Here is a 222,330-nt window from a genome sequence, read left to right as displayed (position 1 = left end):
CGACGCCTTGTGGCTCGCCGTGCCCCTCGTCGCCGCCGTCCTGTGGGTGAGGCCGTGGCGCAGGCCGGCCCTGCTGCTCGTGCTCGCCGCGGGCGCGGCCGTCGGCAGCGCGGAATGGGTCGTGGAGGCTTACGTACGCTACGGCGGGCTCCTTCCCCGGCTCAGGCGTGCCAGCGAGATCCAGGGCCACCTCGGCTGGAACCTCGCCTTCGACGACCACGTACGGGCGCTGCAGGGGCGGACGCTGTGCCGCCCCTGCAATGTGCCCTTGCAGCATCCCATCGCCTCCGTCTGGTGGTTCGCCCTGCCCCTGCTCGCCGCGGGCGGGGTGCTGGCGGCGGCCCGCCGGCGGCTCCTGGCTCCCGTGCTGGTGGCGACCCTGGCCGGTCTGTCCCTCGCGGTGCCGTACCTGCTGCTGATCGGGTACGCGGCTCCGCGCTTCCTCCTGCCCACCTACGCACTGCTCGCGCTGCCGACGGCGCTGTGCCTGATCCGGCTGGCCACGGCCGCGCGTCGGCGCCCGGTCTTCGCGGCCGCCCTGGCGCTCGGCATGTGCGCTCACCTGACGGTCCAGTACCTCGTCCTGGACGGCGCGACGGACCGCGGCCGCGCGAACCACGCGGCGTTCGCGCGGCTGGTGGCCGACCTGCGCCGGCAGGGACTGCGCCCACCGTGCGTCGTCAGCGGGGAGGAGGCCGTCCGGATCGCGTTCCGCGCCGGGTGCTCGTCCCGTCAGGTCGGCGGCCACGACGGCAGCATCACACCCGCCGCGCTGGCAGCCTCCGCCCGCGCCCGGCCCGTGGCCATCCTCGTACGGGGGAACGCGCCGCCTCCCCCGTACGCCCGCGGCTGGCGCACCCACGTCCTCCACGGCCTGCCGGGCACGGGGAAGCTCCGGGCCTATCTCGGACCTGCCACGCGGGCGGTTCCCGTACCCGCCGAGTCCCAGCCGGCTCACCACCCGTAGGCGGGGTACCCGGGTGCCTTGCCTGCGCCGTGATCCCCCCATGCCGTCCGTCCGCGTTCTTCCCCGCCTCGTGTCGCGGAAGAGTGAATCCGCAGGCCGGGGGGCCGTGCCCGGATGCGGGTGTCGTGGCGCGGCCTCAGGATGGACGCGCAGCCAGCCTTCCCTCAGGAGCTCCCCCATGCTGGAACGCACCTCCCGTAAGGGCCGGACCAGGATCACCTTCGTCCTGCCGGCCGACACTCCTCCCGGTCCGGTCAGTGTCGTGGGCGACTTCAACGACTGGACGCCCGGCGCCCACACCCTCGTGCCCCGCGACGACGGAATGCGCGCCGTCACGGTGGCCGTGGCGCCCAAGACCGTCCAGTCCTTCCGCTACCTCGCCGCGGGCGACGTCTGGTTCGACGAAGAAGGCGCGGACGGCCACGACGGGACCAACAGCCGCCTGCACACCTGAGCACACATGCCGGCGGCACGGCGGGACCGGGCAAAGGCCAGGTCCCCTTCCTGCTGCGGACCCGATCCACCCAGCGGGGGAAAGACAAGGAGCCGTTATGCGTGTCGGTGTCGTGGGCCTGGGCTATGTCGGCCTGACGGCCGCGCTGGGCCTGGCCGAACAGGGCCATGTGGTGATCGGCGTGGACAGCGATCCGGACCGGGTCGCGCTGCTGGCCGGGGGCCGGCTCCCGTTCGAGGAGCCGGGCCTGCGGATTCCCCTGGCCGCTTCCCTCGATACGCAGAGCCTGTCCTTCACCTCCGGCCTGGGCCGGATCACGGAGCCCTTGGACGCCGTGGTGATCGCGGTCGGCTCGCCTCCCACCCCCTCCGGACGCCCGGACCTGCGCCAGGTGACCGCGGCGCTGATGAGCGTGCTCGGCCTGGATCCGCTCCCCGGCCTGATCGTGGTCAAGAGCACGATTCCGCCGGGTACCAGCGCCGCGTGGCTCGCCGGGCCCCTCGCCGATCGCCTGACCGATCGCTACGTATACAGCCCGGAGTTCCTCAACCAAGGGGCGGCCATCGACGACTGGCGCCGGCCCGCCCGGCTGGTCGCGGGGCTGTCCCGCACGGGACTGGTGGAGGAGGTCAAGGAGCTGTACCGGGGCATCGACGCCGCGCTCCTGTTCACGGACCCCACGTCCGCCGAAGTGGTCAAGTACGCGAGCAACGCGTTCCTGGCCACCAAGGTCAGCTTCGTCGGCGATCTGATCACACTGTGCGAGGGCACCGGGGCCGACATCGACGACGTGCTGACCGGCACGGGCCTCGACCCGCGCATCGGGCCGGCGTTCTTGCGCGCCGAGGGCGGATACGCGGGCTCCTGCCTGCCCAAGGACACCCTCGCCCTGCGCCACTGGTCCCGCCTCGTCAGGCGCCCGCTCCCCGTGATCGAAGCCGTCATCGCCGCCAACCAGGTCCAGCAGCTGCGCAGCGTACGGATCCTCGAGGAAACCCTCGGCCCGGCCCGGCTCCTGGCGGGCGGGGCCGTCGTCGCCGTCCTCGGCCTGCGCTACCAGCCCTGGAGCGACGACCTGCGCGATGCCCCGTGCATGAGCCTCGTCCCCGAACTGCAGACCCTCGGCGTCCGGGTGCGCGTCTTCGAACCCAGCCTCACCGCGGAGCAGGTCACCGCCCACTTCCCGGGCATCGAGGTCGCGCCGAATCTGCGGGAGGCCGTCAGCGGAGCGGAAGCCGCCATCGTGCTCACCGACTGGCCCGAGACCATCAACGCCGATTGGAACGACCTGGCCGTTCGCATGGCCGCGCCACGCGTCGTGGTCGACACCAAGAACTGCCTGCCGATGCGATCGGTCACGGCCGCGCCCCTGCTCTACCGCTCCATGGGACCGCGCCGTGCCGACACCGGCAGCGCACCGGCCTCGGCACCGGACGGGACTGCCGCGCCGCCCGAGAAGGCGGCCCACCGCCGGCCCTGACGACGCTCCGACGTGCGAACGGTCCGGAGGATGGGAAGACTGAAGGCATGGCAAACAAGGCGGCGCTGGAGGGCGGTCCGGACGATCTGCGCGAGCGGGTCGTGCCGGTCACCTCGCCCGGAGAAGACCTGAAGATTCCCCACCGCGGCGGATACGAGCACTTCAAGCCCACGTCGCGGCACCAGGAGCGCCCGGAAGGGCAGCTCCCCGTCTACGAGTGGTGGGAACGGACCGAAATCGCCGAATGACGGCCGCCCCCCGCTGACGGACCGCTCCTCGCGGTTCAGCTCCTGGAGCCGGAGCCCACGGCATTGCGCCAGACGGTCAAGTCCAGCGTCATGTACTTGCTGGGCGATCCCTCGGCCGAGAAGCCCTGGACCGTCACGAGGGCCATGTGCCCCGTACCCGTGGTGACGCAGACCTGCCGCCCCTTCGAGAGCTTGTTCACGTAGATGTTCTTGGTGAACCGGGTATCCGCGCGGCAGGCGGCGAGCGATCCCTCCTGCCCCGGCTCGAGCAGCACCATGTTTCCCTCCGCGGTCTCCGCGTCGATGTATCCGCCGGTGTCGTAGGACAACTCGTACCCGCCGTCCTCGCCCTGCTGGGGCCGCACGTCGTCGTCCCCGAGGGTCAGGTGATAGCCGGCCGTGAGGTTGATGCCCTTGAAGTCGGTGGGCTTCGGGTCGGCCTTGGCGTCCGGCTTGGGGGCGCCCTCCGCTCCCCCGGCGTCCTTCTGCTTCTCCTGGGAGGAGCCGCCGCCGGTCTGCGTCTGCCCGCCCTTGTCCTTGAGCAGCAAGTACGCCGTACCGGCACCCGAGACGCCGAAGACCAGCGCGGCGGCGACGGCGATGGCCATGCCCCGGTTGCCCGAACCCCTCGGGGGCCGGGCAACCGGGGGCCCGGCGTGTCCGGGGTACGTCTGCCCGTGCGCCGGCCAGTGCGTCTGCCCGTGCGTCTGCATGTGGCTCGGGAACTGGGTCGGGGCGTAGTGGTGGGCGTGCGCCGGTGGTGGCGTGGGCACGGGCGTGTGGTACTGCCCGTGGGGCTGAGCGGCCTGAGGCGGCTGCGGCGTCCGGGGCGTCGTGAGCGGCCCGTAGCCCGGGGGCGGTGTGGCCGGGGCGACCGGAGTGGTGGGCGAGTAGGCGGCGGACGGCGCGGAGGTCGGCGGCGGCGGTGTCTGGGCCGGGGCGGGGGCAGCCGCGCGTACCGTGATGTCGGCGGCGACCGCTCCCGGCAGCCAGTCCTCGGGACGCCGCAGCACCGTATCCGCGTTCGCGGACTGGCAGAGCTGGATGATCTCGGTGATCGACGGCCTCGCCTCGGGGTCCTTGGCGAGGCAGCGGGTGACCAGCGGCAGCAGCCGCTCCGGGACCCCGGTGAGGTCGGGCTCCTCGTGGACGATCCGGTAGAGCACTCCGTGCGAGGTCCCCTCGCCGAACGCCGGGGTTCCCGTCGCCGCGTACGCCGCGACCTGCCCGAGCGCGAAGATGTCGGTGGCCGGGGTCACCCGGCGCCCGGCGGCCTGCTCCGGAGCCATGAACGAAGGAGTGCCGATGGTGACGCCGCTGCCCGTGAGCGAGGTCGCGTCGGCGGCGTAGGCGATACCGAAGTCGATGACGCGGGGGCCGTCCGCGGCGAGCAGCACATTGGACGGCTTGAGGTCGCGGTGCACGATGCCCGCGCCGTGGATGACGTGCAAGGCCTCCGCCATGCCGGCGATGAGCAGCAGAACGGCATCGACGGGCAGCGCGCCGTGCGCGACGACCGCGTCGGCGAGCGAGGGGCCGGGTACGTACGCGGTGGCCAGCCAGGGCTGGGCGCCGTCGGTGTCGGCGTCGATCACGGGGGCGGTGAACAGGCCCTGCACGCGCTGGGCGGACTTCACTTCCTGGGCGAAGCGGCGACGGAACTCGGGGTCCTCACCGAATTCGGGGCGGATCACCTTGATGGCCACGGGCCGCCCGCCGGGCGTGTACGACAGGTACACCTTGCCCATGCCGCCCGCGCCCAGCTTGGCGGCCAGCCGGTATCCGGCGATGGTGGTCGGGTCGTCTCCCGCCAGCGGCTGGAAGACCTGCGGATGACCGTCCCGGTCCGACTGCTGACCACTCATCAACTCACGTCTCCCCCGCAGAACCCCGATGTCGAACGGCACCTTATCCAAGGACGGACCGCCCGCGCCCGTTCCGTCGACTGCTCCACACGTGTGACCCCTCCAGGGGCGAGCTCGACGCCGCCCCTCTCAAACCTCCAGCACCCCGGTTTCCACCTGTTGGGCTACCTCCGTTGGCCTCTTCGGGGCCGGGGCACTCTCATGGAGTACGGGACCGGTCCCCACCCCGCCGCACAGCCAGAAAGGCCCGCCCATGTACGAGATGCGCGCCGAGTCCACCGGCGACCGATGCGAACTGGTCTGGCACGTCATAGCCAAGGACCGGTCCGCGGGCACCCTGTGCGGGTGCCACCTGGAACCTCCTCGGCCCACCGAACCGCTTCCCGAGAGCGCCTCGGATCGATACTGCGCCCCCTGCATGGCCGCAGTCAGCACCGCTGGGGAGAGCCGCACGTAGGCAGCGGCAGACGGCGGCTGCGCGGCAGCCGCCGTCGGGGGCTCGGAGCGGCGAACGGCGGCACGTGTGATGCGCCGGACTCCGGGGCGTGTTCGGATCGTCGGCATGGACCGTGCCGACGAAAGCCCCCGCAACGCGGGGAAGGCCGGGGATGAGCGCCGTGCCGCCCGACAGACCGTCGCGCGCCATGCCCGCGGCGCTGCCGAACTCGCAGTCTTCCTCGACATGCTCGATCTGGAGCCCGATGTCGATCACCTCTACCGGGGTGTGGACGCTGACCTGCGCGGCTTCAACGACGCGTGAGGGGGTGCGGCGACGATGAGTGACCGGCGGCGGGCAGGCGGCCGGCAGCCCCGCTTCACCGCGGCGGCGCAGCGCCCGTTCGTCGGCTGAGGTGCTGGTCGAGGAAGGTGTGGATCAGGGCCTGGTTGAAGGCGGTCTGTTCGTTGTCGGTGGCGCCGGCGTGTCCGCCCCCGGTGTGTTCGTGGAAGAGGACCCGGTGGCCGAGTTCGCGCATCCGGGCGGCCATCTTGCGGGCGTGGCCGGGATGGACGCGGTCGTCACGGGTCGAGGTCATCAGCAGCAACGGCGGATAGACCTCCTCCGCGGACAGGCGGTGGTACGGCGAGTACCGCTCCAGGTGGATCCGGTCCGCGGGCTGGTCGGGGTCGCCGTACTCCGCGATCCAGGACGCCCCGGCCAGCAGCCGGTGGAAGCGCAGCATGTCCAGCAGCGGCACTTCCGCGACGACGGCGCCGAACAGCTCCGGATAGCGGGTGAGCATGGCGCCCATGAGCAGGCCGCCGTTGCTGCCGCCGGCGATACCCAGCTGGTCGGGGGTGGTGAGGCCCCGGGCCGTCAGGTCGGCCGCGACCGCGGCGAAGTCCTCGAACGCGCGGACCCGGTCGGCGCCCAGCGCGGCCTGGTGCCAGAGCGGCCCGTACTCTCCGCCGCCACGGATGTTCGCGACCACGTACGTTCCGCCTCGTGCCAGCCAGGCCTTGCCGCGGACACCGCTGTAGTACGGGGTCATGGAGACCTCGAAGCCGCCGTACCCGTACAACAGCGTCGGGCCCGGGCCACCGGGTGCGGCGCTCCGGTCCGGGCCGACGACGAAGTACGGGACGCGCGTGCCGTCCGGCGAGACGGCGAAGAACTGGCGCGTCGCCAGACCGGCGGACTCGAAGTGGGCGGGGGCCGACTTCAGGATCTCGCTGCCGGACCCGATCTCGCCCCGGTAGAGCGTGGAGGGCTGCAAGAAGGACTCCACGTCCAGGAAGTACTCGTCGCTCACGTCCGGGTCGGTGTCGGTGATGGTCGCGCAGGACAGCGCCGGCACCTCGGCCAGCGGCTCGCGCCTCCACCCCGCGGGGCCGGGGGTGAGCACCTCCATGCGCGTGGACACGTCCGCGAAGGTTTCGAGGATCAGATGGTGCCGCGTCCAGGAGTGCCCCGACAGCGCGGTGCGCTCGTCCGGAAGGAACAACACGTCCGGGCTGCGGTCGCCCGCCATGAAACCGTCGAAGTCGAAGGCGAGCAGCGATCCGGCCGGCTGGTTCAGCCACGGCGTCCTGGGGGTGACCAGCAGCCACTGCCGGTGCACGTACGCGCGGGCGTCGTCCGGCACGTCCACCTTCACCGGGGTGTCGTCTGCGGAGAGGAGGAAGAGCTCGCTGGAGAAGAAGTCGGGGTACCGGGAGACGAAGCTCCGCTCGAAGCCCGGCGTGGCGTCGTGCCAACCTGAGGCGGACACGTCCCCTGCGGCCCCCTCGAAGACCAGTTCCGCGTCGCCCAGCGGGGTGCCCCGGCGCCAGCGGCGCACGGTTCGCGGATAGCCGGACTCGGTGAGGGTGCCGGGCCCGAGGTCGGTACCGAGGAAGACGTGGTCGTCGTCGATCCACCCGATGCTCGTCTTCGCCTCCGCCACGCGGAAGCCGTCCTCGACGAACGCCAGGGTGCCGAGGTCGAACTCGCGGACCACGACCGCGTCCGAGCCGTCCCGCGACAGGCTCACCAGCGCCCGGCCGTAGTCCGGATACCGCACTCGGGCCCCGGCCCACACCCAGGCCTCTCCCTCCTCGGCCGCGAGGGCGTCGATGTCGAGGAGGACCTCCCACTCGGGCTCGTCCTTGCGGTATTGCGCCAGCCCTGTACGACGCCACACCCCCTTCGGGTGCTCCGCGTCCCGCCAGAAGTTGTAGAGCAGGGCCCCGCGGCGGGTCGTGTACGGGATACGCGCGGCATCGTCCAGGACCTCACGCAGCTCCGCCTGCAAGGCAGAGAAGCCCGGGCCCCGCGTCAGCAGGTCCCGGGTCTCCGCCGTGCGGTCCGCCGCCCAGGCGAGAGCGCGCGCGCCCTCGACGTCTTCCAGCCACAGGAAAGGATCAACAGTCACCCGCTGATTCTCGCCTGTCGAGCGAGGCCGGGGAGCCGGTTCGCTCCGAGTCAGGGGTGCGGGGCGCCGGATTGCCGACGACAGCGGCGTGGCGAGCGGGGAAAGGCTTGGGGGCGGCGGTGGGGGGGGGGAGGCGGCGGCGGGGGGCGGCGCCGACGGCCGCCTCCGAGACGAGGAAGGCGTTGCGGTAGCCGTCGGTGAGGGCTTCGACGGATGAGAACGCGCAGGTCGGCGGCCAGACCACCCATAAGGAGCAGTGCGCCGATGGAAAGGCCGTAGGCGTTGACCACCCGGGCCATGCCGGTGTCGGAGAGGCTGATGCCGTACGGCCGCCGTCAACCCTGACGATCGTCGTACTACCGGCCTGCCGTTCGGCCCGGGCGGACCGGCCGCGGCGTTCCTACCGTCGATGCCATGGACGTGAACGAGCGATACGGATACGGACGGGGCCGGCGGCTGTCGCTGGCGGGCGCGTCGGCGGGAGCGGGCGCCGGAGCCGTCGTCTGGCTGACGCCGGGCGGCGGGCCGGGCCATGTCGGTCCGGTGCACGTGACGACGGAGAGCGTCTCGGTGTCGGTGTACCGGGCACTGACCACGGCGGTGACCGACGGGCCCTCATGGACGCGGGCCGCTCTGGAAGCCGCGAGCGAGGGCACTCTGCTCGCCCTCGGCCTGCTGCTGCTCTGGGTGGGGTGGACCGCTCTGCGACGGCGCGACCGGCGGAGCGTGGCCGGGGTGGCGCTCGTGGGCGTGGCGACCGTGGTCGCCTATGCCCTCAGCGAGGCGTTGAAACTCCTCATAGACGAGGAACGGCCGTGCCGGTCCGTGCCCGGCGCTCCAGCCCTCGCGGCGTGTCCCGAACCGGGCGACTGGTCCTTCCCCAGCAACCACGCCACCCTGGCCGTCGCGCTGGCGGTCGGCGTGACCCTGCTGTGGCCCCGGCTCGCTGCCCTGGCGCTGCCCTTGGCCACGGCCGGCGCGCTGCTGCGGGTGCTGCTGGGGGTGCACTACCCGCACGACGTCCTCGCGGGCGCGGCGCTCGGCGCGTCCGTCGTGGCGGCCCTGTGGCTGGCGGCCCTGCCGGCCGCCGTACGCGCCGGGTCAGCGCTGACCGGCCGCGGGCGGCGGCGCCGGGACCACGCCCGCCTCGTGGGCGACCACCGCCGCCGCGGCCCAGCTGGCCACGCCCGGGCGGGACAGGATCGAGCTGACGTGGGCCTTCACCGTCCCCTCCGCCAGATGCAGCCCGCGCGCGATGCGGCCGTTGGACAGCCCGCCGCCCAGGAAGGCGAGTACCTCCCGTTCGCCGTCGGTCAGGGCGTCGACGCGGACGCGGGCGGCGGCGCGGCGTCCGGCCTGCGCTCCCGCGCCCCCGGTGGCGAGGCGGGCGACGACGCGGGCGGCGACCTACGGTGACAGGTGGGCGGCGCCGTCCGCCCCGGCCCGGACCCCGGCGATCAGTTCCTCCGGCTCGCCCGACTTGATGGGGCAGCCGGTCGCGCCTTCGCTCAGGGCCCGCTGGATGTACTCGTCCTCGCCGAAGGCCGTCTCCCGCGGGCGCCTCCTCCGTGATCAGACGGCCGTGAGGCTCGCCGCGCCGAAGGAGACGTTGAAGCGGTCGCACCAGATGCTGAGGCTGCTGAAGTCGGTCGGCTTCACGTCGGCCGGGATCTCGTAATTCTGGTCGCCCTTGTTGCCCTTGAGCTTGCCCAGGCTCACGTACTTGCCGTCGTCGAAGACCCCCCAGCCGGCCTCGCCCTCCTTCACCGGAGCGTCGGTCAGCCAGACCCGCAGGTCGGGACCGTTGCTGGTGTCGAGATTCTCCAGGCGCAGGATGTGGGCCCCGTCGGGGAGCCGGATGAGCTTCACCTCGCCCGTGGTGGTGTGCTCGTGGCTGATCAGCGTGCCCCGGGCGATCGTCTGCGGGCCGGCCGGCGGGGTCGCGGCGCTCGGAGGGGCCGGTGACCGGCCGGGCGCGGAAGAGGCCGTCGGCGGGGTCGCGGCCGGGGACTCGGCGGCCAGACCCTCATGGACGGTCTGGTCCTGCCAGATCTTCCAGGGCTGGAACCAGTACAGCCCGGCGCCCAACACCACAACGGCGGCGACCAGCGCACTGATCACGAGCCGGCCACGCCGCTTCGTCTCTTTCACAGCAGATGCCTCCCAGAACGGTTCGTTACCCGCATTCAACGTGGTCCTGGCGGGGAGCGCCATGCTGCCGGGATGACGAAAGCCTTGCGGCAGGCCGTCATCGCCCGCCCGGCGATGCGGGTCGGCACGGGCCCCGGGACGCGCATCCGCCCGGCGGCCGTCAGCCCAGGGGTCTGTCCGGTGAACAGACCCCTGGGCGAGGCGTGGACGCGCATACTCGGAACATGGCTGACACCACCAGCGTCGAGGTCGACACCGACGTCCACGACCGGCTCACCGCCCTCGCCACGGCCCGCGGGCTGAGCCTGCCCGAGTATCTGGCCGTGCTCGCCGCCGCCCAGGAGAATGAGGCCGGGCTGGCCGCCGCCGCCCGCGCGTTCGACCGGGCGGTCAACCGGCCCGGTTTCCGCGAGGGGTTCGTGCGCGATTTCGGTACCGGACGCGCCGGATCCGACGCCGCCTGAGGGGCCTGGGGCTCCGCACCGGCCGGACTTCTGGACGTCCCGGTGGCCCGACGCCGTCACCGCGGCCGGACCACCCGGGTGGGCGTCTTCCACGAGGGGTGGCGAGGGTCGCCGCCGAAGTGCCGTAGGGTGAGGTCTACCGACGCGGGGTGGAGCAGCTCGGTAGCTCGCTGGGCTCATAACCCAGAGGTCGCAGGTTCAAATCCTGTCCCCGCTACTACATGGAAGGGCCCGGATCCTGCTGGATCCGGGCCCTTCTGTCATGGCCCCGCTTCGGGCCGTGTGGCCGGGGCGGTCCGGGCCGTGGCCGGGCACGCGGTACGGACTTTGAGCGCCTTTTCTCCGGCTCCGGCGACTACTCGTCCCCGGTGAGGTCCACCCACGCCGTGACCGTCTCCCCGTCCGGGACGAGGTCCGTACCCAGACCTGCCAGCAGGCGGTGAACAGCCGCGTTGTCCGGCTTCGTACTCACGAACAGCGCCTCCCGTCCGTCGGCGCGCGCCCGGTCCATGAGCAGTCTGAGCACCACGCCTCCCACGCCGCCGCCCCGGTGGGAGCGGCCGATCCAGACCCCGGCCTCGACGGCCCGCTTCGCTCCTTCGACGGGGCACAGGCGGGCTGCCCCGACCACCGTTTCGCCCACGACGATGGCGAAGGTGGCCTCGACGGGCTCGGCCGCCAGCGATCTGGACCGGTGGAATCGCAGGAAAGCGGTACGCCGTTCAGGCGTCCAGCCGGCCGGCCCCGCCACCGGTGGCATCACCTCGTCCGGATCGGCGTCCTCCACGGCCGCGCGCAGCAGCCCGGGGAGCAGCGCCTCGTCCAAGGGGTGAAGGGTGACGTCGGTGCGCATGACCGCATCCTGCCACGCGGTCGGGGGCGGTCGCACGACAGTTCTCGCCGCCCTTTCCGCCGGTCGGGCCGGGCACCCCAGGGGTGTCCCGGCCCGACCGCACGCGCAGGCCTGGGCGCGGAAACCCTCAGCGCCAGATCGCCTGGACGGAGTCGAACTGGATCCAGGTGATCGGGTTGCCCTCGTTGCCGCCGTAGACGGACAGGGCGCCGGAGAGGTTGACTTCGAAGCGGCAGGCGTTGATGCCCTGGCTGTTGTTGCGCGGAGCGGCGGCCCGGACGTACCACGTGGGCCGCATGGCGTTCGGAAGCGTGCCGATCTTGGCGTCGGCGACGATGTTGCAGCTCACGACGCCGCGCGCCTGCAGGAAGACGGTGCCGGCGATGGTGATCAGGCGAACCTGGGGGGTCGCTCCCGGCTGGGGGGTGATGCCGGGTTCAAGGAGGATGTCGGCCCACGGCTGGGCCTCGACACCGGCTGCGGCCCCTGCGGCGGCGGCCGGGGTCGCGGTGATCAGGCTGCCCGCGGTGAGGGTTGCGGGCAGGGCGAGGGCGGCGCCGAGGATGCTGCGGCGGTTGTGGGACATGGTTGGTCGTCTCCTTGACGGGGCCGGGAAGAGGGAGGGAAGCCGAGGGAGGTGGTGGGTCAGTTCCAGACCGCGCTGAAACTGTCCAACTGGGCCCAGGTGATGGCATTCGTGCTGCGGCCCCCGTAGAGCCGGAGCTGACGGCTGGTGTCCGCCTCGACGTGCGCGACGCAGTAGCCGCTGTTGTTGTTGCGCGGCACGTTGGCGCGGGCCGCCAGGCTGGGTACGAGCGCGTCGGGCAGCGTCCCGAGCACGGCGTCCGCCGTGAAGCTTCCCTTGACTCCGCCGCTGAGTTGCAGCGTCGTCGTCCCCCCGATGCTGATCAGCCGGCCCCGGGGGGCGTTGCCGTCCACGGAGACCCCGCTCGCCAACAGGATCGGCTGCCAGCCGGTGAGCATCTTGACGCCGTCGACCTCCGGCGCCGCCGACAGCGACAGGATGGTGCAGGTGCGAGGCCAGGGGTCGTCACAGGCGAACCCGAAGTGCACGTGCGGTACGCCGCCGCGCACCGATACGGCCATTCCCTCCGGCTCGCGGTATTCCAGGCCGGGCTGCGCGCTGACGAACCGCTGGTCGAGGACCAGGCCGGTGGACCAGTCGACGGCGGTCAGGTAGGTGTTGCCGGGGGCCGGGTTGCCGGGGTTGTCGGTGGCGATGGCCTGGCCGGCCAGCATGTAGAGGACGCCGCCGAGAGAGGCGTACCCCTGGAAGACGCCCTTGGGGTCGGGCTGGGAGATGCGCGCGATGGGCTCCCACACGCCGGCGGCGGCCTTCGCCAGGTCGTACGACTCGTACTTCATGCCGCCGCTCTTGAAGCGGACGATGAGCCGGTTCGTCGTGGGGTCGATGGTGCATGTGACGTTGGTCGCGCCGGCCACCGGCGTGTACGGCTTCGCGTGCAGCGGACTGCCGTAGTCGAGCACGGAGTTGTGGCGGAACGGGAAGTGGGTGACGGCTGTGCCGTAGCCGTCTTCGTCGTCGCCCGTGGGAACCGCCGCGGTCTCCGTCCAGAGGTAGGAGACACCCGCGCGGTGCTCGACGCCCATGGCGACGCCGTGGCCGAAGCCCCGCAGGTACATGAATCCGGTGATGGCGCCCGCCTGGCTGAGGCGGGTGACGACCAGATCACCGTTGTCGCCCCGCTCGGTTCCGGTCTTCGGGCCGGACTCGCCGCTGAGGGTGATGCCGCCCTGGACCACCTGGAGGACGAAGATCTCTGCGGTGACCGGGTCGATACCGAAGGACTGCATGGCGGTGGAGTTCTTGAGCGGCCGCCGGTGGAGCAACTTGCCCACCGGGCCGGCGATGTCTATCTGTCCCTCGACACTGATGCTCAACGCTGCGCCCCTGTTGGTCGACTCGTCCGTTGTCCTGACCTCGTCAGTCTGGCATGGCGATCAAGGGCGCTGCCGACTGCCGGCGAGGAGCCGAGCGGTGACGCCCGCGCACCCTGGTAGCGGGCGCCGGCGAGGATGTTCTCCCCCGGGGCGCCGGTGCCGGAGGCGTGGGCGGTGCCGTACGGGTTGCCGTTCGCCGCGTAGACGGCCGGGTCCGTGTATCCGGGCGAGACGATCAGCGAACCCCAGTGGGACAGTCTCGACGAACTCCTCGGCACGAGCGGGCTGAGCCCGCGACCGTAGCCGAGGCCGGATTCAGGGCAGCGGCACGCCGCGCGCCGTGACCCAGAGTTCGTACCACTCCTCGTGCGTGAGGTCGGGCTCGCGCACCGCCGCGTCACGGCAGGCGCGGATGCGCTCGGGGCGCGCGGTGCCGATGACCGGCGCGATGCCCGCGGGATGCCGGCTCAGCCACCACAGCAGGACCGATTCCGGCGTCGTGTCCTTCTGCCGGGCGAGCTCGGCCAGGAGTTCCGCGGTGGCCCGCTCGGCGGGCGTCCGCTGGCCGCCGGTGAAGCGGCCCTGGGCCAGCGCGCCCCAGGCCTGCAGGCGGATGCCGTGGTCGCGGCAGTGCTCCAGCGTCCCGTACGGGAATCCGTTGCGGGCGGATCCGGGCGTGTTGAGCAGTACGCCGGCCTCGACCCAGTCGCGGCTGTGCAGGCTCATCTCCAGCTGGTTCGCCACCAGCGGCACGTCGAGGCGGGCCTGGAGGTGGGCGATCTGCGCGGCCCCCATGTTCGACACCCCGAATCGCCGTACGAGGCCCTGCTGGTGCAGGGAGGTCAGCGCCGACGCGATCGAGTCCACGTCGGCCAGCGGATCGGGCCGGTGCAGGAGGAGGACGTCGATGACGTCGGTCCGCAGCCGGGTCAGGCTCTCCTCCACCCGCCGCGTGATGCTCTTCTCGCGCAGGTCGTACATCCCCGGACCGTCCTGGCCTGCGAGGCGGATTCCGCACTTCGTCTGCAGCGTGATGCGCTTGCGCAGTCCCGGTGTCCGGGCGAGGACCTCGCCGAACACGGCCTCGGCCTTCCCGTGCCGGTAGATGTCGGCGTGGTCGAAGGTGGTGATCCCGCTGTCGAGGGCCGCGCCGATCGCCGCTTCGGCGGCGTCGATGTCACCCGCCCCGTACGGCTCCGGCTCCCAGCTCCCGCCCAGCCCCATGCACCCGTACAGCACCCGGTCGCCGCTCATGCCGGCCCTCGTGTTCGTCTCCACGGGCCCACCCTAAGGGCTGTCCGTCAATCCCCGGCGGGCGCGGGTGATGTGGGCTTCGGGACGCTCGGCCGCCCGTACAATCGGCCCATGGGTCGCACACGTTCTTCGAGGGAGTGCCCGCAGCGGGCCGCCTCTGGGCTGTGCCCGGCCGCCGGGGCGCCCGAGACGCGCCGTATCGCCTTGCACGGCCACGGCTAGCGGTGTTCCGCGGCCCCACGCGGCGACCCCCGGCGGGTCGCGCGGGCCTCCCTTTCGGCTGATCTTCTCCTGCGCGCCTCGCGCGGGACCTCTCCGCCGGGCTGAGCTGCTCGTCCGGTTCTCTTCCGGCGATCGCGCACCTCCGCTCCACGTCACCACCGCAGTCTCCGGCGCGCCGCCGGCGCTGCCGCCCGGCTACGGCCGCACGACCGGGGCCGAGCCACCTCGAAGGGAACATTGTGAAGCTGAGCGACTTGCTGGCCGGGCAGGAGCACCACGTCCTCCAGGGTGACCCGGAGAAGACGTTGATCACCGCGGGAACGACCTTCGACGCCGACCGGGTGACACCCGGGTCGCTGTTCATCGCGGTGCCCGGCCATCGCGAGGGCGGGCCCGGCTCCGTATCGCCCGCGCTCGCACGCGGCGCCGCCGCCGTGCTCGTCGACGGCGGGGAGCCCGCTCTTCCGGCCTCGGTATGGCCTCCGGGTACGTGCGCCGTGCGGGTGCCCGACAGCCGGACGGCGGCCGCGGTGGTGACCTCGCGCTACTTCGGCGAGCCGGGGCGGCAGATGGACATGGTGGCGATCACCGGCACCAACGGGAAGACGTCGGTGTCGTACATGGTCGAGTCCGCCCTGCGGATCGCGGAGGGCGCGAAGGTCGGGGTGATCGGGACGGCCGGCAGCCGGATCGGCGACGAGCCGATCCCGATGCCCCGGTCGGTGCTGACCACGCCGGAGTCGCCTGACCTCCAGTACCTGCTGGGATGCATGCGCGACCGCGGGGCCACCGGTGTGGTGCTGGAGGCCACCTCGATGGGGCTGCTGACGCACCGGCTGGACCGTACGTTCATCGACGTCGGAGTCTTCACCAACCTGACCCAGGACCACCTGGATGATCACGGAACGATGGCGAACTACCGCGATGCCAAGCTGCGCCTGTTCCAGGGCCTGTGCCGGCACGCGGTGGTCAATGCCGACGACCCGGTCGGCGCCGGGATCCGGTCGATGATGCCGGGCGCGGTGACCACGTACGCCCTGGACGCGCCCGCGGACTACCGGGCCACCGACCTCGTGGTGAGCGCCTCGGGCACGCGGTTCACCCTCCACCACGACGGGCGCACGTACCCGGCGTCGATCCCCGTCCCCGGCAGGTACTCGGTGGCCAACGCGCTGGCCACCGTGGCCGCCTGCCACGTCCTGGGCCACGACCTGGGCCCGCTGGTGGCCGCGCTCGCTTCGATGCCTCCCGTACCGGGCCGCTTCGAGCGCCTCGAAACCCCGGGCGGCACGTCCGTGATCGTGGACTACGCCCACTCCCCCGACTCCCTGAGCAAGGTACTGACCACCATCCGCGGTTTCGCCCGCGGCCGGGTCATCACCGTCTTCGGTTGCGGTGGCGATCGGGACACCACCAAGCGGGCCGACATGGGAAGGATCGCGGGGACCCACTCCGACCTGTGCGTTCTCACCTCGGACAACCCCCGCCACGAGGACCCGGAGGCGATCTTGGACGAGATCGCCCCCGGCCTCACCGAGACCGGCACGCCGTTCGAGCGGTTCGCGGACCGCCGTGAGGCCATCGCCTTCGCCCTGTCCGCGGCGGGCCCGCAGGACACCGTCCTCATCGCCGGCAAGGGCAGCGAGCCGCATCAGATCGTCGGCGAAGAGCTGCTGCCCTTCAGTGACATGGCCACCGTGCGCGAGCTCTCCCGGGCATGACCGCGCCTGCGCGGCGGCCCCCGATGTACGGCCTGACCGGCCAATACCTGATGATGTCGGGATGCAGAGACAGAAGCAGACCAGGACGCGGCCGCTTCGCCGCCGGCTCGGCCGCACGGCGGCGATCCTGAGTCTGCTCATGTCCGCGGCGTGCACGTCGGCGGACCCGGCCCCGTTCCCCTTTCCGGGCCCGGTCCCCGCCGACGGCGAGTCGGCCCAGCTCCCCGTCGCCACCTGGAACATGTGCGGCGTGCGGCAGTGGAGCTGCGAGGAGACCGGCAGCCCGAAGGACAAGTTCCAGCAGCTGCGTGCCCTGGTCGACGGATCCGGCGTGCGCGTCGTGCTGCTCCAGGAGGTGTGCTCGGACGATCTGCTGGCCGCGGCCCTGCGCCTCGGCTCGGAGTGGCACAGTGCGTTCGAGCCGTACGTCGAGGTGAACGCGGAGGGCCACCGTACGCCCGTCGACTGCACCGGGCAGGGCGAGGGCCGGGCCGGCTACGGCCTGCTGGCCGCTTCACCGCTCACCGATGTGGAACCGGTGCAGACCCAACAGCCCACGGTCGGGCTGCACCGCGGGATCCTGTGCGCCTCGGTCCCGGTGCAGGGCATACGGGTGTGCAACGCCCATATCGCCATGCCCGACAGTGATGTGGCCCACCCCGATTGGGAGCTCCGGGACGACCAGCTCCGCTCGCTCGTCGCGGCTGTGGCCGACGACGGCCTCACGGTGATCGGCGGCGACTTCAACGCGGCGCCGCCGGGCAGCCGGGACTCGGCCGCCTGGATATGGCCGCCCGAGATGTACAGCGCGTACCGGGAGTGCGACCAGAAGGGCGACTCCCGGGCGGGACGCCCCACGTACAAGACCGGAACGAAGATCGACTACCTGTTCACGAACCTGCCCCGCACCGCCTGCGAGGTGGTGGACACGAAGGATTCCGACCACCGGCCCCTGGTGATGCGGGTGAGCCGTCCCACGGCCGGGGTCAGTACCGCGCGGTGAAGTGACCCTGCGTGGGCGCACCGTATCCGTTCACCATGGTGAAGGGGAGGGTGGTCCAGGGAGACGCGTTGCCCGCCGCTCCGACCGCGATCGCTTCGACGAAGTGCGCGCCTTCGTTCCAGGCCCAGCCCGGCTCCCACACCCAGCTGCCGTCGCTCATCACACCGCAGGTCCCCAGGCCCACACCGCCCTCCTGGAAGTCCACTCGCACAGCACCGGGGGCGTATCCCATGAAGCTGACGAGCGGGCCCGGCACCTGCTGATGGGCGGCCGGTGCCGTCACCGTGAGCACGAGGGGCTGGGCCGGGATCGGCACCGACATCGGTACGGGCGTGGGCGTCGGGCCCGTCACGGCCACAGGTTCGGCCTCCGGGTCGAGCGCCGTGAAGCTGACTTCGGTGCGCTCGGACTGGTAGTTGTTCGCATCCGCCGCGAAGAGCCGCACGACATGGCGCCCCTTGCCCCACGGCTTGACCCGCTCCCAGGTCCAACTGCCGTCGGCGGCGACGGGCGCGGCTCCCTGGTGCTTGCCGTCCTCCCAGAAACTGACGCGTACCGCACCCGGAGCACTCCCGGCGAAGCGGATGGAGTCGGCGGGCAGGCGCTCGTCCGTCGTCGGCATCGAGACGACCGGTCGGGGGAACGAGTCGCCCCTCACCTGGGAGGTCTCCGCGAGGTACCCGTCGATGGCGGACGTGTCGCGGTCCGGCTGCTCGTAGCCGTTGCGGACCATGCCGATCCGGGGAGTGATCCCGTCCACGAGGAGGTTCAGCAACCCCATGAGCGTGGGCAGGTTACGCAGTGTCACTTTACCGTGACCGCTGATGAGGGGGGAGTCGTTGTAGACGAAATTGAAGTTCTCGTACCCGTCGAAAAGCCGCAGAAAGGGCTCGACCTGCCGTGCGTACTGCTCGTCTTGGGGGGAGCTGATCACATAAACGTTGGCCGAGCGGTTCGCCCCGCTGCGCACCATCTCGGGCAGGATCGAGTCGAGAACGCGCACATTCTCCTCCGTCACCTCCCCCATCATCAGGCGGGCGGCCCCCGGCATGTCTTGTCTGACATACGTCCCGATCAGAAACTGGGGCACGCTGGCCACGATGTTCCTGAAGCCGTACTTCAGACCGAAGTGGAGAGCCGCGCTGCCGCCCTTGGAGCTGCCGAACATGGTGCATTCGCCCGGTGTCAGGGACAGTGCGTTCATGACCCGGGAGATGAGTCCGGCAACCGACCTCTCCAGAGAGAAGTCCATTCCCTTGCTCAGGTAATAGCTGTTCTCGCCGTCGAAGAGGTCGCGGACCCACAGGATGTTCGAACGGAGGTTGTCGAGGACGCCGTTCGACCAGCCGTACTCACCCGGCGCGTTCAAGTTCGCGAACACGACGACGAGATGCCGGTTCCCGTTCTTGGCGTGGGAGAACCGGTACTCGATGGGCACCGGCCCTGAAGAATCCACGCCCGTGAAGATGCGGCGCGCGTTCTGGGCTGCCTTAGACATGTTCGGAATCCAATCCCCGCACCCGCTGCCGCGGCATCTGATTGAGGTTGTCCTGAGGCCAGGAAGCGGCCTGACCCACCACGTCGTAACCGGTCACACCCTTCGCGGGCGCCTGCGCCTGCGAAGGTTCCAGATCGCCGCCGGCGATCAGGATGCGGTCGGTCAGCCGGGCCGAGGCGTAGCCGTCGTCAAGGTCGCAGAACTCCTGCTGGAACCAGCGGTAGCGGGCTGTGTAGTCGTGCTGGATGCGGTCGATGTTCCGGATGGCCCCGATCAGTTCCGGCGAGCTGAACAGCAGCGGGCCGGGCGCGGACCGCTCGAAGTCGAAGTAGAAGCCGCGCAGGGTGTCCCGGTAGTGATCGAGGTCGTAGGTGAAGAAGAGGATCGGCCGCCCGGTGTTGACGAAGTCGAACATCAGGGAGGAGTAGTCCGTGATCATCACATCGGTGATGAGGGAGAGGTCCGCCATGTCCGGGTAGTCGGACACGTCGAAGACGAACCCGTCACCGGCGCCGGGCACCGGGTCCACCACGTTGGGGTGGCGGCGCACGAGCAGGACGTGGTCGTGCTGGAGCTGCGCCCGGGCTTCCTCCAGGTCGATCCGGAAGTCGAGCTTGTACTTGCCGGGCGCGTAGAACTGGTCGTCTCGCCAGGTCGGCGCGTACATGATGACCTTCTTGCCCGGCGGGAGCCCGATGCGGCGCCGTACTTCCGCCGCCCGTTGTCCGGAGTCGGGTCGGCGCAGGATGTCGTTGCGCGGGTAGCCGCTCTCGACCATCTCGCCGGGGAACTGGAAGGCCCGCTTCAGGATGGGGGTGCTGAAGCTGTTCGGTGACACCAGCATGTCCCAGTTCTGCACCTCCTTCTCCACCCTCTCCAGGTACCGCTTGTCCGCGAAGTGCACGGCTTCGATGTCGTGTCCGATGCGCTTGAGCGGGGTGCCGTGCCAGGTCTGCACGACGATCTGTCCGTCGCGCTTCTGGAACCAGTCCGGCAGGTGGTTGTTGGCGATGACGTAGCGCGCCCGCCCCATGGCCTCGTACCAGTCGGGCGACCACATGCGCACCGGCCGGGCGGTGGGGGGAACGGCGACCTGGTCGTCCCGCACGACCCACAGGTGCTCGACGGCGACGCCTCTGCGGACCATCTCCTCGTGCAGCGCCCGGGGGCTGTCGGAGTACTGGGTCCCCTTGAAGGCGTCGAACAGCACGGCCTGCGTGACGGGCTTGCGACGGGCGTTCGGGTACGTCTTGGTCCGCATCAGCTTCTGCCGGTACGGGCCGCGCGCCTCGTCCGGCATCGCCGAGTGGACGAGCAGCGAGAGGCGGTCGTAGGCCTCCGCCTGGAGTTCGTAGCGCCGCTCGCGCACGCTCACGTCGCTGGGGAAGGAAGGAATCAGCTCCTGGGTCATCTTGACCATGAGGTCCTTCGAACGGTCCTCCGCGGCGACGGTGGACACGTCCTCGCGGCGCAGGAAGAAGTCCCAGCGGCCGGAGGCCAGCGGGATGTCTCCGGCCAGAGTGCGCATGGCCGCGGGAGAGACGACGAAACGGAACTCCCGGCCGTACCAGGTGATGGGGACGGCGCGCTCGGCGCCATGGGCGCGGGACCGTACGACGATGTGCGCCGCGGCGAACTGGGGCGCGCTGAGGGTGTCCTCGGCGGCGTAGCTGACCGCGACTTCCAGGGATCCGTCCTCCCGCCAGGTGGCCGACGTGGCCAGGGGCAGGGTGTCGCGCTCGAAGAGCACGACGTAGCCGGAGCCGTTGCGGTGTACGAAGACCTCGCGGTCGCCCGTGTCGGTTTGCAGGTGCGCCGGAAGGCGGTAGTGGCCGTCGGTGGCGTCCTCCGCCATGACCGGGTAGATGGGTGCCTTGCGGCCCTCGACGTGGAAGGTGGTCTTCCAGCCGTTGCTGCCGGTGTTCCAGGTCTGCGGAATCCCGTCGTCGGAGCTGCCGCGGTGCCCCGGGACGAGGGCCTTGACCGGGACGCGGGTGACGAAGGTGCACCAGCCCTCGCCGCCGGGTCTGAAGTTGACCCAGGAGTCGTGCTGTCCGGCGCCGCCCATGCTGGTCACCCGGAACTTGCCCCATTCGGGAACCTTGGGGCCCAGGTAGACGCCGCACAGTTCGAGGTGGTCTCCGACGATGCGGTGGCGGGTGATGCGGCACCGGACCCGTTCCACACGGAGTTTGAGCTTGCCCTGGATGAAGAGGGGAACCACGCGGGTGTTCTTGTCCACGTACTGGTAGGGCGGGTTGGCCGCCGTGCCGGCGCCGCCCCGGGCTATGCCCTTGTAGCGGAACAGCCCGCGGCTCAGCACGCCGGCCGCCACGTCCCAGGTTCCCTCGACCCACTCGCCCTTCCGCTTGAGCCGGCTGGTGTCGAGGCGGACCTGGAATCCCGACCAGTCGTAGCAGTAGCGGTTCTGCTGGGAGTGTTCGGTGGCCTGCGGGTAATAGGTGGTCTTCGCCTTGGCGACCACCACCCGGCCCTGCTTCTTGTTCCGGAGCGCGATCGCCTTCATCGACATGTGCCGTTTGTGCACATTGATGAAGCGGATGTACGCGGACCCCTCGAGGGTCAGGTGCTCGGCATCTTCCCAGTGCGCGCGGGTCAGCGACCCGTGCAGCGAGAGTTCCTTGTCCAGGCGGTAGGCACTCTTGTCCAGGCCTATCGAACGGTCCCCGAGGTAGGGGTAGTTGAGGTAACGGTGCAGGCGCCGCTGAACGGGCATCGGCCCGCCCTTGCGCTCGAACTCGACGACGTCGAGAAGCTCTTTCAGCCTGCCCTCGCGCACCAGCAGCCACTTGACGCGGGCGTCGGCCGGCAGTTCGTCGATGATGTCCTCATCGGCCTCGTCCAGGAACTCGTTCGCCCACCGCATGAAGGCGTCCCGGTACTCCTCGTCGGCGTCCGGCAGCACCTTCAGGTGCAGCATCAGGTCCGACTTCAGGCAGGCGAGATCGTACTTCCGCTTGTGTTCGCTGTACGACCGCGCGCGGTGCCCGGCGAGGAACCGGCTGACCGACTGGACGGCGGCGACGCGGTCCTGGAGATTGCTGAACTCGGTGTGCCTCTGGGTGATCGAGGGAGCCGCGCCGCCCTCGCGCCGGCGCCAGAAGTAGACGACGTCGGTGAGGATGTCGACCTTGGCGGCACGGAAGTGGGCGAACATGTTGACCCAGGAGTCCTCATACATGACTCCCTCGGGGAACGCGATGTAGTGGTAGTCCCAGAAGGACCGCCGGAACACCTTGTTCCACACGGTGCGGTCATAAATGAGGGCGGGCAGCTTGGTGATGTGCGTGCCGCGCCTGCTGCGCTGCATGGGCGCCCGGTGCAGCGGAGACTGCCACTTCTTGGTGGAGTTCATCATCTGCACGTTGCCGGAGACGAAGTCCGAGCCGGACGCTTCGAGCGTCTGCACGAGCAACTCGTAGGCGTACTCGGGGATGACGTCGTCACCGTCGACGAACGCGAGGAACTCGGCCTCGGAGTGGGCGGCGCGAATGCCGACATTCCGGGCGTGACCCGGACCCATTGACTCTTGACGGATGAGCCGGAACCGGGGGTCCCGGCGGGAGATTTCTGCGGCGATGGCGGTCGAGGAGTCGGTCGAGCCGTCGTCGACCATGATCACCTCAAGGTCCCGGAACGTCTGCCTCGCTATCGACTCCAGGCACTCCCGGAGGTATATCTCGACGTCCTGGAAGGGCACGACGACGCTCAGGCGGGGCATACCTGCCACTCGGAAAACTCCTCGATAGTCACTAGTTCCGGCCTGCGGGGACCCCCCGCAGCACACCGCCGGACCCGTCCTACGCCCCGGTCACCCGCCACTCTGCGCGAAGTCAACGCGCCCCACCGACCTTCAATCCGCACACTTATGCGATCCTCACAAAGATCTGGGCAGCGTAAGCCAACTGGTTGACGGCGAGCAAGTATTCGCAGGCCTGCCACACACCCAAAAGTTCGCATGTGTGAACGATCGCTTTCGTTGCGGCGTGACGAAAACGCCAACTCCCCACCATTTCGGGGCGCGGAAGAAGAGAACCGGCCGCCTCGTCCCGGTAGACGGACACGCTCGGTGAGGAAGGTCACCCCACGCGGCGCCAGGCGTCGAATCCGAGGCCCGCCTGGCCCGTCTGGCCCACATCCGCGAGGTCTTGCCGGGCGATCCTCAGCCCGCCGTCCTCGCCGATCATCGCGATCGTGATCGAGCCGCGGCCGTCGAGGGCGATGGCCGGCAGCCCGGCGCACCGCTCTCCCACGGGAGCCCACCAGGCCCCGTACTGCTCGCCGTGCGTGGGGTAGGCCGCGATTTCCGGGTACCCCTCCGCGCCGCGCTGCAACAGTACGGTGCAGTCATAACCGTTGACGTGTGCCCGGGTGACACCCACCGGGCCGACGCCGCCCGCGCCGCCCAACGGCATGAGCCCGCCCGTCACGCCGCCCGCGCCGCGTTGGGGGCGGTAGGCGATGACACTGCCGTCTGCCGGGTGCCGCCAGAAATGGGTGCCGATGCCCAAGGCCGTCTCGTACGTGCTGTATGTCCCCTCGACGGCTTCGGCCTCGGTGCGGCCCAGCCATCGGAACACACGCCCAGGACCGTCCTGGCCCCAGTACGAGGCCCCGCCCCGGAAAGGTGCCAGGAATTCGGCTCGGCCCTGGGACGTCACGAGCGGCACGACCGCGCCGCGGACCCACTTGCCCTGATAGTCCGTCCAACTGCCCCAGGTGCCGTCCGCGCCCTGTGTCCGGCCGCGCACACCGACGCCGAAGCGGGTGACGAGGACATGGAGCGAACCAGATCCGTCGGGCAGTACGACCGGATCTCCCTGGTCGGGCGCGGGCCCCTCGGCCGGGGGAAAGGGATTGCCCACCGTGCGCCAGTCGCCGAGCGGCCGGCCCGTCTGGTACTGAGCGGTGATGACGAACTCAAGACCGCCCGGGGCATCGTCCCGGTAACGCGTGCCGGCGAACCAGACGAACCCGTGGGAGTCCTGGGCCAGCGTGAACCGCCCGCCCCACCCTTCGACGCGGAACAGGTCCGGTCCCCGCCAGACGTCCGAGCCGGGCGCCGACTCCGTCCAGCGCACCACGCCCTCGGCGCAACTCGCATAGGCGGTCAGCCGGCCGTCGCGCCCCAGGCGGAGCCAGCCCGAGGTCTCGTAGCCGCCGTCGGCCGCGGCGGCTATCTCGGATTCCGAGACGGCGGGCGTACCGGAGGTGACGCCCCGCCCCGATTCCGCACGTCCGCGTCGCACCATGTCCTCAGCCCACTCCTGCCCGCGCTCGTCCCTCTTCTCCGACCGGCCCGGCGGGCCGGGGGACAACTTACGTCAGTGTGCGGAGCAGTCGATTCCTGGGGCAGGTGTTCCCGGTGCCCCCGGCATCCCCGGCCGCCGCGCACCTGCTCGGTATGGGCGACTTCAGTACCCTTGGTCCGGTACCTGCACCTACCTGGTCGTACCTGCCCGTATGGACCCTCCATCGCCGCCAGGCCGAGGCGCGGCCCTCCTCAGGCGGAACGCGGCAGTTCGTCGGGGGCGACGCCATGGGCGAAGGGCAGCCCGTGGGCGTACCGCTCCACCTCGTCGATCGCCCAGTGCGCCATGCGGCCCAGTTCATTGCCGAGCGAGCCGGCGATGTGCGGGGTGAGGAGCACATTGGGCAGGGTGTACAGCGGTGACCCGGCCGGTGGCTCGTCCGGGTCGGTGACGTCGAGGACGGCGTGGATGCGGCCCGCCCTCAGTTCGGCGACGAGGGCGTCGGTGTCCCCCAGGGAGCCGCGGGCGGTGTTGATGAGGGTGGCCCCGTCCGGGAGGCGGGCGAGCAGCTCCCGGTCGAACATGTGGTGCGTCTCGGGCAGCTGGGGTGCGTGGATGGACACCACATGGCTGTGCGCGACGAGTTCGGCGAGCGGGAGCGGCCGGACCCCGAGGACCGCAGCCTGCGCCGGGCTCACGTACGGGTCGTACAGGAGGACTTCGAGGTCGAAGGGCCGCAGGAGTTCGATGACGCGGCGGCCGGTCCGGGAGGCGCCGACGATGCCCACGGTGCGCCGGTAGTTGCCGTATCCGGCGAAGTGGGGCAGGAGGTCGTACGCCGCCTGCTCGCGGCGGTAGAGCCGGGAGCTCTCCAGGACCCGTTTGTTGGCGAACAGGATCGCTGCGAGGGTGAACTCGGCGACGGGCAGGGCGTTGGCGACGGCCGCCGAGGAGACGGCGATGCCCCGCTCCCAGACGGCCGGGGTGACGTGGTGCTTGACGGAGCCGGCCGCGTGGACGACGGCTTTCAGCGCGGACAGACGGCGCAGCGCGTCCTCGTCCAGCAGCGGGGAACCCCAGTGGGTGAAGAGGACTTCGGTACGGGCGAGCAGCTCGGGGTCGGCGGCCCGGTAGTCGGTGACGACGAGCCCGGTGTCCGCGTCCGCGACGCGGGGCAGGCGCTCCAGGGCGGCCGTGTCGAGCAGGGCGCGGTGGATGGCGGTGCCCATCGCGAGGAGGGTGCGCGGGGCGTGCCGTACGGGGAGGGTCATGGTCACTTCACCGCACCCGCGGTCAGGCCCGAGCGCCAGAAGCGCTGGAGGCAGAGGAAGGCCACGGCGAGCGGCAGGATGGAGATCAGCGAGCCGGTGATGAGGAGGGCGTACTGATCGGGGTACTGGCTCAAGGTGGCGTTCCAGTTGAACAGGCTGAGCCCTACGGGGTAGAGCTCGTGGTCGTTGAGCATGACCAGCGGCAGGAAGAAGTTGTTCCAGCTGCTGGTGAAGGAGAAGAGGAAGACGGTGACGAAGGCGGGCCCCAGCATCGGCAGGGCGAGGGAGCCGAAGATGCGCAGTTCGCCGGCGCCGTCCATGCGGGCGGCCTCCAGCGTCTCGCCGGGGACGTAGCCCTCGGAGAAGATCCGGGAGAGGTAGACGCCGAAGGGGCTGACGAGGCCGGGGATCAGGACGGCCCAGTAGCTGTTGACGATGCCGGTCTCGGACGCGAGCAGGTACATGGGCAGGGAGATGACGGTGGCGGGGACCAGCAGGCCGAGCAGGACGAATCCGTAGAGCTTCTCTTTGCCCCGGAAGTCGTACTTGTCGAAGGCGTAGCCGGCGGCGAGGCTCAGCAGCGTCGCGCCGAGGGCGCCGAGGACCGAGTAGACGAAGCTGTTGAGCAGCCAGCGTCCGAAGATCCCCTCGTTGTAGGCGAAGAGGTGGGTGATGTTGGTGATCAGGTTGAAGTCGCCGAGAGTGAAGCCGGGTTTGCCGAACAGGTCGGTGTTGTTCTTGGTGGCGGCGAACAGCAGCCAGGTCAGCGGCATCAGCGTGTAGAGCGCGACCAGGGCGAGGATGCCGTTGACCGCGGCTTTCGAGGCGAGGATCCCGGCGCCGGTCCGGGTCCGCGGTGGACGCGCGCCCTTGCGGTGCGAGGAGCCCCCGGGGCCGCCTCGCTCGTCGGGCGTCGTGGTCTTGTCCACGGTGAGAGTGCTCATGCTTCTTTCCACCGGTTTCCGAGCCTGGTGACGACAAAGGAGAGCAGGGCGCCGAGCAGGGCCAGGATGAGCGAGGCCGCGGCGGCGATCCCGTAGTCGTGCTTGGAGAAGGCTGCCTGGTAGATGAACATCGTCGGAGACCACTCGGGCGACAGGGCGGTGGCGTCGTAGCGGAAGGTCTCCGGCTCGGTGAACAGCTGAATGGCACCGATGCAGGTGAAGAGGGTGGTGAGGACCACCGAGGAGCGGATCATCGGCAGCTTCACGGACAGCGCGGTGCGGATGCCGCCGGCGCCGTCGACGGTCGCGGCTTCGAGCGTCTCGCGCGGGATGGCCTGCAGGGCCGCGTAGAAGATCACCATGTTGTAGCCGATCCACTGCCAGGCGGTGGCGTTGGCCATGGAGAAGAGGATCGCGTCGTTGCCGAAGAAGTCGATCTCGGCTCCGGCCCAGGCGAGGAACTGGTGGACGGGGCTGAGACCGGGGGTGTAGAGGAACACCCAGATGACGGCGGCGATCAGGCCGGGCACCGCGTGCGGCAGGAATGCGGCGAGCTGGAAGAACCGCTTGGCGCGGGCCATGGCCGAGTCGATGAGGAGGGCGAGGGCGAGAGCCCCGCCGATCATGACGGGGATGTAGACGGCGCAGTACGCCGCGATGTGCAGGAAGCCGTCCTGCAGGGCGGGGGCGCTCAGCGCCCGCACGTAGTTGTCGATGCCGCTGAAGTAGGTCCGCGTACCGCCGAAGCCGAGACCGGAGGACTGCTCGCGGTAGAGGCTCAGGTAGGCCGCGTACCCGATGGGCACGACCATCACGGCGAGGAAGAGCAGGACGAACGGGCCCGCGAGCAGGGCCGCGGCGGCGCGTTGGCCCGGTCGGCCGCGCCGGTCGGGGCGTGGGGCCTTGGCACTGCTGCGGACGATCGGTGCTGCCACCGGGGGCACCTCCGGGGCCGAAGGAGGGATGAGGGCGGGGGACGGAGTCGGGGGCGGGGGGAGGGCGTCGGGGGGAGGAAGTCGAGGGGAGGGGGCCCGGTTGATGCTCACCGGACCCCGTCCGGGTTCTACTTGACCAGCTTCAGTCCGCGGTCGTTGATCAGCTTCTCCGCCGTGGCCTGCCCGGTGTCGAAGGCGGCGGCGAAGTCGCCGTCCTTAGCCTTGGCCAGGGCGGCTACGAGATCGACCGAGGTCGCGTTGTGGACCGGGCTCCAGACCCATCCGGTGGCGATGTTGGGGACCTGCGCGGAGGCGGCGGCGTAGATGTCCTGGCCGCCGTAGAACTTGGTGTCGAAGGAGGCCTTCGCGGTCTCGCGGAGCGCCTCGTCGGCGGGCAGGGCACTGGAGGTGCCCGGGCTCAGGCGCGCCTTGACGGCGTCCGGGCTCGTGGTGGCCCACTTGATGAACTCGGCTGCCGCCTCGGCCTTCTTGCTGTCCTTGATGACGGCGAAGGAGGAGCCGCCGACCATGCCCACTTTGCCGTCACCCCAGCCGGGAAGGGCGGCGGAGGCCCACAGGCCCTCCTGCTTCGCCTGCTCGGTCTTCAGGCTGCCCGCGCTCCAGGAGGCACCGAGGCGGGTGTAGACCTTGTTCTCGGAGGCGGCCTTGGTGGACTCCGGGCTCCAGGCCTTGTGGTTGAAGACCAGGTCGTTCTTGACCAGGTCGCCCCAGTACTCCGCGACCTTCCGGGTGGGGGCGTCGTTGATGCTCACCTTCCAGGCGTCGCCCTCGGTGCCGTACCACTTGGCGCCGGCCTGCTGGGCCAGGCCCGCCCACGTCGCCGCCTCGTCGCTCCAGAAGGACGTGATGCGCGCCTCGGGGTCGGCCTTCTTGATCTCTTCGGCGGCGGTTCTGAACTCCGCCCAGGTGGTGGGCACGGCGATCTTGTGCTGCTCGAAGAGGTCCTTGCGGTAGTAGAGCATCTGCGGTGCCACGTCGAAGGGCGCCGCCCACTGCTTGCCGCCGAGGGTGACGAGCGCCTGCACCTGCTCCGGCTGCTTCTTGACGGTGGCGCCCAGCAGCTTGGAGGAGTCGGCGAGCAGGCCCTGGGTGACGAGGTCGGGGACCGCCTGGTACTCGATGTTCATGACGTCGGGAGCGTTGCCCGCCTTGACGGCGGCGGCGAGTTTGTCGTATCCGCCGGCCAGGCCCGCGGGCACCTCGGCGAACTTGACCTTGATGTTCGCGTGGGTCGCGTTGAAGGCCTCGGCCGTCTGCTTGGTGCCGGGCATCCACGACCAGTAGGTGATCTCCACCGGCCGGCCGGCGCTGCCGGCGGCCCCGGCCCTGCCCGAGTCGTCGCTGTCGCCGGCGCCGCAGGCGGTGGCCAGAAGCCCAAGGGCGGTGAGGGAGGCGGCAGCGGCTATGCGGAACGAACGTGAAGTGCGCGACATGGCACGGCTCCTACGGGACCTCGTACGGAAGGAGTGGGTGAACGAGGACCATCGTTTGTCCGAAACCGATCACAGTCAAGGGCGAACGCACATAACAATCGAAACGATCACTCTTTACGATCACAATGCCTAGGTTATGCCAACTGCACGCCCCCCCTCCACGCGCTCTCGGCGTCGACGACACCCCTCCAGCGGTACGGACACCACTCCTACGTCGGCGCCTTTCGATCGATCCGCTCAATACGATCGATCACGGCGCCGGACGCCGGGTTTCGCCGCGCATGGTCCGGGACCCGGCGGGCAGGCGCAGTCCGTCCCCTCGCAAGCCGTTGTGGAGGCAAGACCATGCGCGCATTGACCTGGCAGGGCACGCGGGACGTCCGCGTGGAAAGCGTCCCGGATCCTCGGATCGAGGACCCCACGGACATCGTCGTCAAGGTGACGTCCAGCGGAATCTGCGGCTCTGATCTGCACCTTTACATGGTCATGGGCCCCTTCCTGGATCCCGGCGACATCCTGGGCCACGAGGCCATGGGGATCGTGGAGGAGGTCGGCCCGGACGTCACCGCGCTGAAGCCCGGCGACCGGGTCGTCATCCCGTTCAACGTCTCCTGCGGGCACTGCTTCATGTGCGACCAGGGACTGCACTCCCAGTGCGAGACCACCCAGGTCCGTGAACACGGGAAGGGCGCCGCCCTCTTCGGCTACACCAAGCTGTACGGGCAGGTGCCGGGCGGGCAGGCCGAGTACCTACGGGTGCCCTTCGGCGACACCTTGCCCATCAAGGTGCCGAGCGGACCGCCGGACGAGCGCTTCGTCTACCTCTCGGACGTCCTGCCGACGGCCTGGCAGGCCGTCGAGTACGCGGGCATCCCGCCCGACGGTTCCCTCACGGTGCTGGGCCTCGGGCCGATCGGGCTGATGTCCGCGCGCATCGCGCTGCACCGGGGTGCCCGGCTGGTGATCGGAATCGACCTGGTGGCGGCTCGCCTTGAGCGGGCGGCCTCGTACGGCGTCCACACGCTGGATCTCACCGAGCGCGGCAAGGGACTGGCCGAGGCGGTCCGGGACCTGACCGACGGCCGGGGCACGGACTCCGTGATCGACGCGGTGGGCATGGAAGCCCACGGTTCGCCGCTGGCCGCGGCGACGCAGCGCATCACCGGCATGCTGCCGGATCCCCTTGCGCGGGCGCTGATGGAGCGGGCGGGAGTCGACCGGCTGCAGGCCCTGCACACCGCGATCGACCTGGTGCGGCGGGGCGGGACGGTCTCCCTGTCCGGCGTGTACGGCGGGGCGGCGGATCCGATGCCCATGCTCACGATGTTCGACAAGCAGATCCAGCTGCGGATGGGTCAGGCCAATGTCCGAGCCTGGGTGGACGACATCCTTCCGCTGCTCGACGCGTCCGATCCGCTGGGTGTGGAGGGCTTTGCCACGCACACGATGCCGCTCGAGGACGCTCCGAAGGCCTACGCCATGTTCCAGGCCAAGGAGGACGGCATGATCAAGACGCTGCTCAAGCCGTGAGCCGTAAGCCGTAGGAAGCCGGAAGGACCTGCACACCGCCCGTACGGGTCGGGCGGTGTGCAGGCGGCGTGTCAGGCGGCGTGCGTGTCAGGCGGCGAGGGGCGCGGTGTCCAGGCCCGCCCCCTCGCGCAGGCCGGCGAGGAACTCCTCGAAGGCCTCGACGGAGGTGCGGCGGGGCTCCCATCCCAGTTCCTCGCGGGCCCGGGAGCAGTCCAGCATCGGCAGGCGCAGTACGGCATCGAAGAGGTCGGGGGACGCGGGCACCACCCGGAGCCGCCAGGCGGCGGCGAGGGCCGTGCGTACCGCGGCGGTGGGCACCGGCAGGCGCCGCGCGTCGAAGATGCCGGCCAGGGCGTGCGCGTCCAGGGGCGGTTCGGCGGCCAGGTTGAAGGCGCCGCGCACGGGAAGGGCGACCGCCCGGAGGTAGGCGGCGGCCGCGTCGTCGGTGTGCAGGGCCTGGAACCGCAAGCCCTGGAGGTCGGGCACGAGGGGGATCAGCCCGGGCCGGACCAGGCGGCCGGGGACCAGCCGCCCGGCGAAGATCCGGCGCTGCTCGGAGGCGGACTCGCGCTTGAAGAGGAAGGCGGGGCGCATCCGCACCACCCGGATGCCGGGATGCGCCGGCTCGTAGGCGTCGAGAACCCGTTCGAGGTAGGCCTTCTCCCGGCAGTACGCGGCCTGCGGCCAGCCGTGAGTGGGCCAGGACTCGTCCACCGCGCGGTCCTTGGGCCCGGGTGAATACGCGCCGACGGAGGAGGCGTGGACGAGTACGGGGACGTTCGCCTCGGCCACGGCCTCGAAGACGCGGATGCTGCCGAGGACGTTCGTCCGCCAGGTCTGCGCGGGGTCATGGGTCGGCTGGAACTTCCAGGCCAGGTGGACCACGGCGTCGGCCCCGGTGAAGAGCGGCGCGAGGTCGGGCCCGCCCGGCTCGATGTCCACGGCTTCCCACCGGGTCTTCGGCGGGCGCCAGCGCGGGATCCTGCGGGCCAGCCCGAGGACGGAAACCACGGCGGGGTCCTCGGCGAAGGCCCGCACCACGCTGGTGCCGACGTTTCCGGTGGCGCCGACGATCACGACCCGGGGGCCTTCGCCGCCCGGCGCGGCGGATGAGTTCGGTGTCATGCGTCTGTGTCCCTTCCGGTCCGTGCCGCGGGGTCCGCGCTCGGCGGAGTGCCGGCGGACGGGCCGTCGGCGAACGGGCTGCGGTCGAGGTTTTCGAGCAGGTCGGCGGGGTGCCGGTACACGGCGCGGGCCCCCGCTTCTTCGAGGTCTCCCTGCGGGATGCCGCCGCAGAGCAGGCCCACGCAGGTGACCTCCGCCCGGGCGCCGGCCTTCATGTCCCACACGGAGTCGCCGACGAATACGGCGGTGTGCGGGGGCGCGTCCACGAGGTCCAGGGCATGGTGGAGCGGGTCGGGCGCCGGCTTTCCCTGGTCGACGTCGTCGGAGCTCGCGGTCGCCGCGATGGCGTCGTCGGCGCCGATCGCCTTCCTCAGGGCCTCCAGTTCCGTGCTGGCGGCGGAGGTGACGAGTACGACCCGCCACCCGCGCCGGTCCAGCTCGCGCAGCAGCTCGGCGGCGGAGCGGAAGCCGGGCAGCCGGTCGAAGTACGTGCCGTAGAGGGTGTCGTGCGCGGCGCTGAGCGTGTCGTCCTCGCCCGTGTCGCGGTCCTCGCCGAGCAGGTGCGCGATCAGGTCTTCTCCCGGGAGGCCGATCGCACGGTGGATGTCGTGCATCGGGACGTGGTGGCCGGCCTGCCGGAGCGCCTCCCACCAGCACGTGACGTGCAGGTGGTTGGTGTCGGCGAGGGTTCCGTCGACGTCGAAGAGCGCGGCGCGGTTCATGCGCGTCCTCCTCCGTTGCGTCCCCCTCGGTTGCGTCCCCCTCGGTCGCGTCCTCGCTCCGGACGCCCGGCCCCGTCGTGGTTCATGTGCCGAGCTCGCTCTTGAGCTCGGACGTGTTCCTGGACCAGCGGCCGTGCAAGTTCCGGCGCTTGGCCTCCTCGTAGCGCTGCTCGTACGTCGGCTCCTGCGGTCTGCTACCGGAACCGAGAGGCATGCTGACTCCTTGACTGGTGTGCGGGTGTCATGACGAAGCCGCTGCGCGGCCGGGTGGGGACGCGGCTCAGCGGTATCTCCAGGTCCTGTTCGGGCACGGCCATGTCGAGGTGGGCCAGCCCGGTGCTGAGCGCCGCCAGGACACTGATCGCGATGTCCTCTCCCGGACAGCGGTGGCCGCTGCGGGCGTCACCGCCGCCCTGCGGGATGAGTTCGTCGCCGTCGGGCTCGCGGCCGACGAACCGCCGGGGGTCGAAGCGCGCGGGCTGCGGCCAGAGCGCGGGGTCGCGGTGCTGCCCGTAGACGTCGAGCAGCACGAGGGTGCCCTCGGGGATCCTGTCGCCGTGGAAGTCCAGGTCGCGGGCGGCGAGGCCCCCGACGAAGGGCGCGAAGGGGTAGAAGCGGCGGACCTCGTGGGCGAAGGCCCGGGCGTAGGTGCCGTCATCGTCGCGCAGCGGTCCGCGGTGCGCGGGTTCGCGGTGGAGCGCGTGTGCGGCGAACGCGGCGAACCAGGCCAGGGCGACCGTGGGCCGGATGATGTTGAGCAGTTCGACGGCCGCGCTGCGGGAGTCGAGCAGCCTGCCGTCGCGGTCCCGGTGCCAGGCCACCGTCTCCAGCGCCGAGCGGGAGGATCCGCCGGCCGAGAAGGGGGCGTAGGCGCCGCCGGGAGGGGCGCCTTCCGCGCGTACGTCGTCCACGATGCGGGAGAGGGCCCTCTCCTGGCGCCGGCGGGCGCGGCGGGCCTTCCAGTGGCGCGGGCCGGGGGTCGCGAAGCCGTCGACCATGGCCACGCAGTCCCGGGCCGTCTGCCGGACCTCCTCGTCGGAGAGCCGGAGGCCCACCCAGTCGCAGACGGACTCGGCGAGGATCGTGCTCACCTCGTCGAAGAGCACCACCTCGTGCCCGTTCCACTCCTGGGCGGCGGCGCGCCAGGCCGTCGACACGCGGTCGACCAGCGCGGCGACGCCGTTGTCGGACATCAGGAGGGAGACGAACATGTCCTTGCGGACGCGATGCGTCTCCCCGTCCAGGGTGTGTACGGCGCCCCGTCCGAAGAGGGTGTCGAGGACCGGTCCGGGCAGCGCGCCGTGCCGCAGCACATGGCGCTCGTCGTAGAAGAACTCGACGGCCTCCGGGCCGTGCAGGAGTACGGTCCGCCTGCCCATCAGCCGGGTCCGCACCGGGCCCGGTCCCTCGCTGCGGCGGCGCAGGCCGGGGGCCCAGGCATAGCCGCGGGCGAGCAGGGAGGCGGTGGCGTCGATCACGGGAAAGGGCATGCGCGGCGCCTACCCGTTTGGGCCATCCGCACGCATGCGGGGTTTCGCCAGCGCCACAGCGGTTACTCGCTTCCCATGACCTCAAGGGGATCGGCAGAAGTGCCGCCGGAGCACGACAAGCTCTCGACGGCCGCGGGGCGCGCCGTACGGGAGCCGGAGCCGGGCGGTCCCGAGCTGGTGGAGGGCCCGGTGGAACGGGCCCGGCGGGACGGCTCGATCGCGTACTCCGACCGGCCCGTGGTCGCACTGTGCACCTGCCGGCGCAGCCGGATCTTTCCGTGGTGCGACACCAGTCACCGCACCCGTGTCCGCGGCCGGTCCGGGGACTGTCCTCCGGGGACGCCCCCGGCCGACGAGTGATGGACGAGTGATACCAGTGAGGCACTCCGTGATCAGTCAACCTGTCAATGCGTCGGGGGGTGGGGTGAATGTGCCGGAAAGCCTGAGCCCGCCGGTGGTGGCCGACGGCCAGCTGCCGAAGGACCACACCCAGGCGATCCTGGAGGCCACCAAGCGCGTGGCCGCGCTGCTGAAGCAGTCCGGGCAGCCCTTCGCCCTCGCCGGCAGCGTGGCCGCGTTCGCCCACGGCGTGCCGGCCACTTTCCAGCACGACACCGACTTCTGCGTCCGGCCGGAGGACGCGGACTCGGTGATCGCGGCCCTGGAGGCGGGCGGCATCGCGATGCGCCGGGCGCCGGAGGACTGGCTGGTCAAGGGCCGGTCCGGAGGCGAGGAGATCGACTTGATCTTCGAGCTGGCCCGGCGTCCGGTGTCGGCCGAGCTGCTGGAGCGGGCGACCGTGAAGGCCGTGGACTCGGTGTGGATGCCGGTGCTGGCGCCCACCGATCTCATGGACAGCCGTCTTGCCGCCCTCTGCGAGCACTACTGCGACTTCGGCGACCTGTTGCCCATGGCGCGGATGCTGCGCGAACAGATCGACTGGGAACGGCTGGACCGGGTGCACCGCGCGGCTCCCCTGGCGGACGCCTTCTTCTACCTCCTCGAACGGCTCCACGTCATCGAGCGCCGGGTGCGGACGGAGGAGACTTCATGACCTCCACGGAGATCATCGACTACCGCATCCAGCACCTGCGGGACCGCCTGGCCCGGGAGGACATCGCCGAGCTCGGCGTACGGATCGAGATCCGCGGCGGCCGCGCCCTGCTCTGGGGCAGCGTCTCCACCGCGGAGTGCCGGTCCGCCGTCCTGCGGCTCGCGGCGGAGGAGCTGGCGGGCGTGCCCTGGCACGACGACCTCACCGTGAACTGCCCGGACCCGCCCGCTCATCCCGAGGAGTTGTCGTGATCCGCATCGCCGCCGTCGGGGACATCCATCTCGGTCCGGGGAGCGAGGGTCTGCTGCGGCCCGCCTTCGACACCCTGGGGGATTGCTCGGACCTGCTGCTGCTGGCGGGGGACCTGACCCGGCACGGCACCCCGGAGGAGGCGCGGGTGGTGGCCGGTGAGGTGGCCGGGCTGCCCGTGCCGGTGGTCGCCGTACTCGGAAATCACGACTACCAGAGCGACCAGGAGACGGAGGTCATCCGGGAGCTGACCAAGGGGGGCGTGCACGTACTGGAGGGCGACGGGGTCGTCCTCGACATCGACGGTACGAGGGTCGGCGTCGCGGGGACCAAGGGGTTCTGCGGAGGTTTCGTCGGGCGCAGTGCCAGCGAGTTCGGCGAGCCGGAGATGAAGGCGTTCGTCCGGTACACCCGAAACTGCGCCGAGGGCCTCGGCCGGGCGCTGCGCGAGCTGCGCGAAGAAGGCTCGGATCTGCGGATCGCCCTCACCCACTTCTCGCCGGTGGCGGACACGCTGGCGGGCGAGCCCCCGGAGATCTATCCGTTCCTCGGGAGCTACCTCCTCGCGGAGGCGATGGACGAGGCGGGAGCGGATCTCGCCGTCCACGGCCACGCGCACATGGGGACGGAGCACGGGATGACGGCGGGCGGGGTGCGGGTGCGCAACGTGGCGATGCCGGTCATCGACCGGGCCTTCGCCGTCTACCACCTCTCCCCGAACGGGTCGGCGCACAGCACGCACTGATCACCGGCCGCACCCCTCAGGGCAGTTTTGATAATGGGATCCGTTTTCATATAGAGTCGGAACGACGCCTGCCGACCCTACCCAGGAGATCCCCATGGCCGTTCCCAAGCGGAAGATGTCCCGCAGCAACACCCGCCACCGCAGGGCCCAGTGGAAGGCGACCACCCCGCGGCTGGTCCCCATCACGGTCGACGGATCGGTGTACCAGGTCCCGCAGCGCCTGGTGAAGGCCTACCAGCGGGGCCTGCTCCGCCCCGAAGGCTGAGCCGGGATGAGCGATCCCACGTACGCCCGGCTGCCGGTGACCGTCCTGTCGGGCTTCCTCGGGGCGGGCAAGACCACACTGCTCAACCACATCCTCGGCAATCGCGAGGGCCTGCGGGTCGCGGTCATCGTCAACGACATGAGCGAGGTCAACATCGACGCCGCGCTCGTCCGCGGTGGCGAGGCGGCCCTGTCCCGCACCGAGGAGCGTCTCGTCGAGATGACGAACGGGTGCATCTGCTGCACCCTGCGCGACGACCTGCTGGAGGAGGTCGACCGGCTGGCCCGCGAGGGGCGCTTCGACCATCTCCTCATCGAGTCCAGCGGCATCTCGGAGCCCATGCCGGTGGCCGCCACCTTCTCCTTCCCGCGCGACGACGGCGCCACCCTCGGTGATCTGGCCCGCCTCGACACGATGGTCACCGTCGTGGACGCCGCGGGCTTCCTGCCGGAACTCGCGGGCGGCGACGAACTCGTCTCGCGCGGCCTCGACCAGTACGAGGACGACGAGCGCACCGTCAGCGACCTGCTGATGGACCAGATCGAATTCGCGGACGTCATCGTCCTCAACAAGACCGATCTGGTGGCGCCGGACGAGGTCGCGCGGCTGCGCGCCACGCTCACCCGGCTCAACCCCGAGGCCCGGATCGTACCCGCCGTCCGCGGGCGGGTGGCCCTCGACCAGGTGCTGAACACCGGGCTGTTCGACGTCGAACGGGCGCAGCAGGCCCCCGGCTGGGTCAAAGAGCTCAACGGCGACCACGTCCCCGAGACGGAGGAGTACGGCATCTCCTCGCTGGTGTTCCGCTCCGCGCGCCCCTTCCACCCCGGCCGGCTCTGGACCTTCGTCACCAAGGGCCTCGACAGCGGCACCTTCGGGCGGATCCTGCGTTCCAAGGGCTTCTTCTGGCTGGCCAGCCGCCCCCGTGTGACCGGCCTGTGGTCGCAGGCGGGCGCGGTGGCCCGGTTCGAGCCGTCCGGGGCCCGCGGTCCCGACTCCGACCAGGGCCAGGAGCTGGTCTTCATCGGCACCGGGCTGCGTGCGGACGCGCTGCGCGCCGCCCTCGACGCGTGCCTGCTCGTCCCGGGCGAGTCCGTACCCGCACACGACGAGTTCCCGGAATGGGAGACCTACGGGATCGACGACGCCTGCGCGCACGAACAGGCGGCGTGAGCGGCGATCGGCGTGACGGCGCGGACGGCGTGAGCGACGGTTTCGGCCCGGTCCCCTCGGGGGGCCGGGCCGAAACCGTCTCATGCCCCGGCCGTACGGGACAGCCCCCGCCCCGCCGCGTGCGCGGCCTGGAGCAGGCTCCTGGTGACGGGGTGCCCCGGCGCGGCGATCAACCGCTCGCAAGGCCCCTCCTCCACGACGCCTCCCGCGTCCAGCACGGCGATACGGTCGGCCAGCGCGGCCGCCGCCGCCAAGTCGTGGGTGATGAACACCAGGGCCAGTTCGGTGCGGTCCCGCAGCCCCGCGAGGAGGTCCAGGATGGCGCGCCGGGTGGCCGGGTCGAGTCCGGAGGTGATCTCGTCGCAGACGAGGACCCGCGGCCGGGCCAGCAGCGTCCGCGCCAGCGCGGCCCGCTGGAGTTCGCCGCCGGAGAGGGCGCCGGGGCGGCGCCCGGCCGTGCTCGCGCTCAGGCCCAGCGCCTCCATGGTCCGCACGGCTTCCTCGCGCGCGTCGTCGGGGCCGGCGCCACGCAGCCGGACGGCCGTGCGGGCGACCTGGTCGAGGACCGGCCGGTGTTCGGCGAAGGCCGCCTTCGGATCCTGGAACACGTACTGCACGGCGGCCAGTTGTGCGCGACTGCGCGCCCGCAGGCTGCCCGGCAGGGGGACGCCGTCCAACAGGACGCGCCCGGTGTACCGCGTGTGCAACCCCGCCAGGCACCGTCCCAGGGTGGTCTTGCCGCTGCCGGAGCGGCGACCAGCGCGAGGCACTCCCCCGCGGCGACCGAGATGGCGATGTCGCTCAGCACCTCGACGCTGCCCCGTGCCGTGCGGTGCCCTGCGGTCAGGGCCCGCGTCTCCAACCGGACGGGCCCGCGCGGGCCTGGTGCCCGCGGCGGCGGTGCCACCCGCTCGGACGCGCCGCCGAGGACCGATTCCGCCGGGCCCCGGTCCACGACGCGGCCCGCGTTCATCACGACGACCTCGTCGGCCAACTGCCGTACGACATCGGTGTCGTGACTGAGCAGGATGACGGCGATGCCCTGCCGGGCGAGGGCGGCCAACTCCGTCACGATGCCCTGCTTGGTGAGCGCGTCCTGCCCTGTCGTGGGCTCGTCGGCGACGATGGCGCGGGCGCCGAACAGCAGCGCCTGCGCCAGCACCACCCGCTGCTGCTGGCCGCCGGAGAGCTGGTGGGGGAATCTGCGAAGGACGTCCGCCGGGTCCGGGAGCTGAGCCAGGCGCAGCGCCTGGTGCATCCGCTCCCGGACGTCCCGCCGGCCGCCGCCCCCGCGTACGGCGATGTCGCGCAGCAGGGCGCCGACGCGCCGGGCGGGGTTGAGCACGGCCGCGGGGTGCTGGGGTACGTACCCGACGCCGCCCGGCGGCGTACGCACCGTGCCTTCGATGTGGCCGCCCGCCGGATATTCGCCCAGCAGCGCCAGACCCGTGGTGGTCTTGCCGCTGCCGGAGGGGCCGATGACGGCGGTGACCCGGCCCGCGTGGGCCTGGAGGCTCACGCCGTCGACGACGGCCCGCCCCCCGATCTCCACCCGCAGCCCCCGTACTTCCACGACGGCGCTCATCACACCATTCCTTTCCGGCGGCCGCGCCTTCGCAGAGCTCCGTCGTGCGGAGGTCCGTCTTGCAGCGCCGCGTCGAACAGCAGGTTGACACCCATCGACAGCGCCGCGATGAGCAGGGCGGGCACCACCACGGCCCAGGGCTGCAGGAAGAGACCCGTGCGGTTGCGGTCGACCATCACCGCCCAGTCGGCGGCGTCCGGTTGCACCCCGACACCGAGGAACGCGGCCGTGGCCACGAGGTAGAGGGCGCCCGTCAGCCGGATTCCGGCGTCCGCGGCGAGGGTGCGCCGCATGGATCGGGCGACGTAGCCGACGGCCGTGCGCCACCACGATTCGCCCTGCATCCGCAGGGCCTCGACGGCCGGCCGGGAGGAGACCTCGACCGCCGCCGCGTACACGACGCGCGCCGCGTCGGGTACGGCGGCCAGGCCGACCAGAGCCGTCAGTCCCACCGGACCGGGTGTGAACGTCGCCGCGACGAGCAGGACCAGGAGCAGCGAGGGCACGGCGATCAGCACGTCCAGCGGCCGCATCAGGCTCTCCTCCAGCCAGGTCCGGTGGGTGAGGGCGGCGGCGAGCCCGACCGGGAGGGCGACGAGGTAGGCGAGCAGGGTCGCGCCGAGTGCCACGAGCACGACCGGTCTGCCGCCGAGCAGGACCTGCCGCCAGACGTCGCGGCCGGTGAAGTCCGTCCCGAGCCAGTGGTCCTGGCCGGTGGCGAAGGAGACGGATCGCGGTCCGGGCGGCCCGGCGATCACGGGTCCGAGGAGGGCGAGCAGGAGCGGTACGGCGACGACGGCGACGCCGAGGACGTAGCGCGGAGCGGGAGGCCTCATGCCGCCACCTCCGAGCGCGGTGCGAAGCGGCGGGCGACGAGGTCGGCGGCCAGGTTGGCCAGGACGGTGACGACTCCGAAGACGACCGCCATGCCCTGGACGACCGGTACGTCCCGGGCGGCGACGGCCTCGATGAGTACGGTACCCAGGCCCGGGATGACGAACAGCGCCTCCACGACGATCACTCCGCTCAGCAGCCAGTCGCAGGTGCGGGCCAGCTGCTGGGTGGCGGGCGCCAGTGCGTTGGGCAGGGCGTGGGTCCAGCGGACGCGGGCGCCGGACAGGCCGTAGCGGCCGGCCTGGGCGACGTACGGGGAGGCCATCGCCTCGATCATGCCGGCCCGCACCAGGCGGCTCAGGGTGCACACCGGCCGGGCCGTCAGCACCAGGACGGGAAGGATCAGCACGGCGGGTTCGACGGTGGGGTCGGCGCCGACGGCGGTCGCCGGCAGCCAGCCCAGGCGCAGTGCGAACAGTGCGGCCAGCAGCACGCCGAGGGCGAATTCCGGTACGGCGTGCAGGGCCAGGGTCAGGGCGCTGACGGTCCGGTCCACGAGGCCGCCCTCGCGGCGCGCGGCGAGGACGCCGAGGCCCACGGAGAGCGGGATCAGCAGGGCGAGCGTGGCGGCCGCGAGGAGCAGGGTGGAGCCGAGGCCCCCGGTCAGATAGCCGGTCACGGGCCGTCCCGTGACCAGGGAGGTGCCGAGGTCGCCGCGCAGCATGCCGCCCACCCACTCCAGGAGCCGTTCGGCGGCGGGCCGGTCCAGCCGCATGGCTTCGCGGATCCGGGCGATGCGCTCGGGGTCGGGCTGGTCCCCGGCGAGCGCGACCGCCGCGTCGCCGGGCAGTGCCTCGGTGAGTACGAAGATCAGCAGGACGACGGCCGCCGTCTGCCCCAGGCCGAGGAGCAGGCGGCGGCCGATCCAGGGAAGGCCCCCCGTCACGCGAGCCAGATCTTGTCGAAGCGCGCCCAGTCGAGCGTGTTGGCGGGAGCCTTGGCGGACACCCCGCGCACCGTGGGTGCGGTGGCGACGATCCAGTCGGCGAAGCCCCAGATCAGGAAGCCTCCTTCGTCGTGCAGCCGGCGCTGCATCCGCTCGTAGAGGGCGGCGCGTTCCTTCTCGTCCCCGGTGGACTGGGCCTGCTGGTACAGGTCGTCGAAGTCCTTGTGCTGCCACTTGGTGGCGTTGGTGGTGGAGCCGGTGAGCAGCCGTTGGGAGACGTGGGACTCGATGGGCATGGCGCCGGAGCGGTAGGAGGCGAAGGTTCCGGAGGACAGGATGTCCTTCCAGTACGTCTCCTTGTTCCCGACCCTGACCTCGACGGTGACGCCGGCCTTGGCGGCCTGGTCCTTGAAGATTCCGGCGGCCTCGATGAAGCCGGTGGCGGCGGGCGCGGTGTCGAGGGTGACCTTGAGCCCTTCGGCGCCGGCCTCCTTCAGCAGGGCCCGGGCCCGGTCGAGGTCCTGGGTGCGCTGCGGCAGGCCGGAGGCGTAGTACTGGCAGCCCTTGCCGAAGAGGTCGTTGCCGATCTCGCCCGCTCCGGAGAGCGCGCCGTCGAGGAGTTCCTTGCGGTCGGCGATGAGGAAGAACGCCTGGCGGACCCTCTTGTCGTCGAAGGGCGGCCGGTCGGTCTTCATGACGAAGCCCTGCATGGCGCTGCCCGGCAGGCGTACGACGTCGATCCGGCCCTTGCCCTCGTGGGCGCGGGCGGTGGCCGGGTTGAGTTCGTGGGCGTATTCGACCTGGCCGCCGAGCAGGGCGCTGACGCGAGCGGATTCCTCGGTGGCGATGACGAATTCGAGCTCTTCGAGGTGGGGTGCGCCTTCCCAGTACGCGGGGTTGCGCTTGACCAGGAGGCTGCTGCCGGGCTTGAAGGAGACGAAGGTGAAGGGGCCGGATCCGACGGGCCGGTCGAAGGCAGTGGCGTCCTTGGGGACGATGTACGCGCCGAAGGCCGCGAGGGTGTTGGGGAATTCGGCGTAGGGCCGCTTGAGCCTGAACTCGACGGTGGAGGCGTCCACGGCGCGGCTCGCGGCGAGGTCGATGGGCTCCAGCGAGGCCTTGGCGCGGAAGGTGCCCTTCGGGTCGGCGATCCTGCGGTAGCTGTAGAGGACGTCCTCGGCCGTGACGGGCCGGCCGTCGTGGAAGGCGGCCTGGCGCAGGGTGATCTGCCAGGTGTCGAGGGTCGCGTTGGGCGTCCAGCGGGCGGCGAGGCGGGGTACGGGGGCGAGGTCGGCGCCGAAGTCGGCGAGCTTGTCGAAGAGGGCCTTGGCGCGGGCGGCGTCGACGAACAGGTTGGCCGCGTGCGGGTCGAGGGTTTCGCCGGCGCCGCCGCCCGCGAAGGCGGCGCGCAGGCGACCGCCGGGCTTGGGGGTGGCTGCCGCGCCGTTCTTCGCGTCGGTGGCGGGGGTTCCCGTGGTGCCGCAGCCGGCGGCGAGGGTGAGCGCGGTGGCGCTGCCGGCGATGATGAAGCCTCTCCGGGCCGGGCCCGTGTGCCGGTCGTTCATGAGGTGCTGTCTCCGTTGCTGTGAGGGGGCTTCAGGCGGGCCATGAGGTGGAGCCGGTCGGAGCTCACGGTGGGGTGCGGCGGGTCGCCTTCGCTCCAGGGCGGTTCGGTCCGGGGGCCGGGCCCGTCGTAGAGCGCCAGCACTTCGAAGCCGGCTGTGGTGAGGAAGTGCCGGAGCTCCTGGGGAAAGAGCAGGCGCCAGGCGGAGTGCTGCTCCACCGGGGGCGAGCCGTCGTCGGCGGTCCAGTGGCGGCGTCGGCGCAGGAGCTGCGCGCCGTGGTCGACGTAGAGCGTGGTGTCGGAGGTGTACGTGACCCCGCGCCAGGTGACGTGGGCGGTGCGCGGGCCGTCGAGCAGTTCGGTGTTGCCGAGGAAGAAGGCGCCGTTGCGCATTTCGGCGACGAGCAGGCCGCCCGGGGACAGGTGGGAGCGGCAGCGGGCCAGGAAGGCGGTGAGGTCGTCGTTGGTGTGGCAGTAGAGCAGGGCGCTGTCCAGGCAGACGACGGCGTCGAAGCGGGCTGCTCCGAGGTCGAAGTCGCGCATGTCCGCGCGGTGGTAGGCGGGTCCGGGGTGGTGGCCGCGGGCGTGCGCCAGCATGGCCGGGGAGGTGTCGATGCCGGTGACCTCGCGGCCCGCCCGCTGGTGCAGCCAGGCGGCGTCCCGGCCCGTGCCGCAGCCGACGTCGAGGACGCGGGGGCCCGCGCCGTGGTGGGCCAGCACGTCCTCGGCCCAGCGCGCGGCGCGGTGGTCCGGGTCGGGGAAGCGCTGTTCGTACAGTTCGGGATGGTCGGTGAGCAGGTTGCCGGTGGTCATCGGGTCTCGCTTCTCGGGCTGGTGCCGGCAGGGGAGGTCGCGGGGTCCTGGCCGGGGTCGGCGGGCAGGGCCCGTCTTCGGTGCAGCCGGGCGACGGCCGCCGCCGAGGTCAGGCCGAGGGCGACGCAGCAGGCGAAGGGCAGCCAGGCCAGGCCGGTGTGCCCGGCGGTGTCCATGGCCCAGCCGACCGCCGCGCTGCCGACGGCGGCCGCGATGCCGGACACGGCGTAGAAGAGGCCGTAGTAGGTGCCGGTCAGGCCGGCCCGGCCGAAGGCGGGTATCAGCTCCATCACGAACGGCTGCGCGATCATCACGCCGAGGTGGAGCAGGAGCGTGCCGGCCAGGACCAGGAGCAGGTGCGCCGGGTGCGGGGCCGAGATTCCGGAGACGAGCATCGGCGGGACGAAGCCCAGGCCCATGACGGCCAGGCCGGTGGCGATCCAGCGGGCGCGGCTGCCCGCTGCCTTGAGCCGGCGGGTGATGCGGAGCTGGAAGAGGAGGTTGGCGACGGTTCCGCCGAGGAACAGCAGGCCGATCGAGCCGTCCCAGCCGGAGGCCCGCACGGCCGCGTGCGGCAGCAGCAGGTACAGCTGGTTCTCCAGACCGTACATGCCGATCATGGCGAGGGAGAAGGCCACGAACCCCCGGCTGCGCACGGCCTCACGCCAGTCGGCCAGGACGCAGGTCTGCGGGGCCGGCATCTTGCGAGCGGGCAGCACCAGGAGCTGCGCGAGGGTGAGGACGGCGAAGACGGCCGCGGAGGTGACGGCGGCGGCCCGGAAGTCCACGAGGAGCAGCAGGCTTCCGAGCAGAGGGCCGAGCAGGGCCCCGGTGGTGGCGAAGACGTTGAACAGCGCGAAGGCCTCGGCCTTGCGGTCTCCGGCCTCCTGGGCGACGTACGTCCGTACGGCGGGGTTGAAGAGGGCGCCCGCCAGCCCGCTGAGTATGGACGCGGCGAGCAGCAGCGGCAGGGCGTCGCCGAGCGCGAACAGGGCGAAGCCCACCGTCCGCAGGGCGCAGCCCGCGATGATCACCCCGCGGGCGCCGAGCCGGTCGGCGGCCGAGCCGCCCAGGAGGAACAGCCCCTGCTGGCTGAGGTTGCGCACGCCCAGGACCACTCCGACGACGGCCGCGGAGAGCCCGAGGTCGTCGGACAGGTGGGTGGCGAGGTACGGGATGAGCAGGTAGAAGCCGGTGTTGACGCCGAGCTGGTTGACGAGGAGGAGCCGTACGGCGAGCGGGAAGCTCCGTACGGCGGCGAGCGTCTTCACCGTGCGGCCTCCGGGTGGGCGCGGGTGACGCCGAGTCCGGCTCGGTTCGGGGCGCGTACGGTCCCGTCGGCGCCGCCGATGCCCGTCCACGGGTCGTCGGCGAGCAGCAGGTGCCCGTCGAGGTCCACCCAGCGGGCCCGGTCGGCGAGGTGCACGGCGGGGGCGATGCCCAGGGAGCTGGCGGTGAGACAGCCGAGCATGAGCTCGGTGCCGCTGCCGCGCAGGGCTTCGTGGATGCGCAGGGCGGCCCGCACCCCGCCGCACTTGGCGAGTTTGACGTTGACGCCGTGGACCCGGCCGGCGAGCGCCACGGCGTCCTCGTACGAGACGGCGTCCTCGTCCGCGATGACGGGTAGCGGTGACTCCTTCGCCACCCGGGCGAGTGCGTCGGGGCGGCCCGGCGCGATGGGCTGTTCCACGGCGGCGACGCCGAGGGCGGCGAAGCGCGGCAGCAGGTCGAGGGCCTGGCGTTCGGTCCACGCGCCGTTCGGGTCCAGCAGCAGGCCGGCCTCGGGCGCTCCGGTGCGTACGGCTTCCACGCGGGCGAGGTCCTCCGCCGGATCGGGCGATCCCGCCTTGACCTTGAGGACGGTGAAGCCGCTCATCGCGAGGCGGGCGGCCTGCGCCGCGGCCGGTACGGGGGCGATGATGCCGATCGTACGAGCGGTCGCGGCGGCCGGAGCGGCGTGCGTGCCCAGCAGCCGGTGGGCGGGTTCGCCGGCCCGCTTGCCGACCAGGTCCAGCAGGGCGGCTTCGAGCGCGGCGAGGACTCCGGCGGGCAGCCCGTCCCATGCCTCGTCCTCGTCGCCCGTCTCAGCCCAGGCGGTCTCGGGGTCGGGGAAGCGCTCGGTTCGCGTGCGGGACGCCTCCAGGTGCTTGACGATGCCGGTGGTGGGCAGCCCGAGGTAGGCGCTGCTGACGGCTTCGCCCCAGCCGCGCAGTCCGCCGTGTTCGATCGCGACCCAGACGGCGTCGCGGCGCGACATCACCGAGCGGGAGATGCGCAGCGGTTCGGCCAGTTCCAGGTCGGCGGTGTGCCACGTGAGTTTCATACCGCGCCTCCGCGGGTCGGCGTGGGCAGCGACGGGCGGCCGGTCGCGGGCAGCGGAGCGCGGGCCGGCGCCGGCAACGGCGCGCGGGTGGGCGCCACGGGGTCGATCACGGTCCGGCAGCGGACCCAGCCGGCCGCCTCGACCGCCCGGGGGTGCGGGATCTCCAGGGGGCGGACGGCGAGCACGCCCGTGTCCAGGCCGTGGGCGTGGCAGAAGTCGTCGTCGTAGACGGTGCCGAGGTAGCGGTGGGGTCCGTCCGGGAAGACGGTCGCCACGACCGCGCCGGGCTCGACTCGGGCCGCCCAGGCGGAGACCAGGGCGACGGCTCCGGTGCTCCAGCCGCCGCTGACGAAGTTGGAGCGGGCGAGTCTGCGGCAGGCGTCGACCGCCTCGGCGGGTCCCACCCAGTGCACTTCGTCGAAGGCCTCGTGGACGACGTTGTCCGGATGGATGCTGCTGCCGAGGCCGCGCATCAGCCGGGGGCGGGCGGGTTGTCCGAAGATGGCCGAGCCGACGGAGTCGACACCGATCACCTTCAGCCGGGGCCAGCGCCGGCGCAGCGGGCCGGCCAGTCCGCCGCTGTGGCCGCCGGTGCCGACGCTGCAGACCAGGACGTCTAAGTGGTCGAGCTGGTCCGTCAGTTCGGTGGCGAGTGCGAGGTATCCGGCCGCGTTGTCGGGGTTGTTGTACTGGTCGGGCCAGTAGGCGTGCGGCATGCGGCGCAGGACCTCGCGCAGCCGGGCGATCCGGGCCGCCTGCCAGCCGCCTTCCGCCGCGGGCCGGTCGACGAGCTCCAGCTCGGCGCCGTACGCGCGCAGGAGCTGCCGCATGGACGGTTCGAGTTCGGTGTCGCCGACGAGGACGACGGGATGGCCGAGGGCCTGGCCGGCGAAGGCGAGCCCTACTCCCAGCGTGCCGGAGGTCGACTCGACCACCGGGGCGCCGGGGAGCAGTTCGCCGCGCGAGCGGGCGCCGCTCAGCATGGAGACGGCGGCGCGGGCCTTCATTCCGCCGGCGCCCAGGCATTCCAGCTTCGCCCAGAAGCCGGGCTGCCGGTGCGGGAGATCGGTGCGGATCCTGGCGAGCGGGGTGCGGCCGACCAGCGGCAGCAGATCGGGATTGGCGGCCGCGGCCGCGGGGCGGGGCAGGATCGGGGCGACGGTCACCGGGCGCCTCCGTAGCGGTGGACGACGCCCGGGCCGCCGTCGAGCCAGAAGAAGGGGTACGGCTCGGCGGACACGGCGCTGACGCCGGCTCCGAGGAAGCGCGGCAGGACGGCGCTGCCCGTCTGGGCGAACATCACCAGCGGCTTGCCGGTGGTGGCGGCGTGGTCGAGCAGTGCCTGGAAGGTGCCGTTGCCGAGCGTCATGCCCGAGGCGAGGATCGCGTCGCAGTGCTCCAGCTCCGAGGCGGCGTCCGTCAGGACGGGCTCTCCCCATTCCGTGGCGCCGCCCTTGAGGTCGCAGGGGGCGTACGGGGTCCCGCGCTCGCGCAGCTGTTCCAGCAGGGAGTTGACGACGCCGACGACGAGGACCCGGCGCAGGCCGGTCGCCGGAAGGAGGTCGGCCACGGCGCGGGCGCGGGCGCGGGAGCGGTGCAGCGAACTGCCGGCCGGGATCGCGTACGGGCGGGCCCCGTGGTCGGGGGTGTGCGGGCGGACGTGCATCAGGTAGGCGTCGAGCGCGGCGATCCGCACGGGGAGCAGCGGGTGGTCGAGCAGGTCGGCGACGGTGGCGCCCACGCACTCGTCGAGCGAGGCGGCGGGCAGGGCGCCCGGTTCCACCGCGCAGGATCCGACGGCCGCGGCCAGCCGTAGGCTGAGCACCTCGTTGCGGTAGCCGCCGGAGCGGCCTTCGTGCCGTACGGCCTGGGCGGTGGTGAAGGCGAGCGCCAGCCGCTCCCGGGCGGGGTCGGGGCCGTAGAACCCGGCGCGCACCCGGTCCAGGAGGTCGTCGACGGTCCGAACGGACGGTTCGTGGAGGGTGGGGACGGTCATGCGCCCACCGCCGCGGGCAGCTCGTAGCGGGGCCGCAGGCCGGCGATCAGCCGCTCGGCCGCCCGCCGCGCGCCGCCGCCTTCGGTGTCGGCGGTCATGACGTGGCCCAGGTACTCGTTGTTGCTGGTCGCGGGCCGTACGGTACGGCCCGGTTCGGCCAGGGTGAGCTCCATGACGCCGGGCCCGCTCCGTGCCTCGTCGGCGCCGTCGATGCCGGTCAGGGTGCCGGCGGCTTCGGGCAGCAGGAAGGCGATGGCCGCGCTGCGCACCCCGGTGGGGCGGACGGTGAGGTCCGGTGTGCGGCCGAGCGCGACGTCCACGCAGACGGCCGCGAGGTCGATGCCGGTGACGTGACGGACCAGCTCGGTGATGCGGTTGCCCGCCGGGCGGGGGTTGACCTCGATCAGGCGGGGACCGGTGGGGGTCAGCTTGATCTCGGTGTGGCAGACGACCTGGTCCAGGCCGAGGGCCTTGACGGCTCGTACGGCGCTGTCGGCGGCCTCCCGCACCCGTGCCGGCCCGATGTCCGCCGGGAACATGTGGCCGGTCTCGATGAAGGCGGGCGCCCCGCCGATGCTCTTGTCCGTGACGCCGACGACGTGCGTGGCGCCACCGAAGGAGACGGTCTCGACGCTGACCTCGGGGCCGGTGAGGAGTTCTTCGAGGAGGAAGACCGGGGTCCGGTCCTGTCCCCGGGCGTTGACCGGGAACTCGGTCAGGGCCCGGCAGGCGAGGTCCAGTTCCCGTTCGTCGTGGACCTGGCGGACCAGCATCCCCGCGCACAGGTCCACGGGCTTGACGACCAGCGGGTAGCCGATCTCCCGGGCGGCGGACAGGGCCTGTGCGGTGTCCGAGCAGACCGCGAAACGCGGCCCGTCCACCCCGGCCTCGGCCAGCACCCGGCGGGTCAGATCCTTGCGGCAGGCGCTTTCGACCGCTTCGGCGGCGGGGCCGGGCAGCCCCAGCCGCTCGGCGGTGCGCGCCACCGCGGGCAGGTAGTAGTCGCAGGAGGAGACCACCGCGTCGAAGGCGAACACGGCGTGCAGCCGTTCGGCCAACGGCAGCAGCGCGTCCATGTCGTTGGTGTCCGCGGTGATGATGTTGCGCGCCGCGAGCAGCGGGTGCGGCCCGTCGGCCGGGGCGGAGCGCAGGTAGTGGTGCAGGTCCCGGGTGAGGAAGCTGAACTCGTGTCCGCTCTCGCGGATCGCCCTGGGCAGGAGCCTGCTCATCGACCCCACCCAGCTTTCGATAACCAGCAGATGTCCCACGGGACTTCCTCTCAGACCGCCGTCACAGCTCTGGGTACGCCTGCGGTACGGGCGCCTGCCAGGAGGCGCCCCTACCGGACCGAGAGGACGCTATCTGAAATCGTTTTCATTTCCAATACGTCAATTTTCCGATACGGTGGAGCGATGAGGGATCTGAAGCCGCATCAGGCGCCGCAGCGTCGGGCGCCCCGGCACCGGGACGTAGGGACGTACGAGGTACGGCACGCCGGACCGGAGGACGTACACGGCGCGCGCAGCGTCATGCTCGACACCTTCTACCGGGAGTTCGACTACGGATACGTGCCCGAGTGGCACTCCGACGTGGTCGACATCCGCGCCACTTACCTCGACGACCCGCGCCACACCCTGGTGGTGGCGGTCGGCGAGGACGGCGAGGTGGTGGGCACGACCGCGCTGCACTCCCGCGGCCCGGCCCACCCGCCGCACCCGAGGTGGCTCGCCGAGCGCTACCCGTCCGGACGTACGGCCCAACTGCTGCGCGTGTACGTACGCCCCGCCCACCGCAGGCACGGGCTGGCCCGCGCCATGGTGAGGGCGGCCTGCGAGTTCGCGGCGGGCGTCCCCGGCTACGAGAGCATCTACCTGCACACCAATGTCGACATCCCGGGCGCCGAGGCGTTCTGGCGCAGCCTGGCCGTCGAGGTCTGCGATGCCCGTACGACCGGTGAGCACGGCGGCTTCGGGACGGTCCACTTCGAGATCCCGCTCCCGCAGCGCCCCGCGGGCGGGCACCCGGCGGACCCGGCGATGATGCGGGAGCCGGTCTCCTCGTAGCCGCCCGATCGAGCGGCGACAGGCCGGCGGCGGGCGCGGCGGCCCCGACGGGCCGGTGTCGCGAAACCTCCTTATGCTCGGAGAAGGGGCTGCTCCGACCCATGGAGGGCGGCTGTCATGACGGAGGCGAGCGACGCGGAGGCCACGGCCGACCGCGCCCTGAAGGCCAAGCACCGCGCGATGTGGGCACTGGGCGACTATCCGTCCGTGGCCTCCCACGTCATCCCGGAGCTGGGGCCCCTCCTCGTACAGGAGTGCGGCGTACAGCGCGGCGACCGGGTGCTCGACATCGGCGCCGGCGCCGGCAACGCCGCCGTTCCGGCCGCCCTGGCCGGGGCCGACGTCGTGGCGTCCGACCTCACGCCGGAGTTGCTGGAGGTCGGGCGGCAGCGGGCCGCGGTCCGCGGCGTCGAGCTGGAGTGGCGGGAGGCGGACGCCGAGGCGCTGCCCTTCGCGGACGGAGAGTTCGACGTCGTGATGTCCTGCGTCGGCATCATGTTCGCGCCGCACCATCAGGCCGCCGCCGACGAATTGCTCCGGGTCTGCCGCGCCGGCGGCACGATCGGCCTGATCAACTGGACTCCGGAGGGCTTCGTGGGCCGGATGTTCGCCACGATGAAGCCCTACGCTCCCCCACCCCCGCCCGGCGCCCTCCCGCCCCCGCTGTGGGGGGACGAGGAACACGTCCACGAGCTCCTCGGCGACGGCGTCACCGACGTGGAGGCCCGTCGCCGGACGGTCCGGGTGGACCGGTTCCAGGAGCCTTCGGCCTTCCGTGAGTTCTTCAAGGCCTGCTACGGCCCGACGATCGCCGTCTACCGCCACATCGCGGACGACCCCGACCGCGTCGCCGCCCTCGACCGCGACCTCGACGCCCTCGCCCGGGACCACACCGAGAACGGCGCCATGGAGTGGGAGTACCTGCTCCTCACGGCCCACCGACGGAGCTGAGCGCACCACGCCCCGCGACGCCGAGGCGACGGCGATGAACGGCGATGAACGGCAACCCGTGCAACCGATGCAACCCGCGGCGGGCGGGACGACTTTCGGACAGCTTTTGACCTGCGCATGACATTTCAACATCCCTGTGACACTCTCCGTGGCGCACTCCGAATCCGGACGATTCCACCGGGCGGCCCGGGTTCACACCCCCACAAGGACGTGCAAGGAGGAGCGACATGAGGTACATCCCCAGGCTCACAGGACTGGTCGCGCTGGCTGTCGCGGCGACCATCGGCGGCACTTCGGGAGCGATCGCGTCAGGACCCACGGTCGACCTGAAGGTGGACGGGGTGATCGTGGTAGCGGGCTCCACCTGCAGCTGGACCAATGCGAGCACCAGCGCCGCGCCACCGAGCGCACTCACCGTCGACCGCACCACGATCAACAAGCCCGGCGGCAATCTGACGTGCGACGGCAACATCACCGCGACTCTCAACAACAACCCGGTCTTCACCTTCGACGACGCCGGCGCCGTCGCGAAGACGGACCTCATCGACATCACCGGACAGCAGGGCTTCGTCTCCTGCCGCTACAAGGCGACGAATGTCGTGTGGGACCGGGACGGGGCGACCAGGAAGTACGTCAACCGGCCCTTCACCGCCGCCAAGACATCCGGCAGCTTCCTCTGTCCCGGCTCGGTCACCACAGCGGCCGCAGACGCCTCCATGCTGTTCCACTGATCACCGCGCCGCGATCGGGGCGGCCTCCTCCGGAGCGGTCCGGGCGGGGCCGCTCCCCGCTGCGGAACCGTCACCCGGACGCAGGTCAGCGACGGTTGGCCTGTTTGCGCCGACGTGATCGGAGCGCCTAGATTCTCGCCTCATGGCCATGTCACGCAGAACGATCATCAAGGGGATGGCCGCCGCGCCGTTCATCACCGGGGCCGGAGCCGCGCTCGCCCCCAGCACGGCCCGGGCGGCCACCATCAGCCCTGGGCAGTTCACGCTCGCCGAGCGGACCTCCAACGCGTCCGGTCAGTTCACGGATCTCATCGCGGGGCTGGCGCGCTCACTGCCCGTCACCACGACGACCGGTGTGCTGGCGACCGCCAACCGTGTCGCGACCCGCCTCTCCGCCGCGCCGGCGGGCGTGGGCGGCTTCTCGCACGGCTTCACCTGGAACTCCGGCGACCAGGACGCGGTCGAATGGATTCCGCAGGGCATCACCACCAGCGCCGACGCGCTCGGCGCCGGCCTGTGGCCCGCCGGCGGCAAGCGCGTGGTGCTGGTCTCCTGGTATTTCGAGACCGACCCCAACCAGGACGACGTACACGAGCTGGCCATCGACAAGGGCATCCGCGTCAGCTTCGTCGACTACACGTCGGCCGCCGCCCCCTTGTACCGGCACGTCCTGCTCGTGGAACCCGTCCGCACGGCCGACGGCACGTACACCTACGAGCCGATCCGCAAGCACGCCGGCGGCATCATGTGGTACGGCAACCGGCTGTACGTCGTCGACACGTACAAGGGCCTGCGGGTGTTCGACATGGACCGTCTGTTCGAGGTCAGCACCGGACTCCCGGACGTCTGCGGGCTGCACACCGACGGCAGTTACCACGCCTACGACTACCGGTTCGTCCTCCCGCAGATCGGCGCGTACGACAACACCGGCACCCTGGTCCGCTTCTCGGCGGTCGGCCTCGACCGCGCGTCGGGCCCGGACAGCCTCACGGTGAGCGAGTACGCGTCCAGCCTCACCGCCCCGGTCGTCGACTACTCCGGCACCGGATGGAACGGCAACGGCACCACGATCGACACCCCCAAGATCGTCCGGTGGCCGCTCGACTACACGACCCGCAAGCTCGCCTCCACCACGGCGACCGAAGCCGTCACGGTGAAGCAGGGCAAGATCCAGGGCGTGGTCTCGCGCAACACCAAGCACTACCTTTCGACCAGCAACGGCCCGGCCTCCAACGGCAGCCTGCGCACCGTCACTTCGGGCGCCGACACACCCACCACCGTGGTCCGTCTCGGCACGGGCTGCGAGGACCTCAGCTTCCACAGCGGCACCACCACCGACTGGGCGTACCGCGAGTCCGTGATCTGGAACCTCACCGAGTACGCGGGCCGACGCGATGTCTACGCCGTGTTCGCCGACGGCTCCTGACGGCCGGGCCGGCTCGGTGGGCCCGGACCGTCGGTGAAACGGCCCGGGTCCACGGAGTCAGCGGCGGACCAGCGGTCCGCGTTCGCGTGCGACGACCACGGCACCCACCATGGCGATGCCCGGCCGGGAGACGATGACCGCCCCCACCGGACGAACGGGGCGCCGAGCGGCCGGGCGAGCAGAGCTGCGCTCACCGCCGTGCACAGGCCGACGCACGGAACCGTTTCCGCCCGGCGCCCACCGCTGTTCAGCCTCGCTTCCGGCCGCCCGCCTCGGGGGCGATGAGGGCCGTCAGCCCCGGGTCCAGCTCCGCCCCGTCGATGAGGAGCGCCTCGACCGTGCGCGTAGCGGGGTCGATGTCGGCCTCCACTCCCTCCCCGGTGTAGCGGGGGTAGCCCGAAGCGCCCGTCTGGCCGGTCGCCTCGACCACGGCCGAGCGCAAGGGGTGGTCGGCCTTGGGGCCGCCGCTCTGGTTCTTGACGTGCTCGGGCACCAACAGGATCTCGAAACGCTGCGGCTCAGTGGTCATGCCCCGACGCTAGACACCCCGGCTCCAGCCATGCAAGAACCGTGGTGGCGTCGGCCGCGTCGCGTCGCCCGGGCATCCCTCTCGTACGCTCTACGTCGAACCAGCTGCACCAGGTGCACCAGCTGACCCATTCACCACGTGCACCCGATGGACCGGATGAAGAGGAACACCGAACACCATGAGCAGCGATTCCCCGGCCAAGATCCTCCTCGTGGCGAAGGACCGCACGCTCCGGACCTTGCTCGAGCGCCTCCTCGTGGGCAGGGGCTTCACCGTGGTCGACGGCGGGAGCGGCGTGGATGCCGTGGCCCTGCTGGACCGTGACGCCCCTGTGGCCCTGGTGGTCTGCGAGCGCACGGGCCCCGGTCTGGACGAGGTGGCGATGTTCGAGGAGATCCGCCGGCACCCCGATCACCGGCTCGTGCCGATCCTCGCGCTGCCGCCCGCGGATCCGGAGTGCACGGTCCGGGCGCTGGAGGCCGGTGTGAACGAGTGCCTCGCGAAGCCGTTCCACCCCACCGAGTTCCTCACGCGCGTCGAACGGCTCGCCCGCCCCCGTACGGGCTGACACGGCGCGCGGCGCCGCCGTCACCGGCGTCCGCCGCGTCGTTCGGCAGTGACCGGCGCCATCCGGCCGTCAGGGAGCCTGGGGGCGACCGAAGAGCAGGTCGTATCCAGGTGGCAGCTGAAGTAGGATCCGCCGCATGAGGTCGTCGTCCACGGCGTCCGCCACCACGCTGAGCACGGCGCTCACATCCCATTTGGCGGTCTGCTCCGTGGCCCCGTCGATCCAGGCGGCGGCGGCCCGGACGAATCGTTCCGGATTCAGCGGCTCCGCCGCCCTGAGCGGATTGAGCAGGATCAGCGCGAAGGTCTCGGGCAGGCGGGCCGCCGTCTCCGCGCGGTCTTCGCCCACCAGATGCGCCCCGAGCAGGCCGAGCACGACGCGGGCCGCACGGTCGGCCTCTTCACGGGTGCTGTATTCGCCGCGTTCCCGGACGTTCTCCAGGAACGCCTCCTGTCGCATGACCATCGGGTACCTCCGCCGCCTCGTACGGCCGGTCAGTCGCTGATCTGCCGGCGTCCGGCGTCGCCGCCGACGGCGATCTTGCGAGGTCGGGCGCGCTCCGCGATCGGAATGCGCAGAGTCAGAACCCCGCTCTCGTAGTCCGCCTCGATCTTCTCCGTGGCCAGGGTGTCGGCGAGCATGACCTGGCGGGAGAACACCCCGAGCGGGCGTTCGGAGAGTTCCATCTCTATGGCGTCGGACTCGGTACGGGGCCGCCGCTCCGCCTTGACCGTCAGCATGTTCCGCTCGACGTCGATGTCGATCGCGTCCGCGGACACGCCCGGCAGGTCCATGGCGATCACGTACGTGTCGCCCTCGCGGTAGGCGTCCATCGGCATCGCGGTGGGCCGCGACCAGGTGCCGTCCGTACCCATCAGCTGCTGCGCGAGCCGGTCGAGCTCGCGGAACGGGTCGGTACGCATCAGCATCACGAAACACCTCCCATGCGCTACAACGTACTTCCCTTGTACCACGTCATCCAATGGATGACAACGGACATGTCATCGACACGCTGACATGTATCGCGGACGCGCCGACCACGGGCGGCACCGCCGGTTGCACCGCCCGTTGCAGCACCAGCTCCGCCGCTAGTCACCGTTCGCGGAGAAGTGCTGGTAGTCGGGGTTGGACCAGCGACCACCCCAGTGCCATCCGACCTGACGGAAGGCCGTCGTGAGGACGTCGCCCTCGCGGATCATGCCGGGAACCGGGCGATCGCGCCGCAGATGGCGGCGACCCGCCGGAGGATGGACGGCGCCCCGTCCGTCCACGTACGGGTTCTCCACGGTGTTGATGTCGACGGCGTCCCCGTACGCGTGCCGGGACAGCAGCGCCGGCGCTCCGGTGACCCGGCGGCAGTTGTAGGCGGAGGTGTTGTCATCGGCCATCGCCCGGGCGTCGTCGCCGTCGTACTCGGCCATCACGCGCATCCGGCGGATCGGGAACTTGGCCTCGAAGGCTTTGCCGAAGACGTGCAGCAGGGGCCGGACGGCCTGCTCGTGGACGACCAGTTCTCCCCGGTGGACCTCGCCGTCGAATCCCCAGTGGTTCATCCGGATCAGTCGCAGCCGGTCCACCGGCACCGGGCAGCCGGGCCGGTGCGTCGGGCCGATCTTGTCCCGCGGCACGGCGCCGACGTGGGCCGCGAGTGCCGGGAGCGGGGGCTGCAGCCGGATTCGGGGCGCCGGCGCGGAGGTACACGAGGCTCCGGTGACGCACAGGACGACGGCCACGGCCACGGCGGTGGGGGTGAGGCGCACCGCAGTACGGTACGACCGCGGACGGGCCCGCAGCCGTTCGACACCCGGCGCTCGGCGCAGCCGACGAAGTACACGCCGCATGCACAGAGCCTCCTGCCCCATCGGGGCGGGAGGCTCTGTATCCGATCGGTGCCCACGGTGACGGCCTTCCGGCCGACGCGCGCCTGCGAAAGAGCCGGATCCGCGGATCCGGGATGGAACAAGCCGGGACCCCGTGGGCACTCGCGCAGGCGTCGGAGGCCCCGGCTCGAAGAGGGGCTGCGTCAGCTGCCGGACGAGAAGTTGCCGGACAGGACCGGGATGTTGCTGAGGATGTGCGAGAGCGGCTCGTCACCCTTGGCCTGGGTGGAGTTCTCGGTGCACTGCTGGTGCTGCGGGTTGGCCAGGACGTTGATGTCCTGGATGCCGACGTTGACCAGGGCGACGATCGACTGGACGTTGACCTTCTCCGGCAGACCGATGCAGGGCTTGTTCAGGGTGCCCTGGACGAGGCTGAGCTGGGGGCTCATGGCGCCGTTCGTCGTCTGGTTGCCGTAGACCTGCGAGGCACCGTTGCCGTTGACGGTGTTGATCCCGTTGTCGTTGCCGATGGCCATGGCCGGAGCGGCAGCAGCAGCGCCCGCGCCGAGGATCGAGGCGGTGACAGCGGCGGTGGCCATAAACTTCTTGATCATTATTGGTCCTTCTGTTCCACGAGTGCCCGATGGCGTAACGGTGTAGCGCCGTGATCAACGGCGGGGCCCAAGGCAAGTTGCGGAATGTCACCCGATCAGCGGTGCGCTGCCGTGCGCCACCGCCCCGTGGAAGGCAACGCCTACGGTGTTCCGTGGGGCGGGTGCGAGCGGCGAGGGGCTTGTGGCGAGGGGCTTGTAGGGTCGGCCGCAGGGCACGGAGAGGGGTCGCACGTGGTGGCCGCACGGTACGTCACAGAGCTGGTCGGCGCGTTGGAGCGGTACGCGGGGCGTCCCGCCCTCGGCGCCGGCCGCGTGGTCATGGGGTATTCCGAGGTGCTGGACGCCGTGTACCGCCTGGCCGGGGTGCTCGCGGATGCCGGGGTCGGGCGGGGAACCGGGCTGGCCTGTGCGGCGGGCCGCAACCGGCCCGAGGTGGTGCTGGTGCGGCTCGCCGCGCACGTCCTGGGCGCACGGCTGACCCAGGTCGTCGCCGGACCGGCCTCGTACGGGCTGGACTTCATCCTGCGGGACTGCCGGCCCGACCTGGTCCTGCACGACGTTCCGGTGCCGGACACCGGTGTTCCCCGGCTCGGCCTCGACGAGCTGGCCGCGCTGGCCGGCCGCCGGGACGGGACGGCGGTGCCCGTGCGGGCGCGGGACGAGGACGTGGCGCGGGTGACCTACACCGGCGGGACCACGGGGCGGCCCAAGGGCGTGGCCTCCACCTTCGGGGCGATGGCGGCGCGCAACGACGCTCGCGGGGCGGGGTGGGCGGAGGCGGTCTACCTGTCGGTCACCTCGCTGGCACAGCGGTCCGGCGGGCGGTGTTTGGAGCAGTTGCGGGCGGGGGGCCGAGTGGAGATCCTCGACCCGTTCAAGCCCCGCGAGTTCGCCGCCGCGTGCCGGCGGCTGGGCCGGGTGTCGACGTACCTGACGACCTCGATGGTGTACCGGCTGCTGGACGATCCCGCGACCGCCGGGGGTGTGCCCGGGCTGGAGCTGATCTCGTACGGCGACTCGCCCGTCCACGCCGAGCGGCTGCGGGAGGCCGTGACCCGCTGGGGCGGGCGCTGGCAGCAGGGGTACGGCATGAACGAGGCCGCGGTGATCTGCCGCCTCACCCCGGCCGACCACGCCGCGGCGGTGGCCGGCCGCCCGGAGCTGCTGGCGTCGGTCGGGCGGCCCGTCGCGGGGGTGGAGGTCCAGGTACGGGACGCGTACGGCGCGGCGGTACCCGCGGGCGGCACCGGGGAGGTGTGGATCCGGTCGGAAGCGATGATGGCGGGCTACTGGAACCAGCCCGCGCTGACGGCCGGGGTGCTGCGGGACGGATGGCTGCGGACGGGGGATCTCGGGCATGTCGGCGGGGACGGGTATCTCTACCTCGACGACCGGGTCAAAGACGTGGTGATGGTCGACGGCGACAACGTGTACTGCGTACCGGTCGAGGCGGCGCTCACCCGGCATCCCGCGGTGGCGCAGGCCGCGGTGATCGGCCGGCACAGCGACCTCACGGGCGAGGAGGTGTGCGCCTTCCTCGTGCCGGCGGCCGACCGCACGCCCAGCGCCGCGGTGGCCGACGAGGCCTGTGACCTGGTGGAGGAGGCGCTGGCCCCGGCCTACCGGCCCGCCGCGGTGTTCTGGGTGCGGGAGATCCCGCTGACGGGCCGGGGGAAGCCGGACAAGCGACGGATGCGGGCGGATGCGGCGGGCGCCGGCGCGGCCGCCGATGCGGAGGCGGGGCCCGGTACCGCTCTGAGGTCCGATGCCCGGACGCGGCCGGATACCGGTGACGATGCCGATGCGTAGCCGAGGGGTACCCCGCGGCCGGCGCTATGCGGCCGGTACGACCGAGGCCTTTATCGCCGCGGCCCATTCTTGAAGCAGCGCCGCGTGCCGGACGCGCTCCGCGTCGGACAGGCGGCCGGCGGCGCGGGCGAAGAGACCGCGGATGTCGGCGTTGATCTCGGACAGGGGGCGTTCACCGGTCGCGTGGTCGTGGGTCGGGCTCACGTGATCAAGAGTAGGCGCGGGGTCTGACAACCGTGTCGCATGTCCGTCATGCGGACACCCGACAGCGCCCATCGGTGTGGTCCGGTCATCCTCCGATACGGGCGGCCCGCGCCTGGAGGTAGCGGCGCTCCGGGATGCTCAGGGTCCGGCCGGCGGCCGTCGCGTAGGCGGCCCGGGCCTGCGCCAGGTCACCGGCCATCTCCAGCAGGTGCGCCCGTACGGCGTCCAGGCGGTGGTGGCCGGCGAGGCGGTCGTCCGCGTCGAGGGCGGAGAGCAGCGTGAGGGCCTGTCGCGGGCCGTGCACCATGGCCACCGCGACGGCGTGGCCCAGGCGTTCCATGGGGCCCGGAGCGAGGCGGATCAGGACCTCGTAGAGGGCGAGGATCTGCGCCCAGTCGGTGTCCTCGTCGCTCGCGGCCTCGTCGTGGACGGCGGCGATCGCCGCGCGCAGCTGGTAGGGGCCGAGCCGAGTGTGTGTGAGCGCGGCGCTCACCAGGGCGACTCCCTCCGCGATGGCCGCCCGGTCCCAGCGGGTGCGGTCCTGCTCGGCCAGGGGGATCAGACTGCCGTCAGGTCCGCTGCGGGCCGCGCGGCGGGCGTCGGTGAGCAGCATGAGGGCCAGCAGGCCGGCGACCTCGCCGTCCGCCGGGAGCAGGGCGTGGACCGCGCGGGTGAGGCGGATCGCCTCGGCGGCGAGGCCGGCGCGCTGCAGGTCCCGGCCCGAGGTGGCGGTGTAGCCCTCGTTGAAGATCAGGTAGAGGACGTGGAGCACGTCCGCGAGCCGTTCGGCGTGCTCGGGGCCGTCGGGCATGCCGAAGGGCGCCCCCGCCGCCTTGAGTCGTCGTTTCGCCCGGCTGATGCGCTGCGCCATCGTGGACTCCGGCACCAGGTGGGCGCGGGCGATCTCGGCGGTGGTCAGGCCTCCCACGGCACGCAGGGTCAGCGCGGTCCGGGCCTCCGTACCGACCTCGGCTCGGCAGCACAGGAAGAGCAGTGTGAGGGTGTCGTCCTCGGCGGGGGCGCGGCTCTCCCCCGGCGGCGGCATCACGTACGCGTCGCGCGGGGTCAGCGCGGCTGCGCTCTCCTCCCGGCGCCTGCGCGCGTCCTCGCCGCGCAGCTGATCCACGAGCCGGCGTGAGGCGACCCTGATCAGCCAGCCGCGCGGATTGCCGGGAAGGCCCTGCTCGGGCCACTGCCGCGCGGCCGCCAGCAGGGCTTCTTGTACGGCGTCCTCGGCCGCGTCGAAGTGCCCGTAACGGCGGATGAGCGCGCCGAGGACCTGCGGCGCCAGTCGGCGCAGCAGGTCCTCGCTCGCGGGGGTGGGTTCGGCCGTCACATCTCGGTCCCCGACTCGTCGCCGACGGGGTGGACGACGACCGGGTAGTTCGGCGAGCCCTCCGGAATGGGGCAGGCATAGGCGCGGGCGGCGATCTCGGCGGCCCGGGCGAAGTCGGGCACGTCGACGATCCAGTACCCGGCGAGCACCTCCTTCGTCTCCCCGTACGGGCCGTCGGACACCACCGGGCTTCCGTCGGCTCCGGCCGTCACCAGGCGGGCCTGCCTCGGTTCGGCGAGCCCCTGTCCGTCGACCAGTTCCCCCGCCTCGGCGAGGTCGTCGTTCAGCGCGCGCATGTGGTCGAACATCGCCTTGAGGTCCGCTTCGGACCAGGCCGGGCTGTCGCCGCTCGCCTTTCCGCCCATGGCGTCGTAGTCGGCTTGCTTCCCGAGAAGCATCAGCATGTACTTCATGGGGTGCCACCTCTTCTGTTCGCAGCCCCGTGGGGGCCTCTCGCATGAGACGTCGGAGCCGTCCCTCCCATTTCGACACGTCGGCCGTGGCGGCGCGAGGGCGTGGCCCTCCTGGGGAAGAGCCGATCCGTGCGGGCCCGGTGTGCGGCGGTCTTTGATAGCGTCCGGCGGGAAGTTGCTTGCTTCCCTGGGAGGGGCGATGGCGGATTCCGAGTGGCCCGAGCTGATGGGCATGGACGCGCAGGCCGCGCGCGCGAGGCTGCACCGGGCCGACCCGACGCTGGTGGTGCACGTGGTCCCCCAGGACGCGGCCGTGACGATGGACTTCAACGAGAAGCGCGTACGGCTCTTCGTGGACGCCGACAACAGGGTCACCCGGGTTCCGCGCATCGGCTGAAGGCCCGCCCGCGGGGGTGGCGGGCCGCCCATTAGGCTGACCCCATGAAGATCATCGACCTTGAGCCGGGCGACTCGCGCCTGACCGACGACCTGCTCCCCGTGCTCCGCGAGCTCCGCCCCCACCTCACCGAGGACCTGTTCCGGGCGATCCTCGCCGAGGGGCACAGCCAGGGGCTGCGCTTCACCGCCGTCTACGACACCGAGGGCGCCTGCGTGGGGGCGGCCGGCTGGCGGATCGTCGCCACGACCTTCCAGGTCCGCAAGCTCTACGTCGACGACCTGGTCACCGCCGCCACCGCCCGCTCCACCGGCGTCGGCCACGCGCTCCTGGCCCACCTGGAGCAGCACGCCAGGGCTGCGGGCTGCACCGACCTGACCCTCGACTCCGGCACCCAGCGGACCGACGCCCACCGCTTCTACTTCCGCGAGCGGATGGCCGTGACCGCCTTCAACTTCTCCAAGCCCCTCGACTGACCCGGCGGCGGTCCCACAGCCTCTCCGCCCGCCCGCCCACCCCACCCACCTGCCGTGACCGAACCGTCGCTGTTCCGAAGCCCGCTCGGCCTCGTCGCCCGCGTACGTGATTGCTAGGTTCCTGCCTCAGCCGACTTTTGGGGAACCACTCGCATGCCCACGTACACCAGACCCGGCCGGGTCCTGTCCACCGGCGTTGTAGCCACCGTCCTGCTGGCAGGCTCCGTCGGGTGCGCCGACAAGGGCAGTACGGGCCCGGTGGCAGCGTCCGTCCCGGTGACGGCCACGGCAGCCCCATCCGCATCCGAGTCCCCTTCCCCATCGGCGACCGCATCCCCTTCGCCTTCCGCCTCCGCGTCCGGGACGCCCGTCCCCCCGGGCTCCGCGCCGGCGTCGCCCGCCACCCCCAAGCCCGTAACGCCGCCGGCGGCCCCGACCCGCCTGGCGGCGGCGGTCCAGACCCACGGCGGCGGGCTGGCCCTCGTACGCGGTGGCGCCGCCCAGGAGTTCACCGTCACCCTGCGCAACGGGAACTCGGCCGAGTACCGGCACCTGCTGGTCGCCTTCCAGATGGAATCGCTCGTCGGCGAGCCCGGCGACCGGCCCGGCAACGGACCGGGCTTCCTGCTGGAGCGCTTCGACCGGGCATCGGGCACTTGGCGGTCGGCCGCACTGCGCATCGCCAACGACGTCACCCCGGCGTCCCTGCTGACGGGTGGAACTCCCCTGGGTCGGGAGGCCGTCCGCGTCGAGCGCTACCGGCTGCGCGCGACCGCGGGCGGAGCGACCGGCAGCAGCCCGCTGATGGTGTCCTTCATCGACACCGATGCCGACCGGTCCGTCGCGGCGCACGTCTCCCTCCCGCATACCACCCGCTGAAGCGGCTCCCGAGACCGAGGAGGGGCGAGCCGCCCGAGCCCGCCGTGCGCGCCATACCAGGTCATAACGGGATGCATCGGTACTGTCTAAGCCGTCCAGGGCTCCCCCTGGCGGTCGAGAAAGGTACCGGGATGGCCAAGGCCCATCTGGTCGGCAGCGGGATCGCCTCACTGTCCGCGGCGGCATTCCTGATCCGCGACGGCGGCTTCGACGGCCGCGACATCGTCATCCTGGAGGAACAGGACCGCGAGGGCGGCAGCTTGGACGCGGCGGGCTCGCCGGAGACGGGCTACACCATGCGCGGCGGCCGCATGTTCGAGATCCATTTCGACTGTACATACGACCTCCTCGGCTCGATCCCGTCCCTCGACGACCCCTCGAAGTCGGTCACCGAGGACACCTTCGCCTTCCACGAGGACTTCGCCTGGGACGACCGCGCCCGGCTCGTCGACGGCGGGGGCCAGGTCATCGACGCCCACTCGATGACCTTCTCCGAGCGGGACCGCCTCGAACTCGTCAGGTGCGTGGCGACCCCCGAGCACCAGCTCGACGGAAAGCGCATCACCGACTGCTTCAGCGAGGGGTTCTTCACCACCAACTTCTGGTGGATGTGGTGCACGACCTTCGCCTTCGAACCCTGGCACAGCGCCATCGAATTCCGGCGCTACCTCAACAGGTTCGTCCACCTCTTCAAGACCTTCGACACCATGTCGGGCATCTACCGCACCAAGTTCAACCAGTTCGACTCCATCGTGCGCCCCCTGCTGAAGTGGCTGACCGATCAGGGCGTGGAGCTGCGGCTCGGCACCCGCGTCACCGACCTGCGCCTGGCCGCGGGCGATGCCCTGACCGTCGAGGCACTCGGCTGGGAGCGCGACGGCGAGAGCGGCGAGACACCCATCGGGCCCGATGACCTGGTGATGGTGACCAACGGGTCGATGACCGCGGACTCGACACTGGGCGACACCGACACCGCGCCCGTCCTGGACACTTCGCGGACAGCGGGCGCCTGGCGGTTGTGGGAGACGCTCGCCGCCAAGCGGCCCGGCCTCCTCGGCAACCCCTCGGTCTTCTGCTCCTCCGTGGAGGACTCGACCTGGGAGTCGTTCACGGTCACGACGCAGGACCCGACCTTCTTCAAGCTGATGCAGGAGTTCAGCGGCAGCGAGGCCGGCAAGGGGGGCCTGATCACCTTCAAGGATTCCAGCTGGCTGCTGACGATCGTCCTCAACCACCAGCCGCACTTCCGCGGTCAGCCCGAGGACACCTTCGTGTGGTGGGGCTACGCACTCTTCCCGGGGCGCGACGGAGACTTCGTCAAGAAGCCCATGTCGCAATGCACCGGCCGGGAGATCCTGGACGAGGTGCTGCGGCACCTGCGCTTCGAAGAGCGCCCGCAGATCCTCGACCGGTCCATCGTCATCCCGGCCCTGATGCCCTACATCACCAGCCAGTTCCTGGTGCGTTCCCGGGGGGACCGACCGCCGGTCGTCCCCGAGCGGTCGGTCAATCTCGCCTTCATCGGCCAGTACGCCGAGCTCCCCGACGATGTGGTCTTCACCGTCGAATACTCCGTCCGCACCGCGTGGACGGCGGTGGCCACGCTCCTCGGACTCGACAGGCAGCCGCCGCCCGTCTACAAGGGGCAGCACGATCCCAAGGTGCTGATCGAGGCGTTGCAGACGCTGCACCGCCGCTGACCGCCGCTGACCGCCACGGCCGCGCGTGCGCCGGGTGGCGCACGCGGGCCCGTCCGGTACGCCCTGCCGGCCAGGTCCAGGCGGAGTATGACCGAACTGTCACAGCATCCGGCGTACGGAACGGCTGGCACGCGGCGGTCATCTAGGGGTGCGGCGAGGCCCCGGGGAGGGGCGTCGTCGCACGGTATCGGCAAGAACCGGCGGGCTGGTGGCCGGGTGTGAGCAGCAAGGCGGGGATGGGATGAGAGCGGTAAGGGTGACGGACGGGACCTCCGGCACTCCGGAGCGCGTCCGGACGGATGAGCCGGGCGCGGGGGCCCCGGCTGAGGCTGCGGCTGCGGCGTCCGCCACGGGGGAAGGGGCCGCAGCGGCGGAGGCTCCCCCAATCGAACCCGTACCCGAGCCCGAGGACTCGGACCAGCCCCGGGCCGATTCCGGGGCAGAGGCCGAGCCGGAGCGCTCCGGCGAGCCTGAGGCAGGTCCGGGGTCCGGGGCCGGGACGCCAGGTGACGGGTCCGGCTCAACGGACGCGCCCGAGGCCGAAGCCCGGCCGGAGGACGCGGACCTGCCCGAGGCAGGGGCAGAGGCCGGGGCAGGACCCGCGGACTCCGACGAGCCCGAGCCCGGGCCCGGGGCAGAACGTGCGGGCTCGGATGAGACCGGCCCGGAGGCCGGGCCGAGGGCACGGCCCGACGGCTCCGACGAACCGGGCGCGGAGCCCGGCCCGGAGGCCGGGGCCGGGGCAGAACGTGCGGACTCGGACGAGCCCGGGGCGGAGGCCGGGCCGAGGGCACGGCCCGACGGCTCCGACGAACCGGATGCGGAGCCCGGCCCGGAGGCCGGGGCCATGGGGGAAGACGCCGGCCCGGCGGACACGCCCGAGGCCGAAGCCCCGCCCGAGGACGCGAACCCGCCTCAAGGAGACGGTGAGTCGCAGGCGCGCACCGACGAGCCGGAGGCAGCGTCCGGATCCGCGGTCGCGGTCGCGACAGCGACGAGAGCCGACCGCCCCGCGAAACCGGCCGAAGTCGGGCTCGCGCTCGGGCCGGAGCCCGAGCCGGAGCCCGAGGGGTCGAACCCGCCCCCGGCGGAGGCTGGGCCTCGGGCCGGGCTGAAGACCGGGCTGAAGACCGGGCTGAAGACCGGGCACGCGGGATCCGGCGGGGAAGGCGCCGATACGGGGCCGGCCGCGCGGGTGGAGCCCTGGCCGGCCGCGGAGCGGAAGAGTCAGTTCGTACTCCCCGAGGCGTTGGACGCCCCGGCCCCGGGCGACCCGCCCGCCCCGCCCGCATCCGGGTTCGTGGAGCCGACCCTGCAGGCGCCACTGCCCCCGCTGGAGCTGCTGGCCGAGCTCACCAACACCGCTGCCCCGCCGGAGACACCGCGCCGGACCCTGGTGCGCCGGCTCAAGGTATGGGCGCCGATCCTGCTGCTGCTGGCCGGCGCCTTCACCGGCGCCCAGCTGCTGCGTCCCCTGCCCGCCCCGCACGTCGTCGCCGCCGCGCCCGTCCACACCGTCGGCGGCCAGTTCACCATCCCCTGGCCGGCCGAGGGCCAAGGGGCCGTCCGCGTCCCCGGTTCCGGTGACATCGGCACCTTCGGCGAACAGAAGCCCGTGCCCACGGCCAGCGTGGCCAAGGTGATGACGGCGTACGTGATCCTCAAGAACCACCCGCTGCGCACCACCGATCCCGGCCCGGAGATCGAGGTCGACGCGAAGACCGTGGCGGACGGTACTTCCGAGAACGAATCCCGGATCGAAGGCCTCACCGCCGGGACGAAGTTCAGCCAGCAGGACATGCTCAAGATGCTCATGATCCCGTCGGGCAACAACATCGCCCGCCTGCTGGCACGTTGGGACACCGGCACCGACTCCGAAGCGGCGTTCGTGGCCAAGATGAACGCCGCCGCCCGGGAGCTCGGGATGAAGGACACCACGTACACCGACCCCAGCGGTCTGGACGCGGGCACCGTCAGCACCGCCGTCGATCAGCTGAAACTCGCCGAGGCGGTCATGAAGGACGACGCCTTCCGCGCGATCGTCGCCCTGCCCGACGCGAGGATCAAGGGGCTGCCCCAGCCGATCTACAACAACAACGGCACCCTGCTCACAGCCCCCGGCCTGAGCATCAGGGGCATCAAGACCGGGTCGAGTTCGCCCGCCGGCGGCGCCCTGATGTGGGCGGCGTACAAGACGGTCGGCGACGAGACCCCACTGATCCTCGGCACGATGATGGACCAGCACGTGGACGGGCCCGACCCCAACGCCTCGAACAGCCTGCTCCTGGTGAAGGCGAACAGCAAGAAGGTCATCGAGGCCGTACGGCAGGCGCTGGCGTCGGTCACGGCCGTCCGCAAGGGCCAGACGGTGGGCTACGTGGACGACGGGCTCGGCGGCCGAACCGCGCTGGTGGCCACGGGGGACCTGAACGTCGTCGGCGTACCGGGCCAGGCGCTGCGGCTCTCCCTCGGCACCGGCACGAAGCCGGTGCCGCGCACCGCGAAGGCGGGGGCGGAGGTGGGCGTACTGACGGTCGGCGACGGGGACGGCGCCAAGAGCGTGCCGGTCGCGGTGCGGGGCGCTCTGGCCGAGCCCTCGCTCGGTACCCGGCTCACCCGGCTCGGCTAGACCCTGCCCGGCACGGTCCGGACGGTCCGGCAGTCCTGAACGGCCAGGACGTCCTGACTGTCCTGGACGTCCTGACTGTCCTGGACGTCCGCCGTGGGGGGGCGCACCGTATGCGCCCCCGCACGGGGTCCAGGGGGTGTCCGGCCTGCTAGAGGCCGTTGGTGAAGACGATCTGGTTGGGGGAGGACTTGCTGACGCTGTTCAGGACGTCCTTGGTCGACTTGGCAGCGATGAACTCGTAGATCTCCGCCGGGGTCGCCGTGGGGTGGTTCGCCTTGTAGAGCGCGGCGACGCCGGCCACGTGCGGGGAGGCCATGGAGGTGCCGCTCAGGGCGATGGCGCCACCGCCGAGCTTGGCCGAGTCGATGGACTGGCCGGGAGCGTAGACCGAGACGCAGTTGCCGTAGTTGGAGAAGGAGGTCTCCTCGTCCCACTTGTTGCTCGCCGCGACGGTGAGGACCCGCTGGGCGGAGGCGGGCGAGACGTTGCACGCGTCCTGGGATTCGTTGCCGGCCGCGACGACCGGGAGGACGCCGGCGTCGGAGAGGGCGGTGGCGGCATCGTTGACAGCTACGGACTTGACCCCGCCCAGGGAGCCGTTGAGGACGGCGGGCTGCTTGGCGTTCTTGGCGACCCAGTCCATGCCGGCGATGATCCCCGACCAGGTGCCCTTGCCGTCGCAGCCCAGGACGCGGACGCTGACGAGGTTGGCCTTGCGGGCGACGCCGTACGTCGCGCCGGCGACCGTGCCGGCGACGTGGGTGCCGTGGCCCTGGCAGTCCAGGCCGTTCTTACCGTCGCCGATGGCGTCGAAGCCCGGGACGGCCCGGCCGCCGAACTCGGCGTGCTTGTAGTCGATGCCGGTGTCCAGGATGTACGCGGTCACGCCCGCGCCGTTGCCCTGGGGGCTGAAGCTGTTGTCGAGCGGGAGGCTCCGCTGGTCGATCCGGTCCAGGCCCCACGTCGAGGCCGGCCCCCGGAGCGTGCTCGGGCTGGCCGGGCTCGGCAGGGCGGTGATGCTCGCGTCCTCCTCCACGGACTTCACTCCGAGGGAGTTGCGGACGGTCGTCAGCTGCGCCGGGCTGAGCGGAACGGCGAACCCGTTCATCGCCGCCTTGTAGACGAAGCTGGGCTTAAGCAGCAGCTTCTCCGCCAGCTTGGCCGCGTCCACCGTCTTGTCGAGGGTCACGATGTACTTGCCCGGCACCGCGTTCGCGGAGGTGAGCAGCGGGGCGGGCTCCGGGGACGGTTGCACCGCGGACGCCGTACCGGCGAGGGCCGGGGTCATCGCGATCAGGGCTGCGGTGGTCAGACGCACGAGCATGCGCATGGAGAGAACTCCCTCAGGTTGGGCAGTCGTCACGAGACGGCCGCTCCCCTCTCAGGTGTCGTTCCGGGGGCGGCCTCCCTCTCCATCGGACGCGCCTCGGCCGGGGCTTGAGAGGGCCTGCCTCTCTTGGCCCATCGGCCGGCACCGCCATCAGAGGGCGGGTCGGCGCCGCGTGGAGAGCCCGGTCGCGCACACTGCAGAAAGGATTTACCTCGCCCGTCGCAACGCACTCCGCGTCCCACCGCGAGCGCCTCGCCCCGCTCCTTCACCCTTCCGCACAAATCACCCGTATGGCTCTGCGCGGACGGCACCTGGTGGGAGGAACGCCACGGCCGGAGCGCGCTGACCCGCGGCCAGGGCGGCCCGCGGGCGGCGGGGACGTTTGTGCGGCGGCGGACGGGTTAGCCGCGAAGCAGGCGCGTACCGCGCCGCCGGTCCCGCTCGGGCCGGATCGGACCGGATACGAACGGATACGAACGGAGCCCGCGCGATGAAGGTCTCGGACCATGTGCTGGAACGGCTGCGGGAATGGGACGTGGAGTACGTCTTCGCCTACCCCGGAGACGGAATCAACGGCCTTCTCGCGGCCTGGGGGCGGGCGGACGACGATCCGCGGTTCATTCAGTCCCGGCACGAGGAGATGTCCGCCTTCCAGGCCGTCGGGTACGCGAAGTTCTCGGGCCGGACCGGCGTGTGCGCCGCCACCTCCGGCCCGGGCGCCATCCATCTCCTCAACGGCCTCTACGACGCCAAGCTCGACCACGTCCCGGTGGTCGCCATCGTCGGGCAGACCGACCGCAGCGCGATGGGCGGCTCCTACCAGCAGGAGGTGGACCTGCTCTCCCTCTTCAAGGACGTGGCCTCGGACTTCTGCGAGATGGTCACCGTCCCGCAGCAGCTGCCCAACGTCCTGGACCGCGCTCTGCGCGTGGCCGCGGCCCGGCGTACCGTGACGGCGGTGATCATCCCGGGGGACGTGCAGGACCTGCCGTACGAGCCGCCCTCCCACGCCTTCAAGATGGTGCCCTCCAGCCAGGGCGTGGGCCGCTTCGCGCCCGTCCCGGCCGAGGAGGAGCTGACCCGCTGCGCGGAGATCCTCAACGCCGGCGAGAAGGTCGCGATGCTGATCGGCCAGGGCGCCCGGCACGCTCGCGGCGAGGTCGAGGAGGTGGCCGAGCTGCTGGGCGCGGGCGTGGCGAAGGCGCTGCTGGGCAAGGACGTACTGCCCGACACGCTGCCCTTCGTCACCGGCTCGATCGGCCTGCTCGGCACCCGGCCGTCGTACGAGCTGATGCGGGACTGCGACACCCTCCTCGTCGTCGGCTCCAGCTTCCCTTACAGCCAGTTCCTTCCCGAGTTCGGCCAGGCCAGGGGCGTGCAGATCGACATCGAGCCCGCGTTGGTCGGACTGCGCTACCCGTTCGAGGCGAACCTCGTGGGTGACGCCGCCGAGACGCTCAAGCGCCTGATTCCGCTGCTGGAACGAAAGAGCGACCGGTCCTGGCGCGACACGATCGAGCAGGGCAACGAACGCTGGTGGGAGGTGATGGAGCGCCGGGCGGCGGTGCCCGCCGATCCGCTGAACCCCGAGTACGTCGTCCACACGCTGGACGCGCTGCTGCCCGACGACGTCATCCTGGCCGCGGACTCCGGTTCCGCCGCCAACTGGTACGCGCGTCACCTGCGGATGCGGGGCAGCATGCGCGGTTCGCTCTCCGGCACCCTGGCCACCATGGGGCCCGGGGTCCCCTACGTCATCGGCGCGAAGTTCGCCCATCCCGGCCGGCCGGCCATCGCCCTCGTCGGCGACGGTGCGATGCAGATGAACGGCATGGCGGAACTGATCACGATCGCCAAGTACTACCGGCAGTGGTCCGACCCCCGCCTGGTCGTGGCCGTGCTGAACAACCGCGACCTCAACCAGGTCACCTGGGAGATGCGCGCCATGGAGGGAGCGCCGCGGTTCGAGCAGTCGCAGGCGCTGCCCGACGTGCGCTACGCCGACTTCGCCGCCCAGCTCGGCCTGTACGGGACCCGGGTGGAGCGCCCCGAGGACGTGGAACCGGCCTGGCGCAAGGCGCTGGCCGCGGACCGCCCCTTCGTCATCGACTTCCGCACCGACCCGGCCGTGCCGCCGATTCCGCCCCACTCCACCTTCGACCAGGTCAAGGCGGCGGCCTCGGCGATGCTGCGCGGGGACAGCGACCGCGCCTCCGTGGTCCGCCAGGGGGTCAAGGCCAAAATCCAGGAATTCCTGCCCGGCAGCGGTGATGCGGCGCCGGGCGGGTAGCGGCAGCGTATGAACACCTCACGCCCTCTGGCCGTCGTCACCGGTGCCTCCAGCGGCATCGGCTTCGAGCTGGCCCGGGAGTGCGCGCGTCACGGATACGACCTGGTCGTGGTCGCCGAGGACGAGCTCCTGGACGAGGCGGCCGAGCGGTTGCGCGCCCACGGCACAGCGGTGCGGGCGGTGCGGACCGACCTGGCCACCTACGACGGCGTCGAGGCCCTCCACGGCGACCTGCGGGCTCTCGGCCGGCCGGTGAACGCCGCCGTCCTCAATGCCGGCATCGGACTGGGCGGCCCCTTCCTGGAGACCGACCTCGCCGATCAGGCGCGCGTCATCGACGTCAACATCTCCTCCACGGTGCACCTGGCCAGGCGCCTGCTGGCGGACATGGCCGCACGCGGGGAGGGCCGCCTGCTGATCACCTCGTCCGTCGCGGCGGAGATGCCGGGCCCCTACCACGCCGTCTACAACGCCTCCAAGGCCTTCCTCCAGTCCTTCGCCCGCGCGTTGGGGAGCGAGCTGAAGGGCACGGGTGTCACCGTCACCGCCCTCATGCCGGGCGCCACCGACACTCGGTTCTTCCTGCGGGCCGGCCTGCTCGACACGCGGATCGGCCGGACGAAGAAGGACGATCCCGCGCTGGTGGCCAGGCAGGGTTACGCAGCGATGATGGCCGGCCGGCCCCGGAAGGTGGCCGGCTCGCTGCGCACTCGGGCAGGAGAGCGGATCACCCGCGTGCTCCCGGAGAGCGCCCGGGCGGCCCTGCACCGCCGGTGGGCCGAGCCGCACGGCAGCCGGAGCCACTTGTAGGGCGGCGGGCGGCCGGTCGGGTGGTGGCCGTTCGTGGCCGCTGGTGGTCGGTCGTGGCCGCTGGTGGTCGGTCGTGCCGCTCGCGGCCCGTCGCGGTCACGGCCCGTCGAGCTGCCCGGGCCGCGACCGCGTGCCTGTTCAGGCGCCGGACGGGACCCGGGGCGGGCGGCCGGACCCGCGCGTGAGGCCGTATCCGAAGATGCCCGCGAGGGCGCCGAGGAGACCGCCGGCGGCGGTCCATACCCAGCGGTCGGACCACCAGCCGCCCGCCCAGCCGTCCTCCGGCTCGCGCAGGGCGGAGGTCCCGGTGCCGGGGACCAGGGCGGCGGAGAGGGCGCCGTCCACGGCGTGGGCGCCGCCGGACTCCTTCACCGCCGCCTCCACGGCCGCGCGTACGGGCAGGCCGAGGTCCTCGTCCGGCAGGTCCACGACCGTCAGGCGTACGTAGTAACTGCCGGGCAGCGGGTCGTTCGACCAGGGTTCCGCCCCGGCGCGGACCGTGCGCAGGGTGCAGGACAGTTCGACCGAGGCGGCTTCCTTGGCCGCCGCCCGGGTCTGCGTGCCGTAGGTGCACGCCTGCCGGCGGCGCAGGCCGTCGTACACGTCGAGCTGCCAGGTGGAGGCGCCGTGCCGGGTCCCGGATTCGGGCAGCGTGACCGTGGCCTTCACCGTGACGCGCTGCTGGGCGTCGACGGGGAGCACCCAGTAGAGGTAGTCGCCGGTGGATGCGCCGGCCGTGGCCCGCTGCCCCGGGCGAAATGCCGTGGCGGTGCGGAAACCGGTGCCCGCCTCGGTCGGCGCGGCTTCTGCCCGGTCGCCCTTGGCGTCCTTGTCCCCCGTGCCGGTACTAGGGCTCGGGCTTGCCGACGGGGTACCGGCAGCGGCCGTTCCCGCCGTCGTGAGCAGGGCGGTGCCGGTGAGCAGGGCGGCGGTCAGTATGCGTGCGGTACGCATCAGTTGGTCCTCCAGACGGAGATGCGCCAGCGGGAGATCCATCCCCACACCAGGCCTGCCACCAGTCCGGTGAGCACCAGCACGGCCAGGAGCCACCACCCGCGTCCGAGACCGAAGGCGGCGGCGTCGGACGCCGCGTCGGGCCCGTCCACCAGGTCGATGGTCAGCTCGACGGGCATGCCGGGGGTGGTCTTGACGGAGGCGGGCGCGGAGAAGGAGTTGCTGACCTGGATGCAGACGGTCTCCGCCGGCGGTTCGGTGTCCCCGTCTCCGTCCGTGTCGTCGGCCTCGGCCTTCGGGTAGCGCAGGCCGGTGGAGAGTACGTCGGTACGCCCGTCACCCGCCTCCGAGCCGCGTACGATCTCGCGCCCGTGGACGGTCGTCGCGCGCAGCAGGACGCCGTAGTCGTTGTTGACGGCGCGGTCGGCGGCGATGCTGACCGAGGCGCGCAGCTCCTGGCCCGGCCGGACATCGACCCGGTACCAGCGGTGCTCCCCGAAGGTCTCGCGGTCGCTGTACAGACCCGCCTTGAGCTGGGGGGCGCCTTCGCACTGCTTGGCGCCCTCGGTCGCCACGGGGGTGACGACCGGGTCGGCGGCCCGGTCGACCAACTGGCGGACCCGCCCCGAGAGTTCGGCCGTGTGCTGCACCGAGGTGTACGTACCGCCGGTGGCCTCGGCGATGCAGGTCAGCTGGGCCCGCGTCTTGGCGTCCGGGACCAGCCCGAGGGTGTCGATGACGAGGTGGATGCCCTTGGCGGCGATGTCGCGGGCCACTTCGCACGGGTCGAGCGGGGCGCAGGTGTCCTCGCCGTCCGTGATGAGTACGATCCGGCGGGTGGCGTTGCCGCCCTCCAGGTCCTGGGCCGCACCGAGCAGGGCGGGTCCGATCGGCGTCCACCCGGTGGGGGCGAGCGTCGCGACGGCGGTCTTCGCCTCGGTGCGGTCCAAGGGGCCGACCGGGTACAGCTGCTTGGTGTCCTTGCAGCCGAGCGCCTTGTCCTCGCCGGCGTAGTTCGCGCCGAGGGTGCGTATGCCGAGGCGGACGTCGTCGGGTACCGCGTCGAGTACTTCGTTGAAGGCCTGCTTCGCCGCGGCCATCCGGGACTGACCGTCGATGTCGGTCGCCCGCATGGAGCCGCTGACGTCCAGGACGAGTTCGACCTTGGGGGGTTCCTTCGCGGCCGGTTCATCGGCGGCGGCGCTCGCCGGGAAGAGCCCGACGGCCAGGGCGGCGAGCAGGCCGCACGCCCCGGCCGCCAGCCGTTTTCTAGTGATCATCGCCGGATCGTATTGAGGATCGTCCGGCAATCCAAAACGGGTCCGGGGCAAGGACTTTCAGCGGCGCCACGGCCCCTGCCCGATCAGGCGGCCCTGCGCGGGGGCAGCCTGCCGCCGGGCTTGCCCGGTGGGCCAGAATGCGGTCGGCGCCGGGTGTGGCCGCCGGAAGGCGTCCGGCTTCGACGCGCGGTGGGACTGGCCCTGATCCCTCGCGGCGACGGCGCCCCTCCCTGGTGCGATGACTACTCGATGACGAGCTCGACGGTGATGTTGCCGCGGGTCGCCTTGGAGTACGGGCAGAACTCGTGCGCCTGCTTCACGAGTAGGGCGCCCGTCTCGCCCGCCAGGGATTCCGGGAGCTCGATGCGCAGGGTGGCGGCCAGGCCGAAGCCGGCGCCGTCCTTGCCGATGGAGACCTCCGCCGTCACCGACACTTCGCTCGTGTCGACCCTCGCCTGACGGCCGACGAGGCCGAGCGCGCTGGCGAAGCACGCCGCGTACCCGGCCGCGAAGAGCTGCTCGGGGTTGGTGCCCTGACCGTTGCCGCCGAGGGCCGGGGGCATGGCCAGCGCGAGGTCGATCTGGCCGTCGGAGCTGACGGTGCGGCCCTCGCGGCCGTTGGCGGTGGCGACAGCGGTGTACAGCGCGTCCATCGGGATGTCCTCTCGCAGGGTGAACCAGTAGTGCGGCCGGTACCTGACCGCGTTCCACCAGTAGAGCACGCAATTCAGTTGTGCACAATTCAATGCCGTGCAAGTGCATCCCGGGTACACTGGCCCTCATGAGCGAGAAGCCGACCGCAACCCACCCCGACCAGGACTTCCTCCGCCTGGACGGTCAGATCTGCTTCGCGCTGAACGCCGCGAGCCGCGCCTTCGGCGGCCTCTACCGCGTCGTTCTCAAGGACCTGGGACTGACCTACCCCCAGTACCTGGTGATGCTGGTGCTGTGGGAGCACGGCGAGATGCCGGTCAAGGAGATCGGACGGCACCTGCGGCTGGACTCCGGAACGCTGTCCCCCCTGCTCAAGCGGCTCGAAGCGGCCGGCCTGGTCCGCCGCGAGCGCAGCGCCGAGGACGAGCGGTCCGTGCACGCCCACCTCACCGACGAGGGACTCGCGCTGCGCGCCCGCGCGCAGGAGGTGCCGCGGCGGATCGCGACCTCGACCGGATTCGACCTCTCCGAGATCCAGGACCTCCAGGCCCGCCTGAACCAGCTCACCACCGCCCTCGACGCCGCGGTCCCGCAGGAGCCGTAAGCCGTAGGCGGGCGCCGCCGGCGCCGGCGGGCTTCGGCGGACTCCGTGCGGGGCGCCCCTCCCCTTGTCACACTGGGACCCAGGAGGTACGCGATGGACCCGGTGGCGGCGCTTGACCGGATCGCCTTCCTGCTGGAGCGCGCGCAGGCGCCGACGTACCGGGTTCAGGCCTTCCGGACGGCGGCGGCAGCCCTCGTACGGATGGGCGAGCGCGAGATGGCCGAGCGGGCCGGGGCCGGTTCGCTGGAGGCGGTGAAGGGCATCGGCCCGACCACCGCCAAGGTCGTCGTCGAAGCGCTCGGCGGGGCGGTCCCGAGCTATCTGCGGAAGCTGGAGGACGAGGCCGCGGCGCACCCCGAGGGCCCGCCGGCCACACCCGCCGCCGCCGCGCTGCGGGCGGCCCTGCGCGGCGACTGCCATCTGCACTCGGACTGGTCGGACGGGGGCAGCCCGATCGAGGCCATGGGCCGGGCCGCGGCGGGCCTCGGCCACTCCTGGGCGGCTCTCACCGACCACTCGCCGCGTCTGACGATCGCCCGGGGCCTCTCGCCGGATCGGCTGCGCGAACAGCTGCGGGTGGTGGCGGCGCTGAACGAGACCTGGGCGCCGTTCCGGCTGCTCACCGGCATCGAGTGCGACATCCTGCTGGACGGGTCCCTCGACCAGGAGCCGGAGCTGCTGGACCGGCTCGACGTCGTCGTCGCCTCCGTCCACTCGAAGCTGCGCATGGACGCGCCGTCGATGACCCGTCGGATGCTCGCGGCCGTACGCAACCCCCTCATGGACGTCCTCGGCCACTGCACGGGGCGGCTGGTGACCGGCCGGGGCCGCCCCGAGTCGGAGTTCGACGCGGAAAAGGTCTTCGCGGCCTGCGCGGAGTCCGGTACCGCGGTGGAGATCAACAGCCGGCCGGAGCGGCTCGATCCGCCACGGAGGCTGCTGCGGCTGGCCGTGGAGACCGGGACGTTGTTCGCCATCGACACGGACGCGCACGCCCCGGGCCAGCTCGACTGGCAGATCCTCGGCTGCGAACGGGCGGTGGAGTGCGGCGTCCCGGCCGACCGCGTCGTCAACACCTGGACGGCGGACCAGCTGCTGACCTGGACCCGCACCCGGAACACTCCCTGAGGGCGGCGAGGTGCCCGTAGCTGTCGTCGTGCACCGGTCAGGGTTACCGGACGGCCGTTAGCGGCGGAGCTCCACCAGCAGCAGCACCACATCGGCTCCGGCGACCGCCATCGTGGCGAGGAACGGCACGCGGCCGCCCGGCCGGAAGGCCGCGAGCAGGATCGTCGCGGCCGTCACCGCCAGCAGCCCCCAGCCGTACGCCGTCACCCGCCCGGGCGGTCCCGTCACCAGGGCGGCGGTCGAGCCGAGGACGAGGAGGCCCGCGAGGACGCCCGCGCGCCGGACGCCGAGCCGTTGCGGCAGGCCCCTGACCCCGGTGGCGAGGTCGTCGTCGATGTCGGGCAGGACGTTGGCGAAGTGCGCGCCCGCGCCGAGGAGGGCCGCGGCGGCCGTGAGCCACGTCGGGGGCCAGGGCGCGCCCGGCAGGCCCAGGGTGACGAAGGCGGGCAGCAGGCCGAAGGCCAGGGCGTACGGGAGCCAGGAGACGGGCGTGCTCTTCAGCCGGAGGTTGTACGCCCACGCGGCCGCCACACCGGCGAGGTGCACGGCGCCGGCGAGCGGCCCGCACGCCAGCGACAGCGGGACGCAGAGCAGCAGGGCCAGGGCCGCTGCCCTGGCCACGGTGGCGGGTTGCACCGTACCGGCCACCAGGGGTTTGTCCCGGCGGCCCGTGGCCAGGTCGCGCCGGTGGTCGGCCCGGTCGTTGCACCAGCCCACCGACAGCTGCCCGGCGGCCACGGCGCCCACGGTGGCGGCGGCCCCGGGGAGACCGCGGCCCACGGCGGCCGCCAGCGCGGCGGCGAGGAGGGTGACGGCCGCCGCCGGTAGCGGGTGGCATGCCGCCAGCAGGCCGGGGAGCGTGCTGCGGCGCGCGTCGGTGGCGGTGGACGGGGCGGTGGAGGTGGAGGTGGCGGTGGACGTGGAGAGAGCGGTGGCGGGGCCGGGCGGCCGTCGGGGCTCTGTGGTTCGGGCGGGCACGGCGCCACGCTATGCGGCGCCGCGCCCGGTTCCCGTGATTCCTCACGAAGTGTCAGTTGTTTCCTATGGTGAATCAATGACACGTGTCCTGGCAGTGAGCAGCGTGTTGCCGCCGCATCGCCATCAGCAGTCCGAGATCACGGCAGCGCTCTCCCGTTTCCTGCCGCCGGGCTCCGATACCGCCCTCCTGCGCCGCGTTCACGCCTCGGTGCGCGTGGACACCCGCCATCTCACGCTCCCGCTGGCGCGGTACGGGCCGTCCAACGATTTCGGCGCGACCAACGCTCTTTTCGTGGAGACCGCCCTGGAGCTCGGCTCCGGAGCGATCGGGCTCGCCCTCGCGGAGGCCGGACTGGCTGCGCGGGAGATCGACTTCGTCATGTCGACCACGGTGACGGGTCTGGCGACGCCCTCGCTCGAAGCGCGCCTCGCCACGCGTACCGGCCTGCGCCCCGACGTGAAGCGGGTGCCGCTCTTCGGCCTCGGCTGCGCGGCCGGCGCGGCCGGCGTCGGCCATCTCCACGACTACCTGACGGGCCGGCCGGACCACGCGGCCCTCCTGCTGTCCACCGAGCTGTGCTCGCTCACCCTCCAGTCCACGGACTCCTCGATGGCGAATCTGGTGGCCGGGGCCCTCTTCGGTGACGGGGCGGGCGCCCTGCTGGCGGTCGGGAGCGGTCACCCGCTGTACCCGGCGGGCGCCGGGCCCTCGGTGGTGGCCTCGCGCAGCCGCCTCTACCCGGGCACCGAGCACCTGCTCGGCTGGGCCATCGGCCACTGGGGCTTCCGCATGGTGCTCGGCCGTGAAGTCCCCGAGCTGGTGAGGCTGCACGTGGCCGAGGAGGTCGAGACGTTCCTCGCCGCGCACGACCTCAAGACCTCGGACGTCGACGCGTGGATCTGCCATCCCGGCGGCCCGAAGATCCTGGACGTCCTGGAGGAGGCACTGGCGCTGCCCGAGGCCGCCTTCGCGGCGAGCAGGCGCTCGCTGGCGGCCGTCGGCAACCTGTCCTCGGCCTCGGTCCTGCACATCCTGAGCGGCATCCAAACGGCCGGGCCGCCACCGCCCGGCTCGGTCGGGCTGATGATCGCCTTCGGTCCGGGCTTCGCCTCCGAACTCGTCCTGCTCCGCTGGTGACCGGTGACTGGTGACCCCATGTCGATGACCTTGTACCTGCTGCTCATCGGCCTCGTCGTGGCCGAGCGTCTCGCCGAGCTGATCACGGCCCGCCGCCATACCGCGTGGAGCCTGGCGCGCGGCGGCCGCGAATACGGCCGCGGCCACTATCCGGCCATGGTGACCCTGCACGCCGCGCTGCTGGTGGGCTGCGTGGTGGAGCCGTGGGCCGCGGGCCGCCCGTTCGTCCCCGTGCTGGGCTGGCCGGCCCTCGGCCTGGCGGTGGCGGCCCAGGGGCTCCGCTGGTGGTGCATCACCACCCTCGGGCCCCGCTGGAACACGCGGGTGTTCGTCGTTCCCGGCCTGCCGCTGGTGGAGGCGGGACCGTACCGCCTGCTGCGCCACCCCAACTACGTGGCGGTCGTGGCGGAAGGAGCCGCGCTGCCGCTGGTGCACAGCGCCTGGGCGACCGCGCTCGGCTTCACCGTGCTCAACCTCGTGCTGCTGCGCGTGCGGATCCGCTGCGAGGACGCCGCCCTGACGGAGGCGGGGCGGTCTCCCGCGCCCCCGCCCCCGGCCGCCGCCGTACCGGCATCCGGCGGCGCGTCGTGATCGACCTGCTGGTCGCCGGTGGCGGACCGGCCGGGCTGGCCACCGCCATCCACGGCGCCCTCGCCGGCCTGGAGGTCGTGGTCGCGGAGCCGCGGCCCACCCCCATCGACAAGGCCTGCGGGGAAGGCCTGATGCCGGGGGCCGTACGCCGCCTCCTGGAGCTGGGTGTGCCGGTGGCCGGGCAGCCGTTCGACGGCATCCGCTACCTGGACGGCGTCAGCGGCCGGCAGGCGCAGGGGCTGTTCCGCTCCGGCCCCGGCCTCGGCACCCGCCGTACCGTCCTGCAGGCCGCGCTGGCGCAGCGCGCGGCCCAGCTGGGCGTACGGATCATCCCCCGGCGCATCGGCGAGGTACGCCAGAACGAGGACCACGTGCTCGCGGCCGGGCTCACGGCCCGGTACCTGGTGGCGGCGGACGGCCTGCACTCCCCCGTCCGGCGCGGCCTGGGTCTGTCGGCTCCGGCCCCGCCCGGCCGGCCCGCGCGCTACGGCCTGCGCCGCCACTACGCGGTGCGGCCGTGGACCAATCTGGTCGAGGTGCACTGGTCGGATCACTGCGAGGCCTATGTCACCCCGCTGGCGCCCGACCTGATCGGCGTGGCCGTCCTCACCACGGAGCACGCGCCCTTCGACGTACAGCTCGCCCGCTTCCCGCTGCTCTCGGCGCGGCTGCCCCCGGCCCCCGGTGCCGCGGTGCGCGGTGCCGGGCCGCTGCGGCAGGGGGCTCGCGTACGGGTGGCGGGCCGGGTGCTCTTCGTGGGGGACGCCGCCGGATACATCGACGCGCTGACCGGTGAGGGCCTCACCCTGGCCGTGACCGCGGCGGGCGAACTCGTCCGCTGCGTACGGGCCGGGCGGCCGCAGGCGTACGAGCGGGCCTGGCGCGAGCTGTCCCGCAGCTACCGCACGCTCACCGCGTCCTTGCTCTGGGCCCGGGGCCGGCCCCGGCTCGCACCGCGGATCGTCCCGCTGGCCGCCCGTCTCCCCCGCGTGTTCACCCGGGCGGTGAACCTGCTCGCGTAGGCGACGGTGCGTGGCGCGGCGCCCCGCGCAGCGCCCGGGGCGGCGCTTCATCCGGTCTCAGGTCCGGTCGGAGACGGTCTGCCGCGCCGGCTCGGGGCGCAGCGCCACACCGGCGAGGAGGGCGCCGATCGCGGCGCACAGCACCGCGACGACGCTCCCCCAGGGCAGGGACGCGCCCAGCGCATGGGACAGGGGGGCGAAGTGCACCGCGCCGCCGAGCAGGTGCAGGGCGACGACGCCGACCGCGGTGAGGGCGCCCGCCCGCCACACCGCCGTGATGTCCCGCACCGCCAGCAGCAGGCCGAAGCCCAGGCACAGCAAGGTGACGAGGAGTGGAAGGATGTGGCCGGGTGTCACCGACGGCAGGGTCGTCAGGTCCCTGGGCACGTGCAGAGCGGCGCCGGCCAGCAGGGAGAGTGCCACGGGCCAGCGCAGGGTCTGCCGCAACGTCCGTGGGGGTCGGGGCGCGCGGGCCGCGCGGCGTGCGCGGCGGCGGGTGGTGCGGGCGTCCGCGGCCGGGGCCTCGGCACCGGCGGCGCCTGCGTCCGGATCCTGGTCCTGCTGCTCGTGCGGGGCGTGCGGCTCCTCCGAAGACGCGGCCGGCTCGGCGGAGTCCTGCTCCTGCGACTCCTCCTCGGGCTCCTCGTTGGCGAGGATGCTCACCAGCAGGGCGACGTCCTCGATGGACCGTCCGACGGCGGCCGCACGCAGGGTGATGTCGGCTTCGACCACTTCCTGCGGGGACTCCCCCAGCAGGGCGACCAACCGCCGCACCTCGTGCACCGGCCGGGTGACGGCGGCCGTGCGCAGCGCCTCGTGTACGGGGTTGGGGTGCTGGCCGGTCTCCTTGAGGAGGGCGACCAGCGCGGTGACCTCCTCCAGCGGACGGCAGGTGGCGACCGTTTCCAGCAGGGTGTGTATGGGCTCCGCGCCCGTCTCGCCCGGAGCGGTGGTATCGGGGGGCTCGTGGCCGTCTGCGTCATCCATCGCCGCGAGCGTGGTGGGGTCGTTCATCGAAGGCTCCGTTCGCCGACGCAGGGGTCCGGACGATCGCGCGCCGGTCATCGTGCATCACGGGAAGCGCACGCTTTGTTACATCTAGTGCCACTTCTGCCCACTGCGCCATTCGGGGCGGGCAAATGGGGTGCTCCCCACCCGACACGGAACCGACGCGAACGACCCCGGCCCGCGTCCACCCGGCGGCCGGACGGCCCTTCCTCCGGGTCGACGACGAGATCACCGACGCCGACCGCGACTGGGTGGCCTCCCACCACCGCGGCCGCGCCCTGCTCCATCGCGTCGATCCGCGCCGGGGCCTCAGCGACGCGGATCTCACCGCGCTGGACAGCCTGGCCGCGGGCCGTGGGCTAACCCGCCCAGGACGCGGCCACCAGGGAACGTTCCGCCGCCGCGAGATGGGTGGCGGACGCCAACCAGGCCCGGGCGTAGCCATCGGCCGACGGGTCGGCGAGCCGGCCGAAGGCGTCACGCGGGCGGCGGTCGGCCTCGGCCGCGAGGGCCGTGGCCAGCTCCGCGGCCGTGGTGAGACCGGCTCGGCGCAGCGGGCCGTACGGCGCCGGGGCCGAGGCGCCGCGCGCGGCCTCGGCGACCGCCCGGCGGCCCCCCGCGACCCCGCTCTCGAGCAGTCGGCGTACCCGCCACAGCGGGGAGTCGGCCAGCGGATCCGGGCCGGTGAGCGCCGGCGCCTGCCGGGCGGGGGCCGAGTCCCGGGGCGGGAAGTGAGCTCCCTGGAGGCGGTCGTAGCCGAGGTCCGCGCGGTCCAGCCACTCCTCCGGCAGCCGCAGGGTGTACTCGGCGCCCGGCACCGGGCCCACGGCCAGGGGCCGCAAGGTGGCCGCCCGGTCCAGGTCCGGCCGGCCCAGGACGCGCAGCAGGAGCCCGGGGTACGAGGCGAGGCGGCGCAGGTTCTCCGTGTGCGGCAGCTCCGGGTGCGGGTGCGCGGGCACCAGCCGCAGCAGCGGCGCGTCCGGTCGCGCCTCACGGACCAGGAGCCGATCGCCGGCCGCGCCGACGACGGTGACGTCACAGCCGAGCAGCTCGGGCTCGGCCACCTGCGAGCCGGCCAGGCACCGGGCGACGGCCTCGGCCGCCGGGAGGGCGAAGAGCGCCGCGGCGGGCTGCCCGCTCCAGGGCGTTCCGCGCATGGGGGTCGCCTTGACCCCTCGTCCGGCGCCGAGCCGGCCTTCCGGGGAGACCGTGGCGCCGACGATACGCAGGCCCCCGCGGGCGAGACCCGCATGGTCGAGGGTGGCGCCGCCGAGGGCCACGGAGGCGGAGCCGGCTCCGCGGGCGCGGGCCAGACCTCCGGGGCGCACGTCGGAGACGGAGTAGCGGGAACCGTCCGCGGCGGCCAGGTGGGTGACCACTCCCCCGTACCCGGTGGCGGAGAGGACGGGCTCCCGGCACAGCCCGTACACCTGAAGGCCGCCGCCCGGCGCGTAGGCGCGACGGGCGACGCCGGTCAGCGCCGGGTCGGTGGAGCCCGAGGCCAACAGCGCGGCGGTGTAAAGGAGTTCGCGGAAGGCTCCGGCCAGGTCGGCGAGGCGCCCGGCGGGGTGCCGCTCGCGAGCCGCGCGCAGGCCCCGTACGACGCGCAGCGCGGCAGCCTCGGCCCGCGGCAGGCCTGCGAGGCGGGCGGTGTGCGCGGCCCGCAGCAACTCGGCCTGTACGACGGCTCCCGCGGCCGTCACACCGGCGGCCAGCGCTTCGGCGGCCGCCTGCCAGAGGGCGGCCGCCGCACGGAGCTGGGCGGCGGTGAGGGGCTGTGCCGGTGGGGAAGGCTCCGGTCCCGAGGGCTCCGGTCCCGACGGCGCCGGGCCCCCAAGCCTTGGTTTCGAAGGCGCCGGTCCCGACGGCGGCGGCGTCGCCGGGATCGGCGGGGTCGCAGACGTCGGCGGCTGCTCCGGTGCGGGCGGCTGCGCCGCGTCCGCGATCGGGGCCGCCCCCAGGACTGCCGTCCGGTGGAGGCAGCGCGGCGCCAACAGGCAGGTGCACACCGCCTGTTCGGGCTGCGAGAGCGTCCCCGCAGGCCCGGGGCTCAGGGTGACGAGGGCGTCCTCGCCGAAGCGGACGGTGATACTGCCGTCCGCCGCGCGGGTGGCGCCCGCGCGGCAGTTCTCGATGGCGGCGTCCAGCTTCTTGCGCAGCCGCGCGGTGAGGTTCTCGACGGCTTCGGCGAGCACCTCGGGCGCGACGGGCGGCAGGACGGAGGCGGCGGGGCTCGTGGTGCTCACGGTGGTCAACAGGGCTCCCCACGGAGGCGGTCGCCCACCCAGCGGGCGAGGGCGAGAGGGCTGAGGGCGGCCACCGGCATGCCGGCGGCGACGAGCTGCCGCGCGACGGGGACCGAGTAGCGGGGTGTGCCCGCGTCGTCGAGCGCGGCGCAGCCCAGGAGTTGGGCGCCGGAGGCGGCCAGCGCGCGGACCTCGCCGAGGAGCCCGCCGATCGGGGCGCCCTCCTCGAAGTCGCTGACCACGACGACCAGGGTGCGGCTCGGCACGGTGATCAGGGAGCGGGCGTGTGCGAGGCCTGCGGCGATGTGGGTACCGCCGCCGACGCGGACCTCCAGTAGCAGCGAGAGCGGATCATCGACCCGGTCCGTCAGGTCCACGACCTGGGTGGAGAAGGCGAGGAAGTGGGTGGACAGCGTGGGCACGCCACCGAGGACGGCCGCGGTCAGGGCCGACCAGATGACGGAGGCTTCCATCGAGCCGGAGACGTCGACCACGAGGATCAGCCGCCAGTCGGCCTCCCGGCTCGACCGCGTGCTGAAGACGGGCCGCTCCGGGACGACGACCACGCTGCCGTCGCTCCGCCGCCGTGTGGGCGCCAGGTTGGCGCGCAGGGTCCGGGCCAGGTCCAGTCTGCCGCCGGGGCGGCGGGTGGGGCGCGGGGTGGCGAGGCCGGAGAGGGCCGGACGCAGCCGGGTGGCCAGCTCCTTGGCCAGTTCGTCGACCAGTCGCCTGACGAGGGGCCGCAGGCCGGCGAGCCGGCTCTCCGGCATGCCGCCGGCCAGCGACAGCACGGAACTCAGCAGCTCCACGGAGGGCCGTACGGATGCCGGGTCCAGCTGGGCGATCACGTCGGAGCGGCCCGCTTCGGCCGCTGCGGCGAGCACCTCTTCCCGTACGTCGGTGCCGAAGAGCGATTCCAGCTCCTGCGACCACTCCCGGGCGGTGGGGAAGGAGGCTCCCCGGCCGCCGCCCTGACCGCCGCTGTCCTGACCGCCGCCGCCCTGGCGGCCGTCGATGTCGGCGGAGCCTTCGCCGCGTCCGGAGCCGTACAGCTCGTCGAGCGCCTGGGCGTAGCGGCGGGAGCCGGACGGGAGCTGATCGGTCCTGCGGCCGAGCACCAGCCGCCAGCGGTCGGCGGGCGCGATCCGGTGTTCGGCGGGGGCGGGTACGGGCGCCGCGTCGGCGGCTTGCCGCGCCACCGGGATCGTCGCCGGCCCGTCCCCGGCCGGGAGCGGCAGGGGCCGTAGGGCCGGCAGCTCCTTCAGGGCGTCGAGCCCCGCGGCGTCGGCGGCGGCCCAGAGGGCGAGCAGGGCGGGCGGTGCGTCGAGGACGAGGTCGACCCGGTCGCCGAGCCGCTCCGTGACGGTGTCCAGCAGCCGGTCGCGGGCGGCGGGAGAAAGAACGTCGAAGCCGCCGCGCAGCGCCGGGAGGCGATCCAGGAAAAGGCGGTCGGCGAGGTGCTCGACCCGGTCGAGGAGCGGGGTGAGGGCGGCCGGGGAGGACTGGAGCAGGGGTCCGGCGGCGGTGAGGAGTCCGCCGAGACGGCGGGTGAGGGCGCGCCGGCTGTCGGGAGTGCCGGCGCCGTCGATCCATCCGGCGGCGCGGTCGCCCAGACCGGCGGCCGGATCGAGGTCGAGGAGGACCCGTACGGCCAGGGCCGCGCCCTGCATCAGCGGGGAACCGGTGGCGGCCAGCCCGGCCAGGGCGTCGTCGACGCGCACGCCGAGGTGATGGGCGGCGGCCCGGTCGGTGAGCGCCACGAGGGCTCCCGCGTCGGCGGGGTCGTCGCTGCCGGCGAGGCCGGGCAGGGAGCGTACGGCCGCTTCGAGCAGGTCGCCGATGAGCGCGGCGGCGGTGGCGCGGGACGCGGGGCGGGTGCCGGGGAGGTGGCCTCGGTGCAGTGCCTCCAGGAGGTCGAGGGCGTCGAGGAGTTCGGGCAGGGTGGCGGACTGCGGCAGGGCGGTGGCCGCCTCGTGCAGGCGTACGTCGACCAGCGCGGGCAGATCGCACCGCGCGGCGGCGGCCAGCCCGGCGAGGATCTGCGCCGGGGTCGGTCCCCCGTCGGCGGCGGCCCGGCGCGCGGTGTCGCGCAGCGTTCCGGAGGCCGCCTGGGCGGCGGTGACGCCGCGCACGCCGACGAGATCGAGGCGGGCTTGGACGGAAGGCGTCCAGGACAGCCGCCACTTGGTCCCGAGGGCGGTGGCGTCGCCGGTGGCCGAGACGGCGAGGGGCTCGCCGTAGGAGGCTCCGCAGACCAGCAGGCGCTGCAGCAGCACCTCGCGGCGGCCGTCGAGGGCGGAGCGGTGGGGGTCGAGGCGGATCTCCCGGGTGGCGGGCTCCTCCGGCGACGGCAGGCGCAGTGCGGCGAGGTCGGCCTCCACGGAGGGGCCGAGTCCGGAGCGGGGCGCGCGCGGCGTGATCCGCCCACGGGCGGCGCCGACGAGCACGGCCTCCAGCGCGCGGGCGAGCGCCCGGCCCCGCCCGAGCGGTTCCCCCTGCCCGAAGACGGTGGTGACGGCCTCCAGGAGCTCCCCGCGGCCGGGCGCGGGAAGCCCGCGCAGGGCCGCCAGGTCGCAGGCGAGCCGCAGCGCCTCGGCGGCCTCGCCGGTGCCGGCGGTGTGCCCGGCGCGGCGCAGCTCCCGGCAGAGCCGGGTCAAGGCGGCCGAGGCAGCCTCCCGGACCCGGCCGGGGTCGCCGCCCGCTTGCAGGACGGCCTGCTGCCACAGGGGATCCCGGATCCCGGCGGGGTAGCCCGAACGGGAGTCGAGCAGGTCGAAGGAGTAGGGCACGAGCGAGGTTCCGGTTACCGGAGAACCGGCGCCGGCGTCTGCCGCCGCGTCCGGGCTTGCGCCCGAACCGGGGACCACCTCGCGGGCCGCGCCGCCGGCCGAACCCGAAGCTGCCCCGGAGACGGGCCCGATGCCCCCGGCCGGGACCCCTCCGACGGCCAAGCCGGAGGCTGCCGCCGGGCCCGGCCCCGAACCGGAAACGGCCTCAGCCGCAAGACCCGGGCCAGGGAGCGGAACCGGCCCACGGCCCGGGTCCGCCACAACCCCGGCGGACTCGGCGCCCCCAGCGACCACACCGGACACCGCCCCCGAGACCGGCCCTACAGCCGCACCCTCCCCAGCCGAGCCGGAAACCAGCTCCCGCCCCGGCCCCGAACCGGAAACGGCCTCAGCCGCAAGGCCCGGGCTGGGTGCGGAGACCGGTGCGGGGGCCGGGTTCGCGACGGCTGAGCCGGAGGCTGCGCGTGGAGCGGGGTCCGAACCCGGGGGCTGGAGGAGGGCAGGGGCGTGGAACGCGCCGATCACGGCGGCGACCCGGCGGCCACCCGAGGCGGCGGTGGCGATCACGCCGCGCATGTGGGCCTCGCGGGCCAGGTCAGTCTCCGGGACGGTGGCGTCCTCGCGCAGGGCCCACCCGACGCCGAGCGCCGCGCGCCGCACGGCTTCGGCCGAGCAGCCCGGCGCCAGGACCTCCACCGCGCGGTCCCACAGGTCATCGCCGTCGCGTCCCGTACCGGAGGCGGTGAGGCCGTCGGCGAAGGACGCGAAGGGCTGTCGGCCGCCGACCGCGCCGGGCTTCTGGTCCGTCGCGGGGAACACGCCCTGCGCCGAGCCCGGTTCCGGGGCGGCTTCGCCGCCCGTGCCCGTGCCCGTGCCCGAACCGCGAACCGGGGCCGCGCTCGGACCGCACGCCGGGCCCACATGCGTGACCGGTGACCGGTCCAATTCCGGGCCCACGCCCGGATCTGAGCCCGGATCTGAGCCCGGCTCCGAGCCCGGGTGCAGGTCCCGCTCCAGGTCCCCAGGCGCGTCTGCGCCCGAGGCGGCGGGGTCCCCGTCTGCGGCCGCACCGAGGCGCGGAGCCCCGGACGGTGGCGGGGACCACACCACGGCCGGGCCCATGTCCTGGGACCGGCCCGGTCCCGCATCCGCGGTTCGGGACGTGGGCGGAGGCCCGGGCTGCGCCACCGCGTCCGGGGCCGGGTCGGCAGCCCGGTCGGCGTCCGGAGGAGCGGTCCGGGCGGGGCTGGACAGGGGGAGGTCGCAGCACCGTACGGCCGCTCCGCGCGCGCGGGCCCAGCGGATCGCCGCCAGTTCCGGGGAGAAGTCCGCGAACGGGTAGAACGCCAGCCGGCCGTCCTCGCCCGTGCCCGCCAGGGCGATCGGGGCCACGGTCTCCGGATCCGCCAGGTGCTCCAGCCACGGCTGGAAGTCGGCCGGCAGCTCGACGCAGACCACCTCCGCACCCGACGCGTCCAGCAGGGCCGGAACCATGGCGGCCAAGGCCGGACTGTGGTGGCGTACCCCCACCAGGTACGGCGTACGCGACGCGGCGAGCACCTCGACCGCCGTACGCGGGTCCGTGCCAGTGCCGTCAGTGCGGTCGGTGCGCGTCACCGCAGGCTCCCGCGCAGGTCCCACAGGCGGCGCCACATCGCCGAGCCGTCCTCGGCGCGCCGGCGGACCGGGCCGTCCCAGTAGCCCAGCAGCCTCCCGTGGTCGGCCGGGTCGTCCTTGCGTACGACGCCCAGCAGGTGCCCGGGCAGCAGGTCCAGCACGTCCCCGCCGGGCAGATACGCGGCGGAGACCCCCAGCGACGCCGCCACCTGGACGGCTTCGGCGGTGGACATGACCGTACCGGGGCGTTCCACGTCCCAGCCCTCGGCGCAGCGCCCCGAGCGCAGGTCCCTGAAGACCGTGACCAGCGCGTCGAGCACGGTGTCGTCGACGCCGAAGGCGGCGCCCGCACGCTGTACGGCGGCGACGGCCTGGCGGCGGATCAGCGCGGCTTCGGCGTCCGCGTCGGCGATGGGGGCGACGGTCTCGAAGTTGAAGCGCCGTTTGAGGGCGGCGGACATCTCGGAGACTCCGCGGTCGCGCAGGTTGGCGGTGGCGATGACCGTGAAGCCGGGGGCCGCGCAGACCACGGCGTCGTCGGTGGCGGTCAGTTCGGGCACGGTGATCCGCCGGTCGGACAGGATCGACACCAGGGCGTCCTGTACCTCGGGCAGGCAGCGGGTGATCTCCTCGACGCGGACCACCCGCCCCGTCCGCATGGCGGAGAGGACCGGGGAGTCGACCAGGGCCTGCGGGGTGGGGCCCTGGGCGAGGAGCAGCGCGTAGTTCCAGCCGTACCGGAAGGCGTCCTCGGTCGTACCGGCCGTGCCCTGGACGGTGAGGGCGCTCGTGCCGCATACGGCGGCCGCGAGCAGCTCGGAGAGCATCGACTTGGCGGTGCCGGGCTCGCCGGTGAGCAGCAGGCCGCGTTCTCCGGCGAGGGTGACCACGCAGCGCTCCACCAGGGCGCGTTCGCCGACGAACTTGGGGGCGACGGCCAGTGTGGCGGGCAGTCCGGCGCGCCGCTCGGGCAGCGCGAGTTCGTCGCCGTCGCTGCCGCAGACGAAGGTGACGACGGCACGCGGGGTCAGGGCCCAGCCGGGCGGGCGGGGGCCGGTGTCCTGGGCGGCGAGGAAGGCGAGTTCGGCGGCGTACCGCTCCTCGGCGGGCACCACCTGCCGGCCGGCGGGCGCGCCGGCGGAGTCGGGCGGTGAGATGGCGGAGTCGGGCGGTGAGATGGCGGAGTCGGCGGGCGAGACGGCTTGTTCGGTGATGGTCATCGAAGGTCCTCAGGGGTCTGTACGGAAAGTCGGGGCGGGCGCCGCCGCGGCCCGGGGCGCACCGGTGAAGGCTTGGCATCGGGCAGGCCCAGGATGAGCTCAGCCCGTTCCACATGGCCCGGCCTGGGCCGGCTGGCGGCCGGTGCACCCCACGGGTCGGGCGGCAGCCGGTTCAGCGGCGGCGGGTGCGCTTCACCTTCAGTTGCTCGAAGCGCGGTGCGTCGCCCTCCCGGACCCGCTGCCACGCGCGCCGGTAGAGGTCCGCGGCCGGCTCCGCGGGCACCAGTACGCCCAGCACCGGCCCGCCGCCCGCGACCGGGCCGTACATCGGCAGCTTCCACTGCTCCACCGGGAGGTTCGGCGCGGCCGTGTCGGCCCAGCCGCCGGGCAGGAACAGTGAGCGTCCGGCGCGGGTGCGGCTGGCCGACACCACCAGGTCGGTGGCGGCCAGTTCGGCGCGGGCGGCCTTGAGGCGGGCCGGCTTCCAGCCCGTCCAGCGTGCGGTGTTGCGGTCGGTGGGGTCGGGCATGGCGAGGAGCGCGAGGTAGACGGCCGCGGCGTCCGGACCCAGCCGGTGCGCGTCCGAGACTTCCGCCACCAGTTGGGGGACCGAGCGGGTGGGGTCCTGCGGCCACCAGGTGCCGTCGGCGTCCGCGGAACCCGCCGCGGGGGCGCCCGGGTCTGCGAGCAGCGCCGCGAAGCGCGGGTCGTAAGCGCTGCGCAGCGCCGCCTCCACCACGGAGGGCTCCTGGTCGGCGCCGCGCAGCGCCGAGAGGTACGGGTCGGAGCCGGTGGAGTCCAGCAGCGCCGGGCGCAGGGCCGGCCTGGGCCGGTCGTCCTGGGTGGCCAGGACGACCGCGCCGTACCGCTCGTAGCCCTCGCCGGTCTCGGTCGGCGTGCCCGCTGCCTTGCGGAAGTCGGAGAGGCTGGTGAAGTGCCCGAGAGTGAGGAGCAGTTCGGGGGCGGCGAGCCGCTGGCGTACGGCGGTCAGCGCGGGCGGCAGGGTGGCGCGCAGGGGGTCGCCCGCGGGCAGCCGGTGGGCCAGCCAGGCGGCCATGGCGAGGGCTCCGGTCAGGACGGAAGAGGTGAAGGGCTGCGTGGCCGGTTCGCGGGGCTCCGCGTGGCCGCCCTTGACCGTCCACGCCACGTCGACGGAGAGCTCGCGCGAAGCGGCCGGGTCGAGCAGGGCGGACAGGGCGCGGTGCGCCGGCCACCCGCTGCGGACCGCGCGGGCGGCCTCGGCGGCCAGCCAGTCGGGTACGGGCGTACGCCGGCCCACGCGCAGGTTCCACACCTGCGCGGCGGCGGCCGCGTCGGGGCCTTCGCTCCACAGCCGCGCCGGGTCGGCGGGCAGCAGCGCCGCGACGACGGCCCGGCGCACCTCGGCGTCGAGGTTCTTCAGCTCGTCGCGGGCGTACGCCGCGTCGGTGGCCTTCACGCCGAGGACGGTACGCAGCTCCGCGGGCAGGAAGTTGTGCTCCCAGCTGTCGACGTGCGGCATCCCCGCGACCACCAGCCGGGCGAGCGCGCCACAGACGCCGGTGAGGCGGGCGAACTCCTCGGCGGCTTCGGGGAGGAAGGGCGCCGGGCCGTGCTCGGCCGCCGCGTCGAGGAGGGCGGTCAGCCAGCCGGGGCCGCGCTCGCGGTCGCCGAGCGGGGCGTCGCCGCGGAGGGTGTAGGGGCCGGGGACGGTGAAGCGGCCGCTGGGATCGTGGAACAGGGCTCCGAACTCGTGGCCGTCGGGGACGGATTCACTGCGCTCGGTCAGGGCGAGGACGGCTCCGCCGCCCAGCGGGAGCACGCTCCGGTGCTGGAGGCTCCGGTCGTGACCGTCGGGGGTGCGCAGGTGCCGCTGGTCCAGGTGGAGCAGCACCCGGCGCCAGCGGTCGGCGGAGCCCTCGGCACTGGACAGGCCGAGCGCGTCCACCGCGCCGAGCAGGCTGAGGAGGGCCGCCCGCTGCTGGTCGGTGGCTCCGACGGTGACGGCGCGGTAGGCGAGGGCGGCGGGCTGGTCGAGCAGCGGCGTCCAGGGCAGGCCGCTGTACGGCAGCCGGGGCACGTCGAAGTGGAGCCGTCCGGGCACTGCGTCGGCGCCGGTGTCCGCGCGGGCGGCGGCCAGTTCGCGCAGCATGCGGTGGGCGGCGTCGCTGTCGCCGCCCCAGCGGTAGTACCCGGAGCCGATGAGGCCGCTCAGCGCGTCGCCGAGCAGCCGGTCGGCCGGGCCCCGCTCGCCCTCTTCGACGGCGCCGGTGTCCGGGTGGAGCCGGGCCGCGACCGCGTCGAGGGCCTTCTGCTGGGTGAGGGTGAAGCGGAGCACCTCGACGATGCCGCCGATCAGCTCGGGGGCGGTGACCTGCGGCAGCGCCGCGCTCACCAGACCGGGCAGGTCCGTGGTCCGTTCGGCCGCGGCGGCGGCCTTGAGGAGTGCGGCGACGGTCTCCCGGTCGGCAGTGCGCAGGGCGGCCGAGCCCTCGGGGTCGCGCGGGCGCAGGGCGTACCAGTGGGAGAGCGGCGGGAGGCCCACGCTGCCGGTGGCGAAGTGGGAGTCGCGGCGGTGGTCGTTGTGCGACTGGGCGGTGATCACCCCGTCCGGGTCGGTGATGCGCAGGTCGCGCCAGTGGTGGGACAGGGCGCGCGGCCGGTCGTCGCCGCCGGGGAAGGTGAGCGCCGCGACCGGCATGTCGTGGCCTTCGGGCACGGTGACGGTGCGTCCGCCGGTGTCGGACGCGTGCCAGCCCTGGCCGGGTACGCGCACGGCACGCCAGCCGAGCAGGCCGTCGGCGGGTGCGCCGAGTACCGAGCCCGCCACCGCGGGCGTCGGGCGCAGCCAGGCGCTGTGCGCGGGCAGGGTGGCCGTTTCCGGGTGGTCGCGCAGCGCGTCGGTGAGGAAGGCGGGCCGGGAGAACCGGCCGTAGGCCGCACCGGCGGGGTCGTACTCGCGCCAGCCGGCTTCCGCCCCCTCGGTGTGCTGGTCGCGTGCCTGCCACACCCAGTACGAGGCGCCGTCGGACAGCAGCGCCCGCTCGGCCGGCAGCTTGGTGTCGCCGCGGTGCAGGACGCCGGCGCCGGTGGCGCGGCCGCCTCCCGGCAGGGGCAGGGTGATGTGCTCGGAGCGCGGCGACCAGTGGTTGCGCTCGGTGTCCAGGGTCAGGACGGTGCCGGGCGAGGTGTGCCAGTAGCCCTGCGTCTCGCCGGTGCTCCAGGAGGACCAGAAGACCAGCAGTTCACCGTCGACGTAGTGGAATCCGTGGCGGTACTCGGAGCCGGTCGGGACGCGCAGGTCGTGCGTGAGGACGGTGGAGTCGGCGTCGATGACCCGCACCTGCGTCTGGTTGGCGACGATCAGGTGGGGCCAGGCCTCCACCACGGTCAGGCCCTGTCCGTGCTGCCTGTTCTGGCCGCCTCGCCCCGGGCTCAGTTCGGCGTACGCGCTCTCCCAGGCGGGCCAGGACAGTTCTTCGAAGAGGCCGCCGCGCAGGGTACGGGCGAGGGTCTCGGCGAGGTCGGCGGCGGCCGCGGCGGCGACCTCCGCGGGGGCCAGTTCGAGGGCTTCGGCGGGCAGCCAGGTCAGCCGGCGGATGGCGTCGGGGATGCCGGGCAGACCGGCGGCGGTGGAGGTGCGGGCGACGTGGCGGATCCACTCGGCCAGCAGGGGCCGTCCGCCGGACGAGGCGGCGACGGCCTGGATGATGTCGGCGCAGCCGGCGGCGTCTCCCAGGGCGTTGAGGGCGCGGTGGAAGGCGGGGTGGAACCGCTGGTCGGCGGCGAGGGCGAGGAGGTCGCGGCGCTGGTCGGCGCGGGCCCAGTCCCGCAGGTTGAGCTGGTCGTGGCGGCGCCGCTTCGGGTGCTCGGGGTCGGCGTCGGGGTCGGCGACCGGGAGCTCCAGCGTGAGCAGCAGGTCGAGGAGGTCCGCGTCCTCCACCCCGATCCGCAGGCCCGCTTCGCGTCCGGGCCGCGCGAGTTCGGTGCGCAACCGCTCGGCGCAGCGGGCGACGAGGTCGAGCAGGGCGGGGGGTGTGGGGCGAAGGCTCCAGCCGGCATGGCGGGCGGCGTGGTAGCGCTCCAGCCAGCCGGCGGCGCCGTCGGCGCACCGCTGCTCGGCGGGCAGATCCCCGCAGACCAGCCCGGCGGTGGCGCCGGACTCCTCCAGGATGTCCAGCCACAGGTCCGTGAGCGCGCCGCTGTCGCCGCCGCCGGGCGGTGTCAGCGTGAGGAGGGTGCCGCGTACGGAGGGTACGCGGCGGGCCAGCGCGACGAGGGCGGTGCGGTGGGTCTTCCACCAGCCGGGGGCGGCGCGCAGGGTGGCGGGCAGGGGCAGCAGTTCGGCGAGGTACTCCTGCTCGGGCTCGGTACCGGTCAGGCCCGCGGCGCGGGCGAGGCGGCGCAGTTCGACGGCGGCCTGCGCGGAGGGCGGCAGCCCGCCCGCGGTGCGGCGTACGCACAGGCGGCGGAAGCGCTCATAGGCCTCGGCGGGGGTGACGCGGGCGGCCAGGTCCTTGCCGTAGCCGGTGAGCACCTTCACCGGAAGGGCGCCGGCCAGGGCGAATTCGAGGAAGACGGCGCCCCGCCGGTCTTCGTCGATGGTCAGGCCGTGCTGGGCCTCGCTGGTGCGGGCGCGGCCGAACAGCTGGGCGGCGTACGTGGTGTTCTCGACGGCGAGGAAGGTGCGGGCGGCCTGCTCGTAGAAGACGGGCAGGAAGTGCGGCACGGAGGCGGCGAGCCGCCCGGCCAGCTCGTGGCAGGCGTCGAGAGCGACCTTGGGCTTCGTCTTGGCCTGGCGGGCGATCCGGTCGAGTTCGGGGACGACGGCGAGGGCGTGGTGGCCGTCATCGGGGTGGTGGACGAGGACCCATTCGGGGAAGCCGAGCGCCTGGCGCCGGCCGAGGCCGACGACGGGCGGCTCGCCCGCGTCGAGGACGAGTCCGAGGAAGCCCGCGGCGAGGTCCTCGGCCGCGCCGAGTTCGGCGGCGGCGAGCCGGACGACGACGCGGTCGTCATCGAGGGCGGGGTGGCGGTAGGTGCGCGCCGTCAGTTCGACGGCGGTGGGGCCCGCGCCCGTGGTGCCCCGGGGCAGCACGGCGCCGGCCTTGAGCAGCGTCTCGGCCTCGTGCGGACCCGTGCCGTCCACGCCCGTGCCGCCCACGCCCGTGCCGCCCACGCCGGTACCGTCCACGCCCGTGCCGTCCACGCCCGCCAGGTTGGTGCTCATGCGTCCTTGCCCTCCTCGATCTTGCGCCCGGCGTACAGCGCCGCGGCCATCCGCATTCCCTCTGACCAGGCCACCGGCCCGACCTCTGCCAGGCGCACCGCCCGGCCGTCCTCGTCATGCCAGTTCAGGCCGCCGGTGGTCGTCTCGTCCTCGTAGTAGGGCTCGCCGATCCACACCGCCGCCTCCGTACCGCGGCCCGCGTCACGGACCTTGCAGGTGGCGTATCCGCCGGAGACCCGGTAGCCGAGGCCGGTCGCCCGGGCGGCCAGGCTGAAGCGGGTGGGGAAGACGCCGCCCGCGTAGTCGCGGACCTCGGTGGCGTCGGCCGCGAGCCCGGCCGGCTTCTGCCAGGTGGCGCGGTGGATCTGCTCGACCCGCTGCACGATGCCCAGTTCGGCCGCGAAGTCCCGTACGTCGTCCAGGTCGGGCAGCAGCACCGGATGCGGCAGGGTCACCGTGCGCGGGGAGAGCCGTACGGTCTCGCCGTCGAGGGTGACCACCTTCAGCTCACCGGAGTCGGTGGCGTCCCGCAGGAAGCCCACCTCGTCCGGGTCGTCGCCGACGACGGCCAGGTCGCGCAGGGCGCTCTGCCAGGCCTCGTCCGGCCAGACCCGGGCAAGCAGCGCGGTGGGCACCGGCAGCGAGGACACCATCCAGGTGTCCACCTGGGCGACGCAGGCCGCCGCGTGCCGGTCGAGCCATTCGGCGAGTCGGCGCAGCCGGTCCACCTCGGGGTGGTCCTTCAGCGCCTTGGGCAGGTTCTTCAACTGCCGTCCCGCCGCCCGGCCGGTGGCCTGCCGCGCCGCCACCCGCCCCTCCACCAGGGCGATTTCGTATCCCTCGCCCGCCGCCAGCCATGCCATCAGCCCGTGCCCCTCTGCCTGTCCCGTCCGCTTCCGCGCAGCTCTGACGGGGGGAGCCAGCCCCCCTGAGACGCGGTATGCCGGGAGACTAGCGAGGGCCACTGACAACGCCCGCCGGAGGGTGGGTGGTCGGTTGTATGTCCGATTCTGGGTAGTCTTCCCGGAACAGTGTGCGCGGCCGGGTTCGGGGTGGGGTCATGGAACGTCAGATACGGGTGCCCGGTGCGGTCCTGGCGGTGTCGCTGCTGCTGGCCGCGGCCGGCTGCTCCGGTCCGGGCGGCGGCCCGGGCGGAGACGCGAAGCCGCAGTCCGCCTCGCCCCGCGCTCCGTCGGCCACCACCGCGCCGGCGGGTGACGGCAAGCCCGCCGGCAGGGACGCGCTGCCGGGTATGGTCTCGGCCGCCGTGGCCCGCACGCAGCTGGCCGCGCTGAAGGTAGCGCCGGTGGGAACGATGGCCGGGTACAGCCGCGCCAAGTTCACGCACTGGGCGGAGCAGGGCGACAAGTGCGACACGCGCGAGACGGTACTGAAGCGGGACGGCGCCGGCGTCACCCGGAACTCCGAATGCCGGGCTGTCTCCGGTACCTGGAAGAGCCTGTACGACGGAGCGGTGGTCACCGACGCGGGGGAGGTGGACATCGACCACATGGTGCCTCTCGCCGAGGGCTGGCGCTCCGGCGCGGCCGGCTGGGACGCCGCCAAGCGCAAGGCCTTCGCGAATGACCTGACCCGTCCTCAGCTGCTGGCGGTCACCGCGTCCTCGAACCGCTCGAAGGGCGACCAGAGCCCCGACCTGTGGCAGCCGCCGGAGCGTTCGAGCTGGTGCCAGTACGGCCGGGCCTGGACCACCGTCAAGTCCGCTTATGAACTGACCGTCACGGAGCCGGAGAAGAAGATGCTCACGACCATGCTGGACACCTGCGCGTCATGACCGACCGGAACGACGCACAACAGCAGCGGCAACAGCGACCACGGCCGCGGCAGTGGCAGGACCAGGTGGTCGCCGGGCCGGGGGGCGCGATGACCGACGAGGTCGGCGTCATCACCGGCCCGCTCACCCTGCGCACCACCGCGATGCCCGGAGGGCGGGTCCGGTTCGACGTCCAGTACACCGACGCCGACGAGTGGTACACCCTCACCGGCAGCCCCCTCCCCGACCGCGGCGACCCCGCCGCCCTGCACGGCGCCGCCCTCGCGGCGATCCGCGCGGGCCGCGCTGCCCAGGCCCCGGGCACCGAGCCCGCCTGAGCGGGGCCCGCCAGCCGTCGCGCCGCTCAGGCCTCGTACTCGGTGAGGTCGATGCTGTGGATGTTCAGGAGGTGGCCGTACTCGGGGTGCGTGGCGTCACGCTCGTGGACCAGGCCCAGCTTGCGGATCACGTTCTCGGACTCGTCGTTGCCCGCCCGGTTGATGGCGACGACCCGGTCGAGGCCGCGGTCCTGGAGCGCGAACTCCAGGGTGGCGTGGGCGGCCTCGGAGGCGTAGCCCTGGCCCCAGTACGAGCGGCCGAGCCGCCAGGTGATCTCCACCGCCGGGAGCACCTCGGGCAGGTACTCGGGCAGGGAGAGGCCGGTGCAGCCGATCAGTTCGCCCGAGGCCAGGAGTTCGACGGCGAAGATCCCGAAGCCCTCCTCGTCCCACTCCTCCTCCCAGCGCTCGATGTCCTCGGCGGTCTCCTCCAGGTCGCGGACCGAGCCGTCGCCGATCCACCGCATCACCTCCGGGTCCCCGTTGATCTCGGACATGGGGATGAGGTCGTCGTCGTGCCAGCGGCGGAGGATGAGGCGGGGGGTCAGGATCTCGGTCATACGGCCATCCTGCCGAACACCGGTGCGCAGTGGTAATCGGGCCCGCCGTGTACGCCGCCGGACGGGCCCGGCCCGCTGCGCGCGCCCGGCTACGGGCCGAGGGGACCCGTCGGTGGACCCGTAGGAGTACGCGTACCGTCCCCCGCGCGTCGCGCCCCGCCGCCGCGGCGGCGGGGCGCTACTTCTTGTACTCGGACGGAGCGCCGACCGTGGCGCACGACGGACGGAGCGAGCGTGGAGATTTCGACCGGGGAGGTCTTCGGGGCTCCGTGCTGGGTGAGCCTCATGGCCCGTGACCTGGACATGGCGCAGCGCTTCTACGGGGAGGTCGCGGGCTGGACGTTCCGCCCGGCCCGTCTCGGCAAGGGCTTCTCGGTGGCCGAGCTCGACGGTGTGCCGGTGGCCGGCATCGGCGCGCTGGCGGGGGACCTGGCGATGCCGGTGGCGTGGACCCCGTACTTCGCCGTCGATGACGCCGATGTGGCGGCTGACCGCATCCGGGAGCGCAGCGGCACGATCGCGGTCGGTCCGGTGTCCTTCGCCTCCGGCGGCCGCGGGGCGCTCGCGGCCGATCCCGACGGTGCGGTCTTCGGCATCTGGCAGGGCGGGGTGTCGGCCGACTGGCGTGTCGGCAGGGGGCCGTCTCCGGCCTGGCTGGAGCTGCGCACCAGGAACGCCTTCGACGCGGCGATCTTCTACGGCGGCGTGCTGGAGTGGGCCACCGGCCGCCCCGGCTGCTGCGAGGTCTCGTACGAGGAGGACCAGGTCGTCCTGCGGCAGGCCGGGGAACCCGTCGCCCGTCTCAACAGCGGTCCCGTCGAGATCGCCGCCTACGCGTCGCACATCCGGCCCCGCTGGCACGTCCACTTCCGCGTGCCGCGGCTTCAGCCCGCCATCGAGGCGGCGGTCGCGCTCGGCGGGCGCACCGTATCGGACATCACGTCGAACGCCACCGAGCGGTGGGTGGCGCTGCGTGACCCGGACGGAGCCCTGTTCACCCTCACGACGTTCCTCACCACGGAGGCTCCGGAATGAAGGGGTAGTGGTCGTCTTCCCCGGGGACGGCGGGAATCACCGTGTAGCTGGCCTCGGGGATCTCGTTCCACACGTCGGGGAAGTTCCCGAGCGGTTCTGAAACCACGAGCCGCGTCGCGTCGGAGACCTCCGTGAGGAACTCCAGCTCGGGGTAGAGGTGGCGGACGGTCTTGGCCTTGCTGCTGTAGTACAGCGACCGGGACCTGCCCTGGCTGGAATAGCGGAAGGCCCAGAGGCGCTCGCCGTTGCTCACCGCCACCGTCATCTGGAGCGGGTCCGCCACGCCGTGTTCCTTGCCGATGTGCTCGACCAGGCCCGCCATGCGGGCCACCGCACCCGGCGGGTCCTGGTCGAGGCCGAAGGTGACCGCCAGGTAGAACATCACCTCGGAGTCCGTCGAACCTTCGATGCAGGAGAACAGGGCCGGGTCGACGGCCATGCAGAGGTCCCGCCGCAGCCGGTGGAAGTCCGTGATCGCCCCGTTGTGCATCCACATCCAGCGCCCGTGCCGGAACGGATGGCAGTTGGTCTGCTGGATCGCCGAGCCGGTGGAGGCCCTGACGTGCGCGAAGAACAGCGGGGAGCGGACGTGTCCGGCCAGCTCGCGCAGATTGCGGTTGCTCCACGCCGGTGCGATGTCGCGGAAGATGGCCGGGGTGCCGTCGCCGGTGCCGTCGGCGCTGTACCAGCCGATGCCGAAGCCGTCGCCGTTGGTCGATTCCACACCCATCCGCGCGTGGAGGCTCTGGTCGATGAGCGAGTGCTCCGGGCGGTAGAGCACGGCGTCGAGCAGCATCGGCGAACCCGAGTAGGCGAGCCAGCGACACATGACGGATCATCCCTTCCCAGCCTGGTCCGAGCCTAGCCCAGCAGACGCCCGGAGCCCTGTCGACGGGCCGGACTGCTGACGCGGCCACGCGGTCTACGCGGCGGTGGTGGTGATGCGCGCGCACTCCCGTACGACGGCCCCCAGGTCTCCTGTCGTGCGGTGCAGTTCCCGCTGTACGCGTGCCCCGTTGCCGTGCTCGAAGACCTCGGCGATGCCCTGCCGGGCGGCCGCCGCGTCGCGGTGGTCCTCCAGCGCTTCGCGGACGTGCTCGTACAGCGTGTTCACGACGACGCGCGCCGGCGCCTCGCGCATCGTCGCCGGGTGGATGAGCGGGCCGTCCAGACCCGAGCGGGCCGCCCGCCACGCCGCCAGGCGGAGCAGGCTCACGCTGATCCGCGCCGGCGGCTCCCCCGCCTGCCACGCGCGCGCGGCCGTTTCCACCAGGCCGCGTACGAGGGCCGCCACCAGGACGGTCGTCGACGGGTGCAGGCACACGTCCGCGACCCGGACCTCGACGGTCGGGTAGTGCGCCGACAGGCGGGCGTCGAAGTAGATCATGCCCTCGTCCCGCAGCACGCCGGTCCCGACCATGGCGGACACCTGATCGTGGTACCGGGCCGCGGAGCCGAAGATCTCCGTCGGACCGGCCGAGGGCCAGCGGTTCCACACCCGGCTGCGGTAGCTGTCGTAGCCGCTGTCCTGGCCCTGCCAGAAGGGAGAATTGCTGCTGATGGCGTTGAGCACGGGCAGCCAGGGCCGGATCCGGTCGAGGACGGCCACGCCCTCCTCGTCCGATGCGACGGACACGTGGACGTGGCAGCCGCAGGTCAGCTGTTCCTGCGCCGTCAGGCCGTATCGCTCGACCATCCACTGGTAGCGCTCGCCCGGGGTCGTCGAGGAGACCACCCGCAGGGGTGACGTGGCCAGTGCGGCCACCTTCGCGCCGGCCGGTTCGGCGTGGCGGGCGGCCACCGAACGCCATCTTCTGATCTCCTCGGCCAGCTCTTCCATGGCGATCACCGGACGGGTGGCGAACTCCACCTGCTCGCGCTTGAGCTCCTTCTCGAAGATGTGGTCCGTACCGCAGGCGGTATCGCGTGCGGCCGCGGCCAGGACGGCGGCAGCCACCGACAGCGGCTGCCCGCTCTCGGCTTCCACGAGGAGCAGTTCCTCCTCCACGCCTACGCTTCGCACGCCCCACCCTCCAGGATCGGGTCCGACGTCGTCCCACTGATGCGCGACTGCCCTCCCCTCCCGACCGCCATGCGGGGCGGGACGGGCCTCGCATGGCAGTCCGCCCCCGCATGGCAGTCCGCCCCCGCCGGGCTCCGCTCACCGGGGGCGGCCGAGCGCGGCCAGGACCCGGTCCGGCGTGAGGGGGAGCTCGCGCAGGCGGTGGCCCGTGGCGTGGGCGACGGCGTTGCCGATGGCGGCCGCCGTGCCGACGATGCCGATTTCGCCGATGCCCTTGCCGCCCGTCGGGTTGAGGTGCTTGTCGTGCTCCTCGATCCAGTGGGCCTCCACGGCGGGCACGTCGGCGTTGACCGGCACGTGGTAGGCGGCCAGATCGCTCTCGGGGAAGTCGCCGTAGGCCGGGTCGACGGTGCTGTGCTCGGTCAGGGCCATCCCCAGACCCATGATCATGCCGCCGGTGAACTGGGAGCGCGCCGTCGTCGGGTTGAGGATGCGGCCGGCGGCGAAGACCCCGAGCAGGCGCCGGACCCGTACCTCGCCGGTGGCCGTGTCGACCTCGACCTCGGCGAAGTGCGCGCCGAAGGCGTGGCGGGCGTACGGCGACTTCTGCTTGGCCGACTGGGTGGTGTCGGCGGACGCGGACAGGCCTTCGGCCGGCAGCGGCCCGTGGTGGCGGGCCAGGCGGGCGGCCAGGGCGGTGCAGGCGCCGTGGACCGCCCAGCCCCAGGAGGCGGTTCCGGAGGAGCCGCCGGCGAGGGGCGCCCGGGGCAGACCGGTGTGGCCGATGGAGGCCGTCACGGATTCGAGCGGAACGCCGAGGGTGTCGGCGGCCACCTGGGCGAGGACGGTGCGCGCGCCGGTCCCGATGTCGGTGGCATTGAGCTCGACGAGGTAGCTGCCGTCGGGCCGGGCGTGGGCCCGGGCGGTGGAGGGTGCAACGTAGACGGGGTAGGTGGCGGCGGCGACTCCGCTGCCGCCGAGGAGCGGCCCGTCGCGGCGCGGCGTACGCGCGGCGGCCCAGCCGAAGCGGCTCGCGCCCTCCCGCAGGCATTCCACGAGGTGGCGGCTGCTGAAGGGCCTGCCGCTGTCGGGTTCGGTGGTGGGCTCGTTGCGGATGCGGAGCTCGACGGGGTCGATGCCGAGGGCGTCGGCCAGTTCGTCCATGGCCGATTCGAGGGCGTACATGCCGGGGGCCTCTCCCGGGGCGCGCATCCACGAGGGGGTGGGCACGTCCAGGGCGACGACGCGATGGGTGGTGCGGCTGTCGGGGACGGCGTACATGACGCGGGCGGGCACGGCGGCCTGCTCGACGAACTCCGTGACGCGGGAGGTGTGGGTGGTGACCTCGTGCGTGAGTGCGGTGAGGGTGCCGTCGGGCCGGGCGCCCAGTCCGATCCGGTGCAGGGTGGGTGCCCGGTGCCCGACCACGGTGGGCAGGTGGCGCCGGGGCAGGGCGAGTTTGACGGGGCGTCCGGTGTGCCGGGCGGCCATGGCGGCCAGGACGACGTGCGGCCGCGGGGTGCCCTTGCAGCCGAATCCGCCGCCGACGTGTTCGGAGACGACGGTGATGCGGTCCTCGGGAAGATCGAACAGCGAGGCCAGGGCCGCGCGGACCGGTCCCGCCCCCTGGCTGGAGTCGTACACGGTCAGGTGTCCGCCGGCGGCGTCCCAGTCGGCGGTGGCGGCGTGCGGCTCCATGGGGTGGTTGTGCAGCGGCGGCACCGTGTAGGCGCAGTCGACCCGTACGGGCGCGGCGGCCAGCGCCGCGTCGGGGTCGCCCTGTTCGCGGTGGGCGGGGTAGCCGCCGTTGACCTCCTCGGGCGTGTACGCGCCGGGGTGGTCGGCGCTCAGCAGGGCATCGTGTTCCTCGGCCGCGTAGGTGACGCGGACCGCTTCGGCGGCGGCCCGTGCACCCTCCGGGGTGTCGGCGATCGCGAGCGCCACGTACCAGCCGCGGTGCGGGACCTCCGTGTCCTGGAGGGTCTGGAGCGTGGGGTCGTCGGACGGGCCCAGGCGTGGCGCGTTGTCGGGGGTCAGGACGGCGAGTACGCCGGGCAGGCGCAGGGCGGCGCCGGTGTCGACGGCGGCGACACGGCCTCGGGTGACGGCGGCGGGCACGGGCCAGGCGTAGGCGCAGCCGGGCGGGGTGTGGTCGGCGGCGTACCGCGCGGATCCCGTGACCTTGTCCAGGCCCTCCGCCCGGACGACCGGGGCACCCAGTGCGGTGTGGGGGCGCATTCCCTGCTCCTCTTCGTGTTCGGGGCCGGCTGCTACGGGGTGCGGGCGCGGCCGTCCGCACGGTGGGCGAGGCCGGTGATCGCGTCGCAGGCGAGATTGCGGGCGAGCTCGACCTTGTAGGCGTTGTCGCGCAGGGGCCGGGCCGGGGCCAGTTCCTCGTCGACGGCCCGGCGGACGGTGTCGGCGGTCGGGGCGGCGCCCGTGAGCCGCCGCTCGGCGGTGGTGGCCCGCCAGGGGCGGTGGGCGAGCCCGCCGAAGGCGATCGCGATCCGCCGGACGAGACCGCCGTCGGGGTCGAGGTCGAGGACGACGGCGACCGAGGCCAGCGCGAAGGCGTACGAGGCCCGGTCGCGGGCCTTGCGGTAGCGGGAGACGGCGCCGGGGGCCGGGGCGGGCAGGAGCACGGCCGTGATGATCTCCCCGGGCCGCAGGACGGTGTCCTGCTCGGGCCGGTCGTCGGGCAGCCGGTGGAAGGCGGTGGCCGCCACCGTACGGGTGCCCTGCTCGCCGTACAGCTCGATGTCGGCGTCGAGCGCGGCGAGTGCCACCGCCATGTCGGAGGGGTGGGTGGCGATGCAGTGTGCGGAGTGCCCGAGCACGGCGTGATCGCGGTGGACCCCTTCGAGGGCGGCGCAGCCGGAGCCCGGCTCGCGCTTGTTGCAGGGCTTGGTCACGTCCTGGAAGTACGTGCACCGGGTGCGCTGCAGCAGGTTGCCGCCGGTGGTGGCGACGTTGCGCAGCTGGCCGGACGCGCCGGCGAGCAGGGCCTGCGCGAGTACCGGGTACCGGGAGCGTACGAGGGGGTGGGCGGCGACGTCGCTGCCCCGGGCGTTGGCTCCGATGCGCAGCGCGCCCCCCGGGTGTTCCTCGATCCCGTCCAGCGGGAGCCGGGAGATGTCGACGAGGGCCGCGGGGCTCTCGACGCCGAGTTTCATCAGGTCCACGAGGTTGGTGCCGCCGCCGAGGTAGCGGGAGCCCGGGTGCGCGGCGTGGGCCTCGGCCGCTTCCCGCAGGCTGGTGGGGCATACGTAGGCGAAGGGCTTCATGCGATCACGTCCGCTACGGCTTCGACGATGGCGGGGTAGGCGCCGCAGCGGCAGAGGTTGCCGCTGAGCCGTTCCCTGATCTCCGCCGCGGTCAGGGTCACCGGGCCGGGCTCGGCGAGGTCTTCGGCGGAGGTGGCGTGCGAGGGGTGCCCGGCGGCGGCTTCGGCGAGGGCGCCGACAGCGGAGCACAGCTGGCCGGGGGTGCAGAAGCCGCACTGGAAGGCGTCCCGCTCGCGGAATGCCTGCTGGAGCGGGTGGGGGCCGCCGCCTTCCCCGGTGTCGGCGAGGCCTTCCACCGTGGTGATCTCCGCGCCGTCCTGGGCGACCGCGAGCAGCAGGCAGCTGTTGGCCCGCCGCCCGTCGACGAGCACGGTGCAGGCGCCGCACTGGCCGTGGTCGCATCCCTTCTTCGCTCCGGTCAGGTCCAGGTGCTCGCGCAGGGCGTCGAGCAGGGTGACGCGGTGGTCCAGCCCGAGGACGTGGTCCGTGCCGTTGACGCGGAGGGTGACGCGCGAGCTGTGCTCGGAGGTGGCGGGCGCGGTGGTGACCGCGGTGGCCGCGGGGGTGGGCGATGCGGTGGGCGATGCGGTGCGGGCGGTCGGGGCGCCCGGGGGCGGCGGATCGGCATCGCCGACGGGGTCTGTTCCACGCACCACGGCGATCTCCTTTCGGATTCCGGTCGAGATCTGGATGTCCCACTGACCTCGGATGTCCCATCGGATGTCCAGCCTGGTCCATCTCATGTGCCCCGGCATCCGCGCCGCCGTCCGGAGGGCCGTCATGTTTCGCGTGAGGGAGACCGGTAAGGCGCAGCGCATGGTGCGATTCGGATACACGATGATGACCGAACAGGCCGGCCCCCGCGAGCTGGTGGAGCACGTGGTCGGCGCCGAAGAGGCGGGATTCGACTTCTCCGTCACCTCCGACCACTACTTTCCGTGGCTGGCGGCCCAGGGGCACGCTCCTTACGCGTGGAGCGTCCTCGGCGCGGCCGCGCAGGCGACGTCGAGCATCCCGCTGATGACCTACGTGACGTGCCCGACGATGCGCTACCACCCGGCCGTGGTGGCGCAGAAGGCGGCGACGATGCAGCTGCTGTCCGGCGGGCGCTTCCGGCTCGGCCTGGGGTCGGGTGAGAATCTCAACGAGCACGTCGTGGGCCCCGGCTGGCCGGCCGCGCACGTCCGGCTGGAGATGCTCGAAGAGGCGGTGGAGATCATCCGCGCACTCTTCGAGGGCGGTTCGGTGAGCCGTCACGGCCCCTACTTCGACGTCGAGAACGCGCGTCTCTGGGACCTTCCCGACGAACCTCCGCCCCTCGGCATCGCCGTCTCCGGGGAACGGTCCTGCGCGCTCGCCGGCAGGCTGGCGGACTTGGTCGTCGCGATCAAGCCCGACAGGGAGCTGCTGGACGCCGTCGACCGCGCGGGCGGGCGCGGAAAGCCGCGCGTGGGCCAGCTGCCGGTCTGCTACGACACCGACCGCGATACGGCCGTCAAGCGTGCCCACGAACAGTTCCGCTGGTCGGTGGGCGGCTGGCGGGTCAATGCCGAGCTGCCCGCTCCCGGCTCCTTCGAGCAGGCGACCGAATGCGTCCGCCCGGAGGACGTCGCCGAGTCGATTCCGTGCGGGGATGACGTGGACGCCTTCGTCGAGGCCGTACGCCCTTACGTGGACGCCGGATTCACCGACGTCGCGCTCGTACAGGTGGGCGGCCAGCACCAGCGGCCGTTCCTCGACTGGGCCGCGTCGACCCTGCTGCCCGCCCTGCGCGAGATCCGCCCGGCGGACCCGACCGGGTGAACGGGGGCACGGGCGAAAGGCCCGGGCCGCGCGGGCCGAAGGTCCCGGAGTGAGCGCCGAAGGTCCTCGGCGCTCTTTCGGCATGCTTGGCCGGCGGATGACGGGGCAGATGCAGTCAGCCTGAAGCCGACGGAAGGAAGGCATCGTGCCCAGTTCCACCACAGCCGCACGCCCCGCCACCGGCCCCGCCGTCCCCCCGGGCACCGGTGCGGCCGGGCATCGGCCCGACCTGCCGCCGACCGGTGCCGAGCTGCCCCGCATCACCCGTGCGCACCAGGTGGCGCCGGCCGATGCGCGGGAGCTTTCGAAGCTGTTCTTCGCGCGCCTGCGGAGCGTGCCGGAGGGCACCGCCGAGCACCAGTACGCGCGCAATACCCTCATCGAGATGAACATGGCCCTGGTCCAGTTCGCCGCTCGGGGCTTCCGCAGCCGCACGGGAACCGGAGCCGGGGCCGGCGCGGAGATGGAAGACATCATCCAGGCGGGCACGATCGGCCTCATCAAGGCGATCGACCGCTTCGAACCCGACCGCGAGGTCGAATTCTCCACGCTCGCCCTCCCCTACATCACCGGCGAGATCAAGCGGCACTTCCGGGACACCACCTGGGCGGTACGCGTCCCCCGCCGACTGCAGGAACTCCGCCTCGACCTCGCCAAAGGCCGGGACGATCTTTCCGCGACCCTGGGCAGATCCCCCACCGTCAAGGAGATGGCCGATCACCTGGGCCTCGACGAGGAAGCGGTCGTCGAGGGGCTCGTCGCGGCCAACGGCTACTCCACCGAGCCGCTGGAAGCCCCCGCGCAGGGCGAGGAGGACTCGGCGTCGGGGCGCACGGCCCGTGCCCTGGCCGATGTCACGGGTGAGAGCGACCGGGCCATCGAGCTCTTCGAGGACATGCACGCGCTCGGCCCCCTGTTGCATCAGCTCGACGAACGGGACCGCAGGATCTTGTACCTGCGGTTCGGGCAGGAGATGACCCAGTCCGAGATCGGCGGCGAACTCGGCATCAGCCAGATGCAGGTCTCGCGCCTCCTGACGCGCATCCTGACCAGACTGCGCACGGGCATGCTCGCCGCGTAGCCGCGGCCGGTACGGCCGAGCGCTGCTTCCCGAACGGGTGAGGACCGATGACCCCTCTGATCCCCCAGGACCCGGACACGCTCAAAAAGCTCCTCGCCCGCGAGGTGAGAGCCCTGCGGGAGGCCGCGAGCCGAGAAGCGGGAGTACGGGTCGAAGAGGACCCGAAGCGGCCTGCGGCGGACGGATCGGGGCAGACCTGCCCGTGCGGCGGTGGTGAGGGGGCGGCGCATGCCTGCGGCGACGGCGGCGACGAACATGATCCGTGGGCGTGCATCTGCGCCGCCCTGCCCGCCATCCCGTTGTCGGCGGCGCTGCTCGTGCCCGTACGCGACGAGGCGGAGCGGATCGTGGACTTCGTGGTCCAGGCCGGCAACCACGTCCGCGCGGCCGAATGGCTCGACGCCCCCGATCTCCAGATCGGCCGCCGGCTGCTGGAGGTCCAGCCCGGCGCGGCGGCCGGTGGACTGATCGGCGCTCTGGACGGGGTACTGGCCGGCGGGCGCGCCCTCAAGGCGTACGCCGTGGACTACACGGAGCGGCGCAGTGACGGTCTGCACCGCACGAAGCTGCTGTACGACGCGGCCTCCTGCGGGGACAAGGTGCTGGCCACGTGGCGGCCCGCCCACAACCGCATGGAGCTGCTCTCGCTCGACGCCCAGTACATCGCGTCCATGGGCTGGGGCACCTGGGACCTGCTCTCCGGGGACATCACCTGGTCCGAGGGGCTGGCCTCGATCTTCCGCACGGAGCCGGCACGTCCCCTGTCTCTCGGGGAACTGTGCGACACCGTCCTGCTGGAGGACGTCCCCCGCTTCGGCAAGCTGCTGATGGCGCTGGTCGACGGGGAGGAGCCGCCTGGAGCCGAGATCCGCTTCAGCGTGCTCGGCGAGGTCCGCACCCTGCACCTGGTGGGGCATCCGGTCATCGCGACGGACGGCCTGCCGTGGTCGGTGCACCTCATCGCCCGGGATCTGACGCCCCAGGTGCGCAGCCGGCAGCGGCTCGCCGCGACCCGGCGCCAGCGGGAGCAGCTGCGCGAGGAGGCGGCGGCCGAGCGGCGGGTGGCTTCCGCTCTGCGGGAAGCACTCGTACCGAGCCTGTCGGCGGAACTGGCGCAGCTGGGCATGTCCGTCGCCGCCTCGTACCTGCCGGCCGACGCCGAGCCCGCGGTGGGTGGCGACTGGTACAAGTGCCGCCTGCTGCCCGACGGCCGGGTCCTGCTCGCCATCGGCGACGCGTGCGGTCACGGCCTGAGCGCGGTCGCCCGGATGGCGCAGCAGCGCCACGCCCTCGCGGGCCTCGCGCACGCGCCGGGGACCCATGCGGGACAGCTGACCACCTGGCTCAACGAGCTGCTGTGCGCCGACCCGACCGCCGAGACGGCGACCGGCATCATCGGGCACATCGACGCCCAGCGGCGCTTCCGGTGGGCGTGCGCGGGCCATCCGCCGCCGCTGCTGCTGCGCGACGGGGTGGCCATGGTGCTGGACACGGAGCACCGCGGCCCTCTGTTCGGGCTGCTGCCGGGGCACGAGTACGCGACCGCGACCGTCGACCTGCGCCCCGGCGATCTCCTGCTGCTCTACACCGACGGCATGGTCGAACGGCGCGGCGAGGACATCGCGTACGGCATCGACCTCCTGCGCAAGGTGCTGATGACCTGCGGCGGGCTCAGCGCGCAGGAGTCCCTCGACCGCATCATGGAGGCCTACACGCCCGAGGAGCACGAGGACGACACCTGCCTGGTGGCCGTGGGAGTCGGGAGCCGTCACTCCGTGTGAGGCTTCGAGATGCGCCCGCGCGGGGCTGCTGATTCTCTGGATCCGCCCGCTCTCCCCACAGACGCAAGGAGCGATCATGAGCGTTGCAGGCGACGAATCCCGCGGCCGGTCCCAGCAGATGCGTGCCAAGGCCCAGGAACTGAACGAGGCGGCCGAGCGGTCGACCGACCCGGAGGAGCGCCAGCGGCTGCACGACAAGGCCCGCCGGCTCCAGGAGCAGAGCGAGCGCGAGAAGAACCTGGACGACCGCGGTATGGACCCGATGTAACCCGGTCTCGCTCCGCGCCGTCGGCCGGTGGCCGCCGCGACCTCCGGGTCGCGGCCGGACCACCGGCCGACGGCGCGTGGCCGTTCCGCGGCGGGCTACCGGACGCGCGGGATGTGCTGGGTGACGCAGTGGACGCCGCCGCCGCCCCAGGCCAGGGTGCGCGAGGGAGCGCCGACCACCTCGTGCCCGGGGAAGAGGGAGCGGAACTGCGCGAGGGCGAGGGCGTCGGCCGGTTCGCCGGCGGTGGGTACGACGACGCTGCCGCTGGTCAGGTAGTAGTTCGTGTAGCTGAAGGTCTCCACCATCAGTCCGCTGTGGCGGAAGTGCGGCTGGTGGTGCATCTCCACCACCTGGAAGCGGCGGCCGCGGGCGTCGGTCGCGGCGTCGAGGACCGCCTTGTTGGCGGCCATCCGCGCGTGGTTGGGGTGGGTGGGGTCGGGCTGGGTGTGCAGGAGGAGCCTGGCGGGGCCGAGGTAGGCGGCGACCAGGTCGACGTGGCCGTTGGTGACGTCGTCGTTGTGGAGCCCGTACGGCAGCCAGATGACCTTGGTCGCTCCGTACGCGGCGAGCAGCGTGGCTTCGATCTGCCCGCGGGTCATGCCGGGGTTGCGGTTGGGGTGGAGCAGGCATTCCTCGGTGGTGATGAGGGTGCCCTGTCCGTCGGTGATGACGGCGCCGCCTTCCAGGACCATGTCGACCGGTGTGCGCGGGTCGCCCAAGTGCGCGCAGACGCCCACGGGAAGGAGGTCGTCCTTGTCGTAGGGGTACTTCTCGCCCCATCCGTTGAAGGCGAAGTCGAGGCCGGCCCGGTGGGTGTTCGTGGCGTCGACCGTGAAGACCGGCCCGGTGTCCCGGGTCCAGCAGTCGTTGACCGGGTAGTCGACGATCGTCACCGAACTGCCGCACTGTTCGCGTGCCTGCGCCGTCGTTCCCGGTTCGCAGACCATGATCACCGGCTCGAAGCGGGCGACGGCCTTGGCGATGCCGGCTATCTCGGCCTGGACGTCGGCGAGGAGTCCGCCCCAGCCGATCGTCCTGTCCCAGGGCCAGGCCATGACGCAGCCGGAGTGCGGCTCCCACTCGGCCGGTGCGTGGTGCGGTTCCTCGCTCGCCTGCAGTGGGTCGGAGGCGGCGGTTCGGGGGGCGCCGGTGAGTGAGGCGGCGCTCTGCGCGGCAGCGGCCCGGCCTCCGAAGAGGGGAACGGCGGCGGCGGTGAGGGCGGCGGCTCCGAAGCCGCGCCGGGTCATTCGTGGCAGGGGCATGACATGACTCCTTGGGTGAGGACGGTCCCGGGTCTTCAGCTGGGAGGGGATCAGGAACGCTCGGCGGCGAGCACGTCGGCGGGCGCGTCGGCGGACAGGTCGGCGGGCGCGTCCGTACGCCCGGCCGCGCGCTCCTCACGTGCCTGCGCGGCGCGCAGCGTGTTCTGCGGCTTCTTAACCGTCAGGTAGACCAGCCCGGCCGTGATCACCGCTCCGATCCCCAGAAGGCCGGCCCAGATCTGGTACCAGGGGGCTCCCGGCGGGGCGAGGATGGCGCGCGGCCAGCAGACGTTGACCACCTCGAAGGCGGTCCACAACACCGCCAGCACATTGAGGAAGGTGCCCTTGCGGCCCAGCCGGATGTGCCCGGACGGGACCCAGGCGCCCCGCAGGCGGGCGATCAGAGCCGCCAGGCTGACCAGGAAGAACGGCAGGAAGGTGGCCGCGGTGCCGAAGGCGATCAGGCTGCCGATGGCGGTGGCGTTCAGACCCAGCAGCAGGCCGGTGCAGCTGACGAGGGTGGAGGCGATCAGGCCGCCGATGGGCGCCTGGCGCCGGTTGACCTTGCGCACCTGCCGGGAGAAGGGGAAGACGCCGTCGCGCGCCAGCGAGTACACACCGCGGGCGGCGCCGCCCTGAGAGGCCATGGCGCAGGCGAGGAACCCGATCAGGACCACGAGCACGAAGGGCTTGTCGGACCAGGAGCCGAATGCGGTGGTGACGGCGGTGGTCACCGGGTCGAGGTCCTCACCCGCGACGACGGCCGCCGGGGAGGGGTGCGCGAGGGCGACCGCCATCGCGTTGAGGATGACCACCAGGCCGACGCTGAGCAGCGCCCACCACATGGCGCGGGGCACCTTGCGGCCGGCGTCCTTGGTCTCCTCCGCGGTCGACACGCAGGCGTCGAATCCGATGAAGCCCCAGCCGGCGACGGCGAGGACGGCCAGGAACGCCATCACGGTCGATCCCCCCGACAGCGCTTCGGCGCCGAGGGTCTCGGTGAACATCGAGAATCCGTGCTCGCGGAAGAACAGCAGGAGCGCGAAGCCGACCAGCACGGAGGCGATGGCCTCGGCGGCGATGCCCAGCGAGACGAACCAGCTCAGGATCCTGATGCCGTAGGCGTTCACCAGCATGCAGGCCAGCAGGATCCCGGCGGCCACCGCGACCATGGCGCCCGGTGTGGGCACGACCCCGACGAGCGCGAAGACCCAGGGGGCCGCGAGATACGCCACGGTGGTGTTGCCGAACATCACGGCGAACTGCCATACCCAGCCGCTCATCCAGCCGAAGGACGGGCCGAGCAGCCGGCGCCCCCACTGGTAGGGCCCGCCGGCCAGCGGCCACTGGGAAGCCAGCTCGGAGTAGACGTTGACGACCAGGCACTGACCGAGGAGCACGATCGGCAGCGCCCATACCCACGCGGGCCCGGCGATCATCGTGCCGACCATGGAGACGGCGTACAGGGCGACCACGGGCGAGACCACGGCGAAGCCCATGGCGATGTTCCCGAGGATGCCGAGGCTGCGGTTCAGCTCCTGGGTGTAGCCCAGATCGTTCAGGCGGGCGGCGTCGGTGTCCCGCGGGGTGCCCGGGTCCGGACAAGCGGAGGGAAGGTCTGGCATGTGCACCTCATACGGAGGGGGAACGGTCGGGGCGGCCGACGTGCGTTCCGGAAGCTAAATCTAACGTTGTTAGGTATCGGGATTGCGGGGACCATAACCCGCCCCGGACCTCTTGGGAAGACCTTCCGTACGGGTAACCTGACGGCGGACAACAAGGGGGAGCACACCGTGGGCCGACCGAACCAGCCGCTGCTCAGCCGCGGGATCATCGGGCGCGCGGCCCTCGAACTCCTCGACGAGGAGGGGCCCCAGGCCCTGAAGATGCGCACGCTCGCCGACCGCCTCGGGGTCAGGGGCGCATCCCTCTACCACCACGTCGCGTCCAAGGACGACGTCCTGGACGCGGTCTCGGAACTGATCAACGAAGAGATCGATCTGAGCCCGCTCGACGACCCGCGGTGGCGGGACGGGATCGCCGCGTACGCCCGCGGCTACCGCCGCGTCTACCTGCGCCATCCGAACGCGATCGCGCCCGCCGCCCGGCGCAGGGTCGAGGCGCACCGGGCCCTGCGTGGCTACGACGCGCTGCTGCGCGCCCTCATGCGGGCCGGCTGCACTCCGGCCCGGGCTGCCGAAGCCGCCGCCGCCATCGACTACCTGGTCCTCGGCTCCGCTCTGGAGACCTTCACCGCGGGATTCACCCGCTCCGCCGACGAGTACCGCCCGGCCTATCCGGCCCTCGCCGACTCACTCACCGACGCGGCCGCCACCGGAGGCGGCCTCGCCTCGCTCGACGACCGCGGTTTCGAACTGGGCCTCGGCCTCGTCCTCGACGGCCTCGCCGCACAGTCATCGGCCACAGCCGGCTGACAGGGACGGCCGAACGGGCGGCGAGGCCGTCGAGGACGCCTAGGACGCGCCCGCCACCCGTTCGCTCTTCACACCGTCGCCGCCCCTATCGGCGCACGTCCCAGACGACCGTGGACCGCAGGGTGCGGGAGATCTCCGGGTCGCGGACCGAGGGGGTCCGGTCTTCGGCCGTGACGGACAGCCTGTGGGTGCGCAGGTCGAGCATCCACAGGTCCGCCACCCGCACCTCGGTCCGGCCCTCCAGCCACCTCAGCTCCCTGCCGTCCAGGTACCACCGGACCACCGGCTGACGGCCGTCGGGGCCGTGCAGCCGGGGCACGGCGACCTTCGCGGTCCGGCCCGTCCGCAGCGTGCGGCCGGTCGGGGTGAGCGGGGTGGCGATCCGCACGTGCTGGTAGAAGCCGGCGACCATCGACTCGACACCCGGCAGGTTGAACGGCTTGCCCAGGACCCGCATCATCGAGTTGTCGGTGGGCCGGTAGAGCCCGGTGACGAAGTAGCCGCCGCCCTCGTACGCGCCGACCGCGCCGCCGTCGGGCGACTCCTCGCCCAGCCAGCGGTACCACTTGGCCCGCTGCCGGGCCATCCGGTCGGCCGTCAGCGTCGAGCTGTTGGAGTCGGCGGGCTCGCGGCCGGTGTACTTCTCGTATTCCGGGGAGCCGGTGTAGAAGTACTCGTCGGCGAGCTTGCCCAGCGAGTGCCCGGTCTCGTGGATGGCGACCTGGCCGGACTTCGGGTGTCCGGACGAGGCGGTCGATATCCCCTCGTAACCGAGGGTGGCGCTGGGCTCGTTGTAGCCCGCGCCGCCGTACTTCGTGCTGTTGGCCAGGACGATGACGAGGTCGGCCTCGGGCACCTTCGCCACATACGCGTCCACCTTGGGCTGGTCCACGCAGAGCAGCCGCTCGATGCCCTCGCACCAGAAGTACGAGCCGAGGGCGGTGTCGCGAACGGTGCCGGCGTCGGGGTCACCCGAGACGCCGGACGCGGCGGAGACGGCATCCACCGTCCAGACGTTGAAGAGGTCCTGATAGGTCGTGTACGGCTCGACCGCCGTCACTTCGGCCCACTTCTGCCGCGCGTCGGCATGGAACCGGGGCAGCTCGTCGGCCGTGTAGCCGTCGCCGATGACCACGATGTCGAGGCGGTCCGCGATGGAGCCGTTGTCGACCAGTTTGACGACTTCACCGTCGGCCGCCCGCTCGGCCTCCGTGAGCCGGGGCGCGGCCTCGGCCCGGCCGCCGGCCGGTACACGGACGTGGCCGGATCCGGCGTCGCCGCCGTGCTCCGGCCCCGGTATCTCGACCTCCACCCGGGTTTCCGCCGGCGCGTCGGTTCCGTCGGCCGTGGCCGCCGCACCGGCGGGTCCGGCCGCCAGCAGCACGGCGGTCGCACAGGCCGCCGCGACGGCCGCGCGCAAGGCTGCGCGGATGGCTGAGTCCATGAAGTCCTCCCCCGGAAAGAAAGTTAAGTGGCTTGTTAAGCGCAATGAATCGGCTGCTTAAACTAAGTGGCGCGCGGGGCGTGCGCAATGGCCTTCTCCCCCTGGATACTGGGGAGTTCGAGCAACCTGGGGGATTCCATGGACGAACCGGCCGAGATCGGCAGCCGAGTTCAGCGCATGCGGATGGAGCGCGGCCTGACCCAGAGGCAGTTGGCCGAGCCCGCATACACGTCGGCCTATGTGTCGACCCTGGAGTCGGGCAAGGTACGGCCCTCCGAGACCGCACTGCGCTTCCTCGCCGGGCGCCTCGGCACTTCCTACGAGGAGCTGGCCACCGGACGCCCCGCCCATCTGGCCACCGAGCTGCGGCTCGCCCTCACCGACGCCCAGCGGACGCTCGCGACCGGCGCGGCCGGAGCGGCCGACGAGGCCTCCGCCCGCTACCGGCACCTGCTGGGCGACGCGGAGCGCCTCGCACTCGTCCCCGAGCAGGCGGAGGCCCTGCTCGGACTCGGCGACTGCGCCCTGGAGGCGGGCGAACTACCCGAGGCCATAAGGCACTTCGAGGCGGCCGAACGCCTCCTGAGCGACGAGCCGCTCCCCCGCCGCGCCCGCCCGATCCGCGGTCGCGCCGTCGCGCACCTGCTCGCCGGAGAGCTGCGCTACGCCTGCTACCTCCTCGAATCCACCATCGACGAACTGGGCACGAGCGGGCTCGCCGACCCCGAGGCGCTGGTGCTGCTCTACGCCGCGATCATCGGTCCGTACATCGACATGGGCGCCCACGCCCGCGCCGCGCACGCCGCCGAACTCGCGCTCGCGCTGGCTCCGCAGGTCAGCGATCCGGCGCTGGTGGCGGGCATGCACCGGCAGGTCGCGCGGACGTTCCTCGCCGAGGGGCGGGTCGCCGACGCCGACGCCTCCCTGGCCAAGGCCCAGACGATCTACGGGCAGCTGCGGCTGAAGACCGACCTGGCGCACTGCCACTGGATGCGCGGCTACGTACAGGCGCAGAACGGCCGGCTGGAGTCGGCGGAGCGGGAACTGCGCACGGCGCGCGAGATGCTGTCGGCCAGGCGCGCCGCCCTGTACACCGCCCAGGTGGAGGTCGAGCTGGCCGACGTACTGCGGCGGCTCGGCCGGTACGAGGAGGCCGCCGAGCTCCTTTCGGCGCTGCTGGAACTGGAGCTGGGCGACCACCACGGAGCCGTGCACGCGGGCGGCGCGCACCGGCTGCTCGGTCTCATCGCCGAGGAGCGCGGGGAGACCGATCGCGCCGAGGAGCACTACGTACAGGCACTGGCCCTGCTGGAGCGCAGCGGGGCCTCGGGCGACCTCGCCGATCTGTGCCGGCTGCTGGGTGACCTGCTGCGGCGTACCGGCCGGACCGAGGCGGCCCTCGACGCGTACCGCACGGGGCTGGGCCACCGTGCCGCGCCCGGCACCACCACCTTGGGCCCGGCCCCCGCCGCCCCCGCGTTCCTCCTGAGGTGAGCGCTCAGTGGTTCTCGGTGGGCTGGAGGTCGCGCGGGATCAGGGTCCAGGTCGTGGCCGCGGCGATGACCGCGAGCGCTCCGGCCATGAGGAACGCCGGAGTGATCGCGGCGGTGTAGGCCTGGGAGGCGGTGTCGATCAGTGCCTGGCCGACGGCGCCGCCCAGCTGCTCGGCGATGTGGGCGGCCTCGCCGACGGAGTCGCGCACCGACGCCGTGGCGGGCCCGTCCAGGCCGAGGGCGGGAAGGTTGCCGCGGTAGAGGGCCGCCGCGGTGGAGCCGAGGACGGCGACGCCCATCGCCGAGCCGAGCTCGTAGCAGGTTTCCTCGATGGCGGCCGCGCTGGACACCTCGTCCGCGGGCGCGGCGGAGATCAAGGTGACCGAGGCCACCGTCGTCGCCAAGCCGGCGCCCAGGCCCATGACCGTCAGCGCGACGGCGAACGCGGGGTAGCCGAGACCCGCGAACTGCTGGAGGGTCCAGGGCAGGGCCATACCGGCGGCCAGGACGACCAGACCGGCGCCGAGCACATGGCGGATCGCGAAGCGCTGCATCAGGGCGGGGGCCAGCATCGATGCGCAGATCAGCGCGAGCGGCGCGGGCAGCAACCGCAGACCGGCCTCCAGCGGGGTGTAGCCCTGGCCGTACTGGAACCACTGGGTGACGAGGAACAGGATGGCGCCCATGCCCACCATCGGCAGGAAGATGGCGGTGGCCGCGACACTGAAGGCGGGCTTGGCGAACAGCCGTACCTGCAGCAGCGGGTTGTCCAGGCGCAGCTGGCGGCGTACGAAGACGGTCAGCGCGACGGCGGCGACGAGGATCAGGGCCCAGGGCAGCGGGTCGGCGACACCGCTCTTGCCGAGCTGCTTGATGCCGCCCGCGAGGGCGAGCATGCCGACGATGGACTGACCCACGCCCCACCAGTCCCATCGGCCGGTGCTGAACGGCGCGCGCGATTCGGGAAGGTAGCGCAGGCCGGCCGCGACGATGAGGGCGGCGACGGGGAGGTTGAGGAGGAAGGCGGAGTGCCAGCCGTAGTCCTGGACGAGCAGTCCGCCGACGACCGGGCCGAAGGCCATGCCGCCGCCGAAGACGGCCGCCCAGACGGCGAGGGCGAAGGCGCGCTCCTTGGCGTCGGTGAAGACGCTGCGCAGGATCGACAGGGTGGACGGCATGATGGCCGCGCCGCCGACGCCGAGAAGGGCGCGGGCCGCGATCACGTGCCAGGCCTCGGTGGAGAACACGGCGATCAGCGAGGCCAGCGAGAAGATGCCGAAACCCGCCATGAGCAGCCGCTTGCGCCCCCAGCGGTCGCCGAGCGCGCCTGCCGTGACCAGGAGGCCGGACAGGGCGAGAGCGTAGATGTCGATGATCCACAGCTGTTGGACGGCGCCCGGCTGGAGGTCGCCGACGAGCGAGGGGAAAGCCACGTTGAGAATCGTGGTGTCCATCGAGATGAGCAGCAGGCTGCCCGAGAGGATTGCCAGGACGATCCACCGGCGGGGGTCCGGCGAGGGGGTGTACATGGGGTTCCGTTCAAAGGTGTGCGCGGGGCACGGGGACATCAGGGGTGGGGGGGGGGGTGTGGAGGTGATCGCGGGAGGGCGTTAGACGGCGGGCCGGGTCCCGCTGAGGAAGGACGTCAGGACCAGGTGGCCGATCTGGCGGGGGGCGAGGTGGCCGTCGCGTACGCCCTCGGCGGCCGCGTCGAGCAGCCCCCAGAGCGAGTACCAGATCCAGTACGGCGGCAGGTCGGCGCGCAGTCGCCCGAGCCGCTGGCCGAGCGCGAGGAAGCTCAGGGCCCGCTGGTCCTGCCGCTCCAGGCCGGCCCGGAAGTCCGGGTCGGCGAGCACGGTGGCGTCCCGCGCGGTGAAGCCGTAGAGGTGGGCGGCCGGCATCAGGGCGATGACCAGCTCTTCCAGGGCGGCGTCGAAGGCGGCCCCGTCGGCGTCGTCCGCGAGGTCGGCCGGAGCCAGGCACCCGTCGACCACCTGGATCGCCCGGACGGCGACGGCCTTCAGCAGGGCTTCCCTGGTCGCGTAGCGGCGGCTGAGCGTGGCGCGGCTGGTCCCGATGCGGGACGCGATCTGCACCATCGAGGCGCTGTGGTCACCGGCGAGGACGCGCGCGGCGCTGTCCAGCAGTTCTTCTTCGTGCACCATGGTGAGCCTCCTTCGCCTCGAACGATACAAAATTGTCTCGCATGAGGCAAGAGTGCCCAGTTCTTGTGGCCCGACGGGCTGGTGCGTCAGGTGAGCGGAGGACGCAGCGGAACACGCAGGGCGGAGTCTCCCCGCCCCCAGGCGTCGAGGAGAGCGGCACCGAGCCGCTCCTCCAGCAGGGTGGTGGCGTCCGCGCCGAAGGCGATGTCGTGTTCGAGGCCGGGCTCGTCCTCCAGCAGACCCGCGACGACCTCATGGCGCACGAGCTGCTCGTGCACGGCGTCCGCCTCGACGTGCTCGGCGTAGAAGTGCTCTGCGGCAGGCCCCGCGCCGAGCCGGCGCATGGCCGCGGCCATGCGCCGGGATCCGGGCGAGGAGGTGATCTCCACGCACGCGAAGTGGCCCACGAGGGCGCCGCGCAGAGCGCGGTGCAGCCCGAACAGCGACATGAGGTTCACGACGGCGATGGCCTGGACGGGGGCGGCGTCGAGATAGTGGCCGTACGCGCAGTCCAGGCCGAGGTCGTCCATCAGGCGGGCGAAGAGTACGGCGTGCATGCGCTCGGCACGCCCGGCGCCGAACTCGTCGTACTCGATGGCGACCATGGCCGCCTTCGCCCGGCCGCGCAGGCGCGGAATGACCCACACCTGGGGATCGGCCTCCTTGAGGTGGTACAGGGAGCGCAGGGCCGCGTACTCGCGCACCTGCCACAGCTCGCCGTGCCGTTCGAGGTGGGCGGAGACGCTGCCGGTGTGATCCACCGGTTCGGCCAGCAGCTCGTCGAAGACCTCGTCCACGGAACGGTTCCGCGCGGTGTCCTCCCGCACGGCGGCCAGGAAGCGGTCTTCGAGGGCGCGGCGCAGCCGCAGCAGCTCCGGGTCCCATTCGCGGGCTTCGCTCACATCCGCGAAACCCCGGTAGTGCAGTTCGTAGAGGACGTAGAGGGCCAGCTGCAGGTCGTCTCCGTACGGGTCGGCGGCGAGGATCCGCGCGGGTGCGGGAAGTGTGCGGAGTTCGTCGCGCAGCGCCGCGAGGACCGCCTCGGAGAGTGGGCCGCGCGGCTGGGGCAGGCGCGGCGACGCGCCGGTCCGGGCGGGGCCCGTCGGCCGGTGAGCGGGTGCGAGCGACATCCAGGACCTCCATCGACGGGGCAGCCGCAGCTGATCACCCAGCGGCTACCCCGTCTCCGCCGCACCACACGTGGCTGCGGACGCCCTGCCGGGCCGGGGGATCCCGGCCCGGCAGGTCAGATCCGCTCGACACCCTCCCGTCACCAGGAGGACTTGGTGACCCCTGGGAGGAAGCCGGCGTGCGCCTGCTCGCGCATCCGGACACGGGAGAGCCCGAACTTGCGCAGGTGTCCGCGCGGGCGCCCGTCCACGCTGTCCCGGTTGCGGACGCGGGTGGCACTGGCGTCACGCGGCTGACGCCTCAACTGCGCTGCGGCGGCGGCGCGTTCGGCCTCCGTCGAGGAGGACCGCCGGATGACCTCCTTGAGTTCCGCCCGCCGGGCGGCGTACCGCGCGACGAGCGCCTTGCGCTTCTCGTTCTGTGCGATCTTGCTCCGCTTGGCCATCAGACCTTCACCCCGCGCGCCCGGATGCGAGCCACGGCGCTCTCGATGCCGATGACGTCGACGGTCTTGATCGCCTTGGCGCTCAGCGTCAGGCGGACGTGCCGCCCCTCGCTCGGCAGCCAGTACCTCTTGCGCTGGATGTTGGGGTCGAAGCGGCGCGACGTACGCCGGTGCGAGTGGGAGATGTTGTTGCCGAAGCCCGGCTGGGCGCCGGTCAGTTGGCAGTGGGCGGACACGGTGTTACCTGCCTCTCATGGGGGACCCCCATATTGGTAATGGAAATCATTCCCATATACTAGCCCCATGGCACGCAACGAAGTACGCCCGATCATCAAGCTCCGCTCCACCGCCGGCACCGGCTACACCTACGTCACCCGCAAGAACCGCCGGAACGACCCGGACCGCATGGTGCTGCGCAAGTACGACCCGGTGGTCCGCCGGCACGTCGACTTCCGCGAGGAACGCTGACTCCTCCCCTCCCCCCCCCCGCTTCTGTCCCTGCCCCCTGTCTGCCCCTGCCCCTGCCCCTGCCCCTGCCCCTGCCTGAAGGACACCGACACATGCAGCCCGGAATCCACCCCGCCTACGGCCCCGTCGTCTTCCGCGACAAGGCCGCCGACTTCGCCTTCCTCACCCGGTCGACCGCCACCAGTGACAAGACGGTCGAGTGGGAGGACGGCAACACCTACCCCGTGATCGACGTGGAGATCTCCTCGCAGAGCCACCCCTTCTACACCGGCACCGCCCGCGTCCTCGACACCGCCGGGCGCGTCGAGCGCTTCCAGCGCCGCTACGGGAGCAAGCCGTGACCCTGGCCGTCGTCATCGTCGGCGGGCTCCATTCCGACGCCCGCCGGTCCACCGTCGAAGAACTGCTCGCCACCGTGCCGGGCAGTGTCGCCCTGCACCACGACCTCTCCACCGCGGCCGAGGGCACCGTACGGCGCACCGTGCGCGATGCCTCGGGCCCCGTCGGGTCCGGCGAGGCACCGCTCGTCAACGACTGCGCCTGCTGCGCCCTGCGCGAGGACCTGGTACCGGAGCTGTGGCGGCTGGCCGCGGACGGGCTGACCCGGCTCGCCGTGGTCGAGCTGTGGGACTCCGTCGAGCCGAGGGCCATGGCCGAGGTCGTCGCCGCGCACGGCGGTGACGCACTGGACCTCACCAACGTGATCACCGCCGTCGACCCCGGCCTCGTCCTGCCCTACCTCGCCAACGGCGACGACCTCGCGGACGCCGGTCTCGCCGCGGCGGCCACGGATCAGCGGACGGTCGGGGACACCTGGGCCCGGCAGCTCGAATACGCACCCGTCCTCGCGCTCGTGGACAGCGCGGACGCGGACGACGAGGACCGTGCACTGCTCGCCCAGCTCCACCCGACCGCCCGCCGAGTGCCCCTGGACGCCGGGTCGGGTGAACTGGCCCGGCTCGCCTTCGCCGGATTCGACACCGAGGCGGCCGCCGCCGCCCAGCACCCGGCCTGCGCGCTCCTTCCCCAGGAGGCGGACGAAGCCGGGGTGGCCACCCTCGTCTGGCACCGGAACCGCCCGTTCCACCCGGAGCGGCTATACCGGGCGCTGGAGGACCTCACCTGCGCCGCGGCCCGCAGCCGCGGCCGGTTCTGGCTCGCGGACCGCCCCGACACCCTGCTGGCGTGGGACGCCGCGGGCGGCGCGCTGTGCGTGGAGGACAGCGGCCCCTGGCTGGCGTCCCTCCCGGACGCCGCCTGGGAGATGGTGCCTCCCGTGCGCCGGGCCGCGGCCGCCCTCGGCTGGCACCCGGAGCACGGTGACTGCTGCCAGCACCTGGTCTTCACCTCGCCCGGCCTCGACCGGGACGGGCTGGAGCAGCTCCTCGAGTCGTGCCTGCTGACCGACGCCGAGTTCACCGCCGGGCGCGAGGCGTGGAAGCGCCTTCCGGCCGCTTTCGACGCCCTGCTCGACCCCGTCTCGTAGCACCGCCTTCTCAGCTCCCCCGCTTCACAGCACCGTTTCACAGCACCGCTTCACAGCACCGTTTCGCAGAAACCGAGGAATCCGCATGGCTCGCCGTCAAGAGGTCCGCAAGCCCGTCAAGGCCCGTCCCAATCCCCTGGACGCCGCCAAGATCACCTACATCGACTACAAGGACACCGACCTGCTGCGGAAGTTCATCTCCGACCGCGGCAAGATCCGCAGCCGCCGCGTCACCCGGGTCACCGCCCAGCAGCAGCGGCGGCTCGCCGCAGCCGTCAAGAACGCCCGCGAGATGGCCCTGCTGCCCTACGCGGGCCGATGAGCCCGGCTCCGGCGGCCTGAGCCGTACAGGCCGCCGGAGCCCGTTCGCGCGTCCTGCCCGGTACCTACTCCCCGCGGCCCGTCACCAGGTCGCGCGCCCGGTCCACGAGACCGACGCCGGGCGCCAGCAGCCGGTTGGCCGGCGGGGTGTCGGGGGCGCCCGGGTGGGGGCGCGTCGGCGCGAACCTCTTGGCTCGCCGCACCTTGTCGCCGAGCGCGTGCAGGGCCTCCGGCGAACAGGCCTTGCGCAGCCGCGGAAAGAGGTTCTGCTCCTCGTCGCGCACATGACTGGCGATCTCGGCCTTGAGCTCGGCGATCCGGTGGTCGAAGTCCGGCCCCGCGCCGTCCACCCCCTCCAGTTCCTTCAGCATCCTCTCGACCCGGGCATGGTCGGCGAGCTCCTTGTCCGCGATGAGATCGCCGTCCGGGAAGTGCTCCCGTACCGTCGGATAGAGATGCTCCTCCTCCGCGACGGAGTGCCGGACGAGTTCGATCGTCAGCTGCTCTGCGATCTTCTGCCGTTCGAGCGCCGGGGTGGTGTGCTCGATCCTGCTGAAGAGTTCGTCCACCTCACGGTGGTCCGAGGTCAGTTCCGCGATGACGTCCTCGCCATGTCCCATGTCGTACTCCGTCTCCGTATCGGTCGGACCGCGGCCGGCAGAGCCTGCCGGCTGCTCTGCGGGTACCCGGGGAAGTGCCGCGCTAACGACGCGGCATGGGTGCCGGGAGCCCGGGTAGGCGAAGGGTCACGCACACCAGGGAGGTCAGGGAGGTCCCATGCGGGAAGAAGGCGGCAGCGGGCGGAGAGAGCGCGGCGACGGCCGGGACGAGAGCCCGCAGGAACGGGCGGACCGGCAGTGGCAGGAACTGGTCCAGGAGATACGCGTGGCGCAGACCGGCGTACAGGTCCTCTTCGGCTTCCTCCTGACCGTCGTCTTCACCCCGCATTTCCACGGCCTCTCGCAGACCGACAAGACGATCTACATCGTCACCGTCGTCCTCGGGTCCATGGCCACGGGCGCGCTGATCGGCCCCGTCGCCTTCCACCGCATCGTTTCGGGCCGCCGCATCAAGCCCCAGGCGGTCGCCTGGGCCTCGCGCCTCACCTTCACCGGCCTGCTCCTGCTGCTGGCCACCCTCACCTCCGCGCTCTTCCTGATCCTCCGGGTGGCGACCCACAACGCTTTCGCGCCCTGGCTGGTGGCGGGGGTCCTGGTGTGGTACCTGCTGTGCTGGTTCGTCCTGCCGCTGTGGGCCCGTATCCGCTACACCACCGGGGACTGACGGCGGCCCCTACCGAAAGGAGCGGAGTCATGGGTGACACGGGTGACACGGGTGACATGCGGGACAAGGCCCAACGAACGGGCAAGGGCCGCGAGGAGCAGGTGCGCGAGGCCCCCGCTCCCGATCAGCCGACGCGCGCCCGAAGCAAGGAGGAGTCGACCCGGCGGCGCGAGGACGAGCCGCCCAGGTCAGACGAGGGGCGCGCAGACGAGGGGCGCGGCCACGACGAGGAGGAGCCGCAGGGCTCGTAGACCGAGTGAGGCCCGCGGGCCGCGGGCCGGAAGACCATAGGGCCGCGGGCGCCTTAGTGGGCGCCCGCGGCCTCTTCGTCATCACCTGTACGGGCACGGGCACCCGAGCGGGTGCGGGACGGTGTCGTGGCACGCTGCGGGTGCCGGCGTACGTACTCGTGCTCCAATTCGTTCATCCGCTGCGTATGGGTGGCCAAGGCATCGTCCGACCCGTACAGCAGCGTCTCGTGGCGCGTGCGATGGATGGCCTCAAGCTCCTTGAGCAGTCGGCCCTCCTCCAGATTGCGCGCCGACGGGCCGCTGTCCTGTGCCGTCATGGCAGACGCACCTCCTTGCCCCTCAGGTGCCGGCTCACGTCTTGAGCAGACGGTCGAAGAACGAGCGGTAGTGCTGCAGAGCCAGCCGCAGGTCCTCCGTGGCGACCTCCTCGCCTCGGTCCCATGGGCCCTGCAGCTCCTTCTTGTGGTCCGAGAACGTCTTGGCGAGCGTCTGCATCACCTCCGCGACCAGCGTGTCCGCGGACCTGACCGCGTCCTGCGGGTCGTCGACGAACCTGCCTTGGATGTCACTCCACGCCCTGCGGTACTCCTCCGCATCCTTGCTGTCCAGGAGCGGCTTGTCCTGGGCATCGGACTCGGACACCGACCGCTCTTCCTCCCCGGCCGGTTCTTCGTCCCCCGCTGCCTGCTCCGCGTCCCGGTCGGTCGTGGCCTCACCCGGGAAGACGGCACTCTGCTCCGTCGTGTCCGCCGTTTCCGGCTGAGCCAGATCCTCCGTGCTCAGACCGCTCTCGCCGGGGAGGACGTCGGGGTCGCCGTGGTCCTGCATGTCATCGACCTCCTTGCTCACTCAGCAGTTCCTCGAACAGAGCCCGGTAGTGCACCATCGCCCCTCGGAGCTCCTCCGTGGTCGCCTTTCCTTCGCTGCTGCGCACATTGACGTCGTGCGCGGCTCGATAGTGCTTCAGCGTGTCGCCGTGTTCCACCGACAGGTCCCGCAGTTGCGTCTCGTAACCGTCGGTCGGGTAGCCGCGCTCTCTCATCAGCCGCGCCACCAGCTCGTCCGCCTGCGCGACGGCCCCTTCCGGACGGTCCACGAAGCGCTCCTGGACCTCGCTCCACTCGTCCGCGTACTGGCGGCGGCGCTCGGTCGGGAGCTCCTTGATCTCAAGCCCTGCGTGGCGTTCTTCACGGGCGCGCAGCTCGCGCTCGGCGGCCAGCCGGCCGCCTTCCTCATCGACCGTGCGCGTGTACTCGGATCCGAACCGGTCCTGCAGGTGCCGTCTGCGCGACAGCATCCACAGTCCGACGGCGAGGGCAATCAGTACGACCGCCGCGGGGACGATGATCGCAATGAGCGTGCCTGTTGACATGGGGGCCTCCATTTCCGGGGCCTTGTCGATTTGGTGTGCGGCTGCCCGCAGCCAAAGGGGGACAAACCCGGTCCCGGCCGAGATCCGCACGGATCCCCACGCCGCCGGGTCAGCCCGACCGGACCCAGAGCTGAACGTCCTTCTCCTGGTCTCCGGCCGCGGTCCCGCCCATGTCGATCGTGAAGGCCTCGGCCAACGCGGAGAGCACCTGATCGACCGCGCGGTAGCCGCCCTGGAGACCGACGCTCACCCGGCCGTCGAGATGCGCCGGAGCGGCCCGCACGCGGGGTTTGGCCACGTCCAGCGTCGCGGTCCACACCGTGGCGCGGCTTCCCGTGGCCGGCCGCGAATCGGTGGAGAAGGCGTGCTCCAGTACGTCCAGGACGGTGCGGCCGGCCTTCTCGGAGCAGTCGCTGACCGCGACCACCACCTCCTCAGAGGGCTGGTGCGATGCGGTGGTCATGGGGACTCCCTGTCTTTCCTGGACTCCGTGGTCTTTCCGGACGCCGTGGGCTTTCCGGACTCCGTGGACTGCCTGGGCCGGGAACTGGCTGGGCTCATGGAGCTGCCTGGGTCGGTGGGCCTCATCCGGGTGTCCTCGGGCTTCTCCGGTCTCCTCGGCTTCACTCCGCCCCGCCCTCGGGCTTCACTCCGCCTTGTCCAGGACCTCGGCGAACTCCCTGACCAGGGTCCGGCAGAACGCTTCCAGATCATCCGGCTTGCGGCTCGTGATCAGCGCGGCCGGCTGCGCGTGGCAGACCTGGACCTCCTCGTCCACCCATGTGCCGCCCGCGTTGCGGATGTCGGTCCTGAGGCTGGGCCACGAGGTCAGGGTCCGGCCGCGGACCACGTCGGCTTCCACCAGCGTCCAGGGGGCGTGACAGATCGCGGCGACGGGCTTGCCGGCCTCGAAGAAGCTCCGGACGAAGCCGACGGCCCGCTCGTTCATCCTCAGCGCGTCCGGATTGGCGACGCCGCCGGGCAGCACGAGCGCGTCGAAGGCGTCCGACGTGTCACCGGCCAGGACGTGGTCGACGGGGTAGGTGCCCGCCTTGTCGAGGTGGTTGACCGCGCGGATCCGGCCGGGCTTCGTCGAGACCAGCTGGGGGTTCCAGCCGGCGGCGAGTACGGCCTTCCAGGGCTCGGTGAGTTCGATCTCCTCGACGCCCTCGGGAGCCGTCAGAAAAGCGATGCGCACCTGGGTCACTTCCTTCAGTCGGGGGGCTCGGGTACCGCCGGCCGCTCGCTCGGGGTCGGCTGGTCCGGAGCCGGGTCGGGTTCGCGGGGTGTCTCGCCCGGGTCCAGGGGATCGGGATCCCGGGGAAGCGGGTCCGGGCGGGACGGCCTGGGGCCGGGGCCTTCCGGTTCCGGCTCGGTGGTCCGTTCGATCTCCGTGGTCCCTTGCATGCGGTTCACCTCTCACGCGGGCTTTTCGTACCACTCTCCGCCACGCCCTGCGCCTGCCCGGACCGGCGCGCCTCAAGCGGAGAGGATTCGACGCCGATGGGCGGGGTAGCCGCCTGCTGGATCCGAGGGGAGCCGTACCGTGACGCAGCTGGACACCTTCGCCGAGGTGCTCGACGGCCCGATGTACGTGGTAACGGTCGCGGCCGATGGTGAACGCGCGGGCTGCCTGGTGGCATTCGCCTCGCAGTGTTCGATCAACCCGCCGCGCTTCGTCGTGTGGCTGTCCACCGTGAACTACACCTATCGGGTCGCCCGCGGTGCGTCGTACCTCGCCGTACACGTGCTGGGTCGCGGCCAGCGAGCGCCCGCCGAGCTCTTCGGCGGTGAGACCGGCGACCGTGTGGACAAGTTCGCGCAGGTCGCCTGGCGGCCGAGCCGGGACGGCAGTCCGGTGCTGGATGAGGCCTGTGCCTGGTTCGTCGGCCGGATCGAGGGGCGCATCGAGGGGGGCGACCACGTGGGATTCCTGCTGGCCCCGGTCGAGGAGTCCCCACCGGCGGTGAGCACGCCCGCGCTGCTCCGGTACAGCGACGTGGAGGACATGCAGCCCGGCCACCCCGTCTGAGGGCGAAATGCCCGAGCAGGATGATGTGAGCCCCCAGAGCGCGGCGTACTGAGCCCACCCGTGTATAGGGCCGGCCCACCGGTCGGCGCACGGTTCCACGCCTCTCCGGGAACGGACATGTACGAGCCGGACAGCCCGCTGCCGAGAGCCCCTCGGCCCGCGCGGAGGGCGCTCTCAGGAGTGGTTCGAGTAGTACTGCTCGATCAGCCGGATGAAGGCGACGTCGTCCTGGTGCTGACCGCTTTCGAATTCCGGCGAGTCCTTGACCTCCTGGCGGGTGCAGGACAGGTGCACCGTCTCCTCACCGCTGTCGACACGGGCGATGACACCCGCCGGGATCACGACCCGCCGGCCGAAGATCCACGGGCCGGTGTCGACCACGACGTACGAGCGGCTGACGTCTTCGGAGTGCTCGTCGATCTTCCCGATCGGCCCGTCGGTCGCTTCGACCTTGTAACCCACCAGATCCGTACCGGGCGCATGCCCCGACTCGCCGCCGAATCCCCAGATGCCGGAGCCCATGACAACCTCCTCGCGGTGTCCCCCGCATGCCCCTGCCCGTCTGTGCGGCGCCTACGCGGAAACGGCGGCCCGCGCCGTGCAGCTGCGGGCTACCTCGTCGGCGAAGGCGCGGGCCGGCGGGGCGAGGGCGGTCCAGCGGCGGACCGCCCAGCCGACCGCGAGGGGCGGCAGAGCGGGGATGGGGACGAGGCGCAGCGGGCCGTCGGTGCCGGGGACCTGCCAGCCGGGCAGGGCCGGCAGGACGGCGTGGCCCACGCCCAGTTCGGCGAGCAGGAGGGCGGTGTCCCAGTCGGCCACGCTGGTGTCGGAGCGCACCCGCAGCCCGGATTCCGCGAAGGCGGCGTCGAGGTGGGCGCGGGAGGCGGAGTTCTCCGGCAGCCGGATGTGGCGGATACCGGCGAGATCGGCCGGCTCGATGCGGGTCCGGGTGGCGAGGGGGTCGTCGGCGCCGACCGCGAGCACCCAGGGCAGTTCCATGACGGGGCGCAGCTCGATGCCGCGCACCGGGGCGCCGATGGTGATCCAGGCGAGGTCGAGGTCGTCGGCGGCGAGGGCGGCGAAGCAGCTGCGGCTGGAGTTCTCGGTCTGGAACTCCAGGCTCACCCCGGGGTGGCTGCGGCGGAAGGTGACGACGGCCTCGGACATGAAGTGCCGTACGGTCGTCGCGCCCGTGGTGACGCGTACGGATCCGCCGACTCCTCGTACGAGGTCGTCCAGGCGGCGCAGGGCGCCGTCGAGGCCGGCGATGCCTTCGGCCGCGGCCGCCTGCAAGATGCGGCCGGCCTCGGTGGGGACGACCCCGCGCGCGTGGCGCTCCAGAAGGCCGGCGCCGGTCTGCTTCTCCAGTCTGCGGACGTGCTGGCTGACGGCCGACTGGGTACAGCCCAGCTCGCGGGCGACGGCGCTGAGGCTGCCGGCGCGGCAGACGGCCACGAACACGCGGAGATCGTCCAGGGTCATGGCCTCCAAGCTACCGCTTGGGTCTGGAGAGCAAAGAGGAGGATTGACTTGGGATTTGGTGTGAATCAAGATCGGTGCAGGGCCCGGGCGGCAACCCGTCCCCGCCTTCGCCACGGTCCGGACCTCGGGCGAAGGCGGGGACGGGTGCCGACCCATCACGGGGTCAGGGTGTGAAGGTCCAGCGCTGGGCCGGGCGGCCGTCGCAGGCGCTACGGGTGAGCCTGGTGCCGTTGGCCGTGGCGGAACCGGCCGGGGCGAGGCATTGGCCGGCGGTGCGCAGGGTGCTCTGGGGGCCTGCCTGCCAGGTCTGGCCGGCGCTGCCGTCGCAGGTCTGGATCGTCACGCGGGAGGACTTCGTACCGTCCAGGCAGACGCCTCCGAGGCCGGTGAGGCGGCCGTCGTTCTGGAGGGTCCACCGTTGGTTGGGGCCCCCGTGGCAGGTGTAGAGGGTGGGTTCGGTGCCTGGGGTGGTGGCGCTGTGCGGCAGGTCGATGCAGGTCGCGGAGGCTGCGTTGACCAGGGTGGCGCCGACCGGGAACGGAGCGGCCCGGCCGGTGAGCGTGATCTCGGCGGCGCTGGTCCAGGGGCCGCGGCCGCCGGCTTCGGTCAGGGCCTTGAGCCGGAGGTAGCGGCCGTTCTTCGCGGACAGGGAGATGTTCTTGACGGCCGCCGTGTCGGTGAAGGTGCCGCTCGCCACGGGTGGGCCCCAGTCGGTGGTGGTGTCGGATACGTAGACCTCGTAGCCGCCGATCCGGCCGTTGACGCCGCCGTCCTGGCGGGGCAGATAGCCGAGGCCGTCCACGCCGTAACGGGCGCCGAGGTCGATCTGGATCTCGTGCGGGAGCGGGGCCGGCGTGCCCGATGACCAGGCGGTGTGCCACAGCGTGGCCGGGTTCCCGTCGAAGGCGCCCGGCGCGGCGCCGTTCTCGGCGCTGGTCTCCTGGCTGTCGGCGGAGACCAGGGACCAGGCCGACTGCGCGATCGGGGCGGAGGACGGCAGTGCTTCGGCCGACGGGAGCGTGACGCCGGTGGCCGAGACGCTGAACGCGCCCGACTTCGCACCCGTCTTGATCCAGAGGACCCCGGCGCGGTCCGACGCGTCGAAGTACCAGCCCGACGCGGCCGCGTCGTAGGCGGCCTTCGAGGTCAGGCGCGCCAGGGTGGCGCCGTCCGCGGTGAGGGCGGTCGGTGGGGAGGCGACATGGAGGGTGAACTCGTAGCCCCGGGAAGCCGGTTTGCCGGTGTAGCTGCCGGTGGGGGCACCGACGGAGACGCTGACCGTGCCGGATCCGGCCGTGGGGGCGGTGACGTCGACCCGCTGGCGGGCGTAGGCGCCGCTCTGGTGGGCGCGGGTGAGGCCGTCGTCCTCGTAGAGGTTGAAGGAGGAGTCGCCGCGCGGATGGATGTCGTAGGTGAGGGTGGAGACGGGCTTCTCGCCGGTGTGGTTCATCTGCGGCCACATCGGCACGATCGCGCCCCCCTTGACGAAGAGGGGCAGGGTGTCGAGCGGCGCGTGGTAGCCGTTCAGCCAGCCCGGGCCCGCGTACGTCCGGCCCGTCCAGTAGTCCGTCCAGGTCCCGGCGGGGAGGTAGACGCCGTCCCGCACGGAGGTGTCGGAGACGACGGGCGCGACGAGGAAGGAGTCACCGGCCATGAACTGGCCGCTGGTCAGGTTCCCGCGTGCCACCGGGTCCTCGGGGTACTCCAGGACCATCGCGCGGGTGCTGGGGACACCGCTCTCGTGGGCGACGCGGCTCATCGTGTACAGGTACGGCATCAGCCGCATCTTGAGCTGGAGGTACTTGCGGTTGATGGAGAGGTACGGCTCGGCGAAACGCCAGGGCTGCTTGTCCTGGTAACCGGCCGTGGGGCCGGTCGCGCCCCAGCCGGACATGGTCATGAAGGCCGGGGTGAAGGCCTTCCACTGGAGATCACGGGTGTACGTCTTCGGGCTGCCGCCGAAGATGCCGTCGACGTCGCCGGCGGCGTAGTTGAGGGCGGACAGGCCGGCGCCCGTGATCGCGGGCACGTGCCAGCGCATGTCGTCCCAGGTGCCGTAGGTGTCGCCGGTCCAGACGACGGCGTTGCGCTGGGTGCCGGCCCAGCCGTCGACGGTCCAGACGTAGCGCCGGGCGTCGGAGTTCTTCTCGATGCCGTCGACGGCCTGCTGGACGCCGTCGAAGGCGTACTTGTAGCCGCTGCCGATCCACGCCACGTCCGTCTTCACGCCCCGGGTGCCGGCCGTGCCCACCTCGTCGGCGATGTTGCCGAGACCGGTGGAGGTCCAGAGCCCGGTCTGGAAGCCCTTGGCCTTGAGCGCGTCCACCGTCGACTTGAGGGGGGTGGTGTAGCCGCAGCCGTAGCCGTCGTTGGGCAGGAACCAGCCCGAGGGCATGTCGGCGGCGCGGGCGTCGGCCGCGTACCCCACGACGTCCGGGGTGGTCTGGTGGCGCAGGCGGTTGTGATCGCCCTGATAGTCGGGGTTGGAGGCGTTGAAGCAGTCGGCGTTGCCGAGCTCGAAGCCCCACATCGGCGCCATGAAGGGCTTGCCGCTGACGTCGGTGTACGCGTCGAGCACGGACTTCAGTGAATCGCCGGTGAAGTACCAGGCGTCGAAGCGGCTCTCGTTGTGGGTGAAGGTGCTGGGCGCGTGGAAGCCGTAGGAGCCCGGGGCCCACGTGTTGCGCATGACGCCGTAGCCGTTGGTGGACATGTAGAAGGGGGCGGGGCTGGCGTTGTCGTTTTCCCGCCACTTGTTGTCGACGGCGACCGGGACGGTCTTACCCCGTAGCGCCCATTCGCCGAGGCGCAGGCCGGTGCCGTAGAACTGCTCGTCCGCGCCGCGGGCCAGGTACTGGGTGGTCTGGCTGCCGGTCCAGCTGGTGGGCTGGCTCTCCTGCCAGATGAGGGTGGTGTTGTCGGCGCGGTAGACCGAGAACTGGAGGGGCGATTTGTTGACGCGGATGGAGAGGGCGCCGGTCGTGATGCGGTAGTGGGTGCCGGCGTCGGAAGAGGTGGTGGCCACGGAGCCGAAGTCGGTGGTGGGGGCGAGGTCGGAGCCGGCCGGGTCGTGGGTGAAGGTTCCGTCGGGCGAGAGCCAAAGGCGGAAGATGTCGGCGCGGGCGACGACGACGCGGGCCTTGGCGCCGCTGGACGTGGTGACGGTGAAGGTGTTCCCGGACTGGGCGAAGCCGGTGACGGTGCCGGCGGTGGCCGTTGCGCCGGATGGGGCCGACGGGGCGGTGGGGGCGGAGGAGGCCGCTGCTGCGGCGGCGGAGGAGGCGACCGGTCCGGCGGCGGCCAGGCCCGCGACGGCGAGGGCGCCGGCGAGCAGGGCGGCGGCCGGCGCGCGGTGCCGGCCGGTCTGCGCCGGGCGTGCGGGGCGGGCTGGGCTCCTGCGGATGCTTGGCAGTCTCATGGGGCAGCTCCTCGTGCGGTCCGGATCGCGGACACACCGCTTTGGCATGCACCCGGCAAGATAGCGCTCCAGTGGACCACTTTGAAGGAAGTTGCTCGAAGTGGCCTGTCCTCACGCATGTTCGAACATCTACGCCGCGCTGTCACGGGTCATACAGCCGCCTCCGACCGCTGCGGCCGCCGAGTGGCCACCGACGCCGGTGGCCGACGATGCTTTCGCTGGCCAACGCGTTCTGCCCGCGGGACCTGCTCGACTGGGAGGGCACGGTGCTCCGGCGCCTCGGGGCGCCGGTCGCGGGCGGATTCGCGGTCGAACCCAAGCTCGACGGGGCCTCGCTCGCCGCCCGGTACCGCCACGGGCGGCTGGTCCAGCTCGTCACTCGGGGCAGTGGGGCCAGCGGCGAGGACGTCTCCCACGCGATCGGTGCCATCGCCGGCCTGCCCCGCGAGCTGGCCACGGACGTCTCCTTCGAGGTGCGCGGCGAAGTCCTGCTGACGGCGGCCCAGTTCCGGCGGGCCAACGAGATGCGCGCCGAACACGGGGCCGGCCCTTCTCCAATCCCCGCAACGGCGCGGCCGGCACGCTGCGGGCCAAGAGGCGCCCGTACACGGTGCAGATGACCTTCTGGGCCTTCGACGCGGTCGAGCTCGACGGCGGGACGGAACTGCCGGGCACCACCCACGCCGAGGTCATGGCGTGGGTGGCCGCGGCGGGTGTCCGGACGGCGGCCGACACAACCGCCGGACTGGCGGTGGCGGCCACGGTCGCCGAGGCACAGCGGCACGTCGACCGCATCGCGGCCCTGCGCGCCGCACTGCCCTTCGGGATCGACGGGGTGCTCGTCAAACTGAACGACCTGGGTGAGCAGGCCGCGGCCGGCAGCGGCTCACGCCACCCGCACTGGGCCACCGCGTACAAGCTGCCCGCGGTGGAGCGGCGGACCCGGCTGCTGGAGGTGACCTGGTCGGTGGGGCGTGCTGGCGCCGACGGCCGTGCTGGAGCCTGTCGAGATCGCCGGCGGGGAGGCGTTCGCGGAGTGGATCGCGGCCTTCCTCACTCTCTGAGGCCGCTGAGCCCCCTGCCTCCCTCGGGCCTTTGCCGGGCTTTGCGCTCTTCGCGCACTTCCCGGCCCTCGCGGGCTTCGCGCGCTTCGGCCGGGGTGGTGACCGCCAGCACCGGCGGGGCGGGCGAGGACCACCGGTGACCGCAGGGGTCGAAGACCAGCACCACGGGCTGCCCCGGGCGCTGTCGCCAGGAGATGCGTTGCGGCGCGCCCGCGCACACCGGGCAGCAGGGCAGCGGGCCTGGTTCCGGCGGGCACTCGGGGGCGGCCGCGAGCGGCGTGGAGTGCGGATCGCGCATGGAGGCTCCCTGCTCGTGCGGTTGGGCTGATCGCACTGTGCCATGGACCGGCCCTGGTTCGCACGGGCTAATCATCCAGTGTTCTGGCTGGTCAGAGGTGCGGTCACCAGGATTATTCCGGTCTTCTTACGGGCACTTGGTGACCAACCGCTCCCGTCACCCGCCGCCACCAGGCCCGATTCGCACACCGCGATCACCGCCCGGGGGCGGCGCGGACGCCCGGCTTGCCGAAGATGCCCGTGATGTGGTTCTTGACCGGGGCTGAATCACCGCCCGGACGCACCAAAGCGCCGGCGGGCGCGGGACCTGGAGCGGTCCCGCGCCCGCCGGCGCCTCGGAGGTCAGGACAGCTTGTCGATCTCCGGGTTCTCCACCAGCCAGGCGCGAACCGCTTGCTGTTCCTTGCCCTTCCCGGTCTCCTGGATCTTCGCCTCCAGGCTGGTCAGCTGCTCCTCGGTGAGCTTGAAGGAACGCAGCCAGTCGGCGACTCGGGGCTCGTCCGCGGCGAAACCCTTGCGGGCCAGGGTGTGGATGCCGTCACCCGCGCCCCAGACGCCCTTCGGGTCCTCCAGTTTGGTCAACTCGTAGGAGGAGTACGCCCAGTGCGGCGACCACAGCACGACGACCACGGGCTCCTGCTTGTCGTAGGCCCGCTTGAGCTCCGAGAGCATGCCCGGGGTCGAGCCGTCGACGACCTGGTACTCGGCGTCCAGGCCGTATTCCTTGAGGACCTTGTCCTTGAGGATCGACATGACTCCGGCGCTCGGCTCGATGCCGATGATCCGGCCCTTGAACTGCCCGGACTTGCCCTTGAGGTCGGCGAGGGAGCGCACGTCCTTCACGTACGACGGGACGGACAGCTCCAGTGAGGTGGGGCCGTACCAGGAGCCGAGGTCCTCCAGCTTGTTCCCGTACTTCTCCCAGTACTGGGCGTGCGTGACGGGCAGCCAGGCATCGGTCTGAAAGTCGAGCTGGCCGCCGGCCAGGCCGGTGTAGAGCGCGCCGGCCTCCAGCTGGCGGGCGTCGACCTTGAAGCCGCGCCGTTCCAGCAGCTCCTTCCAGAGGAAGGTGGAGGCGATGCCCTCGTCCCACGGGATGTAGCCGAGGGAGACGGTGCGGCCCTTGCCGATGTTCGCGGCGTCCGCCGGGCCGTCCTCGCGGGCCGTGCCGCCGAAGGTGGCCAGGCCGCCCGCCACGAGGGCGAGTACGACGGCACCGGTGACGGCGAGGGCCGGCTGCGGGCGGTGGTTCCACACCTTGGCGGCGCCGGTCGCGGCGGCCCGTGTCTTGGCCAGCGCGCGCCGGCCGAGCGGGGAGACCTGGCGGCCGAGCGCCCCCGTCATCCGGTCCAGGTACATGGCGAGGATGACGATGGAGATGCCCGCCTCGAAGCCGAGGCCGATGTCGACGTTTCCGATGGCCCGGTAGACGGCGCCGCCGAGGCCTCCGCCGCCGACCATGCCGGCGATGACGACCATGGACAGCCCGAGCATGATGACCTGGTTGATGCCCGCCATGATGGTGGGCAGCGCCAGCGGCAACTGGACGCGTACGAGGGTGTCGCGCGGGGTGGTGCCGAAGGCGTCGGCGGCCTCGACCAGTTCCGCGTCGACCTGGCGGATGCCGAGCTCGGTCATCCGTACGCCCGGCGGCAGCGAGAAGATGATGGTCGCGATGATGCCGGGCACCACGCCCACGCCGAAGAAGATGATGCCCGGGATGAGGTAGACCATGGCCGGCATGGTCTGCATGAAGTCCAGGACGGGCCGCAGGACGGCGCTGACGCGGTCGGAGCGCGAGGCCCAGATGCCGAGCGGGATCGCGAACAGCAGCGTGACGAGCGTGGCGACCAGGACCAGCGACAGGGTGGACATGGCGTCGGCCCACAGGTCGACGGAGTCGACGAGCGCGAAACCGGCGAAGGCGAGCAGGCCCGCCAGCATGCCGCGCAGCCACCAGGCGGCGACGGCGAGGATGCCCGCGAACAGCAGCGGGGCGGGAGCGGACAGGACGACGTTGATGCCGTCGTAGAGGCCGGTCACCAGCGAGCTGATCGCATCGAACAGCCAGGACAGGTGGCGCTGGAGGAAGTCGACTCCGCTGTCGACCCAGGCGCCGAGAGACAGACGCGGCATCAGGCTGCCACCTCCACGCAGGCCATCGGCGGCCGCTGTTCGTCTCCGATGAAGGCGACGATCCGGTCCTGGGCGACGGAACCGACGACCTCACCGTCCGGGCCGGTGACGGCGACGGCGTGCGGGACGCGGGCGCTGACGGCGCAGAGGTCGGCGAGCGGGGTGTCGGCGCTGACGGTGGGGCAGGCGCAGGCGTCCGCGTCGGCGCGCGCCTGGTCCATGACGGCATCGGCCGTGAGCACGCGCGACCGGTCGACGTCCTGGATGAAGGAGGCGACGTACTCGTCGGCGGGGCGGGTGAGGATGTCCTCGGCCGTGCCCTGCTGGACGATGCGGCCGTCACGCATGACGGCGATGGCGTCGCCGAGGCGCATGGCCTCGTTGAGGTCGTGGGTGATGAACACGATGGTCTTCTTGAGCCGTCGCTGGAGCTCCAGCAGCTGGTCCTGCATGTCGCGGCGGATCAGCGGGTCCAGCGCACTGAAGGACTCGTCCATCAGCAGCAGGTCGGCATCGGTGGCCAGGGCGCGGGCGAGGCCGACGCGCTGCTGCATGCCGCCGGACAGCTCGTCGGGCCAGGACTTCTCCCAGCCTTCCAGGCCGCACAGGGCCAGGGCCTCGGCGGCGCGCTCTTCGCGCTCGGCCCGGGACACGCCCTGGACCTCCAGCCCGTAGGCGGCGTTCTCCAGGACGTTGCGGTGCGGGAAGAGCGCGAAATGCTGGAAGACCATGCTGATCTTCTTCGACCGTACGCGGCGCAGCTCGCGCGGGGTCAGCGCGGTGAGGTCCTCACCGTCGAAGAGGATCCGTCCCGAGGTGGGTTCCAGCAGTCCGTTGAGCATGCGCAGCAGCGTGGACTTACCGGACCCGGACAGGCCCATGACGACGAAGATCTGGCCGGGATCGACACGGAAGGAGGCGTCGATGACCGCGGCCGTCGTTCCGCCCGCGCGCAGCTCGTCGCGGCCGGTGCCGCTCTCGAGTGCGCGGACGGCGTCGCCGGGACGCCTTCCGAACACCTTGTACACGTGATCGGCTTGGAGCGTGGACACATACACCTCGTGGGTCGAACGGGTGCGGCGCGCGCGGACGGGCCGGCGGGCCGCGGAGCGGGACGGGATCTGCCCGCATGCGCCTGACCTCCGGGGGTTCACCCGGTCGGTGAGGGTCCGCTCCAGCTGCAACGATGCCCGATGTTCGCCCCAGCAAACAAATAGGTGATCCACCTCACGTCTGTGGCGCGGCCTCCTGGCTGGTCGCCGCGGGGGCCCCAGGCCGGGGTGTGACCGAACCAACAGCGTCGCGAGAGGCCTCAGACCTGGGCCGCAGCGGTGCGAGCCGCGTCCTTCGGGTCGGCGGGGTCCTCCAGCATGGACGTGCGCAGGTGAGTGAGGAGCCGGCTCAGCAGCCGGGAGACTTGCATTTGCGAGATACCGAGGGCCGCGCCGATCTGGGCCTGGGTGAGCTCCTCGCCGAAGCGCATCTGCAGCATCCGGCGCTCGCGGTCGGTGAGCTGCTCCAGCAGCGGCGCCAGGGTCTGGATGTCCTCGACCATCTCCATGGCCGGCTCCTCCTCGCCCATGACGTCGGCGAGCGTGTGGGCCTCGGCCGGTCCGTCGCCGTGTTCGGCGTGCGGGGCGTCGAGGGAGCCGCTGGTGTGACCGTTGGCGGCGACCAGCCCGTCGATGACCTCCTCCTCGGAGAGGGAGAGGTGTTCGGCGAGGTCCGCGACGGTGGGCGAGCGGTCGAGCGCGGCGGTCAGCTCTTCCTTCGCCTTGGCGATGTCGATGCGCAGCTCCTGGAGCCGGCGCGGGACGCGGACGGCCCAGGAGGTGTCACGGAAGTGCCGCTTGATCTCGCCTGTGATGTACGGCATGGCGAGCGTGGAGAATTCGTTCTCACGAGCCGGGTCGAACCGGTCGATGGCCTTGATCAGGCCTATCGTGCCGACCTGCACGATGTCTTCGATGTCGCCGCCGTCGCCGCGGCTGCGGAAGCGCCGTACCGCGTACTGGACGAGTGAGGCGTTCATCTCGATGAGGGTGTTGCGGACGTACTGGTACTCCGCCGTGCCCTCGGTCAGTTCGTGCAGTCGCCGGAAGAAGACCTTCGAGAGCTCCCTCGCGTCAGCGGGGGCCACCTCCCGCGGCTCGTCGATCCGCGGGACGCCCGCGATCCGGGCGGCTTCGGCGCGCCGATTGGGCGCGGGAACGACGGCGGTGGTGGTGGTGGTGGTGGCGTGGGACAGCGGGGCAGGGACCGGCATGGGGTTCGCTCCTTGGGCTTATCGGCTTGCGGCGCGGGACCTTGACTGCGGTAGATGTTGGCCCTCTTCTGCTCACACGTCAAGCATTACGTGAAATCCATTTCGCGTCTTGCATCACCTGAATCGAATGCCGCATCATGAACGCATGGGGAGTATGTCGAGACGCGAGAATTGGACATTTCTGACGAATCACGCCCGCGTCCTGGTGGCCATCGCCCGGGACCCGGCCGTACGACTCAGGGATGTCGCCGCGGTCTGCGCGCTGACCGAGCGCACCGTGCAGACGATCGTCACCGACCTTGAGTCGGACGGGTACCTGCGGCGCGTCCGTGACGGGCGGCGCAACCGGTACGAGATCTCCCCGGGCGCCGTGTTCCGGCACCCGGCCGAGGCCGGGGTCCAGGTGGCGGGCCTGCTCGCCCTGCTGACGGGCGCCACCGCGGACCCGGACGCCCCGACCCGGACGACCACGGCCCCGCCGCTCGACATGGCGGACGCCGAGGCGGCGGACCTCCTCGACATCTCTCCCTTGTCGAACCTCGCCACCGACTAGGTGTGTTGATCACGAGCGGTGGCGACAGTCGCGGATCTTGATCGTGGCAAAGGCCCCCGGTGTGGTGGGAGCCGTCCGACTGTTGTCCGACAGGCCGTCGTTGATCGGGGGCGCTGACGCTTCGGATCGAGCTAGGACAACGTGATCGCGGAACCCTTAAGGGCCTGTAGAGGTGGGGTCCCGTAGGTCAGGCGTAATGGCGGTAGACCGCCTGGGCCACGCAGGCGGGCTTCTCGTTGCCCTCGACCTCTACGGTGAAGGCCAGCCGCATCTCCACGCCGTTGCCCTTGACCTCCTCCACCGAGCCGACCGCGCCGTGCAGGCGGACCTTCGCGCCGACCCGCACAGGGCTGGGGAAACGGACCTTGTCCAGGCCGTAGTTGACGCTCATGGAGGTGCCGGTGATCTCCAGCAGCTCGTTGAAGAGCGGGATGATCAGGGACAGCGTCAGGTATCCGTGGGCGATGGGGCCGCCGAAGGGGCCTTCCTTGGCCTTCTCCGGGTCGGTGTGGATCCACTGGTGGTCATCGGTGGCATCGGCGAAGGTGTTCACCCGGTCCTGGGTGATCTCTCGCCAGCCGGTGCGGCCGAGGTCGGCTCCGTTCAGGGACTTGAGCGCGTCGATGCCGTTGGCGGTGGTGGGCATGGAAGGTTCCTTTCCGGTGGAGGGGGAAGAGCGCGGGCAGCCGGGCTACGGACGGGGGTGACCGGTGGCATCGTCGGCGTAGGCGGTGCGCACGGCGGGTTTGACGATCTTTCCGGAGGCTGTACGAGGAAGAGCGCCGGTGAAGACGACGGATTTCGGGATCTTGTACTTGGCGAGCCGCCCCCGCAGGTGGCCGAGGATGTCGTGTTCCTCGGCACGAACACCCGCCTTGAGGACGACGACCGCGCGGCCGACTTCGCCCCACACCTCGTCGGGCACGCCGATGACCGCGCATTCTCCGACGGCGGGGTGGCTCAGGATCGCATCCTCGACCTCGGCCGGGTAGACGTTCTCCCCACCCGAGACGAACATGTCCTTGACGCGGTCGACGATGTACGCGTACCCGTCGCCGTCGGTCCGGGCGATGTCACCCGTGCGCAGCCAGTCGCCGTCGTCCTCGGTGAAGGCGGCTGCGGTGTCGTGCGGCCGGCCCCAGTAGCCCGCCATGACGTTCGGGCCGCTGACGAGGATTTCGCCGCTCTGCCCGGGTGCGGCCTCGCGGCCGTCGGGCAGCACCACGCGGGTGTCGGTGAAGAAGTGCGGCACGCCCGCGGAACCGGCTTTGGCCGAGGTCTGCTCCCGGTCGAGGAAGAGGATCCCGGGGGAGGCCTCGGTCATGCCGTAGCCCTGGCTGAACGCCAGGCCGCGGGCCAGGTACGCGGCGATGGTGCGTGCGGGGACCGGTGCGCCGCCGCAGTTGAGGGTCCGCAGGCTGGACAGATCGGTGTCCGCCCACCGCGGCCGGGCGGCCATGGCGTCGTACATGGTGGGAACGCCGAACATGTACGTCACGCGCCGGCTCTCGATCAACTCCAGGACGCGGTCGGGGTCGAACGCGCCGAGCAGCACCACGCGGCCGCCCTTGAGGAGAGTGGGCAGGCACGTCATGTTGAGCCCCGCGGTGTGGAACAGCGGGGCGACGACCAGGGTGACCTCGTCACCGGTCAGATCGGTGTCGACCAGGACGTTGACGCTGTTCCAGGTGATGTTGGCATGGGACAGGACCGCGCCCTTGGGTCGGCCTGTGGTCCCGGAGGTGTACATGATCACGCAGGGGTCGTCCGGGGCGACGGCTTCGTCCAGCGGATCGGTTCCGCCGCCGGCGAGCAGTTCCTCGTAGCCGAGAGCCCCGGCCCCGACACCGGCACCGTCGAGGGCGATGCGGTGGCGCACTCCCGCCGCCGCCGCGGCCGCCGCACCGGCGGCCTCCGCCTGCTCGGGTGCGTGGAAGAGGACGGTGCTTCCCGAGTCGGCGAGGTTGTAGACCAACTCCCCTACAGTCAGACGGGTGTTGAGCGGCACGAAGACCGCACCTAGCGCACCCGTGGCGAACAGCGTTTCGAGGAAGGCCGGGTGGTTGGGGCCCAGATACGCCACCCGGTCGCCGGGGCGCGTTCCCAGGGCGCGCAGAGCGTGAGCCAGGCGCAGCACCCGCTGGTTCAGCTCCCGGTACGTCCACGCTCGGTCCTCGTGCACGACGGCGATCCGGTGCGGGGTCTTGCGGGCCCGGCGCGCCGGCCAGGAGCCGATGCCTTGGTTCAACACGGCGCCCCCTTCAGTCCTGGGCCAGACCGAGCAGGCGGGCGGCGTTGTCCTTGAGGATCTTCGGCCGGACCTCGGGCTTGATGTCGAGTTCGGCGAAGTCGGCGAGCCACCGGTCGGGGGTGATGACGGGGTAGTCGGAGCCGAAGAGCACCTTGTCCTTGAGGAGGGTGTTGGCGTACCGCACCAGCTGCGGCGGGAAGTACTTCGGCGACCAGCCGGACAGGTCGATGTATACGTGCGGCTTGTGGGTGGCCACGGCGAGCGCCTCGTCCTGCCAGGGGAACGACGGGTGGGCCAGGATGATCCGCAGCTGCGGGAAGTCCACGGCGACGTCGTCGACCAGCATGGGGTTGGAGTACTTCAGCCGGATGCCGCCGCCTCCGGGGACGCCGGCGCCTATGCCCGTCTGTCCGGTGTGGAAGAGCGCGGGTACGCCCAGTTCCTCGATGGCCTCGTACAGCGGGTAGGCGAGCGGATCGTTGGGGGCGAAGGCCTGGATGCTGGGGTGGAACTTGAAGCCCCGTACTCCGTACTCCTCCACCAGGCGGCGGGCCTCGCGTACTCCGGCCCGGCCCTTGTGCGGGTCGACACTGGCGAAGGGGATGAGGACGTCGGGGTGGGCGGCGCAGCTTTCGGCGATCTCCTCGTTGGCGATCCGCGGGTGGCCGGTGGCGTGCTCGGCGTCCACGGTGAACACCACCGCGGCCATGCGGCGCTCGCGGTAGTGAGCGGCCATCTCGTCGATGGTCGGTTGCCGGTGCCCATGGGCCTTGAAGTACTGCTCGGAGGCGCCGAACAGCTCGGGGCTCAGCGCTCCGTGGCCGTCCTTGGAGATCTCCGCATGGGTGTGCATGTCGATGGCGGTCAGCTGGCCGAGGTCGAGCGCGAGGTCGCTCATCTCAGGCCTCCGGTGCCTTGGGAGCCGGAATGCCGAAAGTCTCCGGGTCGGATCCGATGCCGCCGTACCACTCTTCGGCGATCGCGTCGGCGCTCCAGCCGCCGTCGGTGAAGACGACCGTCTTCTCCTTGGGGTGCGCCCACAGGGCCAGCCGGTCGCCACCGACGCCGATGGCCTGCCCGGTGACGCCCTTCGAGGAGTCCGAGGCGAGGAAAGTGATCAACCCGGCGACGTCCTCGACCGTACCCAGGCCTTCCTCTTTGCGCAGCCAGTCCGGCAGTGGGCTGCCGGTGCGCTCGGATTCCGCGATGGCCGGCGCGAAGGCCGGAATGGTTTTGGTCATCTCAGTGGCCGCGACGGGGACGACGGCGTTGACGGTGATACCGGCCTTGGCCAGCTCCATGGCCCACGTCCGAGCCATCGCGACGATGCCGGCCTTGGCTGCGGCGTAGTTGGTCTGGCCGAAGTTGCCCCGCTGCCCGGCCGGCGAGGAGATCAGAACGAGGCGGCCGCCGGTGCCTTGTTCCCGCATCCGGACCGCGGCGGCCCGGGCGCACGTGAAGGTGCCGCGCAGGTGGACCTTGACGACGGAGTCGAAGTCCTCGTCGGTCATCTTCCACAGCACGCGGTCGCGCAGGATGCCCGCGTTGGTGACGAGCACGTCCAGCCGCCCGAACTCCCGTACCGCCGTCGCGACCAGCTGCTCGGCCGCATCGCCGTCGCCGACCGCGGCCACGACGCCGGCGGCCCGACCGCCCGCTGAGGTGATGGTGGCGACCGCGGCGTCGACCACGCCGCGGTCGACGTCGTTGACGACGACAGCGGCGCCGGCCGCGGCGAGGGCCTGGGCATATCCCAGGCCGAGTCCGCCTCCGCTTCCGGTGATGACGGCGACTTTCCCGTGCAGATCCATGTCTTGCACCTCTCTGGTGGTCTGTGGATGGGGCGCTCGGCGGAGCGGGGCGCCAGGCGAGTGGGAGAGGCACGCCGCTCTGAGCGGTCCCGCAGGGCCCGTTCTCGTCTGAGGCCGGCGCGGGGTACTGCGCGGCGATCAACAGGAATCCTGACGGTTTGGAGTGTTGCGGATTCTCAGGATTCCTGTCAATGACCTAGGGTGGACGCACCGAAGACCCGGGGCAGGCGACCCGCGGGAAGTGACGTGGAGGCAAGCTGTGAAGTCCATGGCGACAAGAGGGGCGGGGAGCCCCTCGCTGCTCTATCTGGTCAAGCGGACCGAGCTGGTGGTGCGCGCCCGCCTCGACGAACTGCTGAAGCCGGCCGGCATCACCGCGCTGCAGTACACGGCCCTCACCGTGCTGGAACGGCACGAGGGGGTGTCCGCCGCGCAGCTCGCCCGGGACTCCTTCGTCACGGCCCAGTCCATGGCCGACATGGTCCGCACTCTGGAGAACCGCGGTCTGATCAGGCGCGACCCCAACCCCCGCAACCGGCGCGAGAAGGTCATTCTCCTCGCCGACGCCGGCCGCCGGCTGCTGGCGGAGTACGCGGAACCGGCCCGGCAGCTCGAAGAGCGCATGGTCCGCGATCTCGGTCCTGAAGAGATCGCCGGATTCCGCGACGCCCTGAACCGAGCGTGGCGGGCGCTGTCCTGACGCGGGCGCGCGCCTGGGGCTGAGATCTGGCCGGTGACCGGCCCAGCCCCCGGGCCGGTCACCGGCGGCACGGCTCTACCGCACCGCGTACATGCGGATGGCGACGACGTCCTCGCCCTCGGGGCGGGCGAGCCCCACGAAGACCGTCTCGGCGAGCCACCGGTGAGCGGGCGCATCCGTCCGGAAGACCGGCGAAGTCCTGTAGTAGTGGCCGGCTTCCGAGACCTGGATGTCGCCGTCGTACTGGTCGGGGCTGTCGGGCTTGGGTCGGTAGAAGCCGCGGTTGGCGATGTCGATCACCGCACCGTCGTCGGCCTGGATCAGGTAGCGCGCGTCGAGCTCGCACACCTCACCCCTGGTACTGCTCCAGTCACCCCCGCCCGCCAGCACCTTTCCGCGCAGCATCGGGCCTTCCACGCTGCCTCCGACGATGGGGGTGAACTCGGTGATCTCCCCCTCGCCGTGGCCGATGTGGAGCGTCTCGGTGACGTGGGCCCGAATCTCGAAAGCGAAGACGAGGGCAGGAGTGAAGGACACGGTGGGACTCCGTTCGGTGGGTGGAGTGCGTCGCGCTCGCGGAGCGGTGGGGGTGAAGGGGCGACCCTGGCGGGCGCACCCGGCAAAGGGCCTTCGTCCCGACCTCTCGCCGCGGCTCGGGCGGGGCGTCACTGCTGCTCGGCGGCCGGGCGGCGGGCTCAGTGGCGGCGTGGCCGCCCGGAGCGCCACGGCGGGGCGGGGCAGTGCGGAGGGTCTGGTTCCGCTCACGGTGCGGCGGTACGGACGCAGAAGCTACCGGCTGCCGGGCGGCTGCGCCACCCCCGTTCCGAGCTGCCGGGCCGTATCTCCCGAGAAGACGGGTCAAGGTCTTGACTCGTCTACTCACCAGGTGCAAGCGTGACATGCAACAACGTTATATGACGTTCGTTTATCACGCTTGCCGCCCCCACGCCCCGCTTCGACGGCGAGCTCTCCGCCCCCCTTCCCCCTCGGCAAGGAGCATCAGCCATGGCTGCAAGAAGACAGGTGCTGACGGTGCTCATCAGCGTGGGTCTGCTGGCCGCGACGTCCTGCACCTCCGCCCCCAGCGGTGGCGACGGCACATCCCGGGCCACCGGGCTCACCACCACCACGCCGCCCGGTCCCGCCTCCGTGGACAGCGTCACCTGGGCACTGCCCTACGGGGAACCGACGACCCTCGACCCGGCGAAGGTGGGTGACTACTCGCCCCAGACGGTCGGGGCGAATCTCTGCGACACGCTGATACGGATGAACGCGGACTTCTCCCTGAGCCCCGGCCTGGCCGAGAAGACCACGTGGACCGACGACCGCACCCTGGTGCTCGACCTCCGGACCGACGTGACGTTCTGGGACGGCTCGCCCATGACGCCGCAGGACGTCGTCTACAGCCTGGAACGGCAGACCGACCCGAAAACGCAGGCACTGTACGGGAACTACCTCGCCACGGTGGCGTCCATCGAGGTCACCGGCCCGCACCAGGTGACGCTGCGCACCAAGACGTACGACCAGACCTTGCCCAAGGCGCTTTCGACATCCTTCGGCGCGGTCAACCAGAAGGTGTACACCGAGAAGGCCGGCGCCGCCTACGGCACCGCCAAGGGCGGCGTCATGTGCACCGGGCCGTTCAAACCGGCTTCCTGGAAGCCGGGCGACAGCATCACCCTCGAACGCAATGACGCCTATTGGGACTCCCGGCTCAAGCCCAAGGCCGCCCGGATCGTCTTCAAATTCATCACCAACAGCAACACGCTCACCAGCGCACTCCTCTCCGGCGAGGTGGACGGCACCTACGAGCTGCCGCCCAGCAGCGCCACGGCGCTCGCCACTGCGCGGAACGGCAGGACCTACCTGGGTCCGTCCACCCAGAATGTCCTGCTGATCCCCGGCAGCGCCGCGTCACCCGCCGCGGACCGCCGCCTCCTGGACGCACTGTCCCTCACCGTGGACCGGACCGCACTGATCAAGAACGTGTTCGGGGGCGACGCCACCACCCTGAGGTCGCTCGTCCCGCCACTCACCTGGAGCGGCGACAAGGCCGCCGCCCAGCTCGACGCCGCCTACGAGGCGCTGCCCGCCGTGCCGAAGCCCGACCTGGGGCAGGCCAAGAAGCTGATGGAGCAGGTAGGCCCCGTGCCTCGGCCTCTGGTGGCCGCGATCCCGGCGGGCGACCAGAAGGGACTGCAGATCCTGACGTTCCTGCAGGCCTCCGCCAAGCAACTGGGTGTCGAGATCCGGATCCGGCAGCTCCAGCCCACCGAGATGTCCTCGCTCTTCTACGACCCCTCGATCCGCCAGGGCATCGACCTGATCCTGACCTTCGGGTACGTCGCCATGCCGGACCCGTCGTCCTACGTGGCGGAGATGGTCACGCCGCGGGGACTGTTCAACTGGACGAACTATGACAACGCCGACGTGACCCGGCTGCTCGCGCAGGCACGTACGGCCACGGACCCCGTCGCGTCCGCCAAGGCCTACATCGAAGCCCAGGCGCTGTTCACGCCCACCGTCCCGGTGGTCTACCTGGCCAGCACCCACGAGCGGATGTTCATGAACAAGCGCATCAGCGGCGCACCCACTTCCTTCGCCTACACGGGCATGCCGTGGGCTGCCTCCATCGGCGGCACCGCGAAGTGACGCGCCACCTCACACCTCAGGAGACAACGATGACCGACACCCCGGGCGAGAAGCCGCTGTGGGACCGCTCAGCCGCTGAGCTGGCAGCCGGAATCCGCGACAAGGTCTTTTCCGCGACCGAGGTCGCGCAGGCGTTCCTGCAGCGGATCGACGAAACCAACCCGGCCGTCAACGCACTCGTGGACGTCCGCCCCGAGGAAGCACTCGCGCAAGCCGCCGCGGCGGACAGGAGGGTCGCCGCCGGGGAGGAACTGGCAGCGCTGCACGGTGTGCCGGTCTCCACCAAGATCAACACCTCGCAGCGCGGGTACGCCAGCTCGCACGGAGTCCTGGCATGGGCCGGCGCCGTCGCAACGGAGGACGCGGCATGCGTCGCGGCGCTGCGCCAGGCCGGCGCGAACCTCATGGGCCGCAGCAACAGCCCGGCGTTCGCCGTCCGCTGGTTCACCGGCAATGACCTCCACGGCAAGACGCTCAACCCGTGGAGCAGTGCCCACACTCCCGGCGGCTCCTCCGGGGGCGCCGCCGCCGCGGTCGCGTCCGGGATGGTGCCGATCGCCCAGGGCAATGACATCGGCGGATCCATCAGGTTCCCGGCCTACTGTTGCGGCGCGGTCGGCCTGCGGCCCACCATGGGCCTCGTCTCCGCCTCGGAACCGGCCGGGGAAGTGGAGTTCGACGCCCCCCTGTCGTTCCAGACCATGGCGGTGCACGGACCGTTGGGATGGACCGTCGACGACGTCCGACTGGCACTGCACGCCATGGTGACACCCGATCTGACCGATCCGGTCGGCCTTCCGCTGCGCCCGCCGCTCGGAGACCCCCGTCCCCTGAAGGTCGCGGTCGTCCGCGACGTGGGGCTGGCCAAGCCGCATGCCGCCGTGGACGCGGCCCTCGACAGTGCCGCGGGCTGGCTCAGCGAGGCGGGCTACGAGGTCGAAGAGGTCGAGCTGCCGCTGCTGGGGGAGGCGGCCAGACTGTGGTCGCTGCTGCTCTACGAGGAGCTGCGCACGATGATGCCGGAGATCGAACGGTTCGGTGACGACACGGTGCGGCTCTCGCTCGCCTCCTCCTTCGCCGCTGCCGCGGAGACCTGGGGCGAACGCCCCTCGCTGGACGCCTACATCAAGGGGTACGCACGGCGCGGCACGCTCATCACGCGTCTCCAGCAGTACCTGGGTGACGAACGGATCCTGCTGACGCCCGTGTCGGCGGAGCCTCCGTTCGAACAGGACGCGGACCTCGCCGGTGACGGCCGTGTACGGGAACTGCTCGCCGCGCAATGGCCCATGCAGGCCGTTCCCGTGCTCGGTTTCCCGGCGATGTCGGTACCGACGGGCATCAGGGACGGTCTTCCGTCCGGCGTCCAGTTGATCGGCGGCCGTTTCCGCGAAAATCTGCTGCTCCAGGCGGCCACGGAGATCGAGGCACGGGCGCAGCGCACTCGACCGTCCCTGGCCTGGTCCCACGGCGGCTGAGACGAACGCCGACTAGACAAGCGCCGGCTCCGGCGCGCGCGTCCGCCCCCACACCGGCTCTCCGGCCGATGTGGGGGCGGCCCTGTTTCCCCACGCCTGTGACCGCGGCGCACCCGTACGCGAAGACGCTTGTCCGCCCCCCGGGCCAGGACAAGCGTCTCGCTGGATGTGGTTCCCCGACCGGCCGGCCGGCCCGCTCAGGCGGCGGCTTTCGGTGTCCTTCTGCGCGGGGTCCACCCCGGCTTGGGGAGGGACTCGATGAGGCGCCGCGTGTACGCGTCCTGCGGATGGTCCAGGACTGATGTGACCGGGCCGTGCTCGACCACCTTCCCGGCCTGCATCACCAGGACCTCCTCGCTGACGTGCCGGACGGCACCGAGGTCGTGCGTGATGAACAGCAGCGCCGTCCCGGTGCTCGCCCGGACATGCGCGAGCAGGCCCAGGATCTGGGCCTGGATCGACACGTCCAGCGCCGCGATCGCCTCGTCCAGGATCAGTACCCGAGGTTCGGCGGCCAGCGCACGGGCGATGGCGACGCGCTGGCGTTGCCCGCCGGACAGAGCCTTCGGCAGAGACCTCGCTTGCCGGTCGTCCAGCCCCACCATCTCGAAGAGTTCCCAGACGCGGTCCCGGAGTCCGTCGCCCCGCAGCGGCCGGTGCAGCATGACCGCCTCCGCCACGGCGTCGCACACCCGCTGCCGCCGGTCGAGCGAGGAGTACGGGTCCTGGAACACCATCTGGATCTGCCGGCCGCGCGCCCGCCGCTCCTTCGGACCTGCCCGTCCGGAGCGACGCCCGCTTCCCGCGACGCTGATCTGCCCTCCGCTGGGCGCTTCGAGCCCGGCGATCATGCGCGCCGTGGTCGTCTTGCCGGATCCCGACTCGCCGACGACCGCCAGCGATCCCCGTTCAGGGAGGGAGAAGGTGACGTCGTCGACCGCGACGAAGTCGCCGAAGACCTTGCGCAAGTTCCTCACCTCAAGCATGCCTGCCGACCTCCTCGGGCCAGAACGTGTGGGGGAAGTGACAGGCCGCCGTGCTCTCGCCGGCCGAACGCGGTCGCGGCCGGTCACTGCGGCACACGTCCTGTACGCCGGGACACCGGTCGCTGAAGGCACACCCCTGGGGTACCTCGAAGCCGGACAGCGGCCTTCCTGTGATGGCCCGCAGTTCGCCGCCGGTGTCGCCGACCGCCGGCCGCGACGCGAGCAGGGCGCGCGTGTACGGGTGGGCGGCATGGTGGCGCAACCGCGTGGCCGGAAGCTCCTCGACGGTCGTCCCCGCGTACATCACCAGCACCCTGTCGCACACGGCGGCGGCCAGTTCCAGGTCATGCGTGATGAAGAGCATGGCGAGGCCGCGGGCTGCACGGGCCTCGCCGATGATGGCCATCACCTCCTCCTGTGTGGTCACGTCGAGCGCGGTGGTCGGCTCATCGGCGAGCAGCAGCCGCGGCTCGGCCGCCAGCGCGGCGGCGATCATGACACGTTGCAGCAGGCCGCCGGAGAGTTCGCGGGGCCGCTGCCGCATGCGCCGTTCAGCATCGTTGATGCCGACTTCCCGCAGGATGCTCGTCACCTTGGCGACGGCCTCGGCGGCGGGAACACCGCGTGCCGTCGTCAGCCCCTCCACCAGGAAGTCACCGACGCTGCGGGCGGGGTTGATGTGGGCACGTGGGTCCTGGAACACCATGGCGACGCCGGTGGCGCGGAACTGGCGCAGCCGTTCCGGGGCCATGTCGGGCACGGATTCGCCCGCGAAGAGCAGCTCCCCCTGCGTCCGGGCACCCTTCGGCAACAGACGCAGAACGCAGCGGGCCGTCAGCGACTTCCCCGACCCGGACTCGCCGACCAGGGCGACGGCCCGGCCTTCGGCAATGCTCACATCCGCACGGTGGACGACGGTCTTCATGGTTCCGTCGAGGGGGAGGTCGACCCTCAACCCGTTGATCTGGAGCAGTGGTGATGATGTCATGCGTCTTCTCCGAGCAGGCGTCGGGACAGGCCCGTGCCCAGCAGGTTGAACGCGACCACCACCACCAGGATGACGAGGCCCGCGTACAGCGACTGCTGGGGTTGGCCGGCGAGGATCGAGGGAGCCCCGTTGGAGACCATCAGTCCCCACTCGGGGTCCGGCGGTTGGCTGCCGAGCCCGAGGAACGAGATGGCGGCCACGTCGAGCAGGGCGTACCCGAAACCGATGGTGGCCTGCACGAGGACGAGGGGCAGCAGGTTCGGCAGCAGGTGCCGGAGCCAGATGCGCCGCGTGGGAGCACCGAGGAGCTGGAGGGCCGATACGTACGGCAGGTTGCGTTCTTTGATCGCGGCCGACCGGACCACGCGCGTGATCAGGGGCAGGTAGGCGATCGACAAGGCCACGATCGGGGCGGTGAGGCCCGCCCCGAAGACGGCGGCGGCGAGAACCGCCATGATGAGGCCGGGGAAGCCGAACACGACGTCTAGGACACCGGAGACGAACCGGTCGAGCCAGCCGCCGGCCCAGGCGGCGGACAGCGCCAGCAGGGTGCCGAGGGTCGTGGATATCAGGATCACCACGGCCGGGGCGGCGAGGCTGGAGCGCGTACCGCAGATGAGCCTGGACAGGATGTCGCGTCCGGTGTCGTCGGTGCCCAGCAGGTGGGTGAGGGTGGGCCCCGCGTTGACGCCCAGCGGGTCGACGGCGTTCGGATCGTGCGGGGCGATCAGCGGGCCCAGCGCGGCCAGCAGGACGAACAGGGCGACCACACACCCGGCGCCGAGGCTCACCCGGTCGCGAGGACGCCCGCCGCGGGCCGGGGCACGAGGCGTACGGGGGGTGCGGCTCAACAGGCCGGTGCTCATCGGTTCCCTTTCTGCTTCTGCGCGGTACGGGGGTCCAGGGCGGCGCTGACGACATCGACGGCCGTGTTGATGACGACGAACACGACCACGAAGATGAGGGACACGGCCTGGACCACGGCCATGTCCTGCTTGGACGCCGCCTCGATCATGAGAGCTCCCAGACCGCCGGTCCCGAACGCCTGCTCGGCGACGGCGGAAGTGGCGATGAGGCCCGCGACGCCGACGCCCGACACCGCGAAGACGGGACCGGAGGCGTTGTGCAGCACATGACGTCTGATCACCGTCGCTTCCGGTACGCCGCGGCTGCGTGCGGTCTCCACGTACTCCGAGCGCATCTCCGCACGCACGGCGGTCCGGGTGACCTGCGCGACGTAGCCGATCCAGGTCGCCGCCAGCGCGAGGGCCGGCAGCGTCATGTGCGAGAGGGTGCCGACGAAGCCCTCTCCGGCCCCGTACACCGGGAACCACGGCAGCTGGACGGCGAACACCCACATGAGGAGGACCGACATGATGAACGTCGGCACCGCCATCGCGCCCGCGGTGAGCGTCGTGGCCAGCATCTCGGTCCGGCCGCCGCGCAGTGCGGCGACCGTCCCGATGAGCGTGCCGACGAGGAGGACCAGGACGGAGGCGTAGGCGACCAGTGCGAGGGTGTCGCCCGCGCGGGCGCCGATGAGGCCGGCGACGCTGTCGCGATAGACCAGGGACTTCCCGAAGTCACCACGGAGACAGCCGCTCAGCCAGTGCCAGTACCCCTCGAGGAAGGGATCGTCCAGGTGATATTCGCGGTGAATCTGCGCCATCACGGCAGGGTCGGGGTTCCGGCTGCCGCCGACGAGCAGGGTGGCGGGGTCGCCGGGGGTCAGGAACAGGGAGCCGTAGATCGCCAGGCTGGAGGCCAGGACGGTCACCACGAGGGTGGCGAGTCGGGTGGTGAGGAACCGGAGCGTCATCGCGGACCACCGCCGGTACAGCGTTCCGGCAGGACGGTGAGGCGCAGGCGCGAGGGATGGGCGGAGCCGGTCCGGAGCTTCTGGAGGCTCGCCTTGGGAGTGGTCGTGTACCACGGGTTCTCATGCGTACCGGAGTTGGGCAGGTGGTTCGGGAAGTCGCTGCCGGCCACCGTCAGCGCGAGCCGGTGGCCCGGGCGGACCCGGTAGCCGGTGTGGCCGAGGGCGATCTCCAGCTCGCCCGGCGCGTCCGCCTGGGCACAGCCGCGGACGATCAGCCGCGCCGTGCCGTCGGGGGCGAGGTCGAGGAGCCTGACGAACACGTCGTAGCTGGGCGCCGTACTGTCCACGTGCAGCACCGCGTGGACGGGGCCGACGAGGTCGAGCGGGGCGTCGGAGGCCGGCCCGGTGAAGAGCAGGACGTCGTCCCGGTCCACCGTACGGCGCTCGTCGGGGTGGTCCCGCAGCAGCATGAAGGTGTCCGCCGTGGCGGACGGCACGAGATGATCGGGGTCGTACCGCCATTGCACGCACTCCGCTTCCGGTGCCGGACCGGCGGCGAGCCGGCCGCCGGGCACCGGGCCGGTGGCGGCTCCCGGTTCCCGCAGGTACAGGTCGATCGCCGTCGCCTGTGGCGGGGGCCAGGCCGTCGACGTGCGCCAGCCGACGTGTCCGAGCTTCCAGCGGACCCGCGGGAGGGACTCGGGAGCGGTGGTGCCCTTCAGGAAGACGTCGAAGAACTCCAAGGCCGGACCGGTGTACGCGTCCAACATGCCGTCGAGGGCGGCCTCGTTGACCAGGTGATCGGACTCCGGGGAGACGGGGGCGTTCTCCAGGAAGTAGTTCTCGTGGTCGATCGTGTCGGCGATCAGGTACTGCACCGCCGCCCAGCCGGGGCGTTTGCCCAGTTCGGTGTAGTCGCGCATGTGAGCGATACCGAGGTTGTCGAACCAGCCCACGCAGTGCAGGACGGGGACCGGGCGCGCGTCGTAGGGGTGGGGTCCGTTGTACGGGGGGAGGGGGATGCCGCCGACGACCAGGTCGAAGCCCGCCGAGCGCTTCCCTATGGCCTCGAAGGCCTCTTCGTACGCCGCGATCAGCGGACGCTTGGTGAGGTCCGCGTCGAACTCGTAGCTGTCGTTGTCGATCCAGACGTGCGCCTGGTAGTCGGCGCCCTCCAGCCACAGGGGCTGCCGGCCGGAGCCGACGTCGTAAGCGGCCGCCCCCGGACTGTTGTTGGTGCATGTGACGCGGGGGACGATCGCACGGAGGGCGGGGTGCTGGCTGGAGACCGCGGACCACTGGGTGAAGCCGTAGTAGGAGTCGCCGAACATGCCCACGAGCCCGTTGGACCACGGCTGGTGCGTGACCCACTCGAGGGTGTCGTACCCGTCGTCCACCTCGCCGGTCCAGCCCAGCGTCCCGCCTTGCGAGCGGAACTTGCCGCGGACGTCCTGGACCACCAGGACGTAACCGCGCGACGTGAACCGTTCCGCCGCCTTTTCGAAGAAGACGTAGCGGCTGTTCTTGTCGTACGGCAGCCGGACCAGCACGACCGGGGCGGGTTCGGGGCCGGCTCCGTAGACGTCGGTGGCCAGCATCACTCCGTCCCGCATGCGCACCATGTGCTGCTGCGCCTGCCGGGGGACGGGTTGGGGAGTGACGCGCTCAACGGAAAGGCTCATGGGCTCTCCACGCAGAAGAAACATTGAGAAAACAATGTGATATAACAGCGTTGCATTTAAAGGTCCGCAGCGTCAACCCCCCTTGAGTTAGGTTGCCCTCATGCCGATCGACGTCGACGAAGTCCAGCGCCGCAAGGAAATCGCCCAGGCCACCCTGGCCGTCGCCGCCCGCGACGGGGCACGGGCGATCACCATCCGCGCCGTGGCGAAGGAGCTGGGCGGCTCCACGGCGATGGTCACCAACTACGTGCCCACGCGGACGGCTCTGATCACCAACGCCGTACGGGCCGCCGAGTCGCGCTGGCGCACCGATCTGGAAACCCGGGTGGGCGACCTGGAGGGCAAGGAGCTCCTGCGGGCCACGGTGGAGTGGAACCTCAGCACCGAACCCGACGACCTCCTGCTGCGCACGCTGTGGGTCGAGATGCTCTCGTCGATGCACACCGACCCGAACGGGGTCGACCACGGCGAGCCGCACGGGTCACGGCGGGAGTTCCGCGAGGCGGCCATGGCGGCGGGAGCGCCCGACGCGGAGCTGGCCGCTGACATCCTCTTCCTGCTGACCCGCGGTTACTTCATCTCCACCGTCGAGGACCCCTCCTTCTGGACGACCGAGCGCGCCGGCCGGGTGGCCCGGGCCGTTGTCGACGCACTCGTCGGAGACTGACGGCGGCTTGACGGAGGAGCTCACGTCGGGCGGCGAGCGCCTGGGCTTGAGCCGTCTTCAGCGTGACGGTGAGCAGGGCGGGGCCGAGTTGGTGGACCCGGCGCCCGTGGGGACCGTGCGCGGCGCGGGCCTGACATGGGCCGGTAGTCACCACGGCCGGTTCAGCGAACTGTCACTCCGGGCCAGCTGATACCGCCCATTCCGCCCCCGGGTTCACGGCGCCCTGCGAGCGAGTGCTACGTGACGCGGAAGCCGGAGACCGCGTGGTCGCGGCGGTCGCGGTGGAAGGTCAGGCGGTCCCAGGTGGGGAAGGCCAGGTCGGTGACGGCCAGCAGCCGGCCGGTGGCGTCGTGCAGGGTGCGGCGTACGGTCAGGCCGCAGGCCGCGGAGGCGGCCGGGGGGTGGGTGGTGCGGGTCATGGTGAGGGTCTCGGCGACCCTGCCGTCCACCGCGACCCGTTCGAGCCAGCGGTGCAGAGGCTCCAGGTCCTCGTCGCGGACGGCGGCCATACGGTCGCGGTAGCCGGACAGTTCGGGGGCCTGCGCGATGGCGGCCGGACTGAGGTAGGTGACGGCGTGCTGGAGGGTGTCCCCCGCCGGACCGCGTTCACGGTGGTGGTGGACCAAAGTGCGCTCCCCGCCGGCCATGCCGAGGAGGCCGGCGAGCGAGGGCGGCACGGTGACCGCCGTGAGCCAGCTCTGGGTGTGTGCGGCAGCGGGCCCCGCCGGGCGGGTGGCGGCCACCGGCTCGCCGACGGCGGCAGCGGCGGCGGCGGTAGCGGCGGCGGCGACGGACCTGGTGCCGCGCCGGCCCGTGACGATGAGGCCGTCCTCGCGCAGGTGCTGGAGCGCGGCCCTGATGGTCTGCCGGTTGACCTGGTAGCGGGCGGCCAGGCTGCGTTCGGAGGGCAGTCGGCCGCCGGGGGTGTGGGCGGTGCCGGTGAGTTCATGCCGCAGCGCTGCGGCGATCCGCTGGTACTTGGGCGTGGCGGCCGGGCCGCCGCCCCGCGAAGGGGAGGGCATGGCTTCTCCTCTGACGGGTGGTCAAGGACTGCGCGGTCTGCCCGACCAACGTAGCATTGGTCTATACCTTTGAGTGCAGGCTATCGGGTTACGGGAAGCACCTTGGCCGATTCCGTACCCCAGCGCCTGCTACCCGACACCCCGCTCGCCACACCACGCCCGGCGTACCGCATACCCGGCAACGCGCATCCGGCACCGGATCTCTCTACGTCAGCAGAGGATTCGGCAGGGGCAGATAGCGGGCGTCCGCGCCGCCCGCCCGTGTCCAGCGCAGCAGCAGATTGGTCTTGGCCGGCAGGGTCGGGGCCGTGAGGAGCTCCGCCGTCTCGGGGAGCCCGCGCATGGCGTCGTAGTGCAGGAACTCCTCCCGTACGGCCTGCCACAGGAGCGGCGAGACGTCCGGATGCTGCTCGGCCAGCGCCCCCGCGATCTCCGTCAGGTGGTTGACCACCAGGCAGTAGACCAGGCGCTGCCAGGCAGCCGCACGGTCCAGCTCGGGCAGGCGTTTCACCCCCTCGCTGTCGCGGAAGAGGGCCTGTACCGGCATGCCCGACGCGTCGACGGCGACCAGGGTGTTCTGGAGGTGGGCCTCCAGCACGATGCCGTGCCGGTCGAACAGTTCCAGCACCGGCGGCACGACATGGCGCAGGTACGCCCGCCACCAGCCGGCCGGTTCGGTGGTGCGGGCGAGCGGGCTACCGGCGTATCCCTCGGCGAGCGCGGCGGCCAGCAGCGGCGTGGTCCCGGGCAGGACGTGTGCGTGCAGGCCGTCGCGGACCAGGACGGCGAGCTCCTCGAACGCGAAGCCGGCGGTGCGGTAGCCGCGGTCGGTGAGCCAGGCAGCCTTGGAGCCGGTGCGGCGCAGCGCGGCGAAGCCGGCCGTGACCGCCGCGTCGGTGCGGCGCGTCTTCAGCAGGTCGTGCCGCCACAGCCGGCGCACGTCGTTGGTGATCCGGACGTCGAGGCTGAACTTCACGAACAGGTCGGCGGCCGGGTCCGGCACGTACAGGGTCCGAACCGAGGCGGTCGGCCAGACCGGCCGCCGCCCCGGGCCGAGCCGTAGCAGCCGCCCGTCGGCGAAGGCCTCGCGGATCTCGGGCCGGGCACCGACCAGGTCGAGCTGCCAGGGATGGGCCGGAAGCAGCCTGTAGCCGGCGGGCGGGCGCGGGCCGTCGAGGGCGTCGGCGAGCGAGTCGATCGCGTCGGCGGCGGCCGGGCCGCCTTCCTCTGCGGTCTGGTCCTCCCGCAGTCCGAGGAAGACCAGCGGGAAACGGGCGTGGGCCTCGGGCGCGTACGGCAGCCAGCTCGCGGCCGGAGCGCCCCCGCGCGCCTTGGGGGCGGGGTGGTGCGGGTGGCCCATGACCAGGGACTGTTCCGAGAGGACGTACGGGTCCGCCGGGGGCGCGGCAGCGGCGCGGGCGGCGAGCAGCGCGACGATGGCCTCGCGGCTGTCGGCGATCTCGACGGGGAGTTCGTCGTTCGACAGGCCGGTGTACTGACGCAGTTCGTCGGAGGTGAGTTTGACCAGTTCGGTGTGGCTGAGCGGATGCCAGCCGTCCGCCCTGCGCAGTTCGGGACGCACCGCGCGGCGCATGCCGTGCACGCGGAGCAACCGCCCGCTGCCGCGCAGCCGGTGGGTGCCCGCGCCGTGTTCCCCGGCGGGCTCGGCGGCCTCCCGGAGGAGGCAGTTGAGGAGCGGCGTGGCGGCGTACGCGTCGGCGGCGGCGTTGAAGTCCACTGGTTCCCATCGGTCCGTCCCGTGCGCCGGAGGTTCGCGGGGCGTACCACCGGCCGTGACCGTCAGTATCCGCGAGATCCGCGATGATGAGGTGATCATCACCTCGTGGCGATGTACCCGCACGCTCCCGCCCGCACACCCCCAACATGCGCTCCACGCCTCCGGCCCCCGCACCCCACACCCCCACACACACCCCGCATCCGCATCCCCGTCCGCACCCGTGAGAGGAACAGGACCCTGCACCCCAGCGCGCACCTCCCCGCCTCCCCGGCCGAAGAGGCCGTCGCCGCCGAACTGTCCGCCGTACGCCCCGCGCTCGGACCCGCCTACGCCGCGGCGCTGAGCGGTGCCCGGGCGGCCGTACTGACCCGGCTGTGGCGGGCACTGGCCTTCGAACCGCTGCCCTGGGTGGTGCGCCGGCATCACAGCCCGGGCGGCCTGGCCCTGCGGCTGGCCGGCGGCGCCCGGCTGGAGGGCCCGGCGCCGGACCCCTACGCGACCGGGCCGTACGTGAGCGAGCTGCTGCTCGACGGCAGGGCGTACCGGCAGGCCGCGCGGCTCATGACGGCGCTGGGCGTGCCGCACGGGGCGGAGTTCGCCGCCGAGCTCGATGGCAGTACGGCCTCGCTGGCGCTCTCCCGGGCCGGCCGGGCGGGTCTGGCGGACGCACCGCCACAAGCCGCCTGGGAGTGGGAGCAGCGGGTGGTCGACGGCCATCCGTACCACCCGAACTGCCGCTCCCGGCCCGGCTTCTCGGTGGCCGAGCAGCTGGCGTACGCCCCCGAGCACCGGCCGGTGGTCGAACTCGGGCTGGTCGCCGTACGGGCCGAGGAGTGTCTGGTCACCGGCGACTGGCCGGCGCGGCTGCGGGACGGGGGGCGGATCCTGGTGCCGGTGCATCCGTGGCAGGCCGCGCACACGCTCAAGCGGGAGTCGGTCCGGGCCGGTTTCGCGGCGCGTCCGCTGATGGCCCTGCGCACTCTCGCGGCAGCGGGACCGGGCGGAGCCGGAGGAGCCGGAGGAGCCGAGGACGTCGCAGGAGCTCACGGGGTGGACGTCAAGACCGCGCTGAGCACCCGGCTGACCTCCTCCGTGCGGGACATCTCCGTCTACTCCGTCGAGACGGCGGCCTTGCTCTCCGCCTTCGCGCAGACGCTGTCCGAGCGGCTCGACGGACGGCTGCACATCACGCGCACCCTGGGCGCGGCGACCGCATACAGCCCCGACCTGGCGGCCGTGCTGCGCGAGCCGCCGGAGGTGTACGCGGACGCCGCCGCGGGCGAGCGGGTCGTCCCGGTAGCGGCCCTGGCCCATTTCCCGGCGGCACGCTCAGCCGTCTGGCAGGCCGCGTTCGCCCGCCTCGCGCTCTCGGTGTGCCTGCGCGTACTGGAGCTGGGGGTGGCCTTGGAGGCCCACGGCCAGAACCTCCTCGTCGTCGTCTCCGCCACCGGCGCCCCGCTCCGGCTGGTCTACCGCGACCTCGCAGACATCCGGATCAGCCCGGTCCGGCTGGCCCGGCACGGTCTGCCGGTGCCGCCGCTGTCCGGCCGGCTGATCACCGACGACGAGACCGTTCTGCGGCGCAAGCTCTTCGGGTCCCTGCTGACGGGCGCGCTCGGCGCCACGGCGGGCTCGGCCGGGGCCTTCGCGGAGGTCCTGGCGGAGGCGAGCGGCGGGCTCTCCCCCACCGCCGACACCGAGGCCCTGATGATCGGGCCGCTGCCCACGAAGGCGCTCACCCTGATGCGGCTGAGCCCCGGCGTACCGGGCGATCAATGGGCGGAGCTGCGCAATCCACTGGCGATCCGCCGGCAATCCCGCGACCCGCGCTGAGCCCCGGCACCGGGCGGGCTACTGTTCAGGGGCATGACAGAGACCTCGTACCTGCATGCCGTACGGGCGTCCTACGACGCCGTCGCCGTCGACTATGCCCGGCTGGTCGGCCCGGAACTCGCCGCCAAGCCGCTGGACCGTGCCCTGCTCGCCGCCTTCGCCGAGTGCGTGCGCGGCGAGGCCGGCGGGGGCCGTGCCGTCGCCGACCTTGGCTGCGGCCCGGGGCGGGTGACGGCGCATCTGGACGGGCTCGGGGTACGGGCCTTCGGAGTCGACCTGTCCCCGGCGATGGTCGCGGTGGCCCGCCGCACCTATCCGGGGCTGCGGTTCGAGGTCGGCTCGATGGCCGCGCTGGACATCGCGGACGGCGTGCTCGGCGGGATCCTGGCCTGGTATTCCACCGTGCACACTCCGCCCTCGGAGCTGGCGCCGGTGTTCGCGGAGTTCGCCCGCGTGCTGGCGCCGGGCGGCTACGCTCTGATCGCGTTCAAGGCGGGCGACGAGCGGATCCGGCTGGAGCACGCGTACGGCCATCCGGTCGACCTCGACGTGTACCGGACACCGCCCGACCGGATCGCCACCCTGCTGGCCGGTGCCGGACTCGCCGAGATGGCCCGCCTGGTCAGGGAACCCGACGCGCACGAGAGGTCCCCGCAGGGCTTCCTGCTGGCGCGCAAGAGCTAGTGCTGTTGCCCACGGCGTGGACGGTTCTGCTCCTGTTCCCTCCGGTCCGTGTCTCACCGCCGCCCCTCACGGACATCGCGCCTGTCGGCGCCCGGGCTGTGCGCTTCCTGTGGCAACACGATGAACGCCGTGCCCTTGGTCAGGTCAATGCTGGAGCGGGGCGGCGCACCGTGGCTCTCGTCGTCCCGCCGCAGCAGCTCCACCCGCCGCTGCTCCAGCTCCGCCGTCTTGTTTCCGTTCACGACCCCCGTGAATTCATCGAAGGCGATGCTCGACAACGACCGCCCCGTGCGCCTGCGTACCCACGGGATCAAGCCCAGTCCCGTGAACCATCGCCACGCGCTCTCCACCAGGGCGAACACGGCCAGCAGGCACACGAACGCCGGGAACGACATGAGCCACATCGTCATAGACGGTCCCTCATCGTCCTCAACGCGGTTGACGGCCGGGAAGCGACGCAGGAGTCGGGCGTCGTTCTCATTGGACGTGCGGCGGACTGGGAGAACTCGGTGCCCCAGACACCGGCCCGCGTGTGGACCGCTCGCACAGACGCTCCGGCACCCATCCCGGCACTGTCGTATGTCACCCGAAAGGGCCGGGGCCCCCTCTCGCGGGCCATGCGCTCTGCCCAGAGCGGCACAGGCCGCTCGGCCCCCTCGACCGCCGTCGTCGGACTCGTCTCGCTGCTTGCCATGGGATCACTGTTCGGGATCCGCGGTGCGCAGGGATCAGACGTGCGCATGATCCGCCTCCCCCATGCGGGGGAGGCACCGCACCGTACATATGCCAATCCGACGAGCAGAACCGCTTCTGCCGTGGGCCGTTCGGGCGTCAACCCGGGTAGGTGTGGGCCCGCCTTCACGCGTATCCGCCCCGGCGGTGGCAGGAAGGGGGGATGACCCTCCACCGCCGCCGCCTCCTGGGATTCGCGGCCGTAGCCGCCCTCGCCGACGTGGCGGCGGCGGCTCCCCGGGGCCCGGACTACGGAGCGCTCGCGCGCGGGATCGACGGGCGGGTCGTGCTCCCCGGCGACCGGGACTATCCGGAGGCCCGGCAGCTGTTCCAGCCCCGCTACGACGCCCTCGCACCGGGCGCGGTCGCCTATCCCGCCCATGCCGGCGACGTGGCGGTCTGCCTGGACTTCGCCCGCCGCTCCGCCGCCGCGGTCGTCCCGCGCGGCGGCGGCCACAGTTACGCCGGCTGGTCCACCCGCGCCGGCGGGCTCGTCGTGGACACCGGGGCCATGGCGTCGGTGGTGGTCGAGGGCGACGGGGTACGGATCGGCGCCGGAGCCCGGCTCGGTGACGTCAACGCCTCCCTCGCCGTGCGGGGCCTGGCCGTCCCGACCGGCCTGTGCCCCTCCGTCGGCATCGCCGGGCTCACCCTCGGCGGTGGTTTGGGGCTGGCCTCGCGGGCCTACGGAACCACCTCCGACCGGCTCACCGGCGCCCGGGTCGTCACCCCCGACGGGATCGTCCGCGAGGTCACCGCCGAGCGGGATCCGGATCTGTACTGGGCCCTGCGCGGCGGTGGGGGCGGCAACTTCGGGGTCGTCACCGAATTCCGCTTCCGCACCCACCCGGCCGGCGACTGCGCCTTCGCCGAACTCCACTGGCCCGGCGGCGACTCCCCGGCCGTCCTGCGCGGCTGGCAGCGCTGGCTGGGCGGGCTGCCCGATCCCTTCTGGACCCAGGCCGAGTTCGTCGTCGAGGCCGGGCACTCGGGGGCGGCCGCGCCCGCGCCGGCCCTCCGCGTGGTCTGCCTCGACGGGCGCCGCGAGCTGGAACGGCAGTTGACCCGGCTGTCCGACCTCGTCGGCAGGCCTGCGCGGGACAGCTGGATCGTCGTACGCGGCTACGGGGACACCGTACGGGCCATGTCGGGCTGCCTGGAGCAGACCGCCGCGCAGTGCCACCTGCCGGGGAGCCTGCCCGGCCGGGACCCGCAGGGGCGGCTCGGGCGGCACTCGTACGCCGCCCGCTCCGACTTCTGGGCCGGCGCCGGACTGCCGGACGCGGCGATCGGCGTGGTGCTGGACGCCGTCCGGCGGTACGCGTCCGCCACGGCGCGCGGCGGCCTCGGAGTGGTGCAGTTCGACGGGGTCTGCGGGGGCGCCGTGAACCGGGTGGCGGCGACCGGCACCGCCTTCGCGCACCGCGACAGCGCCTTCCTCGCCCAATACCTCGTCCACTGGCCGAAGTCCGCTCCGGCCGCCGAGGTGGCCCGGCACCAGGGCTGGCTCGACGGGCTCTGGCAGGACCTGCGCCCCTGGGCGAGCGGACGCGCCTACCAGAACTACACCGACCCGAAACTCGCCGACTGGCGCGACGCCTACTACGGGCAGAACCGTCCCCGCCTCGAAGCGGTGCGGCGCACCTACGATCCCGACCGGCTCTTCCGCTTTCCCCAGGCCCTCTAGAGGAGCTCCGCATGCGACGACGTACGTTGACGATGGCCGCGGCCGCGGCCGCGCTGCTGGTTTCCGGCGGGCAGTTGCCCTTCGCCGAGGCCGGGGGCGCCGCCCGGGCAGCCGCCGGCCGCTGGTCCGCCCACGAGGCGGAGTCGTTCTGGACCGCTGAACGGATGGCCTCCGCCGTCCCCCTGCCCGCCGCCGCACCAGCGCCACCCGAGACGTCCCCGGCCCCGGCCCCGGCCGCACCGGCGACGCCCGGGCCCTCCCCGGACCCCGTGGCCGCCGTCCCGCCCTCCCTGGCACCCGCACCCGCACCCGTACCCGCGTCTTCGGCCTCCGTGCCCGCCCGGCTCCGCCCGGTCACCGCGCAGCTGCCCGCACCCGCCGGACCGGGCGTCGGCCAGAACGTCGACGGGATCGCAGTGGTCGGCCGGATGTTCGTCATGAAGGGCGGCGGCGCGTACTTCTGCACCGCGAGCGTGGTCTCCTCCCCCGGCCGCAACCTGGTCCTCAGCGCGGCGCACTGCCTGCTCGGAACGGACTCGCGTCAAGTGGCCTTCGTACCGCGGTACACGCGGGCCGATCCGCAGCCGTACGGCAAGTTCCCCGTCCTGCGTGACGCCCGGGGGCGCTCGAAGGTGTGGATCGACCCGCGCTACCGGTCCCAGGGCACCGACCGGGCGGCCGCGCTCGACGTGGCCTTCGCCCAGGTGGGACCGGACGCCCAGGGCCGCCCGGTGGAGCAGGTGGTCGGCGGCAACCGCCTGGTCACGGGCGCCGGGTACGCGCACGCGCGGGTCGCGCTCATCGGCTACCCGGCGTCCGCCGCGCGCCCCCGCCTGTGCGTCAACCGGACGACGAAGTTCACGAGCACCGACGCGCGGATCCCGGGCTCGTTCCTGCGGATCCACTGCACCGGCTATCCCGGCGGCACCAGCGGCGGACCGTTCCTGACCCGCTACGACCGGCGGACCGGGACCGGTGACGTGATCGGGGTCATCGGCGGCTGGAAGACCGGCGGTGACACGCCCGACACCTCGTACAGCTCCTACTTCGGCACGGCGGTCAGGAAGTTGTACGAGAAGGCGGTTGCCGCGGCGAAGGCGGGGTGAGCACCCGGACCCACCGCGTCCGGCGCGGGTTGCCGACCGTACGCGGGGTGACCGGGACCCCGTCGGCGGTCAGCGGCTCGGCGGGCGCGAGGCCGAGTTGCCGACGCAGGTCGGCGAGGGCGGTGTGGACCGGCGCGAGGAGGACCTCGGCGCGCGGGTGGGCGTACGCGAGGGCGTGCGCGGTGGTCTCGATCACCTCGGCGGCGTCCTCGGCCGCGCCGCGGCTCCATCCGCCGGGCGCGCCGGGTCCCCAGGGGGCGACGGCGTCGTAGAGATGGCAGGCGGCATCGGCCGCGGCGTCGGCCAGTTCCCCGACGCCGGGCGCCGCGATGGTCGGCAGTTCCATGCCGGATCAACGAGCGGAACCCGCCGGGGGAACGAGCCCGGACCGCCCTGACCGCTGCCCCGGCGCGTCCCACCCCGGGCCCACCGCACGGGCGAAGCCCCCGGCGGCGGCCGGGGCGACGAGCGCCAGCCCCCGCACCCCATGGCGCACCCTGCTGCCCGGCGCGCGGCGCATCTCCACGGGGTCGAGCCGCCGCCATGCCCGCGGCGGAGGCACGGTCAGACCCCGTGTCCCCACCGTCGGCCTCCTCGACACGATCGAGGCCGTGTATCCGGGCGGGGCACTGCTCAAAGTGTTCTTCGACGCCGAGGCGCTCGAATGCCCGCAGGACGCTGTCCGGGACCTCGTGGGCGAGGTGCCGCGCGCCCCGATCTGCTCGCGGACTGGAAGGCCGAGCCACCGCCGACAACCGTGATCCCCGGCTGTGCGGCGAGCAGCGAGCGCAGGCCGCTGCGCGTAACATCGTCGTCGTCCGCGATCAGGCGGGTGACGGCGGGGCTGGTGTCGGCGGGTAGGGCCATGCCTTAGCCAGCGTCGGATCCACTCACGCCGACAGTGGCGACTCCGCGGCGTTCGTTGCTGCGCAGTCGATCAGTGGCTGCGCTCTGTTGGCTACAGCCAGTCGCGCTTCTTGAAGATGACGTACAGGCTCACGCAGACCACCGCCATCAGCAGGATCGCGAAGGGGTAGCCGGCCGCCCACTTCAGCTCCGGCATGTCCTCGAAGTTCATGCCGTAGATCGTCCCCACCAGCGTGGGTGCGAACAAGATGGCGGCCCAGGAGGAGATCTTCTTGATCTCCTCGTTCTGAGCGTGGCCGGCCTGGGCCAGTTGTTTCATCTCCTCGTTCTGCTGCTGGCTGACCAGGGTGGCGTTGACGGCGAGGATGTCCTGCAGGGCCAGGCGGAAGCCGTCGACGCGTTCGGTGACGTGGGTGGCGTGATCGGCGACGTCTCGCAAGTACCGGCGCAGTTCTTCATCGATGCCGTACTTCTCGAATCCGGCGCTGAGGCCTTCCAGGATGCGTGTGAGGGGGCGGGTCGCGCGGGCGAACTCCACGACCTCCCGGGAGAGTTCGTAGATGCGGCGGGAAACCTTCGGGTCGCCGCTGAAGACTTCGGTTTCGATCTCGTCGACGTCGTTCTCCACGCCCGCCACCACGGGTGCGTAGCCGTCGACGACCGCGTCCAGGATCGCGTACAGGACGGCTTCAGGACCTCGTTTGAGGAGCTCGGGGTTGTCTTCCATGCGGCGGCGGACGGCGGCCAGGTCGGGGGCGGCGCCATGGCGGACGGTGATCACGAAGTCGGGCCCGACGAAGACGTGCAGCTCACCGAAGTCGACCTCCTCGTCGGCATCGAGGTAGCGGGCGGCGCGCAGTACGACGAAGAGAGTGTCGCCGTAGCGTTCCAGCTTGGGCCGCTGGTGGGCTTCCAGGGCGTCTTCGATCGCGAGGGGATGCAGGTCGAACTCATCCGCGACCGAGAGCAGCTCGGCCTCGGTCGGCCGGTACAGGCCGATCCACGCCATACCGCCTTGGGCCTCGCGAAGCTTGGCGAACGTCTCGGCGAGCGAGTCGTGCGTGCTGGTGCGTACACCGTCGCGGTAGATCGCGGCGGTGATCACGCTGTTCGTCGGGGACGGTTGCCGCTCGGCTGCGACAAGGGTGCTGGACCCGCCGCCGACGGGGCGGGGTTCGGCGGGGCGCTTGGCCGGCTTTTTGAAAGCGCGCAGGGCGCGCAGGCGACGCTCGGACACGACGGAGTCCTTCCGCGAGCAAGGAGAGAAAGGGGGGTGGGGATGCGCGAGACACGCCGCAGACACCGCTTTCCAGCCCGCTCAGGGACCGGGCCGGGCAGCGTCCCGCGGCATACGACTGGGAGGTTCACCACACATCGTGGTATCACCTGCCTTTCGGTACATGCGGGACTCAGGGCCAACAGAACGGTATACCGCTCAGGTCCCCGGACCGACCATCCTCGGACGCGGCCCGGCAACGGCCGTACCCGGACAGGCAGTCCCCGTCCCATCCGGCGGGATGTGGCCGACGCCATCAGTGGCCCACCGAACAGATGGTCACCTTCGACGCGCTCGGCAGCGGCATGCTCAGTGCCGGCATCGCCCAGCTCGGCGTCCAGCAGAACGCCGACATGCGCCGCATCAGTGCCCGGGCCGCGCTGGTCATCGTCGTCTGCACGATCGGCTACCGCCATCTGCGCGCCCTGCGCCGCAACGCATGGCTGTCAGGACGATGCCCTCGGCGCCGGCCGCGACGGTCGAGCAGGACCTCCCGTGAACGTGGGGGTGTACACCTCGGCACTGGCCCAACTGGCTGCCGTCTTCCTCCTGCTGTGCCTCTGCGCGGCGCTCGACCGGCGGTACGCGCGTCGTGATCCTGTCACTCCGTCCGCCTGAGAGCCCCGGCTCACCGTTCCACCTCGACCGATCGACGGGCTTCGTCCCGTCCCACTGACCCACGCCGCACTCATGAGCTCACCGCCCCGGCGTTCAGGGCGCGGGGGAATCACGGTCGGCCGGCTCGGCCAGGGCTCCACGCCCACGGGGAGTCCTTGCCCGAGGATGGGGGCCATGGCTGACACATTCGTTTCACGGACGGTCGACGTGACGACCGGGGCCAGAGAGACCGTCCACGACTTGACCGAGGTCTGCGCGTCGTTCCTGCGGGAGGTGGCGCAGGGGCGGGACGGACTCCTCAACGTCTTCACACCCCACGCGACGGCCGGCCTCGCCCTCATCGAGACCGGAGCGGGCAGTGACGACGACCTCCTGGCAGCCCTGCACTCCCTCCTGCCTGCCGACGACCGCTGGCGCCACCGGCACGGTTCCCCCGGCCACGGGCGCGATCACGTCCTGCCCGCGATCATCCCGCCCCACGCGACCCTGCCCGTGATCGGCGGAACCCTGGACCTGGGGACCTGGCAGTCGATCACCCTCGTCGACACCAACAGGGACAACCCCCATCGCCAGGTGCGACTGTCCTTCCTGGGGGGCTCACCTTCCCCCTCCGCCTGAGGGGACACTCGGCAGGCGCCGCCCGGTGAGCCCGGACTGCCGGCCGCCCGCGGTTCACCCTTTCGCAGAACGGCCCGGCCCGGCCCCGCGTCGTCGCACAGCCGGGGAGGCGCGTCGTCTTCTCCTTCTGCCCGCCGTTCACCTGTGTGGGGGAGACACTCCCGCGAATGATCGTTTCTCTCGCCCGGGAGGCCGGCCGCTGGTGCGAGCCTCGTGCGCAAAGCCCTCAGTTATGGCCGGTGGGCCACTGCGCCGGTGTCGAAACCGGTGCCGTGGCGCGGGCCGGGCTCGACTGCGCGAAGAGGAGCGGCAGATGAAGGTACGCATGGGAATCGCGAGCGCGGTACTGGCCCTGACGGCGGTCAGTGCCCTGCCCGCGTCGGCGTCCGGTACGGCGGAGGCACCCGGGCGGGCCGCCGCGGAGACGCGGACCAGCAGGGTGTTCCAGGGGCACGGAGTCGAGGACTGCCCGAGGGGCTTCCTGTGCCTCTACGACAACTGGGACTACAACGGCAATACCGATGCCCGCATCCTGGCGACGGACGAGGACATCTCCCATCTCGAGGACCACCGCTTCAACGACGTGACCAGCTCGATCTACAACCACACCGACCACGTCGTGCGCGTCTACCCCCACTGGACCTACCAAGGCGTGCCCGCCACCCTGTTCCCCGGCGAACGCCTCAGCCTCAACGGCTGGAACGGGCACTTCAACGACCAGGCCTCCTCCGTCCGGAGCCTGTGAGCAGCGGAGCGGCACCGGCCGGCGAAGCCGTCCGAAGCCTTCGCCGTGGTCGGCGAACACGGCTGTGTCCGCCGGCCACGGCGCGCCGGAAGGCTGCGCTGACGGAGTGACGTCCCCGGGGCTCCGAAGGACCCGGCGCAAGCGCCGAGCCCAGGAGGCGGAACCGTCTGGCTGCGAGGACCATCGGGTCCGAGACGCATGCGCCGACATTGCTTGCTCGCGCAGGGGGTCGGGTAAGGCTGGTTGGTGCTTTCCCTCCTCGCGTTCACCCACGCTCTGCGCGAGCGCTTCGCCGGAACCGGCTACCTCCGTCTGCCCGCGCTGGTGTCGCCCGCGGGCGGTCAGGCAGCGGACGAGCGGGGGCGGTCACCGTCGGTGCACAGGGCCCAGATCACGAAGACTCCGATGGCGATCGAGATGATGGCCCAGATCGGCGTGTAGGGCAGCCACATGAAGTTGACGACGATACTGAAGGCGGCCAGCGCCACACCCATCGCTCGCGCCCAGAGCGCACCCTTGAGGAGGCCGGCGCCGACGATGGCGAGGACGATGCCGAGGATGAGGTGGATCCAGCCCCAGGCGGTGACGTCGAACTTGAACACGTAGTCGCCCAGGCGTGCGTAGACGTCGTCGTCCGAGATCCCGGCGATGCCCTTGATCACGCCTAGGAGACCGTCCACCAGGAGGAGTACGGCCGCGAACATGGTGCCGCCCGCTGCCCAGGCGCTTCGGCTGTCGTAGGGATCACTTCCGCGAGGTGTACCGGCGGGGGAAGCGGGGGTCGAGGGCTGGGCCACGAGAAGCTCCTTCATCGAACGGAACGCCGGAAGTGGTCGTAGGCCTCAGCGTCCCGGGCGAGCTGTGGGAGAGACACCTGGGCGCGTCCGTTCGAGTGACGCCGTGCTCGTTGCGGCGCAGTGCCCGCCCTCCGGTATCGGGGGCCGCGCCTGATCGACCGGCCGGCCGACTATCCGTCCCCCGCTGACGGGGTGTCGCGCATACGCTGGTTCGATCATGAGCGACAAAGCCCGCACGCGTCCGCGCACCCGGATCCGCCCACGCACCCGTACCCGTACCCCTGCCGACGCCGGCCGCGTGCCCGGGGCGCTGGCACAGCTCGCCGTGGTGCTGCGCACGCCCGCGCGGGCGGCTCAGCCCTTGTTCGCGCAGGCGCCCAAGGCCTGGCAGCGGCTGCTGCCCTACGCCGTGGTCGGGGTCGTCGTGGTGACGCTGCTGCCGGTGACCATCGCGGTGCTGACCAACGACTACCGGGCGGGCGGCGGCTGGGCGGGGGCACTGGGCGTGGCGCAGACGGTGCCGCTGCTGCTCGCGGTGACCCGGCCCCTGGCGGCCTGGGTGGTGGTCCTGTTCGCCCACACCTTGGGGGCGGTGCTGCTGGTCCACGCCGACGGGGTGGCCGGACATCCGTGGCCGTGGCCGCCCATGACCATCGTCGGCTACCTGGTGCTGATGGCCTGCCTGGGACTGCGCGAGTCCATCCGGACCCTGGCCGGGGTGTGGCTGGTGACCGGCGCGGCCGGGGCGCTGCTGGGCTTCTTCCAGCCGGCCGGCGTCATGAACACCGCCGCCCTGCTCTTCGTGCTGAGCGGGGTCATGCTGGTGCTGACGGGCGCGTTGCGCGGTCTGGGCGACGCCCAGCAGCGGATCGCGGAGCAGGAGAGCATCAGCGAGGCGGAGCGGGCCCGGCGGACGCTCTTGGAGGAACGGGCCCGGATTGCACGGGAGTTGCACGATGTGGTGGCCCACCACATGTCGGTGATCACGGTGCAGGCGGATTCCGCTCCGTACCGGCTGCCCGGCATGGACGAGCCGGTACGGGAGGAGTTCGCGGCGATCGCTGCCAGCGCGCGGGAGTCGCTGGGCGAGATGCGGCGGCTGCTGACCGTCCTGCGCGGTGACGGAGCCGACGGAGCCGACGGAGTGGGGGGAGAGGGCGGGGAACGGGCCCCGCAGCCCGGGATCGGCCGGCTCCAGCAGCTGGTGGAGGCGACCGTACGGGCCGGGCAGCCGGTGGAGCTGTCGCTGGCCGCGGGTGCGGCGCAGGCGGCGTCTCCGGCCGTGGACCTGTCGGCGTACCGGATCGTGCAGGAGGCTCTCGCCAATGTGGTGCGGCACGCGCCGGGGGCGCCGACGCGGGTATCGGTGACGGTCGACGAGGACGAGGTGCTGGTGCTCGTCGTCAACGGTCCGGCCCGGGACGCCGTGGTGGCACTGGAGGGTTCGGGCACGGGGCACGGCCTGGTGGGAATGCGGGAGCGCGTACGGTTGACCGGCGGGACACTGGACACCGGTCCCCTTCCCGACGGCGGCTTCCGGGTCGCCGCCCGCCTGCCCTTGAACGACCCGACCGAGGACGCCAGTTGACCATCCGCGTGATCATCGTCGACGACCAGGCCATGGTGCGGGCGGGATTCGCCGCCCTGCTGTCGGCGCAGGCCGACATCGACGTGGTGGGAGAGGCGCCCGACGGGCGACAGGGCGTGCGGGTCGCCCGCTCCACCCACCCCGATGTGGTGCTGATGGACGTGCGGATGCCGGAGATGGACGGACTGACGGCGGCCCGCGAGATCCTCGATCCGCCCCCGGGTGTCGTCCACCGGCCGAAGGTGCTGATGCTGACCACCTTCGACATCGACGACTACGTATACGAGGCGCTGCGCGCCGGCGCGTCCGGGTTCCTGCTGAAGGACGCGCCGCCGGCCGACCTGATCGCGGCGGTACGGATCGTCGCGTCGGGCGAGGCTCTGCTCGCGCCCTCGGTGACCCGGCGGCTGATCGCCGACTTCGTCCAGCGGCGGCCCGCGCCGCGCAAGGATCCGGCGCTGCGGCTGAACGGTCTGACCCCGCGTGAGACCGAGGTGATGGAACTCGTCGCGCGCGGGCTGTCGAACCAGGAGATCGCCGCCCACCTCGTCCTGGCGGAACAGACGGTGAAGACGCACATCGGGCGGGTGCTGGCCAAGCTCGACCTGCGGGACCGCGCGCAGGCCGTGATCTTCGCGTACGAGGCGGGCCTGGTGCGGCCCGGCGACTCGGGCTGAGGCCGGGTTACCGCTGCTCGCTCCCGACCCCTCTTCCCCCGCTCGCCCCACTCGCCCCCCTCGCCGCCCTCTCCTCCCCTCGCGTCCGGCTCGTCCGGCGCTCTCCCCGGCCCCCTCTCTCCTCCACCCCCTACCGGGGTATGACACCCGACTTGGCTCCCTGGTGCGACGTACGGCCGGGTACCTCCTTCTTACCTTCCTCCTCGTCACGAGGAGAGGAGAAGGGGCATGCGCCGTTTCGGAAGGACGCTGGTCACGGCCGCGGTGGCGGTCGCCGTCGTGGCGGGGACCGCGGGATGGGCCTCCGGCGACAGCCAGCGGGCGGTCACCGGCCCGCCGCCGGGCGCCGCCGCCTGGCGGGCCGACACGGTGTCCGGGCACTCGCTGCCCGATCCGGCACGGGCGACGCCGCGCGAGGTGGCCCGGTTCTTCGCCGGACTGGACGAGGCCGCGCGCCGGGAACTCCTGCGCCGCCACCCGCTGGTGGTAGGCAATCTGGACGGGGCCCCGCTCGCTCTGCGGTATGAGGCAAACCGCATCGCCGCGGCCGCCACGGGTGAGGCGCGGTACGCCTCCCTCGCCGCGCCGGAGCGCCGGATCCTCGTCTTCGACCCGCGCGGGCGGGGCCAGGTCGCCGAGGTGTTCGGCGACCTGGAGCGCGCCGCGTACGTGTCGGTGATCGTGCCGGGTTCGGACAACGACGCCACCAGCTACGACGCCCGGCGCAAGCCGAACACCGGCCCGGCCGGGATGGCCCGGTCGCTGCGCGCGGCGACGGGCGAGGCCACGGCGGTGGTGGCGTGGACCGGATACACCACGCCGGTCGGGGTCGGCCTGGACGCCGCCGACGGGAGGCTCGCGAAGGCGGGTGCGACCCGCCTGCACCGTTTCACCGCCGGGCTGGACGCGGTCGGCGCACCCGACCCGGTGCTGTTCTGCCACAGTTACGGCTCGGTGGTCTGCGGGCTGGCGGCCCGGGACACGGACGCCACCGATCTCGTGGTCTTCGGCTCTCCCGGAATGCGCGCGGACACCGCCGCCGGGCTGCACACGGGCGCCCGCGTATGGGCGGCCCGCGGGCCGTCCGACTGGATCGCCGACGTGCCGAATGTCGAGGTGGCCGGGATAGGCCACGGCTCCGACCCCACCTCCCCCGCCTTCGGCGCCCGCCGGGTGCCCGCCGCCGATGTGCGGGGCCACACCGGCTATTTCGCCCCCGGCACCGGGTCCCTGGCGGCCTTCGCCGCGATTGCGACGGGAGATTCCCGATGAGCACGCCGCCCGCACCGCGCACCCTGACCCTGATCAGGAGGGCCGCCGACCGGATCGACCGGCAGACTCCCGCCCACCGCGACCGCGCGATCGACGGACTGCGCGCCCTCGCGCTGCTGGCCGTGCCGGCCGGGCACTGGATGCTCGGCGGCTTCACCCTCGACGCCGAGGGCGGTCTCCACAACGCCAGCCCGCTGTCCGCCCTCGGCGGGCTGGCGCCGGCCAGCTGGGTGCTTCAGATGCTGGGCATCTTCTTCCTCGTCGGCGGGTACGCCTCGGTGCTCTCCTTCCAGCGCCGGAAGGGTTCGACCGGTGCCTGGCTGAAGGGCCGGATCGCCCGGCTGGGGCGGCCGGTGCTCGGCGTCACCGCGGTGTGGGCGCTGGCCGCGCCGGTGCTGTACGCGGCGGGGGTGCCGGAGGCGACGCTGCGAACGGGGGCGACGCTGGTGATCCAGCCGCTGTGGTTCGTCGGGGTGTACGTGGCGGTCACCGCGCTGACTCCGTACTGCGTGCGGGTGGGGCGCCGCTTCGGCGGATGGGCGGCGGCTCCCCTGCTCGGCTCGGTCGCCGTGGTCGACTTCCTGCGCTACGGGCCGCTCGCCGACTCCGTACCGTCCTGGCTGTCGCTGGTGAACATCCTGCCGGGCTGGCTGTTCGCGTACCAGCTCGGCGTGGACTGGGGTGAGCGGCGGATCGGCCGGCGCGGGGCCCGGCTGCTGCTGGCCGGCGGGACCGTGCTGTTCGCGGCGCTGCTGCTGGTCTTCCACTACCCGGCGTCGATGGTCGGCGTGCCGGGCGAGGTGCGGACCAACTCGCATCCGCCGTCGCTGCTCGTACTGGCCCTGGCCGCGGCGCAGTCGGGCGCGGCCATGCTGCTGCGCGACCGGCTCGCGAAGCTGCTGGCCCGCCCTGCCCTGTGGGCTCCGGTGGTCCTGGTCAACCTCTGCGCGATGACGATCCTGTGCTGGCACCAGACGGCCATGCTGGCGGCGGCCGTTCCCGGTTCGTTCGCGGGTGAGCTGGCGGGGCTGACGACGGCGCCGGACAGCCTGGGCTGGATCGCGGCGCGGCTGGCGTGGATGCCGGTGTTCGCGGCGCTGCTGGTGGGCATCGCCCGGTACGCACGGCGGTTCGAGGAGCCGTGGCACCAGGCGACGGCGGTCCGCCGCACCGTGGCGGGGCTGCTGGCGGCGGGGTTCGCGGTGTTCGCGCTCGGCCTGGCGTAGCCCGGGGGGGCGATACGCCGAGAGCGCCGCTCCCCCGGGGGAAGCGGCGCTCTCCGCCGTGCTCGCGTCAGGCGATCGAGGCCGCGACGATGGCGGCCACGGCGAGGTTGCAGGCGGCCGAGACCCAGACCGCCGGGTGGGGCTCCGGATCGACCACTATGGCGCCGAGCTTGCCGGGCGTGACCACATCGAGCACGAGGAAGGCGATGGCCATCAGGATCAGGCCGAGCACCCCGAAGGCCGCGGTGGAGAGCAGGCCCTTGCCGAAGTCTTCGTACGTCGTCCAGATCGAGGTGAAGACGATGCCGCCGATGCCGAGGAGCGCGGAGCTGAGGAAGAGGGAGGCATTGCGGTTGCGCTCCTCCCAGATCTGCTTCGGGAGCTTCCCGGGCGTCAGCACGTCCACGAGGACGATGCCGAGGATCAGCAGCACCAGGCCGAGGGCGCCGTAGGCGCTGGTGCGGCCAAGTCCGTTGATGATGTCGCTCATTGAGAAGCCTGTCTCCGCGTGGTTGGGAAAGTATGTGCCGTGGGGAGGCCGAATCTATCGCACGGCCTCGCGGCGGACCATGGGGAGGCCAGGGAAATGGTAGAGGTCAGAGCCGCGCGGGCCCGCGGAGGCACGGGCCCTGACCGGGCTGATGATGCGGTCGAAGGCCCACTAGGGGTACGACGCGCGGTACCTCGCCGCGTGCCGGGAAGAACTGCGGATCCGCGCCGAGGACGTGACGGCCCGCCGGGTGAGGCTGTCGGGGCCGGCGATGACGGCGTGGGCGTCGGGCGTGTCCCGGGCCCACTGCTCGAAGCGGTGCAGGATGGTGTCGGCGGCGTCGGCGTCGGCGTTGTGGGCGGCAGGCCGGCCTGAGCGGATGGGCTCGGATCCCTGCCTCATGTCCCGATGATGCCACCGGGCACCGACACCGACACCGACACAGGAGGATGCCCGAACGCCGTTCCTATGAAAGGCAGTTGGTGACACCTGTGGGCGGTCCCGGGCCGATTCCTTGACCTCAAGTTCGGTTGAGGTCCTAGCGTACGGACCATGGATATGGAAGTCACCGCGTGGACATCGCTGCACAGCACGATCACCGCGCAACAGGACCGTCGGCCCCTCTCGCGGGCGAGCCTGCGCCGCATCGCCGCCTTTGCCGGCCCACACCGCCGCGGGCTGACACTGTTCCTCCTGCTCAGCGTGGTGACCGCGCTGCTCGCGGTGGCCACCCCGGTACTGGCCAGCCGGGTCGTCGACACGATCGTCGACGGCCGGGAGACAGGCACGGTCACCCGGCTCGCCCTCCTCATCGCGCTGATCGCGGTCGCCGAAGCGGGCCTGGGCCTGCTGACCCGCAGGCTCTCCGCCACCCTCGGCGAAGGGTTGATCCTGGATCTGCGGACGGCGGTCTTCGACCACGTGCAGCGGATGCCGGTCGCCTTCTTCACCCGGACCCGGACCGGGGCGCTGGTCAGCCGCCTCAACAACGATGTGATCGGCGCCCAGCGGGCCTTCAGCAACACTCTCTCCGGGGTCGTCTCCAACACCGTGACACTGCTGCTGACCCTCGTCGTGATGCTGAGCATCTCCTGGCAGATCACCCTGCTGGCGCTGGTCCTGCTGCCGGTGTTCGTGCTGCCGGCCCGCCGCATGGGAGCGCGGATGGCGGCGATGCAGCGCGAGGCCTCCACGCTGAACGCCGCGATGGGCACCCAGATGACCGAGCGGTTCTCGGCCCCGGGGGCGACCCTGGTCAAGCTCTTCGGACGGCCTTCCGACGAGTCCGCCGAGTTCGCGGCCCGGGCGGCGCGGGTGCGGGACATCGGGATCCGTACGGCGATGGCCCAGTCGGCCTTCATCACCGCCCTCACCCTGGTCTCCGCCCTGGCGCTCGCGCTCGTCTACGGGCTCGGCGGGTACTACGCGCTGCGCGGGAGCCTGGACGCCGGTTCCGTCGTCGCCCTGGCCCTGCTCCTGACCCGGCTGTACGCGCCGCTCACCGCGCTCGCCGGCGCCCGCGTCGAGGTGATGAGCGCCATGGTGAGCTTCGAGCGGGTCTTCGAGGTCCTCGACCTGAAGCCGCTCATCGCCCAGAAGCCGGATGCCCGCCGGGTCCCGGAGGGGCCGGTGGCCGTCGAATTCGACCGGGTCTCCTTCGGCTACCCCTCCCCCGACAAGGTCTCGCTCGCCTCGCTGGAGGAGGTCGCCACCCTTGACGCGCGGGGCGGCACGCAGGTGCTCCACGAGGTGTCCTTCCGTGCCGAACCCGGTCAGATGATCGCCCTGGTCGGCTCCTCCGGCGCCGGCAAGTCGACCATCGCGCAGCTGCTGCCGCGGCTGTACGACGCCGACGCGGGCGCGGTCCGGCTCGGCGGGGTGGACGTACGGGACCTCACCACCGACTCGATCCGCGAGACGCTCGGCATGGTCACCCAGGACGGGCACCTCTTCCACGAGTCGGTACGGGCCAACCTGCTGCTGGCCCGGCCGGAGGCGACGGAGGAGGAGATCTGGGAGGCCCTGCGCCGCTCGCGCCTGGACGGGCTCGTCGCCTCACTGCCGGACGGCCTGGACACGGTGGTCGGAGAGCGCGGCTACCGGCTGTCGGGCGGGGAGCGGCAGCGGCTGACCATCGCACGGCTGCTGCTGGCCCGGCAGCGGGTGGTCATCCTCGACGAGGCCACCGCCCACCTGGACTCCACCTCCGAGGCGGCGGTCCAGGAAGCCCTGGGGGAGGCTCTGGCGGGCCGGACCGCGGTGGTGATCGCGCACCGGCTGTCGACCGTACAGGCGGCGGATCTGATCCTGGTGGTCGAGGACGGCCGGATCGTGGAACGCGGCAGGCATGCCGAGCTGCTGGCCGCGGGCGGGCGGTACGAGGAGCTGTACCGCACCCAGTTCGCGACGGCGGACGCGGCGTTGGACGGGTCCGCCGACGCCGTTTCGGGCGGCGCGGCGGCGGCGTCCGGAGCATGATGGCGGCCGGGCCCTCGGTCACCTCGATGGCCCGCTGCCATGCCCGCCGCCAGGCCCCTTGGCCGCTACCGATCCTGGAGCTTTCGATGGACATCAAACTGGAGCTGGTCGCCGTTCCCGTCAGCGACGTCGACCGGGCCAAGGCCTTCTACGAACGCATCGGCTTCGTCGCCGACCACGACGTGACCGTGAGCGAGGACATCCGCTTCGTGCAGCTGACCCCGCCGGGGTCCGCCTGCTCGATCGCCCTCGGCAGGGGACTCACCCGGATGACCCCGGGGTCGCTGGACAACATGCAGGTCGTCGTCAGCGACATCGAGGAGGCGTACGCCGATCTCAGGGGCCGCGGCATCGAGGTGACCGAGATCCAGGACATGCCCTGGGGTTCCTTCGTCTACTTCTCGGACCCGGACGGCAACGGCTGGGCGGTCCAGCAGACCAAGCCGCGCACGACGGCCGGCTGAACCCCCGCCCGTCAAAGACGGCGGGCCGTCCCACGGCCGGTTGACCTTCAAGCGGGATGAAAGGCGACCATCACGGTCATGGACGGCACACCAGAACTGATGAGCATCAGCGCCTTCGCCCGACGGGTCGGGATGGCGCCGAGCGCCCTGCGCTTCTACGACGACTGCCGCGTGCTCCTGCCCGCACATGTGGACGGCGCCACCGGCTACCGCTACTACACCCCCGGCCAGGAGCCCCGCGCCACGCTCCTGCGCGGCCTGCGCGAAGCGGGGCTGGGGCTGGCGGACGTGGTCGCCGTACTCGACGGGCGCGCGCAGCGGGCGCGGGAAGTGCTGGAGGGACACCGGGCGGCCGCCCGGGAACGCGGGCGGGCCTCCGACGCGGCCCTCGGGGCGGTGCTCAGTACCCTGCCCGGAGGCCCGGCCGTCACCGAAGTCACCCTCGGCGGGGCGGAACTGGCGAGTGCGGTCAGGCAGGTGGCACCGGCCGCCGGACAGGATCCCGCACACCCCGCACTCGGCTGCGTACTCGTGGAGTTCGAAGAGGACGAGGCCCGGTTCGCCGCCACCGACCGCTACCGGTTCGCGCTGCGCACACTGCGGCCCGCCGCCGTGAGCGGTCCGGCGGGCCGGCTGCTGATCGACGCCGACGCCCTGGTCGGGCTCGGGGCGTGGGCGGCTCGGGCCGCCGAGGTCACGCTGGTGGCGGGACCCGCCGGGACCCCGCTCACCGTCCGGCACCCGGGCGGCTCCCGCACGGTGGCGGTGACCACCGGCGAGTACCCCGCGTACCGGGACATGCTCGCCGCCCTGGCCGCACCCGGTCAGCGGGTGATCGTGGACCGCGCCGCGCTGCTCGCGGCCCTCGACGCCTGCGGGGACACCGCCGCCGTCGCCGTGGAACTGGGCCCGGACCGGTTGCTGGTGGGCGACGCCGCGCTGAGCGCCGTACGGGCGCAGGCCGAGCCGGTGCGGATCGGCTTCGACCCGGCGGTGCTGGCCCCGGCCCTGGAGGCGAGCGTCGGCCCCGACGTCCTGCTGGAGATCTCCGCGGTGACTCAGCCGGCGCTGGTGCGCTCCGCCGACCAGGGCAGCTTCACGACGCTGGTCATGCCCGTCGCCCTGCCGTGCGCGGCGAGGTGAGAGGCCTTCGCGCGGCCGCGTGGGTTCAGGCCCCCGCGGCGGCCGGCGCCTCGTCGAGCTCCCACGCGTGGCGCTTGAACTCGCGGCGGAAGTCGGCGTGGTCCTCCCACTGGCGGGCGATGCCACGGAGCACGTCCCAGTGGTGCTCCACCGACTGGTCGATGACGCGGCGCGTGGCCGGCTCGGCCGTGGCCCGCTGCTCGATGAGCCCCTTGACGGCGGAAGCCTCCAGGACGGCATTGCGCAGTGCGCGCAGCGCGCGCGAGGTGTCGTCCATCCCGAAGCCGTACTCGCTGCCCGTCTCGGCGTCGAACAGCGGGGTGAGCCGCGCTTCGATGAACGCGGTGATCCGCTCGAAGTGCTGCACGTCCATCGGGGCTCCATCTCTGCCGGACACCCGGGTGTCCTCGGCGTCTTGACTGTTCCACAGGTGTGACTGCTGTGACCGCTATGGCGGTTGTGGCAGCTATGGCGGTTCTGACTGCTGGATCATTATCCGGTAGCCCGCCCGATGATCGGCGTGCCGTTACGGCGCGAGGACGTCGAGCTCCTCCAGGGCGCCCACCGCGATCTGCCGGGTGAGCGCTTCCGCGCGGGCCGCGTCGCCCTCCCGTACGGCCTCGGCCACTTGGACGTGGAGGGTGACGGCGGCCGGGTCGGGGTCGTCGAACATCACCGCGTGCTGGGTGCGGCCGGTCAGGACCTCGGCGACGACATCCCCGAGCCGGGCGAACATCTCGTTGCCGGAGGCGTTGAGCACGACGCGGTGGAAGGCGATGTCGTGGCGCAGGTAGCCCTCCAGTTGGTGGCCGCGCGAGGTGCGGACCATGCCGAGGGCCGCCTCGGTGAGTTCGGCGCACTGCTCGGGGGTGGCCTGGGCCGCTGCGAGTCCGGCGGCGACCGGCTCGATCGCCGAGCGCAGCACGGTGAGGGAGCGCAGCTGGCGGGGGCGGTCGGTGCCGGCCAGGCGCCAGCGGATGACTCGGGGGTCGTAGACGTTCCACTCTTCGGTGGGACGCACGGTGACGCCGACCCGGCGGCGGGACTCCACCAGGTACATGGACTCCAGCACGCGGACGACTTCGCGCACCACGGTGCGGGAGGCCCCGAAGCGCTCGGCGATCTCGTCGGTGCGCAGGACACTGCCCGGCGGATACTCCCCCGCCGTGATCGCCAGCCCGAGGGTGTCCAGTACGTGGGAGTGGAGCCCCGGTCCAGGACTGCCTTCGGTGGTCATGGGCGTAAGCGTACGGTGACGCCTTCAGCAACAAAAGATGTGATGTTTTCCGCCATACCCTTGAGTAAGTACTACTTAATGCGCTTCAGTGGGGTCCGCACGAACCGATGTCGACGAGGACAGCGAGGTACGGCGTGAGCACCCAGCGCGTCATTGTGGTGATGGGCGTGGCCGGTACGGGCAAGACGACCGTGGGCCGGCTGCTTGCGGAGGCGCTCGGCGTGCCGTACGCGGAGGGCGACGCGTTCCACCCCGCGGCCAACGTCGCCAAGATGTCCGCCGGCACCCCACTGGACGACGCGGACCGATGGCCGTGGCTGGACGCCGTCGGCGAATGGATCCGCAACCGGGCGGGGCTCTGCGGCGGGGTGATCGCGGCCTCGTCGCTCAAGCACGCCTATCGCGACCGGCTGCGCGCCGCCGCACCCCGTGCGGTCTTCGTTCACCTCACCGGTGAACGCCCGCTGATCCAGGAGCGCATGGCGGCCCGCAAGGGCCACTTCATGCCCGCCACGCTGCTGGATTCGCAGTTCGCCACGCTGGAGCCGCTCCAGGAGGACGAGCTGGGCGTCGTCGTCGACGTGTCCGGAACCCCGGAAGAGATCACCGAACGGGCGCTGGCCGCCCTGCGTCGGCTCCGCACACCCGAGAACTGAGGAAACCGTCACCGTGACCAGTCTCAGCGTGGAGACACTGGCAGCGGCCGCCGTCGAGCCGATCACGTCGGCCGGCAACACCCAGCTGGGTATCGCCGTCATCGCGGGCATCGCCGTCATCGTCCTGCTCATCACCCGGCTCAAGCTGCACGCCTTTCTCGCCCTGACGCTCGGCTCGATCGCCCTCGGCACGTTCGCGGGCGCCCCACCGGCCAAGACCCTCGCCAGCTTCACCGCCGGCCTCGGCTCGACGGTCGCGGGAGTGGGCGTACTGATCGCGCTCGGCGCGATCCTCGGAAAGCTGCTGGCGGACTCGGGCGGCGCGGACGAGATCGTGGACACGATCCTCGCCCGGGCCAAGGGCCGGGCCATGCCGTGGGCGATGGTGCTGATCGCCTCCGTGATCGGTCTGCCGCTCTTCTTCGAGGTCGGCATCGTGCTGCTGATCCCGGTGGTCCTGATGGTGGCCAAGCGGGGCAACTACTCCCTGATGCGGATCGGGATTCCGGCACTGGCCGGCCTGTCCGTGATGCACGGGCTGATCCCGCCGCACCCCGGCCCCCTCGTCGCCATCGACGCGCTCCACGCCAACCTGGGCGTCACCCTCGCCCTCGGTGTGCTCGTGGCCATCCCGACGGTGATCATCTCCGGACCGCTGTTCGCCCGGTACGCGGCACGCTGGGTGGACATCCGGCCGCCCGAGCACATGGTGCCGCAGCGGCCTTCGGTGGAGCTGGAGCACCGCCCCCGGTTCGGTGCGACGGTCTTCACCGTGCTGCTGCCGGTGGTCTTGATGCTGATGAAGGCGCTGGTCGACATCGTCGTCAACGACCCGGCCAACGCGGTGCAGCGCGTCACCGACGTCGCGGGCTCCCCGCTGGTCGCGCTGCTCGCGGCCGTCCTGGTAGGCATGTTCACCCTCGGCAGGGCGGCCGGCTTCACCAAGGCGCGGCTGTCGACCACGGTGGAGAAGTCCCTGGGTCCGATCGCCGGCATCCTGCTGATCGTGGGCGCGGGCGGCGGCTTCAAGCAGACGCTGATCGACGCGGGCGTCGGCCGGATGATCCTGGAACTGTCGAAGGACTGGGCCATCCCGACCCTGCTGCTGGCCTGGCTGATCGCCGTGGCCATCCGCCTGGCGACGGGCTCGGCGACGGTGGCGACGATCTCGGCAGCGGGTCTGGTGGCCCCGCTCGCCACCGGCATGTCGACCACCGAGACGTCGCTGCTGGTCCTCGCGATCGGGGCGGGCTCGCTCTTCTTCAGTCACGTCAACGACGCCGGATTCTGGCTCGTCAAGGAGTACTTCGGGATGACCGTCGGCCAGACCCTGAAGACCTGGTCGGTGATGGAGACCGTCATCTCGGTGGTCGGCCTGGGCTTCGTCCTGCTGCTGTCACTCGTCCTGTGACCACCGGGCCCACCTCGTAGAGCGGCGGAGCAGCCGACTTCCCGACGGCGACGGCTGCTGCCGCTGCTGCTACCGCTGCGGGGTCAGCGAGGACGTCACACTTCGTCGAGCTGCGCGGCGGCCAGGGCGAAGCCGTTCGCCGCGGTGGCGCAGCGGTCGGCGAGCAGGGAGATCTCGGCACGGAGGGCGGCGCCCCGGGGACCCGGCCACTCCAACGCGGCGGCGCTCGCGCGCAGCCGTCCGGCGTGCCGGCGCAGGGCGGCTTCGTGGGTGCGCAAGCCCTCGGCCTGGGCCGGCTGATGCGGGCGCAGCTGCGGAAGTTCGCACTTCCGCGTGCGGGTGCGGGTGGTGTCGGTCATGGGCGGTGTCCTCGGCGGTCGAAGCAGCGAAAGAGTCGTTGGCCTGCGGTGATCCGGCCCGGGAAGGCAGGGGAATCGGCAGGGAACTCCGCGGGGGCCTTGGACCGGCCGGGGCCGCGGTCGAAGAAGGACCAGAAGGCGGCGCCGAGCCCGAGGAGCGGTTCGGCGGTCACGGCCCGGCCGGTGGCGACCTGCCAGCCGGCGTGGTCGTTGAAGGGGTTCCCGTCGGTCAGCGCCTTCCAGGCGAGGATGTCGGCGAAGGACGGCGCCAGCAGGGAGAAGGCCTGCTCCGCGCCCCGATCGCGCATGATCTCCCGGAACAGGCGGGCGGCTTCGGACTGCCGCTCCTCCTCGACGGCCTGGAGGACAGCCGCCGATCCGGGATCCTCCAGGAGTTCGGGCCGGCCCGCGCACGTCGCCCGGAGCCGGGCCTTGAGACCGCAAACGGCGATGCTGATCGCCAGACTCTCCCGGCGGGCCAGAATCCCGGCGATCCGCCCGGCCCCGGCCATGCCCCGGCCACGGGAGGCCCAGCCGAGACCCGCCGGGTCGGTGAGGGTGCGCAGCAACGTGCGCCACGCGCGCCGGGGGCGGCCTCCCCGGGCGAGGGCGGCCGCGGGCAAGCGGGCGCCGAGGGCCAGTCCGGAGGCGTAGTGGGCGGCCTCGCCGACCGCGTCGGCGGCTGCGGCGAGCTCGCGGCCCAGGGCGTCGAGGAGGTCGACGTCCGGGGCGGTGGACGCGGGCGCGGTGTCCGACATGGGGGGTCCTCCTCGCGTGGTGTCGGCAGGGGGCGTGGGACAGGCGGGCAGGTGGGCGGCGCAGGGGGCAGGAGCGAGCGGGCGGGATGCCGGCGCGCCGTCAGCGGCGGGTCGGGCTCACGGCCTGAGGGCCGGCCGCCGACAGCGGTGCCGAGGGCGGCGGGTCGGCCGAAGCACACCGGATCGGACAGCCGGCGGCGCGGCAGGACCGGCTCCCTGGACCGTACGCATCCGTGTACCTCCGCAGAGCCGGAAATCAACGGTCGGTGACATCGGGATCACCGTACGTCGCTCGTGGGAGCTCCGCGCTCCGAGCGCTACGGGAGGGGGTCACGCTCCGCCACCGGTGCCGGGGCGTCCAGACCGGTCGCGAGGCAGGAGGCGAAGACCTCGTTGTGCGGGACCCGGGGAGAGCGGCGGCGCCGGATGAGCGCGATGGCTTCGTCCGGCGCCATGCCGCGCTCGACGAGGCGCTGGGCGGCGACGAGCCCCGACCGGTTGTAGCCCGCAGAGCAGCGCACGAGCGTGGTGAGGCCCGCGTCCCGGGCGAGTCCGGCGGTTCAGCGCTCAGGACAGGGGAGTTGAGGCGAAGGCAGCCTCCCGGAAGGCGGTGCGGAGCGGCACGGCGGGGCCGGTCGCCGCGGAGCCCGGGAGGAGGACCGCCCAGCGGCGGTGGCGGGGCGATACCCACACGGCCGGAGCGCCGTCGGCCGGGGCGTGGTGCGCCCAGACGTCGTGGGGAGCCGGGTGCCAGAGGAGGCCGCGGGGCGGGGTGAGTTCCCCGGTGCGGATGCGGAGGGACTCGGCGGTCCAGGCGGGGCTGATGCCCACCGCTCGGCCCGGTTCCGCCGGAGCCAGGAGGTGGCGCAGGAAGCGGACGAGGTCGGCGAGGGGCGCGCGGAGGGTGCCGTCGGCGAACCGGGTACGGGTCATGCCGAGGGGGCGCCAGATCCGGGCGGCGGCGAACTCGGCGAGGGGGCTGCCGGAGAGGTGCTCGGCGAGCCGGATGAGGGCGGCCGTTCCCTCGGCGTGCGTGAGCAGATGATGGGCGGTGGTCCCGCCGGGGGTGTCGCCGGCCGCCGGGTCGCCGTAGGCGGCGAGCGGTGTGTGCAGGAGGAGCGTGCCCTCGTCGACGAGGCTCCCGATGGCGGGCCAGACGGCCAGGACGGCGGTGAGCCCACTCACGTCGATCCCTGCGGTCCCATCGATTTCATCAGTTCCGGCAGGCCCGGCAGTCCCGGCAGTCCCGTCGATCCCGTCGATCCCGTCGATCCCGGCAGTCCCGTCGATCCCGTCGATCCCGTCGATCCCGTCGCCCTCGGGATCCGCCGTGTCCGATCCCGCATCGACGCATTCGGGTCCGCCGACGGCCCACACGAGCCCGGGGCCGGCGCTGTCCAGGAGGGCCCGGATCCGGTCGCCCGGGCGGGCCACGCCCACGCAGACCTGGCCGGTCGGGTCTGCCGGGGCGCTCTGTGACGTCATGGTTCCCCACGCTAACGACGGCCACCGCGCCCGTCCGGGTACCTCGCGGGGAAGCCCCCGCCCGGCCACCCGAATGCCGGGCGGGTCACCGCGCCCTGGTCCCGCCCGTTCGCGAGGGGCGGGACCGGGCGCGGGGCCGGATCGCTCTCCGCGCGCCGCCGCGGCCGCGCCGGGTGGCCCTTCCGTGCCGGGCGGGCCAGCCTGAAGGCATGACCGCACCCGCGCCCGGCGTTCCGCTCGCTTCCGCGCGCGGCCGGTGGATCCTGCTGACCACGGTGCTCGGCTCGGGCATGGCGCTGCTGGACTCGACGGTGGTCAATGTGGCGCTCCCCCGCATCGGGCGGGAATTCGGCGCCGATCTCGCGGTGCTCCAGTGGACGGTCAACGCCTATCTGCTGACCCTCGCCGGGCTGCTCCTGGTCGGCGGGGCGCTCGGCGACCGCTTCGGGCGGCGCCGGATCTTCGTGCTGGGCGTGGTGTGGTTCGCGGTGGGCTCGCTCCTGTGCGGCTTCGCGCCGAACGCCGCGGTACTGGTGGCGGCCCGGGCTCTGCAAGGGGTCGGCGGGGCGCTGCTGACGCCCGGTTCCCTCGCGCTGATCCAGGGCTCGATCCGGCCCGGGGACCGGGCCCGGGCCGTGGGTCTGTGGTCGGGCCTGGGCGGGGTGGGGGCGGCCGTGGGGCCGTTCGTCGGCGGCTGGCTGGTGGACGGGCCCGGCTGGCGCTGGGTCTTCCTGCTGAACGTGCCGGTCGCGGCGCTGTGCGTCCCGGTGGCGTTGCGCCACGTACCGGAGTCGCGGGATCCGCAGGCGCACGGGCGGTTCGACGTGGCGGGCGCGGTGCTGGGCGCGGCGGCGCTGGCGCTGCTGACCTACGCGCTGATCGAGGCCGGGTCCGCGACCGCGCTGGTGGCGGGCGCCGCGGCGGGCGGGGCGCTGCTGAGCTGTGTGTTCGTGTACGTCGAGCGGAAACGGGCGGATCCGATGGTGCCGCCGGCCGTCTTCGCCTCGCGGCAGTTCACCGCCGTCAATCTGGTCACCGTGTGCGTGTACGCCGCCTTCGGCGGGTTCTTCTTCCTCGTCGTGCTCCAGCTCCAGGTGGTGGCCGGGTACTCGGCTCTGGCCGCCGGCGCCGCCCTGTTGCCGACGACCGTGCTCATGCTCCTGCTGTCGGCGCGGTCCGGGGCGCTCGGGGAGCGGATCGGGCCGCGGATCCCGCTGACGGTGGGACCGCTGATGTGCGCGGCCGGGATGCTGCTGATGATGCGGGTCGGGCCGGGATCCTCGTACGTCCGGGACGTGCTGCCCGGGCTGCTGGTGCTGGGCACGGGCATGGTGACCCTGGTGGCTCCGCTGACCTCGACCGTTTTGGCCTCGGTGGACCCGGGCCGGGCGGGGCTGGCGAGCGGTATCAACAACACCGCGGCGCGGGCGGCCGGGCTGCTGGCGGTGGCCGCGCTGCCGCTGCTGGCCGGGATGGGGCCGGAAGCGTACCGCTCGCCCTCGCAGTTCGACGTCGCCTTCGGTCGAGCCATGCCCTGGTGTGCGGGGGTGCTCGCGGTCGGCGCCGCCGTCGCCTGGGTGGCCGTACGGAATCCCGCGCCGGGATCGCCCCCTTCACAGTGCCGGACCCAGTGCGCGGTGGCCTCACCTCCGCTGGAACCCCCCGCGGACGGTGAAGCCGTGAAGGCTCCTCGCCCGGCGGCCCCGCCGGGCGAGCATCTTGACTGAAATTTCAGTCAGTGTCACAGTGCTGGTGGCGCAAGGTCCGTCGCTTTCACTCTGGAGACTCACATGAACCCCAGCCGCAGAACGGTGCTGCGCTCGGCGGGCGCCGGCGCCGCCGGCCTGGCCTTCGGGACGCTCACGGCGCCGTCGGCCGGGGCGGCCACCCGTCGGATGAGCGTGCCGGCCGACGACGTGCCACACGTGCGGACCTGGATGTCCTGGCCGTCCAGCCGCGCCGTCTGGGGGCCCGCCCTGGACGGGGTCCAGCAGGACATCACCCTCATCGCCCGCACCGTCGCCCGCTACGAGCCGGTGGTGATGTGCGCAGCGGACCGGCGCGCCGCCGCCGTCGCCCGGGCCCGCTGCGGTTCGACCGTCACCGTCATCTCCTCCGTCCCCGTCGACGACCTCTGGATGCGCGACACGTGCGCCGTCTTCCGGCGTGATGGCGCCGGGAGGGCGGATGCGATCGGCCTTGGCTTCAACGGCTGGGGCGGTAAGCAGACCCACCGCAAGGACGCCGAGGTGGCCCGGCGGCTCGCCGCGTACGAGTCGATGCCGTTCACCGCCGCCGGATTCGTCGGCGAGGGCGGCGCGGTGGAGACCGACGGCGACGGCACGCTCCTCGCCACCGAGAGCAGCCTGGTCAACGAGAACCGCAACCCGGGCCTGAGCCGGGCGCAGGTCGAGGCCCGGGTGCTCAGTGCCTACGGCGCGGACCGGATGATCTGGGTCCCCGGGATCAAGGGCGAGGACATCACCGACGACCACATCGACGTCACCTCCCGATTCGTCCGGCCCGGAGTGGTGATGGTGCAGGTACCGCCCGCCGAGCGCACCGACATCTGGGCGCGGGACGCCCGCGAACAGCTCGCCCTCCTGTCCGCCGCCACCGACGCGAAGGGCCGCCGGCTCCGGGTCATCAGGGTCGACGGCCCGCAGACACTGCGCTCCGACCACCCCGACTTCGTCGACTCGTACCTGAACTTCCACCTCGTCAACGGCGCGGTGATCACCGCACAGTTCGGGGACCGGGCCAAGGACGCGGGAGCGCGGCAGGCGCTGGCCGCCGCGTTCCCCGGCCGCGCCGTGGTCCAGCTCGACGTGGACCGCCTGATGGGCGGCGGCGGAGGCATCCACTGCTCGACGATGCAGCAGCCGACTGCGGCGTAGCGAAGACCGCGACGCGGAGCCGGCATGCGCCGGAGCACGCCACGCTCGGCGCCCTGCTGCTCGCGGGTGACCGTCACGCGATCGACTTGAACCGGCCAAGAACCGGCCAAGTTACCTAGAGGTATGTAGTGACTTCACAGGCACCCGGCAGTAGAACTCGTTCCCACTCCCCAAGAGTGAGGAATGTCACATGACTGAAAATACCGTGCCCCACAACGGTAGTCACAACACCAACGGCCTCTCACGCCGCGGCTTCATCACGAGAACGAGTTCTATCCTGGGGGCGGCTGCCCTCGCCGGCCACGTCACTGCGGCTCATGCAGCGCCGGCCGCCGTAGCCTCCGCCCCCGTCGCGATCGAGCACGGGGCGAACGTCCCGGCCCTGGTCATCGGTACCGGGTACGGAGGTTCGGTCGCCGCCCTGCGCCTGGCGCAGGCCGGAGTCCACGTGCACATGATCGAGATGGGCATGGCCTGGGACGCCCCGGGCAGTGACGGCAAGATCTTCGCCCACACCACCGCACCGGACTACCGGTCCTACTGGCTGCGCACCAGGACCAAGGCTCCGCTCAGCAACTTCCTCGGTTTCCCGATCGACAAGGACGTGCCCAAGTACACCGGCATCCTGGACGCCGAGGAGATGGGCGGCATCATCGTCTACCAGGGCCGGGGCGTGGGCGGCGGCTCGCTCGTCAACGGGGGCATGGCCGTGACCCCCAAGAGGCAGTACTTCAGCAGCGTCCTGCCGTCGGTGGACGCCGGGGAGATGTACGGCACCTACTACCCGCGAGCCAACGCCGGGCTCGGGGTGAGCCTCATCGACCCGGCCTGGTTCGACACCGTCGACTGCTACCAGTACGCCCGCGTCGGCCGCAAGCACGCCCAGCGCTCGGGCTTCCCCTTCGTCTTCGTCCCGGACGTATACGACTGGGACTACATGAAGAAGGAGGCCGCCGGCACCGTCCCCAAGTCGGCGGTCGCCGGAGAGATCCTCTACGGCAACAACTACGGCAAGAGGTCGCTCCAGCAGACCTACCTCGCGGCCGCCAAGGCCACCGGGAAGGTCACCATCTCGCCCCTGCACCGGGTCACCTCGGTCGCCCCCGCGTCCGGCGGCGGCTTCACGGTCACCATCGAGCAGCTGAACACGACCGGCGACGTCACGGCCACCAAGACCGTCGCCTCGGACCGGGTGTTCTTCGCGGCCGGCAGCGTCGGCACCAGCAAGCTGCTCGTCAAGCTGAAGGCCACCGGCGTCCTGCCCCGTCTGAACAGCGAGATCGGCAGGGGCTGGGGCGACAACGGCAACGTCATGTGCGGCCGCGCCAACCACATGTGGGACGCGACCGGCAAGGTCCAGTCCGCCATCCCGTGCGGCGGCATCGACAACTGGGACGCGGGCGGCGCGTTCGCCGAGGTCGCACCGCTGCCGACGGGGATCGAGACCTACGCCTCCTTCTACCTCTCGATCACCAAGAACCCCCACCGCGCCCGGTTCTCCTGGAACGCCGCGGCGGGCAAGGTCGACCTGGACTGGCAGACGGCCTGGAAGCAGCCCTCGATCGACATGGCGAAGAGCATCTTCGACAAGATCAACTCGAAGGAGGGGACGATCTACCGGACCGACCTCTTCGGCGCCAACAAGATCTGGGGAGACCACCTCACCTACCACCCGCTCGGCGGCGCGGTCCTGAACGAGGCCACCGACAACTACGGGCGCCTGCACGGCTACACCGGCCTGTACGTGATCGACGGCGCGCTCATCCCCGGCAACACCAGCGTCAACCCGTTCGTCACCATCACGGCGCTCGCCGAACGCAACATCGAGAAGATCATCGCCACCGACCTGTAGGCCTGGCGCGCCTGCGCGCCGGGGCCGTGGCCGGGGCCGGGGCCGGTCGGATCCACCGGGCGGCCCCGGACCCATGTCAGCGCCGGACCCGTCAGGGCCCGACGGCATATCAGTGCCCCGGCAGCACGCAGACGCTGTCGAGGCCGAGCACGTGGTTGAGGCGGCCGAAGGCCAGCCAGGACCCGATGCTCATCGTCAGCTCCACGATCTCCAGCTGGCTGTAGTGCGCGGTCATCCGCCCCCAGAAGGCGTCGTCGAGGCCGTGGTGATCGAGGGTGTAGCGCTCGGCGTACTCCGCCGCCAGCCGGGTGCGGACGTCGAAGGCGTCGGTGGTGCGCCACTCGGTGACGGCGTCCGGGAATCCGTCCTCGACCTTCTCCCCGTCCCGTTCGGTGCGCCAGTCGAGGCAGAAGACGCATCCGTTGATCTGCGCGACCCGAAGCCTCGCGGCCTCGAACTCGCGCAGCCCCAGAGTGGTGTGGGCGTACACCGACAGGGAGAAGTTCGCGGCGGCCGTCCCGATGCCGGGGACCATGTCGCCCCAGACGTACTCGATCGGGTGCCGGCCTTCGGGAATGTCGATCCTCATGGCTGTTTCCTTCCGAGTCTGCCGATGGCGGGGCGCAGCGGGATGTCGAGGGCGTCGTAGAGTCCGGGCTTCGCCTCGGTGAGCCAGTCGATGGCGCTCACGAGTCGGCCGACGGCGGTGGCGTTGCCTCCGGCGGAGCGGTTCTCCCCCTCGTCGGTGGCCTCGATGGTGACCTCGATGCGGGGACGGCCTTCGATGACGACCCGGTGGGCGCCGTCACCGCCATCGGGCGGCATCGGCCAGTCCGGCGCGCACGAGGCGTGGATGCGGGTGACGTGCTCGATGACGATGCGGGGTTCGCCCTCGACGATGCCCTGCACCTCGAACCGGATCGCGCCCTGGGTGCCGGCCTCGAACTCGCCCATGGTCCTGGTGGTCACGGTGGTGTCGAGCGCGCGCCGCTGCGACATCTCGCGGATCTCGTCGAGTTCGACCCCGAGGGCGCGGGCCATCATCCGTATCTGCCCGCCCCACACCATGGTCGGGACCGACGGCATGAGCATCATCGGCTCGTGGTCCATGGGCTGTCCCATGCCGACGAGGTAGCGCACGGAGTCCGGTTGCTCGTAGGTGGAGTAGTCGAAGATCTCCTGGCACCGGATGGCGTCGATGGTGGTACCCAGGCCGCTGAGCAGGAGCGGGAGTACGTCGTTGCCCCAGCCCGGGTCGACGCCGGAGGCGAAGAGCGAGCCGCCGCCCGCCGCGATGGCGGCCAGCACCGGATCCCGGAATTCCGGCGGGGCGCCGCGGTGGTCGTAGAGCGGGTACAGCGCGGGGCTGACGACCACCGCACCGGACCGGATCGCCCGGGTGATGTCGGCGAGGGCGTCGTCGGGGCGGATGTCCCCCGAGGCCGCGTACACGACGGCTTGCGGGCGGGCGGCCAGTACGGCTTCGATGTCGTCGGTGGCCGCGACGCCCAACGGGCGGCCCACTCCGCCGAGTTCGCCCGCGTCGCGGCCGACCTTGGACGGGTTGTGGACGATGACCGCGACGAGTTTCAGCGCTGGATGGGCCTCGACGGCACGGATGGCCAGACGGCCGACGTTGCCGGTACCCCAGACAACCGTGGAAATCATGCGCGGAGGGTAGCGACAGGACCTGCATGTTTCCAGAGCGGTGAGGCCCGGATCGGGAGCGGGCACGGGGCCCCCCGGGGCTGCCGTCGGCGGCGGCGCCTTCAGGGCCCGCGGCGCCGCCACTCGCGGGCCTCGCCGGATCGGAACGGTACCGGGACCGGATGTCATGCCTCGATTTAGCTCGGTTCCTGCCATGCGGGCAAATTTCTTGCCTGCGAGGCAAAATCCGCCTCAGCCGGTGCTGCCCTCTCCGAGTACCGTCTCCACCGTGTCGGCCTCCGCCGCGCTCTTGTCCGGACGGTGCCGCAGCACGCGTGCGAAGCGCAGGGCGACCCCGGCCGGGTAGCGCGGGGAGCGCTGCAGGCCGTCGTAGGCGATCTCCACCACCAGCTCGGGCCGTACGCGCACGGTGAAGCCGTCGTCCGAGACCGCCAGCCGGCGCAGCCGGTCGGTCTGCCAGCGCAGCATCACGTCGGTGAGCCCCTTGAAGGTCTTGCCGAGCATCGCGTACGTGCCGTCGGCGGCCCGCGCCCCCAGGTGCAGGTTCGACAGCAGTCCGGTGCGCCGCCCGTGGCCCCATTCGGCGGCGAGCACCACCAGGTCAAGGGTGTGGACGGGCTTCACCTTGAGCCAGTGTTTGCCGCGCCGGCCGGCCGCGTAGGCGGATTCGAGGGACTTGACCATCACGCCCTCGTGGCCGCGGCGCAGGGTCTCGGCCCAGAACTCCTCGGCCTCGGCTGCCTGCGTGCGCGGGTCCTCGACGACGAGCCTGCGGACCCGGGCGCCGCGGGGCACGAGGCCGGCGAGGATCTGGTGGCGCTCGCGGACCGGGAGGTCGAGCAGGATGTCCTCTCCGGCGGCCAGTACGTCGAAGAAGTACGGGAGTACCGGCAGCGTCCGCCGGGCCGTCTCGACGTCGACCCGGGAGCCGACCCGGCTCGCGACCTCCTGGAACGGCACCGGACGCCCGTCCGCCGTCTGGCCGATGACCTCGCCGTCGAGGATGAACCGCTCCCCCGGCAGCGACAGGGCCAGCTCGGCCACCTCCGGCAGCCGGTCGGTGATCTCGTCCAGGGAACGCGTGTACACCCGTACGTCGTCCCCCTCCCGGTGGACCTGGATCCGGATCCCGTCGAGTTTCTCCTCCACCACGCAGGGTCCGAGCGCGGCGAGGGCCTCTCCCACCGACTTGGCGCTGTTCGCCAGCATGGGCTGTACGGGCTGCCCGACGCGCAGGGTGAAGCCGCCCAGTGCTTGCGCTCCCCCGGCCAGCACGGCCACCGCCACCCTGGGCAGCGAGCCGTCGAGCATCACGGCGCGGCGCAGCTCGGCGGCCGGCACCCCGGCGGCCGCGGCCACACCCTCCAGGGCCACCGCGTCGAGAGCGCCCTGGCGCACCTCGCCGGACAGCAGCCGGCGCAGGAAGGCCTGCTCCGGCTCAGTGGCCGCGCCCAGCAGGGCGTCGAGGATCCGGCGCCGCTCGGCCTGGGCCCCCGTACCCGCGACGGCGGCGAGTTCGCTCACCGCCGCGTCGACGGCGCGCACGGTGAGGGCGGGAGCCGGAGCGGGGGTGACGGCTTGGCCGAGGGCGCGCCAGCCGATGCCGGGGCGCCCCTGGGGAAGGCTCCCGGCAAGGTAGGAGATCACCAGGCCGGCCTCCTCGGGGGGCGCGGCGGCGAACAACTCCGCGAGCAGGGCGGTCTTCCGGGACCGGGCCGGGGTTTCGGCGACTTCCCGGGACACGCGTGCGACCTCGGCCAGCAGCATGCGGCCATCCTCCCGCCGGTCGGCGTAGCCCGCAGGTCGGACGGCGGACGGCGGTGTACCGCAGGCGCGGTACACGGGACGGCCCGCGTACTCCCTGAGAAGGTCGGGACTTCCCCCTCTGGGCGCTCGGGTGACGGGTGTCCGGGCGTTTAGGGTTCCCGTATGAAGCTACGCCTGCCCCAGCGACGCCGAGGCCGCCTGGTCGCGGGCGTCGCCGCGCTCGCCGTCGTCGCGGGAGCCGGTACGTGGACGGCCACCGCCGTGTCCGGCGACGCGCCGGCCGTACACCGCGAGGACCACGTTCTGACCATGCCCGGTGCCGGGATCGACACCTCGTACTTCACCGCTGGCGGAGGCGACGGCGCGGGGAACGGCGCGGGGAACGGCGCGGGGAACGGCGCGGGCGGGAAACGTCCGGCTGTGCTCCTCGGGCACGGTTTCGGCGGCAGCAAGGACGATCTCCGGGAGCAGGCCGAACAGCTGGCCCGCGAGGGGTACGCCGTTCTGACCTGGTCGGCGCGCGGCTTCGGCCGCTCCGGCGGCCGGATCGGGCTCAACGACCCCGAACACGAGGTCAAGGACGTCTCCCGGCTCATCGACTGGCTCGCGACCCGTCCCGAGGTGCGGCTCGACGCGGACGGCGATCCACGCGTCGGCGTGTCGGGGGCCTCCTACGGAGGCGCGGCGTCGCTGCTCGCGGCCGGGTACGACCGGCGGGTGGACGCGATCGCTCCGCAGATCACCTACTGGAACCTGGCGGACTCCCTCTTCCCGAACGGCGTCTTCAAGAAGCTGTGGGCCGGCATCTTCTTCACGACCGGCTCGTCCGGCGGGATGGCATCGCAACGCGCGGCGCAGGACGGGGTACAGGACTCGGCACCGGACTCGGCACGGGGTGCGGCACCGGGCGCCGATCCGGTGGCCGCCCCCGGGTGCGGGCGGTTCCAGCCCGACCTCTGCGCGATGTACGAGCGGGTCGCAGTGGCCGGGAAACCCGACCCCGAGGCCCGGGACCTGCTGGAAAAGCGCAGCCCGTCGGCCGTCGCCGCCTCCATCAAGGTGCCGACCCTCATCGTGCAGGGCCAGGACGACTCCCTCTTCCCGCTCGACCAGGCCGATGCCATGGCCAAGGCCATCGCGGCGAACGGTGCGCCGGTCTCCGTCGACTGGGCGGCCGGCGGACACGACGGCGGCATGCGGGAGGCCGACCGTGCCGAGGCCCGGGTGGCCGCCTGGTTCGACCGCTACCTCAAGGACGACGCGGGCGCGGACACGGGACCTGCTTTCCGGGTCTCGCGCTCCGGCGGCATCGACTCCACCGACGGGGAGGTGAAACTGCGCGGCGCGCGCGGCGAGCGCTACCCCGGCCTCACGTCCGGCCCGCGGGAGTTCGCCCTGAGCGGACGCGAGCAGACCTTCGCCAACCCCGCGGGCGGCGCGCCCCCCGCCCTGTCCTCCCTGCCCGGGATCGGCGGACAGCTCGCCGCCTTCGGAGCCGGGCTCTCGCTGGACTTTCCCGGCCAGAACGCCGTGTTCGAGTCGGAGCCTCTTGCCGGGGACGTAGGGATCACCGGGACCCCGACCGTCACCCTGAAGGTGAGGTCGACAGCCGCGGACGGTTCGGCCGTGCTGTTCGGCAAGGTGTACGACGTCGGGCCGGACGGCCGGCAGCAGGTGCTGCCCAGCCAGCTGGTCGCCCCGGTGCGGGTGGAGAACGCGCAGCAGGGCGTGGCCGTCGCACTGAGGCTGCCGGCCATCGACCACTCCGTCGAAGCCGGGCACCGGCTGCGGCTCGTGGTCGCCGCGACGGACCTGGCTTACGCGACCCCGGCCGAGCCGGCCGCCTACACGGTGTCGGTGGAGGGCCCGCTGGCCGTCCCCGTCACGGCCGGGGTGCGGACCGCCGCGGCCACCCTGCCCGCCTGGACGTGGGGGCTGCCGCTGGGCGCCGCGGCGCTGGCCGCGGCGCTGCTCGGGATCCGGAGGACCGGTCGGGGGGCTGCGGGGACACGGGCCGGGGTACCGCAGCCGGAGGCCGCACTGGCCGACGTACCGCTCGAAATCACGGGGCTGACGAAGCGGTACGCGAAGGCCCAGGACCGCTACGCCGTGCGGGACCTTTCCTTCCGGGTGGAGAAGGGGCAGGTGCTGGGCCTCCTCGGGCCCAACGGCGCCGGGAAGACCACCACTCTGCGGATGCTGATGGGGCTGATCTCCCCGGACGCCGGGGAGATCCGGGTGTTCGGACACGCGGTGCGGGCCGGAGCGCCGGTGCTGTCGCGGGTCGGGGCGTTCGTGGAGGGCGCGGGCTTCCTGCCGCACCTGACGGGGCGCGCCAACCTGGAGCTGTACTGGCAGGCGACGGGGCGCCCGGCCGAGGACTCGCACCTGGCGGAGGCCCTGGAGATCGCCGGGCTGGGCGACGCGCTGGAGCGCGCGGTGCGCACGTACTCACAGGGCATGCGCCAGCGGCTCGCGATCGCGCAGGCCATGCTCGGGATGCCGGATCTGCTGATCCTCGACGAGCCGACGAACGGTCTGGACCCGCCGCAGATCCGGGAGATGCGGGACGTGATGATCCGCTACGCGGCGGGCGGCCGGACGGTCATCGTCTCCAGCCACCTGCTGTCGGAGGTGGAACAGTCCTGTACGCACCTGGTGGTCATGGACCGCGGGCAGCGGGTGGCGGCCGGCGAGGTCGCCGAGATCACCGGCGGCGGGGACACCCTGCTGGTGACGGTGGCGGGTCCCGTGGACGAGGTGGGCGTCGAGAAGGTCGCGGCGCTGGAGGGAGTGGGTTCCGTGGTGGCCGCCGACGACGGGCTGCTCGTACGGCTCGAAGGCGCGACGCCCGCCGGGTTGGTCGCCGAACTCGTACGGCTGGAGGTGCCGGTGACCGGAGTGGGGCCGCACCGACGGCTGGAGGACGCGTTCCTCACCCTGATCGGAGGTTCGGCATGAGCACGGTGCAGGAGGTGGCTCCCGGCTACCAGGCGAGTCGTACGCTGCCGCTGCGCGTGGAAGCGATGCGGCAGTGGCGCAGGCGGCGGACGCTGGTGATGGGCGGGGTACTGGCCGCACTGCCCTTCATCATGATCATCGCGTTCGCGGTGGGCGGCGGCCCGGACGACGGCCCCGGCCGCGGGAACGGCCGGATCACCCTGATCGACACGGCCACGGCATCGGGCGCGAATTTCGCGGCCACCTGTCTGTTCGTCTCGGCCGGTTTCCTGCTGGTGGTGCCGGTGGCGCTGTTCTGCGGGGACACGGTGGCCTCCGAGGCGAGCTGGTCCTCGCTGCGCTACCTGCTGGCCTCGCCGGTACCGAGGGCGCGGCTGCTGTGGAGCAAGCTGGTGGTGGCGCTGGGCTTCAGCCTGGCGGCGATGGTGCTGCTACCGGTGGTGGCGCTGGCCGCGGGCACCGCCGCGTACGGATGGGGGCCGCTGAAGCTCCCGACGGGCGGAGCACTCGCGGCCGCGGACACCGTGCCGCGGCTGGCACTGGCGGTCGCCTTCATCTTCATGTCGCAGCTGGTCACGGCGGGCCTGGCGTTCTGGCTGTCCACGCGCACCGACGCACCGCTGGGAGCGGTGGGCGGTGCGGTCGGGCTGACGATCGTCGGCAATGTCCTGGACGCGGTGACGGCGCTCGGGTCGTGGCGGGAGTTCCTGCCGGCGCACTGGCAGTTCGCCTGGGCGGACGCGTTGCAGCCGCAGCTGGAGTGGGGCGGGATGATCAAGGGGACGGCCGTGTCGGTGTCGTACGCGCTGGTGCTGTTCGCGCTGGCGTTCCGGGGCTTCTCCCGCAAGGACATCGTGTCCTGAGCGGGAGGACCCCCACCGGACGGCAGGGAAGTACGCGTACGGGTAAGCCGTCGGGGAACGCGCGGACGTCCTCGACGGCTTCGCCGTAGTCCGTGGCATGGCCGGCCCGCGCCCCCCAGCCGGGGCGCGGCGTGGCCGGCCCGCGTCACTCCGGCGGGCGTGGGCAGCGCAGCGGTCTTCCGCCGTTCACGCGGCGACGCCCGGCGCGACAGCGTCGATCTCCGCGAGCAGCTCCGCCTCCAGCGGGCGGTCGGCGACGGCCGCGTTGGCGCGTACCTGCTCGGCGGAGGTGGCTCCCGCGATGACGGAGGCGCAGCCGGGCTGGGCGGAGAGCCAGCCGATGGCCAGTTCGAGGACGCTGCGGCCGTACTTGTCGGCGAGCGCGGCCAGCGCTTCGACCACGTCGAGCCGCGCCTCGGTGAGGTACGCGTCGCGGCCTTCGAGGCGCGAGCCGGGCGGGACGGGCGCGCCGCGGCGGATCTTGCCGGTCAGCAGGCCGTTGGCGAGCGGGAAGTACGGGAGCACGCCGACGCCGTAGTGCAGGGCCGCCGGGACCAGCTCGCGCTCGGCCGAGCGCTCCAGCAGCGACCACTGGTTCTGCGCCGACACGAAGGGCGTGGCGCCCGTCTCGCGGGCGATGTGGGCGGCTTCGGCGAGCTGCCAGCCGCTGAGGTTGGAGTGGCCGATGTAGCGGATCTTGCCCTCGGTGACGAGCTCGGTGAGCGCGGCCAGGGTCTCGGCGATGGGGGTGGCCGGGTCGGGGCTGTGCAGCTGGTAGAGGTCGATGTGATCGGTGTCGAGGCGGCGCAGTGACTCCTCGACGGCCCGCCGGATGTACGCGCGGCCCCCGCGGGCTCCGGCGGCGGGCCCGTACTCCATGTCCGTGCCGGCGTGGCCGAACTTGGTGGCCAGGACGACCTGATCGCGGCGCCCCTTGAGGGCCTGCCCGAGGTGGCTTTCGGAACCGCCGCGGCCGCCGTAGACATCGGCCGTGTCGAGGAGGGTGATACCGGCGTCGAGGGCGGCGTCGACGACGGCGCGGGTGGCCCGGGCATCGAGGCGGCCGCCGAAGTTGTTGCAGCCGAGCCCGACGGCGGACACCAGCAGACCTGAACGGCCCAGGGGGAGATGGCGCATGCGTGTGGTTCCTCCGCACTCGTCCAGTACGTGATCGGCCAAGTGGTCAGTCTAGGCTCACCGGTTCGGGGCGCGGGTCGGGGTAGAGCGGCCACGGCGTGCGGTGACGCTTGAGCGCGACCCTGCCGACCCAGCCGGGTCGGCGGCCCCGGTCGGCTCGGGTCGGCTCGGGTCGGCACGCGGCCGACGGACTCAGACGACCCGTTGCGCGCCCGCGGAGGGTGCCGCCGCCGTGATGCGGGGCGGTGTGAAACCCGCCGTGAGGAAGGCCTCCGTCACCGCCCGCGCCACCGCCGGCTCGGCGTCCGCGTCGATCAGGGCCAGGGCCGAGCCGCCGAAGCCGCCGCCCGTCATCCGGGCCCCGTACGCGCCCGCCGCACGGGCCGTGGCCACCGCCAGGTCGAGCTCCGGACAGGAGACCTCGTAGTCGTCGCGCAGCGAGGCATGCCCCTCGGTGAGCAGCGGGCCCGTCTCCCGAAGCCGCCCGGCGCGCAGCAACTCCTCGATCCGTACGACCCGTTCGTTCTCCGTGACGACGTGCCGGACCCGCTTGCGCACCACCGGGTCGTCCAGGCGGGCCAGCTCCCGCTCCAGCCCCTCGTGCGCCAGGTCACGGAGCGCCGGTACCCCGAGCGCCGCGGCCGCCCGGTGACAGGAGGCCCGGCGCTGCGCGTACGCCCCGTCGGCCAGGTCGTGCTTGACCCGGGTGTCGATGACGAGGAGGCGCAGGCCCGCCGCCTCGCAGTCGAAGGGGATGTGCCGCTGTTCGAGCGTGCGGGTGTCCAGGTGGAGGGCCTGTCCCTCGGTGGCGCACGCGGAGGCCATCTGGTCCATCACCCCGCAGGGGACGCCGACGTACGCGTTCTCCGCGCGCCGGGCGAGCGCGGCCAGGTGGGGCCGCGTGAGCGGGAGCCCGTACAGCTCGGTGAGGGCCAGCGCGGTGGCCACCTCCAGCGCAGCGGAGGAGGACAGGCCGGCCCCGGCGGGCACCTCGGACCGTACGTGCAGATCGACGCCCTGGACCGGAAGACCGGCGTCCAGGAGGGCCCACACCACACCGGCCGGGTACGCGGCCCAACGCGCGGCGGCCTGCGGGGGTCGCGCCGGATCGAGTCCGGCCAGGTCGAGGGTCACCACACCGGAGGGGACGTCGGCGGAGTGGAGCCTGAGGGTCCTGTCAGTGCGGCGGGCGGCGGCGACCTCGGTGCGCTGCGCGAGGGCGAAGGGGAGGACGAAGCCGTCGTTGTAGTCGGTGTGCTCGCCGATCAGGTTCACCCGGCCCGGAGCCGCCCAGACCCCCTCGGGCGGGTACCCGTACAGCTCCTGGAAAACCTGCGCCGTGCCGCTCACCGGCTTGCCACCTCCCGCAGGCGCGCGGCCGCGTCCTCCGGCCGGACGTCGTTCATGTAGGCCTCCATCCCGGATTCGGTACCGGCGAGGTACTTCAGCTTGTCCGCGGTGCGGCGGACCGTGAACAGCTCCAGGTGGAGCGCGAAGTCGGCGCGGCCCTCACCGGTCGGGGCCTGGTGCCAGGCGGAGATGTACGGGGTCGGATCGGGCCGGCCGAAGAGCCGGTCGAAGCGGCGCAGCAGCTCCAGGTAGACCCCGGGGAACTCGGCGCGGGCCGCCCCGCCCAGGGCGGGCAGGTCGGGGACCCGGCGGTGCGGGTAGAGGTGGACCTCGTACGGCCAGCGCGCCGCGTAGGGCACGAAGGCGGTCCAGTGCTCCGCGGCGAGGACGACGCGGCTCCGCTCGGCGGGTTCGGCGCGCTCGGCGGCGAGGACCTCTTCGAAGAGGTTGCCGCCGGTGCGCGTGCGGTGGGCGGCGACGGTGGCCAGCATCCGGGTGGTGCGCGGGGTGATGAAGGGAAAGGCGTAGATCTGCCCGTGCGGGTGCCCGAGGGTGACGCCGATCTCGGCGCCCCGGTTCTCGAAGCAGTAGACCTGCTCGACCCCCTTGCGGGCGGAGAGTTCGGCGGTGCGGTCGGTCCAGGCGGCCAGGACGAGCGAGGCGCGCTCCTCGTCGAGGTCGGCGAAGGAGGTCAGGTGGTCGGGGGTGAAGCAGATCACCTCGCAGCGGCCGGTGTCGCCGGCGAGGGAGGGGAAGCGGTTCTCGAAGACGGCGACTTCGTAGTCGGGGGCCGGGATCTCGCTCGCGCGTCCCTCGGTGGAGGGGCACAGCGGGCAGGCGTCGGCGGGGGGCAGGTGGGTGCGGCCCTGGCGGTGGGAGGCGATGACGACGGCATCCCCGAGCAAGGGGTCGCGGCGTACTTCGGAGGCGGTGGCGGGCGCGTCGAGCGGGCGGGTGTCGGGGACGGCACGTACCGCGCTGGCGTCCGTACGGTCCGTACCGTCCGTACCATCCATACCGTCGGTGTGGTCCGCGTCGTAGTAGAGGATCTCGCGGCCGTCGGCGAGACGGGCGCTCGTTCGCTTCACGTGAGGAGCTTCTCTCACTGGAGGGTGACGACCGTGGGGCGGCCGAGGTCGGGCTGGTCGCGCAGCGGCAGGTCGGTGCCGGGACGCTCCAGTTCGAGAACGATGATCTCGTTCTGCCCGGTACGCCACAGGGGCCCGGGGGCGTACAGGGTGCGCTGCGGGCCGCGCGGTGTGTCGTAGTGGCCGAGGAGGAAACCGTTCAGCCAGATGAGGCCGGTCCCCCAGCCGGACACATCGAGGAAGGCGTCGGCCGGCTCGTGCGGGAGCGCGTGGGTGAAGCGGTGGAAGGCCGGCCGGCCTTCCTCAGGAGCGGCGGCGGGGTCGGCGGACCAGTCGAGTCCGGTCAGGTCGGTCAGCGGCAGCGGGCGGATCTGCCACTCGAACAGCTGCTGGTGGCCGTGGCGTACGCCGCGCCAGATGCCCTTGCGGTCGTCGAGCAGCGGCCCGTAGTTGACCCGGCCCTGGGCGCGCACGAGTACGTCGAGGACCACGCCGGCCGCGCCGACGGGCAGATCGAGCCCCTCGTCGGGCATGTTCCGGTCGAGGATCCCGAGCGGCGCGCCGTCCGCGAAGACGTACGCGCGGTCGCCGAGGCCGTCGATCTTGACGGGCATGGCGGGGCGGGGACCGGTGATGGTGGTGCGGTAGTGGATCAGGCCGTGGCTCTGGCCGAGCCGCTCCATCGACTCGGGCGCGGGGCGCAGGACCGGCGGGCCGCCGAGGACACCTCCGTCGAGGCCGGCGAAGAGCGAAGCCGTGCCCGCCGGGGTGGCGAGGGCCGGGGTGATCCGGGGCGGCGGTTCGGGCAGCGGCTCGTCGGGCAGCGGGACGTACTTGCCGATGACCTCGCGGAAGGCGTGGAACTTGGGCGTCAGTTCACCGGCCTCGCCGATGGGTGCGTCGTAGTCGTAACTGGTGACGGTGGGCTGGTAGCCGGGCTCGCCGGGGCGGGCACCGGTGTGGTTGGCGCCGGCCCAGAAGCCGAAGTTGGTGCCGCCGTGGGCCATGTAGAGGTTGACGGAGGCGCCGGTGGCGAGGAGTTCGTCGAGCGCGCCGGCCGCGTCGTCGACGGCGCGGACGTGGTGGTCCTCGCCCCAGTGGTCGAACCAGCCGATCCAGAACTCCATCGCGGCCAGCGGGCCGGTTTTCTGGTAGCGGCGCAGGACGTCGAAGCGTTCGGCGGGGCGGGCGCCGAAGGTGGCGGTGGCGAGCCGGCCGGGGATCATGCCGCCCTGGAGCATGGCGTCCTCGGGGCCGTCCGCGGTGAACAGCAGGCAGTCCACGCCGCGTTCGACGAGCGCCTGTTCCACGTGGGCACGGTAGCCGCCGTCATTGCCGTACGAGCCGTACTCGTTCTCGATCTGTACGGCGACCACCGGGCCGCCGCGGCTCGCGAGGAGGGGCAGCAGCTCGGGGACGACGAGGTCGAACCAGCCGTCCACCTCGGCCTCGAAACGGGGGTCGGAGCAGCGCAGGTGCAGGCCGTCGACGGCGAGGAGGCGGGCGGGCAGGCCGCCCAGGTCCCACTCGGCGCAGATGTACGGGCCGGGGCGGACGATGGCGTCGAGGCCGAGGTCCTGGGCGATGCGCAGGAAACGGCCGAGGTCGCGCCAGTCGGTGAAGTCGGCCTTGCCGGGGGCGGTTTCGTGGAAGTTCCAGGGGACGTACGTGTCCACGGTGTTCGCACCCAGGGCGCGCAGCCGCTTCAGCCGGTCCTCCCACAGGTCTGGATGGACCCGGAAGTAGTGCAGCGCCCCCGAGACGATGCGGTGGGGGCGGTCTGCGCGCCGGAATCCGTCCTGGTCGTGCGTGAGCATGCGCTGACTCCCGAGAGAGGTCCAGATGCCGTGAGGTGCGGGGACTCCGCCGAATATATGAACGCGCGGACCACGCCGTCAATGACCAGTTGATCGGAACCGATCGAATCGATCGGTTCGGTTGCCTATGATGGCACTGACGGAGCGGACCACGCCCGCACACCAGGCAGACCGGGGCCGTGCCGTGGCCCTGGCGCTGGCCCTGACCGTGGGCGTGGCCAGCACATCGCAGACCGTAGACCGCAGACCGCACGCAGACCGGCGCGCAGACCCCAGGGGGACACTGTGAGACCACATGTAGACCAGCGCCAGGCACAGGTACTCGCCCTCGTCCGGGCCCGGGGCAGTGTGCGGGTGGCGGAGTTGGCCGAGGAGCTCGGCATCTCGCCCGTCACCCTGCGGCGGGACATCGAGGCGATGGCGGCGCGGGGCGAGATCCAGCGGATGCACGGGGTGATCAGCCGCGTGGAGGCGGGCCGGGAACCGGGGCTCGGTGGCCGGCCGGGTACCGGCGGTGCGGCTGCCGGTCCGTGGTCCGCCTCCGGCGCCGTGGGTGCGGCCCGCGACGGCGAAGGGCTGGTAGTCGGGATGGTGGTGCCCACGACCGAGTACTACTACGCCGATGTCGTACGGGGAGCCCGCGAGGCGGTCGAAGCGCGGGGGGCGCGGCTGACCGTGGGGCTGACCCGGTACCTGCCGGGCGAGGACCGGACGCAGGCGGACCGGTTGCTCTCCACCGGGGCGCACGGCCTGCTGCTGACGCCGAACTGGGAGGCCGGGTCACCCGGGCCCGGTGAGGGTGAGTGGACCGCGGAACTGCCCGTCCCGACGGTGCTGGTGGAGCGGTGGGCGCCGCCGGGGCATCCGGCGGCGGCTCTGGACCGGGTCGCCTCCGACCATGCGCACGGCGCGGCGCGGGCAGTGCAGCACCTCGTGGGTCTGGGCCACCGGCGGATCGCGCTGGCCAGCCGGACCACCCCGACCACGGCGCGGCTGCGGACCGGGTACGAGGCGGCCGTGGCCGCGCTCGGGCTGGAGCCGGCGCCGCCGTGGCCGCCGGTCGGCCCGGGCCCGCTGTCCGACGCGGATCTGTTCGCCCGGACGCTGGACTACCTGTGCGGCGCGGTGACGGTGGGCGGTGTGACCGCTGCGCTGATCCACAGTGACACCGACGCGATCATGCTGATCCCGAGGCTCCAGGCGCGAGGTGTGCGGGTGCATGAGGACCTGGCCGTGATCACGTATGACGACGAGGTGGCCGGCATGGCCGACGTACCGCTGTCGTCGGTGGCCCCGGCCAAGCGCGAGGTGGGGGCGCGGGCGGCAGGGCTGCTGCTGGACCGACTGACGTCCCAGGCGGCGGGCGGCGCGACGGAGGAAAGCCCGCGCCAGCACCTGGAACTGCTCCCCCGTCTGACCATCCGCGCTTGAACATGAGGCGGAACCGCCGAACTGATTGTTTCGATCGATTGCGCATTCACGCTTGGCGGGACGGACGGCCGGGTGGGGAAAGGGACGGTGAAGGGAAGGGACGGAGGGGGCGGGACGGGCACGGCCACTGGCCCCCGGCGGGCGGGGCGTTCCGCTCTGGAGCGGCCCCAAAGGGCCCGCACCTCCGGTGAAGCCCTTTACCCGGACCGGCAACGGCCTACCGGGCCTCGCCCACCGCTTCCACCTCTGCCGCCTCTGCCGCCTCCCGCACCAGCCCGGCCAGGTACTCGCGGCCGTGCGTGAGCTGTTCCGGCAGCTCGGCGGCGGCGGGGTGCCAGCGTTTCTCGTACTCCCAGCAGAGCCAGCCGTCCCGCGGCGCGACGGCCACCACGTCGGCGAGCGGCAGCACACCCGCGCCGAGCCCGAGCGGGGTGAGCTCCTGCGCCGACGCCACGTCCTTGACCTGTACGTAGCCGAGGTGCGCGGCGAGAGCCCGCTGTGACTCGACAGGCTGCTCGCCCCCCAGCCAGGTGTGCAGTGCGTCCCACAACGCTCCGGCGCCGGGATGCGCGACGCGGTCCAGCACCCGGGCGGCCGCGGCCCCGGTGCGGTGTGAGTCATGCGTCTCCAGCAGGATCCGCACACCGTGCCGCTCGGCGAACGGCGCCGAGGCCGCCAGCCTGCGTACGGCGTGGACATCGGCTGCCGCCTCGGGCAGGCCGGTGCCGCCGGGGAAGACCCGGACGTAGGGGGCTCCGAGGTCCGCGGCGAGGCCGATGAGGGCGCGCAGTTGGGCGAGGACGGGCCCGTCCGCACCCGGCGCCGCCACCCGCGCGTAGCCCGCCACCCCCAGGACGGCGACGCCGGCGGCCGTCAGGGTCCGCAGACCGGCGGCGCGCTCGGCGGCCGGGCTGTCGGGGTGCAGGGGCTCCTCGGGGTGGGCCCGCAGTTCGAGGCCGTCGAACCCGTGCGCGGCCGCGAGGCCGGCGCTGCGGTCGAGCGGACTCCCGGGCAGGCCGAGCGTGGAGAAGGCGTACCTCACGGCCGGTGGCCTTCACTCGGGGGCGGCGCGGTGGAGCCGCGCACCATCAACTCGGTGGGCAGGGTGGTGATGCCACCCGGCGGTGGCGACCGGCGGCCGGTGACCAGGTGTGCGGCGAGTGCTCCCGCCTCGCGCAGGGGCACCCGGACGGTGGTGAGGGTGGGAGCGGTGTCCACGCAGAACGGCAGGTCGTCGAAACCGGCGATCGAGACGTCCTCGGGGATCCTCATCCCGGCTTCGCGCAGGGCGGCTGCGACACCGGTGGCGACGGTGTCGTTGGCCGCGGCCACGGCGGTGAAGGGCGCTCCGCGGCGTAGCAGTTCGCGGGTGGCGTCATATCCGGCGGCGCGCTCGAAGCCGGCGTGCACGGTGAGGGCGGCGCAGGCGTCGGCCAGGGCGGGGTCGTGCCGGAGCAGGGCCGCGTGGTGGCCCGCGAGCCGCTCCCGGGTCGTGCTCAGCCCCGCGGGGCCCGCGACGTAGGCGATGCGCCGGTGGCCGAGGGTCAGCAGGTGCTCGGCGAGCCGGAAGGCGCCTCCGTGGTCGTCGAACATCACGGTGGTGACGGGCAGGCCGGCCGGCACGGGCAGGGGCGGTCGCCCGCACAGGACCACCGGCGCGCCGGTACCCGCTATCCGCGCGACCCGGGCGGCGAGCGCGGTGGTGTGCTCGGGCTCCTCGACGGCACCGCCGGTGAGGACGACACCGCCGGCCCGCTGGCCCTCCAGCAGGGTGAGGTAGGCCAGTTCGGCCGCGGGGGCGCCTTCGGTGTTGCAGACGACGGCGAGCCTGCGGGCGTCTGCCCGGCCCGTGGGCGCGAGAGCACTCTGCAGGGAGCCCGCGAGGATGCCGAAGAAGCTGTCCGCGACATCGTGGACAAGGACTCCGACGAGGTCGGATGTGGCGGCGGCGAGCGCGCGGGCGGGGCCGTTGGCGATGTAGCCGAGCTCTTCGACGGCATGCTCCACTCGGGTCCGGGTGCCGCCGGCCACCGGGTACCCGCCGTTCAGTACACGCGAGACCGTGGCGGGCGATACGCCCGCGTGTGCCGCGACCTCGGCGAGAGTCACCGCCATCATGCACCCCTCTCCTGGATTCCGGGTCATCGTCTCATCCGGTCTGTGGATCTCCATAGTGCCTCATACAGAAAGCGCTTTCCATCACTCGTACGGGTATTGCCTGGGCGTGAAGGAGAGGCCTAGCCTGAAGGAAGTGAAAGCGCTTTCTATCAAGCTTCGACTTCATCGACCGAGGGGGGACACCATGGAGCGCAGGACGATCAAGATCGCCATGAACGGCGTGACCGGGCGGATGGGGTACCGGCAGCATCTGGTCCGGTCACTACTCGCCTTGCGCGAGCAGGGGGGCCTGGACCTGGGCGACGGCACGGTGCTGTGGCCGGAGCCGGTGCTCGTGGGGCGCCGGGAGGCGGCGCTGCGGGCCATCGCCGAGCAGCACGGCCTGGAGCACGTCAGCACGGACCTGACGGCCGTGCTCGCCGATCCCGAGATCGAGATCTACTTCGACGCGCAGGTCACCGGCGCCAGGGAGGCGGCGGTGCGGCAGGCGATAGCGGCGGGCAAGCACGTGTACTGCGAGAAGCCGACCGCCCTGACCTTCGAGTCGTCACTGGAGCTGGCCCGGCTGGCCGCGGCTGCCGGCATCAAGCACGGGGTCGTCCAGGACAAGTTGTTCCTGCCGGGGCTGCTGAAGCTCAAGCGGCTGATCGAGGGCGGCTTCTTCGGCGAGATCCTGTCGGTGCGCGGTGAGTTCGGGTACTGGGTCTTCGAGGGCGACTGGCAGCCCGCCCAACGCCCCTCGTGGAACTACCGGGCGCAGGACGGCGGCGGCATCATCACGGACATGTTCCCGCACTGGGAGTACCTGCTGCACGAGCTCTTCGGCCGGGTGCGCACCGTTCAGGCCCTTTCCCGTACCCACATAGGCCGCCGGTGGGACGAGGAGGGCAAGCCGTACGAGGCGACCGCCGACGACGCGGCATATGGAACCTTCGAGCTGGAGGGCGGCGTCGTCGCGCAGATCAACTCCTCCTGGGCGGTGCGGGTCCACCGCGACGAGCTCGTGGAGTTCCAGGTGGACGGTACGCAGGGGTCGGCGGTCGCAGGACTGCTCGGCTGCCGCGTCCAGCACCGCGCGGCGACACCCAAGCCGGTGTGGAATCCGGATCTGCCGCCGACGGAGGCCTTCCGCTCGCAGTGGCAGGAGGTGCCGGACAACGAACCGGCCGACAACGGCTTCAAGGCGCAGTGGGAGCTCTTCCTGCGCCATGTCGTGCTCGACGAGCCCTGGCAGTGGGACCTGCTGGCCGGGGCGCGCGGGGTTCAGCTCGCGGAGCTCGGCCTGCGCTCCTCGGCCGAGGGGCTGCGCCTCCCCGTGCCGGAGGTGGTCCTGTGAGCATCCGGCTCCCCTCTGCGGACGGCGGGTACCGCCTGCACCGGCCGAATGCCGACCCGTTGGCGGCGCCGGCCTGCGGTCCGGCCCTCAGCCGCAAGTTCTATGCGGCCGCGCACGTGGTCGCGGACCCGTTGGCCGCATCGGCCGAATCAGGGCCGGTTCTGGACTGGGAATCGACCCTGGCCTTCCGGCGCCGCCTGTGGGCGCAGGGCCTCGGTGTCGCCGAGGCCATGGACACCGCACAGCGCGGGATGGGCCTGGACTGGCCGACGGCGGCGGAGCTGATCCGCCGCTCCGCGGCAGAGGCCCGGGCGGTGGGCGGCCGGATCGTCTGCGGCGCGGGTACCGACCAGCTGGCCCAGGGCGGACCGCACTCCCTTGCCGCGATCACCGCAGCGTATGAGGAGCAGCTCGCCCACACCGAAGCCTGCGGGGCGGGGGCCGTGTTGATGGCCTCACGAGCCCTGGCCGCCTCGGCGCGCGGCCCCGAGGACTACCTGGAGGTGTACGGAGGGCTCCTCCGGCAGAGCACCCGGCCGGTCGTACTGCACTGGCTGGGGCCGATGTTCGACCCGGAACTGCGCGGGTACTGGGGCCACGATGACCTCGACGTGGCCACGGACGTCTTCTTGAAGGTCATCGCCGAGTGTCCGCAGAAGGTGGACGGGATCAAGGTCTCGCTGCTGGACGCGGAGCGGGAGGTGGACATCCGGCGGCGGCTGCCGTCGGGCGTGCGCTGTTACACGGGCGACGACTACCACTACCCGGAACTGATCGCCGGGGACGGCGAGCTGGCCAGCGACGCGCTGTTGGGGATCTTCGACCCGATCGCCCCCATCGTGGCCCGTGCGGCGCTCGCGCTCGACCGGGACGATCCGGGGGGCTTCCGGGAGCTCCTCGATCCGACGGTGCCCCTGTCGAAACACCTCTTCGCCCCGCCGACGCGGTTCTACAAGACGGGGGTGGTCCTGCTGGCCTGGCTGGCGGGGTACCAGGAGCACTTCACGATGGTGGGCGGGCTGCATTCGGCCCGGTCGCTCCCCCATCTGGCCACCGCGTACGAGCTGGCGGACGGGCTCGGCCTGTTCCCGGATCCGGAGCTCGCGGAGGACCGGATGCGGCGGCTGCTCACGGTGCACGGGGTGGCGCCGTGACTCGTGCTCCGGCTCGGCTGAGCCTGAATCAGGAAACCATCCGCCAGTGGTCGCTGCCCGAGCTCGTCGCCGGGTGCTCAGCGGCTGGAGTGGGCGCGGTCGGGCTGTGGCGGGACCCGGTGCGGACGTTCGGCGTGCGGGAGACGGCGAAGCTCGTAGCGGAGGCCGGGTTGCGCGTCAGCTCGCTCTGCCGCGGGGGTTTCTTCACCGCCGCCGACCCGGCGGGACGGGCGGCCGCGCTCGACGACAACCGCCGGGCCGTGGAGGAGGCGGCCGAACTGGGCGCCGACACGCTGGTCCTGGTCTCGGGCGGACTGCCCGCGGGCGAGCGGGACCTCGTGGGCGCGCGCCGACGGATCGCCGGGATCCTGGGAGAGCTGGCTCCATGGGCCGCCTCACACGGGGTACGGCTCGGGATCGAGCCACTGCATCCGATGTTCGCCTCGGACCGGTGTGTGGTCTCCACCCTCGGCCAGGCCCTGGACCTCGCCGAGCAGTTCCCGGCGGAGCAGGTGGGAGTGGTCGCCGACTCCTACCACCTGTGGTGGGACGAGCGGCTCCCCGCCGACCTGCGCCGGGCGGGTGAGGGCGGGCGCATCGTGTCCGTCCAAGTGGCCGACTGGGTGACCCCGCTCCCCGAAGGCGTACTGCTGGGCCGGGGACAGCTGGGCGACGGCTCCATCGACCTGCGGGGCTTTCGGGAACTGGCCGACGCGGCCGGCTACCGGGGCCCGGTGGAAGTGGAGATCTTCCAGCCGGGGCTGTGGGCCCGGGACGGCGAAGAGGTACTGCGGGAGGTGATCGAGCGCTACCGCGCGCACGTCGAGTAAGGGCCGGGAGTCGGTCGAGTGCGGGGCATGGCAGGGCAACGGGGCCGGGTACGCATCAGACGAGGGAGACAGCGATGACAGACCTGTGGAGTCGGCGCGCATTCCTTTCCGCGGCGGGCGGGGGTGTGTTCCTGCTGGGCGCGCCCGCCTCGGGGGCGGTCGCCGGGGCCCTGGAGGACGTCCACGACGCCATGCGATCGGTGTGGCGGGGACTCTTCCTGGGCGGTGGGTTCCCCGCCGACGCCGAGCCCTTCCGCTCTCGGCTCGCCGATCTCGGCGCGCTGGCAGACGAGTGGCGCTCGACCATGGCTCCGGCGGCCGGTTCGCTCTGGCCCGACCTGGGGTTCACCACGGACCCCGACAAGATGATGCAGAGCTACTTCCGGCTGCGGACCATGGCGGAGGCCTATGTCCGGCCCGGGACGGGGATCACCGGCGACGGCGGGCTGCGTACGGCGCTGCTGACCGGGCTGGACCATCTGCACGCGCAGGTCTACCACTCGGGTCAGGCGCGGTACGGCAACTGGTACTGCTGGCAGATCGGTGCTCCACAGGCGCTGCTGGACATCTGCGTGCTGGTTTACGGGGAGTTGTCGGCCACCCAGGTCGCAGGATACTGCGCGGCCGTCGACCATTTCGTGCCCGATTCGACGGTCGGCTCGTATACCGGGACCAGCACGGGCGCGAACCGGGTGGACCTGTGCCGGGTCTTGGCGGTGCGCGGCGTGGTCGGCCGGAATTCCGCGAAGGTGTCCCTGGCCCGGGACGCGCTGTCGCCGGTGTTCCCGTACGTCACGTCGGGCGACGGGCTCTACCGGGACGGGTCCTTCATCCAGCACACCTGGGTCCCGTACACCGGTTCGTACGGGGCGGTGCTCCTCGGGGGGCTGGGCATGCTGTTCAGGCTGCTGAAGGGAACTCCGTGGGAGGTCACGGACCCAGGCGCCCAGATCGCCTTCGACGCCGTCGAAAAGGCCTGGGCACCGTTCCTCTTCAACGGGTTGATCATGGACGGGGTCTCGGGACGGGCGATCAGCCGGGGTCTGGCGGCCGCGGATGCACGGCAGTTGCAGCAGGACGACCACGTCCGGGGGCATGCGGTGCTCGCGGGGATTCTGCTGCTCGCGGAGGGGGCGAGCAGCACCGAACGGGCGCGCTGGAGGGGGCTGGTGAAGGGGTGGATGGCACGGGACTACTACAGCCGCCCCCTCGCGGACAAGGCGCTCGCCCTGTCCGCGCTCGCCCGGTTGGCCGAGGTCGAGGCGGATGCCTCGGTGGTGGCGATTGCCGAGCCGGTCGGGCACCGGCTGTTCGCGTCCATGGACCGTGTGACGCACCGGCGGCCCGCCTGGACGGCCTCGCTCTCCATGGCGTCGAAGCGGATCGCCCACTACGAGACGGGCAACGGGGAGAATCTGCGCGGCTGGCACACCGGTAGCGGCATGCTCTCCTGGTGGGGCGCCACTTACGGCAACGGCCAGTACGCGGACGCGTTCTGGCCCACGGTGGACCCTTACCGGCTGCCCGGAACGACCGTCTCGCGCACCGTGCTCGCCGACGGGGCCGGTGGTGACTGGGGGGCCTCGCGGCCGGATGCGGCGTGGGTGGGCGGCACGACCGACGGCGAGTTCGCGTCGGTGGGCCAGCATCTGCGGGGGCTGGGCAGCACCCTCACCGCCCGCAAGTCCTGGTTCTTCCTCGCCGACACCATCGTGTGCCTGGGCGCGGGGATCCGCTGCACGGACGGAGCCGTGGTCGAGTCCGTGGTGGACAACCGCAATCTGGGCGCGACCGGCACGCACGCCCTGACCGTCGCCGGGGCGGTCCAGCCGCCCGCTCTCGGCTGGTCGGCGACGTTCACCGCCCCGAGCTGGGCGCACGTGGCCGGCTTCGGCGGCTATGTGATGTCCGGTTCGGGGTCGTTCAAGGCGCGGCGGGAGGCCCGCACCGGCCGGTGGAGCGATATCAACCGGAACGGATCCCCTACGGAGCTGACCCGGCGCTACCTCACCCTCTGGTACGACCACGGCACGAATCCGGCCGGCGCCGGGTACGTCTACCAGATGCTTCCGGGGGCGACCTCCGCCCAGACCGCGGCGCGGGCCGCCGCGAGGGGCTGGCTGACGGTCCTCGCCAACACGGAGACGGCCCAGGGCGTGACCGTGGGCTCGCTCGGGTTCACCGGCGTCAACTTCTGGCAGCCCGGGACGGCCGGCCCACTGGAGGCGAGCGCGCCCTGTTCGGTGACGGTGCGGGAGAGAACCGACGGCACCGCCGCGGTCTGCATATCGGACCCCACCCGGACGCTCACCGGGCTGACGCTGGTGTGGAACCGGCCCGTCGCGCAAGTGCTGTCCCGGCCGCCGAGTCTGACCTCGGCGGCCACCGGCAGCCGGCTGCGGCTCGACTTCGGGCCTCTCACCGCGGCAGCGGGGGCCATCCAGGAGGTGGTGGTGCGGCTGGCGTGACCCTCGCCCCAGGTCAACGTCAAGCAGTGTGTACGGGGTACGTGAGCCGGGCGCGGCCGACCGGAACGGGGTGGACTTCGCCCGGAAAGGGCGTTTAGGATCGCGATCACGGCACCGCGTGTCGGTCACCGGCCGGGTGAGGCATGGAGGCGCCGTGACGTGCCTTTCGGAGGCATTCGCTCATGTCAGTCGAACTGAATCACACGATCGTCCACTCCCGCGACAACCGGGAATCCGCCGAATTCCTGGCGCACATCCTCGGCCTTGAGGTCGGGACGGAATGGGGCCCCTTCATCCCTGTCGCCACCAGCAACGGCGTCACCTTGGACTTCGCGACCATTCCGGCCGAGTCCATCACCGTGCAGCACTACGCGTTCCTCCTCTCCGAGGAGGAGTTCGACGTGGCGTTCGAGAAGATCCAGGCAGCGGGAATCGCGTACTTCGCCGATCCGCACGGAAAGCATCCCGGCGAGATCAACCACAACGACGGGGGCCGCGGCGTCTACTTCCCGGACCCCACCGGGCACGGGATGGAGATCATCACGCGCCCGTACGGGTACCAGGAGGACGCGGCCGAGTAGGTTCCGCCGCCCCTGCGAAGGTCAGCGGGCGCCCGCGGCCCGGCACGCCATCCGAGCGCGCCGGCCGCGGCGCTCCCCGGGATCCTTCGCTCGCGGATCCTTCGCTCGCCGGATCCTCCGTACGACACGGTCATCGCGTAGCCGCACCGGCGGTGCGTCACGCCGTGAGCCGCCGGACCAGCGCCACCAGAAACGCCTCCCGCCCCGCTGGTAGACCCCTCATCCCCGCACGCCCCGCGCCGCCGGCCGGGGCGTTTGTCATGCTGGAGACCCCACATGAACCTGATACGCAGATCGGCCTACGGCCTGCCCGCCACATCGGCGTCCACCCACATCGCACGCACCAACGGCGTGAAGGTGCACTACCTCGGCTCCGAGTACGGCAGCCGCCGACACGACCTGTGCGACGACTACGTCCGCGCAATCCGCGCCAGTCACCTACCAACCTGGCGCCGCAAGGCCTGTTCATCAATCGGTTGAGCGGAAAGCCGCTCACCGAGGAGCGCCCTGGGCTTCTGGCCGCGATCGAGTACGTCCGTGAGGGCGACATGCTCTGCGTCCAGGAGGTCGACCGCCTCGGCCGCAATCTCCTTGAGGGCCTCATCGTCCTGAACGACCTCTTTGAACGCGGCATCGCCGTGAAGGTGCTCGAAGGAATCGCGGCGGGCGAGCACAAGGAGCGCTCGCTGATCCTGGACCTCGCCCTGGCGCTGGCCGAGGACCGCCGCCGCGACATCGTGCGCAAGACGAAGGACGGACTGGAAGCGGCCCGCAAGCGCGGCCGGGTCGGTGGCCGGAAGCCGGTGATGACGGAGGCACTGACGATCCAGGCCGCGGCCCTGCGTGAGCGCGGCTTCACGATCCGGCAGATCCAGCCGCACCTCCGCATCGTCGAGGGCAAGAGCAAGGGCAAGAGCCCCAGCATCAGCGCCATCTCCCAGGCGCTCCAGGCGGACGACGCAGCAAAGGTGGTCGTGGAATGACTGTCGAACCCGCCTGCTGGTCGTGGCCCGCACTACTGCCCACAGAGGAGGAGGCCCGCCGCCGCCTCTACGCCTACGCAGAAAGGACAGGCTGCACGCCAGAGCAGGCGGACGTGCTCTGGGTGATGGAGAAAGCGGCCAACGCCCTCGTCGGTGACCACTCGTTGCTTGAGTGGCAGAAGGGTCGGTGCGCTCTGTGCGACCGAGTGGATCGCGACCTCGTCTGCGACCACAACCACGCCACGGGCCTGGTGCGGGGCTGGCTGTGCCGCTCCTGCAACACGCGGGAGGGCGTCAACCAGGAGCCGGGCACCATCTTCTCCCTGTACCGCGAACGTCACCCAGCCAGCCTTCTCGGCGTACAGGTCCGCTACCTCCACCCGGTGACCGGGGAGCTCCCCTCACCACAGCCTGCGCTTGAGGTAGACCCTGACCCATGGAAGGACGCAGCATCCAAGGACATCGGCCTGTAGCACTGAGTCCGACGTTATGCGCTGGTGTCCGCACAGCAGAGAGCCCCCGCAGCCAGTCAGCTGCGGGGGCTCTCAGAGGTTCTGGGTCAGGACACGTCGCCCCGCACGGCCTTCCCGATCAGCCCGTCGGTGTACGTCACGGACTTCGGGGTGAACGTACCCTTGCCGGTGATCGCGCCGGTCGCGTTCTCGCCCGGCGCCAGCTCCATGGTGGCCATCTGGTCCTCGTCGGCACCAAGTTCGGCGTTGTGCTTGGTGCCGTTGGTGTCGGTGATCGCGAAGTACAGCGGGTTGACGTTGATCGGCTTGCTGCTGTTGTTGGTGATGGTCACCGTCACGCTCGTGTAGTCGTCACCCTGCGCGATGATCGACTTCTTGAACGTCGCCTTCTTCGCCGACACCTCCACCCCGGCCTTCTTCTCCTGAGGCGACGGCGACTGTGGCTGCTCCGGAGCCTTCGGGGGAGCAGACGACGCGGCGGCCGGCGGCGCGGCCGGGTCCTTCGCCGCGTTGTCGGTGGTGGCGCCGCCGAAAAGCGACCCCAAGATGCCGAGGAGTACGACGAACCCGACGACACCGAGGCATGAGAAGCCGACGATCTTCCCCGTGTTGGACTTCTTCGGCTCCGGGGGCGGGTACCCGTATCCGGGCGGGGGCTGCTGACCGGGCGGCGGGAACTGCTGCGACATGTGGGCCCCCAGTGGAAGGTGCGAATCCGGTCACCGTATGGGCGCGTGGGCCACAAGGTGCGGCAGTAGCCGAACCGTGACATTCGAAGGTTCAACGACCCCGCACGCGCCTACGCCGCGGACAACCGCATGCCGAGCCGGGCTAGCAGTTCCAGCGCGGCCATCTTCAGGTCGTCGGCTCCGTTGGCGAGCCGGCCAAGGAGCGCGACGAGCGCGTCGGCCTCGCCGCGGGTGAGGAGCGGGAGCCCGGCGCCGGGCTCGTCCATCAGGGCGTCGATCTCATCGAAGGTCACCCCCCGGTAACCGGGTCGGGCTGCTACCGGTCACGGCGGGGACTCACCCCAGACGGTGGGCCTGCCGCCCCCCACATGATGGGCGGCCAGTCGGCCTCGTCCTCCTAGCCGGCCCGCCGCAGGAGCGCCACACCCCCGGGATGCGCACACGCGTCAGCCGGGTGAACCTGGAGGAGATCCCGACCCCTCACACACCAGGGATAGTCATGATCAAGAAGCTGCACGAGATGGGCATGCGAAGCGAGCACGCGTACATGGCAGCGTTCGCCTCGATCGGTCTTTCCATCGCCACATGGGCGACGTCCCTCAAGGCCGAATCGGGGGCCGGCATCGCTCGCGCCGACCGGTGGGGAATTTTCGTTGGCGAGTGGGCCCCCACCTTCTTCGGGCTCGGCCTGGCCCTGTCCCACTACGAGCAGTCGGAGGGCACCCTCCTCGCCAGCGTCAGTGACATCCGCGAGGAACGCGCGGCCATGTAAACGCAACCCGTTGTTGGCGCCCGTGCCACACTGGGTGCAGCAACTGACCCGGTCGCATGGCCGGTGTAGGCCGCTTCCGCGACTGTCGGGACCAGCATGGCCTGCTGCCAGGCCCGCCCTCGGGTGACAGCCCCCGAAGACGCCTCAGCCCCCACCCTCCTCGGGTGGGGGCTCTTCGCTGTCCTCGTACACGTGCGGCCTGCCGCCCTGCCAGGCGATGGCCGGCGAGTCGCCGAGGACCAGGCCGTCCGGGTCGGGGACGTCGATGCGCCGCAGGAACTCGATCAGGTCCCGGTCGCTGTAGGCGACGCCGAGGACGGTGTCGATGCCGCGGATCCGGATCACGACCCGTCGCCCGCCCGTGGCGGAGATGCGGTGTACGAGGATCGGCGCGTGGTCCATCCCTCCAGCCTGCGACGCAGTGTTCAGTCCAGCACGCCGAGTGCGGTGTCCGGCCGGCAGTGGGTGCAGGCTTCGACGCCTTCGGCGAGTGCCCGGCGGGCGACGTCCCGGTCCGCGGGCGTGCACCGTTTCTTCGTGTCCCAGCAGCCGCCAACGTGGACACGGACCGCGGCCCGGCCGACGCCGATGCCGTGCTCGATCAGCCAGGCAGGCGGCGGAGGCGGCGGTAGGCGTGCGACCTCGGCGGCCAGGCGCCGCTCCTCCGCCGCGATCCAGCCGCGGGTCCGCTCCAGGTCACCGACCTGCACCCGCTCCAGGAAGCGGAGGAGACCGAGGCGGGAAGGCGGCGGATCGGACACAAGTTCGATTCTACGCCGCGCGGGCGGGCCTGTTGTCAGTGGGTGGGTCTAGCGTGGACACATCATCCGCGCACTCCCCGAGTACGCGGGGATGCTGCGGGCTGCAGCTGCACGATCCCGCCCCACCGGACCCCACACGGGACAGCGCCCGGCGGGGCGGAGGTGCGTCAGGCCTCAGGCGGCGCCGGATGCCGCGTCGCCCCTAGACTCCCGCCCCTCCCGTCGCCGCCGCAGCGGGAGAGGCGGGTACTAGCTGACTAGAGCGCGGTAACGATGGCATCGAGACCGCCTCGGCCGCCACGCGTCCAAGGTCCAGTCACACTCCACCCAGCAGCGTGCAGCGCCGCCTCACATAGCTCCGGCCGGACCTCGCCCCGCGGTGCCGGCAGCTTCAGGTAAAGCAGATTCTCCCCCTCGTCGAAATGCCCGCCGTACTGGCGGACATGCAGGTGAAGGCCGTCCGGGCCGCAGTACGCCTCGGCGCGCACGAGCAGTCGAGAGAACGGCTCCAGCGGCATGCCGCGGGTGAATGGGGTGAAGTCGCTGGGCGGAAAGCCGTCATCGCCCACGTCCCAGCGCTGCCGCCACAGACCATCGCGGATCCGATTACCCAGTCTGACGCGAGCTTCAGCGATCCATGGAGGCGTAGCAGGTCGCACTTACTAGACACTTAGACCTCAAGATCGTTTTGTCTGCGGGATACATCCCGCTTTTGGTGATCTTGATTGATCGGTCGGCCAGTAGGCGACAGACCGAAGGCGTGCGGACGCCTTGCCTGGCGCCCCTCAAAACGTGTCGGGTGGCCGGGAGGCGTGGGGCCATCGCCCGCGACCCGACACAGAGCGGTCCCCCTGCTATCACCGCAGGGGGGCCGCTCAGGCCGTGGCTGACCTGTCGTTTCCCCCCTCTCCCGTAGGAGATATTGGGGGGACGCGAATCGACCAACAGTCTCCCAGGAGACTCCAACAGATTCCAAGCAGAGTCCAGACACAGAGCAACGCCCAGGCGAGAGAAGGGCTCTCACCTGGGCGTTTGTGGCAAAGCCGCTGATGAACACAGCAGGGGCGGCAGGATTCGAACCTGCGGCCTTCGGTTTTGGAGACCGGCGCTCTGACCAGCTGAGCTACACCCCTTCGGCGAGACCAACCATGACATGCCGCGGGCTGAAGATCCACCGAATTCGTTGATCAACCGGGTGGAAGTTCCGCGCGGGTGTGCGCGCCGCAGGCTGTCAGCCATGCGGTCAGGTCGGCATTCTTACTGGCCAACGCCATGTCCAGCGGGGTCAGTCCGTCGTAGCCGATCCAGTCGATGTCCGCCCCCTGGGACAACAGGTATCGGGCGGTGGGGAGCCGGCCGCCGTGGCAGGCGCCCCATAAGGCGATGGTCACATCCTCTGCGGAGACACCCGCCGCGAGGAATTCCTCGACCCGGTCGAGCAGGCCGAGGGTGGCGGCGTCCTGGAGGCTCGGGCGGGCGCCGTGGTCGAGCAGTCGGCGTGCCGCCTGCCACTGGCCGAAACCGCACGCGTCCGCGAGCGGTGCGCCGCCGCCGAGACGGCGCCCGGGGCCTCGATGTCGGCTCCCGCGGCGACGAGGGCGTCGATCGCGGCCACGTCGTCGTTGCTCGCGGCCCAGTGCAGCGGTGTTTCGGCGTGCGCTCCGACGAAGCGGGCTCCCGGGTCGGCTCCGGCGGCGACCAGGGTCCGGATCACCTCTGCGGCGCGGGGGTAACGGCCCGGCCAGTCGGTGGCGATGTGCAGCAGGCTGCGCCTGCCCGCGCCCGCGCCGCGCTGGACGATCCGGACGGCCGCGAGTCCGGGGTGCCTGTCCAGGAGCCGCCGCAGTCCGGCCGGGTCACCGCCCCGGATCGCGGCCGTGACGGCGACGGCGAGCGGGTCGCCGGATGCGAGGGACTCCATGGACCGTCCTTCCGTGGGCCTGGCGACCAGCCTACGAGGCCTTGCGCGCCCGGCGGCCCGCAGGGTGGCGCGACCCGCACGTGCGGAGGATCGTGGAGAGCGTGACCCGTGGGACAGGAGATTGCGCCATGCCCCGACATCCGGAACGGAGGCCGGCAGGGCGAGGGCCGGGTCGGCGCCGCCTGCGGGGCGGCCTCGCCGCGCTCGCGCTCCTCGCCCCCGCCCTGCTGGGCGTAGCTCCCGGCGGCTCCGGGGAGACCATCTCCCTCTCCGGCATCGAGCCTGGTGAGCGGCTCGACGTGACCCTGGTGCGTGTCGTCGACCCCACCGGCCCCGCCCCGGACGACTCCGACCGGCTGGTCGCCGTGCAGTTCCACCTGGAGAACACCGGGACCGCCGTGTACGAGGACTCCCCCGCGGCCTCGGCTCACCTGCTGGACTCCGAAGGGCAGCGGTTCGGCGGCCTCAACGTCGCCACCGCGGCCGGCCCGGGCTTCCCCGACACCGTCTTCCTCAAGCCGGACGGAACGGCGCTCGGCTTCGTGACGTTCCGGCTCCCGCAGGACGCCGACCCCGCCGCAGTCCAGTTCGCGCTGAACGGCGGCCTCGCCGACGACGTCGGCCAATGGAGCCTGCCGTAGCGCCGACTTTCGGCCACCCCCTTGACCGCTCTGGTCCAGACCAATAGTTTCCGCATGCACAGCGCACGCGCACTCACCACACTCCCCGCATCCGCAAAGGAAGCCCATGCGCCGCAGCATGCTCGGCAGGCTGGCCGTCGCCGCCTGTTCCTTCTCCCTGCTGGCCGTCCTCGCGCCCGCCGCCGGCGCGCACGACGGCAGTGGTCACGAGGGCGGCGGTCACGGCCGCTCGCACAAGAAGGTCGGCTACTTCACCCAATGGGGCGTCTACGGACGGGACTTCCAGGTCCAGGACCTCGATGCGAACGGCTCGGCCGGCAAGCTCACCCACATCAACTACGCCTTCGGCAACGTCAGTGCGGACGGCAAGTGCTTCACCGGTAACGTGCCGGGCGAGGCAGACGCATGGGCGGACTATGTCCGCCCGCTCGACGCCGAGAACTCGGTCGACGGCGTGGCCGACAGCTGGGAGCAGCCGCTCGCCGGAAACTTCAACCAGCTGCGCGAGCTGAAGGCCAAGCACCCGGGGCTCAAGGTGCTGATCTCGCTGGGTGGTTGGAGCTGGTCCACGCACTTCTCGGATGCCGCGCTGACCCCCGCGTCCCGCAAGGCCTTCGTACGGTCCTGCATCGACCTCTACATCAAGGGTGATCTGCCGCAGGACGGAACCCGCGGCGGGGCGGGCGCGGCCGCCGGTGTCTTCGACGGGATCGACCTCGACTGGGAGTGGCCCGGCTCGGCCGGTGACACCGATACGAAGTTCCGTCCGGAGGACAAGCACAACTTCACCGAGCTGGTGCGGGAGTTCCGCACGCAGCTCGACGCGTACGGACGGGCCCAGAAGAAGAAGACCAGGTACGAGCTGACGGCCTTCGTCCCGACCGCCCCCGCCAAGATCGACGCGGGCTTCGACGTCCGCCGCATCATGCGCGATCTCGACTTCGTGACCCTCCAGGGTTATGACTTCCACGTCTCCGGCGAGAAGACGACCGCCCAGCAGTCCGCGCTCTACGCCCGGGGCGATTTCAGCGTCCACGGCACGGTGGAGGCCTGGCAGCGGCGCGGCGCCCCCGCGCACAAGCTCGTGATGGGCATGCCCTTCTACGGGCAAGGATGGACCGGGGTCGGCGGCGGCGGGGACGGGATGGGGCAGCCCGCGGCCGGCCCTGCCCCGGCCACCTGGTCCGCCGGGTACGAGGACTACAAGGCGCTGAAGACGCTGGCCGATTCGGGGACCTACAAGGTCTTCCGCGACCGGCGGGGCGGTCACGCCTGGCTCTTCGACGGCACCACCCTGTGGACGTACGACGACCCGCAGGTACTGCGCGCCAAGACCGGCTACATCCGCGAACAGGGCCTGGGCGGCGCCATGTTCTGGTCCCTGGACGGGGACACCGCCGACGGCGAGCTGATGACGGCCGTCGACCGAGGCCTGCGCGGCCGCTGAACCGCTCCCCGGCCGGCCCACTCGGCCGGCCACCCAACCGGCGAAGACCGCCACCCAGCCGGCCGAAGACCGGCCACGCGACCGGCCACTTGACCGGCCACTTGACCGGCGCCGCCGGGCCGCGGACTCCATCCGGCCCGGTGGCGCCCCTCCACGTACGCTCCCCCGCATGAGGAATTCGACGGTACGGGCGGTCAACCGCCTCACGAAGCACTGGGCCGCGAAGGCCCCGGCCGGGGCCGGGGGCACGGTCTTCACTGCGGCCGGGGTCTGGCCGCTGCTCGCCCTCCTGGCCGACGGCTCGGCCGGCCGGGCCCGCGCCGAACTCGCGCAGGTCCTGGGCATATCGGCCGAGGACGCCGCCGAGGCCGCCCGGGAGCTGCTGGCCGCGCTGGACGGCGTACGGGATCTGCGGTCGGCCACCGGAGTGTGGGCGAAGTCAGGCCTCCCCCTGGAGGAGCGCTGGTCGGCCCGCCTGCCGGATGGCTCCCGGGGAGTGCTGACCGGCGACGCGGACACCGACCGCAAGGCCGTGGACGCCTGGGCATCGGAGCGGACCGACGGCCTGATCAGGCACATGCCGGTCTCCCTCCGGCAGGACACGCGGCTGATCCTCGCCTCGGCGCTCGCCCTGCGGCTGAAGTGGGCGGAACCCTTCATGGAGCGGCCGGTCCCGGCGCAGGAGGGGCCGTGGGCGGGGCGCACGCTGCGCGGCCTGTCCCGTTCCACCGGTTCACTCGACCGCATCCGGGTGGCACAGGGCCGCACCGGCCCGGTCACGGCCCTGGAGGTTCCGGGCACCGGTGACGTGGACGTCCACCTGCTCCTCGGCGACCCGGTGAGCCCGCCCGGTGACGTACTGGCGACCGGAATCTCGGTGATCACGGGAGACGTGCCGTCCGTCGACGGAACCGGGCTCCCGGAGAGCAATGCGGGTCCGGATCATGGTCCGGATCATGGTCCGGATCATGGTCCGGATCAGGACACGGATCAGGGCCCCGGCCCCGGCCCCGGCCCCGGTCCCGGTCCCGGTCCCGGACTGACGGTCAGCACCGTCGACTCACGCAGCCCGCACCCCCTGCTGCGCATCGACACCGTGGCCTTCTCGCTGCTCGCCGAACACGATCTGCTGGAGAACGCCTCGGTGTTCGGGCTGGAAACCGCGACGGACCAGGGACACGGGCACTTCCCCGGGATCAGCTCCGAGCCGCTGGCCATCGGTTCCGCACGCCAGTCGGCCCTGGCCCGCTTCCACGCCGCGGGTTTCGAGGCCGCGGCGGTCACCGCCGTCGCGGCGCGGCCCGGCTGCGCCCCGCCGCCGGCGAGCCACCGTGCCCGCCGCGTCGAGGTCTCCTTCCGCCGCCCCTTCGGCTTCCTCGCCGTCCACCGCACCTCCCGGCTGGTCCTCGCCGCGGGCTGGGTCGCCGACCCGCTCCCGTACGAGGGCCGGGGAGCAGCGGCCAGAACGGCCCGGCCGGCCCCCGCCCAAGAGGCCCCTACCAGCGGGTACGGGGTCCGTGCGAGAGTGCCCGAATGACATACGGCAAGATCACCGCGGCCGCCTCGGGCACCTGGAAACTCGGCGACCTCACCGTCAACCGGATGGGCTTCGGCGCGATGCGGCTGACGCACCTCGCCGACGGCTCCCCCAGCGACCGGGAGCGGGTGACGGGCGTGCTGCGGCGGGCCGTCGAGCTCGGGGTCAACCACATCGACACCGCCGCCTTCTACTTCTCCCAGCTGCGCTCGGCCAACGAGCTGATCAACCGGGCGCTCGCCCCGTACGCCGACGAGCTGGTCATCACCACCAAGGTCGGGCCGGGCCGGGACGCGGCCGGAGAGTGGTGGTGGGCCGAGCCCGGGCAGCTGCGGGGGCAGGTGGAGGAGAATCTGCGTCAGTTGGGCCGGGACCACTTGGACGTGGTCAACCTGCGCGTCAAGCGCCGGGAGACCACCGGCTCGATAGCCGAGCACTTCGGGGCGCTCGCCGAGCTCCGCACGGCGGGGCTGATCCGGCACCTGGGGATCTCGAACGCCCGGCCCGACCACCTCGCCGAGGCGCAGGCCATCGCGCCCGTGGTCTGCGTGCAGAACCCGTACGGGGTCGGCTCCCCGGCCGAGGACCACGCCTTCCTCGACGCGTGCGGGGAGGCGGGCGTCGCCTTCGTGCCCTTCTTCGCCATCGCGGGCGCGGGCAAAGAGGCGGGGGCGAGCACGGACGACACTCCTCAGGTGCGCGCCGTGGCCGAGTCCCACGGGGTGTCCGCGGCGCAGCTGCGGCTCGCGTGGACGCTGAACCGCGGGCCGCACGTCCTCGCCATCCCGGGCACCGGCAACCCGGACCACCTGGTGGAGAACATCGCCGCTGGTGCGATCGAGCTCTCACCGCAGGACATCACCCTCCTGTCGTCGGCCGGGTGAGGCGCGACGGGCCGCGTCAGCCCGGGCGGCACCGCGCCCGGCGTGCGCGGCGGCCAGGGCCGCCGTCTGTGCGAAGGAGGGCACGCGTCCGGTGCCGCCGCGCCCGGAAACGGAGAGGGAGGCCGCCGCCAGGCCGTACGCCACCGCGTCCGAGAGGGTGTCGCCCAGCGCCAGCCGGGCGGTGGTGGTGCCGGTGAAGCAGTCCCCGGCGCCGGTCGCGTCGACCGGATCGGGGTTCGCGGGCACGGGGTGGTACGTCGTGCTCGCGCCGTCCTCCAGCAGCAGCGGGCCGGTGCCCGCGGTGACGGCGACCGTACGGGCGCCGAGCGCGCGGTAGCCGGCCACCGCGGTGCGCGGGTCGTCGGTGCCGGCCAGCGCCAGCGCGTCGGCCGGGCAGGAGCTCTTGAGCAGGCCGGTCAACGGGGCGATCCGGGCCAGCAGTTCCCGGGCTTGGGCCCGAGTGGTGAGGCGGGAGCGGAAGTTGGCGTCGTACGAGACGTGTCCGCCGGCCTCGTGGACGGCCTCGGCGGCGGCCAGCACGGCGTCGCGGCCGGCGGGGGTCAGGGCGCCGGTGATCCCGCTGGTGATGAGCGCCTTCGCATGGGTCAGCAGCGCCCGCCAGGAGTCGATGTGCCGGAGGCCGAGGGTGGAACCGGCGCTGCGGGTGCGCCAGTAGACGAACTCGCGGTCGCCCTCGGTGTCGGCGGCGAGCAGGTAGGCGCCGTTCGGCCGTGCGGCGCGGCGTACGTGCGAGACGTCCACCCCCAGCTCGGCGGCGCGGCGCAGCAGCGGGACGCTGAGCGCGTCGTCTCCGACGACGGCGAGCAGGGCGGTGCGGGCCCCGGCGGCCGCCGCGGCTGCCGCGGCGTTGAGGGCGTCACCGGAGTAGGAGATCCGGGCTCCGGTGCCGTCGGCGGCGTCCCGCAGGGCGGTGTCCGCGTGGATCTCGACGAGGACTTCGCCGAGTACGAGTACGTCGTACCCGGCCGGGGCGGCGGCAGCCGCGGTCACCGCCCGCCCTCCGTGGCGGGGGCCGCGCACCGGGCGCAGCACGGGCGAGCCAACGCGGCGAACAAGGCGGCCAGTTCGGCGGGATCGACCGGCAGGCCGCCGCCGATGCCCACGGCGCCCGCGCCCGCGGCGAGCCAGTCACGGGCCTCGCCGGGCAGGATTCCGCCGGTCGGGATGATCAGCGCCTCGGGGAGGACGGCCTTGAGGGAGCGGATGAACGGCGGCCCGCCGACGTGGGCCGGAAAGACCTTCGCGGCGCCTGCGTAGCGGGCGGCGGAGGCGATCTCGCCCGGGGTGAACCCGCCCTCGATGAAGGCTGTTCCACGGCGTGCGGCTACCTCGCGGACCTCGGGGGCGGGGTACGGGGAGACCAGGAAGGCGGCGCCCGCGTCCAGGGCGGCTTCGGCCTGCGCGGTGGTCGTGACGGTGCCGACGCCGATGAGGGCGGAGCGGCCGTACGCGTCGGCGAGGGGAGCGGTGCGGGCGACGGCTTCGGTCCAGCCGGGGGTGGAGGTGGTCAGCTCGACGGCGCGGCAGCCGGCGGCGAGCAGGGCGGTGGTGTGGCGGACAGCCTCGTCGGCGTCGGCGTCGCGCAGTACGGGAAGCAGGCGCTGGGCGGCTATCACCGCGTACGGATGGCAGGACAAGAAGCCTCCCTGGGTTCCACGTAGTGGAACTCGATGCCGTGTACCGGAACCAAGTGGTCGAGACCCTACCCAGGCAGGGCGTTGCCGTGTCAACGGAAGAAGCCGGGAGCGGTGTGCGCGGGGGCCGGACTTCGGCGGCCGGGTCCGCGCCGGAGAAGTCCCTCGCATCCTGGAGGCGGTGGCGGCGCCCGAGTGAGCCGGCTCGGACTCGCGCGCCGCGCCCTGCGGTCAGGCGCCGGCCGGGTGCAAGGTGGCCTCTCCGGTGACCCCGACGCCGGTGCGCCCGCCGGGGCGTACCGGCGCCGGACCGGACACCCGGACGTCGACCGGCTCCGCCATGCCGTCCACGGCGACGGTGACCATGGCGTCGTGGCCGTAGAAGCGGACGCTGGTCACCGTGCCCGTGGCCGCCGCCGAGGCGGCGTCACTCAGCCGGAGCTGTTCCGGCCGCAGCAGCACCAGCCCCTCCCGCAGGCCGCCCTCGGGCGCGCCCACCAGCGGGACGCGTCCGAGGGCGGTGGTCGCCGCGCCCCGGTCCGCGGTGCCGGGGACCATCACCGCGTCGCCCACGAACGTGGCCACCCACGGGTCCGCCGGGCGGTGGTAGACGTCCTCGGGGGTGCCGCACTGCGCCACCCGGCCCTCCCGCACGACGGCGACGAGGTCCGCCGTGGACAGGGCCTCCTGCTGGTCGTGGGTGACCATGACGGCGGTGGCCCCGGTGGCCTGCAGGGCGGCCCGCACGTCGGCCCGTACGCCGGTCCGCAGGGCGCTGTCTAGGGCGTTGAACGGCTCGTCCAGCAGCACCAGTTGGGGCTGCGGGGCGAGTGCGCGGGCGAGGGCGACGCGCTGCTGCTGGCCGCCGGACAGTTCGTGCGGCATGCGGTCGCCGTAGCCGGCGAGCCCGACCAGCTCCAGCATCTCCTCGACGCGTGGGCGGCGGGCGCCGCGGTCGAGGCCGGTCAGGCCGAAGGCGATGTTGCGGGCCACGCCGAGGTGCGGGAAGAGGGCGCCTTCCTGGGGGACGATGCCGATGCGGCGGCGCTCGGGCGGGAGATGGACGCCGGGCCCGCCGAGGGTGCGGCCGCCGATGGCGACGGTGCCCGCGTCCGCGCGCAGGAAGCCCGCGACGATGCGCAGCAGCGTGGTCTTGCCGCAGCCCGAGGGGCCCAGGACGGCCGTCAGCGAGCCGGCGGGGACGGTGAGGTCGAGTCCGTCGAGGACGGTGGCACCGCCGCCGTACGCCTTGGTCAGTCCCGTGATCTGCAGATCGCTCATGTGCGGTGCCTTCCGAGAAGGTAGGACGGGACGGCGGCCAGCAGGATCAGCGCCGCGGCATAGGGCGCGGCGGCGGCGAACGATCCGGTTCCGGTCTCGGTCCAGAGGCGTGTGGCCAGGGTGTCCATGCCGGTGGGGCGCAGCACGAGCGTCGCGGGGAGTTCCTTCATGCACACGACGAAGGTCAGCGCGGCGCCGGCGGCGACGCCGGGGGCCGCCAGCGGCACGGTGATCTCGCGCAGCACGCGCAGCGGGCTGCGGCCGAGCGAGCGGGCGACGTCCTCGAGCACCGGCGGGGACTGGAGTACCGCGGCTCGGGTGGCGGCTACCGCGACGGGCAGGAACAGTACGGCGTACGCGCAGACCAGGAGCGGGAGCTCCTGGTAGAGGGGCTCGGCGTAGCGGACGGCGAAGAAGACCAGGGACAGCGCGACGGTGATGCCCGGGAGCGCGTGGCCCGCGTAGGCGGACTGTTCCAGGAGGTGCGCCGTTCGGCCGCGGTGGCGGGCCGCGATCACCCCGACCGGCAGGGCGAGCAGGGTGGTGAGCGCGGCGCCCGCGGCGGCGACCCCGAGCGTCGTGCCCGCGGTGTCGAGGAGGGCCGCCGGGTTCCAGGTCGCGGAGTTCCCTACGGCCAGCCAGTACGCGAGCGTGGCCAGCGGGGTGAGGACGGCGACGGCCGTGACGGCCGTGCACCACGCCAGCGCGGGCGCCCGCCATTGGCCCAGCGGCAGCGGGAGCGCCGGGCGCGCGGTGCCCGCGCCGGTGCGGGCGTGGCCCGCGCGGCCGCGGGTGCGGGCCTCCGCGGCGACGAGTGCGACGGTCATCACCACGAGGACGACGCTGAGCGCGGCGGCGGGAGTGCGGTCGAAGCTCGCCCGGTAGGAGGTGTAGATGCCGCGGGTGAAGGTGTCGTACCGCATCAGGGACACCGCCCCGAAGTCGGAGAACACGTACAGCGCGACGAGTACGGCCCCGCCGGCGGCCGCGGGGCGCACCTGCGGCAGTGTGACGCGCAGGAAGGTCCGCACCGGCCCGTGGCCGAGCGAGCGGGAGACCTCCTCCTGCGCCGGATCGGTGCCGCGCAGCGCGGCCGCGACGGGCAGGTAGACGTACGGGAAGCTCACCAGGGTCAGCGCGAGGGCCGCGCCGGTGAAGCCCGCGAGGCCGGGGAGGACGGACAGCCAGGCGAAGGCGGCGACGTAACTGGGCACGGCCAGCGGCAGGGTGACCAGGACCGACCAGGCGCGGGCGCCGGGCAGGGCCGTACGCACGGTGAGCCAGGCCAGCGATACGCCCAGCAGCAGGCAGGCGGTCACGACGACTGCGGCGAGGCCGAGGCTCCGGCCGAGCAGCTGGGCGGTGCGCTCGTTGGCGATGACGTCCCAGGCGAAGGCGGGGCCTCGCTCCAGGGAGCGGACCGCGAGGTATCCGAGGGGCAGCAGCGCGAAGACCGCGGCGACGGCCGCGGGGACCAACAGGGCGGCGGACGGACGGCGTTCGGCGCGCAGGCGCCCGGCCGGCGAGGCGGCGCCGGCCGGGCGGGCGAGCGGGGAAGCGGCGAGACCCGCCGACGCCGCGGGACCCACCGACGCCGCGGGACCCACCGGTGCGGCGAGGCCAGTCGGCGCGACGCGGTCAGTCGGCGCCGGCGCATCCGCGGGCGCGACGGGATCCGGGGAGTGCATGACGGCTCAGACCATCCCGACGTCCTGCAGCATCTTCAGGGTCTCCTGAAGGGATTCGAGCTTGCCGAGGTCGATCTTCGGGGCGTCCAGGGAAGCCAGCGGCGGGAGGTCCTTGACCGAGCTGGTCACTCCGGCGGCCAGCGGGTATTCCTTGGTGTCGTCGGCGAAATACTTCTGCGCCTTCTCCGAGAGCAGGAAATCGACAGCTTTCTGTGCCACCGGGGCCTGCGTGGTGCCCTTGACGATGCCTACGCCGGCCACGTTGACGAGTGCTCCCGGGTCACCGCCCGGCAGGAAGTGAATCCTGGAGCGGACCTTGTCCTCGCCCTTCTCGGCGACCTGCTCGTACCAGTAGTAGTGGTTGACCAGGCCGAGGGAGACTTCGCCCTTGCCGACGCCGTCCAGCACCTTGAGGTTGTTGTCGTACACCTTCGGCTCGTTGGCCTTGAGGCCCTTGAGCCAGGTGCGGGTGGCGTCGTCGCCCTCCAGGACGCGCATGCCGGTGACGAAGGCCTGGAAGGAGGCGTTGGTCGGGACGTAGCCGATCTTGCCCTTCCACTCCGGCTTGACCAGGTCGTGCACGCTGTCCGGCACCTTGGCGACCTGGCCCGGGTGGTACGCGAGGACGCGGACGCGTCCGGAGGTGCCGACCCAGTCGCCCGCACCGCCGCGGAACGCCTGGTCGACCTTGTCCAGCGACTCCTGGGGCAGCTTCTCCAGCAGGCCCTTGCCGGAGAGCGCGCCGAGGGCTCCGGCGTCCTGCGAGAAGAACAGGCCCGCCTTGGTCTTGCCGCCCTCCTCCTGGATCTGGGCCGCCAGTTCGGCGCTCTCGCCGTAGCGGACGGCGACGGTGGTGCCGACGGCCTTC

At 72.3% G+C, this 222,330-nt stretch carries 208 protein-coding genes, 2 tRNA genes and 5 pseudogenes (2 of these 215 only partly in view); 92 read left to right on the top strand and 123 right to left on the bottom strand.

Features of this window, described 5'->3' with window-relative positions:
* The 4 genes from ABZX75_RS04230 to ABZX75_RS04215 form a co-directional block, all read left to right on the top strand.
* A protein-coding gene (locus ABZX75_RS04230) for a hypothetical protein (RefSeq protein ID WP_355407611.1) crosses the window boundary here: on the top strand, positions 1-967 show its 3' portion. The gene continues 464 nt to the left of window position 1, outside the view; 967 of the gene's 1,431 nt are visible here — the last part of the coding sequence; its start codon lies off the left edge, out of view; its stop codon occupies positions 965-967.
* 178 nt (positions 968-1,145) lie between these two features.
* The gene (locus ABZX75_RS04225; protein ID WP_355407609.1) at positions 1,146-1,421 is read left to right on the top strand and encodes a hypothetical protein; all 276 of its coding nucleotides are present in this window, start codon (positions 1,146-1,148) and stop codon (positions 1,419-1,421) included.
* A gap of 97 nt (positions 1,422-1,518) precedes the next feature.
* Positions 1,519-2,901, top strand: coding sequence for a nucleotide sugar dehydrogenase (locus ABZX75_RS04220; protein WP_355407607.1), 1,383 nt, complete (start codon positions 1,519-1,521; stop codon positions 2,899-2,901).
* A 47-nt stretch (positions 2,902-2,948) separates the two neighbouring features.
* Positions 2,949-3,149, top strand: a complete 201-nt coding sequence (locus tag ABZX75_RS04215; protein WP_355407605.1) for a DUF5988 family protein — start codon at positions 2,949-2,951, stop codon at positions 3,147-3,149.
* 35 nt (positions 3,150-3,184) lie between these two features.
* Here ABZX75_RS04215 and ABZX75_RS04210 read toward each other — a convergent pair whose 3' ends face one another.
* Complete coding sequence (locus ABZX75_RS04210; protein WP_355407603.1) at positions 3,185-5,014, bottom strand: protein kinase; 1,830 nt, start codon at positions 5,012-5,014, stop codon at positions 3,185-3,187.
* Positions 5,015-5,576: 562 nt separating this feature from the next.
* Here ABZX75_RS04210 and ABZX75_RS04205 point away from each other — a divergent pair.
* Positions 5,577-5,774 (top strand): hypothetical protein, encoded by a 198-nt coding sequence (locus tag ABZX75_RS04205; RefSeq protein ID WP_355407601.1) that lies wholly within the window; start codon positions 5,577-5,579, stop codon positions 5,772-5,774.
* Between the two features lie 55 nt (positions 5,775-5,829).
* On the opposite strand, the gene ABZX75_RS04200 is transcribed toward ABZX75_RS04205, so the two are convergent.
* Positions 5,830-7,866: a prolyl oligopeptidase family serine peptidase gene (locus ABZX75_RS04200; protein WP_355407599.1), complete on the bottom strand. Its 2,037-nt coding sequence runs from the start codon at positions 7,864-7,866 to the stop codon at positions 5,830-5,832.
* A 414-nt stretch (positions 7,867-8,280) separates the two neighbouring features.
* Between ABZX75_RS04200 and ABZX75_RS04195 the strand changes: the two are divergent.
* Positions 8,281-8,925, top strand: a pseudogene (locus ABZX75_RS04195) (phosphatase PAP2 family protein); the annotation flags it as partial.
* Between the two features lie 42 nt (positions 8,926-8,967).
* On the opposite strand, the gene ABZX75_RS04190 reads toward ABZX75_RS04195, so the two are convergent.
* Both ABZX75_RS04190 and ABZX75_RS04185 read right to left on the bottom strand, forming a co-directional pair.
* Positions 8,968-9,138, bottom strand: a complete 171-nt coding sequence (locus ABZX75_RS04190; protein WP_355407944.1) for a LuxR C-terminal-related transcriptional regulator — start codon at positions 9,136-9,138, stop codon at positions 8,968-8,970.
* A gap of 300 nt (positions 9,139-9,438) precedes the next feature.
* Complete coding sequence (locus ABZX75_RS04185; RefSeq protein WP_355407598.1) at positions 9,439-10,017, bottom strand: DM13 domain-containing protein; 579 nt, start codon at positions 10,015-10,017, stop codon at positions 9,439-9,441.
* 224 nt (positions 10,018-10,241) lie between these two features.
* Here ABZX75_RS04185 and ABZX75_RS04180 point away from each other — a divergent pair, with 224 nt between their 5' ends.
* Complete coding sequence (locus ABZX75_RS04180; RefSeq protein WP_355407596.1) at positions 10,242-10,481, top strand: antitoxin MazE7; 240 nt, start codon at positions 10,242-10,244, stop codon at positions 10,479-10,481.
* A 143-nt stretch (positions 10,482-10,624) separates the two neighbouring features.
* Positions 10,625-10,698 (top strand) — tRNA-Met (locus ABZX75_RS04175).
* A 138-nt stretch (positions 10,699-10,836) separates the two neighbouring features.
* Here the strand turns inward: ABZX75_RS04175 and ABZX75_RS04170 are convergent.
* The 5 genes and pseudogenes from ABZX75_RS04170 to ABZX75_RS04150 all read right to left on the bottom strand — a co-directional run bounded on the left by ABZX75_RS04170 (position 10,837) and on the right by ABZX75_RS04150 (position 14,535).
* Positions 10,837-11,334 carry a GNAT family protein gene (locus ABZX75_RS04170; protein ID WP_355407594.1) on the bottom strand — a complete coding sequence of 166 codons (498 nt, stop codon included), beginning with the start codon at positions 11,332-11,334 and terminating at the stop codon, positions 10,837-10,839.
* A 127-nt stretch (positions 11,335-11,461) separates the two neighbouring features.
* Positions 11,462-11,920 carry a hypothetical protein gene (locus ABZX75_RS04165; RefSeq protein WP_355407593.1) on the bottom strand — a complete coding sequence of 153 codons (459 nt, stop codon included), beginning with the start codon at positions 11,918-11,920 and terminating at the stop codon, positions 11,462-11,464.
* A 59-nt stretch (positions 11,921-11,979) separates the two neighbouring features.
* Positions 11,980-13,257: a hypothetical protein gene (locus tag ABZX75_RS04160; RefSeq protein WP_355407591.1), complete on the bottom strand. Its 1,278-nt coding sequence runs from the start codon at positions 13,255-13,257 to the stop codon at positions 11,980-11,982.
* A 104-nt stretch (positions 13,258-13,361) separates the two neighbouring features.
* A pseudogene (locus ABZX75_RS04155) lies at positions 13,362-13,508 on the bottom strand (NAD(P)H dehydrogenase); the annotation flags it as partial.
* Positions 13,509-13,572: 64 nt separating this feature from the next.
* Positions 13,573-14,535, bottom strand: coding sequence for an aldo/keto reductase (locus ABZX75_RS04150; RefSeq protein ID WP_355407589.1), 963 nt, complete (start codon positions 14,533-14,535; stop codon positions 13,573-13,575).
* A gap of 437 nt (positions 14,536-14,972) precedes the next feature.
* Between ABZX75_RS04150 and ABZX75_RS04145 the strand changes: the two genes are divergently transcribed.
* Both ABZX75_RS04145 and ABZX75_RS04140 read left to right on the top strand, forming a co-directional pair.
* Positions 14,973-16,454 (top strand): UDP-N-acetylmuramoyl-L-alanyl-D-glutamate--2,6-diaminopimelate ligase, encoded by a 1,482-nt coding sequence (locus ABZX75_RS04145; RefSeq protein ID WP_355407587.1) that lies wholly within the window; start codon positions 14,973-14,975, stop codon positions 16,452-16,454.
* A 61-nt stretch (positions 16,455-16,515) separates the two neighbouring features.
* Positions 16,516-17,457, top strand: coding sequence for an endonuclease/exonuclease/phosphatase family protein (locus tag ABZX75_RS04140; protein ID WP_355407585.1), 942 nt, complete (start codon positions 16,516-16,518; stop codon positions 17,455-17,457).
* Here the strand turns inward: ABZX75_RS04140 and ABZX75_RS04135 are convergent.
* From ABZX75_RS04135 to ABZX75_RS04105, 7 genes are all read right to left on the bottom strand, one after another.
* A complete protein-coding gene (locus tag ABZX75_RS04135) occupies positions 17,441-18,955 on the bottom strand; it encodes a hypothetical protein (protein ID WP_355407583.1) in 1,515 nt (504 codons plus the stop codon). The genes ABZX75_RS04140 and ABZX75_RS04135 overlap by 17 nt on opposite strands.
* Positions 18,948-22,697, bottom strand: coding sequence for a bifunctional glycosyltransferase family 2 protein/CDP-glycerol:glycerophosphate glycerophosphotransferase (locus tag ABZX75_RS04130; protein ID WP_355407942.1), 3,750 nt, complete (start codon positions 22,695-22,697; stop codon positions 18,948-18,950). The genes ABZX75_RS04135 and ABZX75_RS04130 overlap by 8 nt, the downstream gene beginning before the upstream one ends.
* Positions 22,698-23,055: 358 nt before the next feature.
* On the bottom strand, positions 23,056-24,228 hold the full coding sequence (locus ABZX75_RS04125) for a hypothetical protein (RefSeq protein ID WP_355407581.1): 1,173 nt from the start codon (positions 24,226-24,228) through the stop codon (positions 23,056-23,058).
* Positions 24,229-24,479: 251 nt separating this feature from the next.
* Positions 24,480-25,499 (bottom strand): hydroxyacid dehydrogenase, encoded by a 1,020-nt coding sequence (locus ABZX75_RS04120; protein ID WP_355407940.1) that lies wholly within the window; start codon positions 25,497-25,499, stop codon positions 24,480-24,482.
* Positions 25,500-25,501: 2 nt separating this feature from the next.
* The gene (locus ABZX75_RS04115) at positions 25,502-26,443 is read right to left on the bottom strand and encodes a carbohydrate ABC transporter permease (protein ID WP_355407579.1); all 942 of its coding nucleotides are present in this window, start codon (positions 26,441-26,443) and stop codon (positions 25,502-25,504) included.
* Positions 26,440-27,255: a sugar ABC transporter permease gene (locus tag ABZX75_RS04110; RefSeq protein ID WP_355407938.1), complete on the bottom strand. Its 816-nt coding sequence runs from the start codon at positions 27,253-27,255 to the stop codon at positions 26,440-26,442. Before ABZX75_RS04110 ends, ABZX75_RS04115 begins: the two co-directional genes overlap by 4 nt.
* Before the next feature lie 251 nt (positions 27,256-27,506).
* On the bottom strand, positions 27,507-28,832 hold the full coding sequence (locus ABZX75_RS04105) for an extracellular solute-binding protein (RefSeq protein WP_355407577.1): 1,326 nt from the start codon (positions 28,830-28,832) through the stop codon (positions 27,507-27,509).
* Positions 28,833-29,177: 345 nt separating this feature from the next.
* Between ABZX75_RS04105 and ABZX75_RS04100 the strand changes: the two genes are divergently transcribed.
* Positions 29,178-30,362: a zinc-dependent alcohol dehydrogenase gene (locus ABZX75_RS04100; protein ID WP_355407575.1), complete on the top strand. Its 1,185-nt coding sequence runs from the start codon at positions 29,178-29,180 to the stop codon at positions 30,360-30,362.
* An 87-nt stretch (positions 30,363-30,449) separates the two neighbouring features.
* Here the strand turns inward: ABZX75_RS04100 and ABZX75_RS04095 are convergent, their stop codons facing one another.
* The 4 genes and pseudogenes from ABZX75_RS04095 to ABZX75_RS04080 all read right to left on the bottom strand — a co-directional run bounded on the left by ABZX75_RS04095 (position 30,450) and on the right by ABZX75_RS04080 (position 33,699).
* Positions 30,450-31,487, bottom strand: coding sequence for an NAD-dependent epimerase/dehydratase family protein (locus ABZX75_RS04095; RefSeq protein WP_355407573.1), 1,038 nt, complete (start codon positions 31,485-31,487; stop codon positions 30,450-30,452).
* A complete protein-coding gene (locus tag ABZX75_RS04090) occupies positions 31,484-32,209 on the bottom strand; it encodes an HAD family hydrolase (RefSeq protein WP_355407571.1) in 726 nt (241 codons plus the stop codon). The genes ABZX75_RS04095 and ABZX75_RS04090 overlap by 4 nt, the downstream gene beginning before the upstream one ends.
* Before the next feature lie 82 nt (positions 32,210-32,291).
* Positions 32,292-32,411, bottom strand: a pseudogene (locus tag ABZX75_RS04085) (plasmid stabilization protein); the annotation flags it as partial.
* Positions 32,404-33,699, bottom strand: coding sequence for a cytochrome P450 (locus tag ABZX75_RS04080; protein WP_355407569.1), 1,296 nt, complete (start codon positions 33,697-33,699; stop codon positions 32,404-32,406). The gene ABZX75_RS04080 and the pseudogene ABZX75_RS04085, both read right to left, overlap by 8 nt.
* A gap of 75 nt (positions 33,700-33,774) precedes the next feature.
* Between ABZX75_RS04080 and ABZX75_RS04075 the strand changes: the two genes are divergently transcribed.
* The 6 genes from ABZX75_RS04075 to ABZX75_RS04050 all read left to right on the top strand — a co-directional run bounded on the left by ABZX75_RS04075 (position 33,775) and on the right by ABZX75_RS04050 (position 37,185).
* A complete protein-coding gene (locus ABZX75_RS04075) occupies positions 33,775-34,059 on the top strand; it encodes a CDGSH iron-sulfur domain-containing protein (RefSeq protein WP_355407567.1) in 285 nt (94 codons plus the stop codon).
* Between the two features lie 70 nt (positions 34,060-34,129).
* Positions 34,130-34,753: a nucleotidyltransferase family protein gene (locus ABZX75_RS04070; RefSeq protein WP_355407565.1), complete on the top strand. Its 624-nt coding sequence runs from the start codon at positions 34,130-34,132 to the stop codon at positions 34,751-34,753.
* The gene (locus tag ABZX75_RS04065) at positions 34,750-35,004 is read left to right on the top strand and encodes a BON domain-containing protein (protein WP_355407563.1); all 255 of its coding nucleotides are present in this window, start codon (positions 34,750-34,752) and stop codon (positions 35,002-35,004) included. The genes ABZX75_RS04070 and ABZX75_RS04065 overlap by 4 nt, the downstream gene beginning before the upstream one ends.
* The gene (locus ABZX75_RS04060; protein ID WP_355407561.1) at positions 35,001-35,747 is read left to right on the top strand and encodes a metallophosphoesterase; all 747 of its coding nucleotides are present in this window, start codon (positions 35,001-35,003) and stop codon (positions 35,745-35,747) included. The genes ABZX75_RS04065 and ABZX75_RS04060 overlap by 4 nt, the downstream gene beginning before the upstream one ends.
* A gap of 94 nt (positions 35,748-35,841) precedes the next feature.
* Positions 35,842-36,012, top strand: coding sequence for a 50S ribosomal protein L32 (gene rpmF / locus ABZX75_RS04055; RefSeq protein ID WP_355407559.1), 171 nt, complete (start codon positions 35,842-35,844; stop codon positions 36,010-36,012).
* Between the two features lie 6 nt (positions 36,013-36,018).
* Positions 36,019-37,185 (top strand): GTP-binding protein, encoded by a 1,167-nt coding sequence (locus tag ABZX75_RS04050; RefSeq protein ID WP_355407557.1) that lies wholly within the window; start codon positions 36,019-36,021, stop codon positions 37,183-37,185.
* Positions 37,186-37,265: 80 nt separating this feature from the next.
* Here ABZX75_RS04050 and ABZX75_RS04045 read toward each other — a convergent pair.
* The 10 genes and pseudogenes from ABZX75_RS04045 to ABZX75_RS04000 form a co-directional block, all read right to left on the bottom strand.
* Positions 37,266-38,770, bottom strand: a pseudogene (locus tag ABZX75_RS04045) (ATP-binding cassette domain-containing protein).
* Entirely contained in the window at positions 38,770-39,606 is an 837-nt protein-coding gene (locus ABZX75_RS04040; RefSeq protein WP_355407555.1) for an ABC transporter permease subunit, read from the bottom strand. The pseudogene ABZX75_RS04045 and the gene ABZX75_RS04040 overlap by 1 nt, the downstream one beginning before the upstream one ends.
* Complete coding sequence (locus tag ABZX75_RS04035; RefSeq protein ID WP_355407554.1) at positions 39,603-40,550, bottom strand: ABC transporter permease; 948 nt, start codon at positions 40,548-40,550, stop codon at positions 39,603-39,605. The genes ABZX75_RS04040 and ABZX75_RS04035 overlap by 4 nt, the downstream gene beginning before the upstream one ends.
* A complete protein-coding gene (locus ABZX75_RS04030) occupies positions 40,547-42,115 on the bottom strand; it encodes an ABC transporter substrate-binding protein (protein WP_355407553.1) in 1,569 nt (522 codons plus the stop codon). Before ABZX75_RS04030 ends, ABZX75_RS04035 begins: the two co-directional genes overlap by 4 nt.
* Positions 42,112-42,927 (bottom strand): class I SAM-dependent methyltransferase, encoded by an 816-nt coding sequence (locus tag ABZX75_RS04025; RefSeq protein ID WP_355407551.1) that lies wholly within the window; start codon positions 42,925-42,927, stop codon positions 42,112-42,114. The genes ABZX75_RS04030 and ABZX75_RS04025 overlap by 4 nt, the downstream gene beginning before the upstream one ends.
* Positions 42,924-44,198, bottom strand: coding sequence for an MFS transporter (locus ABZX75_RS04020; RefSeq protein WP_355407549.1), 1,275 nt, complete (start codon positions 44,196-44,198; stop codon positions 42,924-42,926). Before ABZX75_RS04020 ends, ABZX75_RS04025 begins: the two co-directional genes overlap by 4 nt.
* Positions 44,195-45,250: an enolase C-terminal domain-like protein gene (locus ABZX75_RS04015; protein WP_355407547.1), complete on the bottom strand. Its 1,056-nt coding sequence runs from the start codon at positions 45,248-45,250 to the stop codon at positions 44,195-44,197. The genes ABZX75_RS04020 and ABZX75_RS04015 overlap by 4 nt, the downstream gene beginning before the upstream one ends.
* A complete protein-coding gene (locus ABZX75_RS04010) occupies positions 45,247-46,416 on the bottom strand; it encodes a pyridoxal-phosphate dependent enzyme (protein ID WP_355407545.1) in 1,170 nt (389 codons plus the stop codon). The genes ABZX75_RS04015 and ABZX75_RS04010 overlap by 4 nt, the downstream gene beginning before the upstream one ends.
* Positions 46,413-47,246, bottom strand: a complete 834-nt coding sequence (locus tag ABZX75_RS04005; protein ID WP_355407543.1) for a DUF364 domain-containing protein — start codon at positions 47,244-47,246, stop codon at positions 46,413-46,415. The genes ABZX75_RS04010 and ABZX75_RS04005 overlap by 4 nt, the downstream gene beginning before the upstream one ends.
* On the bottom strand, positions 47,243-48,514 hold the full coding sequence (locus tag ABZX75_RS04000) for an ATP-grasp domain-containing protein (protein ID WP_355407541.1): 1,272 nt from the start codon (positions 48,512-48,514) through the stop codon (positions 47,243-47,245). Before ABZX75_RS04000 ends, ABZX75_RS04005 begins: the two co-directional genes overlap by 4 nt.
* Positions 48,515-48,658: 144 nt before the next feature.
* Here ABZX75_RS04000 and ABZX75_RS03995 point away from each other — a divergent pair, with 144 nt between their 5' ends.
* From ABZX75_RS03995 to ABZX75_RS03980, 4 genes are all read left to right on the top strand, one after another.
* Entirely contained in the window at positions 48,659-49,309 is a 651-nt protein-coding gene (locus tag ABZX75_RS03995) for a GNAT family N-acetyltransferase (protein ID WP_355407539.1), read from the top strand.
* A gap of 117 nt (positions 49,310-49,426) precedes the next feature.
* Positions 49,427-50,260, top strand: coding sequence for a methyltransferase domain-containing protein (locus tag ABZX75_RS03990; RefSeq protein ID WP_355407537.1), 834 nt, complete (start codon positions 49,427-49,429; stop codon positions 50,258-50,260).
* Between the two features lie 227 nt (positions 50,261-50,487).
* Entirely contained in the window at positions 50,488-50,991 is a 504-nt protein-coding gene (locus ABZX75_RS03985; protein WP_355407536.1) for a hypothetical protein, read from the top strand.
* A gap of 148 nt (positions 50,992-51,139) precedes the next feature.
* The gene (locus ABZX75_RS03980) at positions 51,140-52,417 is read left to right on the top strand and encodes a hypothetical protein (protein WP_355407534.1); all 1,278 of its coding nucleotides are present in this window, start codon (positions 51,140-51,142) and stop codon (positions 52,415-52,417) included.
* A gap of 247 nt (positions 52,418-52,664) precedes the next feature.
* Here the strand turns inward: ABZX75_RS03980 and ABZX75_RS03975 are convergent, their stop codons facing one another.
* A complete protein-coding gene (locus ABZX75_RS03975) occupies positions 52,665-52,946 on the bottom strand; it encodes a hypothetical protein (RefSeq protein WP_355407532.1) in 282 nt (93 codons plus the stop codon).
* A 178-nt stretch (positions 52,947-53,124) separates the two neighbouring features.
* Between ABZX75_RS03975 and ABZX75_RS03970 the strand changes: the two genes are divergently transcribed.
* The gene (locus tag ABZX75_RS03970) at positions 53,125-53,514 is read left to right on the top strand and encodes a response regulator (protein WP_355407530.1); all 390 of its coding nucleotides are present in this window, start codon (positions 53,125-53,127) and stop codon (positions 53,512-53,514) included.
* A gap of 69 nt (positions 53,515-53,583) precedes the next feature.
* On the opposite strand, the gene ABZX75_RS03965 is transcribed toward ABZX75_RS03970, so the two are convergent.
* The 4 genes from ABZX75_RS03965 to ABZX75_RS03950 all read right to left on the bottom strand — a co-directional run bounded on the left by ABZX75_RS03965 (position 53,584) and on the right by ABZX75_RS03950 (position 55,948).
* Complete coding sequence (locus ABZX75_RS03965) at positions 53,584-53,979, bottom strand: DUF2267 domain-containing protein (protein WP_355407528.1); 396 nt, start codon at positions 53,977-53,979, stop codon at positions 53,584-53,586.
* A 29-nt stretch (positions 53,980-54,008) separates the two neighbouring features.
* Positions 54,009-54,443, bottom strand: coding sequence for an Hsp20/alpha crystallin family protein (locus ABZX75_RS03960; RefSeq protein WP_355407526.1), 435 nt, complete (start codon positions 54,441-54,443; stop codon positions 54,009-54,011).
* Between the two features lie 159 nt (positions 54,444-54,602).
* Positions 54,603-55,274 carry a M15 family metallopeptidase gene (locus tag ABZX75_RS03955; RefSeq protein ID WP_355407524.1) on the bottom strand — a complete coding sequence of 224 codons (672 nt, stop codon included), beginning with the start codon at positions 55,272-55,274 and terminating at the stop codon, positions 54,603-54,605.
* Positions 55,275-55,537: 263 nt separating this feature from the next.
* Entirely contained in the window at positions 55,538-55,948 is a 411-nt protein-coding gene (locus ABZX75_RS03950; protein WP_355407522.1) for a rodlin, read from the bottom strand.
* Between the two features lie 231 nt (positions 55,949-56,179).
* Between ABZX75_RS03950 and ABZX75_RS03945 the strand changes: the two genes are divergently transcribed.
* Entirely contained in the window at positions 56,180-57,757 is a 1,578-nt protein-coding gene (locus tag ABZX75_RS03945) for an AMP-binding protein (RefSeq protein ID WP_355407520.1), read from the top strand.
* A 24-nt stretch (positions 57,758-57,781) separates the two neighbouring features.
* Here ABZX75_RS03945 and ABZX75_RS03940 read toward each other — a convergent pair whose 3' ends face one another.
* From ABZX75_RS03940 to ABZX75_RS03930, 3 genes are all read right to left on the bottom strand, one after another.
* Entirely contained in the window at positions 57,782-57,961 is a 180-nt protein-coding gene (locus ABZX75_RS03940; protein ID WP_355407518.1) for a hypothetical protein, read from the bottom strand.
* 85 nt (positions 57,962-58,046) lie between these two features.
* Entirely contained in the window at positions 58,047-59,297 is a 1,251-nt protein-coding gene (locus tag ABZX75_RS03935; protein WP_355407516.1) for a sigma-70 family RNA polymerase sigma factor, read from the bottom strand.
* Complete coding sequence (locus ABZX75_RS03930) at positions 59,294-59,710, bottom strand: YciI family protein (RefSeq protein WP_355407514.1); 417 nt, start codon at positions 59,708-59,710, stop codon at positions 59,294-59,296. Before ABZX75_RS03930 ends, ABZX75_RS03935 begins: the two co-directional genes overlap by 4 nt.
* 199 nt (positions 59,711-59,909) lie before the next feature.
* Here ABZX75_RS03930 and ABZX75_RS03925 point away from each other — a divergent pair, with 199 nt between their 5' ends.
* From ABZX75_RS03925 to ABZX75_RS03905, 5 genes are all read left to right on the top strand, one after another.
* Positions 59,910-60,107 carry a serine protease inhibitor gene (locus ABZX75_RS03925; RefSeq protein WP_355407513.1) on the top strand — a complete coding sequence of 66 codons (198 nt, stop codon included), beginning with the start codon at positions 59,910-59,912 and terminating at the stop codon, positions 60,105-60,107.
* A 44-nt stretch (positions 60,108-60,151) separates the two neighbouring features.
* A complete protein-coding gene (locus ABZX75_RS03920; protein ID WP_355407511.1) occupies positions 60,152-60,583 on the top strand; it encodes a GNAT family N-acetyltransferase in 432 nt (143 codons plus the stop codon).
* Positions 60,584-60,736: 153 nt separating this feature from the next.
* A complete protein-coding gene (locus tag ABZX75_RS03915; RefSeq protein WP_355407509.1) occupies positions 60,737-61,462 on the top strand; it encodes a hypothetical protein in 726 nt (241 codons plus the stop codon).
* Positions 61,463-61,593: 131 nt separating this feature from the next.
* On the top strand, positions 61,594-63,162 hold the full coding sequence (locus tag ABZX75_RS03910; RefSeq protein WP_355407507.1) for an oleate hydratase: 1,569 nt from the start codon (positions 61,594-61,596) through the stop codon (positions 63,160-63,162).
* Between the two features lie 847 nt (positions 63,163-64,009).
* Complete coding sequence (locus tag ABZX75_RS03905; protein ID WP_355407505.1) at positions 64,010-65,791, top strand: serine hydrolase; 1,782 nt, start codon at positions 64,010-64,012, stop codon at positions 65,789-65,791.
* A 148-nt stretch (positions 65,792-65,939) separates the two neighbouring features.
* Here the strand turns inward: ABZX75_RS03905 and ABZX75_RS03900 are convergent, their stop codons facing one another.
* On the bottom strand, positions 65,940-67,121 hold the full coding sequence (locus tag ABZX75_RS03900) for a S8 family peptidase (protein ID WP_355407503.1): 1,182 nt from the start codon (positions 67,119-67,121) through the stop codon (positions 65,940-65,942).
* Between the two features lie 490 nt (positions 67,122-67,611).
* Here ABZX75_RS03900 and ABZX75_RS03895 point away from each other — a divergent pair, with 490 nt between their 5' ends.
* Together ABZX75_RS03895 and ABZX75_RS03890 are read left to right on the top strand one after the other, a co-directional pair.
* Positions 67,612-69,411 (top strand): thiamine pyrophosphate-requiring protein, encoded by a 1,800-nt coding sequence (locus ABZX75_RS03895; protein WP_355407502.1) that lies wholly within the window; start codon positions 67,612-67,614, stop codon positions 69,409-69,411.
* 9 nt (positions 69,412-69,420) lie between these two features.
* Positions 69,421-70,221 (top strand): SDR family NAD(P)-dependent oxidoreductase, encoded by an 801-nt coding sequence (locus ABZX75_RS03890; RefSeq protein ID WP_355407501.1) that lies wholly within the window; start codon positions 69,421-69,423, stop codon positions 70,219-70,221.
* A 138-nt stretch (positions 70,222-70,359) separates the two neighbouring features.
* Here the strand turns inward: ABZX75_RS03890 and ABZX75_RS03885 are convergent, their stop codons facing one another.
* The 3 genes from ABZX75_RS03885 to ABZX75_RS03875 form a co-directional block, all read right to left on the bottom strand.
* Positions 70,360-71,175, bottom strand: a complete 816-nt coding sequence (locus tag ABZX75_RS03885) for a hypothetical protein (protein ID WP_355407499.1) — start codon at positions 71,173-71,175, stop codon at positions 70,360-70,362.
* On the bottom strand, positions 71,175-72,455 hold the full coding sequence (locus ABZX75_RS03880; RefSeq protein WP_355407497.1) for a VWA domain-containing protein: 1,281 nt from the start codon (positions 72,453-72,455) through the stop codon (positions 71,175-71,177). Before ABZX75_RS03880 ends, ABZX75_RS03885 begins: the two co-directional genes overlap by 1 nt.
* A 242-nt stretch (positions 72,456-72,697) precedes the next feature.
* On the bottom strand, positions 72,698-73,108 hold the full coding sequence (locus ABZX75_RS03875) for an organic hydroperoxide resistance protein (protein WP_355407936.1): 411 nt from the start codon (positions 73,106-73,108) through the stop codon (positions 72,698-72,700).
* A gap of 128 nt (positions 73,109-73,236) precedes the next feature.
* On the opposite strand from ABZX75_RS03875, the gene ABZX75_RS03870 reads away from it, so the two are divergent.
* A complete protein-coding gene (locus ABZX75_RS03870; RefSeq protein WP_355407495.1) occupies positions 73,237-73,713 on the top strand; it encodes a MarR family transcriptional regulator in 477 nt (158 codons plus the stop codon).
* A 93-nt stretch (positions 73,714-73,806) separates the two neighbouring features.
* A complete protein-coding gene (locus ABZX75_RS03865) occupies positions 73,807-74,841 on the top strand; it encodes a PHP domain-containing protein (RefSeq protein ID WP_355407493.1) in 1,035 nt (344 codons plus the stop codon).
* Between the two features lie 57 nt (positions 74,842-74,898).
* On the opposite strand, the gene ABZX75_RS03860 is transcribed toward ABZX75_RS03865, so the two are convergent.
* Positions 74,899-75,819: a UbiA family prenyltransferase gene (locus ABZX75_RS03860; RefSeq protein ID WP_355407491.1), complete on the bottom strand. Its 921-nt coding sequence runs from the start codon at positions 75,817-75,819 to the stop codon at positions 74,899-74,901.
* Positions 75,820-75,895: 76 nt separating this feature from the next.
* Between ABZX75_RS03860 and ABZX75_RS03855 the strand changes: the two genes are divergently transcribed.
* From ABZX75_RS03855 to ABZX75_RS03845, 3 genes are read left to right on the top strand one after another with little or no spacing between them, the layout of a single operon-like run.
* Entirely contained in the window at positions 75,896-76,957 is a 1,062-nt protein-coding gene (locus ABZX75_RS03855; protein ID WP_355407489.1) for a 3-oxoacyl-[acyl-carrier-protein] synthase III C-terminal domain-containing protein, read from the top strand.
* A gap of 24 nt (positions 76,958-76,981) precedes the next feature.
* Positions 76,982-77,548 (top strand): isoprenylcysteine carboxyl methyltransferase family protein, encoded by a 567-nt coding sequence (locus ABZX75_RS03850; RefSeq protein WP_355407934.1) that lies wholly within the window; start codon positions 76,982-76,984, stop codon positions 77,546-77,548.
* A complete protein-coding gene (locus ABZX75_RS03845; protein ID WP_355407487.1) occupies positions 77,545-78,570 on the top strand; it encodes an NAD(P)/FAD-dependent oxidoreductase in 1,026 nt (341 codons plus the stop codon). Before ABZX75_RS03850 ends, ABZX75_RS03845 begins: the two co-directional genes overlap by 4 nt.
* A 57-nt stretch (positions 78,571-78,627) precedes the next feature.
* On the opposite strand, the gene ABZX75_RS03840 is transcribed toward ABZX75_RS03845, so the two are convergent.
* From ABZX75_RS03840 to ABZX75_RS03815, 6 genes are all read right to left on the bottom strand, one after another.
* Positions 78,628-79,584 (bottom strand): hypothetical protein, encoded by a 957-nt coding sequence (locus tag ABZX75_RS03840; RefSeq protein ID WP_355407485.1) that lies wholly within the window; start codon positions 79,582-79,584, stop codon positions 78,628-78,630.
* 353 nt (positions 79,585-79,937) lie between these two features.
* Positions 79,938-81,824 (bottom strand): hypothetical protein, encoded by a 1,887-nt coding sequence (locus ABZX75_RS03835; protein ID WP_355407932.1) that lies wholly within the window; start codon positions 81,822-81,824, stop codon positions 79,938-79,940.
* 5 nt (positions 81,825-81,829) lie between these two features.
* Positions 81,830-86,230 (bottom strand): DUF5682 family protein, encoded by a 4,401-nt coding sequence (locus tag ABZX75_RS03830; RefSeq protein WP_355407483.1) that lies wholly within the window; start codon positions 86,228-86,230, stop codon positions 81,830-81,832.
* On the bottom strand, positions 86,227-87,387 hold the full coding sequence (locus tag ABZX75_RS03825) for an AAA family ATPase (protein ID WP_355407930.1): 1,161 nt from the start codon (positions 87,385-87,387) through the stop codon (positions 86,227-86,229). Before ABZX75_RS03825 ends, ABZX75_RS03830 begins: the two co-directional genes overlap by 4 nt.
* 235 nt (positions 87,388-87,622) lie before the next feature.
* The gene (locus tag ABZX75_RS03820; RefSeq protein ID WP_355407481.1) at positions 87,623-92,659 is read right to left on the bottom strand and encodes a DNA-binding protein; all 5,037 of its coding nucleotides are present in this window, start codon (positions 92,657-92,659) and stop codon (positions 87,623-87,625) included.
* Positions 92,656-93,522 carry a DUF4132 domain-containing protein gene (locus ABZX75_RS03815; protein WP_355407479.1) on the bottom strand — a complete coding sequence of 289 codons (867 nt, stop codon included), beginning with the start codon at positions 93,520-93,522 and terminating at the stop codon, positions 92,656-92,658. The genes ABZX75_RS03820 and ABZX75_RS03815 overlap by 4 nt, the downstream gene beginning before the upstream one ends.
* Before the next feature lie 197 nt (positions 93,523-93,719).
* On the opposite strand from ABZX75_RS03815, the gene ABZX75_RS03810 reads away from it, so the two are divergent.
* Both ABZX75_RS03810 and ABZX75_RS03805 read left to right on the top strand, forming a co-directional pair.
* A complete protein-coding gene (locus ABZX75_RS03810; RefSeq protein WP_355407478.1) occupies positions 93,720-94,454 on the top strand; it encodes an HNH endonuclease family protein in 735 nt (244 codons plus the stop codon).
* Positions 94,451-94,771, top strand: a complete 321-nt coding sequence (locus ABZX75_RS03805) for a hypothetical protein (RefSeq protein ID WP_355407476.1) — start codon at positions 94,451-94,453, stop codon at positions 94,769-94,771. Before ABZX75_RS03810 ends, ABZX75_RS03805 begins: the two co-directional genes overlap by 4 nt.
* 26 nt (positions 94,772-94,797) lie before the next feature.
* Here the strand turns inward: ABZX75_RS03805 and ABZX75_RS03800 are convergent, their stop codons facing one another.
* On the bottom strand, positions 94,798-95,331 hold the full coding sequence (locus tag ABZX75_RS03800) for a GNAT family N-acetyltransferase (RefSeq protein ID WP_355407475.1): 534 nt from the start codon (positions 95,329-95,331) through the stop codon (positions 94,798-94,800).
* Positions 95,332-95,616: 285 nt separating this feature from the next.
* On the opposite strand from ABZX75_RS03800, the gene ABZX75_RS03795 reads away from it, so the two are divergent.
* Positions 95,617-96,366, top strand: coding sequence for a VOC family protein (locus tag ABZX75_RS03795; protein WP_355407928.1), 750 nt, complete (start codon positions 95,617-95,619; stop codon positions 96,364-96,366).
* On the opposite strand, the gene ABZX75_RS03790 is transcribed toward ABZX75_RS03795, so the two are convergent.
* The 5 genes from ABZX75_RS03790 to ABZX75_RS03770 all read right to left on the bottom strand — a co-directional run bounded on the left by ABZX75_RS03790 (position 96,344) and on the right by ABZX75_RS03770 (position 102,329).
* The gene (locus tag ABZX75_RS03790) at positions 96,344-97,195 is read right to left on the bottom strand and encodes a class II glutamine amidotransferase (protein WP_355407473.1); all 852 of its coding nucleotides are present in this window, start codon (positions 97,193-97,195) and stop codon (positions 96,344-96,346) included. The genes ABZX75_RS03795 and ABZX75_RS03790 overlap by 23 nt on opposite strands.
* Before the next feature lie 93 nt (positions 97,196-97,288).
* Positions 97,289-98,389: a glutamate--cysteine ligase gene (locus ABZX75_RS03785; protein ID WP_355407471.1), complete on the bottom strand. Its 1,101-nt coding sequence runs from the start codon at positions 98,387-98,389 to the stop codon at positions 97,289-97,291.
* A 138-nt stretch (positions 98,390-98,527) separates the two neighbouring features.
* Positions 98,528-100,627 (bottom strand): xanthine dehydrogenase family protein molybdopterin-binding subunit, encoded by a 2,100-nt coding sequence (locus ABZX75_RS03780; RefSeq protein ID WP_355407469.1) that lies wholly within the window; start codon positions 100,625-100,627, stop codon positions 98,528-98,530.
* A 32-nt stretch (positions 100,628-100,659) separates the two neighbouring features.
* A complete protein-coding gene (locus tag ABZX75_RS03775; RefSeq protein WP_355407467.1) occupies positions 100,660-101,673 on the bottom strand; it encodes a xanthine dehydrogenase family protein subunit M in 1,014 nt (337 codons plus the stop codon).
* The gene (locus ABZX75_RS03770; RefSeq protein WP_355407465.1) at positions 101,670-102,329 is read right to left on the bottom strand and encodes a 2Fe-2S iron-sulfur cluster-binding protein; all 660 of its coding nucleotides are present in this window, start codon (positions 102,327-102,329) and stop codon (positions 101,670-101,672) included. The genes ABZX75_RS03775 and ABZX75_RS03770 overlap by 4 nt, the downstream gene beginning before the upstream one ends.
* A gap of 160 nt (positions 102,330-102,489) precedes the next feature.
* Between ABZX75_RS03770 and ABZX75_RS03765 the strand changes: the two genes are divergently transcribed.
* The 4 genes from ABZX75_RS03765 to ABZX75_RS03750 all read left to right on the top strand — a co-directional run bounded on the left by ABZX75_RS03765 (position 102,490) and on the right by ABZX75_RS03750 (position 106,606).
* Positions 102,490-103,476, top strand: a complete 987-nt coding sequence (locus tag ABZX75_RS03765) for an LLM class F420-dependent oxidoreductase (RefSeq protein ID WP_355407463.1) — start codon at positions 102,490-102,492, stop codon at positions 103,474-103,476.
* 229 nt (positions 103,477-103,705) lie between these two features.
* On the top strand, positions 103,706-104,557 hold the full coding sequence (locus ABZX75_RS03760) for a SigB/SigF/SigG family RNA polymerase sigma factor (RefSeq protein WP_355407926.1): 852 nt from the start codon (positions 103,706-103,708) through the stop codon (positions 104,555-104,557).
* Positions 104,558-104,604: 47 nt separating this feature from the next.
* Complete coding sequence (locus ABZX75_RS03755) at positions 104,605-106,338, top strand: PP2C family protein-serine/threonine phosphatase (RefSeq protein WP_355407461.1); 1,734 nt, start codon at positions 104,605-104,607, stop codon at positions 106,336-106,338.
* Between the two features lie 76 nt (positions 106,339-106,414).
* Positions 106,415-106,606 (top strand): DUF6381 family protein, encoded by a 192-nt coding sequence (locus ABZX75_RS03750; RefSeq protein ID WP_355407459.1) that lies wholly within the window; start codon positions 106,415-106,417, stop codon positions 106,604-106,606.
* Positions 106,607-106,701: 95 nt separating this feature from the next.
* Here ABZX75_RS03750 and ABZX75_RS03745 read toward each other — a convergent pair whose 3' ends face one another.
* Both ABZX75_RS03745 and ABZX75_RS03740 read right to left on the bottom strand, forming a co-directional pair.
* Positions 106,702-107,868 carry an agmatine deiminase family protein gene (locus ABZX75_RS03745; protein WP_355407457.1) on the bottom strand — a complete coding sequence of 389 codons (1,167 nt, stop codon included), beginning with the start codon at positions 107,866-107,868 and terminating at the stop codon, positions 106,702-106,704.
* A 50-nt stretch (positions 107,869-107,918) separates the two neighbouring features.
* On the bottom strand, positions 107,919-109,493 hold the full coding sequence (locus ABZX75_RS03740) for an APC family permease (RefSeq protein WP_355407455.1): 1,575 nt from the start codon (positions 109,491-109,493) through the stop codon (positions 107,919-107,921).
* Between the two features lie 168 nt (positions 109,494-109,661).
* Here ABZX75_RS03740 and ABZX75_RS03735 point away from each other — a divergent pair, with 168 nt between their 5' ends.
* Positions 109,662-110,303: a TetR/AcrR family transcriptional regulator C-terminal domain-containing protein gene (locus tag ABZX75_RS03735; RefSeq protein WP_355407453.1), complete on the top strand. Its 642-nt coding sequence runs from the start codon at positions 109,662-109,664 to the stop codon at positions 110,301-110,303.
* An 85-nt stretch (positions 110,304-110,388) separates the two neighbouring features.
* Here the strand turns inward: ABZX75_RS03735 and ABZX75_RS03730 are convergent, their stop codons facing one another.
* Positions 110,389-111,747: a M64 family metallopeptidase gene (locus tag ABZX75_RS03730; RefSeq protein WP_355407451.1), complete on the bottom strand. Its 1,359-nt coding sequence runs from the start codon at positions 111,745-111,747 to the stop codon at positions 110,389-110,391.
* Positions 111,748-111,885: 138 nt separating this feature from the next.
* Between ABZX75_RS03730 and ABZX75_RS03725 the strand changes: the two genes are divergently transcribed.
* The gene (locus ABZX75_RS03725) at positions 111,886-113,241 is read left to right on the top strand and encodes a helix-turn-helix transcriptional regulator (protein WP_355407449.1); all 1,356 of its coding nucleotides are present in this window, start codon (positions 111,886-111,888) and stop codon (positions 113,239-113,241) included.
* 4 nt (positions 113,242-113,245) lie between these two features.
* Here ABZX75_RS03725 and ABZX75_RS03720 read toward each other — a convergent pair whose 3' ends face one another.
* The 5 genes from ABZX75_RS03720 to rpmB form a co-directional block, all read right to left on the bottom strand.
* Positions 113,246-114,769, bottom strand: coding sequence for an MFS transporter (locus ABZX75_RS03720; protein WP_355407447.1), 1,524 nt, complete (start codon positions 114,767-114,769; stop codon positions 113,246-113,248).
* 81 nt (positions 114,770-114,850) lie between these two features.
* Positions 114,851-115,405: a helix-turn-helix domain-containing protein gene (locus tag ABZX75_RS03715; protein ID WP_355407445.1), complete on the bottom strand. Its 555-nt coding sequence runs from the start codon at positions 115,403-115,405 to the stop codon at positions 114,851-114,853.
* Between the two features lie 86 nt (positions 115,406-115,491).
* Entirely contained in the window at positions 115,492-116,535 is a 1,044-nt protein-coding gene (locus ABZX75_RS03710; RefSeq protein ID WP_355407444.1) for an iron-containing redox enzyme family protein, read from the bottom strand.
* Positions 116,536-116,675: 140 nt separating this feature from the next.
* Positions 116,676-116,981 carry a 30S ribosomal protein S14 gene (gene rpsN, locus ABZX75_RS03705; RefSeq protein WP_355407442.1) on the bottom strand — a complete coding sequence of 102 codons (306 nt, stop codon included), beginning with the start codon at positions 116,979-116,981 and terminating at the stop codon, positions 116,676-116,678.
* Positions 116,981-117,217 (bottom strand): 50S ribosomal protein L28, encoded by a 237-nt coding sequence (gene rpmB, locus ABZX75_RS03700; RefSeq protein ID WP_355407440.1) that lies wholly within the window; start codon positions 117,215-117,217, stop codon positions 116,981-116,983. The genes rpsN and rpmB overlap by 1 nt, the downstream gene beginning before the upstream one ends.
* Positions 117,218-117,284: 67 nt before the next feature.
* Between rpmB and rpmG the strand changes: the two genes are divergently transcribed.
* From rpmG to rpsR, 4 genes are all read left to right on the top strand, one after another.
* On the top strand, positions 117,285-117,449 hold the full coding sequence (rpmG, locus tag ABZX75_RS03695) for a 50S ribosomal protein L33 (protein WP_355407438.1): 165 nt from the start codon (positions 117,285-117,287) through the stop codon (positions 117,447-117,449).
* 92 nt (positions 117,450-117,541) lie between these two features.
* On the top strand, positions 117,542-117,790 hold the full coding sequence (locus tag ABZX75_RS03690) for a type B 50S ribosomal protein L31 (RefSeq protein WP_355407436.1): 249 nt from the start codon (positions 117,542-117,544) through the stop codon (positions 117,788-117,790).
* Positions 117,787-118,935 (top strand): GTP-binding protein, encoded by a 1,149-nt coding sequence (locus ABZX75_RS03685; RefSeq protein WP_355407434.1) that lies wholly within the window; start codon positions 117,787-117,789, stop codon positions 118,933-118,935. The genes ABZX75_RS03690 and ABZX75_RS03685 overlap by 4 nt, the downstream gene beginning before the upstream one ends.
* A gap of 85 nt (positions 118,936-119,020) precedes the next feature.
* A complete protein-coding gene (gene rpsR / locus ABZX75_RS03680; RefSeq protein ID WP_355407432.1) occupies positions 119,021-119,257 on the top strand; it encodes a 30S ribosomal protein S18 in 237 nt (78 codons plus the stop codon).
* A gap of 64 nt (positions 119,258-119,321) precedes the next feature.
* Here rpsR and ABZX75_RS03675 read toward each other — a convergent pair whose 3' ends face one another.
* The gene (locus ABZX75_RS03675; RefSeq protein WP_355407430.1) at positions 119,322-119,876 is read right to left on the bottom strand and encodes a hemerythrin domain-containing protein; all 555 of its coding nucleotides are present in this window, start codon (positions 119,874-119,876) and stop codon (positions 119,322-119,324) included.
* 157 nt (positions 119,877-120,033) lie between these two features.
* On the opposite strand from ABZX75_RS03675, the gene ABZX75_RS03670 reads away from it, so the two are divergent.
* A complete protein-coding gene (locus ABZX75_RS03670) occupies positions 120,034-120,540 on the top strand; it encodes a DUF6328 family protein (RefSeq protein WP_355407428.1) in 507 nt (168 codons plus the stop codon).
* Between the two features lie 29 nt (positions 120,541-120,569).
* Positions 120,570-120,791 carry a hypothetical protein gene (locus tag ABZX75_RS03665; RefSeq protein ID WP_355407426.1) on the top strand — a complete coding sequence of 74 codons (222 nt, stop codon included), beginning with the start codon at positions 120,570-120,572 and terminating at the stop codon, positions 120,789-120,791.
* A 53-nt stretch (positions 120,792-120,844) separates the two neighbouring features.
* Here ABZX75_RS03665 and ABZX75_RS03660 read toward each other — a convergent pair whose 3' ends face one another.
* The 6 genes from ABZX75_RS03660 to ABZX75_RS03635 form a co-directional block, all read right to left on the bottom strand.
* Positions 120,845-121,108, bottom strand: coding sequence for a DUF6158 family protein (locus ABZX75_RS03660; protein WP_355407424.1), 264 nt, complete (start codon positions 121,106-121,108; stop codon positions 120,845-120,847).
* A gap of 34 nt (positions 121,109-121,142) precedes the next feature.
* Complete coding sequence (locus ABZX75_RS03655; RefSeq protein ID WP_355407422.1) at positions 121,143-121,619, bottom strand: hypothetical protein; 477 nt, start codon at positions 121,617-121,619, stop codon at positions 121,143-121,145.
* Between the two features lies 1 nt (position 121,620).
* On the bottom strand, positions 121,621-122,163 hold the full coding sequence (locus ABZX75_RS03650; protein WP_355407420.1) for a hypothetical protein: 543 nt from the start codon (positions 122,161-122,163) through the stop codon (positions 121,621-121,623).
* A 109-nt stretch (positions 122,164-122,272) separates the two neighbouring features.
* The gene (locus tag ABZX75_RS03645) at positions 122,273-122,626 is read right to left on the bottom strand and encodes a hypothetical protein (protein WP_355407418.1); all 354 of its coding nucleotides are present in this window, start codon (positions 122,624-122,626) and stop codon (positions 122,273-122,275) included.
* Positions 122,627-122,809: 183 nt separating this feature from the next.
* Positions 122,810-123,361, bottom strand: coding sequence for a type 1 glutamine amidotransferase domain-containing protein (locus tag ABZX75_RS03640; protein ID WP_355407416.1), 552 nt, complete (start codon positions 123,359-123,361; stop codon positions 122,810-122,812).
* 14 nt (positions 123,362-123,375) lie between these two features.
* Positions 123,376-123,570, bottom strand: coding sequence for a hypothetical protein (locus ABZX75_RS03635; protein WP_355407414.1), 195 nt, complete (start codon positions 123,568-123,570; stop codon positions 123,376-123,378).
* 139 nt (positions 123,571-123,709) lie between these two features.
* Here ABZX75_RS03635 and ABZX75_RS03630 point away from each other — a divergent pair, with 139 nt between their 5' ends.
* A complete protein-coding gene (locus tag ABZX75_RS03630; RefSeq protein ID WP_355407412.1) occupies positions 123,710-124,195 on the top strand; it encodes a flavin reductase family protein in 486 nt (161 codons plus the stop codon).
* Positions 124,196-124,369: 174 nt separating this feature from the next.
* Here the strand turns inward: ABZX75_RS03630 and ABZX75_RS03625 are convergent, their stop codons facing one another.
* The 3 genes from ABZX75_RS03625 to ABZX75_RS03615 form a co-directional block, all read right to left on the bottom strand.
* Positions 124,370-124,717: a PRC-barrel domain containing protein gene (locus ABZX75_RS03625; protein ID WP_355407410.1), complete on the bottom strand. Its 348-nt coding sequence runs from the start codon at positions 124,715-124,717 to the stop codon at positions 124,370-124,372.
* A gap of 51 nt (positions 124,718-124,768) precedes the next feature.
* A complete protein-coding gene (locus ABZX75_RS03620; protein ID WP_355407408.1) occupies positions 124,769-125,677 on the bottom strand; it encodes a LysR family transcriptional regulator in 909 nt (302 codons plus the stop codon).
* Positions 125,678-125,840: 163 nt separating this feature from the next.
* Positions 125,841-129,095 (bottom strand): TIM-barrel domain-containing protein, encoded by a 3,255-nt coding sequence (locus ABZX75_RS03615; protein ID WP_355407406.1) that lies wholly within the window; start codon positions 129,093-129,095, stop codon positions 125,841-125,843.
* A 209-nt stretch (positions 129,096-129,304) separates the two neighbouring features.
* Between ABZX75_RS03615 and ABZX75_RS03610 the strand changes: the two are divergent.
* Positions 129,305-130,299: pseudogene (locus tag ABZX75_RS03610) on the top strand (hypothetical protein).
* A gap of 499 nt (positions 130,300-130,798) precedes the next feature.
* On the opposite strand, the gene ABZX75_RS03605 reads toward ABZX75_RS03610, so the two are convergent.
* The 3 genes from ABZX75_RS03605 to ABZX75_RS03595 form a co-directional block, all read right to left on the bottom strand.
* Entirely contained in the window at positions 130,799-132,592 is a 1,794-nt protein-coding gene (locus tag ABZX75_RS03605) for an ABC transporter permease/substrate binding protein (RefSeq protein ID WP_355407404.1), read from the bottom strand.
* Positions 132,592-133,644, bottom strand: coding sequence for a glycine betaine/L-proline ABC transporter ATP-binding protein (locus tag ABZX75_RS03600; protein ID WP_355407402.1), 1,053 nt, complete (start codon positions 133,642-133,644; stop codon positions 132,592-132,594). Before ABZX75_RS03600 ends, ABZX75_RS03605 begins: the two co-directional genes overlap by 1 nt.
* 260 nt (positions 133,645-133,904) lie before the next feature.
* Positions 133,905-134,858, bottom strand: a complete 954-nt coding sequence (locus tag ABZX75_RS03595) for a SigB/SigF/SigG family RNA polymerase sigma factor (RefSeq protein ID WP_355407400.1) — start codon at positions 134,856-134,858, stop codon at positions 133,905-133,907.
* Between the two features lie 145 nt (positions 134,859-135,003).
* On the opposite strand from ABZX75_RS03595, the gene ABZX75_RS03590 reads away from it, so the two are divergent.
* Positions 135,004-135,411: a helix-turn-helix domain-containing protein gene (locus ABZX75_RS03590; protein WP_355407398.1), complete on the top strand. Its 408-nt coding sequence runs from the start codon at positions 135,004-135,006 to the stop codon at positions 135,409-135,411.
* Between the two features lie 187 nt (positions 135,412-135,598).
* On the opposite strand, the gene ABZX75_RS03585 is transcribed toward ABZX75_RS03590, so the two are convergent.
* Genes ABZX75_RS03585 through ABZX75_RS03570 form a run of 4 tightly spaced genes read right to left on the bottom strand, consistent with a single transcriptional unit; the run spans position 135,599 to position 139,482 of the window.
* Complete coding sequence (locus ABZX75_RS03585) at positions 135,599-136,057, bottom strand: MaoC family dehydratase (protein ID WP_355407396.1); 459 nt, start codon at positions 136,055-136,057, stop codon at positions 135,599-135,601.
* Positions 136,058-136,102: 45 nt separating this feature from the next.
* Positions 136,103-137,662 (bottom strand): long-chain fatty acid--CoA ligase, encoded by a 1,560-nt coding sequence (locus ABZX75_RS03580; RefSeq protein WP_355407394.1) that lies wholly within the window; start codon positions 137,660-137,662, stop codon positions 136,103-136,105.
* A 10-nt stretch (positions 137,663-137,672) separates the two neighbouring features.
* Positions 137,673-138,560, bottom strand: coding sequence for an amidohydrolase family protein (locus tag ABZX75_RS03575; RefSeq protein WP_355407392.1), 888 nt, complete (start codon positions 138,558-138,560; stop codon positions 137,673-137,675).
* A gap of 1 nt (position 138,561) precedes the next feature.
* Entirely contained in the window at positions 138,562-139,482 is a 921-nt protein-coding gene (locus tag ABZX75_RS03570; RefSeq protein WP_355407390.1) for an SDR family NAD(P)-dependent oxidoreductase, read from the bottom strand.
* A gap of 259 nt (positions 139,483-139,741) precedes the next feature.
* Here ABZX75_RS03570 and ABZX75_RS03565 point away from each other — a divergent pair, with 259 nt between their 5' ends.
* Complete coding sequence (locus tag ABZX75_RS03565; protein WP_355407388.1) at positions 139,742-140,173, top strand: MarR family transcriptional regulator; 432 nt, start codon at positions 139,742-139,744, stop codon at positions 140,171-140,173.
* 75 nt (positions 140,174-140,248) lie between these two features.
* Here the strand turns inward: ABZX75_RS03565 and ABZX75_RS03560 are convergent, their stop codons facing one another.
* Positions 140,249-140,710 carry a DUF3237 domain-containing protein gene (locus ABZX75_RS03560; RefSeq protein WP_355407386.1) on the bottom strand — a complete coding sequence of 154 codons (462 nt, stop codon included), beginning with the start codon at positions 140,708-140,710 and terminating at the stop codon, positions 140,249-140,251.
* 468 nt (positions 140,711-141,178) lie between these two features.
* Here ABZX75_RS03560 and ABZX75_RS03555 point away from each other — a divergent pair, with 468 nt between their 5' ends.
* Both ABZX75_RS03555 and ABZX75_RS03550 read left to right on the top strand, forming a co-directional pair.
* Positions 141,179-142,825, top strand: coding sequence for an ABC transporter substrate-binding protein (locus tag ABZX75_RS03555; protein WP_355407384.1), 1,647 nt, complete (start codon positions 141,179-141,181; stop codon positions 142,823-142,825).
* 29 nt (positions 142,826-142,854) lie between these two features.
* Positions 142,855-144,303 (top strand): amidase, encoded by a 1,449-nt coding sequence (locus ABZX75_RS03550; protein WP_355407382.1) that lies wholly within the window; start codon positions 142,855-142,857, stop codon positions 144,301-144,303.
* Between the two features lie 197 nt (positions 144,304-144,500).
* Here the strand turns inward: ABZX75_RS03550 and ABZX75_RS03545 are convergent, their stop codons facing one another.
* From ABZX75_RS03545 to ABZX75_RS03525, 5 genes are read right to left on the bottom strand one after another with little or no spacing between them, the layout of a single operon-like run.
* Positions 144,501-145,289: an ABC transporter ATP-binding protein gene (locus ABZX75_RS03545; RefSeq protein ID WP_355407380.1), complete on the bottom strand. Its 789-nt coding sequence runs from the start codon at positions 145,287-145,289 to the stop codon at positions 144,501-144,503.
* Positions 145,282-146,277, bottom strand: coding sequence for an ABC transporter ATP-binding protein (locus ABZX75_RS03540; RefSeq protein WP_355407378.1), 996 nt, complete (start codon positions 146,275-146,277; stop codon positions 145,282-145,284). Before ABZX75_RS03540 ends, ABZX75_RS03545 begins: the two co-directional genes overlap by 8 nt.
* A complete protein-coding gene (locus ABZX75_RS03535; protein WP_355407376.1) occupies positions 146,274-147,143 on the bottom strand; it encodes an ABC transporter permease in 870 nt (289 codons plus the stop codon). Before ABZX75_RS03535 ends, ABZX75_RS03540 begins: the two co-directional genes overlap by 4 nt.
* Complete coding sequence (locus tag ABZX75_RS03530; RefSeq protein WP_355407374.1) at positions 147,140-148,096, bottom strand: ABC transporter permease; 957 nt, start codon at positions 148,094-148,096, stop codon at positions 147,140-147,142. Before ABZX75_RS03530 ends, ABZX75_RS03535 begins: the two co-directional genes overlap by 4 nt.
* Positions 148,093-149,778: a CocE/NonD family hydrolase gene (locus ABZX75_RS03525; RefSeq protein ID WP_355407372.1), complete on the bottom strand. Its 1,686-nt coding sequence runs from the start codon at positions 149,776-149,778 to the stop codon at positions 148,093-148,095. The genes ABZX75_RS03530 and ABZX75_RS03525 overlap by 4 nt, the downstream gene beginning before the upstream one ends.
* Positions 149,779-149,878: 100 nt before the next feature.
* Between ABZX75_RS03525 and ABZX75_RS03520 the strand changes: the two genes are divergently transcribed.
* On the top strand, positions 149,879-150,445 hold the full coding sequence (locus ABZX75_RS03520; protein WP_355407370.1) for a TetR/AcrR family transcriptional regulator: 567 nt from the start codon (positions 149,879-149,881) through the stop codon (positions 150,443-150,445).
* A gap of 236 nt (positions 150,446-150,681) precedes the next feature.
* Here the strand turns inward: ABZX75_RS03520 and ABZX75_RS03515 are convergent, their stop codons facing one another.
* Together ABZX75_RS03515 and ABZX75_RS03510 are read right to left on the bottom strand one after the other, a co-directional pair.
* A complete protein-coding gene (locus ABZX75_RS03515; RefSeq protein WP_355407368.1) occupies positions 150,682-151,467 on the bottom strand; it encodes a GntR family transcriptional regulator in 786 nt (261 codons plus the stop codon).
* A gap of 205 nt (positions 151,468-151,672) precedes the next feature.
* Positions 151,673-153,205, bottom strand: a complete 1,533-nt coding sequence (locus tag ABZX75_RS03510) for an IucA/IucC family protein (RefSeq protein ID WP_355407366.1) — start codon at positions 153,203-153,205, stop codon at positions 151,673-151,675.
* 111 nt (positions 153,206-153,316) lie between these two features.
* On the opposite strand from ABZX75_RS03510, the gene ABZX75_RS03505 reads away from it, so the two are divergent.
* Together ABZX75_RS03505 and ABZX75_RS03500 are read left to right on the top strand one after the other, a co-directional pair.
* The gene (locus tag ABZX75_RS03505; RefSeq protein ID WP_355407924.1) at positions 153,317-155,038 is read left to right on the top strand and encodes an IucA/IucC family siderophore biosynthesis protein; all 1,722 of its coding nucleotides are present in this window, start codon (positions 153,317-153,319) and stop codon (positions 155,036-155,038) included.
* A 33-nt stretch (positions 155,039-155,071) separates the two neighbouring features.
* Positions 155,072-155,722 (top strand): class I SAM-dependent methyltransferase, encoded by a 651-nt coding sequence (locus tag ABZX75_RS03500; protein ID WP_355407364.1) that lies wholly within the window; start codon positions 155,072-155,074, stop codon positions 155,720-155,722.
* A gap of 53 nt (positions 155,723-155,775) precedes the next feature.
* On the opposite strand, the gene ABZX75_RS03495 is transcribed toward ABZX75_RS03500, so the two are convergent.
* Positions 155,776-156,132, bottom strand: a complete 357-nt coding sequence (locus ABZX75_RS03495) for a DUF6191 domain-containing protein (protein ID WP_355407362.1) — start codon at positions 156,130-156,132, stop codon at positions 155,776-155,778.
* 485 nt (positions 156,133-156,617) lie between these two features.
* Here ABZX75_RS03495 and ABZX75_RS03490 point away from each other — a divergent pair, with 485 nt between their 5' ends.
* Positions 156,618-158,141: an FAD-binding oxidoreductase gene (locus ABZX75_RS03490; protein ID WP_355407360.1), complete on the top strand. Its 1,524-nt coding sequence runs from the start codon at positions 156,618-156,620 to the stop codon at positions 158,139-158,141.
* 11 nt (positions 158,142-158,152) lie between these two features.
* On the top strand, positions 158,153-159,247 hold the full coding sequence (locus ABZX75_RS03485; RefSeq protein ID WP_355407358.1) for a trypsin-like peptidase domain-containing protein: 1,095 nt from the start codon (positions 158,153-158,155) through the stop codon (positions 159,245-159,247).
* On the opposite strand, the gene ABZX75_RS03480 is transcribed toward ABZX75_RS03485, so the two are convergent.
* From ABZX75_RS03480 to ABZX75_RS03470, 3 genes are all read right to left on the bottom strand, one after another.
* Entirely contained in the window at positions 159,201-159,593 is a 393-nt protein-coding gene (locus ABZX75_RS03480; RefSeq protein WP_355407356.1) for a hypothetical protein, read from the bottom strand. The two genes, ABZX75_RS03485 and ABZX75_RS03480, sit on opposite strands and share 47 nt — an antisense overlap.
* Positions 159,594-160,205: 612 nt before the next feature.
* Positions 160,206-161,351 (bottom strand): magnesium and cobalt transport protein CorA, encoded by a 1,146-nt coding sequence (locus tag ABZX75_RS03475; RefSeq protein ID WP_355407354.1) that lies wholly within the window; start codon positions 161,349-161,351, stop codon positions 160,206-160,208.
* A gap of 295 nt (positions 161,352-161,646) precedes the next feature.
* A complete protein-coding gene (locus tag ABZX75_RS03470; RefSeq protein WP_355407351.1) occupies positions 161,647-161,790 on the bottom strand; it encodes a hypothetical protein in 144 nt (47 codons plus the stop codon).
* A 95-nt stretch (positions 161,791-161,885) separates the two neighbouring features.
* Between ABZX75_RS03470 and ABZX75_RS03465 the strand changes: the two genes are divergently transcribed.
* From ABZX75_RS03465 to ABZX75_RS03455, 3 genes are all read left to right on the top strand, one after another.
* Positions 161,886-162,008: a hypothetical protein gene (locus tag ABZX75_RS03465; protein WP_355407349.1), complete on the top strand. Its 123-nt coding sequence runs from the start codon at positions 161,886-161,888 to the stop codon at positions 162,006-162,008.
* A gap of 174 nt (positions 162,009-162,182) precedes the next feature.
* Positions 162,183-162,626 (top strand): YjbQ family protein, encoded by a 444-nt coding sequence (locus ABZX75_RS03460; protein ID WP_355407347.1) that lies wholly within the window; start codon positions 162,183-162,185, stop codon positions 162,624-162,626.
* Between the two features lie 313 nt (positions 162,627-162,939).
* On the top strand, positions 162,940-163,371 hold the full coding sequence (locus ABZX75_RS03455) for a peptidase inhibitor family I36 protein (protein ID WP_355407345.1): 432 nt from the start codon (positions 162,940-162,942) through the stop codon (positions 163,369-163,371).
* 341 nt (positions 163,372-163,712) lie between these two features.
* Here ABZX75_RS03455 and ABZX75_RS03450 read toward each other — a convergent pair whose 3' ends face one another.
* Positions 163,713-164,168: a hypothetical protein gene (locus ABZX75_RS03450; protein ID WP_355407343.1), complete on the bottom strand. Its 456-nt coding sequence runs from the start codon at positions 164,166-164,168 to the stop codon at positions 163,713-163,715.
* A gap of 217 nt (positions 164,169-164,385) precedes the next feature.
* Between ABZX75_RS03450 and ABZX75_RS03445 the strand changes: the two genes are divergently transcribed.
* The 4 genes from ABZX75_RS03445 (at position 164,386) to ABZX75_RS03430 (ending at position 168,931) form a co-directional block, all read left to right on the top strand.
* The gene (locus ABZX75_RS03445; protein ID WP_355407341.1) at positions 164,386-165,756 is read left to right on the top strand and encodes a histidine kinase; all 1,371 of its coding nucleotides are present in this window, start codon (positions 164,386-164,388) and stop codon (positions 165,754-165,756) included.
* Complete coding sequence (locus ABZX75_RS03440) at positions 165,753-166,433, top strand: response regulator transcription factor (protein WP_355407339.1); 681 nt, start codon at positions 165,753-165,755, stop codon at positions 166,431-166,433. Before ABZX75_RS03445 ends, ABZX75_RS03440 begins: the two co-directional genes overlap by 4 nt.
* Positions 166,434-166,661: 228 nt before the next feature.
* Positions 166,662-167,705 (top strand): alpha/beta hydrolase, encoded by a 1,044-nt coding sequence (locus tag ABZX75_RS03435; RefSeq protein ID WP_355407337.1) that lies wholly within the window; start codon positions 166,662-166,664, stop codon positions 167,703-167,705.
* Positions 167,702-168,931, top strand: coding sequence for an acyltransferase (locus ABZX75_RS03430; RefSeq protein ID WP_355407335.1), 1,230 nt, complete (start codon positions 167,702-167,704; stop codon positions 168,929-168,931). The genes ABZX75_RS03435 and ABZX75_RS03430 overlap by 4 nt, the downstream gene beginning before the upstream one ends.
* 67 nt (positions 168,932-168,998) lie before the next feature.
* Here the strand turns inward: ABZX75_RS03430 and ABZX75_RS03425 are convergent, their stop codons facing one another.
* A complete protein-coding gene (locus ABZX75_RS03425) occupies positions 168,999-169,421 on the bottom strand; it encodes a DUF350 domain-containing protein (RefSeq protein ID WP_355407333.1) in 423 nt (140 codons plus the stop codon).
* A 171-nt stretch (positions 169,422-169,592) separates the two neighbouring features.
* Positions 169,593-169,823, bottom strand: a complete 231-nt coding sequence (locus tag ABZX75_RS03420) for a hypothetical protein (RefSeq protein ID WP_355407331.1) — start codon at positions 169,821-169,823, stop codon at positions 169,593-169,595.
* A 150-nt stretch (positions 169,824-169,973) separates the two neighbouring features.
* On the opposite strand from ABZX75_RS03420, the gene ABZX75_RS03415 reads away from it, so the two are divergent.
* From ABZX75_RS03415 to ABZX75_RS03405, 3 genes are all read left to right on the top strand, one after another.
* Entirely contained in the window at positions 169,974-171,899 is a 1,926-nt protein-coding gene (locus tag ABZX75_RS03415; RefSeq protein WP_355407329.1) for an ABC transporter ATP-binding protein, read from the top strand.
* An 86-nt stretch (positions 171,900-171,985) separates the two neighbouring features.
* Entirely contained in the window at positions 171,986-172,363 is a 378-nt protein-coding gene (locus tag ABZX75_RS03410; RefSeq protein ID WP_355407327.1) for a VOC family protein, read from the top strand.
* A gap of 78 nt (positions 172,364-172,441) precedes the next feature.
* The gene (locus tag ABZX75_RS03405) at positions 172,442-173,506 is read left to right on the top strand and encodes a MerR family transcriptional regulator (protein ID WP_355407325.1); all 1,065 of its coding nucleotides are present in this window, start codon (positions 172,442-172,444) and stop codon (positions 173,504-173,506) included.
* A 25-nt stretch (positions 173,507-173,531) separates the two neighbouring features.
* Here the strand turns inward: ABZX75_RS03405 and ABZX75_RS03400 are convergent, their stop codons facing one another.
* The gene (locus tag ABZX75_RS03400; RefSeq protein ID WP_355407323.1) at positions 173,532-173,879 is read right to left on the bottom strand and encodes a hypothetical protein; all 348 of its coding nucleotides are present in this window, start codon (positions 173,877-173,879) and stop codon (positions 173,532-173,534) included.
* Positions 173,880-174,032: 153 nt separating this feature from the next.
* Positions 174,033-174,743, bottom strand: coding sequence for an FCD domain-containing protein (locus ABZX75_RS03395; RefSeq protein WP_355407321.1), 711 nt, complete (start codon positions 174,741-174,743; stop codon positions 174,033-174,035).
* A gap of 134 nt (positions 174,744-174,877) precedes the next feature.
* On the opposite strand from ABZX75_RS03395, the gene ABZX75_RS03390 reads away from it, so the two are divergent.
* The gene (locus tag ABZX75_RS03390) at positions 174,878-175,399 is read left to right on the top strand and encodes a gluconokinase (RefSeq protein ID WP_355407319.1); all 522 of its coding nucleotides are present in this window, start codon (positions 174,878-174,880) and stop codon (positions 175,397-175,399) included.
* 13 nt (positions 175,400-175,412) lie between these two features.
* Complete coding sequence (locus ABZX75_RS03385; RefSeq protein WP_355407317.1) at positions 175,413-176,810, top strand: gluconate:H+ symporter; 1,398 nt, start codon at positions 175,413-175,415, stop codon at positions 176,808-176,810.
* 95 nt (positions 176,811-176,905) lie between these two features.
* Here ABZX75_RS03385 and ABZX75_RS03380 read toward each other — a convergent pair whose 3' ends face one another.
* The 4 genes from ABZX75_RS03380 to ABZX75_RS03365 all read right to left on the bottom strand — a co-directional run bounded on the left by ABZX75_RS03380 (position 176,906) and on the right by ABZX75_RS03365 (position 179,412).
* The gene (locus ABZX75_RS03380; RefSeq protein ID WP_355407315.1) at positions 176,906-177,169 is read right to left on the bottom strand and encodes a hypothetical protein; all 264 of its coding nucleotides are present in this window, start codon (positions 177,167-177,169) and stop codon (positions 176,906-176,908) included.
* Positions 177,166-177,927: a hypothetical protein gene (locus ABZX75_RS03375; protein WP_355407313.1), complete on the bottom strand. Its 762-nt coding sequence runs from the start codon at positions 177,925-177,927 to the stop codon at positions 177,166-177,168. Before ABZX75_RS03375 ends, ABZX75_RS03380 begins: the two co-directional genes overlap by 4 nt.
* Positions 177,928-178,244: 317 nt before the next feature.
* A complete protein-coding gene (locus ABZX75_RS03370) occupies positions 178,245-178,448 on the bottom strand; it encodes a hypothetical protein (protein WP_355407311.1) in 204 nt (67 codons plus the stop codon).
* A gap of 46 nt (positions 178,449-178,494) precedes the next feature.
* On the bottom strand, positions 178,495-179,412 hold the full coding sequence (locus ABZX75_RS03365) for a hypothetical protein (protein WP_355407309.1): 918 nt from the start codon (positions 179,410-179,412) through the stop codon (positions 178,495-178,497).
* A gap of 209 nt (positions 179,413-179,621) precedes the next feature.
* On the opposite strand from ABZX75_RS03365, the gene ABZX75_RS03360 reads away from it, so the two are divergent.
* From ABZX75_RS03360 to ABZX75_RS03350, 3 genes are all read left to right on the top strand, one after another.
* Complete coding sequence (locus tag ABZX75_RS03360; protein WP_355407307.1) at positions 179,622-181,139, top strand: MFS transporter; 1,518 nt, start codon at positions 179,622-179,624, stop codon at positions 181,137-181,139.
* Positions 181,140-181,202: 63 nt separating this feature from the next.
* Complete coding sequence (locus ABZX75_RS03355; RefSeq protein ID WP_355407306.1) at positions 181,203-182,309, top strand: agmatine deiminase family protein; 1,107 nt, start codon at positions 181,203-181,205, stop codon at positions 182,307-182,309.
* Between the two features lie 190 nt (positions 182,310-182,499).
* Entirely contained in the window at positions 182,500-184,161 is a 1,662-nt protein-coding gene (locus tag ABZX75_RS03350) for a GMC oxidoreductase (RefSeq protein WP_355407304.1), read from the top strand.
* Positions 184,162-184,270: 109 nt separating this feature from the next.
* Here the strand turns inward: ABZX75_RS03350 and ABZX75_RS03345 are convergent, their stop codons facing one another.
* From ABZX75_RS03345 to ABZX75_RS03335, 3 genes are all read right to left on the bottom strand, one after another.
* On the bottom strand, positions 184,271-184,750 hold the full coding sequence (locus ABZX75_RS03345; protein WP_355407302.1) for a carboxymuconolactone decarboxylase family protein: 480 nt from the start codon (positions 184,748-184,750) through the stop codon (positions 184,271-184,273).
* A complete protein-coding gene (locus tag ABZX75_RS03340) occupies positions 184,747-185,829 on the bottom strand; it encodes a dihydrodipicolinate reductase (protein ID WP_355407300.1) in 1,083 nt (360 codons plus the stop codon). The genes ABZX75_RS03345 and ABZX75_RS03340 overlap by 4 nt, the downstream gene beginning before the upstream one ends.
* Before the next feature lie 231 nt (positions 185,830-186,060).
* Complete coding sequence (locus ABZX75_RS03335) at positions 186,061-187,596, bottom strand: ATP-dependent DNA ligase (protein ID WP_355407298.1); 1,536 nt, start codon at positions 187,594-187,596, stop codon at positions 186,061-186,063.
* Between the two features lie 162 nt (positions 187,597-187,758).
* On the opposite strand from ABZX75_RS03335, the gene ABZX75_RS03330 reads away from it, so the two are divergent.
* Both ABZX75_RS03330 and ABZX75_RS03325 read left to right on the top strand, forming a co-directional pair.
* Positions 187,759-190,557, top strand: coding sequence for an alpha/beta fold hydrolase (locus ABZX75_RS03330; protein WP_355407296.1), 2,799 nt, complete (start codon positions 187,759-187,761; stop codon positions 190,555-190,557).
* Complete coding sequence (locus tag ABZX75_RS03325) at positions 190,554-191,420, top strand: ABC transporter permease (protein WP_355407294.1); 867 nt, start codon at positions 190,554-190,556, stop codon at positions 191,418-191,420. The genes ABZX75_RS03330 and ABZX75_RS03325 overlap by 4 nt, the downstream gene beginning before the upstream one ends.
* 186 nt (positions 191,421-191,606) lie before the next feature.
* Here the strand turns inward: ABZX75_RS03325 and ABZX75_RS03320 are convergent, their stop codons facing one another.
* From ABZX75_RS03320 to ABZX75_RS03305, 4 genes are all read right to left on the bottom strand, one after another.
* Positions 191,607-192,557 (bottom strand): aldo/keto reductase, encoded by a 951-nt coding sequence (locus ABZX75_RS03320; protein ID WP_355407292.1) that lies wholly within the window; start codon positions 192,555-192,557, stop codon positions 191,607-191,609.
* 192 nt (positions 192,558-192,749) lie between these two features.
* Entirely contained in the window at positions 192,750-193,907 is a 1,158-nt protein-coding gene (gene galK, locus ABZX75_RS03315) for a galactokinase (protein WP_355407290.1), read from the bottom strand.
* Positions 193,904-194,995, bottom strand: a complete 1,092-nt coding sequence (gene galT, locus ABZX75_RS03310) for a galactose-1-phosphate uridylyltransferase (protein ID WP_355407288.1) — start codon at positions 194,993-194,995, stop codon at positions 193,904-193,906. The genes galK and galT overlap by 4 nt, the downstream gene beginning before the upstream one ends.
* A 14-nt stretch (positions 194,996-195,009) precedes the next feature.
* Positions 195,010-196,812 carry a beta-galactosidase family protein gene (locus ABZX75_RS03305; protein WP_355407286.1) on the bottom strand — a complete coding sequence of 601 codons (1,803 nt, stop codon included), beginning with the start codon at positions 196,810-196,812 and terminating at the stop codon, positions 195,010-195,012.
* A 285-nt stretch (positions 196,813-197,097) separates the two neighbouring features.
* Between ABZX75_RS03305 and ABZX75_RS03300 the strand changes: the two genes are divergently transcribed.
* On the top strand, positions 197,098-198,243 hold the full coding sequence (locus ABZX75_RS03300) for a substrate-binding domain-containing protein (RefSeq protein WP_355407284.1): 1,146 nt from the start codon (positions 197,098-197,100) through the stop codon (positions 198,241-198,243).
* A gap of 217 nt (positions 198,244-198,460) precedes the next feature.
* On the opposite strand, the gene ABZX75_RS03295 is transcribed toward ABZX75_RS03300, so the two are convergent.
* Positions 198,461-199,285, bottom strand: coding sequence for a sugar phosphate isomerase/epimerase family protein (locus ABZX75_RS03295; protein WP_355407282.1), 825 nt, complete (start codon positions 199,283-199,285; stop codon positions 198,461-198,463).
* Positions 199,282-200,358 (bottom strand): LacI family DNA-binding transcriptional regulator, encoded by a 1,077-nt coding sequence (locus ABZX75_RS03290; RefSeq protein ID WP_355407922.1) that lies wholly within the window; start codon positions 200,356-200,358, stop codon positions 199,282-199,284. The genes ABZX75_RS03295 and ABZX75_RS03290 overlap by 4 nt, the downstream gene beginning before the upstream one ends.
* Positions 200,359-200,545: 187 nt before the next feature.
* On the opposite strand from ABZX75_RS03290, the gene ABZX75_RS03285 reads away from it, so the two are divergent.
* The 8 genes from ABZX75_RS03285 to ABZX75_RS03250 all read left to right on the top strand — a co-directional run bounded on the left by ABZX75_RS03285 (position 200,546) and on the right by ABZX75_RS03250 (position 208,186).
* The gene (locus tag ABZX75_RS03285; RefSeq protein WP_355407280.1) at positions 200,546-201,697 is read left to right on the top strand and encodes a Gfo/Idh/MocA family oxidoreductase; all 1,152 of its coding nucleotides are present in this window, start codon (positions 200,546-200,548) and stop codon (positions 201,695-201,697) included.
* The gene (locus ABZX75_RS03280) at positions 201,694-202,851 is read left to right on the top strand and encodes a dihydrodipicolinate synthase family protein (protein WP_355407278.1); all 1,158 of its coding nucleotides are present in this window, start codon (positions 201,694-201,696) and stop codon (positions 202,849-202,851) included. The genes ABZX75_RS03285 and ABZX75_RS03280 overlap by 4 nt, the downstream gene beginning before the upstream one ends.
* Entirely contained in the window at positions 202,848-203,681 is an 834-nt protein-coding gene (locus tag ABZX75_RS03275) for a sugar phosphate isomerase/epimerase family protein (RefSeq protein ID WP_355407276.1), read from the top strand. Before ABZX75_RS03280 ends, ABZX75_RS03275 begins: the two co-directional genes overlap by 4 nt.
* A gap of 74 nt (positions 203,682-203,755) precedes the next feature.
* Positions 203,756-206,149 carry a polysaccharide lyase 8 family protein gene (locus ABZX75_RS03270; RefSeq protein ID WP_355407274.1) on the top strand — a complete coding sequence of 798 codons (2,394 nt, stop codon included), beginning with the start codon at positions 203,756-203,758 and terminating at the stop codon, positions 206,147-206,149.
* A 182-nt stretch (positions 206,150-206,331) separates the two neighbouring features.
* The gene (locus ABZX75_RS03265) at positions 206,332-206,730 is read left to right on the top strand and encodes a VOC family protein (protein WP_355407272.1); all 399 of its coding nucleotides are present in this window, start codon (positions 206,332-206,334) and stop codon (positions 206,728-206,730) included.
* 276 nt (positions 206,731-207,006) lie between these two features.
* Positions 207,007-207,210: a hypothetical protein gene (locus tag ABZX75_RS03260; protein WP_355407270.1), complete on the top strand. Its 204-nt coding sequence runs from the start codon at positions 207,007-207,009 to the stop codon at positions 207,208-207,210.
* The gene (locus ABZX75_RS03255) at positions 207,207-207,713 is read left to right on the top strand and encodes a recombinase family protein (protein WP_355407268.1); all 507 of its coding nucleotides are present in this window, start codon (positions 207,207-207,209) and stop codon (positions 207,711-207,713) included. Before ABZX75_RS03260 ends, ABZX75_RS03255 begins: the two co-directional genes overlap by 4 nt.
* Positions 207,710-208,186: an endonuclease domain-containing protein gene (locus tag ABZX75_RS03250; protein WP_355407266.1), complete on the top strand. Its 477-nt coding sequence runs from the start codon at positions 207,710-207,712 to the stop codon at positions 208,184-208,186. Before ABZX75_RS03255 ends, ABZX75_RS03250 begins: the two co-directional genes overlap by 4 nt.
* An 86-nt stretch (positions 208,187-208,272) precedes the next feature.
* Here the strand turns inward: ABZX75_RS03250 and ABZX75_RS03245 are convergent, their stop codons facing one another.
* Both ABZX75_RS03245 and ABZX75_RS03240 read right to left on the bottom strand, forming a co-directional pair.
* Entirely contained in the window at positions 208,273-208,875 is a 603-nt protein-coding gene (locus ABZX75_RS03245) for a DUF4352 domain-containing protein (protein ID WP_355407264.1), read from the bottom strand.
* Between the two features lie 110 nt (positions 208,876-208,985).
* On the bottom strand, positions 208,986-209,168 hold the full coding sequence (locus ABZX75_RS03240) for a hypothetical protein (protein ID WP_355407262.1): 183 nt from the start codon (positions 209,166-209,168) through the stop codon (positions 208,986-208,988).
* A gap of 206 nt (positions 209,169-209,374) precedes the next feature.
* On the opposite strand from ABZX75_RS03240, the gene ABZX75_RS03235 reads away from it, so the two are divergent.
* Positions 209,375-209,647: a hypothetical protein gene (locus ABZX75_RS03235; protein WP_355407260.1), complete on the top strand. Its 273-nt coding sequence runs from the start codon at positions 209,375-209,377 to the stop codon at positions 209,645-209,647.
* Between the two features lie 144 nt (positions 209,648-209,791).
* Here ABZX75_RS03235 and ABZX75_RS03230 read toward each other — a convergent pair whose 3' ends face one another.
* The 6 genes from ABZX75_RS03230 to ABZX75_RS03205 form a co-directional block, all read right to left on the bottom strand.
* Positions 209,792-210,049, bottom strand: coding sequence for a hypothetical protein (locus ABZX75_RS03230; RefSeq protein WP_355407258.1), 258 nt, complete (start codon positions 210,047-210,049; stop codon positions 209,792-209,794).
* A 23-nt stretch (positions 210,050-210,072) separates the two neighbouring features.
* Positions 210,073-210,408, bottom strand: a complete 336-nt coding sequence (locus tag ABZX75_RS03225) for a DUF6233 domain-containing protein (RefSeq protein WP_355407256.1) — start codon at positions 210,406-210,408, stop codon at positions 210,073-210,075.
* Between the two features lie 257 nt (positions 210,409-210,665).
* Positions 210,666-210,977 (bottom strand): hypothetical protein, encoded by a 312-nt coding sequence (locus ABZX75_RS03220; RefSeq protein ID WP_355407254.1) that lies wholly within the window; start codon positions 210,975-210,977, stop codon positions 210,666-210,668.
* 490 nt (positions 210,978-211,467) lie between these two features.
* Positions 211,468-211,541: transfer RNA gene (locus tag ABZX75_RS03215), tRNA-Trp, on the bottom strand.
* A gap of 54 nt (positions 211,542-211,595) precedes the next feature.
* Complete coding sequence (locus tag ABZX75_RS03210) at positions 211,596-211,850, bottom strand: ankyrin repeat domain-containing protein (RefSeq protein ID WP_355407920.1); 255 nt, start codon at positions 211,848-211,850, stop codon at positions 211,596-211,598.
* A complete protein-coding gene (locus ABZX75_RS03205) occupies positions 211,796-212,329 on the bottom strand; it encodes a hypothetical protein (RefSeq protein ID WP_355407252.1) in 534 nt (177 codons plus the stop codon). Before ABZX75_RS03205 ends, ABZX75_RS03210 begins: the two co-directional genes overlap by 55 nt.
* A 128-nt stretch (positions 212,330-212,457) precedes the next feature.
* Between ABZX75_RS03205 and ABZX75_RS03200 the strand changes: the two genes are divergently transcribed.
* The 4 genes from ABZX75_RS03200 (at position 212,458) to ABZX75_RS03185 (ending at position 216,838) form a co-directional block, all read left to right on the top strand.
* Positions 212,458-212,970 carry a hypothetical protein gene (locus ABZX75_RS03200; protein ID WP_355407250.1) on the top strand — a complete coding sequence of 171 codons (513 nt, stop codon included), beginning with the start codon at positions 212,458-212,460 and terminating at the stop codon, positions 212,968-212,970.
* A 106-nt stretch (positions 212,971-213,076) separates the two neighbouring features.
* A complete protein-coding gene (locus ABZX75_RS03195) occupies positions 213,077-214,417 on the top strand; it encodes a glycoside hydrolase family 18 protein (RefSeq protein WP_355407249.1) in 1,341 nt (446 codons plus the stop codon).
* A gap of 169 nt (positions 214,418-214,586) precedes the next feature.
* Entirely contained in the window at positions 214,587-215,954 is a 1,368-nt protein-coding gene (locus ABZX75_RS03190; protein ID WP_355407248.1) for a serpin family protein, read from the top strand.
* Positions 215,951-216,838, top strand: a complete 888-nt coding sequence (locus tag ABZX75_RS03185) for an aldo/keto reductase (RefSeq protein WP_355407246.1) — start codon at positions 215,951-215,953, stop codon at positions 216,836-216,838. The genes ABZX75_RS03190 and ABZX75_RS03185 overlap by 4 nt, the downstream gene beginning before the upstream one ends.
* Here the strand turns inward: ABZX75_RS03185 and ABZX75_RS03180 are convergent.
* The 5 genes from ABZX75_RS03180 to ABZX75_RS03160 all read right to left on the bottom strand — a co-directional run.
* A complete protein-coding gene (locus ABZX75_RS03180) occupies positions 216,800-217,849 on the bottom strand; it encodes a PfkB family carbohydrate kinase (RefSeq protein ID WP_355407244.1) in 1,050 nt (349 codons plus the stop codon). The genes ABZX75_RS03185 and ABZX75_RS03180 overlap by 39 nt on opposite strands.
* A complete protein-coding gene (locus ABZX75_RS03175) occupies positions 217,846-218,496 on the bottom strand; it encodes a bifunctional 4-hydroxy-2-oxoglutarate aldolase/2-dehydro-3-deoxy-phosphogluconate aldolase (RefSeq protein ID WP_355407242.1) in 651 nt (216 codons plus the stop codon). The genes ABZX75_RS03180 and ABZX75_RS03175 overlap by 4 nt, the downstream gene beginning before the upstream one ends.
* Positions 218,497-218,724: 228 nt before the next feature.
* On the bottom strand, positions 218,725-219,774 hold the full coding sequence (locus tag ABZX75_RS03170) for an ABC transporter ATP-binding protein (protein ID WP_355407240.1): 1,050 nt from the start codon (positions 219,772-219,774) through the stop codon (positions 218,725-218,727).
* Entirely contained in the window at positions 219,771-221,462 is a 1,692-nt protein-coding gene (locus tag ABZX75_RS03165; protein WP_355407238.1) for an iron ABC transporter permease, read from the bottom strand. Before ABZX75_RS03165 ends, ABZX75_RS03170 begins: the two co-directional genes overlap by 4 nt.
* A gap of 6 nt (positions 221,463-221,468) precedes the next feature.
* Positions 221,469-222,330 carry the 3' portion of an iron ABC transporter substrate-binding protein gene (locus tag ABZX75_RS03160; RefSeq protein WP_355407236.1) on the bottom strand. It continues 158 nt past the right edge of the window, so the window shows 862 of its 1,020 coding nt (coding positions 159-1,020); its start codon lies beyond the right edge, outside the window — the gene reads right to left on this strand; it ends in the stop codon at positions 221,469-221,471.

Origin of the sequence: Streptomyces sp. NPDC003038, assembly GCF_040611115.1 — a bacterium.
Taxonomy (GTDB): Bacteria; Actinomycetota; Actinomycetes; order Streptomycetales; family Streptomycetaceae; genus Streptomyces.
Note: the sequence above shows the minus strand (reverse complement) of the source record. Positions and strands in the feature narration are given on the sequence as shown.

Excerpts from the sequence above, each read along its gene's own strand:
- ABZX75_RS04225 (WP_355407609.1), top strand. The coding sequence starts at position 1,146 with ATGCTGGAACGCACCTCCCGTAAGGGCCGGACCAGGATCACCTTCGTC.
- ABZX75_RS04220 (WP_355407607.1), top strand. The coding sequence starts at position 1,519 with ATGCGTGTCGGTGTCGTGGGCCTGGGCTATGTCGGCCTGACGGCCGCG.
- ABZX75_RS04215 (WP_355407605.1), top strand. The coding sequence starts at position 2,949 with ATGGCAAACAAGGCGGCGCTGGAGGGCGGTCCGGACGATCTGCGCGAG.
- ABZX75_RS04210 (WP_355407603.1), bottom strand. The coding sequence starts at position 5,014 with ATGAGTGGTCAGCAGTCGGACCGGGACGGTCATCCGCAGGTCTTCCAG.
- ABZX75_RS04205 (WP_355407601.1), top strand. The coding sequence starts at position 5,577 with ATGGACCGTGCCGACGAAAGCCCCCGCAACGCGGGGAAGGCCGGGGAT.
- ABZX75_RS04180 (WP_355407596.1), top strand. The coding sequence starts at position 10,242 with ATGGCTGACACCACCAGCGTCGAGGTCGACACCGACGTCCACGACCGG.
- ABZX75_RS04170 (WP_355407594.1), bottom strand. The coding sequence starts at position 11,334 with ATGCGCACCGACGTCACCCTTCACCCCTTGGACGAGGCGCTGCTCCCC.
- ABZX75_RS04165 (WP_355407593.1), bottom strand. The coding sequence starts at position 11,920 with ATGTCCCACAACCGCCGCAGCATCCTCGGCGCCGCCCTCGCCCTGCCC.
- ABZX75_RS04140 (WP_355407585.1), top strand. The coding sequence starts at position 16,516 with ATGCAGAGACAGAAGCAGACCAGGACGCGGCCGCTTCGCCGCCGGCTC.
- ABZX75_RS04135 (WP_355407583.1), bottom strand. The coding sequence starts at position 18,955 with ATGTCTAAGGCAGCCCAGAACGCGCGCCGCATCTTCACGGGCGTGGAT.
- ABZX75_RS04130 (WP_355407942.1), bottom strand. The coding sequence starts at position 22,697 with ATGCCCCGCCTGAGCGTCGTCGTGCCCTTCCAGGACGTCGAGATATAC.
- ABZX75_RS04125 (WP_355407581.1), bottom strand. The coding sequence starts at position 24,228 with ATGGTGCGACGCGGACGTGCGGAATCGGGGCGGGGCGTCACCTCCGGT.
- ABZX75_RS04120 (WP_355407940.1), bottom strand. The coding sequence starts at position 25,499 with ATGACCCTCCCCGTACGGCACGCCCCGCGCACCCTCCTCGCGATGGGC.
- ABZX75_RS04115 (WP_355407579.1), bottom strand. The coding sequence starts at position 26,443 with ATGAGCACTCTCACCGTGGACAAGACCACGACGCCCGACGAGCGAGGC.
- ABZX75_RS04110 (WP_355407938.1), bottom strand. The coding sequence starts at position 27,255 with ATGGTCGTGCCCATCGGGTACGCGGCCTACCTGAGCCTCTACCGCGAG.
- ABZX75_RS04105 (WP_355407577.1), bottom strand. The coding sequence starts at position 28,832 with ATGTCGCGCACTTCACGTTCGTTCCGCATAGCCGCTGCCGCCTCCCTC.
- ABZX75_RS04100 (WP_355407575.1), top strand. The coding sequence starts at position 29,178 with ATGCGCGCATTGACCTGGCAGGGCACGCGGGACGTCCGCGTGGAAAGC.
- ABZX75_RS04095 (WP_355407573.1), bottom strand. The coding sequence starts at position 31,487 with ATGACACCGAACTCATCCGCCGCGCCGGGCGGCGAAGGCCCCCGGGTC.
- ABZX75_RS04090 (WP_355407571.1), bottom strand. The coding sequence starts at position 32,209 with ATGAACCGCGCCGCGCTCTTCGACGTCGACGGAACCCTCGCCGACACC.
- ABZX75_RS04080 (WP_355407569.1), bottom strand. The coding sequence starts at position 33,699 with ATGCCCTTTCCCGTGATCGACGCCACCGCCTCCCTGCTCGCCCGCGGC.
- ABZX75_RS04075 (WP_355407567.1), top strand. The coding sequence starts at position 33,775 with ATGACCTCAAGGGGATCGGCAGAAGTGCCGCCGGAGCACGACAAGCTC.
- ABZX75_RS04065 (WP_355407563.1), top strand. The coding sequence starts at position 34,750 with ATGACCTCCACGGAGATCATCGACTACCGCATCCAGCACCTGCGGGAC.
- rpmF (WP_355407559.1), top strand. The coding sequence starts at position 35,842 with ATGGCCGTTCCCAAGCGGAAGATGTCCCGCAGCAACACCCGCCACCGC.
- ABZX75_RS04050 (WP_355407557.1), top strand. The coding sequence starts at position 36,019 with ATGAGCGATCCCACGTACGCCCGGCTGCCGGTGACCGTCCTGTCGGGC.
- ABZX75_RS04040 (WP_355407555.1), bottom strand. The coding sequence starts at position 39,606 with ATGAGGCCTCCCGCTCCGCGCTACGTCCTCGGCGTCGCCGTCGTCGCC.
- ABZX75_RS04030 (WP_355407553.1), bottom strand. The coding sequence starts at position 42,115 with ATGAACGACCGGCACACGGGCCCGGCCCGGAGAGGCTTCATCATCGCC.
- ABZX75_RS04025 (WP_355407551.1), bottom strand. The coding sequence starts at position 42,927 with ATGACCACCGGCAACCTGCTCACCGACCATCCCGAACTGTACGAACAG.
- ABZX75_RS04015 (WP_355407547.1), bottom strand. The coding sequence starts at position 45,250 with ATGAAACTCACGTGGCACACCGCCGACCTGGAACTGGCCGAACCGCTG.
- ABZX75_RS04005 (WP_355407543.1), bottom strand. The coding sequence starts at position 47,246 with ATGACCGTCCCCACCCTCCACGAACCGTCCGTTCGGACCGTCGACGAC.
- ABZX75_RS03995 (WP_355407539.1), top strand. The coding sequence starts at position 48,659 with ATGAGGGATCTGAAGCCGCATCAGGCGCCGCAGCGTCGGGCGCCCCGG.
- ABZX75_RS03990 (WP_355407537.1), top strand. The coding sequence starts at position 49,427 with ATGACGGAGGCGAGCGACGCGGAGGCCACGGCCGACCGCGCCCTGAAG.
- ABZX75_RS03985 (WP_355407536.1), top strand. The coding sequence starts at position 50,488 with ATGAGGTACATCCCCAGGCTCACAGGACTGGTCGCGCTGGCTGTCGCG.
- ABZX75_RS03980 (WP_355407534.1), top strand. The coding sequence starts at position 51,140 with ATGTCACGCAGAACGATCATCAAGGGGATGGCCGCCGCGCCGTTCATC.
- ABZX75_RS03975 (WP_355407532.1), bottom strand. The coding sequence starts at position 52,946 with ATGACCACTGAGCCGCAGCGTTTCGAGATCCTGTTGGTGCCCGAGCAC.
- ABZX75_RS03970 (WP_355407530.1), top strand. The coding sequence starts at position 53,125 with ATGAGCAGCGATTCCCCGGCCAAGATCCTCCTCGTGGCGAAGGACCGC.
- ABZX75_RS03965 (WP_355407528.1), bottom strand. The coding sequence starts at position 53,979 with ATGGTCATGCGACAGGAGGCGTTCCTGGAGAACGTCCGGGAACGCGGC.
- ABZX75_RS03960 (WP_355407526.1), bottom strand. The coding sequence starts at position 54,443 with ATGCTGATGCGTACCGACCCGTTCCGCGAGCTCGACCGGCTCGCGCAG.
- ABZX75_RS03950 (WP_355407522.1), bottom strand. The coding sequence starts at position 55,948 with ATGATCAAGAAGTTTATGGCCACCGCCGCTGTCACCGCCTCGATCCTC.
- ABZX75_RS03930 (WP_355407514.1), bottom strand. The coding sequence starts at position 59,710 with ATGAAGTACATGCTGATGCTTCTCGGGAAGCAAGCCGACTACGACGCC.
- ABZX75_RS03925 (WP_355407513.1), top strand. The coding sequence starts at position 59,910 with ATGGCGGATTCCGAGTGGCCCGAGCTGATGGGCATGGACGCGCAGGCC.
- ABZX75_RS03920 (WP_355407511.1), top strand. The coding sequence starts at position 60,152 with ATGAAGATCATCGACCTTGAGCCGGGCGACTCGCGCCTGACCGACGAC.
- ABZX75_RS03915 (WP_355407509.1), top strand. The coding sequence starts at position 60,737 with ATGCCCACGTACACCAGACCCGGCCGGGTCCTGTCCACCGGCGTTGTA.
- ABZX75_RS03910 (WP_355407507.1), top strand. The coding sequence starts at position 61,594 with ATGGCCAAGGCCCATCTGGTCGGCAGCGGGATCGCCTCACTGTCCGCG.
- ABZX75_RS03905 (WP_355407505.1), top strand. The coding sequence starts at position 64,010 with ATGGGGGAAGACGCCGGCCCGGCGGACACGCCCGAGGCCGAAGCCCCG.
- ABZX75_RS03900 (WP_355407503.1), bottom strand. The coding sequence starts at position 67,121 with ATGCGCATGCTCGTGCGTCTGACCACCGCAGCCCTGATCGCGATGACC.
- ABZX75_RS03895 (WP_355407502.1), top strand. The coding sequence starts at position 67,612 with ATGAAGGTCTCGGACCATGTGCTGGAACGGCTGCGGGAATGGGACGTG.
- ABZX75_RS03890 (WP_355407501.1), top strand. The coding sequence starts at position 69,421 with ATGAACACCTCACGCCCTCTGGCCGTCGTCACCGGTGCCTCCAGCGGC.
- ABZX75_RS03885 (WP_355407499.1), bottom strand. The coding sequence starts at position 71,175 with ATGCGTACCGCACGCATACTGACCGCCGCCCTGCTCACCGGCACCGCC.
- ABZX75_RS03880 (WP_355407497.1), bottom strand. The coding sequence starts at position 72,455 with ATGATCACTAGAAAACGGCTGGCGGCCGGGGCGTGCGGCCTGCTCGCC.
- ABZX75_RS03875 (WP_355407936.1), bottom strand. The coding sequence starts at position 73,108 with ATGGACGCGCTGTACACCGCTGTCGCCACCGCCAACGGCCGCGAGGGC.
- ABZX75_RS03870 (WP_355407495.1), top strand. The coding sequence starts at position 73,237 with ATGAGCGAGAAGCCGACCGCAACCCACCCCGACCAGGACTTCCTCCGC.
- ABZX75_RS03865 (WP_355407493.1), top strand. The coding sequence starts at position 73,807 with ATGGACCCGGTGGCGGCGCTTGACCGGATCGCCTTCCTGCTGGAGCGC.
- ABZX75_RS03855 (WP_355407489.1), top strand. The coding sequence starts at position 75,896 with ATGACACGTGTCCTGGCAGTGAGCAGCGTGTTGCCGCCGCATCGCCAT.
- ABZX75_RS03850 (WP_355407934.1), top strand. The coding sequence starts at position 76,982 with ATGACCTTGTACCTGCTGCTCATCGGCCTCGTCGTGGCCGAGCGTCTC.
- ABZX75_RS03840 (WP_355407485.1), bottom strand. The coding sequence starts at position 79,584 with ATGAACGACCCCACCACGCTCGCGGCGATGGATGACGCAGACGGCCAC.
- ABZX75_RS03820 (WP_355407481.1), bottom strand. The coding sequence starts at position 92,659 with ATGAGCACCAACCTGGCGGGCGTGGACGGCACGGGCGTGGACGGTACC.
- ABZX75_RS03815 (WP_355407479.1), bottom strand. The coding sequence starts at position 93,522 with ATGGCATGGCTGGCGGCGGGCGAGGGATACGAAATCGCCCTGGTGGAG.
- ABZX75_RS03810 (WP_355407478.1), top strand. The coding sequence starts at position 93,720 with ATGGAACGTCAGATACGGGTGCCCGGTGCGGTCCTGGCGGTGTCGCTG.
- ABZX75_RS03805 (WP_355407476.1), top strand. The coding sequence starts at position 94,451 with ATGACCGACCGGAACGACGCACAACAGCAGCGGCAACAGCGACCACGG.
- ABZX75_RS03800 (WP_355407475.1), bottom strand. The coding sequence starts at position 95,331 with ATGACCGAGATCCTGACCCCCCGCCTCATCCTCCGCCGCTGGCACGAC.
- ABZX75_RS03795 (WP_355407928.1), top strand. The coding sequence starts at position 95,617 with ATGGCCCGTGACCTGGACATGGCGCAGCGCTTCTACGGGGAGGTCGCG.
- ABZX75_RS03790 (WP_355407473.1), bottom strand. The coding sequence starts at position 97,195 with ATGTGTCGCTGGCTCGCCTACTCGGGTTCGCCGATGCTGCTCGACGCC.
- ABZX75_RS03780 (WP_355407469.1), bottom strand. The coding sequence starts at position 100,627 with ATGCGCCCCCACACCGCACTGGGTGCCCCGGTCGTCCGGGCGGAGGGC.
- ABZX75_RS03775 (WP_355407467.1), bottom strand. The coding sequence starts at position 101,673 with ATGAAGCCCTTCGCCTACGTATGCCCCACCAGCCTGCGGGAAGCGGCC.
- ABZX75_RS03765 (WP_355407463.1), top strand. The coding sequence starts at position 102,490 with ATGGTGCGATTCGGATACACGATGATGACCGAACAGGCCGGCCCCCGC.
- ABZX75_RS03755 (WP_355407461.1), top strand. The coding sequence starts at position 104,605 with ATGACCCCTCTGATCCCCCAGGACCCGGACACGCTCAAAAAGCTCCTC.
- ABZX75_RS03750 (WP_355407459.1), top strand. The coding sequence starts at position 106,415 with ATGAGCGTTGCAGGCGACGAATCCCGCGGCCGGTCCCAGCAGATGCGT.
- ABZX75_RS03745 (WP_355407457.1), bottom strand. The coding sequence starts at position 107,868 with ATGCCCCTGCCACGAATGACCCGGCGCGGCTTCGGAGCCGCCGCCCTC.
- ABZX75_RS03740 (WP_355407455.1), bottom strand. The coding sequence starts at position 109,493 with ATGCCAGACCTTCCCTCCGCTTGTCCGGACCCGGGCACCCCGCGGGAC.
- ABZX75_RS03730 (WP_355407451.1), bottom strand. The coding sequence starts at position 111,747 with ATGGACTCAGCCATCCGCGCAGCCTTGCGCGCGGCCGTCGCGGCGGCC.
- ABZX75_RS03725 (WP_355407449.1), top strand. The coding sequence starts at position 111,886 with ATGGACGAACCGGCCGAGATCGGCAGCCGAGTTCAGCGCATGCGGATG.
- ABZX75_RS03720 (WP_355407447.1), bottom strand. The coding sequence starts at position 114,769 with ATGTACACCCCCTCGCCGGACCCCCGCCGGTGGATCGTCCTGGCAATC.
- ABZX75_RS03715 (WP_355407445.1), bottom strand. The coding sequence starts at position 115,405 with ATGGTGCACGAAGAAGAACTGCTGGACAGCGCCGCGCGCGTCCTCGCC.
- ABZX75_RS03710 (WP_355407444.1), bottom strand. The coding sequence starts at position 116,535 with ATGTCGCTCGCACCCGCTCACCGGCCGACGGGCCCCGCCCGGACCGGC.
- rpsN (WP_355407442.1), bottom strand. The coding sequence starts at position 116,981 with ATGGCCAAGCGGAGCAAGATCGCACAGAACGAGAAGCGCAAGGCGCTC.
- rpmG (WP_355407438.1), top strand. The coding sequence starts at position 117,285 with ATGGCACGCAACGAAGTACGCCCGATCATCAAGCTCCGCTCCACCGCC.
- ABZX75_RS03690 (WP_355407436.1), top strand. The coding sequence starts at position 117,542 with ATGCAGCCCGGAATCCACCCCGCCTACGGCCCCGTCGTCTTCCGCGAC.
- rpsR (WP_355407432.1), top strand. The coding sequence starts at position 119,021 with ATGGCTCGCCGTCAAGAGGTCCGCAAGCCCGTCAAGGCCCGTCCCAAT.
- ABZX75_RS03675 (WP_355407430.1), bottom strand. The coding sequence starts at position 119,876 with ATGGGACATGGCGAGGACGTCATCGCGGAACTGACCTCGGACCACCGT.
- ABZX75_RS03670 (WP_355407428.1), top strand. The coding sequence starts at position 120,034 with ATGCGGGAAGAAGGCGGCAGCGGGCGGAGAGAGCGCGGCGACGGCCGG.
- ABZX75_RS03665 (WP_355407426.1), top strand. The coding sequence starts at position 120,570 with ATGGGTGACACGGGTGACACGGGTGACATGCGGGACAAGGCCCAACGA.
- ABZX75_RS03660 (WP_355407424.1), bottom strand. The coding sequence starts at position 121,108 with ATGACGGCACAGGACAGCGGCCCGTCGGCGCGCAATCTGGAGGAGGGC.
- ABZX75_RS03655 (WP_355407422.1), bottom strand. The coding sequence starts at position 121,619 with ATGCAGGACCACGGCGACCCCGACGTCCTCCCCGGCGAGAGCGGTCTG.
- ABZX75_RS03650 (WP_355407420.1), bottom strand. The coding sequence starts at position 122,163 with ATGTCAACAGGCACGCTCATTGCGATCATCGTCCCCGCGGCGGTCGTA.
- ABZX75_RS03645 (WP_355407418.1), bottom strand. The coding sequence starts at position 122,626 with ATGACCACCGCATCGCACCAGCCCTCTGAGGAGGTGGTGGTCGCGGTC.
- ABZX75_RS03635 (WP_355407414.1), bottom strand. The coding sequence starts at position 123,570 with ATGCAAGGGACCACGGAGATCGAACGGACCACCGAGCCGGAACCGGAA.
- ABZX75_RS03625 (WP_355407410.1), bottom strand. The coding sequence starts at position 124,717 with ATGGGCTCCGGCATCTGGGGATTCGGCGGCGAGTCGGGGCATGCGCCC.
- ABZX75_RS03620 (WP_355407408.1), bottom strand. The coding sequence starts at position 125,677 with ATGACCCTGGACGATCTCCGCGTGTTCGTGGCCGTCTGCCGCGCCGGC.
- ABZX75_RS03615 (WP_355407406.1), bottom strand. The coding sequence starts at position 129,095 with ATGAGACTGCCAAGCATCCGCAGGAGCCCAGCCCGCCCCGCACGCCCG.
- ABZX75_RS03605 (WP_355407404.1), bottom strand. The coding sequence starts at position 132,592 with ATGCCGCGTCTGTCTCTCGGCGCCTGGGTCGACAGCGGAGTCGACTTC.
- ABZX75_RS03595 (WP_355407400.1), bottom strand. The coding sequence starts at position 134,858 with ATGCCGGTCCCTGCCCCGCTGTCCCACGCCACCACCACCACCACCACC.
- ABZX75_RS03590 (WP_355407398.1), top strand. The coding sequence starts at position 135,004 with ATGGGGAGTATGTCGAGACGCGAGAATTGGACATTTCTGACGAATCAC.
- ABZX75_RS03585 (WP_355407396.1), bottom strand. The coding sequence starts at position 136,057 with ATGCCCACCACCGCCAACGGCATCGACGCGCTCAAGTCCCTGAACGGA.
- ABZX75_RS03575 (WP_355407392.1), bottom strand. The coding sequence starts at position 138,560 with ATGAGCGACCTCGCGCTCGACCTCGGCCAGCTGACCGCCATCGACATG.
- ABZX75_RS03565 (WP_355407388.1), top strand. The coding sequence starts at position 139,742 with ATGGCGACAAGAGGGGCGGGGAGCCCCTCGCTGCTCTATCTGGTCAAG.
- ABZX75_RS03555 (WP_355407384.1), top strand. The coding sequence starts at position 141,179 with ATGGCTGCAAGAAGACAGGTGCTGACGGTGCTCATCAGCGTGGGTCTG.
- ABZX75_RS03550 (WP_355407382.1), top strand. The coding sequence starts at position 142,855 with ATGACCGACACCCCGGGCGAGAAGCCGCTGTGGGACCGCTCAGCCGCT.
- ABZX75_RS03545 (WP_355407380.1), bottom strand. The coding sequence starts at position 145,289 with ATGCTTGAGGTGAGGAACTTGCGCAAGGTCTTCGGCGACTTCGTCGCG.
- ABZX75_RS03540 (WP_355407378.1), bottom strand. The coding sequence starts at position 146,277 with ATGACATCATCACCACTGCTCCAGATCAACGGGTTGAGGGTCGACCTC.
- ABZX75_RS03535 (WP_355407376.1), bottom strand. The coding sequence starts at position 147,143 with ATGAGCACCGGCCTGTTGAGCCGCACCCCCCGTACGCCTCGTGCCCCG.
- ABZX75_RS03530 (WP_355407374.1), bottom strand. The coding sequence starts at position 148,096 with ATGACGCTCCGGTTCCTCACCACCCGACTCGCCACCCTCGTGGTGACC.
- ABZX75_RS03525 (WP_355407372.1), bottom strand. The coding sequence starts at position 149,778 with ATGAGCCTTTCCGTTGAGCGCGTCACTCCCCAACCCGTCCCCCGGCAG.
- ABZX75_RS03520 (WP_355407370.1), top strand. The coding sequence starts at position 149,879 with ATGCCGATCGACGTCGACGAAGTCCAGCGCCGCAAGGAAATCGCCCAG.
- ABZX75_RS03515 (WP_355407368.1), bottom strand. The coding sequence starts at position 151,467 with ATGCCCTCCCCTTCGCGGGGCGGCGGCCCGGCCGCCACGCCCAAGTAC.
- ABZX75_RS03505 (WP_355407924.1), top strand. The coding sequence starts at position 153,317 with ATGTACCCGCACGCTCCCGCCCGCACACCCCCAACATGCGCTCCACGC.
- ABZX75_RS03500 (WP_355407364.1), top strand. The coding sequence starts at position 155,072 with ATGACAGAGACCTCGTACCTGCATGCCGTACGGGCGTCCTACGACGCC.
- ABZX75_RS03495 (WP_355407362.1), bottom strand. The coding sequence starts at position 156,132 with ATGACGATGTGGCTCATGTCGTTCCCGGCGTTCGTGTGCCTGCTGGCC.
- ABZX75_RS03490 (WP_355407360.1), top strand. The coding sequence starts at position 156,618 with ATGACCCTCCACCGCCGCCGCCTCCTGGGATTCGCGGCCGTAGCCGCC.
- ABZX75_RS03485 (WP_355407358.1), top strand. The coding sequence starts at position 158,153 with ATGCGACGACGTACGTTGACGATGGCCGCGGCCGCGGCCGCGCTGCTG.
- ABZX75_RS03480 (WP_355407356.1), bottom strand. The coding sequence starts at position 159,593 with ATGGAACTGCCGACCATCGCGGCGCCCGGCGTCGGGGAACTGGCCGAC.
- ABZX75_RS03460 (WP_355407347.1), top strand. The coding sequence starts at position 162,183 with ATGGCTGACACATTCGTTTCACGGACGGTCGACGTGACGACCGGGGCC.
- ABZX75_RS03455 (WP_355407345.1), top strand. The coding sequence starts at position 162,940 with ATGAAGGTACGCATGGGAATCGCGAGCGCGGTACTGGCCCTGACGGCG.
- ABZX75_RS03445 (WP_355407341.1), top strand. The coding sequence starts at position 164,386 with ATGAGCGACAAAGCCCGCACGCGTCCGCGCACCCGGATCCGCCCACGC.
- ABZX75_RS03435 (WP_355407337.1), top strand. The coding sequence starts at position 166,662 with ATGCGCCGTTTCGGAAGGACGCTGGTCACGGCCGCGGTGGCGGTCGCC.
- ABZX75_RS03430 (WP_355407335.1), top strand. The coding sequence starts at position 167,702 with ATGAGCACGCCGCCCGCACCGCGCACCCTGACCCTGATCAGGAGGGCC.
- ABZX75_RS03425 (WP_355407333.1), bottom strand. The coding sequence starts at position 169,421 with ATGAGCGACATCATCAACGGACTTGGCCGCACCAGCGCCTACGGCGCC.
- ABZX75_RS03420 (WP_355407331.1), bottom strand. The coding sequence starts at position 169,823 with ATGAGGCAGGGATCCGAGCCCATCCGCTCAGGCCGGCCTGCCGCCCAC.
- ABZX75_RS03415 (WP_355407329.1), top strand. The coding sequence starts at position 169,974 with ATGGATATGGAAGTCACCGCGTGGACATCGCTGCACAGCACGATCACC.
- ABZX75_RS03410 (WP_355407327.1), top strand. The coding sequence starts at position 171,986 with ATGGACATCAAACTGGAGCTGGTCGCCGTTCCCGTCAGCGACGTCGAC.
- ABZX75_RS03405 (WP_355407325.1), top strand. The coding sequence starts at position 172,442 with ATGGACGGCACACCAGAACTGATGAGCATCAGCGCCTTCGCCCGACGG.
- ABZX75_RS03400 (WP_355407323.1), bottom strand. The coding sequence starts at position 173,879 with ATGGACGTGCAGCACTTCGAGCGGATCACCGCGTTCATCGAAGCGCGG.
- ABZX75_RS03395 (WP_355407321.1), bottom strand. The coding sequence starts at position 174,743 with ATGACCACCGAAGGCAGTCCTGGACCGGGGCTCCACTCCCACGTACTG.
- ABZX75_RS03380 (WP_355407315.1), bottom strand. The coding sequence starts at position 177,169 with ATGACCGACACCACCCGCACCCGCACGCGGAAGTGCGAACTTCCGCAG.
- ABZX75_RS03375 (WP_355407313.1), bottom strand. The coding sequence starts at position 177,927 with ATGTCGGACACCGCGCCCGCGTCCACCGCCCCGGACGTCGACCTCCTC.
- ABZX75_RS03365 (WP_355407309.1), bottom strand. The coding sequence starts at position 179,412 with ATGACGTCACAGAGCGCCCCGGCAGACCCGACCGGCCAGGTCTGCGTG.
- ABZX75_RS03360 (WP_355407307.1), top strand. The coding sequence starts at position 179,622 with ATGACCGCACCCGCGCCCGGCGTTCCGCTCGCTTCCGCGCGCGGCCGG.
- ABZX75_RS03355 (WP_355407306.1), top strand. The coding sequence starts at position 181,203 with ATGAACCCCAGCCGCAGAACGGTGCTGCGCTCGGCGGGCGCCGGCGCC.
- ABZX75_RS03350 (WP_355407304.1), top strand. The coding sequence starts at position 182,500 with ATGACTGAAAATACCGTGCCCCACAACGGTAGTCACAACACCAACGGC.
- ABZX75_RS03345 (WP_355407302.1), bottom strand. The coding sequence starts at position 184,750 with ATGAGGATCGACATTCCCGAAGGCCGGCACCCGATCGAGTACGTCTGG.
- ABZX75_RS03340 (WP_355407300.1), bottom strand. The coding sequence starts at position 185,829 with ATGATTTCCACGGTTGTCTGGGGTACCGGCAACGTCGGCCGTCTGGCC.
- ABZX75_RS03335 (WP_355407298.1), bottom strand. The coding sequence starts at position 187,596 with ATGCTGCTGGCCGAGGTCGCACGCGTGTCCCGGGAAGTCGCCGAAACC.
- ABZX75_RS03330 (WP_355407296.1), top strand. The coding sequence starts at position 187,759 with ATGAAGCTACGCCTGCCCCAGCGACGCCGAGGCCGCCTGGTCGCGGGC.
- ABZX75_RS03325 (WP_355407294.1), top strand. The coding sequence starts at position 190,554 with ATGAGCACGGTGCAGGAGGTGGCTCCCGGCTACCAGGCGAGTCGTACG.
- ABZX75_RS03320 (WP_355407292.1), bottom strand. The coding sequence starts at position 192,557 with ATGCGCCATCTCCCCCTGGGCCGTTCAGGTCTGCTGGTGTCCGCCGTC.
- ABZX75_RS03305 (WP_355407286.1), bottom strand. The coding sequence starts at position 196,812 with ATGCTCACGCACGACCAGGACGGATTCCGGCGCGCAGACCGCCCCCAC.
- ABZX75_RS03290 (WP_355407922.1), bottom strand. The coding sequence starts at position 200,358 with ATGGCGGTGACTCTCGCCGAGGTCGCGGCACACGCGGGCGTATCGCCC.
- ABZX75_RS03285 (WP_355407280.1), top strand. The coding sequence starts at position 200,546 with ATGGAGCGCAGGACGATCAAGATCGCCATGAACGGCGTGACCGGGCGG.
- ABZX75_RS03270 (WP_355407274.1), top strand. The coding sequence starts at position 203,756 with ATGACAGACCTGTGGAGTCGGCGCGCATTCCTTTCCGCGGCGGGCGGG.
- ABZX75_RS03265 (WP_355407272.1), top strand. The coding sequence starts at position 206,332 with ATGTCAGTCGAACTGAATCACACGATCGTCCACTCCCGCGACAACCGG.
- ABZX75_RS03260 (WP_355407270.1), top strand. The coding sequence starts at position 207,007 with ATGAACCTGATACGCAGATCGGCCTACGGCCTGCCCGCCACATCGGCG.
- ABZX75_RS03250 (WP_355407266.1), top strand. The coding sequence starts at position 207,710 with ATGACTGTCGAACCCGCCTGCTGGTCGTGGCCCGCACTACTGCCCACA.
- ABZX75_RS03245 (WP_355407264.1), bottom strand. The coding sequence starts at position 208,875 with ATGTCGCAGCAGTTCCCGCCGCCCGGTCAGCAGCCCCCGCCCGGATAC.
- ABZX75_RS03235 (WP_355407260.1), top strand. The coding sequence starts at position 209,375 with ATGATCAAGAAGCTGCACGAGATGGGCATGCGAAGCGAGCACGCGTAC.
- ABZX75_RS03230 (WP_355407258.1), bottom strand. The coding sequence starts at position 210,049 with ATGGACCACGCGCCGATCCTCGTACACCGCATCTCCGCCACGGGCGGG.
- ABZX75_RS03205 (WP_355407252.1), bottom strand. The coding sequence starts at position 212,329 with ATGGAGTCCCTCGCATCCGGCGACCCGCTCGCCGTCGCCGTCACGGCC.
- ABZX75_RS03200 (WP_355407250.1), top strand. The coding sequence starts at position 212,458 with ATGCCCCGACATCCGGAACGGAGGCCGGCAGGGCGAGGGCCGGGTCGG.
- ABZX75_RS03195 (WP_355407249.1), top strand. The coding sequence starts at position 213,077 with ATGCGCCGCAGCATGCTCGGCAGGCTGGCCGTCGCCGCCTGTTCCTTC.
- ABZX75_RS03190 (WP_355407248.1), top strand. The coding sequence starts at position 214,587 with ATGAGGAATTCGACGGTACGGGCGGTCAACCGCCTCACGAAGCACTGG.
- ABZX75_RS03185 (WP_355407246.1), top strand. The coding sequence starts at position 215,951 with ATGACATACGGCAAGATCACCGCGGCCGCCTCGGGCACCTGGAAACTC.
- ABZX75_RS03170 (WP_355407240.1), bottom strand. The coding sequence starts at position 219,774 with ATGAGCGATCTGCAGATCACGGGACTGACCAAGGCGTACGGCGGCGGT.
- ABZX75_RS03165 (WP_355407238.1), bottom strand. The coding sequence starts at position 221,462 with ATGCACTCCCCGGATCCCGTCGCGCCCGCGGATGCGCCGGCGCCGACT.